The organism is Algoriphagus vanfongensis DSM 17529, from assembly GCF_000429465.1.
Lineage (GTDB): Bacteria > Bacteroidota > Bacteroidia > Cytophagales > Cyclobacteriaceae > Algoriphagus > Algoriphagus vanfongensis.
The window spans coordinates 115,343-346,028 of record NZ_AUBX01000010.1 but is presented as its reverse complement, the minus strand read 5'-3'; the positions used below and the strand labels follow the sequence as shown (position 1 = coordinate 346,028).

Sequence of the window (230,686 nt, the reverse complement as noted above, 5' to 3'; positions counted from 1 at the left end):
AATAAAGATGATCCTCCATTGAGGTCGTCTGAGAGATCGTTTATCTCATACTAAGTCTGAAAGAAAACTCCATCCCGATTGTAGTCGGAAACTCGGAGACTCTACTCTTTCTTGTATTTTAAGTCGGGGTGGCAGGATTCGAACCTACGACCTCCACATCCCAAATGTGGCGCGATACCGGGCTACGCTACACCCCGAAAATTGATCTTAAAGAACAATCCCTCCAGCTGATCGCTAAAGGGATTGCAAATGTAATCAAATATCAATTCACTCAATCTTTTTGAAGATGAAAAATGAAGTGATACTTGTATTTTGTTGGTTTTCAGTGAGAAAATATTTACCAGTTGGGGTGGTTTTTCATCCAGTAATCCAAGGATACTCTTCCTGAGCCATAAAATAGGAAAACGAAAAGCAGAACTAAGACGGCTAGAGACAATTCAAACTCAAGATTATTGGAGATAGAGAGGAAACCTTGGTCGATATTGACAAAGAACACAGCTCCCATCAGAATGGGAAGTTGGAATAGAATGGCAAAGCGAGTTTTCAATCCCATTGCGATCATAAACCCTCCCACCAAATGAGCAAAAGCTACATAATGAGCCAGTGCCAAATTGAAAAACTGCAAGTCGGAATCCTTCATGATCTGAAGCAATGCCCCGGTATTCGAGATGAATAGGACTCCCTTATACATAATGAATAGCCCAAGGGCAATTCGAATAAAATCCAGCCAGCTTGGGTGATGGGTATCCGCCCATAACTCCATTTTGTTTGTAGTTTCCATGATTATTTGGGTTTGATCTAGTAAAAAATACGAAAATAATGGCTGTTAAACTATTGGTTTTCAGGTTATTTTAACCCCTTGGAAACAAGGAAAGCCCCGTGGAGGGGCTTTCTGTGCAATGTCGGGATCAACTAAACTAAGAGAAAAGCCTTACTCTCCGTGTGAGCAGTAAAGAATTCAATTGACATTGCAATAATGACATACATGAGTTGTCATGAATAGGTTCTAAACTGTTCTGTCTTTGTGATTTCAGGAGTATTTTCCTGTTTATCGGTTTTATTTTGTGATTAATAAAAGGGGGCGATAATGGGCAAAAAATACCACTGGACGGTTTTGGACGTGATTTAGTCCCATCGGACAGCTTTTTTGTTCGGATTCAGACAGTTTCCATTCAAGTACCGATTTTTCGCTTTCCATTCACCTCCTCATTTTTCTTTGTCAGGCAGGTGTCATAGGATACTTTTGAAGTGGCAACTGTATAAACTGCTGCGGATACAAATAATCATCTTATCTTATTCCAATTCTAGAAGTACAACTCTTATCCAAATGCAACATTTAGAGACAGATTATACAAGCCCAGATGGCGTCACCTTGTATCTCCAAGCGTGGTTGCCCGAAACTTCACGAGCATCACTATTGCTTGTTCATGGATTAGGTGAGCACAGCGGAAGGTATGGTGGACTTATTCACAGTCTCACAGCGCTTGGAATTGCTGTCTTCACTTTCGATGGTCGGGGACATGGGAAGTCATCTTTGCCAAAACCTACTGCATACGTAGACTCTTATGAAAAGTATCTGGAAGATATTCATGCCTTAGTGGAAAAAGTCAATTCCTATCATCCAGGAAAGCCATTGTTTCTCTTCGGTCATAGTATGGGAGGTGGGCTGGCCTCAGCCTATATTTTGAAGTACCAACCCAAACTGGCGGGAGTGATTCTTTCTGCTCCTGCGATAATGGAAGCAGCGGGCACATCAAAAATTTTGATTGCTTTGTCTGGGGTTTTGAATGATTTAGCACCCAAATTGAATGCTGTGAAGCTCGATATTGAAGGAATATCACGAATTGAGATGGAAGTAGAAAAGTATATAAATGATCCTTTGGTTTACAAAAAATCCATTCCTGTCCGGACAGGCTATGAGCTCTATCAAATGATGCAATTTATTCAAAAGAATGCTTCTGAGTTTGATGTCCCACTTTTGCTCATGCATGGCACAGCCGATCGATTGACCAATCCTGAAGGCTCGGAGCTGCTTTATGAAAAAGCCAAGACGCATTATAAGACCCTCCAACTAGTTCCTGGAGCATATCATGAACTACTCAATGACTCTGATCGAGAAAAGGTGCTGGAGACTATCTTGAATTGGCTAGAAGTGAAATTAGGCTAATAGCCCTAGAATTCCACCATCGGCAAAACTGAGCTATATTTTTTAGTTACCTTCGAGGTTTGATCAAATCCTATTAAAACGATATACAATGAAAAAAGCGGTTTGGGCAGCGATGCTTTTCACCGGATTGGCAGGATGGAGTTGTGCAGAAAAAGATGTAGATCCTTTTTCTACCATCAAGCCGGATGAGTCCCGATTTACCAAAGTCACCCTTGTAGAAAAGCTCAACGAGCCGATGGAGCTGGAAGTGCTCGACAATGGGAATGTGCTTTTTATCGAAAGAGCAGGCAAACTAAAAATGTATGATGCTACGACAGGAGAGACCTCTGTAGTCGGTGAGCTGGATGTGTTTTTGGAGCATGAAGATGGCTTAGATGGCTTTGCGATAGATCCCAATTTCAATGAAAACCACTGGGTTTATTTCTACTATGCGCCCGTAAACTATAGTCCGGACGTCAATCGACTTTCTCGCTTTACCTTCAAAGACAATTTTCTGGATTTGACCTCGGAAAAAATCTTGCTGGAAATCCCTGTTTTCAGAGGATGCTGCCACACAGGAGGATCTATTGAATTTGATGCGAATGGCTTACTTTACCTTTCCACAGGAGACGATACGACGCCATTTGATTCCCAAAATTTCAATCCCATAGATGAACGTCAGGATCGTCCGGACAATGTCGATGCGCAGCGATCTTCAGGAAATGCGAATGACCTTCGTGGGGCGATCATCCGAATCAAACCAGAGGATGATGGTACTTATTCCATTCCAGAAGGGAATTTGTTTCCTCCCGGAACAGAAGGTACACGGCCTGAAATCTACGTGATGGGAAATAGAAATCCATTCCGAATTTCCTTGGATCAGCACAATGGAAATCTGTATTGGGGAGAAGTTGGGCCTGATGGCTCTCAGGATAAAGAAGGGCGTGGACCAAGAGGTTTTGACGAAGTCAATGTGGCTACTGGCCCAGGGTTTTATGGTTGGCCTTACTTTGTAGGCAACAATTCAGCCTATTGGAAATATGACTTTGAAAAGCAGGAAAGCTTGTTTCAGTTTGATCCAGCAGCTCCAGTCAATACTTCTCCAAACAATACCGGAATTCAAAACCTTCCACCGGCTCAGCCCGCGATGATTTATTACCCATACAACGAATCGGAGGAGTTTCCGATGCTGGGTTCAGGTGGTAGAAATGCCATGGCAGGGCCGGTTTATTATCGGGAGGATTTTGACAAAACTGAGGTTCGATTTCCAGGATATTACAATGAAAAGCTTTTCATCTACGATTGGATGAGAAACTGGATTTTCACTGTCACGATGACGGAGAATTTCGAGTACGATTCCATGGAGCGATTTATGCCTTCGACGGTTTTCGAAAAACCTATGGATATGCAGTTTGGCAAGGACGGTGCTTTGTATGTACTGGAATATGGAACCTTCTGGCGCTCTCAAAATGATAATTCTGGGCTGTATCGAATCGAATTTGCAGCTGGAAATAGAAAACCTGTAGCCAAGATCAAAGCAGATCAAACTACCGGAGGAGCTCCTTTGAAGGTGCAGTTTTCCTCTGAGGGTTCGTTGGATTTTGATCCAGAAGATCAATTGAATTACTCTTGGGATTTTGGAGACGGCTCATCCAAGGATACCAATGCTAGTCCGATGCATGTTTATGAGAAACCAGGGACGTATCAGGCTACTTTGACTGTAGAAGATTTGGAAGGCGAAAAAGCCTCGGCTTCTATGGAGATTCGGGTTGGAAATGAAAGGCCTCAGGTAGAAATCGAATGGAGTGGCAACAAGAGTTTTTATTTTGGTCCGCAGTCTGTTGATTATGAGGTGAAAGTATCTGATTTGGAAGATGGAGAAGTGGATCCACAAGCCATTCAGTTTAGCATTGATTATATCGCTGGAGGCTTTGATGTCATCGAAGCAGGACATCAGGAAGAGCAGGTATCTGTGGGTGAGAATTTTATCACTCAGGCAGGTTGCAAGGCCTGTCACGATGTGGACAATAAGTCTGTGGGGCCTACTTTCAGAAAAGTCTCAGACAAATACAAAGGACAGGCTGATGCCAGAGATTATTTGGTCAATAAGATTCGGAATGGTGGAAATGGAGTCTGGGGAGAGCAAGTCATGCCGGGCCATTTGCATTTGCCGGAGGATCAGGTAGGAGAGATGGTGGATTTTGTGCTAGGACTGGAAGATCCTGAGTACGGAAAGGAAAATCTGCCACTGAAAGGAAGTTTTGAAATAGACCAGACTACGAATCCAGAAGGTTATTATTTGGTACAGGGAATCTATGCAGACAAGGGAGCCAATGGAATTGCATCTTTGAAGGGAAGCTCTCAGCTGCTAATCCGAAATAGTTTAGTGCCTGCATTGACCGCCAATGAATTTGAGAATACCGCAAAAGCCAATATTGATGGAGTGTATTTTATTCGATTCACCTCCAAGGATTCTTGGTTGGCATTCGATGGATGGGATATCACAGGGATAAATTCTGCAGAATTGCTTGTCAATCCAGCTGGTATCAAAGGTACGTTGGAAATCAGGTTGGATTCGCCTGAGGGAGAGCTTTGGGGAAGCACAGAATTGCTTTCGCAGGGAGATAGAAAAGGATATTTCCCGGTGCGTGTAGCCTTGACAAAAGGGGACGGAATCAGGAAAGTTTACTTTGTATTGCGATCCGAGTCGGATGTCAATATTTGGAACACCTTCAACCTGGATACGATCCATTTGAAACAATAATTAAAAAGGAGCCTTCGGGCTCCTTTTTTTAGTTTGTGCGAGATTGCTTTTTGGGTCTGATTTTTTAAATTGATACAGTGTTTTTTTAGATTTTTAAGCGATGCAAGGCAAAACCTGTTTAAACTGTGGAGCCCCGATTCAGGGCAGAATTGATAAGAAATTTTGTGATGATCAATGTAGGAATACCTACAACTATCAGCTTTATGCCGATGGCAGCAACCTGATCCGGCGGATCAACCATGCCCTGAAAAAGAACAGAAATATTTTGGCTTCTTTGGTGAAGGAAGGTGATGAGATGGCTAAAGTGCCCAAGGAAAAACTGACTCAGGAAGGTTATCAGTTTAAATATTCTACCCATACCTACGAAACCAAAAAAGGCAGCATTTATACCTATTGCTATGATTATGGTTTTCTCCCACTTGAGTCAGGATGGATGCTGATCGTGAAAGTGAAGGAATGATACTCCGTGACTTTTGCGTATCTTCTCACAAAAAAAACATGAAAAAGAGAGTCACTGGCATTGGCGGGGTCTTTTTTAAAGTAGAAGATCCTGATGCCACCAAATCCTGGTATCAAAAACATTTGGGACTAAACACGGATCAATACGGGACCACTTTTGAGTGGAGGCAAGCCGAAAATCCCAATCTCAAGGGCCATACACAATGGTCTCCTATAAGCGACAAAACGGAATATTTCAATCCATCTAATAAGGATTTTATGATCAATTACCGGGTCGAAAATCTGGAGGAGTTAGTGGATGAGTTGAAAAAAGAAGGAGTGAGGGTTCTGGATGAGATCGAGGTTTATGATTATGGGAAATTTGTCCATATCATGGATCCAGATGGACATAGTATCGAACTCTGGGAGCCTGTGGACGAGGTGTATGAAAAAATCTTAAATGATAACGCCAAAACGTAAACAATGGAAATACTACATGATTTTGATGGGAGAAGAGGAGCTTTTTATATCGAAGAAGGAGCGAAGCGATTTGCGGAAATGACCTATGTCATGGCTGGCCCTCAGAAATTGATCATAGAACATACCGAGGTGGACGAGAGTCTGAGAGGACAGGGAATCGGGGAGAAATTGCTATTGACCTTGGTTGATTATGTCCGAAAAGAATCAATCAAGGTGGTTCCTTTATGTCCATTTGCGAAAGCGACATTTGCCAAAAATCCAGATTTGCAGGATGTCCTAGCTTGAGAAATACAAAATCAAGATCAATAGGAGAATCCCGATTCCCAATGCCGAGTAAACAAAGCGTGTCATGTGCTGAGAGCGGAATTTGACTACAAAACGATGTCGGATGGCATCAGAGAGCTCAGCAATGGAAGCATTTTTGCCAGATCGAGAACGAGTATTAGGTTTGAGGCTTGGACGGATTTTTCTCAATTCCCGATTATTTTTCCCCAAATTGTTGGAGTCTACAATAAATCCAGAGCCACCAGCCATATCAAACCTTTTTTCTGAAATTAATGATAAGCTATCAGATAGAAAAAGAAATCTCTTTAGAAGAATACATCAGCATCCTAGAATCTTCCACCCTTTCCAAAAGGCGCCCGATGGAAAATCACTCACAGCTGAGGCGGATGATCTCTGGATCTAATCTGATCATTACTGCCAGATCTGAAGGGAAGTTGGTTGGCCTGCTCCGTGCCCTATCTGATTTTTCATTTCGATGTTTCATCGCTGATTTGGCTGTAGATGCTTCCTATCAAAAGCAGGGGATTGGGAAGACTTTGCTCCAAGAGGCTCGAAATTCAGCCGAAGATGCGAGATTGTTTCTGTTCGCAGCCGAGACAGCTATTCCTTTTTACCACAAATTGGGCTTTTATCCCCATAATCACTGTTTTCAGCTAAAACCGGAAGATAAGCTTCTCTGAAAAGAGGTATTTCCATATATTTCTCTAGCAAACGATCAACTAAACACTTTATGAAAAAACTAGTACTCACAGGGCTGGCTTGCATGCTGGCTATGGGAGCTTTTGCTCAAAAAACGTACATCCATGCCGGAAGGATGATCGATGTCAAAGCTATGAAAGTGCTCACAGAGCAGACGATCATCGTAGAAAATGGAAAAATCATTTCCGTCAGTTCGGGCTATCAGGATGGCACCTCCTCTGATGAAACCGTCGATTTGAAAGGTGCTACAGTCCTCCCAGGACTCATGGATATGCATGTACATATCGAAGGAGAGACAAGCCCTACCCGCTACATTGATGGTTTTCGGGACAATGAAGCAGATGTAGCATATAAGGCGCTTCCTCTGGCAGAGAAGACATTGATGGCGGGCTTTACTACGGTTCGTGACTTGGGTGGCTCCGGGGTGAATATTGCACTGCGGGATGCCATCAATGCAGGTACAGTCTCTGGTCCGAGAATCTATACAGCAGGTAAGTCCATCGCACCTACGGGAGGACATGCTGATCCTACCAATGGAAGAAAGAGAGATTTGATGGGGAATCCAGGGCCAGAAAGTGGTGTGATCAATGGACCTTACGATGCAAGAAAAGCTGTGCGACAGGCTGTCAAGTACGGTTCGGACGTCATCAAAGTGACAGCTACCGGAGGAGTACTATCTGTTGCGAGAGATGGTTCTGCACCGCAGTTTCAGCAAGATGAGCTGGATGCAATCGTGGAAACAGCCAAGGATTTTGGAATCCATGTAGCAGCGCATGCTCATGGTGATGAGGGGATGCAGCGGGCGATCAAAGCTGGTGTGCATTCCATTGAGCACGGTACGATGATGACTGATGAGACGATGAGCCTAATGAAAGCTAAAGGGACTTGGTACGTGCCTACAATTACTGCTGGAATGACAGCCGCTCAGCTGGCTGAAGTGCCAGGCTATTATCCCGAAGTAGTAGCTGAAAAGGCTCGACGAATTGGCCCTCAAATTCAAGACACTTTTGCAAAAGCCTATAAAAATGGAGTGAAAATCGCTTTTGGGACTGACGCGGGAGTATACCCACACGGAGACAATTACCGGGAATTTGTCTACATGGTCGAAGCAGGAATGCCTGCCATGGAAGCCTTGCAGGCTGCTACTTACACCAATGCCATATTCTTGGATATTGAAGAGAAGCTGGGCAGCATCGAAAGTGGCAAAACAGCCGACATCATCGCAGTAAATGGTAATCCAGATGAAAACATCGCCGTGATGAAAGATGTCATCTTTGTCATGAAAGATGGAAAAATCTTTAAAAACTAAATGAAAGGCCCTCATCAGGGCTTTTCTTTTTTATAACCATACCTACCAACCTAAATCAAAAATCATGAAAGTACGATTTCTACTCGTCCTTCTACTTGTGTCCAATGTGACCTGGGCTCAGGATAAGCAGGAGGCAAAAAAAGAAGATCCAAAAGCTCAGGTGTTTGAATCCAAACAATCGGTGACGATTGATGGGAAGACAATCAACCTAACTGCAAAAGCAGGCACGATGGAGCTGAAGGATGAAAATAACAAGCCCATCGCTCTATTTGGTTTTACAGCCTACTTCAAAGAGAATCCTGAAAAAGACAGACCCATTATCTTTTCATATAATGGAGGTCCTGGATCCTCTTCCTACTGGTTGCATATGGGAATCATGGGACCAAAAAGAATCGTAGTCGATGATCCGAACTACAATCAGGCTGGTCCATACGAATTGGCAAACAATGAATTTTCCATTCTAGATGTTGCGGATGTAGTGATGATGGATCCTGTGGGAACAGGGCTGTCTGTGCCTATTGGTGATGCCAAGGGTTCGGACTTTTGGGGGGTAGATCAGGATATCAGAAGCGTCAGCTTGTTTATCATGCAGTTTCTGAAAGAGCATGGCAGATTAAATTCTCCCAAGTACATTTTGGGTGAAAGCTATGGCACTTTTAGAAATGCCGGAGTGATGAGTTACCTGCTTAATCGTGGCTATGCACTGAATGGAGTGGTCATGGTCTCGGCAGTATTTGATTTGCGTACTTTGTTCTTTGTACCAAATGAGGATATTTCAAATATCGCATATTTTCCTACGGTAGCAGTCACAGCGAGATATCATGATTTGATCTCGAATAAAGGTGCAGACATTGAATCCTTTGTGCAGGAGGTGCGGGAATTTACTGAGAATGAATACGCTCCCGCATTGTTCAAGGGGAATCGTCTTTCGGACACGGAGAAAAATCAGGTGGCCCAGAAGCTGGAGTCATATTCAGGTATCAGTGCCGAGGTATGGAAGCGAGCTGATTTGAAACTCAATGCGGGTGAAACTTTTCAAGAAATGCTCCGAGAAGAAGGGATGACGGTAGGCCGATTAGACTCTCGCTACAAAGGAATCAATATCGACCCGATGTCCATGTCTTCGTTTACCGACCCGCAGAGTGATGCTATTTCTCCAGCCTATACCAGTTTGTTTTTGGATTATTTCCATGAGACATTGGGAGTGAGCAAGGACTTGTTGTATGCGACTTCGGCAGGTGGAAGAAATGGCTTTAGATGGGACTGGTCACATAGAGGTAATCAATATTGGGGAACCACCGGTGCCATCACGACCCTGCCTGATATGGCCGATGCGCTGAGCAAGGATCCGAATATGGAGGTATTGATCATGAACGGATATTATGATCTGGCTACGGTTTTCTATGGAGTTGAGCATTCTATCTCACATTTGGGATTGCCAAAGTCTGCCTCGGATCGAATCAAAATGACCTATTATGAGGCAGGGCATATGATGTACACACATTTGCCATCTGCACAGAAATTCCGTGATGATTTGAAGGCATTTATTGAAGATACATTGAGAAAATAATGGCATATTGAAGCATGAATCATGTTTTCAGTAAGTTGAAAGCCCTGATAATTGTCGGGGCTTTTTTTTCTACTTTTCCACTTTTTGGGCAGCAAATGTCTGCTACTTCTTTTTATTTTCCGCCGATTGACTCACAGGAATGGGAGAAAATGTCTTTAGCAGATGCTGGGTTGGATCAGGGCAAAATGGGAGAGTTTCTAGCTTGGCTTTCGCAAACTGACACACGGGCATTTTTGATTTTGAAAGATGGTAAGTTGGTCGTGGAGGAGTATTGGGGAGGAAAATTGACAGGACTAGGGCCGATGGATTCAGAGTCGTTTTGGTATTGGGCTTCGGCCGGAAAGACCCTCACTGCGGCTATGATCGGTATCGCTGAAAATGATAAATTTTTGAAAATCAAAGACAAGAGTCAGAAATACCTAGGGGCTGGCTGGACATCTATGACAGCCAAAGAGGAGAAGAAAATCCGAATCTTTCATCATTTGACCATGACGACCGGATTGGATGATCAGGTAGCCAATTTGGATGATACGTCTCCTGAATCTTTCCATTTTTTGGCTAAGCCAGGTACACGCTGGAGTTATCACAATGGCACCTACACTGTGTTGGAGCAAATTTTGGAAAATGCTACGGGGCGAAGCTATCAGTCTTATTTCAAGTCCAGCATTGGGGATCGTATCGGGATGAAGGGTTTTTGGCAGAAAGCTGGGAAAAACAATGTCTTCTATAGTACTCCGAGGTCTATGGCCAGGTTTGGGCTACTGCTTCTTTCTGAAGGAATATGGGATGGGCAAGAAATCTGGGAAGGAAAGTACTTCGACGAGATGGTGGAGTCTTCGCAAGAGCTGAATCCGAGTTATGGATTCCTGACATGGCTCAATGGTCAGTCATCCTATCAGCTTCCACGAGTCCAAAAAAGCCTTGCTGGGTCCTTAATTCCATCTGCACCTGCAGACATGTATCAGGCTATGGGTAAAAATGGACAGTTTTTAATGGTAGTTCCTTCTGAAAATATGGTCATCGTGCGAATGGGAGGAGCTTCTGAAACTACCATGATTCCATTTATGCTGATCAGACAGCTATGGGATCGCTTGGACCCGATTATTCAGGATTGATATTTGCCGAGTTGTTGGTGGATTTTATCCAGTGTTAGAGGCTTTTCCAAGAATCCGGTTACTACTTTATATTCTTGCGCTTTTTGTCTGTCCTGAAAGTCTATGGAGCTGGACAGGATGACTATTTTGTCTTGACGTTGTGGGAATTTTGCAAGGTAGTGTTCTAAGAATTCCCACCCATTCATGACGGGCATGTTGATGTCCAAAAAGATTAGCAACTGATGCTCCTGATCCAAGTTTTCGATTTTGCTCAAAGCTTCTGCTCCTTCCAGGAATTCCTGAATCAAATTAGTGATCTCAACTTTTTGTAAGATCCGCTTATTGATCAGGTTATTGATGGGGTCGTCATCCACAAGAAAAATTGCGTCGAATTGGATCATTGGGCTTTAAAAGTGCATCCTAAGGCTGTATTCTAAGCAAAATACAATTAATATCAGAGCATGGAAAAAGTTTCCAGTCATTTTTTCTGAAGAAATCTTTTGTTCCTCAGGATGAATGAAATAGAAAAGGAGGCCAATAGGCCTCCTTTTCAAATGGATGTTTGGGAATCTTACATCATACCACCCATTCCGCCGCCGCCCATAGGAGGCATAGCTGGAGCGTCTTCCTTCACATCGGCTACCACACACTCGGTAGTCAATAGAAGAGAAGCGATGGAAGCTGCGTTTTCCAATGCCAAACGAGTTACTTTCGTAGGGTCGATGACACCTACTGAGAAGAGATCTTCGTATACGTCAGTTCTGGCATTGTAACCGAAGTTACCTTTGTTTTCTCTGATTTTGTTGATCACTACGGATGGCTCACCACCTGCATTCAAGACGATCGTTCTCAATGGAGATTCGATAGCTTGTCTTACGATGTTGATACCTGTGTCTTGATCTTCGTTGGATCCTTTTAGCTCGTTCAAAGCGTCTGCAGCTCTGATCAAAGCGACACCACCACCTACTACTACACCTTCTTGTACAGCAGCTCTGGTTGCGTGCAAAGCATCATCTACACGATCTTTTTTCTCTTTCATCTCTACTTCGGTAGCGGCACCGATATATAGGATAGCCACACCGCCAGAAAGCTTAGCCAATCTTTCTTGAAGCTTCTCTCTGTCGTAGTCAGAAGTAGTTTTCTCGATTTGAGACTTGATTTCAGCGATTCTGCCTTTGATAGCAGTTGCATCACCAGCACCGTTGACTACAGTAGTGTTGTCTTTGTCGATGTTGATTTTCTCAGCTCTACCAAGCATGTCGATGGTAGCATTTTCCAATTTGAAACCTCTCTCTTCGGAGATGACAGTACCGCCAGTCAAGATCGCGATGTCTTCTAGCATAGCTTTTCTTCTGTCACCGAATCCTGGAGCTTTCACTGCAGCTACTTTCAGAGCACCTCTGATTTTGTTTACTACCAAAGTAGCCAAAGCTTCACCATCTACATCTTCAGCGATGATCACCAAAGGCTTGCCGGTCTGAGCTACTGGCTCCAATACTGGTAGCAATTCCTTCATAGAAGAAATCTTCTTGTCGTAGATCAAAATGTAAGGAGAGTCTAGCTCAGCTTCCATTTTCTCAGTATTGGTCACGAAGTAAGGAGATAGGTAACCTCTGTCAAACTGCATACCTTCTACAGTTTTTACTTCAGTTTCAGTACCTTTTGCTTCCTCTACAGTGATGACACCGTCTTTTCCTACTTTGTCCATCGCGTCAGAAATCATGTTTCCGATTTCTTCGTCGTTGTTAGCAGATACAGTTGCTACTTGAGCGATTTCTTTGGAAGTGGAGATTTCTTTAGAGTTGTCTCTCAATTGAGCTACGACAGCAGCAACTGCTTTGTCGATTCCTCTTTTCAAATCCATTGGGTTTGCGCCAGCAGCTACGTTTTTGATACCCACATTGAAGATGGATTGTGCCAAAACAGTAGCAGTAGTAGTTCCGTCACCTGCATTGTCAGCAGTCTTGGAAGCTACTTCTTTCACTAGTTGAGCGCCCATGTTTTCGATTGGTTCTTCCAATTCGATTTCTTTGGCTACGGATACACCATCTTTGGTGATCGTAGGAGCTCCAAATTTCTTGTCAAGGATTACGTTTCTTCCTTTCGGTCCTAGAGTTACCTTTACAGCGTCAGCTAGTGCATCTACACCTTTCTTCAGTCTGTCTCTAGCGTCTGTGTCGAAAAATAGTTCTTTAGCCATTTTCTTGATTTTTTAGGTTAATGTTTTTGGTGATTAATTAAAGGATCGCGAAAATGTCAGATTCTCTCATGATCAAGTAATCTGCTCCGTCCACGCTCAATTCAGTACCGGAATACTTTCCGTACAAAACAGTGTCTCCAACTTTTACAGTCAAGGGCTCATCTTTTTTACCATTGCCCACTGCCACGACGGTTCCTCTTTGAGGCTTTTCTTTGGCAGTATCCGGGATGTAAAGGCCGGATGCGGTTTTCTCTTCAGCTGCAGCAGGTTGTACCAGCACTCTGTCTGCAAGAGGTTTGATGTTCACGTTTGACATAGTATGAATTTGTTTAAAGGTTAGTTTAAAATCTACATTCCCTCCTGAGCGATTCCTGTGCCAAGTGCACAGATTCTCAAAAGCCTGACAAATCGACTACATCCTGTCAGTAATTACACTCCTAATAGCAGTTTTCTGATCCTTTGGCCTGTCAAAATTTCCAAAACGAATACAAAATCCTGACAGAAATTTGTATTTTTTGGTAAAAGCTAACTAAACCTATGAAGTCTTTATCTAAAAACTGGATGACCGAAGGGTTGATAGATTTTGAATACAAAAAATATCAACTGATGGCCTACTTGCAGGAGACTGATCGACAATTTAGAGCGACGCGGCTTTACCCTGTCTTGGGTGAGCTGATCGAGCATCATCGACACCTCCATGAGTTCAGGTCTGGTAAGAAAAAACTCAATGAGTTATTTCCCAAGAGTCTTACACATGTAGATCTCTCCAAAGCACAGCTGCACTACAGGCCTCTAGAAAGCGAGGGGGAAATTGTCTCCGAGATCAATCAGATCACAGATTTTGCATTGCCAAGATTGGAGAAGAAAATCAAAGAAGGACGAAGTATCTATGACTATGTCGAAGAGCATGTGGAATTTGAGCCTGTAGGGATCCAACCGATCTATCGGAGGGAAGGTTTTGTCCTGCTGACCCAAGAGCAGTCTTCCGATATTCATGCCTATCGATATCGATCAGGATTGCTTCAGATAGCTGGTGAGAGATTTAGAAGTGTTTCGCTATGGCTGATTGGGGTTTTCCAAAAGACACTGATCAAAACCTTGGAAACTCTGAAGCTGGAGCTGATCCGCGAAATCAAAGAACTCCCCAATCCAGCCACTTGGCGTCTTCACAGCAAGCAATCTTTTCCCATAGATGAGACGCTTGTGCCTATCGGCAAAAGGCTGCTACTACAGCATGTAAAAGAATAAATCTGGACAAACAAAAAAGGAAGGCTTTGGATAGCCTTCCTTTTTTTTGATTAAGCTTCGACGAGCTTTTTTTCTTTCTCAAGTGGTACAGATGGAGTCGGTACTACTTCTGCTTCCTTTTTCTTTCGATTGGCGATGATTTCTGCGCCTGGTTTGTCAAAAAGAATGAGCCAGACCTCTTTGACACTTTTTGCTTGGGCAAGGTCCTTGACGATGTCCCGCCATTCATGGAATACCAAATAAACGGGATTGTAGGATGTGACCGGTTTGGTGATTCCATAGGTAGGTCTTTCTCCCTCTGGCATGAATGTGCCAAACATTCTGTCCCAAATGATAAAGGTTGAGCCGTAGTTTTTGTCCAAATAATGCTCATCACTAGCGTGGTGTACCCGGTGATGGGATGGAGTAGTGAAGATGTACTCTATCACAGGATGCAGTTTTTGGATGTACTCGGTGTGAATCCAAAATTGGTATAAGACCGCAATCTGGTGACAGATGAAGAACACAAAAGGATCAAATCCCATAAATAGTACAGGCAAGAAGAATACAATCTTGATGTGCTGTGTCCATCCCAATCGAAACGATACAGATAGGTTGTATTTGGAACTATTATGATGGGTGATGTGGGTGGCCCACCAGAAGCGCTGTTCGTGAGAAATACGATGAGCCCAATATCTCGCAAAATCAATGGCGATAAAGCATAGGATAAATGACCACCAGGTGGCGGGGATTTGGAACGGTGAGATGTTGTAGAAAAAAAGTGCCGCTCCAAACGTGGCCAGTTTGATCATGGCAGAGATCCCTACATTGACCAGTCCAATGGTCGCAGCAGCGAAGAAATCTTTGGTGTTGTAAGCGTCTTTCTTTTGGTACCAGGAAATGCCCCATTCGACGAACACGAGCAAAAACATGATCGGAGCAGCCCATAAGATGAGGTTTGGCCAGCTCTCTAGGTTGAGGTCCTCCAATCGGAGAGGTTGTTTATTCATAGGTATGTATTTGGTTGAGCAGCAGATTTTTAGAAACGGTGATTAACAATCCGCTAAAAAAGAATGCTTTAAATACCAAACTAAACAAAAAAGTCCGCCTTGTGAAGGCGGACTCTAAATTTCTTCTTAAAACCTCTTAAAATCGGTGAAATTAGTTTCCAGTACTGTCTTCCTGAGTGGAAGTTTCAGTCTCTGTAGGAAGAAGGCTTTCGCTTTCGGTATCACCAAATGCCGGGCTTACCACTTGTTGTTTTGCATTCTCAATATTAGGAGATGAAAACTGGTTAGGCTGAGCGCCATGGTAGAATGCTGAAGATGCCAATGAAAGCACCAAAATAGATACTGCCAAGATCCAAGTAGCTTTTTCCAATACATTTCCTGTACGAGTGACACCCATGATTTGAGATGCACTGCCGCCAAAAGCTGCTCCTACTCCTCCCTTGGAGTTTTGTCCCAAGATCACTAGGATCAACAATACAGCTAGGATAAGGATGATGGTGATTAATAAGGTAAACATATACTAATTAATTATTCTTCAGGTTTTCGATCAAGTCCGCAAAGTAAGCCTTTTTATCTGGAAACTTCAAACTCAATTTTTGATAAATTTCAATGGCTTTTTCCTTTTTATTTTGCTTGATAAGCAGTTTGGCATAGCCTTCAGAGATCAGGTTGTCATTGATCTGCGTGCTTGCGGCTGCCAAATTCTCCGTATTTTGGTTGGCTTCGATTTCCTTGATCGTAGCCATTTTGATTGATTTTTTGCTAAACGCTTTGATCAGGTCTATTTGCTCCTTTTTCTTGGAGTCGACTATTTTCTTTTTCTCTTTTCGCTTGATGGTCTCGATCAGATCTTCTCCTGCGCCCGGTCTCCGTGTTCTCCTTGGTTTTTTGGGAGCTGGAGTAGGAGCTGTTTCTTGACTTTTCTCCTCGGTAGGAGGGTTGCCTTTTAGTTGCTCTCCCAGATTTTTGAGGGACTGAGTTCGGCTGGCAGAGTTTGTCTTGCTCGGCTGATCTTCTGGCAATAAGTCTTCGCTAGGGGAAGCTGGGCTGGGATTGCCAGGATTTTCCACCAGTTTTCTGAGCCAAACACGATCTGGGCTAGTAATGGCTGCCCATCCAAGTGCCTGTTTAGAGGCTTTGGTATTTTTCAAAAATTCATATCGTGCGATCAGTACATGGGGAATCTGAAAATAGGGGAAATTTTCCTGCACTTTACGGAGCTGGAGAATTTCACTTTTTTCCAATGAATCTGCGCGACTGAGTATTTCTTGAAATTGGCTGGCGTTCACGATGTGGCTTTTGTGTGAAAATAGAGAAAAATTACCAATTGGCTACTGTGGCGGTAAAGACATCCTGAATGATGTTTTTGAAAATTTCCTCAATCAGCTGACTTTCCACGTCTAATAGTGTCGTAGTTCGGGGATCATAATCCTGGAAGAATGAAAAGCTTTGTTTAAGGTTTTCCTCTTCATTGCTCAGGTTGATATATTCTACCTCGATGGCTATAGTCAGTCTCATCTGTCCCGCTCGGTCGGCTACATTGGAGCTGCCGCTGGATACTGCAGATTGAGGAGTGAGCGTGTATCTTTTGATAGCGCCGGAAAACTGAAGATCACCATTGGTTCTTACCAGTTCCAACTGTGTGTTTCTCTGATAATATTCCTTGAGAGATTCTGTAAACTGCTGCTCCATATTGGCGGGACCACCTCCAGAATCATTGAAGAAATTGTCTACCGAAAAGGTGTCCACCAAATCATAATTGATATTGGTACCTGTAAAACTATATTTGACAGAACAGCTTTGGAAAAGCAATACTACCAATCCTAAAGTCCAGACCAGTTTTTTATTGGTCAATTTCATATTGCTTGATTTTTCGGTACAGGGTTCGCTCAGATATCCCGAGATCACTGGCTGCATACTTACGTTTGTTGTTGTGTTTTCTCAACGCACGCAGGATCATTTCCTTTTCTTTTTTCTCCAAAGAAAGTGAATTATCATCTTCCTCATGGATGATGTCTTCGATAGCTTCGTCTTCATAATCCCGCTCATCGATATTGCTGGATTTTTGTGATTCCAAGACGAGCGGCATGGAGTAGTTGGACGAGCTCTCTGGACTTTCGGATGGAGCAAAATTATTGTCCATGTCTTCAAAAAGTCCGCTGTGTTTTTGAATAATACTTTGGTTGAGACCTCCGTTTTGATAAGATTCCAAAACCAATTTTTTAAGCTCATTCATGTCCTTTTTCATATCAAAGAGGACTTTGTAGAGCAGGTCTCGCTCTGAGAAATCTGTGCTTTCTGAGCTTTTGCCGGGATGTCCTGGTAAGGTCATTGGCAAGCGAGAATTGTCCGTGGGAAGGTATTTGGATAATGTCTGTGCATCCACATCCCGCTCTTGCTCCAGTAGGGAAATCTGCTCAGCAATATTTTTCAGTTGACGGATGTTGCCCGGAAAAGGATAGCGCATGAGGAGATTTTGTGCCCCAGCATCCAAGGAAATAGGTTTGACATGATAGCGTTCCGAAAAATCAGAGGTGAATTTCCTGAACAAAAGCACCATATCCTCTCCGCGATCTCTCAGGGGAGGAACGAAAATCGGAACAGTATTCAGACGGTAGTACAAATCTTCTCTGAATTTCCCTTTTTCGACAGCTTTGATCAAATTGACATTGGTAGCAGTGATCACACGCACATTGGTCTTTTGAACCTTGGAAGATCCCACCTTGATGAATTCTCCATTTTCCAACACCCTGAGCAATCGAGCCTGGGTTCCCAAAGGCATTTCTCCGATTTCGTCTAAGAATATAGATCCACCATCTGTCACCTCGAAATAACCCTTTCTGGCCTCGTGCGCTCCGGTGAATGAGCCTTTTTCGTGACCAAAAAGTTCGGAATCTATTGTGCCTTCTGGGATAGCTCCGCAGTTGATAGCTATGAATTTCCCGTGTTTTCTGAGCGAGAGAGAATGGATGATTTTGGAAAAGCTTTCCTTACCACTTCCGCTTTCCCCTGTGATCAAAACAGTCATGTCTGTCGGAGCAGCCTGCATGGCTACCTGAATGGCATGATTGAGTAGGGGACTATTTCCTATGATACCAAATCGGAGCTTGACACTGTGGATTTCTTGGGCTGTAATCATGCAAGTATTGGGTTGATTTCTAGGACTTCTCCGAATAGGGTAGCTGGAGAGCAGTCCGTGATTTTCACCTTCACATAGTCGCCCAGTTGGAGGCCTGCTGCAGGCACGATGACTACTTTATTGGCAGAGTTTCTTCCTTTCAGCTCATCTTTGGATTTTTTCGAGGTGCCTTCGATGAGAATAATCTGTTCCTGACCTAGATCCAATTGATTTCTTTCTGCAGAAAGCTTACTTTGTTTTTCGATGATTTCGGCCAGTCTCCGCTTTTTGATGTCCAAAGGAATGTCATCTTCGTACTTTTTGGCAGCCAAAGTCCCGGGTCTCTCTGAATAGAAAAACATATAAGAAAAGTCGTATTTCACGATGTCCATCAGAGTCAAGGTGTCTTGATGCTCCTCTTCGGTCTCCGTACAGAATCCGGCAATCATGTCGGAAGAAATACCACACTCTTCTCCCAAAATCTCACGAATAGCACGTACTCTGTCCAGGTACCACTCACGATCGTAGGTTCTGTTCATCATGTCCAATACACGACTGTTTCCCGACTGAACTGGTAAGTGGATGTATTTGCAGATGTTGTCATACTTTTTCATCGTATAAAGTACCTCATCTGTAATGTCTTTCGGGTGGGAAGTAGAAAACCTCACCCTCAAAAGCGGGCTGACTTGGGCGACCATTTCCAAAAGATGTGCAAAGTTGATCACTTGGCTGGCGGCAACTTCATTTTTATTGAGGCGAGCTTTGTTGTTTTCCTCAGGAGACCATTTATACGAGTCCACATTCTGACCCAATAAGGTCACTTCTTTGTAGCCTTTGGCAAAAAGTTCCTGTGCTTCTGCGACGATGGAATGAGGGTCGCGGCTTCTCTCTCGACCTCTTGTAAATGGTACCACACAGAAAGAACACATATTGTCACATCCTCTCATGATGGAGATGAATGCGGTGATGCCATTGGAATTGAGTCTGACAGGGGCAATGTCGGCGTAGGTCTCTTCCCTGGAAAGGAACGTGTTAACACCTTTTCTGCCATCCTCTGCAGCATTGACCAAATTAGGAAGATCACGGTAGGCGTCAGGTCCTACAACTACGTCGACGATTTTTTCTTCTTCGAGAAGTTTGTCTTTGAGCCGCTCAGCCATGCAGCCCAAAACACCGATGGTCATTTCGGGCTTTTGTTTTTTGACCGAGTTGAACTGATTCAATCTATGGCGAACAGTTTGTTCGGCTTTTTCACGAATCGAGCAGGTATTGAGAAAGACCACGTCTGCCTGGTGAAAATCAGAAGTGGTATCGTAGCCATTTTCTTTCATAATGGATGCGACGATCTCCGAATCGGAGAAATTCATCTGGCAACCATAGCTTTCGATATAGATCTTCTTGGTTTTACCGGTGTTTTCTTCCAGGGTAGTTTTATAATCGACCGCTTGCGCCTCTTCTCCACTGATGATGTCGATGTCTTTGATTAGGTTTTCCATGAATGTATTCCAACTTAGGGATGCGAAATTACGAAAAAGCGGACAAAATGGCAGGCGAGTGAGTTATTTATTCTAAAAAAGGAATCTTCAGCTGCTCGCCAAAATGCTCCTGCTCTTCTGTAATATTAAGATTGGAAAGGCCTAGGCCCAGCAATCTTACAGGTTTGCTGACTTCTTCTTGATGGAGTAGCTCCACTGCTACTGTCCAAATCTGTTCGGGATCCGGATATTGTTCGAGAGTTTTACTTCTCGTCTGAAGGGTGAAATCAGCATGTTTTATCTTCAGCGTGATCGTGCGACCTTTGATCTTGCTTTTGTCGATTCTTCGGATCACTTCTTCGAAAATAGGCTTGAGTTTATCTTCCATTTCGGCGGTTGTCGCCAGGTCTTTTTCGAATGTGTTTTCTGCACTCAAAGACTTCCTGATTCGGTGAGGCTGCACTGCCGAGAGATGAATGCCCCTGACGATATTGTAATAATGAAGACCTGATTTGCCGAATTTTTTACTCAGAAATTGCAATGAAAATTCCTTAAGGTTTTTTCCATTGTGGATGCCCAAGCGATTCATTTTTTCCGCAGTTACTTTACCGATCCCAAAGAATTTGGCGATAGGGAGTTTCTCCAAAAACTCCTCGGCTTCTTCTGGTAGAATCACAGCTTGCCCATTGGGTTTGTTGAGATCAGAAGCGATTTTGGCGAGAAACTTATTGTAGCTGACCCCTGCTGAGGCATTCAAACCCGTTTTTAATTTGATTTTTTCACGGATTTGTCTTGCAATTAGTATTGCCGATTTGATGCCCAATTTATTTTCTGTGACATCAAGAAATGCCTCATCTAGGGAGAGCGGCTCCACCAAGTCTGTATATTCATAGAAAATATCCCGAATCTGTAAGGATAATTCTCTGTACCTCTCAAATCGAGGTTTTGCAAAAATCAATTGGGGATACTTTTTGGCGGCAAGTACCGAGGACATAGCTGAATGAATGCCATATTTTCTGGCTTCATAGCTAGCTGCGGCTATCACACCTCTGGCAGCATTGCCTCCGACTACCAGTGCTTTTCCTCTCCATTCCGGATGGTCTAGTTGCTCTACTGAAGCATAAAATGCATCCATATCCACGTGGATGATTTTTCGGATTGGATGTGAGCTAGTGTCATTTTCCACTCAAAACTTCCAGTATGGCACTGGCTTTTAGGAGACATTCTTCGTATTCGGCTTCCGCATCTGCATCAATAGTCACGGCACTGCCTACCCCAAAATACAGTTTATTTTGGCGTTGATCTACGATGATGCTTCGGATTATCACTGACGAATCAAAATCACCGGTTTCGTCAATGAGCATCAGTGATCCGGAAAACCAACCTCTTTGAAAGTTTTCGAGTTGATCTATCAATTCCATGGTTTTGATTTTGGGGGCACCAGTCATGCTTCCCATCGGGAAACTAGCTTGGATGATATCACGGAGACTAATATTGTCTTGTAGTTGAGATTGGACAGTGCTGATCATCTGATGAACCTTTGGGAATGAATAAAGCCCAAAAAGTTCGGGTACTTCTACACTTCCTGTCTTGGATACCTTGGAGAGGTCATTCCTCATGAGATCGGTAATCATGAGGTTTTCGGCTCTTTCTTTTTCGCTTGCCAAAAGATTCTTTTTGTTGGCTTCGTCCTGCTCAGTATTTGCACTCCGACGTGCTGTACCTTTGATAGGCTGTGCGATGAGTTGCGAACCTATTTTTTTCAAAAATCTTTCAGGAGACGCCGATATCAGATATTTGTCATTAGCCTTAAACAATGCTGAAAAAGGCATGGGGGAAAGATTCATCAAGTTGAAAAAGGCTGCGACAGGTTGCAGTTGTTGGATTTCTCCTGCCATCGCTATGCAGTAATTCATCTCGTAGGTATTGCCTTGAACAATTTGATCCTGAATGCGATGGAATGTCTCTAGGTAATTTTTTTTGGTAGTGAGAGCTTGGAGAGTGACTTTGGTTTCAGTTTGACTGCTGCTAGTGCCGCTCCAAAGATGATCAGGAAGAGGGAGATTTGACTGAATCTGCTCAGAGGAGAAGGTGATGATTAATTCGGCTTCGAAAAAAGTCAGGTCTGGGACCTTTACCAGAGATGGATTGCCCGAACTTAATTTTTCCAGTTGATTTTTATAATCATAAGAAATAATACCAGCTAGTTTGTTTTTTGTGCTTTTCCAGAGATCCTCTTGCGTAAGCTCCTTGTTTCCGGCCAGAATTTGATCGGGAAATGTGCCTCGGGGATAGTCTTGCTGATGGCCTGTAGTCAGGCAAAAAAATGGATACGTTAGGTTTACCCATTCTACTACTTGAGTAAGAGCGGAAGGGCTGGTAAGCTGATAAGAATGCTGTCTCTCGATCACGGTACAAAAAAAAGAGGATTCCGTCGGGAATCCTCTTTTCCAGTCAAATTTGTGATTGGTTATTATTCTGCGTTTACTTCCAACTGGATAGAAACGGTGTTGTAGATAAACTTGTCTTTTGCTTTATCTACAGCGTCAGCTTCGTTTCCGTAAGCTAGACCCCATTCGGTTCTGTCAATGTTGAAACCAGCTTTAGCGGTCACAGCGCCGTTTTGAGCACTTACTGCTGCAGGGAACTTGATGTTTTTGGTAGTTCCTCTCAAAGTCAAGTTGCCACTGATCCAGTGGGTAGGAGCTTCAGGAGAAAGCTCAGAAGAGGCAAGAGGAGTGTTGTCAGTTTGGAACTGCTCTGCATCTGCTACTACATCACCAGCTGCGAAAGGCTCCACAGAAGTGATTTCAAAAGTAGCAGTAGGATGGTTGGCAGCATCAAAGAAGTCTGCAGACTGCAAGTGACCGTAAAGTTTGCCATAGCCGTCAGATCCTTCTTCTAGATCTTCGATAGTCAAGCCTGTGATATCAAAAGAGAATTTGCCTCCTGTGATTTCAGTGCCTTCAATAGAAAGAGTGCCTTCTGTAGAAGGGATTTTACCAAAGTGCTGACCAGCAGGCTTGTATCCTCTCCATGAGATGGATGATTCGCTAGGTTCTACAGTCAGAGTGGTGCCGGTAGTTTCAGCAACAGCTTGCGCTTCAGTAGTTTCTACTGTTTCGCTTGGTTTGCTACATGCAAAAGTGATCAAAGCAGTAGCAAGGACTAGTCCTGATTTTGTGAGTAGTTTCATGAGGTTGAAATAATTTTCCAATTAAATGTATATACACGGAAACCCAAAATTGTGCAAAAAGTTCGAACCCGTGAAATTATTTTTTCAAATTGCTGAAAAATATTTTAGAAATACATGAAAGATACTGATGCTCTGATACTTGAGGTGAATGGAAAAACTCCAACCTATGATCCCACCTGCTGGATAGCTCCCAATGCCACCTTGGTAGGAGATGTGGTGATGGGGAAAAATTGTACAGTTTGGTTCAATGCGGTGATCCGGGGCGATGTCCATGAGATCCGAATCGGGGATGATACGAATATTCAGGACGGTGCCGTAATCCACTGTACCTATCAAAAAGCCGGGACCTATATCGGCAATCAAGTTTCTATAGCGCACAATGCGATAGTTCATGGTTGCACGATCCACGATCGTGTGCTCATAGGGATGGGAGCTATCGTGATGGATGGAGCGATTGTTCATTCCGGTGCGGTCATAGCAGCTGGAGCAGTGGTGCTGGCCAATACCATAGTAGAGTCAAACTCAATTTATGCTGGTATGCCTGCCAAAAAAGTGAAGGACGCAGGGCCTGAAATGGAAGCAGTCATCGATCGAACAGCAAAAAATTACCCGATGTATGCCTCATGGTTTGAGAAAAAAGCCTGATTCAGGGCTAAATTGAACCTTGATTTTTTGATCCTCTGAAGTTTTTTCTAACTTAGGGTATACTTTTAAATCTTACTTTTATGAATAAGTTTTTGAACTTCCTCAAGGGAAAAACCTCTTTGATCATTTTATTTCTACTCACATTGGGGTTCAATTGGCTACTTTCTCACTTCATGCCCAAGGAATATGCATTGGATTTGAAGTTTGCTTACAATTCAGCAGATGTCTCCTATGCTTTGAGCTCGATGGGAGCAGAGTCGAGGAGTATTTATCAGCTTGGTGTCTGGGCTTTGGACTTGCCGTATTTGTTTGTTTATGGCTTATTCACCTTGGGACTGCTACACAGGCTCTATGGAAAAGGCATTTTTCTGCTTTTGCCTCCGTTAGTCAGCCTGATGGATCTCTGTGAAAACTTTCTGGTGTTGGAGTTACTGGATTACTTTCCAAAGGTCGACGCTACGATAGCTTTCTTGACATCTTGCTTTACCACTACCAAATGGGTTTTGGTCGCTGTATTGCTATCGATGATTATTGTTGGCGTCCTGAGGTCTGTCTGGATCAAAAGGGCAGCTCTGGCAATAGAAAACTGAATAGGATAAAAAAAATGCCGGTCAAGCCGGCATTTCTATTTATGGATTCCAATCTGCTGGATTTTTTCTCCAGTCAGCCAGTGAATTCAATACTTCGTCTTGGATGTATTTTCTTTCGACAGCTCGAGGTAGCATGGCTTCATAATGTGACAAGACGATCAAGTCTACGTTGGCATTTTTGAAGTTTTCCTCCGCAATACCAAAGCCATAACTGAAAATTGCAACCATTCCCAATACTTCAAATCCGGCATTGCGCAGGTCCTGAACAGCTTTGAGAGAGCTGCCACCAGTCGATACCAGATCTTCTACCACCACGACCTTTTGACCTGAAACTACCTTGCCTTCGATCATATTTTCCATTCCATGTCCTTTGGCCTTGGATCTGACATAGATAAAAGGCAGACCGAGATCGTTGGCCAATAAAGCTCCCTGTGGAATACCAGCCGTAGCTACACCGGCGATGGCTTCTGCCTCAGGATAAAAATGGCGGATACTTTTCACCAAATTGTCCTTGATAAGATCTCTGACAGCCGGAAAGGATAGTGAAAGCCTATTGTCACAATAGATGGGGGATTTCCATCCGGAGGCCCAAGTGAATGGTTTTTCTGGTTGAAGTCGGATTGCTTCTATTTCCAGTAGCTTATCAGCTACTTCAGCAGCGATGCTTGAGTCTAGGATTTTCATGGTACAAAAATAAATGATTAAGAATGGTTCGGGTTGTGGTACGTCAATTTTTTATGCATTTTTGGCCAATTACCCAACAATAAACGATTCTCGCATGCGAATCTTTGTCAATGACAAACCTTTGGATCTGATCAGCTTTAAGGATTTAGATCCTGCCAAACAATTTGATTCTACTTTTTCGGACCCTGACGAGCTTCCGGCAGCACAACTGTGGCAGGATGATATTCTTTTCGAAGAACCATCCCATGATCTGATTATCAGGATACTTTACCAATTGCGTACCCGAAAGCTCAAAGACTTGGACTCTGTCACCTTGGTCTCAAAAGAAAAAGGCGCATTGAAAAAGTTTGTCAAGAGCAGGTTCTCTATCATCAAAGCCGCTGGAGGATTGGTTACCAAAAAAGACAAAATCCTACTGATTCACCGATTGGGGAAGTGGGATTTTCCGAAGGGGAAGTTTGATAAAGGAGAGACGCCGGAGCAGTGTGCTGTGCGAGAGGTGGAGGAGGAGTGTGCGATTCAGGTCAAATTGGATTCTCCGATTTGCAATACGTGGCATACTTACACCCAAAATCGAAAAAGTATTCTCAAAAAGACCTATTGGTATGAAATGAGCTGTATCTCAGACGTGGGGATGAAGCCACAGAAAGAGGAGGGGATAGATGATATTCGGTGGTTTAGGGAAGCAGAGGCTAAAACCTCACTGATCAATTCCTACCCGTCGATGAGATGGCTTTTCAAGCAGTTTCTGAAAAAGAGAAAATCCTGATCAGATGTCGTAAGGAAGAAATTCGCTCACATTGCCGCCATAGCGATGTACTTCACGAATTATCGTGGAGCTGATCGAGGCATATTGCGGAGAGGTGATCAGAAAAACAGTTTCCAGATCATCGTTGAGATAACGGTTCATCTGAGAGATTGTGTTTTCATATTCAAAATCAGTCGTATTTCTCAATCCCCGAATCAAAAAACCAGCATCATGCTTTTTGGCCAAAGTAGATGTCAGCTCATTGTAGACAATCACTTTGACTCTGGGGATGGCTCGGTAGACTCCTTCGATTTTTTCTACCATCAGATCGATATCGAAGTATCGGTTCTTTTTGGTCGAATTGTACCCAACCCCAATGATGACCTGATCAAATAGATCCAAACTCCGAAGTACGATGTCATGATGTCCCATGGTGTAGGGATCAAAGGAGCCAGGGAATATTGCGATTTTGTCCATGAGTTACTGATATTGCCATGATACCTCAAAGAGCCCGAGGTCTTTCAGGTGTTTGAATCCATGCGGGTAGTTTTGGTTGACGTGAGGCTTCAAAAGTCTGAAGTTGAGGAAATACTCCTTCCCCCAATCCTCCGTCATGTCACTGTTGGCAGGGACTCCAAATAAATTGATTCTAACCAGATTCCTTTCATAGCCAAGCTGCTCGATCACGATCAGGATGTACTTTAGAATATCTTCTTTGGAGGAGATAGAAAAGAGATTGAAAGTGCTCAGTTCCTGATCGGTAAAGGCTGCGAGATACATGTGATCTCCAAAAATATTGATGAGAATCTCCTGACCGATCAGGTTAAACCGCTCCTTGAAGAGGTAAGAGAGAAAAGAGGAGGCCCCATGATCAAATGTCAAATCAGAAAACCTGGCTTCCAGATGCTTTTTGAGTTTTTCATCTACCATCGAAACAATCTGGAGATTGTTGCTGTCTAATGGCGTATTGAAATAAAAAGGTTTGGAAGTGATTTGCTGGGCAAAGGAGAGAAACTTCTCTTCATTACCGGCAGCATAGAGTACTCCGGGCACGAGACTAAATGATGAATGATGCACATAGACTCGGGTAGGGACGTCAAGCTTGAGAAGCGGGTCTGTCAAGATCAGATGATCCAGGTCTTCCCACTTGAGTTGAGGGTAATGATGGATCCCAATATTGGTCTGATTTTGATCTTTGGCGAAAATCACCAAAAAATCAGGATATAAAAAAAGTGATAAGCTCGCTGTGTCTTCCACATCAAACTTATCACTTTTGAATACTTTAAGAGTATTTTCCAAAATAGGAGATATTATTTCCAGTTACCTTCAGTAGAGGCGTCAGTTCTGGATCCAACTCTAAGAGCTTTTTCTTTATTGTTCAATCTTCTTTCAGGATTCATCGGATCTGGATCTCTGATCTCAAACACGTTGATTTCATAGCTGTTTCTTTCGATTTTATCAGCAAAGAATTCAAATTGCTTGCCACCAGAAGCAGGTACTACTGCAAGTGTTTCTAGGTTGAAATCAGGATATTTTGCTTTGTTGAACAAAGAGTCCATCACTGGTACTGATCCTAATGTATCAAAACTTACCGTAGTTTCTTCTTTTCCGTATTCCAACAATTTGGTAGTCTCAGTTCTTTGTACCAACCAGATTTCACCGTTTTGGATGAAGTTTCTAAGGTCAGACCAGTTGCCTGCATATTCGCCATTGGAAGCTTGATATGCCAACTGTGCATCACGCAGCATTTGTAGCTTTTCGATGATAGCTCCTTCTACTAGTGCAATTCTCTTTTCTGCTTCTACTACATCGTCTACGCCTTTCCAAAGAAGGTAGCCAAGGGCGATCGCCGCCAATAAGAATACAAATGATAATACTTTGGTTAGATTCATTTTGTTGAAATTTTAAATCTTGTTGGTAAGGTTGATGGTTTTAAATCGTGCTATTTTAGATAATTATTTCCAAAATTAAAATATCCTTTACACAATCCTAGGTCTTGAAGGGATTTAATGCCCCAAAAGATTTGATGAACTGACTCAGGAGACAATGAATGGATTTCCGAAATGCTCATCCAGCGAATATCTGTTAGGATTTGCTTGTCGTGGTCTAGCTCCGGGTCGGTGCCAAGGTTGATTTTTCCCGAAATATAGGAAACCTCAAAAAACATTTCTATAGCATGGAGCGGTTCTCTGAAAAATTCATGCACAAAAAGAAAACGGTTGGTTTTAATTTCCAGCCCAGTTTCTTCTTCAAACTCCCGCTTTAGATTATCTTCGGCATTGCTTCCATACTGCATGCCTCCCCCCGGTACAGACCAGAATTCCTTTCCACCGCCCATCAGATGACGGAGCATCAGGACTTTGTCATCTTGGATCAGAATCCCATTGACCCTCACCCGAAGTTGATGTCCAAACTTTGCATTGATTTCCTTGCCGATGTCGTCTTCCTTCATGTACATTCGTTTTCTATGACCAAAGATAATCAGAGCAAGTGGAAGCCTTCAGAGCTGATTCGGGTTAATTTTCCTTTTGAACCTACCCGAGGTCAGGCTGATTTTTTCAGCAAGATGGATGCTTTTCTCCTTCAGGATCCGAGTGAAGAGCCCACATTTGTGCTGAGAGGATATGCCGGAACGGGTAAAACTTCCCTCATTTCTGCTTTGGTACAGTGCCTGCCTCGGATGAAACAGCGGTCGCTTCTTTTGGCACCGACAGGTCGGGCGGCCAAAGTCATGAGCAATTATAGTGGTAGGGCAGCTTTCACGATTCATAAAATAATCTACAAACCGAAAGGCGAGATAGGGAATCTTGGGCAGGGATTTGTCAGGCAGAAAAATTACTATAAAAATACGGTTTTCATCGTAGATGAATCATCCATGCTGGCGGATGACGGGGGCATGTCGGGAAATTTGCTGGGAGATCTGATTCGATTTGTTTTTTCAGGTGAAGAGAATAGATTGGTATTGGTAGGGGATACGGCTCAGCTGCCGCCGGTAGGCTCAGATTATAGTCCTGCATTGGATTCAGGCTATTTGCAGCGTCACTTTCGTATCCATGCGGATCAGGTGGAGCTCGTGGAGGTGATGCGTCAGAGATTGGAATCAGGCGTGCTGTATAATGCCACAGCCTTAAGATCGATTATCTCTCAGGAAAAGCCCATGGTTCAGTTGCTGACGAGCCGATTTCGGGATATTTTCAAGATGACCGGAGAAAGACTGGAAGATGGTCTACGCTATGCCTATGATAAATATGGTACAGATAACACCGTTATTGTGACGAGATCCAATAAAACGGCCGTTCAATACAATCTTTATATTCGGAAAGTAATCCATTTCTATGAAGATGAGATCAGTACAGGAGACCTCCTGATGATTGTCAAAAATAACTACACCTATATGGCCGATTCGGAGAAGGTGAATTTTTTGGCGAATGGCGATATGGCAGAAATTATGAAAATCCGATCCTTTGAGGAGTTGTATGGTTTTCGATTTGCCACCCTGGAGTTAAGACTACTTGATTATCCTGAGGAGCCTCATTTTGAAGCCAAAGTGATCTTGGAGACATTGTATTCCCCGAGTCCTTCCTTGACCAGAGATCAGTACAGAGCGCTTTATGAGCAAGTTTCGGAAGACTATGCCGATGTGGCGAGCAAGACAGAGCGACAGGAGCTGATCAGAAAGGATCCCTATCTCAATGCGTTGCATGTTAAATTTGCCTATGCACTGACCTGTCATAAGGCCCAAGGTGGTCAGTGGAAGGCAGTATTTGTAGATCAGGGATATCTGCCAGAAGAGAAGGTCGACCGGGATTTCGTAAGGTGGTTGTACACGGCTATTACACGCGCTACCGAGGAGCTTTATTTAGTGAATTTTTTGCCCCAGTTCTTTGTTGGGAGTTCTGAAGAGAGCTAAGGCTTTTCTTTGTTTTAAGAAATTTTAAGAATTCTCACTGCTATGATTGGCAGGGTATTTCCATGATTTGTAGCAAAGAGAAAGGCATTTTGCTTTTGAAAAAGATTGAAAAATTGAATATTTGAATAATTAACTGTTAAAGACTATGAAAAAATTAGGATTGCTTCTCAGCTTCTTTGCTTTGGTATTTGCTTTTCAGGCCAATGCGCAAAGCGAGTCAGGTGCTGTCATCACGTTCAAGGAAAAATCTGTGGATTTCGGAGATATCAAGCAAGGAGATAAAGTCTCTCACACGTTCGAATTGACCAACTCTGGTTCTACTCCGTTGATCATATCCAATGTGGCTGCGACCTGTGGCTGTACTGTACCTAGCTGGCCAAAAGAGCCTATCGCTCCAGGAAAATCAGCTGAAATTAAGGTTTCTTTTAACTCAGCTGGAAAAATGGGCAAGCAGAATTCTGTTGTAAGAATTTACTCCAATGCTTCTGAGCCGATAGAGAAAGTCTCTTTGATCTCTAATGTACTTCCTAAGACCAAATAATTAGAAAGTAGCTCTAAAAAATTCAGCCTCCCGATTTCGGGAGGCTTTTTTTGTGTCAAATGAGACTGAAGCTCACTGATTCCTCAATGGTCTCGGATTTTGTTTGGGTCTATTTTTATGAGCATAAAAGCTTTAATTTGCCAGGCCTCTCTGAAAGACTAAATCTAGCTCCAGAAATTTGTCTTTCATTTGCCCCAAACAAAATGCTGCAGCGGCTGCCGAAAAAACGGAATAGTCAAAGGCGCCTTTGATTCCTGTAGAAAGTGTCATGGAGAGGGCAAAAATTAAGATCAGTATTCCGCTTAATTTTCCGAAAAACTCTGTTTTGAATCCAAGTAGGAGTGCCATAGCAAACAAAACCTCCAAGCCTGTGACCAAGGCACCGAGGATAGGAATGGTGGAGGGAGGAAACCAAGGGTTGATGAGTTGGGTATAATCTAAAAAAGTAGCCCAATCTCCCCAGACTGAAACGGATGAGGGCCACATCCCCAATCTATCCGCTACTGCTGATAGAAATGAAGATGCCAAAGCAAGTCTGAGGAAGATTTTCAGGATTTTACTAGTCATTGATGATAGGTTTTTTTGGGTGGGGTTTTACCAGATTTCATTTGCTGCGGTCAGTATCAGGGGAGCTTGATCAGTGATCAAAATCGTGTGTTCATGCTGCGTCACAAATCCTCCTTTATTGCCAACCAGTGTCCAGCCATCGGCTTGCTCGACTGCATAGGTGGAATGTGTAGAGATGAATGTTTCGATAGCAACTGTCGTATTTTTCTTAAAACGCTCCCGGTTGCTCTTGACCCGATAGTTTAGGATATCCTCGGGTGCTTCATGGAGACTCCGACCTACTCCATGGCCTGCTAGGTTTTTGATGACTTTGAAGCCAGATTTTCTGGCTTCCGATTCGATAAGATGTCCAATGTCCGCGATTTTCACTCCTCCACGGATTTGGTTGATTGCCTTTTGCAAAATAGTCCTGGAAGCATCTACCAATGGCTGATGCTGATGAATGTCTTTGCCAATGACGAAGGAGCCTCCATTGTCAGCCCAAAAACCATCTAATTCGGCTGAAACATCTATATTGATCAGGTCACCTTCCTTCAAAATTTTGTTTTCGGATGGAATCCCATGTGCGGCTTCTTGGTTGACGCTGATACAGGTATAGCCAGGGAAGCCATAGGTCTCGAAAGGTGCAGATTTGGCGCCTAAACTATTTAGAATTTGCCCGCCAAACTCGTCCAGCTCTTTGGTGCTCATTCCGGCTTTGGCGTGATTTCTCATCTGCTTGAGCGTTTGAGCTACGACTTCACTTACTTTTTTCATTCCGATGAGTTCGGATTCTTTGGATATGGACATATTTACTCTATTTCTTCGATTTCTATGATTTCACCATCAATAGCTGGCGCACAGTTTTTATTCATTCCCAGTTTTTGGTAGGCGACAGACACTCGGGTTCCGGATGGATACTCAAGCATACTTGTCAAATCCGCCACTATTACTATGTCTCCATTGTCTAGATGGATCTGCTCGGCACAGTAATAAAGTCCTCCGCTACGCCAAATGGTTCCGGTCTCGGCCAATAGAGGCAAGGTGTCATCCTTGTCGCAGGAAAGGAATACGACACAGGCGATCCCATAAAACAAGCTTTTCTTCATCATGACATGGAGGATTTTCAATATTGGGGAAGTTAGGTGTTTTATCGGAGGAGGTAACTAGTTGAATTTTGAAAAAAAGTGTCAAATCATTGAACTTGAAAAATTATTAATCGTAATATTGCAATAAATAAATTGAATCATGGGGTTGACCAAAACTGAAATATTCTCTGACCAGCAAAATGAGATAGCTCAATTTGCAAAAGCTTTTGCCCATCCCGCTCGGGTGGCTATCCTCCAGCACCTTTTCAAGATCAATTCCTGTGTCTGCGGAGATTTGGTTTTGGAAATCGGTCTAGCTCAGCCCACGATTTCTCAGCATCTCAAGGAGCTCAAATCATTGGGTTTGATCAAAGGAAATATTACGGGTACTAGTGTTTGCTATTGTATTGACCAAGGAAATTGGGAAAAAATGAGACAAGCCTTAGGTGTTTTTTTTGATCAAAAAATTGATGATCAGGGAAATTGCTGTTAAAAAAAAATTTGAATCTATCTATCGTATTATCGCAATAAACAAATAAAAAGATGAAACTATCTGAAGTGAAAAACCACTTAGCCCAACTCGAAAATATCGCTTTTCAATTGCCCGATGGAGAGTTGGTTCCTACCCACTTTCATGTGACGGAGGTAGGCAAAATCTCTAAGCATTTTATAGACTGTGGAGGTACTGTGAGAACAGAAAATGTAGCAAACTTCCAGCTTTGGAGTGCGGATGACTACAATCACCGCCTTCATCCGGAAAAGCTGATTCACATTATTGAGCTTTCTGAGAAGGTGTTGGGACTGGAAGACCTGGAAGTGGAGGTAGAATATCAGGCCGATACCATTGGGAAATTTGGGTTGGAGTTTGATGGCGTTAATTTTCTTTTGACGAGCAAGCAGACTGATTGTCTGGCGAAGGATAAGTGTGGGATTCCGGACAAAAAACCAAAGGTTCGACTGTCCAGCTTGAATGTCAAATCAGAAAGCTGCACTCCGGGTTCGGGTTGCTGCTAAGTAGATTTTAATCCTATCCAATTGATGTTATGAAGTTTTTAGAAAGCCTACACGCCACTATTTCGCAAGCCCAGTCTCTCGACATACCTGAGGAGAGAAAGAAAGTACTCCAGTCTTTGATCGATTTTATTCAGGATAAAATCGATTCAGGAGAGGCAGTTCATCTCAATTTTATTTGTACCCACAATTCCCGGAGAAGTCAGTTTTCGCAGATTTGGGCCCAGACCGCAGCTGCTTTTTACAGAATTCCGGCCTACTGCTATTCCGGAGGTGTGGAAGTGACAGCCTTCAATGATCGGGCAGTGGCATCTATTCGAAGAAGTGGTTTTCGTGTCGCTCAAAAGGGTGTGGACAATCCGTTTTATTTTGTTTTTTATTCAGAAGATGAAGATCCAATTGCGGCTTTCTCCAAGCTCTATGATGACCCGATCAATAGCAAAGACAATTTTGCAGCTGTGATGACCTGCGCGCATGCGGATGAAAATTGTCCCTTCATTCCAGGGGCTTCGGCTAGAATCCCTGTCAGATACGAGGATCCGAAGGCTTTTGATGATACGCCAGAAGAGGCCAGTCGCTACGATGAGAGGTCCCTGCAAATAGCCTCCGAGATGTTTTATGTTTTTGCCAATGTATCTGTTAAATAAGTAAACATGGCTGCCAAAAAACTCGGTTTTCTTGATCAATATCTGACACTTTGGATTTTCCTTGCGATGGGGATAGGAGTGGGCTTGGGTTACTTTTTCCCTTCAAGTTCTTCCTGGATAGATTCTGTGAGCGTGGGGGCTACCAACGTTCCGATTGCGATCGGTCTGATCCTAATGATGTATCCACCTTTGGCAAAAGTCGATTATAGTTTGCTTCCAAAGGTGTTTAAAAATGTCAAGATCCTCTCCATTTCTTTACTGTTGAATTGGGTAATAGGCCCGATATTGATGTTTGTCCTGGCTGTAGTTTTCTTGAAAGACTATCCTGAATACATGGTGGGGTTGATCTTGATCGGCTTGGCAAGGTGCATCGCGATGGTGCTGGTATGGAATGACCTGGCCGAAGGCAGCAGTGAATATGGTGCTGGTTTGGTAGCTTTAAATAGTATTTTTCAAGTCTTTGGCTATAGTTTCTATGCTTGGCTCTTTATCACAGTTCTGCCTCCGTATTTCGGTCTGGAGGGGCTGGTAGTAGATGTATCTATCGGTATGATAGCTGAGAGCGTGGCGATTTATCTTGGTATCCCGTTTTTGATGGGGATCTTGACTAGACTTATTTTGGTCAAAATAAAAGGAGAGGACTGGTATAAGAATCAGTTTATTCCGAGGATATCTCCGATTACTTTATTGGCGCTTTTGTTTACAATTGTCGTGATGTTTTCGCTGAAAGGCCAGTTGATCGTGACTATACCGATGGATGTGATTCGGATAGCAATACCGCTTCTCATCTATTTCGTTTTGATGTTTGTCATCGGGTTTATTGTGACCAAGGTTTTGGGTTCAGATTATGAAAAAGCAGCCTCTGTGGCCTTCACCGCCGCTGGAAATAATTTTGAGTTAGCTATAGCAGTGGCTATCGCGGTGTTTGGCCTGAGCTCAGGACAGGCTTTTGCGGGAGTCATCGGACCTCTTGTTGAGGTTCCTGCTTTGATTCTATTGGTTCGGGTGGCCTTTTGGATCAGGGGAAAGCTCTATCAAAAGGCTTAGTCTTTCAAGGAAGAGAATTGAAATCAAGAACCTTCTTATCATTTAAGTCCTTGCCAAGGAATATGAGGGAAAATCACTGATCCAAGAATTCTGCAAACTCGATTTTCTCAAAAAAATGTACATTCCCAATTGAACCGTCTGGATTCAATCCGGGTTTTTGAGTCTAAATCTAAACTTTATGGCTAAAAAAGCAGAGCGAAAGGTCACGATGGGGCAGGTCTTCAAGACCATTATTTGGCCTCGCCGAAGACATCTTTTTTTGGGTCTGGTGTTGATCATCATCAGTAGATTGGCAAGTTTGGTATTGCCTGGAGCCAGCAAGTATTTGGTAGATGATGTGATACCTTCCAATGATTTGGAGCTTTTGAAATGGTTGATTTTGGCTGTAGTAGCTGCGATTGTTGTGCAGTCTGTCACTTCTTACGCTTTGACTCAGATCTTATCTGTAGAGGCCCAAAATCTGATCGCAAAACTTCGTTCTCGGGTGCAATCGCATATTATTCAGTTGCCAATCCGTTTTTTTGACAATACCAAAACCGGAGAATTGGTTTCCCGGATCATGACTGATGTGGAAGGGGTGAGAAATCTGGTGGGGACAGGTTTTGCGCAGATGATAGGCGGGATATTGACGGCCATTATTTCGTTGGTTTTATTGATCAGTATCAGTCCCTTGATGACGCTCTATGTACTGGTTCCAGTGATTGTATTTGGCTTGGTTTCTTTAAAAGCGTTTGGGCGAATCCGACCGATTTTCAGAGAAAGGGGCAAGATAAATGCTCAGGTAACTGGGCGCCTGACAGAAACTTTGGGCGGTATCCGTGTGATCAAAGGATTTAATGCGGAAAATCAGGAGATTAAGACTTTTCAGCAAGGAGTAGATGAGCTATTTCAAAATGTCAAAGCAAGTCTGACAGCAACTTCCTTTGTGACTTCTGCCGGAACTTTACTTTTGGGATTGGCTTCTGCAGGGATCATGGGGATAGGAGGTTGGATGATCATGGAAGGAAGGATGACTTTCGGAGATTTCTTGGCTTTTACCTTGTATTTGGGTTTTATGATCGCTCCGATCGTACAGATGTCCAATATAGGCAGCCAATTAACTGAAGCGTTTGCTGGTCTTGATAGGACGGAGGAGATCATGAATACTCCTCTGGAAGCTGATGATACGCAGCGGACTGTAGCTCTATCTAAATTCAAAGGAGAAATCGTATTTGACCAAGTTTCATTTGCTTACGAGGAGGGCAAAAAGGTTGTGAAAAATGTAAGTTTTGATGCTCCTGCCGGTTCGGTGACTGCATTGGTAGGTACGTCGGGATCTGGGAAAACTACCATAGCAGGGCTTGCAGCTACTTTTTTAAATCCAGATTCTGGAGAGATCCGACTAGACGGACAAGATCTTGGTAAGGTGAGACTTCAGGATTTTCGCTCTCAACTGGGAGTGGTACTTCAGGACGATTTTCTATTTGAGGGTACGATTCGTGACAATATTCTCTTTCCCCGGCCTCAGGCTACAGAGGAGCAATTGATGCAAGCGGTCTATGCCGCCCATGTTCAGGAATTCACAGATAGATTTGAGCAAGGGTTGGATACCTTGATCGGTGAGCGGGGAGTGAAACTGTCCGGAGGCCAGCGGCAGCGAATTGCCATAGCTCGTGCGATTTTGGCAGATCCTAAAATATTGATTTTGGATGAAGCCACTTCCAATTTGGATACCGAATCGGAAACTTTGATTCAGGCTAGTTTGAAAGAACTGATGAAAGGTAGAACTACTTTTGTCATTGCCCACAGGCTGAGTACGATCCGTCAGGCGGATCAGATATTAGTGATCGAGCAAGGCGAAATCGTGGAGCGTGGCAAACACGAGGATTTGATCGCACTGGAAGGACGTTATTATCAATTGTATACTTATCAGGCTAGGATTTAAAGTCAAAAATTCTCCTGAGATCAATTAGGATTTTGTAATTTCGAAGTCCAAATCGGAGGATAGAAGATGAGTGAATTAAAATGGTATGTGATGTATACAGCATCACGATCAGAAAAGAAAGTAGCCACACGATTGAGAGAAGAGGGGTGGGAAGTGTATTTGCCTTTGGTCACTGAGCTGAGGCAATGGTCAGACAGAAAGAAAAAAGTAGAGCGTCCTTTATTCAACGGGTACGTTTTTGTAAAGACTGAGCGCAATAAACTGTGGGAATGTCTCCAAGTGCCTGGATCGGTTAAGTTTGTCCATTTTTCAGGCAATCATGCCACTGTAAGGGACGAAGATTTGGATACGATCAAAAGAGTGGTGGACACTGGAGTGGCCGTAGAGACTGACGGCAGTGAGATAGAGCCTGGGGAGAAAGTGAAGGTAATGGGAGGTCCACTTCAGAATATGATTGGCGAATGTGTAGAGAAGGGAAATAAAGACTATTTCATGATTCGCATCCCAGGGATTTATCAAAATATGCTGATTTCCGTACCTCGTAAGTTTTTGGAGGTATTGCCGAATCAAGTAGAAATTTAAGAAATGGATTTTGGTTCACAGACTAGAGTAGATAGTTCGTGAACCATTTTTTTATAAAGCTTGAGATTCAATTTTTGAGAGAAATCGAAAGCCCTTTATCAAGTCGTGAATTTTTTTAGTCTCTCGGCTTTTGCAAAAAGTAGCGTCTATAGACGATCTGAGCTTGTGCGAGATGGTCTCCATACTTATTGAAACCTACATTCCCGTCCAGATTGTCAGTAAATGTAAAAAGAATCGTGCCTTCTCCGGCGATATCTGAATAAGGTCCGATTCTCACACTCAATCCAGCTCGTACTGGTACGTAACCTGTAGTGATTTCGTGAGTGGTGGGCTCTTCTTCAGGAGAAAAAGATTTCGTTTGCTTGGTCTTTGCTACCATCACCCCTAGGCCGGCACCTCCATAAAAATTCACTTTGCTACGATGCATGTGATTTCTAAATGGAACCAGATTAATACTAGGCATGACGTCAAAGTAGTAAGCAGGACCTTTTGCGGTAAAGGAAGAGAAGTTTTGGTACCAGAAGTTTGTCACATTGTCGCTGGGGTTGCCACCGCTACTGATTCCCTGATAGCCAAGAGTCGCTCTTACGTCTAGCAATTGCGTGATTTTTTTTGTCAAAGCTACAGAGATGGATGGTTCTATTTCAAAATTAAAATCCCTGTACTGACCTCCATTGTCCAAATATGCGAAGGAGGGGCCTGCTCCAATAGTGAGGATATTGTCACGGGAGATTCTTTCCTTGTAAAAATTCTGAGCTGAGCTTTCTAGGCTGCTGACCAAAAATGGTAGGAAAACTAAGAGTTGGATCGTTTTTTTCATTTCATCACATTTTGAAGCAAGTGCTTCCCCATCATTTTGCAAAAATGGCAACAAATATGCCAATAAGTCTCTGGATTCTTAATAAAAACTCAGAGTTGAGTTTTTTATTGTATTGGAATTTGCCTAGGCCTCGTCAAAAGCTTTTTGAATCTCTTCCTCCGTGTTTTTTAATTTAGTTTTGCAAAACTTCACTAATTCCGAAGCTTCTTTCACCAAATCGGAGAGTTCGTCTACACTTTTTTTTCCTTCTTCCAGTTGGCTCAGAATGAGTTCGAGCCGATCCGTCGCTTCTTGATAGTTCATGGATTTATTTTTCTTGAATGTCTTCGATAATACTTTTGATCTGTTTGGAGCGAGTGTGTGTGACCATGATCTGGCCGACTTTTACCTTGGCTATATCCACCGGAACTCCCTCTATTTCAGATCTTGAATAGCCTTTGCTGAGCAATGAAATGGGATCAAGTTGTCGGATGGATTTTTCGACTTGATCTAAGTTTTTCTGTTGATCGGAAATGAATCGGTTAGCCCCTTTTTCTACTTCATGACTCAGCTTGTCCAGACTGACCTTCTTGTGCTGCAGGCCTGCGAGCGAAGAGGAGATAAGTTGGTGTTTGCGGGACCGGATTCTTTCCTGTTCTAGATTGATTCGGTTTTGTACCAATCCACGGATTTGATGTTTGCTTTGATCCAAGGAAGCTGCCGCCAATTTGAGTTGCTGTCTGGTCTGACGGTCCAGTCGGGAAAGCAGGTTTCCTAAGTTTTCCTCAAAAATTCGAAAACCTGAAATCAGAAAATCAGCTACCGCTGTTGGCGTTTTGAGTCGGCTATGGGCTACCAAATCAGCTATTGTTTCGTCTCTTTCATGACCGATACCTGTGAACACAGGAAGGCTGGATTGGGCGATTTTGGCAGCAAGCTCATAGGAATCAAAACAGTCAAGGTCCAACTGCGCGCCACCACCTCGAATGATGACGATCGCTTCCAGTCCCAACTCATCTTTGGTGTTTTCTACCAAGTCTAATGCTTGTATCAAACTAGCTACGGCTCCATTTCCCTGCATCAAAGAGGGGAAAAGCTTATGATAAACTTTATATCCGAATGCGTTATGATCTATATGATTGATGAAATCACCATAGCCAGCGGCAGTTGCACTACTGATTATGGCAATTTTTTGAATGACAGGAGGAAAGGTTCGGGAAGCATTGAGCCGAAGTAGGCCTTCTCTGGTCAAGCGATCTATGTTTTCTTGCCTGATCCTAGCGCGTTCACCTAGTGAAAAAGAAGCATCTATGTCTTTGACATTAAGGCTTAGACCATAGACCGGATGAAATGTGACCTGTACCTGCGCCAACACTTTCATTCCATTTTTGATACTGGATCCCGTGAGGTTCTCAAATCGGGAGGCAATGGCTCGGTAGGTAAAGTGCCAGCAATTGCATCGGATTTTTGCACGAACTTGACTGCCTTGCTTTTCTGCCAGTTCGAAATACGCATGTCCTTGTGGAGCTTGTCGGAAATCTGCGATCTCACCGATGACCCAATAGGTAGGTGAGAGCTCATTTTCCAGAGTGGACTGAATGAGATCTCCCAGCTCTGCTATGGATAGCGCATGTGAAGTCATTTACATGAATTTTTGAGCAGCTGTTTTGATCAGTTGGTTGAGCTCCAGACTCGCTCTCAGCATGGGTAGTCTGACCTGATCATCACAGATGTCGAGGTGGCAAAGGAAATTTTTGACGCCAACAGGATTGCCCTCTTTGTACATGAGTTCATTCACACCCAATAGTGAAAATGCTGCTTTTCTACTCTCTTTTTCATCTCCGTGGCAAAGAGCTTTGAATGTGCTAGGGATGGCATTGGCCAAAACTGAAATAACCCCGACTCCTCCGATGGCATACATCGCTTTGGTCATGAGGTCATCTCCCGAGATCAAGAGAAAATCATCTGGCTTTCCGGCTGCTATTTGCATGCATTGCTCTAGATTTCCACTGGCTTCTTTCGTGCCGATGATGTTGGGATGCTTGGAGAGTGCGAGCGTGGTATCAGCAGCCAGATTAGACATGGTTCTCCCAGGTACATTGTACAAGATCACCGGAACAGGACAGGTGTCTGCGATCGCTTTATAATGTGCGATGATGCCAGCTTGGCTAGGCTTATTGTAATAGGGACTAACAGATAAAATGGCAGAAATCCCTTTGAAATCTGTGTTTGCGATTTCATCCAAAACTGCCTGAGTATTATTGCCTCCTATTCCATAAACCACAGGTACTCGATCTGCATTGAATTCCAGACAAGCCGCCAATACTTCCTTTTTCTCCTTGGAAGTAAGTGTAGCCACTTCACCAGTGGTTCCCAATACCACTAGGTAATCTACTCCGCCATCGATCGTATGGTCGATCAGCTTCTTTAGCCCGGGGAAATCAATCGTGTAATCGTCATTGAAAGGTGTGACCAGTGCCACACCAGTACCGTAAAGTTGGTTCATGGTTTAATGAGGGTTTGGAGCTTGCAAAGATAGAGTTCTCTAGGAGTTTTGGCAGAAGTCTCAGGCTTTTTTAGAGAAATTGACCTAAGATAAATAATCAAAAATCATGGTTTAAATGATTTAAACAGCGAACGAATTCCAAAATCCCGTGGTTTGCAGGTCTAGAAAACTAAACCAATCATGTCAAAACAAATCCCATATTCCATTCTCGATCTGGCGATTATCAAGGATGGATTTGATGCCAAAGATGCTTATGAGCGTAGCTTGGATGTAGCTAGAAATTCGGAAAAATTAGGTTTTACCAGAATCTGGCTCGCAGAGCATCACAACATGCCTTTTGTGGGGAGTTCGTCGCCGACTGTCCTGATGGGATACATCGCTGGAGGTACAGAAAAGATCCGGGTCGGGTCCGGAGGGATCATGATGCCTAACCATTCTGCTCTGATGGTGGCAGAAGAAATCGGAACCTTGGAGACCTTATTTCCAGGTAGGATTGATTTGGGGCTGGGTAGAGCTCCGGGTACTGATCAAAAAACCGCATCGGCTCTGAGAAGGGGAAGGATAGAAACTGTACAGGATTTCCCTAATGATCTGGAAGATTTGCAGCGTTATTTTTCTTTGGATAATTCTCGGTCTTCCGTCAGAGCTTTTCCCGCCGAAGGACTGGATGTGCCGATCTATATTTTGGGCTCGAGTATGAGCAGTGCGATTTTGGCTGCTGAGAGAGGTTTGCCTTATGCGTTTGCTTCCCATTTCGCACCAGCTCAGTTTGTACAGGCAGTCCAATATTACAAAGATCACTTCAAGCCTTCAGAGTACCTGAAGGAACCTTATGTGATCTCTTGTGTCAACGTCATCGCAGCCGATACGCAAGAAGAAGCAGATCTTTTGGCTACTTCCTTTTTCCAGATGGCATTGGGGGTGATTCATGGTAGGTCTTTTCCTCTTCGTCCACCAGTCGAGAATTTTCTCCAGCATATCAGCGAACCTGAAGCTGCAGCGCTTCAAAATATGATGGCTGTGACTTTTGTAGGCACTAAAGAATCTGTAAAAGAAGGCTTGGAAGAGCTGATCAACTATACTGGAGTGAATGAAATCATGATCACAACCAATATTTTTGATCATCAGGCTAGATTGCATTCGTTAGAATTGACCGCAGCGGCATTTTCTGAAATGTAGTTTCTGGTTAAACTTCAATTCTTGCAGGACGTTATAGCATTCAAACTAAATCACTCAATACTCCCCTCATGAACCGATTTATCAATGGATTTATTGTCGCCGCCCTGATATTGGGGGGATTGTGGTATTGGATGGATAAGAAAGAGGATAAGGATCAGATCCGAGAAGAATCTTCTTTGATCCAAGAGCAAATCCTACAAGTCGGCAAGTTGATTGTCACGGAGGGACATTATTCTCAGGTGTTTACTTTCAAAAATTCCCAGAATTTCTTTCTCGATATCATCAAATCCGACAAGAAAGCACTGGTCGTGGTCAATGCCAAAGCTACCGTGGAGTACGACCTCAGGAAACTGGAAACAGAAGTAGACTTGGAATCCAAAACCGTCCGAATTACAAAAATCCCTGATCCAGTCGTCAATATCTACCCGGAAATTGAGTATTACGATGTGACACAGGATTATCTCAATCAATTTGGTGCCAAAGATTATAACAAAATCAAAACTACCGTCACGGATAAATTGAGACAGAAAATCGATCGATCAGATTTGAAAAAGGATGCCCGAGATCGGCTGATGAGCGAGCTAGCTTCGATCTATCAGCTGACCAGTACCATGGGATGGACTCTGATGTATGAGGAAATGGTGGTAGAAGGGGAGGAGCAATTGAAAGGAATAAGGACGCATTAAATCATAATGCGTCCTTATTTTACTGATTTACCATCTTCATAAACTCTTCTTCCGAAATCATCGGCACACCCAGTTTCTGGGCTTTATCTTTTTTGCTCGGGCCCATTCCTTCCCCTTCGATAATGAAATCCAGGTTTTTGGAAACAGCGGAGATGTACTGCCCGCCGTGTAGTTGGATAAAATCTTTGATCTCATCCCGCTTGAAATTCTCCAGTTTTCCGGAAGCTAAAATTCGTTTGCCAGCCAAAATCTGCGTTCCCGTATTTTCCTCAGACTGGATGATCTCGAAGTTGAGGCCTAGACTTTGAAGCTGCTGGATGTTTTGTTGGTTTTGCTCATCGGCGAAAAACTCTCGGATGCTATGCACGAGCGTTTCCCCCACACCATTGATCTCTAGAAGTTGCTCTGAGGATGCTTCTTGAAGTGCCTGAATGGATTTGAAGTGTCTGGCCAAAAGCTGGGCAGTGTTTTCTCCGATATTTCGAATGCCGATAGCAAAGAGTACTTTTTCAAAAGGTTGTGCTTTGGAAGCTTTGATGCCTTCGAGCATATTGGAAATCACTCCTTCTTGGAAGGTATTTGCTTTCAGTTTTTTGATGCGCTCACGTAGTTCGTCTGGCAGTTTCAGGTTCAATCGAAGCATGATGCCATGAACAGTCCCTTCCTTGTAGCTTGCCTCTAAAATAGGTTGAAACTCTACGCGACGACCCAAGAAAATCTCCAAAACAACAGCTACCGGAACGTAATCTTCCAGCTTGGGAAGCTCCGGATGATCTTTCAGGGAATTGATCAAGAAATCCACCATACCGGTATTAGAAGGGATTTTTTTCTTCCATTTTCGGATTTGCTCTTGAAAACCTCGAAGCGTTTCCATCATTGGGAGCTCGGATGCTTCCTCGAGATATTGTTGGATTTGCTTGAAAGAAATCTGCTCTGTCAGGGCAAAAAGGGCCTTTTCCAAAGAGATGTAAAGCAAGCCGCTTCCTTCCTTCTCATATTGATCTTGGCTCATTTCCAATCCCAACAGCTCTCGTTCCTTTTGCTCAAGCAGGTAGATGTCGGCGTAGTTGCGAATAAATTTCTGATCGATCAAAGCCCGGATTCTCTCCGTTCCCAATGAGTCAATATCCATCGCCCGTTTCGATACGAAATGCTCAATTCTACCCAAAACTTGGGGTGGGCAAGAGCTTGTATTTGGACAATAATGCTTGGCTTCTCCTTCTTTTCTTTCCAGTGGAGTACCACATTCTGGACAAGTGTCAATGTATTGAATCGGATTGGAATCCGTTTTTCTTGCCTTGAGATTGACTCCTGTGATTTTGGGGATGATTTCTCCTCCTTTTTCCACAAACACAAAGTCACCTTCGTGAATACCCAGTCGCTCTATTTCATTTGCATTGTGGAGAGAAGCCCGCTTGACGGTCGTGCCAGCCAGGCTGACCGGAGCCAAATTGGCAACTGGTGTGATCGCACCTGTTCTCCCCACTTGGTAGGTGATGGACAGAAGCTGAGTCTCCGCACTTTCTGCCTTGTATTTGTAGGCAATCGCCCATCTAGGATTTTTAGCGGTAAAGCCCAATTCCTCACGTTGATCGTAGTTATTCACCTTAAGGACTACTCCGTCTGTTTCCAAAGGAAGGGTATGGCGTTTTTCTCTCCATTCCTCGATGTAGTTCAGTACTTCCTGTATGTTTTGTGCTTTTTTATAGGTTTGAGAGACATTGAAACCCCACTTTTCTATCAAGTGAATGGCTTCCGAATGAGTAGAAACCCCCAAATCATCCCCGAGTAGCTGATAAAAATAGCAGTTCAATCGACGCTTGGCCACCACTGAAGAATCCTGCATTTTCAGTGTGCCGGAAGCGGCATTCCTCGGATTGGCCAGGAGGGCATCTCCAGCTTCTTCACGATGCTGGTTGATTTTTTCAAATTCTTTCAAAGGGAGGAAGATTTCGCCCCGAACTTCGAATTTTTGTGGAATACCTTCTCCCGATACAGTCAAAGGGATATTTCGTATCGTCCGCACGTTGGCAGTGACATCATCTCCCTTGGTTCCGTCTCCACGGGTGACTGCACGGGTCAGTTTGCCATTTTCATAGATCAGGCTGATGGCCACCCCGTCAAATTTCATTTCGCAGAAATACTCGTAATCGCTACTTCCCAGGCCTTTTTGAACTCGCTCGTCGAAAGCTTCCAGTTCCTCGATCGTGTAGGTATTTCCCAGAGAAAGCATGCGATACTCATGCGCCACGGTCTGAAAATCCTTGGTGATCGTGCCGCCGACTCGTTGACTTGGGCTATCTGGATCCAACAAATCAGGGAATTCGGTTTCCAATCGGATCAACTCTTCCAGCAACTGATCAAACTCAAAATCCGAGATTTCTATCCGGCTTTCCTGATAGTAGAGGTGGTTGTGGTGGTTGATTTCTTGGGTGAGTTGGGCGATTCGGTCCGCAGCTTCTTGATGAGTCATGGAAAAAAGGGTAATTGGGATTTAAATTTAGTGGGATTTGAAAGATGAAAAATTGAAATGATGAAAAAATAGATGGTGCGAGTCAATAGCTGTCACAATTTAGATTTTAGTATTGGCATTTGCCCTTCCTAAGTTTCACTAATGAATCTGATTATCTTTGCCCCAAAGCATCCCCTCTGGCATGAGCAAGAAAAGCAGCATAGAAAGTAAAATTTTGGACAAAGCCTATCAGCTTTTTCTCGACAAAGGCTATAGACACACCACGATGGATGACATCGCTCAGGAACTGACCATGAGCAAAAAGACGCTTTATAAGTATTTTCCGGGTAAATTGGAACTGCTTCAGGCATCTTTTGAAAAACTGAAAACCCGAATGACAGCCAAGGTGGAGGCGATTTTGGACAATCGCTACATCCCTTTCCCCCTCAAGCTAAAATCTTCCCTTTCCGTCATTGCCCAGCATTTGGCACCGATCAATCCCAGCCTTTTTGAAGACCTTCGAGAGCATGCACCGGAGGTTTGGGAGGATCTGAGAGATTATATCAATGAATCTGCTTTCCTACGTTTTCAGAAACTGATCGAGCAGGGGATAGCGCAGGGGCTGGTCAAAAAGAACCTGAATGTAAGCCTAGTGGTGACTTTATATGCCTCAGCTGTCCAATCCTTGCTGGATCCCAAATTTTTGAATCAATTTCCAGAATCAATCCAAAAAGGAATGAAAATCCCGCCTGCGGATATCTACGATCAGGCGATCACGATCATCTACAATGGCATCCTCACGGAGGAAGCGAGGGAGGAATTTACCAATGCACCTGATCCGCTTTGAGGGTTTTCCCTATCTTTGCGAGCTGAATAAGAATAAGAAAATACCTCTCCATACATGAGTAAGAATTTCAAGCGATATACGATTACTTCGGCATTGCCCTATGCCAATGGTCCACTTCATATCGGCCACTTGGCCGGATGCTATGTGCCATCAGATATTTATGCGAGATTTTTGAGATCTCAGGGCAAAGATGTGCTGTATGTCTGTGGCTCTGATGAGCACGGAGTCGCCATCACTATCAAAGCCAAGAAAGAAGGCAAAACCCCACAGGAAGTGGTGGATTTTTATCATGCCATGATGAAAAACAGTTTCGAGCAATTCGGAATTAGTTTTGACCATTATTCCAGAACTTCGGCTCCCATTCATCATGAGACAGCTCAGGGCTTTTTCAAGGATTTGTATGAAAAAGGGGAGTTTCTGGAGCAAAGTACCGAGCAGTATTTTGACGAGGAAGCAGGTCAGTTTTTGGCTGATCGCTATATCGAGGGAACTTGTCCCAAATGTGGCTTTGAAAATGCCTATGGAGATCAGTGCGAAAAGTGCGGTTCTTCGCTGAGCCCGACCGACTTGATCAATCCAAAGTCCAAATTGAGTGGAGGAACGCCCGTTTTGAAGGAGACCAAACACTGGTTTTTGGATTTGGCGAGATATCAGGATTTCCTGAAAAAGTGGATTCTCGAAGAGCATGCCGAGGACTGGAAAAACAACGTTTTGGGACAGTGTAGATCTTGGCTCGAAGCTGGAGACGGCTTGCAGGCTAGATCCATGACCCGTGACTTGGACTGGGGGATCAAAGTTCCTCTGCAGGACGCGGATGGCAAAGTTCTCTACGTTTGGTTTGATGCGCCGATAGGATATATTTCTTCTACCAAAGAGTGGGCGGAGCAAAATGGGAAAGATTGGAAGCCTTATTGGAAAGATGAAGAGACCAAGTTGGTGCACTTCATTGGCAAAGACAATATCGTCTTCCACTGCATTATTTTCCCGGCTATTCTCAAGACACATGGAGACTACGTATTGCCAGACAATGTGCCTGCGAATGAATTCCTGAATCTGGAAGGGGATAAAATTTCCACTTCTAGAAACTGGGCGGTTTGGTTGCATGAATATTTGGAGGAATTCCCAGGCAAGCAAGATGTACTTCGCTATGTGTTGACCGCCAATGCGCCAGAAACCAAAGACAATGACTTCAGTTGGAAGGATTTTCAAGGAAGAAACAACTCGGAGCTGGTGGCGATTTATGGCAATTTCGTCAATAGAGCAGTAGTCTTGACTCAGAAATATTATCAGGGAGTGATCCCTGCGAAAGGCGAATTGACCGGATATGATCAGGAGGTTTTGGATGCTTTGGCAGAATTCCCTTCCAAAATCGCCGCATCCGTGGAGCGCTATAGATTCCGTGAAGCCTTGGGAATCATGATGGATTTGGCTCGATTGGGGAATAAATACCTGGCTGATACAGAGCCATGGAAAACCATCAAGACCGATGAGGAGCGAACGGCGACCATTATGAATATTGCGCTGAATATCGCCGCCAGTTTGGCGATTGTTTCAGAGCCATTCTTGCCATTCACCGCTCAGAAATTGGTAGATCTCTTCGGGCTAGAAAACCCTACCTGGAATCAAGCTGGAAATCCTAATTTGCTGGTAGAAGGTACTACAATCGGGCAGATGGGATTGCTTTTCGAAAAGATCGAGGACCAAGTAGTAGAAGCACAAGTACAAAAATTATTAGACGCCAAAAAGATGAACGAAGCTGCAAATGCACCGATGCCTGCCATGAAAGAGATCATTACCTATGATGATTTCACCAAATTGGATATGCGGGTGGTGACCATACTGGAAGCGGAGAAAATGCCCAAATCCAAGAAATTGATCAAGTTGAAAGTAGATACTGGGCTCGGTGAAAGAACGGTGCTCAGCGGCGTAGCGGAGCATTTCGAACCTGAATTTTTGGTAGGAAAGCAAGTGACCATGTTGATCAACCTGGCACCAAGAAAAATGATGGGAATCGATTCTGAAGGAATGATTCTGATGGCAGAAGACAAAGATGGAAAGCTGAAGCTCCTGACTCCTCACGAAGGAACAGCGAGTGGATCAACGATTTCTTAAGAATCAAGAATTAAGAACCAAGAATCAAGGGCCAAGAGTTTATTCTCTTGGCTTTTTGCATTTACGATCATTAGTTCAAAACTGCTTCTACTTTCAATACCTAATGTCTTGCTTCTAGAGTCTAACATCTTGGCTCTAATGAAGTGGTCTTTTCTTGATCATTCCACCTTTCGTGTCTTTGATCGGGTATTGGATTACAAAAGCCGATGGATCGATTTTATTGACCTCACTGAGTAGGCGTGTCACTTCCAATCGTGTAATGACACAAAATAGCACTTTCCGGTCTGGAAGCTCTTGAGCTTTGGCTCCATAGCCACCATCTGATTTCAAAACCGTGACCCCTCGTCCCAAGTCGAAAGAAATCATCTGCTTGATATCTTCATTGTGCGGAGACATGATCATCACGCCCAAGTATTCTTCCACTCCATTGATGATGAAATCGACGGTTTTGGAAGCGGAGAAATAGGTCAGCATGGAATACATGGCTGTTTCGATATCTACAAAAATTGCTGCGACGATAAAAAGGCAAACGTTGAAAACAGTGATAAAATCACCCACTGTCAAACTGGATTTGCGGCTGACTGAGATGGCCAAGACTTCTGTACCATCGATCACAGCACCTCCCCGGATCGCAAAACCAATTCCCGAACCCAGAAAAAAACCTCCAAAAACTGCAATCAATAGTTTGTCAGCCGTGATGGCAGGTACTTCGATATAGTGTACGAGTAGAGCAAGGCCAAAAATGGCCAAGGTACTTTTGATTGCGAAAGGAACGGAAACCTGCTTGGCACCCAGAAGTATGAACGGAATATTCACCATGATAATCAAGAGAGACAAGTTGACCGGAGTCAGCATCTCCAATAGTAGTGACATACCCATCGCACCTCCATCAAAGAAGCCATTGGGAAGCAAAAAACCTTTAAGTCCGATGCTGGCCATGACTACTCCTATTGCTATAAACAAGGCATCTTTGAGCTGTCTGTAGAGACTGTCTTTTTTTAAAAGGCGACTTTCTGGAGCAGGATGTGTGGTCTTCAACATGCCTCGAAAATACATGAAAAAATGACAAGAAAACCAGTCAACAGTATAGGTTAATGATTTGGGACTTATCAATTAATCCCGATGATTGATGATAATATTCTCCATAAAAAGATATTTTATTGACTTATTTTTAAATAACATCGATAATTTTTGAATTAGTGTAAGATTGATTTTATATTATAAATCGACTTATATCAGACTTTTATGAAAATAGAAGGGTACAATGCCTCCGACCATTATGATGAAATGTTTACCGAGACAGGAGTCATTCGTCAGCATTACGAAGAATTTTCGCAGGGGCTGAAAAAAATTGCGCTGAAAAAAATGAATCATCTGCAGTTTTCAGCCAATCAAACCCAGAAGGCAATGGGGATGACCTTCAATGTCTATCATGACAATCAAGGTTTGGAGAAGATCTTGCATCTAGATATCATTCCCCGGATCATTCCCAATGAGGAATGGCTTCATCTCGAATCTGGCTTGAAGCAGCGAACCTACGCACTTAACCTGTTTCTTCAGGATATCTATAATGATCGGAAGATTTTAAAAGACGGGATTGTCCCAGAGGAATTGATTTTGGGAAGCAAGGACTATCTCAAACCCTGCGTAGGGCTGACACCTCCTAAGGGCATCTGGTGCCATATCACAGGTACTGATTTGGTCAAAAACAAAGACGGTGAATACTATATCCTCGAGGATAATCTACGCTGTCCTTCGGGTGTATCCTACATGCTGGAGAGTCGGGAAATTATCAAAAGGGCTTATCCGGATATTTTCAACCAGAAAGGTATTCGTCCAGTGTCGGATTATCCTGCTAAGCTTCTTAGAATGCTCCAGCATCTTTCCAATAAGGCCAAACCGGTCGTAGGAGTATTGACACCGGGAATCTACAATTCGGCCTATTACGAGCATTCCTATCTTGCATTGCAGATGGGAGTGGAACTGGTGAATGGTGTAGATCTGATCGTGGAGGACAAAAAAGTCTACATGCAGACTACGAAAGGGCTGGAGCAGATAGATGTTTTGTACCGCAGGATTGATGATGTGTTTTTAGACCCGAGGACTTTTAGGCCTGATTCTATGCTTGGAGTTCCGGGTATTTTTGAAGCTTATAAAGCTGGCAATGTGGCTTTGGCCAATGCACCTGGCACTGGAGTGGCGGACGACAAAGCCGTCTATGCCTATGTGCCAAAGATTATCAAATACTATCTAGGAGAGGATCCGATTCTCAACAATGTCCCTACCTATCTCTGTAGAGAAGAAAAAGACCGCAAGTATGTCTTGGATCATATTCACGAGTTGGTCGTCAAGGAGACAAATGCCGCAGGTGGATATGGGATGCTGATCGGTCCCAAAGCAAGCTCGGAAGAGCATGCAAAGTTCAAAGAACTGATCAAGGCCAATCCTACCAATTACATAGCGCAGCCGACATTGTCGCTTTCCACGGTGCCTTCTCTGACCGAAGAGGGTGTACAGGCACGGCATGTGGATTTGAGACCTTATATCCTGTATGGGAATGAAATAGAAGTGATTCCGGGAGCACTCACTCGGGTGGCTTTGAAGAAAGGCTCCTTGGTGGTGAATAGCTCTCAGGGAGGAGGAAGTAAGGATACATGGGTGTTGTACAATTAATCAAATGAAATGTTAAGTAGAGTAGCAAACCATATTTATTGGCTGGGGAGATATCTAGAGCGTGCTGAAAATTATGCCCGGTTTATCGATGTCAATTTCAACCTCATGCAAGATTTGCCGGTGGATCTTAAAGAACAGTGGCAACCTCTCGTAGCTGCCACGGGCGATTGGGAACTCTTCACGGCACACTACCAGGAATTTGGGAAAAATGAAGTATTGTATTTTTTGGCTTTTGATCCTCAAAACCCTAATTCCATGCTTTCCTCTGTGATGAGAGCTCGGGAAAATGCCCGAATTATCCGAGAGAATCTAAGTAAAGAGACTTGGGAAAAAGCCAATGAACTCTACTACATGATGCTCGAGGGTAAGGATAAGAAAATCTGGAAAAAATCAGATCCAAGGTATTTTTTCGAACGGATCAAAAATCAGATTTTGCTCATCTATGGGATCGCGGATAATAGCGTAGCACGGGTAGAAGGCTGGTATTTTCGACAGTTGGGGCAGTTTTTGGAGCGGGCCGACAAGACTTCCCGTATTCTCGATGTCAAGTATCATATCCTACTCCCGTCGGGTATGGACGTGGGCACTCCCTTGGACTTTCTTCACTGGATGGCTTTGCTGAAGTCTGTGACAGGCTTCAATACGTATAGAAGAGTCTATGGCACCATAGACCCTTCCAATGTGGTGGAGTTTTTGGTGCTCAATCGTTACTTTCCAAGGTCTATTTATTTCTGTCTCAAAGAGGCTGAGTCCTGCTTGCATCATATCTCTGGCAATTTGGACGGAGGATTTAAAAATCCAGCTGAAAAAGCGATGGGAGAGCTCCGGTCCCGATTGGAGTTTGCAGATGTGATGGATATCATAGGTTTTGGTCTCCATGAGTATCTGGACAATCTGCAAATAAAACTGAATAATCTGTCAGATTTGATCGACAGTACTTACTTTCGACTTCGGGACAATTTCTCCTCACAAACTCAGGATCAATAATGACATTTTGCCTAGGCATCAAAACCAAACAGGGTTTGGTGGGCCTTTCAGATACGAGAATCACCTCTGGCAATGAGACCACTTCTTCCAAAAAGGTCTTTACCGTCAATCGGGAAAAGCATTCTTTTTTTATCATGACCAGCGGTCTTCGGTCAGTGCGGGACAAAGCGATTACCTATTTTTCTGAGGTGATCGAGAAGCAAGATGAGTCATTCACCAAATTGTTTCATGCGGTCAATGAGTTTGGCAATCAAGTCAAAAACGTAGCCAAGGAAGATAAGGCGTATTTGGAGGAATCAGGACTGCACTTCAATCTTTTCTCAATAATCGGTGGCCAGCTGGAGCAGGATTCTGAGCCGAGGCTTTATTTGCTTTATCCACAAGGTAATTGGATAGAGATCAACCGCGGGACTCCTTTTGTCATCATTGGGAATACAGGTTTTGGCAATCCGGTGCTCAAGCGATCGCTTCGCTATGAAGATTCGCTGGAATATGCACTGAGATGCGCATTTTTGGCATTTGATGCCACGAGGATCTCCGCCAATGATGTGGACTTTCCCATAGATACTGTCGTGCTTCAAAATGATGCTTATAAGACTTTTGAAAAACGATTTGAGCAGAAAGAGCTGGAACACATCTCTACCTTTTGGAACAATCGCCTCAAAAATGCCATCGCCAAGCTCCCTGCCGAGGTACTAAACTCTGCCTTGGGCGTGGAGACGCTTCTCAGTGAAGAAAAGGAAATCTGATCATGCTCATACAGGTCAGACATCTGAGTGAGTATCGCTATACGAGTCCGGTAGGACTGGGTGTGCACCGTTTGTTTTTGGTGCCTCAGCAGAGACCTTATTTCAGGATAGAGCATCAGCAGGTATCCATTTATCCCCACCCGACCGACTCTAATTTCCGTCAGGACTTAGCAGGAAACTGGTACCAGCAGGCCTGGTTCAGTGGTGAGACGGCGGAGTTGAAAATCCAGACAGAGTGGATTTTTAGATTGAATTCCTTTAATCCATTTGGTTTTATTTTGGATAAGAGCTTTGAAGACTCGGCATGGAACTCAGACTTCCCTTTGTTCAATTACCAAGATTTGAATAGCTTTTTAATTCCATTTTTAGAAAAAGATCCTCAAATAGATTTTCAAGAGTTTATAGTACCACTCGTCCGTGAGTCAGAAGGACTGGTGGATTTTCTAGTCAAATTGACTCAGCAGATTTATCAAAACTGGCAGCATCAGATTCGTCACGAACAGAATATTTGGCCTGCTAGAGATACTTTTGAGAAAAAGACTGGCTCCTGTAGGGATTTGGCCCACATGCAGCTTGAGATGCTGAGAAGTATGGGCTTGGCGGCCCGCTTTGTGTCTGGCTATGCTTTTAATCCAGACATGGGAGAAGGCCACGAATTGCATGCTTGGCTTGAAGTGTATTTGCCGGGTGCCGGCTGGGTAGGGTTGGATCCTTCTTTGGGCTTGCTGACCGACCATCGCTACATTCCGTTGGGTATGCATGCAGATCCTAATCTCACAATGCCTGTTCAGGGAGATTATTTCGGAACCGCTCAGTCTAGCCTACAGGCAGAAGTGAAAATTAAATTGATTCGCCCTTAATCCTCGGCAACCACTCCATTTTCTGGCATTTCAAAAAATGCCTTATCCAAAGGCTCCTCCTGAAGCAGTACGTCTCCAAAACTTACCTGATAGCGGATAGATCCGGTAGAATCCCCTTCTAGTGTATATCCTGTTAAAATCCTTGGGAAAACCAAACCTCCTGCATCTCTGTAATCTTCATACTTGAGGGCATTAAATGAATCATTTTCAGGATTGAAATAGGTGACTTTGTACAGAAGCCACTCTAATCTCTGTGTCTCAGGGTGGATGAGTAGATAGTAGATGTCATCCGGGCTATCGCCTGTACCGCTTTCGAAACTTGCCTGCAGGGTTTCATAAGATATCCCATTGAGAGTTCGGTTGGCTACTTTTTCTACCTGCACTCCCGGATCGGTGAAGATGTAGGGGATGCCGAAAAAATAGAAGTACAAATTGTGGTAGAACCGAACTGATCTGCCAGAATATGCTTCTCGATTAGGGCTGACCCACAGTTTTTCTCCGTCATTGCCGATTTGAAATGATTCCGCATCGATTCTGTTTTTTCGACTTTTCAGGTCGATAAAATGATTCTCTTGCGTCTTATTGGTCTCATGAAACAGAGTGAAGGAAAAGCTCTCAGCATCAATCCATTTTTCCCAATCTCCATGGGCAGTCAGTACTTTTTCGAAATCAGGATCAAGCTCCGGGGTTTGTTTTTCTGGAGAGGAGCAACTGAAAAGGATCACAGCTAAAAGAAGGGGGAGGATTCTGGAACGCATACTATGGAGTTTAAAGACTCCAATATACTCTCTAAGTCGAATTTTGTGAATTGATCGGGGACTTAATTTGCCCACCGCTGGAATAATTATTCTTAGAATTAGTCTGAATTAATCGAATCTCTATTAATTTTGACCAAATCCAAATAAACTCATCAATGTCACAGAACTCATCACTTTGGAAAAAAATAAGATCAGCCTTCAGGGAAGTTCACCTATGGGCCGGATTGATTTCAGGATTAGTTGTGATCGCCGTCTGTTTGAGCGGAACGATCTACGTCTATAATTCTGAAATCCGGGAATGGGCTAGTTCTGAGAAGTTTTTTATTGAAGAAGCTGGTCAGGCTTTGCCTTTGGATGAGGTGAAAAATAAAGTGGAGGGTCAGCTAGGTGGTCAAATCACCTCTGTCTTTGTCATGGATGATGGAGACAGAACTTTGCAAATAGGACATCTCAAGGAAGGTGAAAAAGGAAGAGGTACCACCTACTATGTCAACCCCTATACAGCTGAGATCATCGGAGACAATTCTGAAAAGACAGCAGCTGACGAGTTTATGGGCTATATGTTTTCGCTCCATAGATGGCTTTTGATCGACAAGATTGAGGAGCCTATTTTAGAAAGCATGGGCAATCGTGATTTGGGCAGATTGATCAATGGGATCGCTACTTCTTTGTTTTTGTTGGGTGTGATCACAGGGATTGTTGTTTGGGTGCCTCAAAAAGCTAAGAGCTGGAGACAGGGGCTCAAGATCAAATGGAATGCAAATTGGAAGCGTGTCAACCACGACTTGCACAATACACTCGCTTTTTATTCTCTCTTTATTCTTTTTGTAATGGCTGCGACAGGACTTTTCTGGTCGTTTGAGTGGTACAGAGAGGGATGGCAGAAAACCTGGGACACCTATAGCCCACCACGCGATGGCGGGGGAAGAGGTCAACGAGGTGGAGGCCCAAGTGAAGAGCAGGAAGCGAAAGAGTCCATACCTGTGCTAGATTTTTCTTTGGATCAAGCATTGGCGAAGGTGAATGAAACCTTGGACTATGATGGAAATGTGAGGATTTCACTGCCTTCCAGTGGAGATGATGAAATCTCAGCTACCAAGTATCAGACTGGATTCTTTGCAAGATCTGGATCGGATCAGGTGACTTTGGATCAGGCTAGTTTGGAAGTGAACAAGACGACCTTATTTACCGATATGAGTTTTCGTCAGCAGGTAGGCAGATCGGTGAAAAGTCTCCATACAGGGGAGATTTTCGGTCCATTTACCAAGTTTTTGTGGTTTTTAGGGTGCTTAATAGCTACCTCTCTTCCGATTACTGGTACATTGATCTGGCTGAATAAGAAGAAAAAGAAACCGTCCAGAAACCGCCGCAATGCCAAGCAAAAAGTAGCTCAGGCAGCATAAACTTTCGACTGGTTGGTTGATTTCTGAATTTTTAAGCAAAATTTAAGGAGGAATTGCTGGATTGCATGTTCCTAAATCTGAATTTTGTTTGATGCGAATTCTCGTAGTAGAAGATGAACCTGGGATTTCCAATTTTCTCAAGCAGGGATTGGAGGAAGAAGGCTTTGTAGTCGATCTAGCCGAGCAGGGTAGAGCTGGCTTGGAGCTGGCTCTGTCTGGCGTGTATGATCTACTGTTGTTGGATTGGATGTTGCCGGGCTTGAGTGGCGTGGAGTTGTTGCGGCAGTTTCGAAAGGAAAACACTACTACTCCTGCTATTTTTTTGACAGCCAAAGATACCGTCGATGAGACTATTTTTGGATTGCAGGCGGGAGCCAATGATTACATCAAAAAGCCCTTCCATTTCGAAGAGCTGTTGGAGCGGGTCAAAGTCCAGCTGAGAACCAGAAAAATAGGGGAGGAAGAATTGTCCTTGGGGCCGATCCGTTTGCTGCCGTCGAGCTTTCAGGTGTATCATGGTGAGATGGAAATCAACCTTACCCAAAAGGAATTTGCTCTGCTAGAATATTTGATTCGCCACAAAAACAAAGTTTGCAGCAGAACCAAAATCATTGAAAGTGTGTGGGATATTCATTTTGAATACAATACTGGCGTGATCGATGTTTTTATCAATTCTCTGCGAAAAAAACTTCATCTCAACAAGGAGGAAGATTACATCCAAACAGTACGTGGAGTGGGATATATGGCAAGAGAACTATGAAAAATAGTTACAAACAACAGATCGCTCTTCGTCTCACGGCCGTCACGGCTTTGATTATTTTGGTGGTATTTGGGATTATCTATGCCGTAGTTCAGGTGACGGTGGTTTCCTCCATCGACCGTGAGTTGCAGTTGGAGACAGACAAGCATAAAAGTCAGATTTTCATTGTGGACGGAGAGATTCGTTTTTCCCACAAGGATGAGTGGCAGGAGCAGGAGCATACCCAGCTTCAGCTCAATCCGATTTTTATTGAAATCGTAGACTTGACGGGAGAAAGCATGGATCGCTCTCCTAATTTGCGGGAAAATCATCTTAGTTTTTTTCCTGAAAGAGCTGGAAGTGGAGAAGCCTGGGTACACCGGTCCGGCTCCAGTGAGATGAGGCAGATGCAGATTCCCTTGATGAATGGCTCTCAAAAAGAAGGCTATCTATTGGTGGCAAAATCGTACGAAGATATCAGTGTACTATTGACGAACTTAAGAAATGTACTGCTGATCTTGTATCCGGGTATTTTGATTTCTGTCTTTTTGGTGATGAGATATCATGCCGACAGAAGTATAGAACCCATCCGTTCTATTATCAAGAAAGCCAATCAGATCACTCAAAACAATCTCAATGAGCGAATTCCGCTGATCAAGCCCAACGATGAAATAGGCCAACTTTCTATTGCGATCAATAAACTACTCGATCGTTTGGAAAGTGCCCTGAAGAGGGAAAAGCAATTTACTTCGGATGCATCCCATGAGTTGAGAACGCCCTTGGCTGTACTTAGAGGCACCTTGGAAGTGCTGATCCGTAAGCCGAGAAGTCAGGAAGAGTATGTCCAAAAAATCCAGACAGCACTGCAATCGATCGATAAAATGACAGCCATTACAGATCAATTGTTGGCTCTGGCAAGAGCTGAGCTGGGTAAAATGACAGATTTGGAAGAGTGTGAGTTGAATACTTTCTGTCAGGAATATGCCGATGAAAAAGCTGAGCAAAGTGGTAGGCGCATCATCTGGGAGTCTGAATTTGAATCTCCAGTTTTTATCCAAACGAATGAAAAAGCGCTGCGGCTTATCCTTAATAATCTGACAGATAATGCCCTGAAATATTCTGAAAATAACACGCCAGTATTGGTGAAGCTATGCCCCGGAGTGTTGGGAATGGAATTGAAAGTGGTAGATCAGGGTGTAGGAATCTCCGAGGAAAATCGTGAGAGGATTTTTGATCCATTTTTTAGAGAAAAAGAGGAAAACGTGGAGGCAAGGCCAGGAACAGGCCTGGGATTGGCTATTGTGAAAAAAGTGGCAACTGAAATGGACCTTCAAATCAAAGTGACCAGCCAAAAAAATCAGGGATCGACCTTTGCCATCATTTTTCCAGCCGCACTTCAATCTTAAGCAAATCTTAAGTTTTTCCTAAGAGCATCCTAAGGGACCTGATTGATCTTTGTGATACAATTTGTATCCGATGCTAGACTCAATTATTCGATGGAGTATTTCCAATAAGCTACTTATTGGGGTTTTTATTTTGATCTGGATAGGCTTTGGGATTTATGCCCTGAGCAATATCCCGATAGGAGCAGTACCTGATGTGACAAACAATCAGGTGCAGGTCATCACTACCTCCCGCAATCTTGCCACGGAGGATGTCGAGAAGTACCTAACCTATCCGGTGGAGCTGGAGATGGCCAATCTACCAGGGGTAAAGGAAATCCGATCTGTTTCCAAATTTGGTCTGTCTGTAGTCACGATTGTTTTTGAGGATGATTTGGGAACGTACTTGCCTCGACAGCTGATTGCAGAAAGGCTGAAAATAGCCGAAGAAAGTATTCCGGCAGGTTTTGGCAAACCATTTATGGGGCCGATTTCTACGGGTTTGGGAGAGATTTACCAATACGTCATAGATGTCAAGCCGGGCTACGAGGATCAGTATAGCATTACAGATCTACGAACTATTCAGGATTGGGTAGTTCGCAGACAATTGGCCGGTATTCCGGGAGTGATTGAAGTCAATACCTGGGGAGGCTATCTCAAGCAATACGAGGTCGCCATCAATCCGGAGCGATTGAGAGCGATGGGGGTCAGTTTGCATCAGATTTTTGGAGCCTTGGAACAAAACAACTCGATCGCAGGTGGCAGCTATATGGAAAAGACCAACGAAAGCTTTTTTATCCGCGGAGAAGGATTAGTCGAAAGCCTAGAGGATATAGGTTCGATAGTGGTGGAGCAAAGAAATGGCGCTCCCATATATGTTCGGGATATTGCCACAGTCCAATTTGGCCATGCCAATAGGTTTGGTGCCATCACCGCCAATGGGGAAGGGGAAAAAGTATTGGGACAGATCATGATGCTCAAAGGGGCAGACTCCAAAAGAACCATCGATCTGGTCAAAGAGCGGATTGTTGAAATGGAAACCTCACTCCCAGAAGGAATCTATATCAACGGCTTTTTGGATCGCTCAGACCTGATCGGTAGGACGACCTTTACGATTGCCGAAAACCTCATATTAGGTTGTCTGATCGTCGTATTTGTAGTAGTGCTTTTGTTGGGCAATTTCCGATCCGGCTTGGTGGTGGCTTCGGTGATTCCTTTGAGTTTACTTTTCGCGCTTTCTCTCATGTATATCTTTGGTGTAGATGCCAATCTGATGAGTATGGGAGCGATTGATTTTGGGATTATCATCGATGGAGCTGTGATCATCGTCGAGTATATCGCTTTCAAATTCACCCAATCTTCAGGTCTCTTGGCTGGAATGACTCCTGCCGAAAAGAGCTCGAAAAAGGATGAGATTTCATTGGAAGGTTCATCCAAAATGATGCACTCGGCCATTTTTGGCCAGATCATTATCATCATTGTTTTTATTCCCATTTTGTCTCTTTCGGGAGTGGAAGGGAAGATGTTTCGTCCGATGGCTGAGGTCTTTAGTTTTGCTCTCATAGGTGCGATGATTTTGGGCTTGACTTATGTGCCCGTAGCCTCCGCTTTGTTTTTGAAATCCACAGAGCAAGGTCCCAAAAATATATCTGTGCGCATCATCCGCAGCCTTACCAAAGTGTATGATCCCACGATCCGATTGGCTTTGGATCATGGAAAAGTTGTTTTGGCTTTTGCAGGAGCCATGCTACTAGGCGCTGTATTGTTATTCAGTACGATGGGATCCGAATTTGTCCCGACACTGGATGAGGGAGATTTTGTAATTCAGCCTGTGCTCAAGACGGGCACTACGCTGACTCAGACTGTGGAAGTGGTCTCCGAAATGGAGAGGATTCTGATGGAATTTCCGGAAGTAGATCAGGTAGTGACGCGGATCGGAGCAGCCGAGATCCCGACAGACCCAATGTCCATGGAGGAGAGCGATGTCATAGTCACTCTGCACCCGCCTTCCGAATGGACTACAGTAGAGACCAAAGATGAATTGGCAGAAAAGTTTAAAGAAGCTCTAGAAGCTATTCCCGGATTGGATTATGAATTTACTCAGCCGATAGAGATGCGCTTCAATGAGTTGATTACAGGTGTAAGGGCGGATCTTGCCATCAAAGTATTTGGAGAAGATCTGGATGTCCTACTGGCTACAGCAGAGGAGATCGAGTCTGCGATCCAGGGTGTAGATGGAGCTGCTGATATTATTTTGGAAAAAGTAGATGGTCTTCCCCAGATGAAAATCGAGTATGATCGGGTGAAAATAGCCAAGTATGGATTGAATATTTCCGATCTGAATGAAGTGGTGACAATGGGTTTTGCCGGTATGTCAGCAGGAACAGTCTTCGAAGGAGAGAAACAATTTGACTTGGTGCTCAGGTTTGAAGAGCTTTTCAGAAAAGATATCTCACATCTGGAAAATGCATCAATCCAATTACCTGAAGGTGGGTTTGTTCCATTGTCCGAACTCGCCAAAATCACCTATACCAAAGGACCCGCCAAGATATCCCGGGACGACACCCAGAGAAGAATCGTGATCGGCGTCAATGTCCGAAACCGAGATTTGCAGTCAGTAGTAGATGATATTCAGGAAATAATCCGGACCAAAGTCACAATCCCTGAAGGCTATAGAGTAGACTATGGCGGACAATTTGAAAATCTTCAGCAGGCGAGATCCCGCTTGCTCATCGCTGTACCGATAGCTCTGATTCTCATTTTCATCCTCCTTTATTTTGCATTTTCTTCAGCAAAGGATGCGATCATGATTTATTCTGCCATCCCACTGTCAGCGATAGGTGGAGTGTTTTTGCTTTGGGTACGTGATATGCCCTTCAGTATTTCTGCTGGTGTGGGATTTATCGCCTTGTTTGGAATAGCCGTATTGAATGGCATCGTGCTGATCGAGCATTTCAAATCCATGGAAAACCGATTTGACTCGCTTCGGGATTTGGTGATTACCGGTGCCAAAGAACGCCTGAGACCTGTGCTGTTGACTGCCTCGGCTGCTGCATTAGGATTTTTACCCATGGCAGTTTCTGGATCGGCAGGTGCTGAGGTACAGCGGCCTTTGGCTACAGTAGTAGTAGGAGGTTTGCTTTCAGCTACCATCCTGACTTTAGTAGTACTTCCTGTTTTATATAGTATGTTCAATTCCAAAAAATCTTTTGGCAAATCCATACCAAAACTTGGACTGTTGCTGCTGTTTTTGACTGTTGCAGGAATTCAAGACCTAGCAGCTCAAAATCCTGTTCCTCTAAGTCTCGATTCTGCTTTGAGTCTGGCTCGCAGTCAAAATCTAGATCTACAGGCTGAAAAATTGGCTAGTGAAAGCGCAGAGGCATATTCTAAGTCAGGTTGGGAGCTAGACAAAACCAATGTCTACTATGCCGAAGATCAAAATGATATCGCTGAAAACGGATTTTACAATCGCAAATGGGGTATCCAGCAGCGCTTTGACTTTCCTTCCCTTTATGGAGCTAAAAACAAATTGTATCAGGCCAGAGCAGAAAAATCCTATGCTCAATTGGCCATGAAGCAATTGACGGTAGAAAAAGCCGTGAGCCTTCACTACGTAGAGGCGATTTATTGGAAGGAATCAGAAAGAAATTATATCTTTTTGGACAGTCTGTACGGGGAATTTTCCCGGGCAGCAAATCGGAAATTTGAACTGGGCGAGAGCAACCTTCTGGAAAAGTTGACGGCTGATTCCAAGCAAAAAGAGTTGGCATTGCAGCGAAATGAGGCTGCTCAAAAGCTTGCCGCAGCAAAAGCTCAGCTAAAGAGTCTTCTTCGTCTTGAAGGTGACTTGCTCTTGCCCGATTCGTTTCCAGATTTACAAGTTCCTGAGACAGTCGCATCTCATCCCGGACTGCAGTGGTATGCCGCGGGGATAGAAGAGGCGACTTATGAAGTTCAATCCGAAAAGCGATCCATGCTACCCGATATCACGATTGATGTCTTTAGAGGTACCAATCCAGAGCCGGGAGCTAAAGCCTACCCTGGCTTTCAGGCAGGACTTGGGATTCCTCTTTTCTTTGGCAGTCAAAAGGCAAAGGTGAAAGCAGGTCAACTGAAAGAAGAGCAGATCGCTCTCGAAGCTGCTGCCTACTCACTGAAGCTGGATACAGAAAGGGAAATGTTGCTGACTTCTCTGGCACAAAACAAGAGAGTGATCGACTACTACGAATCTGAAGGAGAGACGCTTTCTCGGCAGCTTCAAAATCAAGCCAATCAATCCTTTAAAAATGGAGAAATAGATTTTCTGCAATTCGTCCAACTGCTAGAAAATGCACGGACGATCCGACTCCAATACCTACAAAGTAAGCTGGACAACCAGCGATCCATTCTAGAGCTAACTTATTTGACATTCTGATGCATACCCGATCTTTCACTATTACAGTCATAGCATTATCGCTGACCTTCTACTCCTGCGGTTCTCAATCCGGGCAGGAAGAATCCATTCAAGTGTCTGAGAAAAATTCAGATCCAGGTACGCTTTTTCTTTCCCAGAAGCAATTTGAAACGATGAAGATGACCTGGGGTAGCCTTGCAAGACAAGAATTTTCTGAAGAGCTGGCATTGCAGGGAGCTGTGAAAATCCCAGTAGAAGGCATGCAGGAGATTACCCCGTTTTATGGAGGCTATGTGTCAGGGCTCAGCTTAATAGAGGGGCAGGAAGTCAGAAAAGGGCAAGTTTTGTTTTATTTGGAAAGTCCCGAATTTGTCAAGCTTCAGCAGGACTACTTGGAAGCGGCCAGTCAATTGGACTATCTGAAAGCTGAATATGAGCGTCAGAAGACCCTTTTTGCGGAGCAAATCTCTGCGGAGAAAAATTATCTCAAAGCCAATTCAGACTATCAGGCAACACTTGCCAAAGCTGCGGCATTGAGGCAGCAGTTGAAAATGATACAGATCAATGTAGATCAGCTGAGTCCAGAAAGTATCCGCTCAAAAGTGCCCGTGGTATCGCCCATCAATGGCTTTGTGCAGGAGGTTTTTGTAGTCCCTGGAGCTTATTTGGCTGCTTCCGGCAAAGCAATGTCGCTTCTCAACAAAGAACACCTGCATATCGAATTGATAGTTTTCGAAAAAGATGCATCCAAAATGAAAGTAGGACAAGCCGTCAAGATCAATTTTCCGGATCAACCAGGCAAAGTCATGGATGCTGAAATCCACGTGATCGGTCAGGCGATAGATGCACAGCGTCAGCTTAATGTCCATGCAGATATGGTGGACAAAGTAGCAGAAAGTTCCTTGGTACCTGGGATGTACTTGGAGGCAAGAGTTCAGCTCGAACCCATCGAGGGTTTTGCACTTCCAGAAACGGCCGTGGGTGAGGAGAATGGAAAAAACTATATTCTTGTTTTGGTGTCAGAAGAGAATGGTGGCTTTGCCCTGAAAAAGGTGGAAGTAGATACTGGAGAAGTACAGCATGGACTGGTGCACGTCAAGCCACATTCGGAAATAGGACCTGATCAAAAAATCTTGACCAAAGGGATTTTTAATCTGCTTTAAGTTCACACGACAGGAAACCTCAATAGAGTTGATGTTAGCCGGACAGTTTTTCTAGGAGCTTAGTTGATCCCTCTGGAAGGTTTTTGTAATTTTTGGCAATAGCCCAAAAAAATCATGAAAACCGAGAAAGAGAAAATGCTAGCGGGAGATCTTTACAATGCATCGGATCCCGAGTTGGTGTATGATCGCCTCCAAGCGAGACTGCATCAGAAAGAGTTCAATGATTCCGGAGAAGATCAATTGGAACTAAGGGAGGAAGCCTTACGCAAATGGCTTCCCAATGCCGGCGAAGACTTGTGTATTCAGCCTCCTTTCTTTTGCGACTATGGATACAATCTAAAGATCGGTCATCAGGTATTTTTCAATTTCAACTGTGTGGTGCTCGATGTGATGCCTGTTTTGATCGGAGATCGCAGTATGTTTGGTCCTCATGTCCAGATTTACACTGCCACTCATCCGATGGATGCTAATGAGAGGGCCAAAGGATTGGAATCCGCTCGGCCGATTTCCATTGGGGAAGATGTGTGGGTGGGAGGTAATGTCGTGATTTGTCCTGGAGTGACTATCGGAGATCGTAGTGTCATCGGAGCTGGCAGCGTGGTGACCAAAGACATTCCATCAGATGTGTTTGCAGCCGGAAATCCCTGCAGAGTAATCCGGCAATTGAATGAGTAGGAAAAGCTTTTCTCTAAATTCTATGGATACAAACCCAAATCTTGATTTTTTCTTTGACAAACCATCGAAGTGGCAGGAAGCATATCACGCTCTACGTCAGATTGTGCTCAAGACCGGGCTCAAGGAAGAACTGAAATGGGGTTGTCCTTGCTACACTTTTCAAGGGAGTAATGTTGCCCTGATTCATGGATTCAAGGATTATTGTGCTATTCTTTTTCATAAAGGGGCCTTGCTCGAAGATGTACATGGGATGCTCATTCAGCAAACAAAGAATGTACAAGCCGCTCGCCAGATACGATTTGAAAACCTGAAGGAGATTCAATGCAAAAAAGAAGAAATCCAATCTTATCTCTTTCAAGCGATAGAAGTAGAAAAAGCCGGTGTCAAGGTGGAGTTGAAAAAAACTACCGAATTCGAAATGGTAGAAGAATTTAAGAATGCATTGGAGGAAGATGAACTATTGAAAAAGGCTTTTGAATCCCTCACGCCGGGTAGGCAGAGAGCTTACTTGCTATACTTTTCGCAGGCTAAACAATCCAAGACTAGACTATCAAGAGTCGAGAAGAAGAAGCCGGCCATATTGCAAGGGAAAGGACTAAATGATTGAGAAGGAACAATGAGTCAATCAAAGTTGAAATATTCTCATTTGGCTCAAATTACTGGAGTTTTAGCACCTATTACCTTTTGTATCTTGTTTTGGGTGTTTGGTAAAGCAAATCCAAGTTTTGATTTCCTTGAGGACTATGTGAGCAAATTGGGAGCGGCAGGTGAGCCTAATGCTTTCCTCTGGAATCTTCTTGGGTTTTTTCTGGTCGGGATTCTTTTGGCGGTGTTTGGTTATTGCTATGGGGCAACTATCCAAAACAGACTGGTGGGATTTCTTTTGGGAGGGTTTGGGCTAGGCTTTTCACTCATTTCGATTCCGATAAGCATGAATAACCCGGAGGCTTTGGTTTCCAAATTTCACATACTTGCAGTTTGTTTGGGCTTGGCCTGCTGGATGTTTGGCTTGGCTAAAATAAGTGCCATATCTGGGATTAGTCCACAAACAAAAATCCTGTCAAATCTTGCGGCAGGCGCAATAGTGATATCTATTTTTGGATTCGTCTTTGGATTTTATTCCATGACAGTGACCCATAGATTGGTGTTTTCCGTGGTGTTTTTTTGGACCTTTTTGACATCTTTGGGGTTGTGGTCAGATCTTGGCCAAACAGCAAAATCAATTCAATGAATTTTCAAGTTGTTTTATTTATCCCGCTCTTCGTGATTTCATTTTCCACTCATGCACAAACCGGCTATCAGGATGAAATGGGCCGCGAAGTCAGCAGGGAATATTTTGAAAAGCAAATCTTGGAAGGTCCATATTTCGGAATTCCTGATGGAGATAATGGTAAAACTCTCGTTCACAGAATGCCTTTTGGCAAGGTAGACCCTACACCGTTTTTTGAAAAAACTGGGAATTCTGAAGCTCTGGAACAAGGTCTATCACTTATAGTCATTTATTATCCTGGCAAGGATGAATGCAATTCGACTGGAGAAGGGAACAACTCTTCGTCCATTGCTAAAGAGCATAAGACTTTGTCCAGATGGGCACAAAAAGGAAATGCTGCTCCTCCCGTCTATATCTATGGCAATCCTCACGGACTGGAAAAATATGGAGATAAAGTGGCGTGGATTCCGGATCCGGATCATGTCTTCCAAGATCAGTTTTTTCGGTATCCCTATCCCTGCGGGAGTTTCGTAGTGATTCATCCGAGCGGGGAATTCAGAGGCATTTTGGGAGAATATCCACTGAGTCAAATCCAAGTAGCACTTAAAAAACTGAATCGTGCCAATTGAATCAATACATATCAGAGAAGTCAGGCAGGAAGAGATAGGACAATTGGTCCAAATGGCCCGAAAGGCATTTTTGCAGGCGTTTACTGAAGGAAATAAACCTGAGAATGTAGCTTACTATCTCGATGAGGCCTTTACTGAAAAACAGTTTGAAAAGGAATGGAGAGACGATGGCTCACAGTTTTTTGTAGTAGATAGAGCCGGCCAAATCATTGGCTATACCAAAGTAAATGAAGTGCCTTCTCAGACAGATATTCATGATCCAGATAGTCTGGAAGTGGCTCGGCTATACGTCTTAGAGGACTATCTGGGACTGGGCGTGGGAAAGAAATTGCTAGATATGAATATAGCTCTTGCCAAACAAAAAGGAAAATCATACCTCTGGCTGGGTGTCTGGGAAAAGAATGCCCGTGCCATTCGATTCTATGAGAAAAATGGACTGAAAATCTTCGGTTCCCATCCTTTTCCTTTTGGAGATGAAATCCAAACAGACTATTTGATGCGGATAGATTTGGCTTGATTCCTTATATTCAAATTTGACTTTGAATCAAGTGACTATGGAACTAAAGAATCCCAAACTTTTGATTTTGGGAATAGCGATTTTGGGAGCGGCTATCTACTTCCAGACTTTTGGTTTTGGCTATTCGGCAGATGATGGGATCTATACCTACTTCAACCGTGTGACCCAAAAAGGACTGGATGAATGGACTGAGCTATTCAAATATGGCTCAATGAATTTCATAGAGATCAGCCCGTCCAATACCAGTATATATCGTCCTCTGTCACTATTGACTTTTGCTATCGAGCATGCAATTGTGGGTGATTTCAAAGCGGGAGTAGGGCATGGGGTAAATGTCGTCCTCTATTTCGTATTACTCTTGGTTATCGGCTTGCTGCTTTTAGAATTGTTTCGCAAGAGGCAGATTCCGAATTGGGTGTTGATTGTGATTCTGGCTTTGTATGCACTGCACCCGATCCATACCGAAGTAGTCGCCTCTGTCAAAAGTCGAGACACCTTGCTTTCGGCTGTTTTTGCATTTTCATCGATATTGATTTGGGTCAGGTCAGGCTCTCAGATTTCCCCATTGCGTTGGGCTGCAATCTTGATTTTGTTTTTCTTTTCTTTGATTTCCAAAGAAGAAAGTATTCCGCTTCTAGCTGTTTTGGTGGCAATCTCCTGGTTTTTTGATCATAAAAAATTAGTACCTAGCATCCAGTCAATGCTGCCATTTTTGATCCCGGTAATCCTTTACTTGGGAATCAGGGCGGTAGTCTTGGATCCTGTCGATCTCTCCTATACCAGCGGGGTTAATAGCATCCTATACTTGGCCAACGGGGCTGAGTTTTTGGCTACCAACTTGTATATCTATCTACAGTACGTCAAGTTGCTTTTCTTTCCGCATCCTTTGTCATGGGATTATTCATTCAACCAGATCTCAATCCAGACCTTTTCCAGTCCTTGGGTATGGTTGTCTCTCTTGCTATTTGTTGGCTTGATCTATGGTGCTGTCAAAGGGTTAAAAACTAGGAGTCTATTCAGTTTCGGGATTATATTTTACTTGGCGACTTTTTCCATTTTTGCCAATTTGACTACTTCTTTGATCATCGGTTCCAATCTCGGAGAGCGCTTTATGTTTATCCCTTCTTTGGCGTTTTGTATTTTGATAGGATTTGGATTGAAAGAACTAAGTGAACGCTGGGCTAGACCACAATTTCTATTTCTATTGATGCTGCCGGTTTTGCTGGCTTTCTCATGGAAAACATATAGTCGCTCTCAGGTTTGGGAAAGTAATTTGACGCTTTCGGCTTCCGGAGTCAAGACTTCACCAAAGAGCTGGCGAACCCACATGATGTATGCTGAAGAACTTCGTCAAAGAGGCAATGCCTTGAAGAAGACCGACGAAGATTCTTCCAAAGTCTATTTTCAAGAGGCTTTAAACCACTACCAAAACAGTTTTGAAATCTTGGGTCCCAACGCCGGAGTTTCTCAGTACTTGAGTCCCTACGCGGAGGTACTTCTGGCCATGGGAGATTCCACGCAGGCAATGGAGCTTTTCGAAGCGAGCGTCAAAAAAGCTCCGAGAATCCACTATGCGTGGTTCAAATTGGGAATGATTCACTTTGCCAAGGGAGACTATGAGCAGTCGAGAGAAATGTACCTCAAAGCCTTGGAGGCTGATCGGCCAGACTACTATGCCACGTATAAGAATTTGGCTCAAGTTTATTTTCGATTGGATCAAAATGCCGCCGCGATCTTAGCCTTTGAAAAGTCAAAATCATACAAAGAAGATCCGGAAATCGATAAGCTTTTGGCCTATCTCTACACCCAAGAGGGAATGCTCGACAAGGCCGAAGCGCTTCAGGTGCAGGATTCTACTTTTAGCGTCGAGGAAACACGGTTTGCGGTGGAATTGCGAAAAGGAAATGAGGCTTTTGCTCAAGAGAGATATCAGGATGCCATCGCCCAATTTGAGAAGGTGGAGGAAGACTACAATCAATTGGATGGAGCAAGTCGATTCCCTAATTATTATGCTGCATTTGGGAAGGCACTGATAGAGATCGGGGACACCCTAGCTGCCAAACAGCGCTTCACCAAAGCATATGCTATCATTCCGGATAATCATGTCGTATTGACCAATTTGGGAATTATTGCTCTGCTGAAGGAAAAGAAATATCCACAGGCTGAGCAGTATTTCCGAGCGGCGATTCAGTCCGATCCTGAGGATCCTTTTTCTGCCAGAGTCAATCTGGGGACGGCGCTGATTCTCCAGAGAAAGGAAAAGGAGGCTATTCAAGTATTGGAAGATGCGCTGAACTATGGATCGAGTCGTCCTGTAATCGGCAATCTTTATTTGCTCAACAAGGCCACCGGCAATACTGATCGGATGAACTACTACCAAAACCTTCTGAACCAATAAGTCTGCGTTTCCAAACTGTGAAATTTTGGATTTTTGCCTATTCTGTTTTGTCATGTGAGAGTTGCAGGAGTAATTTTAAAGAAAAAATGATGAGAAAGTCGCTCGTGTTTGCAGTCGCTTGGATACTCTTGGGAGTTTCAGCAGTGGCACAAGAAAAACAGCCCATTGTGATCTTGATTTCTTTGGATGGATTTCGCTATGACTATGTGGAGCGTTTTCAGCCAGAGAATATCACCAAACTCATCCAGCAGGGTACTGCAGCTCAGAGTTTGATCCCTTCTTTTCCCAGCAAGACATTTCCAAATCATTATACCATCGCTACAGGGATGAAGCCTGAGCACCATGGTGTGGTGGACAATAATTTCTACAACCCTACCAAAGACCAGCAATATTCCATTTCCAACCGTGCCATTGTGACGGACGGATCGTGGTACGGAGGTACGCCTCTTTGGGTCTTGGCGGAGCAGCATGACAAGAAATCTGCGAGCTATTTCTTTGTTGGGAGTGAAGCGGATATCCAGGGAGTCAGCCCTTCTTATTATTTCGATTACGATGGATCGGTTCCTAATCTCACTCGGATAGCACAGGTTTTTGAGTGGCTACAGCTACCGGATGATGAGCGACCTCAGATGATTACCATGTATTTTTCTGATATGGATGATACAGGACACCTCTATGGACCACATAATGACGAACAGCTCAAGAAAACGCTGACTCGACTGGATGCAGAACTGGGGGCCTTATTCGAAGGTGTCAAAAGCTTTGATTTGCCGATTTCCATTGTATTGGTGTCGGATCATGGGATGGCTGAAGTAGCTCAGGAAAAGCTGCTCAATCTGGAGCCTTTGGTAGAAGGAATAGCTGCCAGAGTGGTCAATTCAGGAGCTTTGGTACATCTGCATCTGAAAGATGGAGTAGACAAAGAAGAAACGATCCGGCTCATCGAGTCGCGAGGAGAGCATATACATGTCATCAATGTGGAGGATAGAGAATATTACCAGGATCTGAGTCTGCACCAGGACCTTATGGGAGATTTGTTGATTATTCCGGATTTGGGATATTATCTGACAGACAGCCGGGGGCTTTTCCGCTATCAAAACAAAGGAGCAATGGCTAAAACCGGTAACTTTGGGGAGCACGGGTATAGTCCGGATTATCCGGAAATGCACGGTATTTTCTATGCATGGGGGCCGCGCATCAAGCAGGGATTCACTATTGACTCCTTTGAAAATATTCATATCTATCCTTTGATCTGTGAACTTTTGGGCCTTCCCGTTCCTTCTGATATCGATGGCAGAGTAGAAGTCCTACAAGCAGTGATAGATTGATGGTGAAAAATGGATAGAGTAGAGATCAAAAGCAGAAAGGAAGTTGATTTTTTGGTTCGCAGGTTTTATGACAAAGTCCGTGAGCACGATTCGTTGGGGCCTATATTCAACCAAATAGTAGAAGACTGGGACACGCATCTGGAGCATCTGAGTGATTTTTGGGAGATGATATTGCTCCAAACTGGCCCAGGAAGAGGCAAGTTTAATCCAACGAAGGTACATCGGGAAGTAGATGCACAGGTAGAGCACAGGATCGATCAAGCACATTTTGGGAATTGGCTGGAGTTGTGGTTTGATACAGTCAATCGCTATTTTGAAGGAGAGCATGCCGAATATGCCAAAGAGCATGCCCGGCGCATGGCCCACATGCTATTTATGAGGATTTGGGAGGCCAGGCCTCATTGATCGGTAGCTTCCCAGTATTCAGTATTTTTTGTAGATTGAATGGACGAAATCAAGATAGCCAAGTCAATTCTTTTTGGAGCCCATGAAAAATCGCTACTTCATTCTTCTGTCACTTTTCCTCTTTCTGGCAAGCGTGTCGGCCTTTCCGCAGACTCCTTTGTTTGAATCTGAAGAGATTTTGGATTTGAAAATGAAGTTTTCAGTCAAAGATATTCGAAAGGATAGCAATGATTCGACTTATGTGGATGAGGTGATTTCATTTAAAAACGAACTGGGCGAATGGGAGGAGATTGAAGTAGAAATGAGAACTCGGGGCAATTTTCGTCTGACCAATTGCTACTATCCGCCATTGCGACTGAAGTTTAAGAAAAAACGAAGAGCAGGGACAGTCTTTGAGCAAAATAAAAGCATCAAACTCGTCATGCCCTGTGCCAAATCAAATCAGGCTGATAGCTATGTGGCCAAAGAGCTGATGTGCTACAAGATGATGGAGGAGGTCACGGCCTATACTTTTTCCACTCGGATGGTCAGAATATTTTTTGAAAATGAAGATGATAAGAAAGGAGAGGTGGAGCTACTTGGTTTTTTGATCGAAGATGATGATGACGTAGCAGATAGATTTGAAGGCGATATTGCCGATGACCGTAAAATAATCAGTGCCTTGCTGGAAGACTCTGCGGCGGTGCGGCATGATATGTTTCAGTATATGATCGGTAATACAGATTATTCAGGCCTATTCAAACATAACCAGAAAGTACTGCAGCTCGATGAGCAAACTGTCGTACCGCTTGCCTATGATTTTGATATGACGGGGATGGTCAATCCTCCCTATGCTCAAGTCAATCCCAAACTGGGGATCGAGAATGTAAAGCAGCGATTGTACCGGGGATATTGCCGACCGGAGCCTCTGATGCAGCATGTCCGGCAGGAGTTTTTGGATAAGGAAAGTCGATTTTATGAGATTGCTACTGAATACGGTACTTGGCTGTCTTCAGGCGAGCTCAAGGAAATAGAGCGATTTTTGAAGGAATTTTTTGCACTGATCGGAAATGATAAAGCCTTTGAAAAGGGAGTTTTGGCGGACTGTCGAAGCTTTTAGTGAAAGTCTTTGAGCTTATCCAGAATATCCTTAAAATCGGGCAATAAAAGCATTGACTATGATGTGGAAGAAAAAGGAAATCTCCCCGGAGCAGCTGGAAAAGCAGCGTCAAAGAGAAATTGATCGGGAAATCCAGAGTTCCAAAAATGAGAAAAAAGACGGAACCAAAACTCATGGAGAAATCCTGCGTGATCAGATTACCGATGCACTGGAAACGTATGATAAAAGCTCTAGTTCGATACTGCTGAGCTCATTGACTGCAGGAATGGAGATCGGTTTTAGCTATCTTCTACTTTGTAGCTTGTTTTTCTTTTTGGAGGGAAAGGTCGAGGAAGATTCGATTTTTAAGATGATTTCACTGGTATATCCATTGGGATTTATTCTGGTAGTTTTGGGGCAGAGCATTCTATTCACCGAACAGACGGCTTTGTTGACGCTTCCGGTATTGAATAAGAAAAGAAGTCTCTCCAGTATGCTTCGCTTATGGGGCTTGGTGGTGAGTGGTAATCTACTGGGTGGATATTTTATTGGACTTTTGCTGATTTGGCTGGGGCCAAGATTGGGGATTTTTGATCTGAGAGTCATCGAGACGATCGCCCTGCATGTCATAGATGCCAAAGTTCCGGTAATACTGGTCAGTGCACTTCTCGCGGGCTGGCTGATGGGCTTGCTATCTTGGTTGCTGGCTTCTTTTCGAGATACAATCAGTCAGATTGTAGTTATTTTTCTGATCACATCGGTTTTGTCTTTTACAAGTCTTCATCACAGCATTATCGGCAATATTGAAGTCTTTGCAGGAACGATCACTTCAGATCAGATTGGAATAGGGGATTACCTGACTTTTCAGTCTACAGCGTTGATAGGCAACGCGCTTGGAGGAGCTATTTTTGTCGCACTACTCAAATACAGAGCTTTTGTATTCAATATTGGGAAGTAAGATCATCTTACGCTTTTGCTTTGTAGCTTTTGTACTGTCAGGATCCATTGCTTGTAATCCAAATGGAGACCGTGACTCAGTGAATTTATCTTCCTACGAAGCCAGGATTATGGATTCTTTGCTGATTGACCACTTGGGAAATCTGTGGCTATTAGACTATGATTTTCAATCAGAAACTTATATGTCATGGGGAACTGGACAAAGAGATCTGCTTTTGATATCAAAAAAGGGGGAGATAGTATCTCAGTTCGATATTCCATCTGACGGTCCTAATCGAATTGGGTCCATTACCTCGCTTGATTTTGAAAATGGAGAGGTCCGTATTCTAGAAAATCCGGGTAAGATTGTTCATCTAAATGGAGATGGTGAAATTGTCAAGAAAATCGATTTCCCGGTTTATGGTTTTTACCTCAACGGTATAGCAGGAGATCCTTATTTTCCATTTAAAAATGAAATAGCATTTGTAAGACCAGAGAAAGAGCTTTCTCAAGAGGATATAGATTGGGACGAGTTTTATGAAACCGGTTTTCAAAAAATCTATCAGCAACCCATCTTAGAGGTGCTGGACACCATGACAATGAAGAGTAGGTTGACCATGGAATTTCCTAAAGAGTCTATTTACCAAGATGGAAAGTTCTATAATTGGATGTTTCCTACAGTCACCAAAGAAGGAAAGAATTGGATGCTATATTTCAGAGGAGAAATGAAATTTTTCCTTTATCAGGAAGTTGATAATGAAATTGTTTTCAGTCAAGTAGTTGATCTTAATGTGGTGGATGCCGTGCCTGCAGTCGGGGTTCCATTTGACCAAATTGACGAGTATGATGAGTTGCGGGCCAAATCAGTTTCTGGAAATATCCAATCGATTATCCCGACAAGTGATGGATACTTTGTGCTCTATAAGAAAGGCCTGAAAGAAGATGAGATCAAAGACTTCGATTTGAATAGCATGCATGGAAGAATGGCGATGCAACGTTCCAATCCTTATTTCTTGGCTCTTTTGGATGATGAGTTTAACTTAATTCAAAACGATATCCAACTTCCCAAAGGTGTGATTTATTCCAGTTTTTTGAGTCCTGAAGGTACTTTGCTTGGTTTGAAAGATCAGGATTATTTTGGAGTTGAGGAAGACAGAAATTGCTATTATTTCATTGCTATTTCTGTCTCGAAGTAAGAATAAGAAAGACATCAATTCAACAAAACCTCATCCATAAAAACCCATCCTTTGGCTCCGGCACCCGGATGCCAAGAAGGAAGCGATTTAATTGGAGTCACGATAATTTTTAGCCGATCATAGGACTTGTTTTCGACCGGGTAGAGGAGCAATTCGGAGCGGATCTCCTGAATACTCGTTGAGGTCTGAGGTTGATCGTCTACCAAGAGATTCCAGTTTCCTTGACTTTTGGCAAGGATCTGGACCCTGGTGGGAGGGAAGATATATGCGCCTTCATGGTAGAGCATACTTAAGCCGATAGACTGGATGTGCTGTAGCTCTGCTCCACTAAACTCCACTGTTAGGTCTTTGTCTTGATAGCCTAACCATTCTCCTGATGTATGGTTGTTTTTTCCCTTCACTTGATCAAAAAGTGTCCGAGCTCCCTGAGCCTTGTATCTCTCATTGGGCGGACTCAAGAGTTCATAATCCTGCGGACTCAGACCAGACTTCATATAGACGGTAGTGCTGCTTGGTGACCCGATCCAGTCTTGAGCAAAAGCTCTTACATGTAGTTTGCCAGAAGTGTGCATCCAGATAGGTGAGTCATAGATCGGAGAGGTTAGACTATCAGGCTCTGATCCATCCAGTGTATAACGCAGCTCAGTGGTGTGGATAGGATGCTTGATTTCTATTTTGAGACTGTCAGAAAAGAAGATTTTATCCTGCTTGATGGAAGGAGCGTTGAGCTGATAGCTGATGCCACTCCCGTCAAAACCAAAATCAATGGAGGTGCCAGTTAATGCTTGAGTCAAATCATTTTTTTGTGTTTGGTCCAGATTCTTTTGCCAGAGATACAGGTTGCGCAATCCTTTCATTCCAGCTACAAGTTGAAGATCTTCTTGCTCCAGTTCGTTTCCTGAAAGGGCCAAATCTAGTAAGTTGGGAATCTCAGAAATGGCCTGAATCTGATCTTTTCCCAAATCGGTGAAATTCAAACTTAATTTTTCCAAGTGAGGGAAATCTTTCAGAAATAGCAAATCGACGTCTTGCAAGGGCATTTTATTCATGTTGATTTCTACCACTTGTTCCTTGACTTCTTTGAGATCTTGGAGAGACTCCGGATCAAAAGCCGCAATCCCAAAATAGGAAACCAGTAAAGCAGGAGAACCGGGATAGAGCGGATGGACCGTCCTGTAGAAATTGTTGAGTTCTTTGATCGTTTCCGGATCTGCAGACTCAAAATCGTAGCTTTTGTTTTTGTCAAATCGAAGTGAAGCAAACTGAAACAGTTCACTTTCCGGGGCTGAGTCTTCTACTTTCTGGTCAAAATGTCCTCCCTGAGCTACCCAAGCTTGAATAATCATCAGTTCATCGTCGGTAAGCTGGCTTTTGTTTTTGGGAGGCATGTGTTTCTTATCATCCTCTGGCAAGTGAAGTCGCTCGATCAGGATTGATTTTTCAGGGTTGCCCGCCAAAAAAAGTGGGCCTGTTTTCCCTCCTTTTTGGATAGCCTCTTGACTGTCCAGACGAAGTTCCCCTTTGATTTTCCCTTCTTTATGGCAAGAGATGCATTTTGATTCCAAAATCGGTTGAACCATATCCCGGAATACTTCAGCCTCTGCCAGAGTAGGGAGTTCCTGCGTCTCTGACTTCAGAGGAGCCAATAAGAAATCTTCTCCATGAGTCAGGTTGGCTCCCCAATGCCCGGTCAAAACAATTCCTACTGTCACTAGTAGGCTCAGACTGGTACGAATGGAAGCTTGCTTGCTTCGAAGAAAATAGAGCAGTATAGCAAGGACAAAAACTCCCAATCCGGCCCACTGATGCAGCAATAGAGCTTCTCCATCGTATTCCTCCCGTGCGAGTAGCAGACCAGCAATGACCGTAAGGCCTGCCAGATTGGTACCGATCAAAAACGTAAACTCTCCGATTTCTCTGATTTCTTGATTTTTGCGGAAGCTGGGCAAAAAGAAAAAGACTATTCCCAGCAGTAGAAGGACAATCGGGAAATGAAGGATAAGCGGATGGGCCCTTCCTGCCACTTGGAGCATTTCAGGAAACTGAAAGTCAGCAGGAGCCAAGGTCAAAATCAGACTGAATCCCGCCAAGACAAAGATGCAATTCTCAAGGAGATTGCGAAAGAAACTCGTATTGGGCATATCTAAGCAATCAAATCTTTAATGACATGTCCGGATACGTCGGTCAGTCGGTATCTTCTTCCAAGATGTTTGTATGTGAGCTTTTCATGGTCTATTCCCATGAGATTCATGACTGTGGCCTGAAAGTCGTGTACATGGACAGGATCTTTGACGATGTTGTATCCAAATTCATCTGTTTCGCCATAGACCATACCGGATTTGACACCGCCGCCGGCCATCCAGATAGAAAATGCTCTGGGATGGTGATCCCTTCCATAATTATCCACTTGGATATTGCCTTGGCAGTAATTGGTTCTGCCAAATTCTCCTCCCCAGATCACGAGAGTTTCATCTAGGAGTCCACGTTGTTTGAGATCTGTGATCAAGGCAGCTGAAGCCTGATCGACATCTTTTGCCTGAAGGGCCATTTCATTGGGCAAATTACCATGCTGATCCCAGCCTTGATGATAGAGCTGGACAAATCTTACACCGCTTTCTGACAGTTTTCTAGCCAAAAGGCAATTGGCTGCATAGGTGCCAGGGACGAGACAGTCAGGTCCGTATAATTTCACGATAGAGTCGGGCTCTTTGGAGACGTCGGTCATCTCGGGGACAGCGGTCTGCATGCGGAAGGCCATTTCATATTGCTGAACTTTGGCTGAGATTGCAGGGTCGTTGAATTCCCGATAACTCAAGTCATTCATGGCAGCGATCTGATCAAGCATTTTCCTACGCTCACTGCGGCTCATCGATTCCGGATCTTTGAGATAAAGCACCGGGTCATCAGAATTAGAAAACTGAACACCCTGATGTGTCGCATCAAGGAAGCCATTGCTCCAGAGTTTGGAGTAGACACCCTGCCCGTTTCCTTTGCCTCTGCTCAAGAGTACGCAGAAAGCAGGTAAATTGCTGTTTTCGCTTCCTAGACCGTAGCTCAGCCAACTCCCCATGCTGGGACGATTGCCTACCTGAGCTCCTGTTTGGAAAAATGTCAATGCAGGATCATGGTTGATAGCCTCGGTATGCATGGATTTGACGATGCAGATGTCATCTACGATACTTGCCGTATGGGGGAAAAGAGATGAGATCCACGCTCGACTTTCACCGTATTGCTGAAAGTCATAATAGGATCCTACCAAAGGAAAGCGGTCCTGTCCAGCAGTCATCCCCGTGAGACGCTGACCTTGTCGGATAGATTCTGGCAAATCCTGGCCGTAGCTTTTTTGCAAAAGGGGTTTGTAATCAAAGGATTCCAATTGGGATGGAGCCCCATTTTGGAAAAGATAAATAACCCGTTTAGCCTTGGGAGCAAAATGAGGCAATGCCGCCATCATCGCTTCTTCAGCGCCACTTTTTCCCGAAAACAAATCCGGGATCAAGAGCGAACCCAAAGCCGCACTTCCCACACCTAAACTCAAGCGGGAAAGAAATTTTCTTCGATTCAGATTTAGTCCCTGTTCTAGTATTTCCTTTTCCATACTCAAATCTTGGTTATAGTTTCTTCCAAATTATACAGACTCACGATGACCTGCATCAAAGCGGCAGTTTTGGGATTGATATCTTCGTTTTCTAGAGGATAATCACCCACTTCCAGAGTAGGTTTTACCTGATCTTGATGTGATTCAAATCGCTCCAGCTGATCTTCGAAATACTCTTCCAATAGGTCTTTTTCTTCAGACTTCATAGGTCTGCAGAGAATCCTCACAAAAGCTTCATTGATAGCGTCAGGACTGTCGGCATGCTTGTCCCATAGTGATGTCGCCAATACGCGAGATGCTTCCAATACCATGGGGTCATTCATCATGACCAGTGCTTGCAAGGGAGTGTTGGTCCTGCCTCGGGTGATTTCGCATCGATCCCGGTTGCTGGAGTCAAAAATGATGGCTTTAGGCGGTGGTACTGTCAGCTTGATGAAATTGTACAATCCTCTTCTGTAGAGACTTTCACCTTCGTCTTGGACATAGGTGGCCAGCACCCCTCTACCGGAACTCGCTGCTTCCCAAATGCCCTCTGGTTGATAGCCTTTGACACTGGGGCCTCCTACCTTCTGCACCAACAGGCCACTGCTGGCAAGTACGAGATCTTGTACATTCTCCGCGGGAAGCCTCAGTCGGGGAGCTCGAGCCAAATAGACATTGGCTGGATCTGTCTCAAGATGATCGGAGGTAATATGGGCTGATTGCCGATAAGTGGAGGAACTCATGATTTGCTTATAGAGCCTCTTGATGTCCCAGCCATTTTCCATAAAATCCACTGCTAGCCAATCCAGTAACTCCGGATGGGAGGGGAGATCTCCCTGCATTCCAAAATCACCAGCAGATTTGACGATACCTGTTCCGAAAATTTCCTGCCAAATCAAATTGACAAAAACTCTGGCTGTGAGCGGATTGTCCTTGGAAGTCGTCCACTGGGCCAGACCTAGTCTGTTTTGGGGAAGGGATTCTGGGAATTCCAAGATGGACTCTGGTGTGGAAGGAAATACCTCCGTAGAGGGTGCGTCATAGACACCTCTATCCAGAATGTATGTGGAGCGGGCTTCATCTTCGTCCAGTTCGCCCATGACAGAGATACTCAGCCTGGTACTGTCGGAGTAGTTGATAAAATCCAAGATCCCGTCAAGATCATCTCGCTCTACCCAGAGCACAGGGGTTTTGGCTGGTTTGGAAATACTTACATCACCTTCGTAGCCTTTTTCAGGAGTATTGTTGAAAAAAGCGAAAAACTCAAAATACTCTTTCTGAGAAAATGGATCGTATTTGTGATCATGGCATTGCGCACATTCCATGGTGATTCCCAGCACACCTTTAGAAAAGGTGTTGGTTTTGTCCAACACATATTCGATCCTATATTCTTCATCAATGACTCCGCCTTCTTCTGTGTATTTATGATTTCTATTGAAAGCAGTGGCCAGAATCTGCTCCTTGGTGGCATCTGGAAGTAAGTCTCCGGCGATCTGCCAAGTCAGAAATTGATCGTAAGGAAGGTTGTTGTTGAAAGCATGAATTACCCAATCCCGATAGGGCCATTGGCTTCGAATATTGTCGTCCTGATAGCCATAGCTATCCGCATAGCGTGAAAGGTCCATCCATAGGACGGCCAGTTTTTCACCGAAGGCTTTTTGATCCAGTAGTCCATCCAGCAGCTCCTCATAACTATGATCTCCTGAAAAATCTCCAAATCTCTCCAGCATTTCCGGGCTGGGAGGCAGGCCAGTTAGGTCCAGACTTGCTCGCTTGATCAGCTCATAGGGTTTGGCTTCAGGATTTGGTTCTAGGCCTACCGCTTTCATTTTCTGAAAAGCAAAGGCATCTATTTCATTGCTCGCCCAATCTACTTGTGAGGGTATTGCTCTTTTCTCAGGTTTGACAAAAGCCCAATGTGGCTCGTATTGGGCTCCTTGCTCAATCCACTTTTTGATGAGACCGATTTCCGACTCACTCAGTTTGAGGTTAGACTCTAGGGGAGGCATCAATTCTCCCGGATCTTCGGAGATGATTCGATGGAATACTTCTGATTCCATCGGTTTGCCTGCTACAATGGCAAATTTGTTTGGGTTTTCCTTCAGTGCAGCAAAGGCCGCTGACTCCACATCCAGACGCAAATCTGCCTCACGCTTATTGGCATCAGGACCGTGACATGCAAAACACTTGTCAGAAAGGATGGGGCGAATATGAAAATTGTAACTGACCTGATCTATTTCAGCGATGGATTGCTCCGATTCCTTGGTTTCTTGACAGGATAGAAAAAAAGGAATACTGCATAGCAATAGCCAGATGTTTCGTTTGGACAGGGTCATTTGGGTAAATATTTCGAATCCTTAAGTTAAAGAAGAATTTTATTAAAGTTCTGGCTATTTTAGAAAAAAAATGACCTTGATCCAAAGGTTTGGAGTTGAATTTAGAGCATTTGTACTAATATTAATTTGAATGGGAAATGAACATCTTCAAATCAAAGGTTCAAAATCAAACCATTTTGCTGCTGTCATTATCGGCAACTCTACTTTTTTCTTGCAAAGCATACCGCAATCCCAATAATTTAAAGCCAAACTATTCAATAGAATCTCCTGAGCTGGCAGATAAAATGCCGGGCCTTCAAAATTTGCTGATTGGAGATGAAATCAAAATTGTGGGTAAAGACCAAAGCATTCGATTGATGAAATATTGTGGGGTAGATTCAGATTTAGTTTTGGGTGAGATGTGGAAAGACAGAGGGAAAAAATTAGCTGAGCCCAAGAAAGTTCAAATCCCCTTAGCTGAAATTGATTTCATCAATGTAAAGCGAAAAAGTCCTGCTGCTACCGTTGCTATGATTGCTGGAGTAGGAGGAGGGGTAGCTTTGGGAACAATTATCATTGTTCTCTCAACTCTAATAAATCATGTCGGTCCTGATGGTAACTAATATTGAGCTTCTAAAATTATAATGGAAACTCGAGGTCTATCAGAATTGGATAGTAGTACTCGGATTGCCTCTTATGCATTTCGTCAACTAGGGAATCGACTAGAGCGAGATAGGGCCGGTAGTTAAAAAAAAAGCTGCTTCATGTGATGAAGCAGCTTTTGTGACAGATGGTGATCTGATTATCCTTTGATCACTGAGAAGTCAAACGTTTCCAAAAACTTCGTTGTGAAATCTCCTTCTTTGAACTGTTCGTTTTCCAATAAGGCAATGTGGAAAGGAATCGTAGTTTTGATTCCGTCGATGACAAATTCCTCCAGTGCTCTTTTCATTCTAACGATGACTTCCTCTCTTGATTGTCCACTGACGATCAGTTTGGCAATCATGGAGTCATAGTTTGGCGGAATGACGTAACCTGCATAGACGTGTGAGTCGACTCTGACTCCTCGTCCTCCAGGGATGTGAAGGTTGTTTATTCTCCCTGGACTAGGTCGGAATCCATGTGCTGGATCTTCGGCGTTGATTCTGCATTCCATCGCAAACAGCTTAGGGATGTAGTTTTTGCCGGATATTTTTTCACCTGCCGCGACTTTGATCTGCTCTTTGATGAGGTCAAAATCAGTGACTTCTTCGGTGATAGGATGCTCTACTTGAATTCGCGTATTCATTTCCATGAAATAGAAGTTGCGATCCTTATCCACCAAAAATTCAATGGTACCAGCTCCTTCGTATCCGATAGCTTCAGCGCCTTTGATGGCAGCTTTGCCCATGGCTTCACGAAGCTCTTCGGTGATAAAAGGAGATGGAGTCTCCTCTACCAATTTCTGGTGTCTTCTCTGAATGGAGCAGTCTCTTTCAGAAAGGTGGCAGGCTTTGCCATTGCTATCTCCTACTACTTGGATTTCGATGTGTCTTGGTTCCTCGACAAATTTCTCAAGATAAAGTCCGTCGTTTCCAAAAGCGGCACCGGATTCCATTTTGGCATCATCCCATGCTTTTTTGAAGTCTTTGTCTTCTTTGACGATTCTCATCCCTCGTCCACCGCCACCTGCGGTAGCTTTGAGGATGACGGGGTAGCCCATTTCATTGGCGAGCTTGAGACCTTGCTCTACAGAGTCAAGCAGACCTTCAGAACCTGGAATAGTCGGTACTCCGGCAGCTTTCATGGTAGCTTTGGCAGTTGCCTTGTCGCCCATTTTGCCAATCATATCCGGAGATGCACCGATGAATTTGATTCCGTATTCATCACAGATTCTGGAAAACTCAGCATTTTCTGAAAGGAATCCATAGCCTGGATGAATCGCATCGGCATTGGTGATTTCTGCAGCAGCGATGATGCGTGGGATGTTGAGGTAGGATTCTCGGCTCGGTGCTGGACCGATGCATACAGCCTCATCCGCAAAGCGGACGTGGAGAGAATCTTTGTCAGCAGTAGAGTAAACGGCCACTGTCTTGATCCCCATCTCCTTGCAGGTACGGATCACTCTCAGGGCGATTTCTCCTCGGTTTGCTATCAGTATTTTGTTAAACACAGCAATATGATTTTGGGTGAAAAATTAACCTGCTGGATCTACCAAGAACAATGGTTGATCGTATTCTACAGGAGTGGCATTGGCAACCAAGATTTTTACAATTTTTCCTGAAATTTCAGATTCGATTTCGTTGAAAAGCTTCATCGCCTCGATGATACATACAGTCTGACCAGCTTTGATGCTGTCTCCTTCGCTTACAAATGCAGGTGCATCTGGGTTGGGAGTCATATAGAATGTACCGATCATTGGGGACTTGATCTCTACCAGATTGGCATTGCTCGCTGCTGGAGCCGGAGCTGCTTCTACAGCCGGTGCCGGAGCTGGCGCAGGACTAGGAGCTGGAGCTGCCACTGGGGCAGGAGCCGCTTCTATCATTTTCACCTGAGGTGCCTCTGAATATTTTTTGATGGAAAGTTCAAATTCCTCTGTTTTGATTTTTACTTCAGCCAGACCGGAATTTGAGATATAATCGATCAATTCCTGGATTTCTTTTGCTTTCATAAGATTCTAGTTTTGATTGGCTTTTGTGCCAAGGTTGGGTTTGAAACAATAAAGCCGCACTACCCATCAGGGGCGCAGCCTTCACTTACTTCACTCGCTCGGAATAGGATCCGTCACGTGTATCTACTTTGATCATGATATCCTGATCCACAAAAAGTGGAACCATGACCGTAGCACCAGTTTCGACAGTAGCTGGTTTTAGCGCATTGGTAGCCGTATCACCTTTGATACCAGGCTCCGTGTAGGTGATCATCAGTTCGACAAAAGGTGGAAGCTCCACCGCAAGGGGAGTTTCTGTCTCGTCATGCACCATGATATCTACGAGTTGCCCGTCTTTGAGCAAATTGTATCGTTCGATCAGTTTCTCTTCGATCATGATCTGCTCGAAGGTATTGGTGTCCATGAAATGGTATCCCATGTCATCTTTGTATAGAAACTGATGAGGTCTTTTCTCTACTCTTGCAGTAGTTACTTTTTCTCCGGCATTGAATGTCTTGTCCAATGTCTTGCCAGATGTCAAACTTTTCAGTTTTGTCCGCACAAAAGCAGCTCCTTTTCCTGGCTTTACGTGCTGGAAATCGACAATCGACCAGATGTCGTTGTTCATTTCCAGGCAAAGGCCATTTTTAAAATCTGCAGTACTTGCCATATGTTTTGATAGTTTATTGACTAATTATTTTGGGTCATAGCCCCACTTGAGGTAGACAGATCCCCAGGTGAAACCACCTCCAAAGGCTGCCAGAATCAGGTTGTCTCCTTTTTTCAACTGAGACTCATAGTCCCAGAGGCAAAGAGGGATTGTGCCTGCAGTGGTATTGCCATAGTTTTCTATATTCATCATGACCTTCTCAGGACCCACGCCCATTCTATTGGCAGTGGCATCAATGATCCGCTTGTTAGCCTGATGAGGAACCAGCCAAGCGACATCATCGCCGGAAAGATTGTTTCGCTCCATCACTTCTGCACTGACATCTGCCATGTTGGTCACTGCAAACTTAAACACAGTAGATCCTTCTTGGTAGGCAAAGTGTTCTCTGGCTTCTACAGTTTGATGAGTGGCTGGTTTGCGGCTACCTCCGGCTTTCATGTGAAGGTAAGGAGCTCCAGATCCATCAGATTTGAGGATGGCATCCATCACTCCAAGTTCTTCAGTGGTAGGCTCCAGCATGACTGCTCCAGCGCCATCCCCAAAGAGTATGCAGGTAGTTCTGTCTTTGTAATCGATGATGGAGGACATCTTGTCGGCTCCGATGACAATGACTTTTTTGTGTGATCCAGTCTGTATAAACTGGGATCCCATCTGCAAGGCATATAAAAATCCCGAGCAAGCTGCCGAGATATCAAAACTATAGCTGTTTTTGGCTCCGACTTTGTCAGCGATGATATTGGCTGTAGCCGGGAATGGCATGTCGGGAGTGACTGTGGCGCAGATGATCAGATCTACATCCAGAGGGTCTGTGTTGGTTTTTTCGAGCAGCCCTTTGACTGCTTCAGCTCCCAAAACGGAGGTTCCTTGATTTTCTCCTTTGAGAATTCTTCTTTCCTTGATGCCGGTACGTGAAGTGATCCATTCGTCGTTGGTTTCTACCAGCGTTTCAAGTTCTTTGTTGGTCAATCGGTACTCGGGGACATACCCCTGAATCCCGGTGATCATGGCTCTGATTTTGTCCATTAGATTTTTTTTATTTCAAAGACGAGGAGATCTGTCTTTGTCTATCTTAGGTTGTAAGGTTTTACTAAGGAATGTCAAAAATATTACAATTGCTTCTTACCACCAAAATTAATCACCCTGTCATTGGGTAAGTGCTTGATGCTTTGGGGATTGAAATGCATGGAAACAAAAAATCCATTCCGATAGTGGAATGGATTTTTGTATAATGGAAAGATTTGGATTAAGCCAAAACTTCTTTTTCGATAATTACCTGTCCTTTGTAGTACAATTTACCGTCCAACCAGAAAGCTCTGTGCGGAAGGTGCATTTCGCCAGTAGTAGGACATTTAGCCAAACCAGGAGCCTCCAACTTGTAATGAGTTCTTCTTTTATCTCTTCTGGTTTTCGAAATTTTGCGTTTAGGATGTGCCATTTTATGTGTGGTTTATGATTTCTCTTTATTTTTTTAAATTTTTCAGCATTTCCCATCTGGGATCTACCGGTTTGTTTTCTTCATTTTCCTCCTCTTGGATATCTTCTTCCTGACCTGCCTCACCATCGATGTAGACATAAAGCCCTTGTGCCTCATCCTCATCATCATCCAATTCATTTTTGTGATCTGGATGGATTTTTTTGGCAGGAAGCCCCAATAGGATAAATTCATAAATCAACTGAGCTACATTGATCTTAGGGGTGTCCCGGGTGATCATGTAGATGTTTTCGTCGATTTCTGTTTCCTCAGAGCCATATTTGAAGAGGATCTCCTCATGGATCTCCAGTGGATGGTCAAATTCTTTCAGACTTCTGTCACAGGTGAGCCGGACAGTGCCAGAAATATCAAATTCCATCTCAATAAGATTGGCTCCTTTGTGCATCGTGACCCTTGTGGTCAAGTTGCCTTTTTCGACCAGGTCATTGTCCTCGAATAGTCCAAAGAACTGATCATCTATCAGAAATTCAATTTCGTGAATTCCTTCTTTGAACTTAATTATCTCAATATCAAAGCTTCTCAAGAGTTTCACGATTCCTCCTTCTGATTTAAGACCGCAAAAATAGACATAATTTTATTTTTTGTGAAATACTAAGGGAAATATTATTTGGTTTTCTCTACAAAAATCAAATTTCCTCCAGTAGTGATTCTTTATGTTGTACGATATCGGCAGCCAAAAAGATGGCAGCACGCATCGAACCTTCATCCGCAAGGCCTTTTCCTGCGATATTATAAGCGGTGCCATGGTCTGGTGATGTGCGGATGACAGGCAATCCAGCGGTGAAATTCACGCCATTGTCAAAGGCCAGGGACTTGAAAGGTATCAGTCCTTGATCATGGTACATCGCCAAGATGCCGTCAAACTTGCTCTGGTGCATCATGCCGAAGAATCCATCTGAAGGGTAGGGGCCAAAGACGAGCTTGCCCTGCTCCTTGAGTTCATTGATAGCCGGACGGATCACCTGTGCTTCTTCCTCTCCCAAGAGTCCCTCTTCTCCTGCGTGTGGATTGAGTCCCAAAATAGCGACTCGGGGTTTGGCTATACCAAAATCCTTTTCAAGGCTTTGGAGCATCAGGTTTGCTTTTTCTTTGATTTTCTGGGTAGTAACTGCTTTTGCGACTTTGGCCAATGGAATGTGTCCTGTGACCAAGCCGACGCGTAGCTGCTCAGCAACCATAAACATGAGGCTGTTTTTGGCACCCACTGCTCCTGTCAAAAACTCGGTATGACCTACAAAGTGAAAATCGTCCGAGTTGATGTTACTTTTATTGAGAGGGGCAGTGACTAGTGCTTGGATTTTTTCATCCTTGAGATCAGCTACTGCCATTTTGAGAGATTCCAAAGCGAGTTTTCCTGCTTCCTGCGTTTCTACACCAGGTATGATTTCAGGGCATTCTTCCTGCGCATTGATGACATTGACGCGTTTGTATTGGATTTCGTCCAGAGATCTGATCTGAACAAAATTAAAATCTTCCAACCCCAATGCCTTTCTATAATAGCTCAGGGCTTTGCCATGTCCATAGATCAGCGGAGTGAAGTTTTTATGAGTTCGATTGTCCATCAGGGCTTTCAATGTCACTTCCACACCGATCCCATTGACATCTCCTATACTGATCCCGATGATTGGTTTTTGATTTCTTACACTCATAAAAAACGAAGGTTTAAAAAAAGGCCCTGCTTAGGGACTTAGGCCTTTAGGAATATTGTCTTAATTTTAGGCGCAAGTTATAAAAAATAATCTGAGCTATCCGATGCAAAACGTCAGACCCAAAAAACATCTGGGCCAACATTTTTTGACTGATTTGAGCATTGCTGAGCGAATAGCTCTGGCAGTCAAAGGTCATGGAGAGGTAAACTGTGTCTTGGAGATAGGTCCAGGAATGGGCGTATTGACTGATTTCCTGCTGAATAATCCACAGGACTTGTATCTCATAGATATTGATACTGAGTCGATTGCTTATCTGCACCAAAAATATCCCCAGCTTCAGTCCAAAATCATTGAAGGAGACTATTTGAAGGAGAACTTTTCGGCCGTCTTGCCCGAGAAGTATGCCATTGCAGGGAATTTTCCTTACAATATTTCCTCCCAGATATTTTTCCGTGTTTTGGAAGAAAGAGATAAAGTGACCGAGGTAGTCTGCATGCTGCAAAAAGAAGTGGCGCAGCGGATCGCCTCACCCAAAGGAAACAAAGACTATGGGATACTTTCTGTCCTCCTGCAGGCCTATTATGATATTGAGTACCTATTTACCGTGCCTCCCGGAGTTTTCAATCCTCCCCCTAAAGTGAACTCAGGGGTAATCCGACTGACCAGAAATGAAACTCAAAAACTAGACTGCAATGAGCGCTTGTTTTTTCAGGTGGTCAAGGCTGGTTTTGGAAACCGCAGGAAAACTCTGCGCAACTCACTCAAGTCGTTTCAGCTCCCGGATGATCTGAAAGCACACCCGATGCTGGACAAAAGAGCAGAGCAGTTGGATGTAGCAGATTTTGTGTTTTTAACCCAAGAAATCGACGCTTCTCGTGGAAATCATTAAGCAATTTGAACTTTCGAAAGAGTACCTAGAAAGCCTCCAGCAGGCGATCGAGTCTCAAAACCTGGATTTTATCCAGGAGACCATGGAAGGGATCAATGTAGCCGATATTGCGGCTGTATTGGATGAGCTTTCGATGGAGGAGTCCATCTATGTTCTGAGAGCTTTGCCTTCTCAGACGGCTGCCGATATTCTTATCGAGCTTGATGACAACACACTTTTTAGAGTTCTCAAGGAATTTTCTGAACCTGAAATAGCGAGCTATATCGAGCTGATGGACTCCGATGATGGGGCGGATATGCTCAAGTTGCTCGGGGAGCGGGAGAGAGAGGAAGTGATCTCCTATTTTCAGGACAAGCTGAAATCAGAGCAGATCCTCGAATTGCTTCGCTATGATGAAGACACCGCAGGGGGGATCATGGCCAAGGAATTTATCCGTGCCAATAAAAACTGGAATGTCGTACAGACTATCAATGAGATCAGGCGACAGGCAGAGAATGTGGAAAAGATATTTTCAATCTACGTAGTCAATAATCGACAGCAGCTGCTGGGAAGAGTGTCTTTGAAAAGAATCATCCTTGCCAATGAAAATACCAAAATAGAGGATATCTATGAGGAGGAAGTGATCTCTGTACCTACCTATATGGATCAGGAAGAGGTGGCCGGGATCATGCGGAAGTATGACCTAGAGTCTGTCCCTGTGATCAATGCCAAGAACAAATTGGTGGGAAGGATCACTGTCGATGATATCTTGGACGTAGTGCAGGAAGAGGCTGATGAGGATATCCAAGCTATGGCTGGTATTTCGGGAGATATTGAGGAGTCTGACTCTATTTTTATGATTACCAAAGCCCGGTTGCCCTGGCTTCTGATCGGGGTGATGGGTGGATTGATGGGAGCTAAGATCATCGGGTTCTTTGAAGGTGGTTTGAACAAATATTTGGCTTTGGCGTCTTTTATTCCCTTAGTAGCTGCGACCGGAGGAAATGTAGGGATTCAGGCCAGTTCGCTGATAGTACAGTCTCTGGCTACCAAGTCCGTGTTTGATGATACGCCGTTGCAGCGTTTTTTCAAAGGTTTGATGATAGCCTTGATCAATGGCTTGGTGTTGGGAGCTTTTGTTTTTTTGGTGGTAGTATTCCTGTATGGTTTCGAGCCTATATTCGGTGTCACGATCGGTGTGGCTCTTTTCTGCGTAGTGTTGTTGGCTTCTTTTATGGGGACGGTCACACCATTGGTTTTAAATCGATTCGGGATCAATCCCGCCATCGCTTCAGGACCTTTTATCACTACTACCAATGACCTTTTGGGGCTCGCTGTCTATTTTGGAGTAGCGATGCTGTTGTTGAACTTATAAGTAATCATGAAAATTCTGATCATTGATGAGATGCATTTGAGCATCGTCGATCTCCTGGCCAAAGAAGGACATCAGGTAGATTATGAGCCTAAAATCACCCGAGAGGAGATTTTGCAAAAAGTCCAAAACTATGAGGGGCTTGTAATCCGATCCAAAACCCCTATGAATCGGGAGCTGCTCGAGAAGGCTACCCAATTGAAGTTTATCGCGCGGGCAGGTGCCGGCTTGGATCAGATCGATCTCGAATATCTGGAGCAAAAGGGGGTCAAACTTTTTCATGCTGCCAAAGGAAATAGAGATGCCGTAGCCGAGCATGCGATAGGTGGCCTACTGGCTCTATTCAATCAGATTGTCAAAGCTGATTCAGAGGTACGGAAAGGTATCTGGGATCGAGAGGGCAATCGAGGGCATGAGCTGAAAGGCAAAACCGTGGGGATCATGGGATATGGCAACATGGGAAAATCCTTTGCCAAGAGACTCAAGGGCTTTGGAGTGGAAGTAATGGCGTATGACAAGTATAAGAGGGACTTTGAGGATGATTCAGTCAAGGAGGTGATTTGGGAAAAGGTAAAGGCAGAAGCTGACGTACTCAGTATCCATGTGCCATTGACTCCGGAAACTCGCAATTTTTTCACCTATGAGGAATTGAAAAGCTTTGCGAAGCCATTTTGGTTGATCAATACAGCTCGGGGAGAAGTGATCAACTTTGATACATTGAACAGAGCTTTGGACGAAGGAATCTTGCGAGGTGCGGTGCTGGATGTGCTCGAAAACGAAAAGTTTCAGAAGTTTGATGCGGCGCAAAAAGCAGCTTTCGAAAAGTTAGCTGATCGGGACAATGTATTGTTTAGTCCACATGTTGCAGGGTGGACATTTGAATCATATGAAAAGATCAATCAGGTATTAGTCAAAAGCATCAAAAAAGCCTTTCTCTAAGAGTATCAATGCATTGAAGGGGGGCTATATTTTCCCCGCTTTTTTGCTTTATGATCCGAATATTTCTATTTTTGCCTAACAAATACAAGCAAGAAACAAAGTAACGGTCTCACACATGTGACCGTTACTTTGTTTTTTGTGCCTACTAACAAATAACCATTATGTCAAAAGTACAATACTATACCGAAGAGGGCTTGAAGAAGCTGAAGGAGGAACTTCACGAGATGAAGACCAAGGGGAGAGCGGATATCGCCAAGCAGATCGCAGAGGCTAGAGACAAGGGAGACTTGTCTGAAAATGCCGAATACGATGCTGCCAAAGATGCTCAGGGGCTTTTGGAGTTGAAGATTGCCAAATTGGAAGCTGTGGTAGGAAATGCTCGTGTATTGGATAATTCTCAGTTGGATCAGTCCAAAGTGGGGATCCTCAGCACGGTCAAAATCAAAAATGTGAAAAACGGAATGACAGTCGCGTATACTTTGGTGTCCGAAGAAGAAGCTGACCTTAAAGCAGGTAAGATTTCTTTGGCTTCACCATTTGGAAAAGGACTGGTAGGGAAGACAGTAGGGGAGATAGCTGAGATCAATGCTCCAGCAGGTAAGCTTCAATTTGAAGTACTGGAAATCACTTACTGATCCTGATTATTTAATTCATTGGAATCCCGGTTTTCGCCGGGATTTTTTTATTTTCGGGCATTATGGCAAGCATCTTTACGAAAATTATCAATCGGGAAATTCCCGGTCACATCGTGGCTGAGGACGAAAACTACATCGCATTTTTGGACATTATGCCTTTGGTCAAAGGGCATGTCCTTGTGGTTCCCAAGCAAGAGGTAGACTACATCTTTGACCTGGAGCCAGAAGTGCTCTCAGGCTTGACTCTTTTTTCTCAAAAAGTGGCTCGGGCCATCGATCAAACGATCAAGTGCACCAGAGTGGGAGTAGCTGTGATCGGTTTGGAAGTGCCTCATGTGCATGTCCATTTGGTTCCGTTGCGCACGATGGATGATATCAACTTTACTCGTCCCAAGCTGAAGCTTAGCAATGAGGAATTGGCCGAAATAGCAGAAACTATCCAAAGCGGATTTTGAATAGCGAAAAGAAGAAAGAATCGGGATTCAAGAAGCTAAAAAGGAAAATCCGGAGTTGATGAGCAGCTCCGGATTTTTTGATATCGTGTGGTTGTAGGACTCTTAGCCTAACCAGTTTCCCCAAGGGATTCTACTCAAGATCAACACCAATCCGATCGCATACATCATGTAGATGGATCTGAATTTGGCTTTGGAAGTACTTAATTTTTTAGCTCTGCTGTAGCCAACAGTGATCAATGCAATGGCAATAATATTCATCAGTGGATGCTCCAAAGCAGTGAGTCGAGCGACAGGGTCAGACATTGCGCCGCCTGCCTGAAGCAAGCTCAGACCGATCGGGCTCAGGAAATATAGAACCAAACCTACCAACAATTGGATGTGTGAAAGCACAAAGGCAATCAAAGCGATTTTACGGTCTTTTTCGGTAAATTCTTTACCGGTCAGCGAGCCGATCAGCATGACCACTATGACGATGATAAGTGCGATCAATGCCAAATAGGCAAGACCGGAGTGCAGATGTTGGATTCCTGTATACATGTTTGAATGGATTGATGCGGTGAAAATAAGGCAAAAGAGCCGATTCACCTTGGGAATTTAAGTGATTTTTAGTCGACGAAAAGTACGAGACCTTTCAGATATTCAGTTTCAGGATGATAGATATTGACTGGATGATCTGCTGGCTGGCTGAGTTGATGAAGGATTTTGACCCTTCGTCCTGATTCTAGAGCAGCGGCAGTGATGGTATTTCTGAACAATGCTTTGTCTACCACTTGACTGCACGAAAAAGTGAAAAGTACGCCACCCGGCTTGATTTTTTTCAATGCCTCTACATTCAGTCTTTTATAAGCTTGAACGGCATTGTGTCTCGCTTTCAGGTTTTTTGCAAATGCTGGAGGGTCCAGCACAATCACGTCATAGTCATCTCCGATTTCACGGATGTATTTGACCACATCAGCAACTTTGGATTCATGCTTTCCTGTGATTTCAGAGTTAAGCGATATGTTTTCCTCAGTCAAATCAATGGCTTTAGGTGAAATATCCACTGAATGTACTTCTTTGGCTCCTTCCAAAAGTGCCAAGACTGAAAAGCCTCCTGAGTAGCAGAAAGTATTCAGCACTTTCTTGCCTTTGGAGAAGGATGCCAGTAATTTTCGGTTTTCTCTCTGATCGATGAAAAAACCGGTTTTTTGGCCTTTTTCCCAGTCGATTTTGTATGTGGCACCATATTCCCGAACTAAGTCTGTCTGAGGCGAACCTAGGATCCACTCATTGGACGCAATTCCCAGATTTTTTGGAAGAGTTTCTGAACTTTTGTCAAAGACTCCCGATAGGTTTTCACCATACACCGATTGAATTGCAGTGGCGATTTCCTGAATGTGGGCATGCATGCCTACATGATGGGCTTGGATTACAGCTGTGCCATTGTAGAAGTCTACAATCAATCCCGGAAGTAAATCGCCTTCTCCATGTATCAACCGGTAGACGTTGGTCTCAGTGTTGTCGGTCAAATTCAAGGCCTTTCTCACTTCGAAGGCATTTTGGATTCTTTTATTCCAAAAACTTTGATCTATCTCCTCTTGGTCAAATGTGATAATTCTGACCATGATAGAGCCATGTGCAAAATGACCTGTTCCTAGAAAATCGCCTTTTTGGGAGAATACCGATACAAGTTGGCCAGCTTCCAGATCAGCATCCATCTGTGCTATTGCTCCTGAGAAAACCCAGTGATGTTTGCGGAAAAGTGAGATTTCTTTTCCTTTTTTCAGTATGATTTTAGGATAGTTCATAAGAATGTGATTGGAGAAAGAAAAAGCGGGATTAGATCCCGCTTCGCAGTTTTATTGAGGTCTATCACAGGCAAGTTGTAGCTGTTTTCACGCAATGCCAAGTTGAATGGACCTTAGCTATTGCCATACATTTGGTCACGAAGTGCTTTTATTTCTTCGCTCTCCAAGTAGTCGTCGTATGGCATTCTTCTATCGATCGTGCCATTTGGAGTGAATTCAATAATTCTATTCACCGAAGTCTGCACAAAAGCGTGGTCATATGAAGACATTAAGACAGTGCCTGGGAATTCGATCACAGCATTGTTAAAAGCAGTGATAGATTCTAGATCCAGGTGGTTGGTCGGCTCATCCATTACCAAAAGATTTGGGTTTTGGAGCATCATCTTGGAGATCATGCAGCGAACTTTTTCACCTCCGGAAAGGACTGTACATTTTTTGAAAGTCTCTTCTCCCGTGAAAAGCATTCTGCCCAAGAAAGTACGGACATAGGCTTCTTCTTGATTGCTGGAGTACTGTCTCAACCAGTCGATTAGATTGAGATCTGAGTTGAAATAGGCCGAGTTATCGTTTGGCAAATAAGCCTTGTTGATCGTCACTCCCCACTTTAGAGAACCATCGGTAGCAGGGATTTCCTCCATGATCGTTTGGAAAAACTTATTGACTGCCTGCTTGGTTTTGGAGATGAATGCAATTTTATCGCCTTTGTCGACCATCAGGTTGACATCGGTGAAATAAGTAACTCCATCTGCCTTCAATTCTAGGTTTTCAGTCATAAAGATCTGATCACCAGCCTCACGCTCTGGCTTGAACATGATGCCCGGGTATTTTCTAGAAGACGGCTCAATGTCATCCACATTAAGTTTTTCGAGCATTTTTTTCCGAGCCGTAGCTTGCTTGGACTTGGCCACGTTGGCAGAGAATCGAGCGATGAACTCCTGCAATTCTTTTCTTTTCTCTTCAGCTTTCTTGTTCTGATCGGACCTTTGTTTCAAAGCAAGCTGAGAAGACTCGTACCAAAAGGTATAGTTACCTGAGTAAATTTTGATTTTACCAAAGTCAATATCCACGATGTGTGTGGAAACTGAATCTAGGAAGTGACGGTCGTGCGAAACGACAATTACCAAGTTTTTGAAGTTGACCAAGAAATCCTCCAGCCATGCAATGGTCTCAGAATCCAAGTCATTGGTAGGTTCATCGAGAATTAGGATATCAGGATTGCCAAAAAGTGCTTGAGCTAAGAGCACACGTACTTTTTGATTACCAGCCAGATTTTTCATCGGCTGATAATGGAGATCTTCCGTAATGCCCAAACCTGAAAGTAGGGCGGCAGCATCGGACTCAGCATTCCAACCATCCATTTCAGCAAACTCAGCTTCCAGTTCAGAAGCTCTTAGTCCATCTTCTTCAGAAAAGTCCGGCTTCATGTAGATCGCATCCTTTTCCTCCATGATGGCATACAGAGTTTTGTGACCCATCAACACTGTCTTAAGGACTTCCACTTCATCAAAAGCGAAGTGGTTTTGGCTCAAAACGGCCATTCTTTGACCTGGTGTGATATTGATTGATCCAGAAGTGCTGTCGATTTCACCGGATAGGATTTTCAAAAAGGTAGATTTTCCAGCTCCATTGGCACCGATTACACCATAGCAGTTGCCGGGGGTAAACTTCAGATTGACATCTTCAAAAAGGGTTCTTTTTCCAAATTTGAGGGAAAGATTATCTACAGAGATCATGTATTTCTTGGCTTTTTTTGAAGCGGCAAAGATAGGGATTTAATTATTCAATGAAGATTCTTTGCTTTGGAAAATACCTGCTTGCTAATTGATTCAAATGTTTACTTGATAGTCGATAACTATTTGTTTTACAGTCTAAATACTTTGTTTAAGTAAGGTTATGGTTTAAATATGTGTCTATTAAATTCAAATCATTGCTGAAATTCCTGTGAGTAGATGAGTGTGACTGGTGTTGACCGATTTCTCCAATTTGCTGAAATTGAGTTGTGGATTTATTCTGCTCGATCGATTTTTTGGATAGTTTTGCTAGCTCAGAATTTTTACCATGAGCATGAAGAAAATATTGATTACGGGAGGGGCTGGGTATATCGGTTCCCATACCGCAGTAGTGTTGGCAGAGGCTGGTTTGCAGCCCATTATTTTGGATGACCTTTCTAACTCCAGTGAACAGGTATTAGACCGGTTGGAGGAGATTATCGGTGAAAAGCCGGTGTTTTACAAAGGCGACTGCAATGATAGAGCTATCTATGAGCAGATAGCTCAAGATCATGAAATCAGTGGAGTGATTCATTTTGCGGCGTACAAGGCTGTTGGTGAAAGCACTCAGTTTCCTCTAAAGTATTATCGAAACAATATTGGTTCTTTACTGGTATTGTTGGATTTCATGCAGGAGAAGGGGATCAAAGATATTGTGTTTTCCTCATCTTGCACAGTCTATGGTCAGCCTGAGATATTGCCAGTGACCGAAGAGACACCAAGACAGGAGGCTGAAAGTCCTTATGGCAATTCCAAAAAAATCTGTGAGGACATCTTGGTAGATTTCATTAAAAGCAAACCGGGAATGCGAGCAATTGCCCTCCGCTACTTCAATCCAGTAGGGGCGCATGCAAGTGCCAAAATCGGCGAGTTGCCCAATGGTACTCCTAACAATCTCGTGCCTTATATTACTCAAACTGCCGCTGGTATTCGGGAAAAATTAACGGTGTTTGGGGATGATTACGATACAGCAGACGGATCATGTGTGCGTGATTTTATTCACGTGATGGATTTGGCAGATGCACATATGAAAGCCTTGGAGTATCTTTCAAAGCAGGATTTGGACTTCTATGATGTGTTCAATGTGGGGACAGGCAAGGGAGATACCGTGCTAGGAGTAATCAAAACTTTCGAAAAAGTAAATGAATTAGAGCTTAACTATCAGGTAGGGAAGAGACGCCCTGGAGACATTGAGAAGATCTTTGCGGATACTAAAAAGATCAATGAGGTGCTTCATTGGCAGCCTAGTCATTCGCTGGAGGATTCTATGCGGGATAGCTGGAATTGGCAAAAGAGTCTTTCCTGAAAAGAGGGGGAATGTTTCGTTAGAAGGGATTGGGAGTGATAGAAGTGCGAAAATTATTTCCCTGAAAAAGAAGTGAATAGAAAAGTGTCGAAGATTTTTTCTCTCAGCTTTTTGCATTCAAAGATCAAAAGCATACCTTTGCATCACTTAAAACGGAGGTCACAAGAGATCTTCAAAAAAGGAGCGGTAGTTCAGCTGGTTAGAATGCTTGTCCCGATACATCGGGAAGGTCGCTGGTTAGAGTCGCATTTGTTTCGAAAAGTTTGATGAAAAAGTTCATCAATTAGTGACATATTAAAATTTTGGAGCGGTAGTTCAGCTGGTTTGAATGCTTGTCCCGATATATCGGGAAGGTTGCTAGTTCGAGTCCTGTTCGATTCAAAGAATAATATTGAAATATACCATTAGGAGCGGTAGTTCAGCTGGTTAGAATGCCTGCCTGTCACGCAGGAGGTCGCGGGTTCGAGTCCCGTCCGTTCCGCATAATTTTGATGAAAAAGTTCATCAATTAGTGACATATTATAATTTTGGAACAGTAGTTCAGCTGGTTAGAATGCTTGTCCCGATTTATCGGGAAAGTTGTTAGTTCGAGTCCTGTTTGTTCCGAAGAATGTTTTGTTTACTCCATTAGGAGCGGTAGTTCAGCTGGTTAGAATGCCTGCCTGTCACGCAGGAGGTCGCGGGTTCGAGTCCCGTCCGTTCCGCTTTAGCCACTTAGTTTTTCTAGGTGGCTTTTTTTTTGATTTTTCCTATGTACTACGTTTATATTCTTCAAAGTTTGCTTGATGGTTCCTATTACATAGGATATTCTCATGATCCTCAGAGCCGCCTGTTAAAGCATAATTCCTCAAACACTGGATATACTTCCAAAAAGAAACCTTGGAAATTGGTTTATGTCGAGGAGTATGAAACTAAAGCAAAGGCTATCAGCCGTGAAAATGAAATCAAAAGACAAAAAAGTAAGGTTTATATCACCAACCTTATTGAGGGTTCAGTTGGTTAGAATGCTTGTCCCGATTCATCGGGAAGGTCGCGGCCCGCGATAGCAATCGGGGCGAGTCCCGTCCGTTCCGCTTTAAGTCCTGAAGTAATTCGGGGCTTTTTTGTTTTTCGGCTAGGGCTACAATCCTACCTGGATCCAACTTCATTTTTCCTTAATCTAGAATTCATCCCTGACTCATAAGAATTGCCTTATTTTGGGCAACCCCAATCCACTATGATTCAGAAATTCTCCGATGATATACTCTATCTCAAAGTCAGAGGTGCTGATCATCAGTCTTTTGATCTTTTGTTTGATAGGTATTGGAAAAGGCTCTTTCAATACGCTTTTAAGTTACTTCAAGATCAAGAGCAGGCAGAAGATGTAGTTCAGGATGTATTTATTCAGCTGTGGGAAAACGCTCCAACGAAAGAAATTCAGCATATATCCGGATATCTTTTTAGAGCTGTGAAATATCAGGTGGCTAGGATCATCCGAAATCAAAAGTGGAAGGTTGATCTGGAAGACTTGGGTATTGATGAAATTCCTTATGAGGAGGAAGCTCTGGATTTTTCACGGGAAGATCTTTTGCAAAGAGTGGAAGAAAGTATAGAAAAACTTCCACCTAGGTGTAAGGAAGTATTTAAGCTTCATAAGAAAGAAGGTTTTTCAACTAAGGAGATAGCCCTTAGTTTGGACCTTTCTCCTAGAACAGTTGAAAATCAAATTCAAAAAGCAATGCGGGCTTTGAGGGCTGATTTGGGCTTTTATTTTTTGCTAATGTTAGTATTAGGTTAATAATCCCTAGTAATTTTTAAGCTTCGGTTAAGTCTGATTTTTTGAATGAGTAGTTGAGATAGATCTAGATACTGTCCTGTGATGAACAGATCGAAACTAGATAAGGAGACTTTTGAAACACTACTCCAAAAGCAGGCAGAGGGAAGAACAAGTCCCTCAGAGAATCAGCAGATAGCTAGGATTTGGAGAAGCATAGAGCAAAAAGGCTCAGAGTATTCCTGGTCGGCTACAAAGGAGGAGCATTTGAAAGCCCAGATTAAGGGTAAAATAGATCAAAGTATAAAGCTGGAGGCGCGTAAAGGGCGTTCTTTCTCATTTAACTATTGGAGACAAATCGCCGCTGTCTTCTTGTTTTTTGCCATGGGGGCAATGATTGCTCTCAATTATGTAATGGAAAAGCCGGCTCAACTAGCGCTCATTGAAAAATCTACACAAAATAACCAACGTGCCAAAGTGGTACTTCCGGATGGCTCTGTCGCCTATCTTAATGTGAATTCGAAATTGAGATTCCCTGAAAAATTTGAGGGAGATGAAAGGAGAGTACAGCTAGAAGGAGAAGGTTTTTTTGAAGTGGTCCATTTGGATTCTATGCCATTCATCGTAGTGACAGAGAATCTTGAGACGAGGGTTTTGGGAACTTCATTTAATGTAAATGCTTATTCGGGGCAAGAGGAGGTCATCACGGTAAATACGGGGAAAGTTCAGGTGGCACTTCAATCTGATACAAATGGGGAACTCTATCTCAGTCCCAATGAGTCGGCCACTTTGATGATTGGACAGGGACAATTGTTCAAAAATCAAGTTGACGCTACTTCTATAATCGCATGGACTTCTGGCTCATTGAATTTTGAAATGCTTCCTTTTGACAAGGTAGTTGACCGGCTGGAGCAGTATTACCACGCTGAGATTGACCTGAGAAATTATAAAAATCAGGGTTGTCTGATTCGAGCTTCTTTTGAGAATAATGGCTTGCAGTTTATTCTTTCCAACCTTCAGCTATTGGCTGATTTCAGTTATGAAATGCAGGAGGATGGTTCCATAGTAATTGATTTTAAATCCTGTCGATAATAAAACTCAACTTATGTAAACAGACCCTTTCTATCCTTTTAAAAAAAGAAGGTCGGCTTGCGCCAACAAGCCGACCTAGACCCGGGACAAGTCCCAGATGTATTAGAATAAATCGAAGAAAATTATGAAAAAAAACTTACTTAGACGAATTGTGTCCATTTCGAAACACACTTTTCGGGTTTTCTTGGTACAGGTGCTTTTTATGCAAGTACTATTTGCCAACCCGTCCAACAGTCAAAACCTATCTCACTATAAAGTGAGACTTCAGGTAAAGGAGGCCTCTATCGAGGAGGTGCTGAAGATGCTGGAAGCTCAGACTGATTTTGAATTTGCCTACAATCAGGAAGTGGTAAAGGCTAATGAGACGATCACCTTGAGCATGAACGACAATCTTCGCAAGGTTCTGAAGGCGATTACAGAGCAGATCGATTTTGAATTCAGAAGAGTAGAGCAGAATATCTACGTAAGAGGAGTCGCTATGCCTAGTGTGCAGCCAGTCATCGACGAAAGAGCTGACCGAGAAATCAAAGGGAAGGTCATCGATGCTAAGCAAAATGAAGCAGTGATAGGAGCTACTATCATAATCAAAGGAACCACCAAAGGGACGGTGACAGATGTAGATGGTAGCTTTTCGTTGATCGTGCCAAAAGGCTCTGATGAATTGGAAGTATCTTATCTCGGCTACCAGAGCAAAACAGTGACGATAGGAAATCAAAGTGAACTTACTATCTACCTGCAAGAAGAAGAGGGTGTGTTGGATGAGGTGGTCGTATTGGGATATGATAGCCAAAAGAAAAAAGACCTCACCGGCTCTGTGGCGGTGGTCAATGCAGAGGAATTGAAAAGCTTGCCGACAGCGAGTGTGGAAAGCATGCTGACAGGTAGAGCTCCAGGTGTCCAAGTGCTATCTGACAATGGACCTGGCGGGAATGTGACTGTGAGAATCCGTGGTTTCGGTACGGTAAACAACAATGATCCATTGTTTATCATTGATGGAACTCCCACTACCAATGGTCTCAATACCATCAATCCACAGGATATCGAATCGATCCAAGTCCTCAAAGATGCAGCAGCCTCTTCTATCTACGGGTCCAGAGCTGCAAATGGTGTAGTGATCATCACTACCAAAAAAGGAAGAACAGAGGAAACTTCGGTGACTCTTGATGCTTATGCTGGATTTCAGCAAACCTACAATTTGCCTAAAATGCTCAATGCACAGCAATATGGTGATATGCTTTGGCAGGCTTTTGAAAATGATGGAAAAACTCCTACCAGTGATGTCTATGGTACGGACCCATCTGGTGCAGTCATTCCAGAGTGGTTGGATGCTGAGCAGACTATTCCTTCTGCAGATACAGATTGGGTGAGGGAAATCTTCCAGACTGCTCCTGTGCAGTCATACAATGTGACCCTGAGCAAGGGCAGTGACAAAGGTAGCCAAGTTTTTACATTGGGATATTTCAATCAAGAAGGTGTGATCAAATACACTGGATTTGATAGATACTCGGTCCGATTCAATGCAGACTATAAGGTCAAGGAATTCCTTCAAGTAGGACATAATTTCAATGCTTCATTTACAAAAACCAATGATGTGGGTACGAATAGTGCCTTGGGAAGTATTGTGTACAGTTCGTATAGATTCCCATCCATAGTACCGGTTTACGATATCAATGGAGATTTTGGAGGCAATCCTCTAAATGATGGTTCCAATCCACTTGGAAATCTCTACCGTGCAAAAGACAATACCAAAAATAGAATCAAATTGATGGGAAATGTCTTTGCTGATGCACAGCTTGCCGAAGGTTTGAAATTCAGAACCAACTTGGGATTGGACTATGAGTCTTATAACAGAAGAGCATTTTCACCGCTTTACGATGAGTTGCTTTCCCAAAATGTAATCAATAGCCTCTCCGATAGCAGGTCATTCTATTATCAGATGGCTTGGACTAATACTTTGTCTTATAATAAGACTATCGGTGATGGTGTGTTGGATGTCTTGCTGGGACAAGAGTCTATTGAAAACTATGCTGAGTCCGCGAGCGCATCTAGACAAGAATTTTTGTACGAGGATGGCAACTTTCATTACCTCAACTATGGCACGGCCAATCAGCAAAACTCCGGCTCTGCCAGCAAGTGGAACCTCCTTTCTTTCTTCGGAAAAGTAAATTACAGCCTTAAGGATAAATACCTTTTCTCTGCTACCGTGAGGAATGATGGCACATCAAGACTGGCCAACAATAAATGGGATATTTTCCCGGCTTTCAGTGCTGGATGGAGATTGAGTAATGAAGATTTCTTGGATCTGGGTCCAAATGTAGACGAGCTAAAAATCCGTGCTAGCTGGGGCCAGGCAGGAAACCAGCAGGTGCCTTCCTATTCCACCCTAGCCAGTTTTCAGAATAATATTACCTATTCCAACTATGGAATCGATGGATCGCAGGAAAGTGTAGCGATTGGATTGGTGGAAACACGCGTTGCCAATGGAGAATTGAATTGGGAAGTGACCACGCAAAGTGGTATTGGAGTGGATTTGAGCATGTTTGGGGAGAAGCTACAAGTAACAGCTGATTATTACAGCAAAGTCACTGATGATTTGCTGATCTATGCGCCTATTCCGCCGACCTATGGAGGCACTAATGACGGAACGTGGATCAATGGAGGCAAGATGAGAAACAGAGGTTTTGAACTGGGTACCAAATACAATGGCAGTGCTGGGGATTTGTTTTACACTGTTGGTTTGAATTACTCTTTCTACAAAAATGAGCTTGTAGAGCTAAACGATGGGATAGAATATCTGGGTATTCCTAGTTCTTCCCTACACAGTGTCAATTTTGGTCAGGAAATCTCCCGAACTATGGTAGGACAGCCAATTGGGACATTCTTTGGATATGAGTCCTTAGGGCTTTTCCAGACTCAGGGTGAAGTAGATGCCCATGCGATTCAGCCGGATGCTCAGCCAGGAGATTTGAAATTTCGTGATGTCAATGGCGACGGTGTCTTGGATGCAAATGACAGAACAGCCATAGGCTCTCCACATCCAAAAGCGATCATCGGTTTCACTACCAATTTTTACTACAAAGGATTCGATTTGGGCTTGTTTTTCAACGGTGCATTTGGACATGATATCTACAATCTGACCAAGTACAACAATGATTTCTTTAATCAGTCCGCATACAACAAATCTGTGGAAACTCTAAATGCCTGGACTCCAGAAAACACCAACACGGATATTCCAAGATTGTCTATGGATGACAAAAACCAAAATATCCGTCCTTCTTCTTATTATCTGGAAGATGGTAGCTATTTCAAGCTCAACAACTTACAGGTAGGTTACACGCTTCCGAATTTCAAGGGAGGGGATATGGAAATGCGACTGTACGGTCAGGCATCCAATGTCTTCACCATCACTTCTTATTCAGGGATGACTCCTGAGATAGGACTTCAGAATTATTCATCAAGCAATAGAAATCTCGATATCGGGGTGGATAGAGGGATTTATCCTCCGTCTCGCACATTTACGCTTGGGTTTAATGTCAAATTCTAAAGAACAACAATCATGAAAAATACATATTTGAAAAAATCGATGCAGGTACTGCTCATGGGTACTGCGCTGGGAATAGCCTCTTGCGAAAGCTATCTAGAAGAAGTGCCATATGGAGAAGTAGCTCCTTCAGAAATGACCAAAACTGAAAATATCGAACGGGCTATCATTGCTTCATACAGTATCTTAAATGGGCAGTTTGATGGAGCTTCCAGTGCATTTAACTCACCAGCTTCCAATTGGAGTTTTGGAGATGTTATGTCTGATGATGCATACAAAGGAGGTGGAGGTACAGGTGATCAGGCGCAGTTGCATCAGATGGAGATTTTCAATACCAATGCGACTATCACAGATGTGACTAGAAAATGGTTGGCTCTTTATGAAGGTGTAAAACGTACTAATTACGCATTGAGTCTTTTGCTGGAAAGTGAAGAGTTTGATCCTGTGCTCAAAGCAAGCAGGGAAGGAGAGCTTCGCTTTTTGAGAGGACATTTCTATTTTGAATTGAAGAAAATCTATTACAATGTTCCTTTCATTGATGAGACTGCTACAGCTGTAGAGGATTATTATGTAGGAAATGTAGCACTTTCGGACGAAGAGTTGTGGGCTAAAATCGAAGCAGATTTCAATGCCGCTTATGATTTGCTTCCTGCCGATCAGTCTGAAGTGGGTAGACCTGTGAAAATGGCTGCGAAAGCATATCTTGCCAAAACCCACATGTACCAGCACAACTATCAGGAGGCTCTGACAGCCGCAAATGAGGTGATTAATTCTGGCAAATTTGCGTTGCTTCAAAATTTCAATGAAGTATTCCTTCCTGAAAATGACAATAGCGAGGAGATCATTTTTGCCGTTCAGCATACGATCAATGATGGTGAGCCGAGCAACTACAATGGAAATATCGGTGATCGATTGACTGCTCCGGGAGGTCCGTACTATTCGCAGTATGGTTTCCACAGACCTAGCCAAAACCTGATCAATAGTTTTGTGACCAATTCCAGCGGATTGCCTGTTTCAGGTGATGTTCTTTCGGATGGTGATTTCATTGACCCGAGATTGGATCATACGATTGGTCGACCAGGAATTCCTTATTTGGATCTTCCTGTTCTCTACGAGGCCAATTGGGCTCGAGACCAAGCTACTTATGGACCGAATGGCCCGAAAAAGAGAATCGTTTCGGCGCTTTCTGATCTTCAGGGAAAAGCCTGGCCTTATGTTAGTGCATTGAACTATTACATCATTCGTTATGCAGATCTGCTTTTATGGAAAGCTGAAGCACAAGTAGAGCTAGGAGATTTAGAAGGAGCCAGAGCTACAGTCAATTTAGTAAGGGGCAGAGCAGCACAAAGTAAAGTGGTGACCATGCTCGAAAGCGACACGCCTGCAGACCAATACAAGTTGGCTACCTACGAGCAAACTTGGTCAGACCAAGATGAAGCACGCATGCTGGTACGTTTGGAAAGAAGATTGGAATTGGCTATGGAAGGGCATCGATTCTTTGATTTGGTGAGATGGGGAGTAGCAGCAGAGACTATGAATTCTTATTTCGAAGAAGAAAAGCAAATCCGCTCTCACTTGGTCAACGGTAAATTTGTGGAAGGGAAGCACGAGTATTTTCCAATTCCACAGACTTACTTGGATAGCATGGACCCAGAGCTAGTCGAGCAAAATCCAAACTATTAAACACTTGAAAAGAGGGACTACGCTCCCTCTTTTTTCTGCCTTTATTTCTGGCAGAGTTCACCTATTAATTCTTCATTTTATGTTTTTCAAAAGACTATTTGTCTTGGGTGTATTGATGTGCTGTACTCTGTGTACTATCGCACAACAATCCCCCCAAAGAGATTATAAACCTATCAAAGGAACTTCCTATACTCAGTCCAAAAATGTCTATCTAATGAGCCTGATGGAATCAATTCCTGAGGTTCGTACACTCCTGGAATCTGATCCAGTTTTGATGGGTTTGGCCTCGGATAAAGTAAAAGCTATCAAAGCCTCTCTGGAAGATTGTAGCAAACAGGGAGGTTGCTATGCCAAGCGGGCGATGTTTACCCAGGAAGAGATTGACAAAGCTTCCGAGCAGTTGATTATTTTGGCTAAAAAGGAAAGTCAATTAATCGATTTGGTAGAGAAGCACTTGATTCCTTCTGGAATGTATCAAATGCAAGCTGATACCGATCCAGCTAAGTATTTGGCAAATGCATTTGAATTGGATGCCGCCACGATCAATCATATGATTGCGGTCTATGGTATGGGAGAAAAGCCCAACTATCCCAATATCGATTCCTTGGGTGTAGCTAAAGGTTCCTACTATTTCGCAGATAATAATCGAGCTTTGAGCATTTTGAATGCTGATAAATTCGAAGATTCCAATCTATTCTTTGAGCCTACTATGAACCATGGATTGGATTTGCTGGAAATAGCAAGAATGAGTAGAGCAGAGGATTTTGAACCAATGGTCGATTTGGAAAATCGTGCCGCCTACCTTCAGGTCCAAAAGACAGATTGGCAAAAGTATCCTTATCCTTTGATTCTCATTCCAGGAGCGGGCACAGACAATTATTTGGACAGTCTAAGTGCTGGTGGAGTGATCCGAGCCAAATTGGCTTTTCATCAATTCGAAAAAGGGTTGGCACCCTTCATAGCCGTGTCGGGAGGATATGTACATCCCTACAAAGTGCAGCATAATGAAGCCATAGAAATGAAACGCTATCTGATAAAGATGGGAGTGCCCGAGTCGGCTATTCTTATTGATCCGCATGCGAGACATACTACTACGAATATGCGAAATGTAGCCAGACTGATGTTTCGCTATGGATTTCCGATGGATAGACCCTCGGTCACGGTGACAGGACCTTCGCAAAGTAAATTCATCGAAGGGATGCTCGATCGGTGCATGCGGGAGCTGGGATATCATACCTATACCAATGGAAAGAGGATTTCAGAGACAATTTTAGAGTTTTTTCCGAAAGAGATGTCCCTTCAGATTGATTGGGACGAGCCTTTGGATCCTTAATTAAGATTTGGAGTTGGTTTAGCCTGGTATCGAGAGATGCCGGGCTTTTTTGTTTTAATACCCTCAAGTCTGATTTGGCTACGCTTTAAGACAATCCTAGATTAACATTGAAGTAATCTTTGGGGCTTATTATTGTATTCTCGGGAAATATTGGCTCTTATTACGGAGCCTTTTAGTTCAAAAGCAAAACCAAAAACACAGATTTTAGCTGCATGGAGCTAGTTTACGCCATCATCACGCTACAGGCTTTGACTACTGCTTTGTTGATTTATTTCAATAAGCGGTACAAAGGAGAAGACCTGTTTCTGAGTTTACTTTTTGGGGTGATTTTTATTCACCTTTTTTACAAAGGAGCCATCTTGATGATTTTTCAGGACAGGGAATTGTTTGACAAGTTACACGGTGCTTTTTCGCTACTCTATGGGCCGATGCTGTTTTTGTACATTCAGTCGGTGCTGGGCAAGACACTTTCTACCAAAGCTTTTCTACTGCATACCACTCCTTTTTTGATGGGGTTTGGTGTCAATGTCCTGTTGACAGCTTCCGTGCTGTTGGATATGAATATGGAGGGATTTATGCAATTGTATCACTATTTCATCTTGTATTCGCTGCTCTTTTCTTCTTTTGGATATGGGATTTATCCTTTTTTGATCTTTCGAAAGCTTCAGCTGGATACCTTATTGAAATTGAAAATCCGGATCTCCAAACTAATAGGTGGGGCATTTCTGATGATTTCAGCGCTGATCTTCCTAGGCTTCTTTATCGAGTATTTTCAGTGGTCCATCAACTTGGGATCCCGCTATACTTTTGTAGGTATTTTGTTGATCTTGTTTTTCGCAGTGATCAATGTGCGGATGAGAATTTTGCTCCTTGATCAGAAGCAGGATCCTGAAATCAAGCCCGTATTGGATATTCAATCCAAAGAAAAATATCGCAATTCCCGCCTGGAAGAAGAGGAGCAGGAATTGGTGCTGGAGAAGTTGAATCATTATTTTTTGGAGAAAAAGCCCTATCTCAATTCGGATTATGCACTGGATGATTTAGCGCAGGATCTGGGCCTCCCCAAACTAAAAATCACACAAGCACTCAATTTGGGTTTGGGACAAAACTTCTATCAGTATCTCAACACCGCCCGGATAGAAGAGTCTAAGAAACTCCTCCAAACAAGAGATGAGGACAATTTCACAGTCATCGGCTACGAAAGCGGCTTCAAATCCAAATCTACTTTTTACAAATATTTCAAGGATTTGACGGGTTTTAGTCCCAGTGACTACAAAAAGTCTCTCGAAGTCTCCGGTTGATTCACTCAGGGACTTTTCTTCTAGCAACTTAAAATTCCGCTGAGCTAGTCAACTTTTTTCTCCCTCAATGTAGGAAGCAGTTTGTTTAGGCTAGTTCAAAAACCCGAAGCAATTCTTAAGTCAATCAATTGGCAGCTTTCTATCTGTTTTCTGCAGGTAATTGAATCAGAATTTGGGGGTGGATATTCTGATTTTTTGACATGTTAACGCCTGCTCATGGTTTCATAATCTTTTGATAATAAAAGTTAATTATCTGAAAAACAATGAATTATAATCTATTCCGTAGGCTAGGAGTCTTTGAAAATTTAGACGGACGACTCATAGCGGTACTCTAGACTAGGTTTGTCGAAAATTTTAACTGCTATGAAAAAACAATTACAACTTGTATTGATTTTGATGCTCTGGGCAACTGTGACAAGTGCCCAAAATGTAGCATCCCTATCAGGAAAAGTATCAGACGCCACGGGCTTTTTGCCAGGGGTGAATGTCTTGCTGGTAGAGACCAGTCAAGGTGCAGCCACGGATCTGTATGGCAAGTTTGAGATCACTAATCTACCTGCCGGTGCGGTGACCATTCGCCTGAGCTACCTGGGCTATGAGACGGTGACGAAGGAAGTAACCCTTGGTCCCGGAAACAATGATCTTGGAAAAATAGAAATGAACGAGGCCATGGGAGACTTGGATGAATATGTCCTCCAAGGGACGATGATTCCTTCGCAGATGAAGGCGCTTTCGATCAAGAAAAACTCCAATGCGATCATGGATGTGATTGCCGCTGATGCGATCGGAAAGCTTCCAGATAGAAATGCGGCTGAAGCAGTGCAGCGTCTTCCTTCTGCCAGTGTCAACCGCTACCATGGGGAAGCCAACCAAGTGAGTGTGAGAGGGACTCCTTATGCTTGGAACTCTACCTTATACAACGGAACCAGACTTCCAAGTGCCAATGTCTTTGGAAATAGAAATGCATTGTTGGATGCGATTCCGGCGGAGATGATCCAATACGTGCAGCTGTCCAAAGCCATTACGCCAGATATGGAAGGTGATGCGATTGGTGGTTCGGTCAATTTTGTGACGCGATCAGCCCCTGAGGACCGAATGCTCAATGTAAGTGCTGCTGGAGGCTATGGTCAAAAATCCCAAAATGGCAGTTACAATGCCTCTTTGGTGTATGGAGATAGATTTTTCAATGATAAGCTAGGGGTGGTAGTTGCCGGTGCTATTTGGGACAGGAACTTTGCTTCTGACGAAATCGTCCTAGACTACAATATCTCCAGAGAAGATCCTGCCGAACGCTACAGTGTGAATACCATGAATGCCAAGCGCTACTATGGTAAACGACGCACGACAGCAGTCAATGCTGCTTTTGACTATGAGTTTTCGCCTACCCAAAAGGTATTTGCCAGATTGGTGAGAGATCAGTTTGACGATATCCGACCGGTTTTTGAGACTTACTACGAATTTAACAGCAACCGCTATCGCTATAGCAACCGGGAGTCTGAATATAGAACCAACCTCAAAGGGTTCGAACTAGGTGGAAATCATCACTTGGCGACCAATATCAAAGTGGACTGGAAGATATCTTCCTACGACATGTTTTACAGACTGGATACGCCACCTTACATGCCAGATGATCAGAAAGGGCTGCCGATCGCTCAATTCTATCAAAATCTGGAAGGTGATTTCGGAGGGAGATCTTCCGACGGATTGGTGTACAATACCTTTGATGCGCCAGACGGAAAGGGGATTACTCCTTTGAATTTTGACCCTGAACTGACCAACGAAAATGACTTTTTGGATCCCAACAGACTTTCCTTGCAGCAATTGATCATCTATCAGATCGATCAGAGAGATAGAGACAAAGTTGGTCAGTTGGACTTTACTTGGGATGTCAATCAGAAGTTGAGTCTGAAAGCGGGCGGCAAGTTCCGCTTCAAGAAAAATGAGGGAATGAATACTCCTTTGGTCTTTTTGCCAAATGCGAGATTGGGTATCCCAGGCTCTGCTCCTTTGAAGATAATGAGTGAGTTTGCCACCCGTGATTTTCCGGGTCCCAATACATTTTTCAAGGAATTGAATGGGCAGTTCGATGATTTGGCGATCGATCCTCTGACTCAGGATGAAGTGTTTAGAATTTTCTCCCCAGAATTTTTCGAAGAAAATGACATCAACAATTACTCATCTGCTTCCAATGCCACCACAGTTTTCGATGGTACAGAAGATGTCTATGCGGGCTATGTGATGGGAACCTACGACGTGACTCCAAAACTCAAAATCATCGGTGGTCTTCGCAATGAATTTACCCAAATTGAGATGAACGGGGCGACTTACGATGCCGAAACGAGAGAAGTGACGCCAATCACCAAGGAAAATAACTACAATGCCCTGCTTCCTATGCTTCATCTGAAGTTTAGCCCTGCGGAAAACAGAAACTTGAGATTTGCCTATACTAAGACTTTTGCAAGGGCTGCCTTCAGTGACTTGAGTCCGTCGGAAAATATTGATGTGACGACCGGGATTCCACGGATTTCCAGAGGCAATACGGATCTGCTTCCGACATTTTCTCACAATCTCGACCTGATGGGAGAGTGGTTCCTCGAAGATGTAGGGTTGATCACTGCAGGTGTGTTTTACAAAAACATCGAGAATTTCATCTTCAGAGATATTTCTACCGAAAACATCGATGGGACCAATTACCTCGTGTCTCAACCTAAAAACTTGGAAAATGCCTATCTGCTAGGCTTCGAAATGGGGATCACCAAACGATTCACCACGCTTCCAGGGATTCTAAGTGGCTTGGGAGTAGATGTGAATTTCTCCCTCATCCATTCCGAGCTGGAAGTTCCGAGAAAAGATGAAGAAGGAAACCTGGTGTCTTTGGACAAAACTTCCTTGCCTAACCAATCCAAAAATCTCTTTAATACATCTCTTTTCTATGAGAAAAATGGTTTGATGCTTCGCTTGGCTGGAAACTTCCGAGGAGATGCGATCGAAACAATCAATCAAGATTTGGGTCCGGATTATTACATCTCCACTGGCAAAAACTTCACACTTGACTTTTCTGGAGCGTATTCCATTTCTGAAAAAATCAAAGTCTTTGCTGAAGTCAGAAATATCACCAACGAGCCCTATGTACAATACATGGGCGAAAATAAAAACCGAATCACTTCCAGCGAATGGTATGCGACCAATGGTCAAGCTGGCTTGAGATATATCATTTTCTAAATCGAACTAATCATGAAAAAAATCAAAACGCTAGCCCTAATGGCGGCTGTATGTACCAGTTTCTCAGTACAAGCACAGAAAAATCTTGGAATGGAATCAAGTCCCAACTTCAGAGAATTGGGAGGGCTTCAAGTCAACGAATCTTATCAAGTCAAAGATGACATGCTTTATCGCTCTGGTAGCTTTAGTCATCTTCCTGCAGCGGATGAGCAGAAGCTATTGGCTACCAGCATCAACCGCGTAGTGGACTTTCGATCTCCTTTTGAGATTGAGCGCGAGCCAGATCATATTCCGGCGACAATGAATGCGGAATATGTTCCGTGTCAAATCGGAAGTATCAACCCAAATGCGATGGGAGGTTTTATGAAGGTCTTGTCGAGTGAAGATTTCAAGAAGAGTCAGGTCGATTCTTTGATGATCATGGCCAATCATGGATTTGTGGAAAGTATCGCTGATTACAAGCCGCTTTTTGCGAGCATTCAGGAGGAAGAGTCAGTTGTCTTGTTTCATTGCAGCGCAGGCAAGGACCGGACAGGACTGGCTTCTTCGCTGATTCTACATATTCTGGGAGCAGATTGGGATACGATCATGGAAGACTATTTGAGATCCAATGAAGCCGTAGGAAAAATGGACACCAGCAAACTGGAAATGTATGGAATCCCGGCTGATCGAGCCAAGTTGCTAGGTGGAGTAGAGCCTGAGTATCTGGAGGCAGCTTGGACGGGAATCGTTGAGAAATATGGTTCTGTGGATGCCATGCTTGTGCAGGTATTTGGGATTGGAGAAAAAGAAAAGGAGGAGCTGAGAGAAAAATATCTACAGAAAATCTGATACGAAATCAGTCTCTAAACAAAAGCAGCAGGTTTTCACCTGCTGCTTTTTTAGTTTTTGCTGAAATCTAACAGAAGATTAACATTTAATTTGTCATTGCCGTGAGGGATAGATTTAGCTTCGATCTCCATGAAACATCTCTCTCTGGTATCCTGGCTACTCCTTGGTTTTGCGCTTTTGATCTCTCTATTGGGCTCGGGATCTCATAGCATTTACATCTTGGACGAAGCTAAAAATGTAGAAGCGGCAAGAGAGATGTGGGAGAGCTCTTCTTGGTTTTTCCCAACTTTCAATGGAGAACCCCGCTACGACAAGCCGCCTTTGCACTATTTTTTCTTCGGTTTGGCTTTTAAATTATTCGGGGTCAATGCTTTTGCAGCTCGATTTTTTCCGGCCTTGGGTGGATGGGTTTGTAGTCTTTTGGTTTTTTTGAGGGTTCGAGATAGGTTGGGAGAAAAGGCGGCAAATTGGTCCCTGGGAGCATTGATAGCCTCGTTGCAGTGGGGGATTCAGTTTCGATTGGCGGTGCCTGATCCCTTTTTGATTTTGTTTTTGACTGCTACGATCCTTCAGTTGGAAGCATATTTTTCCCAACACCAACATTCCAAAACTCATCTTCGCTTAGCCTCTGTTTTTCTCGGTTTGGCATTTCTGAGCAAAGGACCGATTGCAGTTGTATTAGTTTTGGGGACGGTTTTCACCTACATACTGCTCCAAGGGGACTATCCAAAAAAGAGCTGGAGAGATTTCTTGGACCCAATATCCATCATCCTGTTTTGCTTGGTCGCCTTGCCTTGGTATGCGTTGGTGTATCTTTATTATGGCGCAGACTGGCTCGAGCAGTTTATTTTCACTCACAATCTTTCCCGTTTTTCTCAACCTATGGAAGGGCATGGAGGGGCATTTTACCTTCCTTTTTTATTTGCCTTACTTGGCTTTTTTCCAGCATCGCTGATTCTTTTTTTACCTAAGAAAAATAAGTTTGAAGGACTTAGATCCAGTCCTCTACTAGTGCTATCAGGGATTTTTGTGGGAGTAACTCTGATTTTTTTCTCCATTTCCAGTACGAAGTTACCCGGCTATATAGCTCCGGCACTTCCATTTATGGCTGTATGGGTGGGTTGGCAGGTAAAGGGACTGGACAGAGTCAAGGGCTTTTCTCTGATAAGTTTTGCAATGGGGATCATTTTGGTGGCAGCCCCTTTGGGTGTGGCATTTACCAAAGGCCTGCAAGAAAGATATTGGGGAGAAGAGCTCAATTTGACTTGGTTTTTCGTGCTGTGGATTGCTGTATTGGCTGCAGTGATGGTGCGAAAAAACCGTTGGCAAGTCTTTGTATTTTTAGCTGTCGGTTTCGGGGGATTAAAAGCGTTACTTTTCACCCAAGTGGTGCCTCAACTAGATCAGCTAAATCCGGTGACACTCTCCGTTCCTTTTCTGGAACATGAAGAGAGAGTCTATTTCTATCAAAGTTTCAACCCCGCTTTTCCTTTTCGCTTGCAGAAAATCATCGCCCCTTGGTCCCCAGATCTTGCACCTGGAGCCATCGTCATCACTGAAAAGAAACATTTGGATTCATTTCCTGCACCCTATGAGGAGGTTTTTAGAGCCAAGGATTCATTTGAAAACAAAGAAACGGTGCTGATTAGGCAGCTTTCTGTTTGGCCATGATTTGTTGCTTGATTTTGCGGATATGTGCCTTTGAGGTTTTAGTTTTTAATAGGGATTTTCGAAAAGCTTTTTTAGAAAAATACCGAAGTGTGAGCTCGCGTGCAGCCCATGTACAGCCGATCCCAACCAGAGAACCTACCAGGATATCAAGGTAGAAATGTTGCATCAGATACACCCGACTGAAAGCTACCAACAGTCCAGTGACCAAAAAGGCATTTTTTAGGCTTTTGTCTTTGTGAAAAATGAGCATCAAGGCTGTGGCGATTCCCATTGCTGTGGCAGTATGTCCAGAGGGAAAGGAGTTCCAATGATGGAGATTAAGGCCGGGAACTTGATGGAAATCCACTCCCTGAAGAAACTCTGCTGGTCGCGGAGCTCCTTTGAAGATTCCCTTTTTGCAAATCGCAATCACTAAACCCTGAAGCAGAGCGCTGATAGTCATAAAAATCCCATAGGAGAGACGTTTCAGGGCGACAATCGGAATCAGCCAGACAAATAGAAATGCATCTCCTAAGTGGGTCCAATAGAAAAAGAAAAAATCAAAAACGGGATTGTGAAATTGGTTGGTCCAGAGCTCCAGATGTCCTTTGGGAAAAAAGGATACAATCACTGCCAATGGAATGAGGGCATACACCAAATTGATCTGGGTAGCGCAGATTTTGTTCTTTTTTCGCTTCATATATCTGTCAAGATATCAGAAGCTCATTGCTTGGTGACTAAGCGAAAATCAAATGATTTTTAAGTGTTTTGTAGGCTTATTAGCTGAGCGTTATTGAAAGATGAAATCCGCATTCCGGTCTTTGCGAAATGCGGATTTTAGGTCTATCAAGTCAACTTGGTACTGAGACTAGCCAGGCTCTCCAAAATGAAATCAGGATTGGCTTCTTGCAGCTGCTCTGCCGTCTGCGCTCCGGTCAATACTCCTACGGTCAACCCACAATTTGCATTTTTGCCTTCTTCAATATCAATGGCCGAATCTCCTGCCTTCAAAACCTCAGCTGAATCACTGATTCCGCAGAGCTCCATGGCTTTTTGGATCATATCTGGATTTGGTCTGCCATGAGTCACATCATCTGCCGCTACAAGACCATCGATGTCACGGTCAAGCTTCCAATCTAGTTTGTCCACTAAGGATAGGGCAGTTTTACGATCATAGCCCGTATTCAATACTACAGAGATTCCATTTGCCCTCAGGGTTTCCATCATTTCTTTTACTCCTGCAAAAGTGCGGACATCCAAGCTTTCATAAGCTGATTTCAGCTCCGGCTTGAAATTGGCAAAAATCTCTGCCGCTACTTCTTTGATTTTGCTTTCCTGGGTGCAGTTGGTCAGGACATCGATGATGGCTTGATGTTTTTCTTTTCCGGCGCCAAATTCCAATACCTGGTCCAGGCTCACCCCATATCCCTTGTCATTGATTACTTTTTGAACTGTTTTATAGACTACATTTCCTTCATCGACAGTAGTGCCTGCCATATCAAAAACTGCAAGTTTGATCTTAGTCATTTTTCAAATTAAATAGTTGTTGAATATTTTCTTTTGAGAATCCCGCACTTCCGGTCATTCCTTTTCCACCAATACCAGTCACGATGTGGATTCTATCATCTACCTGATGCTGGAAAAGATCCTTGGTCTTGCATTGGGAATAGATACCAAACCATCTGTGTGCGATCTCATAGGTCGGCAAGTTGATGATTTGCTTTGCCTTGAGAATCATAAACTGATCTATGTCCATATCCAAATCATAGCCTAAATCATCGATATTTTTGGCATCGGCATATTCGTGCGAGTCTCCAAGAATCACGGAGCCGTCAGTTGCTTGCTTGAATAAAATATGAACCCCCCATTTTTTCTCAGGTGATTCTTTGGGTTCACGACTTTTGATATCGGCAAAAGAAGGACATTCGTAAAAAGCCTCATATCGTCTGATCGAAAGCCCTGTCAAGATAGATCCCGGAAGGATATAAGATTGCGGCTGGGGCTTGGTCAAAAGCATTTGGAGCTTGGTGACCACCAAATCACTTTGAGCAAATATCTCTGGATATAGGGTTTTGAAATCCCGCCCATTGCAAATGATAGTTTTTCCGGCTTCCAAGAGATCTCCTCCTGATGTGGTAATTTTCACGACGTTCCCTGTGTTTTCGCAAGCGATCACTGTTTTGTATGGGAAATAGGCCAGGTTTTTCTCCGCAACCAAGTATTCCAGTAAACGGTGAATCATCACGCGTGGCTCGACCGTGACTTCTTCAGGAAAGAATAATCCTCCTTTTGCATAGTCAGCTTTCAGACCTGGATATTTTGCAAGACAAGCTTCCTTGCTCATCATTTCCGAGCTGTAGTCGTTGGCTTGGTTGATCACACGAAGCTCTTCCAGGAGTTGCATCTCCTCTTCATTGGATGCGATGTAGACGCTGCCGTTATTTCGGATGCTGATGTCAAATCGGGATTGAATTTCCTTATAAATCTTCAGGCTTTCCCGTCCATAAGCTTGCCATTTGCTATCCATTCCTGAGGGAACGACCTGGCCAAAATTGCGCGTGGTAGCTTCCTGAGGAGCTTTGTCCTTTTCGATCAGTGCGACTTTGAGGCCGGCTTCCAAAGCATGGTAAGCATGAAACGCTCCCAATACTCCTCCACCTACTACGATCAGATCATACATGGTTCAAACAGGTTATATGAAGTAAATTTTGTATTGAAAATCATCCTTGAAATACACCTATGCGAAAATATTTTCCCGAATGCCCCATTTCAAATGCAGTATCTAGTTGGGTCAATGGGTATTCCATTCCGACTAATTTTTCAAAAGAAAATCGATGATGACTTGCATCGATGAAGTCGATAGCTCTGCCCAAGTCTTCGGGGATGTAATTGTGAAGTCCTTTGACAGTTAGAAGCTTTCTTACCAGCTTTTCAGCATTGAGCTGACAGTCTCTTTGAGGGAAAACCGAGCCCACCAAAACCAACACTCCGCCAATCGCTAATAGGTCAAAGCACTGCTCTATGGCTTCGGGAGTTCCAGAAGTCTCGATGACTACATCCATTCCGCCTGACGTTACAGATGCCTCTTGAATCGGATCTTTTCCGACTAGGAAAGTCTGACTGGCACCAAAATCAAGGGCTTGTGCTAGTTTTTCCTCTCGGATATCCTGTGCCCAGACAGATTTTGCTCCGTAATAGTTGGCTTGAGCACAGGCAGAAAGCCCCAGCATGCCTGTGCCATTCACAAGCACTTTTTTGTCACGGAGATCTCCTGCCAAGCGTATCGCGCCGGCTATCGTAGCATGACTGCAATTGATCGGAGCAGCGACTTTAGGCTGGATGTCCCTTGGTAGCTTGAAAATAGCTGTGCCACTTCTCAAATGGGTGTGTGTGCCAAACCCTCCATTGAACTGGTGTTCTTCGGAGATTTGCTCGTGCCCATATTTATAGAGGCCCTCTGATTTTTGAGGGAAGCCTTTTTTAGAATTTTCAGAATTGGGGTCGTACGCATAGACTGACCAAGTGATCAGGTCGCCTTTTGCCAGCTGCTCACCAAAATAATCTTTTGGATTTCCATCTCCCAGGTCTGTGATCCTGCCGATCACTTCATGACCCAAAACGCTATGAGTACAGCCAGATCGCTTCCCATAGTAGGTGTGTAGATCACTGGTACAAACGGTGCTGTAGGTGTTTTCTACCAAGACTTCCCCAGTTTTGAGCTGGGGCAGGATGAAATCAGTGGCAACAAATGGCGTCTCCACTTTTTCAAACACCATGGCTTTTCCGGCTGGTCTCATTTAATTGAATTCGATAAAATAAATGACAAGAAGCATGACATCTGTATCAGAGTGATTAACGGGTACATGGGGGATTTCACCATTGAAAAACAGCGAGTCTCCTTCTTCTAGAGAAAGTGTACTGTCTCCCAGTGTGTAGCTAAGATTGCCCTTAATCAAGTACAGGAATTCAAACCCATTAGTGGATACAGGCTCTCGCTGCGCACCAGGACTGATGGTCAAAAGAGAGATCTCCATAGATGATTTTTCCATTTTGCGGTTCATGACCATCTGATAGTCAAAGCCGATGGATTCCTCTTCCTTTTTGATGGACTTATAGTCTGATTTCTTATATAGCAAATAGCCAGGAAATTCCTCCTCTTGGTTCAAATCAGCAAAAAATTCATTCAAATCTGCTTTGAGCGAATTCAAAACCTGAATGAGGGTGGGAATAGTAGGGTACACTCTCCCATTTTCTATTTTGCTCAGCATCGCAATACTGATTCCTGATATATCAGAAAGTTCTCCGAGCTTCAGATCCTGAGACTTGCGCAGATCTTTGATTTTGCCTCCTATGAAGCTGGTCAGATAGTTTGATCCTTCCATTGGTGTTGGTTTTGGGACGCTGGATTCCTGAATTGGTATGTAGCGTCAGATACAAAATTGGGGTATTTTTTCTTTTTACGAAAATTAATTTCTCAAAACGAAAATATAATAGTTTGTTAATACTTTAAATGCATCAGGGCCTCTGGGGTCTCCTAATTTTGTCAATTATTTCACCCTGGGGAAAATAAAGCCCTTTTACTATTTGATATCATCCTGTCTATGAAGCTAGAGAAAGTTTCTATTTCCAAAACCGATATTACCCTGATGGTCACTGCATTCCTGGCTTATACCGGAATGTATGCCGTTAGAAAATCTTTTTTATCTGGCCAATTCGAGGGCTTGGGTTATGAGGGAGAGTTTCATTTCAAGACGATTTTGATCATCAGTCAAGTAATCGGCTACATGCTGTCTAAGTTTATCGGCATCAAAATAGTTTCTGAGTTACCGGCCTCCAAAAGGTTTGTGGCGCTGGTAGGCTTGGTGGCTTTTAGCTTATTGATGTTGGTAGGTTTTGCATGGGTGCCTGTAGGGTGGAAGCCAGCGATGATGTTTCTCAATGGATTGCCTCTCGGGATGATATTTGGTCTCGTACTAGTCTATCTAGAAGGTCGCAAAAATTCCGAATTACTGGTAGCGGGACTGAGTGCCACCTTTATCTTTTCCACCGGCTTTGTCAAATCTACCGGGGTTTGGATGATGGAGACTTGGGGAGTGTCTGAGCTATGGATGCCCTTTTATACGGGGGCTTTATTTTTCCCAATGTTTGTGATAGCGTCCTATGTATTGAGTAGGAGTGAAGGTCCTTCGGAACTCGATATGAAGCTAAGAACGAAGCGGATGCCCATGTTGAAAAGTGACAGGATCAAGTTCCTGAAGCGGTTTGGTGGTTCTTTTACCTTTTTGGTAATGATCTATGTGCTTCTGACGATTGTGCGGGACTTTCGGGATAATTTCATCGTGGAGTTTTGGGACGAACTCGGCAAATCTGGTCAGCCAGAATTGATCACACTGACTGAAGTTCCCATAGCTGTGATGGTTTTGATCATATCTGCTTTGGGTATCCTGATCCTGAGCAATAAGCTAGCATTCAACTTAGGGATGATTTTGACCGGAGTTAGTGGTATTTTGATGGTAGTGACTACCCTGTTTTTTAATGCTGGCTGGATGGGACCGATTTTTTGGATGATTGTATCCGGATTGGCGGTTTACTTGCCGTATATTTTATTTCACTGCATGCTGTTTGAGCGCTTTTTGGCAGTTTTAAAATTCAAAGGAACCGTCGGTTTCCTGTTTTACATAGCAGATGCTTTTGGCTACTTGGGGAGTGTCGGGATTATGGTTTTCAAAGAACTTGGTAACCGATCCGCTTCTTGGGTAGACTTCTTCACCCGCCTCAATCTCGTTGTGGGTATTTTGATTTTGATCTTCGTAGTAGCCTCTTTGGTCGTAGTCAAAACGGGCTTGATCAAAAGACAGCTTCGCAAAAAAGAGAAGAGTCTCTTTAGGGCTTAGAACTGCGAAAGAAATTGTGGAAGAATAAAAGCTGATACTGGACTGACTCTTTCCAATAGTCCCAATTATGTCCACCGGGATTTGCGGTAAAAGTATGCGGGATGTTTTGATAGGTGAGTTCCTCGTGCAATTTGAGATTGGCTGGATAGAAAAAATCATCTGTCCCACAGTGGATGATAATCGGCAGGCGGTCTCTGCTGAGCAGGTGAATTTGTCCCATGACAGAGTAATCTTTCCACCGCTGAGGAAAATTGGATTTTGCTCCCAGATAGGATTTCATATTCCAACTTTCAGGAAATGGAGTGATATCTACACCACCGCTTTGACTCCCTGCTGCCCCAAAGATATCCTGATGTCTAAATGCCAAAAATAAGGCCCCATGTCCTCCCATGCTGAGTCCTGTGATTGCTCTACCTTCTTTGCTGTTAATAGTCGGATAGTTGGCATCTACGAAGGAGACTAGTTCCTGAGCGATATAGGTCTCGTAGTTCGACTCGGGCTTCTCAGGGCTATCCCAATACCAGCTGTCAAAGTTGCCGTCTGGAGTGACAATGATCATTTGATAGCGCTCCGCCAAGTCTACCAATTCTGGAACTCCTTCTATCCAAGATTTATAGTTGCCCGAGTAGCCATGCAGCAGGTAAGTGACTGGGTACTGTTTGGAGGCGTCTAGTCTTTCTGGTGAAATAATTACTGCTTTGATCTCCTTACTCATGGATTTGCTAAAAGTCATGACGGTGTCCACCTGAGCCTGACTCTGTACGGTGACACATATGAGAAGAAAAAGAGAAAGGAAAAATGAGGTTTTGAGCTTTTTCAAGGTTTTATGGGGTTATTTTACTTGTTCTTCAAAGAGTTTTTCAAGAGTTTGATTGAGGTCATTGGAGAATCCATTATGAGGTCTGGAAGTTTGGATCACAGAACTTCTCACGGCTGTCAGCCATCTAAATCGGGAGGCCAAATCCATGTCGCCTATTGGACTGCCTTTTTGATTTCCTTCACAGATTTTTTCAAAAGACATCAGATTGGATTGGATGATTTCCAAATCAGCCTCAGGATCCAGGCACAGGAGTTTCTCGGTAGGAAGGTTGATTTTGGCCTTTAGAAAGCCACCTTTCCAATCACAGATTATGACTCCGGCATTGATAAATTCCTCTCGCTCCACCCGTGGTACCACCCGGATGATGGCATACTCATAGAAGTGCTGTCCTTGCATCTTGGCTTTCTTTGGTGAATTGATCTGAATGGGAAAGTCTCAAAGTCAAAAAGTCTGAATAGACCTTTCTGGCTACCGCTGGATTCTCTTCATCCCCTCCGGCCAAAAGCCATTCATCGGGGATGAGTTGGACAAGCTTTTCGAAGAAATCAGGATTTACTAGTTGTCTTAGTTCCTCGTTTGCTTCTGTCAAAAGACTGGCTTGTGGTAGCAGCACATGGTTTTTGATGATAGGAAACGTATTGGTGGCACTTTTCTGCCAATTGCTCCAATTGTGCTGAAATAAAAACGACGCTCCATGGTCAATCAACCAAAGTTCCCGGTTCCACATCAGCATGTTGGTGTTGCGAAAAGTACGGTCCACATTGGTGATCAGCATGTCTAGCCAGACGATCTTGGAAGCCAAGAGGGGATCCAATGACATGGCCAAAGCATCGTAATTGATGGCTCCTGACAAAAAGTGCAAAGCAAGGTTTAGTCCTTGGCTTCCTTTGAGCAGATCTTGAATCTCTTCATCACCTTCGGATCTTCCAAATGCTGGATCCAATGCTGCAAAAACCAATTCAGGTACTTTCAAACCCAACTTACGCGCTATTTCTCCTCCCAGCAACTCCGCGATCAGGGCTTTTTCCCGTTGTCCAGCTCCTCTGAATTTGAGTACATATTTGAAGCCATCATCAGCATCAGCCAATGCGGGCAGAGACCCACCTTCTCGCAGAGGAAGGATGTATCGTGTCACATGGACAGACCTCAGGTTGAGTGCATTTTCCATCATTGATTCTGTATAGGAGCCTTTGATGACTCCTGATATATCCTCAAAAATAAAGAGGATTGGTTTGAATCCCTTAGTGAGAAGTAAGATTCACCGAGACTATTTCATTATAAGCGGTAGTGGCTCTCTTTATTTCTTTAGTATTCAGTGGATTAGGTTGCGTTTGTCTTTTCCGCTAGCCATCCATGGACAATACCTTTAGACTTTGCCAGTTTTTGACTTATCTTTGTTTCTTTCAAAAATCACCAAAATGGTATTAGAATTCGAAAAGCCAATAGCTGATTTAGAGCAAAAACTTCAGGAAATGAAGGATTTGGCCAAAGGTAGAAATATCGATTTAAGTTCGGATATTCAATCCCTTGAAGAAAAAATCCTCGCGTTGAAAAAAGAGACCTTCGAAAATCTGACCCGTTGGCAGCGGGTGCAGCTTTCCAGACATGCTGATAGACCATATTCATTGGATTACATCTATGAGATGACCAATGAGTTTGTAGAACTCCATGGAGACCGTAATGTCTCTGACGATAAAGCCATGGTCGGCGGACTCGGAGATCTGGATGGACGCACTGTGATGTTTATCGGACAACAGAAAGGGAGAAATACTAAACAACGTCAGATGAGAAACTTTGGGATGGCCAATCCTGAAGGGTATCGGAAGGCTTTGCGCTTGATGAAAATGGCAGAGAAGTTTGGCAAGCCTATCGTCACTCTGATCGACACTCCGGGAGCCTTTCCAGGAATGGAAGCTGAAGAGCGTGGACAAGGCGAAGCCATCGCCCGCAATATCAAGGAGATGTTCACTCTGAAAGTCCCAGTGATCTGCATCATCATCGGTGAAGGTGCCTCAGGGGGAGCTTTGGGGATCGCGATCGGAGACAAAGTCATGATGCTGGAGAATTCTTGGTATTCTGTGATTTCTCCAGAAAACTGCTCCACTATCCTTTGGAGATCTTGGGACTACAAAGAGCAGGCGGCCGAAGCATTAAAGCCTACAGCGACCGATATGAAGGGAAATGGATTGATCGACGACATCATTCCTGAACCACTCGGAGGAGCACATAAAGATCTGAAATGGATGGCTGGTACCATCAAAGCGGCGATTTTGGAAGCTTTGAAAGAACTGGACAAAATCAAGCCGGAAAAAAGAATCGAGCAAAGAATCGACAAATTCTGCTCCATGGGAGTAGTAGTAGAATAAACTAGCAAGAAGCGTTGGATGATTTCCGACGAGCTGCATTTTGAAAGAAGCAATCTTTTCTTAGGTTAAGGTTGCTTCTGGTTTTTTACCCTCAATCAATAGCCCAAATGGAATTATACACGGTCAACACAGGATTTTTCAAATTGGACGGAGGAGCCATGTTTGGGGTCGTTCCCAAGACTCTGTGGTCCCGAACCAATCAAGCAGATGAAAATAACCTCTGCACATGGGCGATGAGATCGCTGTTGGTCGTGGATGGCAATCGGGTAGTACTGATCGATAATGGAATAGGAGACAAGCAGGATGCGAAGTTTTTCTCCCATTACTATCTACACGGGGAGGATAGCCTAGAGAAATCTCTCAAAAACCTGGGAGTAGGGCTACATCAAATCACAGATAATTTCTTGACTCACCTGCACTTTGATCATTGTGGAGGGGGGATTCGATATGGGAGTCATGGGCAATATGAAGCTACATTTTCCCGGGCTACCTATTGGTCCAATCCGGATCATTGGAACTGGGCTACCCGCCCCAATCCACGAGAAAAAGCTTCGTTTTTGGAAGAAAACATCCTACCCATGGAGGAGTTGGGACAATTGAAATTTGTGGATTTGGCTACAAGCTCTTTGTTTCCGGGATTTGACTTTATCACAGTAGATGGGCACACAGACAAGCAGATGCTCCCCAAACTTCAATACAAAGGGAAAACGCTGGTTTTTGTGGCGGATTTGCTGCCGTCGGTAGGACATATTCCGATTCCATATGTGATGGGCTATGATACTAGACCTCTGTTGACCATGGATGAAAAAGCCAAGTTTCTGGAAGAAGCAGCCAGGAAAGAATACATCTTGTTTTTTGAGCATGATGCTGTCAATGAATGCTGCACGGTGAAAATGACAGAAAAGGGTGTCCGCGTGGACCAAACTTTCAAACTCGATGAAATCTAAGCTGAAAATCGGCTTGGCGCTTTCTGGCGGCGGTGCCAGAGGGATTTCCCATCTGGGAGTTCTCAAAGGACTCAATGAAGCGGGCATCTACCCGACGCAAGTAAGCGGTACCTCTGCAGGAGCCATAGCAGGGGCGATGTATTGTCAAGGGTATCAGCCTGAGGAGATTTTGCAGATCATTTTGGATACCAATTTTTTCCGGTTTATGAGGCCTGCGATATCCTGGAGAGGCATTTTAAAGATGAGTAGCATCGAAAGCCTCTTCAAATTGTATTTTGAGCATAATGACTTTTCCCAACTTAAGGTGCCCCTGACGGTCACTGCTACAGATATCAAAAAGGGAAAAACCATCTATTTTTCAGAAGGTCCTTTGATACCCCCAGTGATGGCTTCTTGCTGTATTCCGGGGATGTTTGAGCCGATCATCATTGGCAAAAAGCATCTGGTCGATGGGGGAGTACTGAATAATCTTCCTGTGGAGCCGCTGGATGGGATCTGCGATTTCGTAATTGGAGTCAATTGCAATCACCTCCCTCAAGAGAGTAATATCACCAATATGAAAAGCCTCATCGAGAGATCGGTAATCATGATGATGAATCATAATGTGTATAGTCGCAAGCCAAAGTGTGACTATTTTCTGGAAGTTCCGGGATTGGGAAAATACGGAGTATTTGATCTCAAAAAAGCCAAAGAACTCTTTCAGGTAGGATATGAACAGGTAAGTGTCTTCATAGATGAGAATCCATCAATATTGGAACTAAGCAATAGCAAGACAAAAAAATAAATCAAAAATGAAGTTTCTAGCGCGCATAGTATTTTGGGTGACCGGCTGGTCTCTCAACGATAATTGGCCCAAGGGCTTAAAGAAAGCCGTGATGATAGCGATTCCTCATACTTCCAATTGGGATCTGCTCTATGCCAGAGCGGCATTTTATCTGATGGATATTCCGGTTCGATTCACGATCAAAAAAGAAGTGATGGTAGGCCCTTTGGGTTGGTTGATCAAAGGATTGGGTGGAATCTCAATTGATAGAAAGAGAATCCCAGGAGGGAGAAAACAAACCTATACCGAAGCCATGATCACGATGCTGAAGGACTCTGACGAACTGGTCATCATGGTGACTCCAGAAGGCACCCGCAGCGCTGTGAAAAAATGGAAAACGGGTTTTTATCACATTGCTCTCGGAGCTGATGTTCCCGTGGTAGTGGGATATCTAGACTATAAAAAGAAAGAAGCCGGTATCGGACCTGCCATCTATCCCAATGGAGATATGGATGGTCAAATAGCCGAAATGATGGAGTTTGGGCGAGGTGTCACTCCCAAATATCCGGAGATGGGGATTCAATAAGAATCCCTTTTTTTGTTCTCCTTTTTTTTAACATCAAATAACTATTTGATAAGTAGAGGTTTAAGTTCCTGTTTCTATCTTTCATAGAAATTAGTTGAAACTGAAAATTTTTAAAACCTTGAAAAACGTCTTTTTACTCTCATTGGGAGTTTGTCTTATTTTGAGCTCCTGCGGATCCAGTGAAAATCAGAAAACACAGGTGAATGATCCCATCGCCATTTCTCTGGATACGGTGATGGTCGATGCGGGCAATGATTTTTTGTATTTGAAATACGGGATGTTTATGTCTCAACTTTCGTCGGACAAAAGCTACCTGATCAATTTGAATCACGAGGACTATATCGCTGAAAAGATCGATCTCAATAAGCTTGAACTAAGCAACAAAATCCAATTTGAAAAAGAAGGACCTAATGGTTTGGGGCCCTATTTATCCGGATTTTCACTGAGAGAAAATGGAGATCTTTTGATCAAAAACTACATGGTTTACAAGGTCTTTGATCAGGAAGCCCAGTTAGTTGGAGATCTGGAACTGGAGAAAATAGCTGCTGAATATCTCGGAAGTACTGAATATTATCCCATTCAAGTCTTCGAACTGGTCAATGATCCTACCCGTGTGGTGGTGTTGGCACTCAAATGGGACGGCTACGAATACAGTCTGTTGGATATTGATATGGAGACTAAAACCTATACCGTGAAGGAGTTGGATTATTTTGATAAAGCCAATGAGTTTCGGGTCAATATTCTCTACAATGGTAACCCGGCAGGAGGCTTTGGACCATCTGTTTATTCGGACTTGGTGAATGACAGGATTATTTTGAACACAAACGCATACAACGAAGTCGTCATCATGGACCTGAAGACGGATAGCGTGACAGTAAAAAGCTGGGAAACTCCGCTACTTGGAGCAAAGCGGACGTATCAACCGCCCAAAGAAGTGGAGATGGAAGGTGGTAAAATGATTGATATCAGAAAGAAATTTGAGGAAGACATTAGCTACAAAGGATTTCTATGGGATGAGGAGCAGCAGCGCTTTTATAGATTTTCCGAAAGAAAAATTTTCGGTGAAGAAGTCAATGAATTCGGGGAATACATTCCTACTGGAGCCGTGGTCTATCTCAGTATTTTTGACCAGGATTTTAATTTGCTACAGGAGTCAGAGTTACCTGAAGTGAAGTCTGTTCCAGATTTACATTTTATGAAAGACGGAGCTATTTGGCTTTTTGAAAATATCGACGATGAGTTGGCATTTGTAAGACTGAATCTTGAAAACTCATAAATTTAAACCAACTTAAGGTTTGTCTTTTATTTGCTTTCTTTAGTCTATGATCACTTGCCAAAAACACCTTTTTTCTCTTGCTGAGGATGTTTCTTATTTGAATAATGCCTATCGAGGGCCCGTCTTGAAAAGCTCCGAGCAGGCGGCCATCGATGATTTGCAACTCATGAGAAATCCTCAGAGGATCGCTCCAGATGATTTTTTCAATGGAGTCAAAAGGGTAAAAGGATTGTTCTCCCGATTGATTGGATCCGCTGTTGATGAAATAGCAATTATTCCCAGTACATCTTATGGTTTTGCAGTCGCTCTGTCTAACTGGAAAGTTGCCAATGGAAAGAAGGCAATTACCGTTCAGGATGAGTTCCCTAGCGGTTATTTTTCCATCAATCGCTGGGCAAGCGAAAACGAGGCTACTTTGGAAGTGATCCAAAGACCTGAAGCTTCCGATGGTCGAAATGAGCTATGGAATCGGCGAATACTGGACGCAATAGATGAAAATACAGCCGTGGTGTTGATATCCAGCGTGCATTGGATGAATGGCTGTCGATTTGATTTGGAAGCTATAGGAGCGAAATGTAAGGAAGTTGGTGCTTGCTTTATTGTCGATGGGACTCAATCCGTTGGTGCAATGCCCATCGATGTCAAAGCCTGTCAAATTGATGCTTTGATCTGCGCTACTTACAAATGGTTGCTTGGGCCTTATTCCTTGGGGATCGCTTATTTCAGTGCCGCTTTTGATCAGGGGAGACCTTTGGAAGAGTCGTGGATGAACCGAACCAATTCACAGGTCTTTTCCAGTTTGACGGATTACCAGGAAAAATACCTGCCTCAAGCCAATCGTTTTGATGTGGGTGAAACGAGTCATTTTGTGCTGATGCCGATGCTTGAGCAATCTCTGAAACAAATCTTGGATTGGACTCCAGAAACGATCCAATCTTATGATTTTGAATTGAAGAAACAATTGGCCGAATATCAGGAAAGCCGAGGTTTGGGAATGGATTTGAGTTCTTTTTCATCCAACCATTTATTTGAGCTTCCTTTGAAAAAGGAACTCAATCCCTTAGAACTTAAAGAGGTTTTAGAAAAAGAAAAAATCTATGTTTCGGTGCGGGGAACTTCTTTAAGAGTGTCTGTGAATGTGTTTAATAATCAAGAGGATATCAATCGATTGATTAGGGTGATGGAAAGGTTCTAGTTTCTTTTTAAAATTGTTTTTCTGAAGGGCGGTAGGACTCTAGCTTTTTTTTAGGGCTATATTATTCTCTCTAACAATCTGACCCAAAATGTCTTATAAATCCTATCTTTTTAGAATCCTTATTCTTGGATTGGTTTTTTCCTGCAAACCAAAAGTTGAAAACCAATTCGAAGCAGACATTATCATCTATGGAGGAACTTCAGCCGCAATAACTGCAGCCGTTCAAGCCAAGAAAATGGGGAAGTCAGTTCTGATTGTTTCACCAGATATTCATCTGGGTGGACTTTCCTCCGGAGGTTTGGGGTTTACTGACACTGGTAACAAATCGGTGATCGGTGGTTTGGCAAGGGAATTCTATCATCGAATCTATTTACACTACGAACAAGACTCGGCTTGGAAGTGGCAAAAGCGTGAAGCGTATGGCAATAAAGGTCAAGGAACACCAGCCATGGACGGAGCAAATCGAACCATGTGGATTTTTGAACCGCATGTTGCAGAACAGATTTTTGAAGATTTTGCAAGAGAAAATGCGCTGAAAATCTATAGCGATGAATGGCTAGATCGGGAGAAAGGGCTAGTGCTGGAAAATGGAGCTATCCAATCATTTCAAACTCTTTCTGGGAAGAGCTTTCATGGTAAAATGTTCATCGATGCCACTTACGAAGGGGATCTGATGGCAGCTGCCGGTGTGAGCTATTTTGTAGGGAGAGAGGCCAATTCGGTCTATGGAGAAAGTTGGAATGGTGTTCAGGTGGGAGTCTATCAACACAGGCATTATTTCCAAGACTCTATCAGTGCTTATGTCATTCCCGGAGATCCAAGTTCTGGACTTTTGCCGGAAATTTCTGATCAGCCTCCTGGAACCAATGGAGAGGGAGACAAAAGACTTCAAGCCTATAATTTCCGGATGGCCTTAAGCCGTAATCCAGACAATTTGATTCCATTTGAAAAACCCGAGAACTATGACCCAGCCCGATATGAATTGCTGGCCAGAGTCTATGCAGCAGGCTGGGATGAGACTTTCGACAAGTTTGACCCAATTCCAAATAATAAGACGGACACCAATAATCATGGGCCTTTTAGCACAGATTATATCGGAAAGAACTACGACTATCCGGAAGCTAGCTATGAAAGGAGAAAGGAGATCATCCAAGAGCATACCGATTACCAGAAGGGCCTGATGTATTTTCTTTCACATGATCCCAAAGTTCCCCAAGAAGTCCGAGAAGAGATGGCCAAGTACGGCTTGGCAGCTGATGAATTCACGGATAATGGAGGTTGGCCGCATCAGATTTATGTACGAGAAGCACGTCGGATGATCGGGGCCTATGTGATGACTGAGCACGATGTATTGGGAGCCAAAGAAGTACCTCAACCTGTAGGAATGGGTTCCTATTCCTTGGATTCTCACAATACCCAGCGATTTGTGACTCCGGAAGGATTTGTGCAAAATGAAGGAGATATCGGAGTTCACCCAAAGCAGCCTTATTCAATTTCCTACGGAACATTGATCCCAAAAAAGGATGAAGTGACAAATCTTTTCGTTCCGGTTTGTGTGTCGAGTTCACATACTGCTTTTGGTTCGATCCGGATGGAGCCGGTATTTATGATTTTGGGACAAAGTGCCGCCGCCGCGGCTGCCCTTTCTATCGATCAGAAAATAGCCGTTCAGGATCTGGAGTATGAAACTTTAAAAAAGGTTTTGCTGGAGGAGAAACAGGTTTTAGAAAATTAATAGCGAACGGTGGATTGTATATAGTTATCAATGATGTAAATTAAGAGAACTTACCTGTTGGTTTTTAAATGTTTAGATAGATGAAATGGTTTTTCCTATTAGTTGTTTTTTTTCAATTCAAAACTGAATCCCCACTTGAATTCAATTCTACTAAATCCGAAACTAAATCTGAGCAAAAAGAAGAATTGGATCCTCGGCTGATAGGAGTATGGGAACCGATCCTAACGATAAGGGATGGGGAAATCTATCCAGATAAATCTGTTGATGAAAAATATCTGATAAGTTATCAGAAAAATGGAAATGTTGTCATGGATATCAGGGCAGTTAGAGAAATGACGGCTTCAACTTATACCAGTAATGTTGATTTTCCCATATTCAAATGGAAAACAGTAGAGGGCGTTTTGGAAACTAGTGCCTATAAAGGTTCAACAGGGCAAAGGATTCCTAACTCAGATAGGAAAAGATATTATTTCAAGGGTGATACTTTAGTGAAATCAGTCGATGAATTCATGTTCTTTTACAGGAAAGTCCAAGATTAGTCTATTTAAAAGTCAGCGTAAATACCGTCCTTTCACCCGGAATAGATTCCACAGACAGGCTTCCCCGATGGAGGTTCATAATCTGTCTGGAGATAGCCAGTCCGATACCGGAACCTGTTTTTTTGGTTGTGTAAAAAGGAACAAAAATTCGCTCCAGAGCCTCCTTAACTATCCCTGGTCCATGATCTTCCACTTGGATCAAAGTGCCCATGTCTCCCTGCGAAATACCTCGAAGCGAGATCATCCTATCGGCTTGCTTTTGCATGGATTCGGAGGCATTCTTTACCAGATTGATCAGGATCATGGTGATCTGATTCGTGTCGCAGTGGATTTCTAGATCTTCAGGGAGCACTTCAGCTTTGACAAAAGTTTCGTTGCTTTTCAGCTCTTCCTTCATCAGCATAAGTACATTTTCAAAGAGTTCTCTGACAGCAATGATTTCCTTTTTCGGCTCAGGAATATTGGTGTAATCCCGATAGGCATTGACAAAATTGACCAAGCCTTTGCTTCGGTTGGCGATCGTGTCTAGACCTTCCTGAATATCCAAAAAACCGTCTCGTTTGATCAACATTCCTTCCGTTTGCACATAGCTATCCTCATCCAGAATTGTTCTTAAAGAATCCACCAAACTAGAAATTGGAGTGATGGAATTCATGATTTCGTGGCGAAGAACTTTCGTCAGGTTTTGCCAAGCTTCCAGTTCATTGGATTGCAATTCCGCATTGATATTTTGCAGAGAAAGTAAAGTCCAGCTTTGTCCGCCCATCTTGAGTGAGGTGGATTGGATGATCAGAAAGAGACTGGAGCTTGCTTTGAAGGAAGTTCGCTGACCGGGTTTCATTTCCAAAACCTCTTTGAGCAAGACAGGTGAAAGCCTCCCCAGATCATTGATATCCCGAAACTGAGGGATTTGGAGGAGTTGCTTTGCAGCATTGTTGATCACACCGATTTTTCCGTCAGGATTGAAGGAAATAATTCCTGTATTGATATGTTGAATGATGATCTGTAGAAAAAGCATCTGCTCTTCCTTTTCGGCCCGGGTTTGCTTGAAGACTTCCATGACCTCATTGAAAGCCATGTTTACCTCACGGAAAGAATTGCCCATTTTGCTATCCGAGGTGAAGGAACTAGAAAAATCCGCAAAACGAATGGAATCCAAAAACCTCGCAAGTTTTTGATTGATCGAATTGACATAGTAGATCATCTCGCCGACTATCCCTATCACGATCAGTCCCAAAATCGCCGGTGCAAGTAAGAGCTCCTGACTAAAGTACAGCCAGATGCCCACAAAGATACAGATGGTGATAAGCAGGATGCGAAGACTGATCCCAACCGAAAATCGCCTATAGACCATATTTTTCCAATCTTCTATAGAGCGAGGATCTAGTCAAACCCAATTCCTCTGCAGCTCGGGTAATGTGTCCATTGTGCTTTTGCAGCGCCTTTCTGATCAAGATTCTTTCCACATCCTCTATGTTCAAATGCTCCAAACTCACGTTTTCCTCCGATTTTTCAGGTTGATTGACCTTTTGTAAAAATAGATCCTCAGGCTGCAGCACATTGTGATTGCTCATGATGACTGCACGCTCGATGCTGTGCTGGAGTTCGCGGATATTACCGGGCCATTGGTATTTGATCATCCGCTTGAGCAATGGCTCGGATGCTTTGCGGATATCCTTGTTGTACTTTTTGGAATAAAAACCTATGAAATGATCGGCCAGCAAGGGAATATCCTCGATCCGCTCTCGAAGTGGAGGAAGCTGGATCTCGATGGTATTGATACGATAGAGCAAATCCTGACGGAAACTATTGTCATAGACCATGTTGTGGATCGGCATATTGGTAGCCGAGATCAAGCGGATATTGACATCCACCGGTTTATTCGCACCGACCCGCGTGACTTGACGATTTTGTAGCGCTGCCAATAATTTGGCCTGAAGAGGCAAAGGCAAGTTTCCGATTTCGTCCAAAAACAAAGTGCCTTTATGAGCCTGCTCAAATCTCCCGGCCCGATCTTCTTTGGCATCGGTAAATGAGCCTTTTTTATGGCCAAAAAGCTCCGATTCGAATAAAGTTTGGGTGATCGAACCCAAATCCACTCCGACAAATGCTTCTCTGCTTCTTCGGGAATTTCTGTGAATAGCTCGTGCAATCAATTCTTTCCCTGTACCATTCTCTCCCAAAATCAAGACGTTGGCATCTGTTGTAGCAACTCTTTCTATGGTTTCAAAGACCTTTTGCATGGATGGGCTTTGCCCGATGATGTCTTTGAACTTATTGTCTATGTCTTGCTGAAGTGTGGCTTTCTGATCCTTGAGAAGGCTCACCTCCAATTTTTTCTGACGCAGTTGCAGGGCTGAATTGAGCGTGGCCAATAGCTTTTCATTTTCCCAAGGCTTCAGTACAAAATCTGTAGCACCTTCCTTGATTGCTTTCACCGCAAGATTGACATCGCCATAGGCAGTAATCAAGACCACCACCGCAGAAGGGTCGAGCTCCAGAATCCGATCCAGCCAATAAAAGCCTTCTTGGCCTGAGCTCACATCTTTGGTGAAGTTCATATCCAGCATGATCACATCGTAATTTTCATTGTGTGTGAGGATAGGAAGAAGGTCTGGGTTGGTTTCTGTATCCACCTGCGCAAAATGCCTTTTCAAAAAGATTTTGGCTGCTTTTAGCAAGTCTTCATTGTCATCTACGATTAGGATTTTGCCGATGCGTTGCTCATTCATAGCGGGTTCAGATTAGCTGTTTATCTAAAAAGGTCGATACCCATTGTTCCAAAAGCTTGCCGAATTCAAAAACTGGATTCAAAATTCAGTAAATGTTCGATTTCGGATGAATTTGACCGATTTTTTATTTTTTAGCTTTCCCTTCAAGTTAGTTCAGAAAAATTCAGAATCGAAATGTTTTGTTCGCTGGCGGACGAAAATGTTCGAGTCACTCTTTTCGATTTTTTCAAAAAACCTATTTCAAAGCCCGTGAATAGGATTTTTTGCATGGCACATCATTTGGCATATTGGGCATGGCCTCAAAAGGCAACACGCACAATGGATAGAAAAATTGAGAAAAAGACCTGGACGCCCAGGAAAATCGCTTGGATCGTCGGAGGAGCAGTTTTGCTCTTTGGAATTATTTATCAAATCGGATTTGCGGATCATCGATCCACCATGAATGTGGAAAGTGACCGCTTAAGTATCGCGACAGTCAGTACCGGAGAATTTACCGATTATATATTGGTATCCGGTCAGATTGAGCCGGCCCAGACTTTTTACCTCGATGCGGTAGAAGGTGGGATGGTCGCCAGTGTCATTCGTGAGTCTGGCGCCTTGGTGGACTCAGGTGATACCATCCTGATCATGGCCAATTCCAATCTCCAGCTCGATGTGATGCAGCGTGAAACGATGCTCTATGAGCAAATCAATAACTTGAGACAAACTCGGCTCTTTTTGGATCAAAATGATCTGAATCAACAAGGACAATTGGCTGAGATAGACTATCAGATTTCTCTTTTGGAACCCCAATACAAGCGATTCAAAGAATTGCATGAGAAGAAATTGGTGTCCGACAGGGAATTTGAAGAAGTGGCTGAGCAATACGAATACAACCTGAAAAGAAAGGAACTTACTTATAAATCCTACCAAAGTGACTCTATTGCGAGAGCCTATCAGCTGGCACAGTTGAGACAGTCGGAGGGAAGGATGAATGCGTCTCTGAATGGAGTCGGACAGATCTTGGATAATCTGGTGATCAAAGCTCCGATCTCTGGGCAGCTGGCGATGGAGCAGATCGAGATTGGTCAGGCGATCAATTCTGGTGAAAGATACGGGCAAATTGACGTTTTGGATGAGTTCAAGGTCAGAGTGCCAATCGATGAATTGTACCTACCAAGAATCGGCCAGGGGCTAAGAGGAAAATTCACGCTCAGTGGTCAAGATCATGAGTTGGAGATTTCCAAAATCTATCCTACGATTACCAATGGTCGATTTGAAGTGGATATGGTATTCACCGGTGAAAGTCCACAGGGAATCCGAAGAGGACAGTCAGTGAGAATCCGACTGGAATTGGGAGATAGTGAGAAAAGCTTGCTATTGCCGACTGGTGGTTTCTTCAAGGACACTGGTGGCAACTGGGTATTTGTCTTGAATTCTTCTGGAAATGCTGAGAAGCGAAATATTCGATTGGGTAGGAAAAATCCAGAATACTACGAGGTATTGGAAGGACTGGTAGAAGGAGAGAAAGTGATCGTATCTGGCTATGAGAATTTTGGAACCAACGAGGTGCTGGAGTTGAAGTAGGCGGTGGATGTCCAATGTCCGATGTCGGGTGTCCGTTGAGGTAAGGAATTAATTCAGTTGATATAAATATGTCAGAGGACAAGGAATATAGCCCCAGTTTCAAATTTGAAAGTTTGCAGATTTGGCAAAAGGCGATGGATTTGGCAGAAGACATTCATCGATTGACCATCAAATTTCCAAAAGAGGAAATTTACAATCTGACTTCACAGATCAAAAGGGCTAGTGATTCAATTGCCTTAAATATTGCTGAAGGGTCTATTTCTCAAACAAATCCTGAGTACCTCGAATTCCTTGGGTACGGAATCAGGTCTTTGGCTGAAGTAGTGACTTGCCTGCATAAGGCAAAAAGAAGAAAATACATGGACGAAAATCGCTTCATGCAACTTTACAAAGAATCGTTTCATCTAATGAATATGATGCAATCATTTAAATCAAAATTAAAATAACAACCACCGACTAACCGCTTCCTTCATCGGACAACGGACAGTAAACATATCTATAACCACCGACAAACCGCATCCGGCATCCGGCATCGGTCATCGGACAATAAACAAAATCTATGACCAACGTAATCAAAACCGTCAATCTACGAAAGCTCTACACGACTGAGGAAGTAGAAACCACCGCCTTGGACGGCATCCAAATCGAAGTGAAAAAAGGGGAATTCGTCGCTATCATGGGGCCCTCAGGATGTGGCAAATCAACTTTGCTGAACATTATCGGTCTCTTGGACAATCCAGACGAAGGAGAGTATCATTTCCTTGACCATGAGGTAGCGAAATACTCCGAAAGACAAAGATCTTCTTTGAGAAAAGGAAACATCGGATTCGTCTTCCAGAGCTTTAACCTCATCGATGAATTGACAGTGTTTGAAAATGTGGAACTTCCGCTTTTGTACTTGAAAATCCCTGCGGATGAGCGCAAACAGCGTGTTGAAGAGGTTTTGACTCGGATGAACATCATGCACCGAAGAAATCACTTTCCTCAGCAGCTTTCCGGTGGACAGCAGCAGCGTGTGGCTATCGCCAGAGCGATTGTCGCCAAGCCATCTGTGATCCTTGCCGATGAACCTACCGGTAACTTGGATTCCAAAAACGGGGAAGAAGTGATGCGTCTTTTGGAAGAATTGAATAATGAAGGAACCACCATCGTGATGGTAACTCACTCTCCTCATGATGCCAACTACGCTCACCGAATCATCAACCTATTCGATGGAAAAGTGGTGACCGAGAATATCCGGGAGCAATTCCACGTATAAAATTCAAAAATTGAAAAATTCTAAAATTTGAAAATTGGTCTTTCCAAGTCTTTGGTTTTCAATGAAAAAGGGAGGTTGATGATGAGCGAAGACCAATTTTCATTTTTAGGAAAGGTTTCTTACTGATTCTGAAATTTTTCAATTTTTCAATGTTCCAATTTTACAATTAAGACTCCCATGCTCCGCCACCAACTCCTCCTCGCCATCCGTAGCTTCTTGAAGCACAAAAACATCTTTGCCATCAATCTATTTGGTTTGGCAGTGGGCTTGACCACGGTGGTTTTGATCATGCTTTGGGTGAAGGATGAGACGTCGATCAACCGCTATCATTCTCAGGTAGATCAGATCTACACGGTCATGACCAATCATGACAATGCCAACGGAATGGTAACCATTCCCTATACGCCTGCAAGGTTGGCAGAAACCATGAAGGAAGAACTCCCCCAAGTAGAAAAGGCCAGCGGGCTGTCTCCATTCATCGATGGAGTTTCCTTTGAAAATGGGGATGTGGTCATGGATGGATCTGGGCTATTTGTTGACCAGGAATACTTGGAAATATTCGATGTGGATTTTTTGGTTGGCAATAAGGAAAAAGCCCTAGTAGGAATTAATTCTGTTGTGCTCACTGAATCCCTAGCTAACAAATTATTTGGATCCTCTCAATTGGCTTTGGGCAAATCGCTTCATTGGAATGTGTTCAATTTTGAAAATGAGGTAGAGGTCACAGGAGTGATTGCAGATCCTGGAAATTTGGATGTACGCAAACCTGAATTTTTTCTGGCTTATCCATTTTTCGTAGACATGCTTGGGGACGGGGTACATTGGGATAATTTCAATAGCACCACGGAACTGATGCTCAAGGAAGGAACTGATATAGTGGCTTTCAATGAGCAAATTGAGAATTTCATCAAAGAAAAAGAGGCAGGATCCAATGTTTCAGTCTTCGTACAAAACTTCGGAGACACCTATCTCTATGGCACCTATGAGGAAGGAAAAGTAACGGGAGGCCGAATCAGTTATGTCAAGATATTTTCAGCTATAGCCATCTTCATCTTGCTGATAGCATGCATCAATTTCATGAATCTGACTACTGCGAGATCCATGAGCAGGCTCAAAGAAATTGGAGTCAAAAAATCCATGGGAGCAAGCCGTGGAGGTTTGTTTACCCAATTCATTACTGAATCCTTATTGTTGACATTTTTTGCCTTGATCCTTGCGGTTTTGGCAGCTTATCTGCTTCAGCCAGTTTTCAACCAAATCACGTCGAAGTCACTTTCTCTTCAATTCGGAATGCAGATTCTTCTGATGTTGGGAGGGATTTGGCTGGTGACAGGTCTTTTGGCGGGCATTTATCCTGCAGTTTACCTTTCCAAATTCAAACCTGTGGAGGTGATGAAATCCAATGTCAAGGGAAGTTTTGGGGAAGTGCTGGCTCGAAAAGGTTTGGTGATTTTTCAGTTTTCCATTTCCCTTTTGCTCATTATTGGGATCACGGTTTTGAGCAAGCAGATGAATTTCATCCAAAGCCAAAACTTAGGTTATCAGCAAGAGCATTTATTGGAATTCAATGCCTCTGCTATCAATCCTCAAAAGATGGATGCCTTTTTGGAACAAACCAAGAATATCTCTGGAGTAGAAAATGCATCGAGTTTATCTCATCCGCTCATTGGCTTGGCGAGTTCTACGATTGGGTTGAACTGGGAGGGAAAGAATCCAGATGATCAAGTCAAATTTGAAAATATCTCAGTCAATATGGGGTTGATAGAAACCATGGGTTTCGAAATGCTTGCTGGACGTACGTTCTCCCCGGAATTTGGCGATGAAAGCACCAAGATCATATTGAACGAGGCGGCTGTGAAAACTATCGGTTTTGAAGATCCAGTAGGTCAAATCGTCAACCTCTGGGGAAATGACAAAGAGGTGATCGGTGTCGTCAAGGACTTTCATTTTGAGTCTTTGAAAGAAAATGTCAAACCAGCCTTCTTGAAATACGATCCGGGTTTTGCCCAAAAAGTGATGGTGAGAATCGACGCTTCCAATCAACCCGAAACGATTGCAGGCATAGGGGACGTGTATGAAGATTTCACAGGTCAACCTATCAATTTGAAATTTATGGATGAGGATTATCAGACACTTTATGCCTCTGAGCAGCGAGCTTCGTCTTTGGCTAAGTATTTTGGTTTGACTGCCATTTTCCTTTCCTGTTTGGGACTATTTGGATTGGCGGCTTTCACAGCTGAAAAGCGTAAAAAGGAGATAGGAGTACGAAAAGTGATGGGTGCATCCACTGCTGGCATATTGACTTTGGTTTCCAAAGACTTTATAAATCTGATCTTGGTAGCTATCCTCATTGCTGTTCCGATAGCATGGTATTTAGCCAATTCATGGCTCGAATCCTACGCGTTTCAAACCAACTTGAGTTGGTGGATATTCGCTGGTTCAGGTGTCTTGTTGATCCTGATTTCATTGGTGACGATTGGAGTTCAAGCTTTCAAAGCCGCTTCTGCAAATCCGATCAATTCACTTCGAAGTGAATGATTTTGGAATCAAGAGCCAAGAGTTAAGAACCGAGAGTCAAGAGTAAAGAGCCAAGGAAACGAGCTTTGCCAATGACCGTGTCTCCACGGTCATTAAGAATATACTGTCTCGTGAAGACTCAAATTTTCCAATTTTCCAATTTTGAAATTTTCCAATTCCAAAAATCATGTTCGAAAATTATTTCAAAATCGCCATCAGGAACTTGAAGAAGCATAAGTTCTATACATTTATCAATGTTTTTGGACTGTCGGTAGGAGTAGCTGTATGCATGATCATCACGCTCTTTGTGGTCAATGAACTGAGCTATGACAAGCATTTTGAGGATTCGGATCAGATCTATCGGGTACATGCAGATATCATTTTCGGAGGCAATCACTGGGATATGGTTTATGCTCCTGCACCCATGGCTGAGGCTTTGCCAGCCGAATTTCCAGAAGTGGAATATGCGGTGCATTTGAGGCAGAGAGGATCCTATCTAGTCAAAAAAGTCGATGAGAATATCAAGGAATATGGAGTGATTTGGGCTGGAAAGGATTTTTTCAATGTTTTTGGCACTCCATTGCTCGAGGGAAATCCCGAGGGAGTTTTGGCGGAACCCAACACCATGGCCATCAGTCGGAGTACTGCTGAAAAGTATTTTCCCGGAGAAAGTGCCTTAGGCAAATCCCTGATTCTCGATAATGATATGGATTTCAGGATTACCGGAGTCTATGAAGATATTCCCGAAAACAGTCATTTTCATTTTAACTTTTTACTGGCCATGCAAGGCCTGGATGAAGCCAAAGGAACTTCATGGCTGAGCAATAATTTTCAGACATACCTGAAAATCAGAGAAGGTTCCGATCCCGAGAATTTGAATGAAAAACTGAGAAGTCTCGTCAAGAAGAATGTGGAGCCTGAGCTGAGCAAGGTGTTTGGGGAAGGAGCTACGCTGGATGCTATGATGGCCGACGGGGGCAAAATGGAATATGAAATCCAGCCTTTGTTGGATATCCATTTGAAAAGTGATTTGATGGGTGAATTCGAGCCGAATTTCAACATCACCTATGTCTATCTTTTTGTGGCAATAGCTCTCTTTATCTTGGTGATTGCCTGCATCAACTTTATGAATCTGTCCACTGCCCGATCTTCCAATCGCGCCAAGGAAGTGGGAATTCGTAAAGTGATGGGTTCGGTGAGATCTCACTTGATCCGTCAGTTTTTGATGGAGTCGATCTTGCTGAGTTTGATTTCTTTTTTGATAGCCGTTCCGATTGTGGCGATCTTGCTTCCGGTTTTCAATGAACTGGCCGGCAGAACCTTGGTAATGCCTTTTTCGCAAGGAACTTTTTATGGCATCATGCTCCTAGGGGCCATTGCCACGGGAATATTAGCAGGCATCTATCCTTCCTTTTTCCTATCTGGATTCAAGCCGGTGAGCATTCTCAAAGGGAAGGTGGCTATGGGAATGAAAAGTGGAATGATTAGAAGTTCTCTGGTAGTTTTCCAATTCGCCATCTCTATCATCCTCATCATCGCTACAGTGGCGGTGTTCAATCAGTTGAATTATATCCAAAATAAAAAGATCGGCTTCAGCAAAGATCAAGTGATCACCGTGGAGGACATCTATGCATTGGGAGATCAGGCTGAGTCATTCAAAACCGCGGTGCTTTCCAATAGCATGATGGAGGGTGGTACAATTTCCGGTTACCTACCTGTGGCAGGTACTTATCGAAGTGATACGCCTTGGTGGGCGGAGGGCAAAGATCCCAAGCAAACCGAAAACATGGTGAGTATCCAAAACTGGAGGGTGGATTATGACTATGTGAATACTTTGGGGATGGAAATCGTGCAAGGGAGAGATTTCTCCATCGAATATCCATCTGATTCCAATGCGGTGATCTTGAATGAAACTGCCTTGGCAAATTTCAATTTCGAAGGGGACCCGATCGGTCAAAAAATTTACACCATGGTAGGAGACAATGAGACCATGAATTTGGACGAGTTGGAAAGCAAAACAGTAGTCGGAGTGGTGAAAAACTTTCATTTCGAATCCCTGAAAGAGAACATCGGAGCCGTGATGATTTTTTTGGATGACAAACCTAGAGGCATTGCCTCCTTCCGCTTCAATGCAGCGAATACCGATCAGGTCATTGATTTTGTGGAATCTCAATGGAGAGAAATGGCGCCGGGCCAGCCCTTTACCTATTCCTTTCTCGACGATCGATTTGGGAAAATGTATGCGGCTGAAACACGGTTGGGAAAAGTATTTGGGATTTTTGCAGGCTTTGCTATCCTGATAGCTTGTTTGGGGCTGTTTGCCTTGACTGCCTTCACCGCCGAGCAGAGAACCAAAGAAATCGGAATCAGAAAGGTATTGGGTTCCAGTATCGGAAGTATCATTGTGCTCCTTTCCAAGGAGTTTGCCAAACTGGTGCTGATCGCATTTTTGATTGCTTCACCGATTGCTTGGTGGGCGATGAAAAAATGGTTGGAGGATTATCAGTTCAAGCAAGATTTGGGCTGGCAGGTGTTTATTGGAGCAGGAGTCTTTGCAATTATGATTGCTTTGCTCACTACCAGCTACCAATCCATCAAAGCTGCTACAACCAATCCGGTGAAGTCTTTGAGAAGCGAATGATTTTTGGGTAGCAAGTAACTAGATTTTAGAATCAAGACTCAAGAACCAAGAGTCAAGTTTAGCCCAGACCGTGTCTTCACGGTCTGTTGGAGAAAATGTCTCGTGTAGACACGAGACAGGGCGGGAAGAATCAATAGCCTAGAGACAAGAATCTAGAACCTAGATCCTAGAATTAAGATTTAAAAAGTCCAAAGAAATGAAAAGAATTGGGTTTTAACCCGTTCCCATCGGGACAATATGATTTAGCCCCATGTTTTAACGTGGGGATGCCAATGATTCGATTTTTTCCATGTTTTGGCCGAGTGAAGATTTGTGATGAAGAGGGCGCTTCGCCAAAACGAATTCAGGATAAGAGGATTATAAATTCTTGGATAGGATTCAGGATTACAAATCCCGAACAGCTGGTTGAATAGGAATGGTGCTTTAGCCCATTCCTATAAATTTGAGAAGCTCCTTTCTGGGCTTTAGCCCAATTCGAGGATAAATGATTTTTTCGCCCACCAGCGAACAAAATTGGCTTTGTGCGCACAGCTTTTTTAAAGCAAAAACCTCCAAACTGGCCGTAGAGCTTGTTTTTGGCACTTGGCATTACCTGTGTAACTTTTTAATGGCATCAGCATTATTAAAGTAGAAGTACTAGCCCGTCACATCTTTTTCAAATGATTGTATAGTCTCTATGCAACCTTTTGAATCGCAGAGACATCTTTCAATAATAGGAACCAAACCAACTCTGTTACCACAATTTTTCCATGCAACGATTAACCTTCCTCCACCATGTTTAAAAACTACTTTAAAATTGCTCTCCGAGGTTTCAAAAAACATAAGCTTACATTCTTCATCAATTTATTCGGTTTGTCATTGGGACTTTGGGCCGCGATTCTGATCGGTTTATGGGTGGATTCAGAGTTGAAAATGGACAGGGAGTTTGCTGACATCGATCGGATCTATCGAGTGATGGAGCATCAGACTTATGGAGCTGATATTTTCACGACCACTTCTACACCTGGGGTTTTGGCAGAAAGCATGAAGGAGACTTTATCGGAAGTCGAATATGCATCCACTTACACCTGGCCCCAAACTCAACTTTTTATTCAAAAGGATAAGCGCATCAAATTGGAGGGAATTTATGCCATGCCGGATTTGCTGCATATCTACCAGTTTGAGCCATTGGAAGGGGATATCAATCGGATGCTCACCGAAAACAATCACGTGGTTTTGACCGAGGATGGAGCGATTTCCTTGTTTGGCCGAACAGATGTAGTAGGAGAGGATGTGGAGATTCGTCAAGGCACAGATTCGAAGAATTTTATTGTGCAGGGCGTTTTAAAAACTCTCCCTAAGAATTCAACCATGAAGTTTGAGTATTTGCTTCCTTATCAGGTGTTTTTTGATGAAAATGACTGGCTCAGTGATTGGGGAAATAATGGGCCGAGTACGATCATCAAGCTGAGAGAAGGAGTGGATGGCGAGGCTTTTTCCAAAAGCATATCGGAGTATATCCTTGAGAGAAATGAAGAATCCAATGTGGAGTTATTTGCCTATCCGAGAGGAGAATTGTATCTCCATGGGCAATGGAAGGACGGGATGCCGGTAGAGGGAAGAATCAAAAACGTGAAGCTTTTTGCCATGATCGGCATATTCGTTTTGATCATCGCATGCATCAATTTCATGAATCTGAGTACTGCCAAATCCCAAAAAAGAGCCAAAGAGGTGGGAGTGAGAAAAGTCTCTGGAGCCAATAAGAATTCTCTGGTAATTCAGTTTTTGAGCGAATCACTGCTGATCACCTTATTCGCAGCCGTTTTTGCCATTCTTTTGGTTCAGGTGACTTTGCCGATTTTCAATAATCTGACTGGTAAGGATATGTCAGTTCCGTATTTATCTGGCTTTTTTTGGCTACAGATTCTGGGGATCATTATTCTAACGGGATTGGTGGCAGGATCCTATCCGGCCTTTTATTTATCAGCAACAAAAGTTGTTTCGGTTTTTCGATCTTTTACCAAATCAGGAAAAGGAGTGGTGATGGCCAGAAAAGGCTTGGTGCTCTTCCAATTCATTTTAGCGACTATTCTGATTGTTTCCACGATGGTGGTTTATCAGCAAATCAACTTTGCGATGAATCAGGATTTGGGATATTCCAAAGATCAACTGATCCAAGTGCCCTTGGAAGGAAAGCTTTTGGAAAGCTTTGATGTCTTCAAAGCCGAATTGGAGAAAAATGAAAACATCCTCTCTGTCAGTAGATCTTCATTTGGATTCATGGGAAGAAACTCCAATACGGGAGGGGTTTCCTGGGAAGGGAAAGATCCGGACAATTCGGCCCTTTTTGAGATTATTCGGGTGGATTATGATTTCCTTGAGACGACAGGATTGAGTTTGATAAAAGGTCGAGCCTATGACCGAGCCAATGGAGCAGATTCTGTATCTGGGGCAATTCTGAATGAAACGGCATTGAAACTCATGGAGCAGGATCAAGAGGGACAGGAATTTTTTAGAATGTGGGGAGATGAGCGCTCAATTACTGGAGTGGTAAAAGACTTCCACTTCGAAAGTTTTAGAAACAATGTGGCTCCGGCTATTCTCATTTTAGATCCACAAAATACATGGCAAGCCTATATCAAAGTGAATACAGATCAAATCCGTGAGACGGTTGCTTTTCTGGAAACGACAGGTAGAAATATGAACCCGGAGTTTCCCTTCGAATACAGTTTTATGGATGAAAACTATGCGAGACTCTACCAAGAAGATGTGAGATTGAGGGACTTGGCACAGTACTTCAGTATTTTGACCATTTTGATTTCCTGTCTGGGATTGTTGGGACTTTCTGCTCATGTCGCCGAACAAAAGACCAAGGAAATTGGGATTCGGAAAGTCTTGGGAGCATCCACCTTCTCCATTTTGCAGGTGATCAATAAGGAGTTTATTCTGATAGTATCCTTCTCCATAGTGATAGGATCTGGAATTGCCTTTTGGGTGATGCAAGATTGGCTGGAAGGGTACCAGTATCGAATCAATTTCGAATGGTGGCTTATCCCGCTGGCAGCGATTACGATTTTTGGAGTGGCCTTCTTGACGGTGACATTACAGTCCTTGAAAGCCGCACATTCCAACCCGGTTCAAGCGATAAAAAGCGAATGAGTTTTGGAGTAGCTAGATTTTAGAACCAAGAGACGAGAAACAAGATCCTAGAAACTAGAGTCAAAAGTCAAGTTTAGCCTCAGACTCTGTCTTCACGGTCTTTTGAAGAAAATGTCTCGTGGAGACACGAGACGGGGCGGGAAGAATCAAAAGGCTTTGAGCCAAGAAACAAGATGCTAGAGCCAAGAACCTAGAGCCAAGAACCTAAAACAAAGAATTGTCAAACGATGAATAGGAATGGGTTTTAACCCATTCCTACAAATCAATGAATCAAACCCACATTTTTTTGATCAGATGCAACCCGCTGGATCTGATTTGCATCTAAGTTTTTGTAAGTAAAGAAGTAATGGTGCTGAGTACAGTTCTTAAGATGCATGGAGGGGCTAGGCTTGCATATTCTTGTCTCCTGTATTGAATCTTTCAAGGTGTTTTCTTTGTCCGCCAGCGGTCGAAATCCAGTGGGGACGGACAGTGAACTTTAGAAAAAGTGCCTTGAAAGACTCAATTCGCATTTTTTAGCCTTTGGCACAATTGCTGAATTTAATGATCTACCAAATTTAGAAACTATGAATTCTATCAAGACCACCGCTTTTATTGTCCTCTTGTTTTTAATGGGATTTTCGACTCAGGCACAAACAAGTGAGACAAGGAATCCCGGCAAATTTACGACCATCGAGTCTGGAGGAAGTTGGGACGTATTTGTCAAAATTGGGAACAAGGATGAGGTTCGGATCGAAGCAGAAAATATTGATCTGGACAAAGTGATCACGGAACTCGACGGCAATAAGCTCAAGCTGAAGCTGGAGAAAGGAAGCTATAAAAATGTCCGATTGAAATTTTATATCACCATGAGAGACTTGGAAGGTCTTGGGAGCTCAGGTTCTGGCTCTATCAATGTGGAAGATAATATCGAAACTGATCGCTTGAATCTGGGAGTTTCCGGTTCGGGATTGATTCACTTCAGAAATATCTACGCCCGCTCTATCAATGCCGGTCTCAGTGGATCAGGCGATATCGTGATCGAAGGTGGCAGCGTAGAGTCCATCAATGTGGGCCAGTCTGGTTCCGGTGATTTTGAAGCGATCGATCTGGAAGCTGAGGAAGTCACGATCGGCAAATCAGGTTCTGGAAGCACTCATGTGACGGCATTGAATATACTGAAAGTAGGAGCATCAGGCTCTGGCAATGTCTATTACAGAGGCGAGCCTCAGTTGCAAATAGGAGTATCAGGCTCTACCAAAGTTGTAAAACAATAATCAAACCCAGCTCTATGATGATCAAAATGCCGGTGAGTTTACTTATCGGCTTTTTTTGTCTTCTGCCCAACTAGCCTTCACCCAAATTCACCTCGGCCATGCTGAAAAACTATCTGAAAATTGCCTACCGAAATCTGATCAAAAACAAAATCTACACAGGGATCAATATCTTGGGCTTGACCTTGGGTTTGACCTGCTGTTTGTTGATTTTTTTGCAGGTAAAAGATGAGGTGAGTTATGATAAATTCTGGAAGGACCAGCAGCATATTTATCGGGTGGCTTTGGAGCGAATCTATCCGGATCATGTCAATCTTTATGCGATCATTCCAGATGGATTTGGGGAGGTTTTCAAAGATGAAATTCCTGAAGTCGAAGATGCCACTCGGCTTTTCACATTTGGGGATTTTGCGAGTATGGTGCAGGTGGATGAAGATTTTTATGAGGAGCGATTGGTGGCGATGGCTGACTCCAATTTTTTCGAGATGTTTCCCATACCTATGGTGGCAGGAGATGCGAAAACAGCCCTGTACCAAACCAGCGCTTTCGTAGTCAATGAAAAAACGGCCCTCAAGTATTTCGGAACCACCGATGTAGTGGGCCGACAGCTCAAGGTCAATGGACAGGACGTGGAGGTGACGGGTGTGATGGAAGATTTGCCTGCCAATACTCATTTCAATTTTGATCTGCTTGGTTCGACGGCAGGGATGCCCTTCAACCAAGATCCGACGTATGCCAGTTTTGCGGCGATGACCTATATCAAATTGATACCTACGGCTTCCCCTGAAAAGGTTGAAAATGCGATTCCCCCTTTGGTGAAGAAATATGCAGCAGGTCAAATCGAGCAAAACACCGGGGTGAATTACGATGAGTATATCGCCGCCGGCAATGGCTATACTTATTTTCTCCAAGCTTTGGGAGATATCCACTTGACCTCCAAGCTTCAGAATGAAATGAAAGCCAATGGTGACATTCGCTATGTCTATATTTTTATTTCAATCGCCATTTTCATTTTACTCATCGCTTCGGTGAATTTTATCAATCTGGCAACAGCCAGATCTTCAGAGAGAGCACGGGAAGTGGGAGTGAGAAAGGCGATGGGATCCGATCGGCAGCAGCTGATTACCCAGTTTTTGATGGAGGCTGTCTTGCTGGTAGTGATCAGCTTGGCCTTGTCCAGCATCTTAGTAGGATTGACCCTTCCATTTTTCAATGATATGGCTCAAAAAACCTTGTCCCTTGGCTGGGAAGAGGCACTGGAGCTGCTACCATGGCTAGTGGGGATGGGGATTTTTGTCTCTTTGGTGGCAGGGTATTATCCCGCTTTCCAAATCTCCAAAATGCATGCAGTGGAGATAATGAAAGGGCAACTTTCTTCCACTAGAAAAGGGCAATTTCTCAGAAATGGATTGGTGGTGTTTCAGTTTACCATTTCCATCATGTTGATCGCCGGCACACTGATTATTCAGCGGCAGATCAGTTTTATCCAAACCAAAAATCTTGGCTTTCAAAGAGATAATGTGCTAGTGGTGGATCGTTTTGGGCAATTGGAAAACCCGGAAACATTTCGAAAAGAAGTGTTGAAAATCTCGGGGGTATTGGATGCAGGAGGAAGCAGTGCCATGCCGGGGAATTCCTTTTTCGGAGTGCAGTTTACTCCAGAAGGTAAGTCAGAGGTCTTGACAGGGAAGGGATTCGTGGCGGATGATTTCTTCTTAGATGCCATGGGAATCCACATGACCGATGGGAGGATATTTGGAGAGGAGTTTAATGATAGCACCTCTGTCATCCTCAACCATGCCGCTGCGCAGGCTTTTGGCTTGGAAAATCCAATCGGGAAGAAAATTTACAGCGGAGCAAACGTGAATGGAGAGCAAGTCAATATTCCCTATACCGTCGTAGGCTTGGCTGAGGATTTTCATTTTGAATCACTTCATTTGCCGATTACGCCTTTGGCGATTTTCAGTACGGAGTCTGCCGTGGGATTCCAGAATTTCCTAGCCTTGAACATTTCAGGGGATCAGCCTCAGCAAACTATCGCAGAGGTAGAAAAACTCTGGGATTCATTTGGGCAAAATCAGCCTTTCTCTTTTTCCTTTTTGGAAAATAACCTTCAAAAGCAATATGTGGAAGAGCAGGTTTCCAGTAAGATTTTGGCCTCATTTTCAGTATTGGCAATTCTGATCGCCTGTATCGGTTTGTTTGGTTTGGCAGCCTATACAGCTTATAAAAAGACCAAAGAAATAGGCGTGAGGAAGGTCTTGGGTGCTTCTACTACTGGATTGGTATGGATGCTGACCACCAATTTCAGCAAGCTGGTTTTTGTCGCTTTTGTGATAGCAGTCCCGATTTCTTACTGGGCCATGGGCGAGTGGCTTCAGACCTTTGCCTACCAGACTGAGCTCAACCCGTTGATTTTCTTATTGGCTGGTGTGCTGGTGATGGTCATAGCATTGCTTACGGTGAGTTATCAAGCTTTTGCTGCTGCTAGATCCAATCCAGTGAAGAGTCTGAAAAGTGAGTGAAGTAGCAAGTATCAAGTATCTAGTATCAAGAGGCAAGAATCAAGAACCTAGAATTAAAAATGAGTTTAGAGAACAGAGAATAGAGATTGGGTATCAAGGGTAGTTAATCTTCCAATTTTCCAATCTTTCAATTTTAGAATTTAGAAAGCATGTTTAAAAATTACTTCAAGATCGTCTTCCGAAATGCTAAAAAGCATCCCATGTATGTCTTTATCAATCTGTTTGGTTTGGCAGTGGGGATGGCGGTGAGTATCATCATTCTGCTGTATGTGCAGTTTGAACTGAGGTATGATACCTACCATCCAGATGTGGATCGCCTGTACCGGGTTTCGCGAGCTTGGTTTAATCAGGATGGAAATGAAAGTCTGCATCTGGGGCATGTGGCACCTCCATTTGGGCCTCTGATACAGTCGGATTTTCCGGATGATGTGGAGTCAGTGGCGAGACTGATGAACGCTGATCCGCTGATCCGGGCCGGTGAAAATGCATTTGTGGAAGAGCGCTTCTTCATGGCGGACCCGGAGGTATTTGATATTTTTTCTTGGGAGATTATTGAAGGAGATTCCAAACAGGCATTGAGTGAGGCGGATGGAGTGATCTTATCAGCAAGCACCGCTAAGCGGTATTTTGGCGAGCAATCTGCTTTAGGTAAGGAATTGGAAATGGAGATTGCAGGGATGGAATTTGATCTGCAGGTAAGAGGAGTGATGCAAGATATGCCGGCAAACTCCCATTTTCAGGTGGACTTCTTGACCTCAATGATTCCAGTCGTCCAGTTTTATGGAGGCCAAGAGGCTTTTATGGGAAACTTTGGGTCCAATAATTTTTCCACATATCTCAAATTGGCGGAGGGAGTGGATGCCAAGAGTTTTGAAGATAAACTCGCTGGCATGATTGACCGGCATATGGGAGAGACTGCGCAGGGTGTTCCGATGTCGCAAACTACCGACTTATTCATGTGGCCAATTGAGGATATTCATTTGTATTCTAATCTGGATTCGGAAATCGAAGCCAATGGAAATATCGACTATGTCTATATCTATGGGGCTGTTGCATTATTTATTCTTCTGATTGCCTGTATCAATTTTATGAATCTGAGCACAGCCAGATCTTCGCTGAGATCTATGGAAGTGGGACTTCGAAAAGTGATGGGAGCAAACAAGTTGGTGCTCGTCCGGCAGTTTATGGGAGAAGGTTTTGTGATGACTTTTATAGCTATGCTGCTGGCGCTTGCATTGGTATTTCTTTGCTTGCCGATTTTTGCTGACTTTCTGGACAAGCCTTTATCCTTGAATTTTCTTTCCAACCCCACTTTGATCCTTTGGATAGTTGGAATAGTCGTATTTGTAGGCATGATTTCGGGCAGTTACCCAGCTTTGTTTCTTTCTGGATTTGCTCCTGCCAAAGTGCTCAAAGGAGCTTTCAAAGCTGGCAAAGGGCATGAAAATTTCCGCTCGGTATTGGTTGTTGGGCAATTTGCCATCTCGGTGGTTTTGATCGTTGCAGTCTTGGTTGTGATCGGGCAGCTGAGCTACATGCAAAACAAGGATCTGGGATTTGAAAAAGAAGATGTGGTGGTGCTACCGAGTAGTGCAGCTATCACGGAGAACTACCGAATCATCAAAGACAGACTTGAAAATCAACCAGGTATAGTGGAAGTATCCATGTCTAGCAGAGTTCCTTCGGGTAGATTGCTTGATTCACAGGGAGCCACGACTGAGGTCAATGGAGAAATGACCCAGCTCAATCTGCGAATAGCTGACGTGCATGTGGCTCATAATTTTCTTGAAACATATGGGATTCCTCTGGTAGCCGGTAGGGATTTTGACTATCAAATGGCCAGTGATTCTACCGAGGCGTTTGTACTTAATGAAGCATCAATCAGGGAAATAGGCTGGTCATCTCCCGAAGAAGCTATCGGCAAGCCTTTTCACTATGGTGGACGAAGGGGATTTGTGACGGGTGTGATGCAAGATTTTCATTTCGAAAGTTTACATCAGCCGATTGTACCCATCGTGTTCATGATTTCTCACGATCGAAATAACAATGTGAGCGTGAAGTTTGAAGCGGATAAACGAGATGAGGTGCTGGCATACCTGAGAGGGGAGTGGGCTGATTTCAGACCGGGATATCCTTTCGAACCGAATTTCATCGATGAAGGATTTAACAGACAATACGAAGCAGAAGCGAGGGTCAAGACAATCTTTACATTCTTTTCTGCTTTGGCTATTTTGATTTCGGTGCTTGGTTTGTTGGGTTTGGTGACATTTGCGACGGAGCAGCGCACCAGGGAAATCGGAATCCGCAAAGTAATGGGAGCAGAGACTTCCAATATCTTGGTGCTTTTGGGCAAAGATTTCCTAAAGCTGGTGGCGATTGGTTTCTTGATAGCTATTCCGGTTTCTTGGTTTGGAATGGATAGCTGGCTGGAGGATTTTGCCTACCATATCGGGATCTCGTGGACGACATTCCTCTGGGCTGGCTTGATAGCCGGGTTGATTGCGGCTGTGACAGTGACGAGCCAGACACTGCGGGCAGCTTGGGCCAATCCAGTGAAGAGTATTAAGAATGAATAGGGTTTTAGTATCAAGAGTCAAGAATCTAGAGCCAAGAGTCAAGTACTTAGAATTTGAATATTGGAAACCTAGATAAGTGATTTTAACGATTCCTATGCAACTATTGGGATGGTGCAAGCATCTAAAATTAAAGGGCTTTCAAGTATGTTAGGGAGGCTAATAACCGCAACGCCCAATAAACCTTAAAAACCTGGCCACTTTCCAACTTTAAACCTTAGAACTTTAAACTATATATTATGAAAATCAACACAAAAATCGGAGCTGTGATCCTAGTGCTATTTGCAATGGCATCCTGCGCACAAGCTCAACAAACAGAGACAAGAACACCCGGACATTTTACCAAAGTACACTCTGGTGGGAGCTGGGAAGTGATTTTGACAGAAGGAAACACGGAAGAAATCCGCATCGAAGCCAGAGGAGTGAGCCTAGATAAGGTCAAAACAGAAATAGATGGTGATGTCCTCAGTGTCGGTTTAGTGAGAGGGAGTTATAACAATGTCAAACTGAAATTTTATATCACTTATAAGCAACTGGAAGGACTGAAGTGCTCTGGATCTGGAAGCATGGAAGTGACTTCGCCTGTCCGTGCAGATGAGTTTTATCTAGGACTATCAGGTTCTGGGGATATTTTGATGAATACCTTGGAGGCGGACGAACTGGAAGCGTCTATTTCTGGCTCGGCTGAGATCAAGATCAAAGGAGGTGCTGTAGATGAAGCTGAAATCAAGCAGTCAGGATCGGGTGATTTTCATGGCGAAAATTTGGCTATCGGAGAACTCAACGTTTCCAAGTCTGGATCCGGTGATACTCATGTAGGTGATTTGGGAGAAATTTCCGTGAGATCTTCCGGTTCAGGAGATGTGATTTATTCTGGCAGTCCAAGACTGGGGGAGATCAAGACGTCCGGCTCGAGTAGTATTCGGAAGAGATAATATCCGTTGATCGGAAGAATTTGGCCCTGCTGATAGTTCTACAGCAGGGTTTTTTGTTACATCAAAAATCCATTTTCCACGGGGTAGGGTTCTGGGATATTTTTATCTCCAATCATTTCCAAAAGGTCTATTTCTATCGCCCGGGTGATGGAGGAGATAGGGACATCGTTGTAGGCTGATTCAAAAGGGTTTTCGGAATAGTCGCCAATGCGATCTACCAGAAAGAAAATCCAAATGATGATTCCTGAAAATGGGATAGTCGTCCAATAGTGAAGGTTTTCGGATTCGACAAAAATATCCAGCAAGCCAAAGGGGATCAATGCGCAGAAAATATAATTGATAAAAAGGCCTGTAGAAGCATACTGTCGGGGAAATGGAAAGTTTTTGATCCGCTCGGACATGCCTTGATTGGTATAGAGTCGGCTGATCAACTCATGCAGCCAGATATGCTTAAATTCTGAAAGTTTGCCTGCTTCCTCTAATGTATTCAACTCCAGACTTTGATTTTTGAGAAGCTGAGAAGCGAGGTTTGAAGTCTGCTGGAGTGACTTCAATTCTTCAGCGTTGAGGTATTTGGTGATTTCGGGAATGACTCCTTGCGTGGCTTCTTCCCTGAAATGAGGGGTGAAAACCAGCTTTTCGATCGCTCCATTGTGCTCCCAAGTTTTTCCTTTTCTCATCATGTGCTTGAGTGCAATCACCCAAGCGAGATGTCTGTAGATTAATTCTCGTTTCTTTTCGGAAGAAACATCCGCCGACAGCGGAAGAGATAAAATGCCCGTGGCAAAAGAGCGGCTTTCATTGATGATAGCCCCCCAGATTTTGCGGGCTTCCCAAGTACGGTCGTAGGAGGAGTTGTTTTTGAAACCCAGATAAAAAGCCACTGCAATACCGATCACAGATAAAGGCTGCCATGGGAGGTAAAAAGGGATTTGGGTGAATTCATAAATTAGAATGACCGCAGCGGAATATAGAAAAGCATTGAGGAGGATTTTTCTTGACCAGCGAACGGTACTCCAGATATGATAGTGCCGATTGACGTACATAGAGTTTTTTCTTCAAACTACTTATTTTCCAGCGCTTTTGCTAGCCTCAATGGTTTGGGTTTGAAAGGGAACTACCTGTAAGTTCTTAAAGATAAAACTACCTTTGGCTGAGGAGGATATTCTTGGCCATTTGTCGGTATGTATCCAAATCGGCTAAAGGCTTGTTTTCCAGCTTTGCTTCTTCATCCCAGGTTCTCATCTTCAGGGAAGCTTCAAATAGAGGGTCCTTTTCAAAAGCGATTGCTTCACTTGCAGTCATCGGGCCACCTTGGTATCCTAAGGTAGCCAAACTCGCTTCCGAAAGCTTTTGAAGGTATTCTGGATTTTTGAAAGTCAGATATCGCTTTGCCTGAACATGATTTTCGACGAGCTTGGCGATAGTTTCTGGGAAACCAAGCTGTCTCAGGTACTCAGCTCCCAGTTGCTCATGTCGCTTGGTGCCAAAGCCTCCCATCGATTCGCTTGAGCCGAGATGTGCAAATAGATGACCTATATCGTGAAAGAATGCAGCCAAAATGACTTCGTCTTCAAAGCCTTCATTTTCCGCCAACTGGGCAGATTGGCACATGTGCTCCAGCTGAGAGACGGGCTCCCCGATGTAGTCGTCACTTCCATGTTTTTCGTATAAGCCGAAAATCAAATCCAGCTTTTCATCAATACTCAAGTTTTGCAAATCCATACTTTGACTAATGTGTTTACAAATACTAAATTCAGTTTTTGCGGCTTTTATGTCAAAAAAGCAGGGTTAAGAAATTTTGAAGAATTGCTTTTGAAGAAAAATTCGTGACTTTAAATCAGATTGGTAATTTTTCGGAAATGAATTAGTAATAGAATGATAAAAAGAGAGGTTTACTATTTCTTTACCTGAGGTATACTTTTGCTAAACAGTAATTGAGTTGGTTTTGCTCTACTGGGAGGGAAGATAACTTCGGTTTGATTCCCTCTTTTTTGATAACCTCACGCAGAAGAGTCCGTTTTGACAGGGAAGTTTGAAGGTTTTACAGTTGAAATTTTTGTAGGTTAAGAAGCCAAATACAAGATCCATGGAACAGGAAGTGATCGTGCAGATCAGTAACAAACTGAAGCACATCAGAAAAGAAAGAAACTTGACTTTGCAGGAAGTAGGAGATCGAGCTGGAGTCACCAAGGGATTGATTTCCCAGATAGAAAATGGGCGGACTATTCCTTCCCTGCTGGTCTTGATTCAGATTATCAAATCTTTGGAAGTTGATTTGGATGAGTTTTTCAGCGAGTTGAGTTTGCACACGACTCAATCACCGATTTTGGTTCAGCGAAAGGAGGAGTACGAGCGATTCGAGAAAGAACCATCCAGTGGCTACATCTATCATCGGATCTTTACTAAAAAGGTAAAAGAAAGCACGATCGACATAGTTCTTCTTGAGATCGAGCCAGGCTCCAAACGGGATTTTGTGGAGACTGATGCCTATGAATACAAATATATCATAGCAGGGGCGGTGGATTATATCTTCCCGGATCAGACAATTCACCTCAAGGCTGGGGATTCGATGTTGTTTGATGGAAGGATTCCGCACAATCCTATCAATCCAGGAGGGGAATTATGTCAAATGCTGGTGGTGTATTTTTTTGAAGGAAAATAGAATAGGAGCTTTTATCCGCTCTGGAAACCCACTTAATAATCCTTGAAAGGAAGATTCTAAAAGTATTTCTGAAATTCAGGAGATTTAACCAAATAAAAACTTTCCATTTCTTTTGGTAGAAAAATTTTCATTCTACATTTGGAGCTATGTTCAAAAATCTGGTTTTACGACTTTTTATCGCCTGGATAGGTTTGTCGGTCAGTGCTTCGGCATTTGCCTCGACTAAATCCCTGTCCTGTGATGTTGAAAATCAGACCATTTCCCAATCGTTTGCTTCGAATCATGGAAGTATAGCTGGGCTGGGAGATGCCTCTTTGGATTTTGTTCAGTCTTACGTCAAGACCTATTATACACCTCAGCAAGAAATTTTCTGGGAAGTAGAAGAGGACAAGCAGCGAGACTTTATTTCTCTCAAAAGAGTGCCTTTGGATTGGGCTATTCTTTTTGAGGATTGGATTTCTGTTTTATTTGACGGACTGAGCTCCAAGTCCAAAAATTATTTTGACTTTCCCGCTGCATCCTTTCATGCAGTACCGATTCATATTTTTAAGCAGGTCTTTGTTATTTAGGATTTTTTGCTGATTTCCGGGGATTTCTAGCCCCTTTTTCTACAAATCATCAGCCCAAATAACCAGGAAGAAGCCGTCCGGCTTTTCCACAATCATTTCTGTTAAGAATCAAAATCACCTATGAAGAATTATCACATGATTCTCACAGGACTGGTTCTGCTCTATGCGGTGACCAGCTGTGGGGAAAAGCATCATGCAGAAAAACATCAGGCCACTTATCAAGTGACTCATCCTATCGAAAAGGACACCCTCGTTTATGAGGAATATGTCAGTCAGATCCACTCCATTCAGCACATCGAACTGCGCGCTATGGAGAAGGGCTATCTGCAAAATATTTTCGTGGATGAAGGTCAGTTGGTCAAAAAGGGTCAGTTGATGTTTCGCATCATGCCACTCATCTACGAGGCCGAGATGCAGAAAGCGAAAGCTGAAGCAAACTTTGCCGAAATCGAATATTTGAATACTAAAAGCCTGGCGGATAGTAATATCGTATCTGCCAATGAATTGGCCTTAGCCAAGGCTCAACTTGACAAGGCGAATGCCGAACTTTCCCTAGCAAATGCCCACTTGGGATTCACAGAAATCCGTGCGCCCTTTGATGGGATTATGGGACGATTTCATGTCCGTCTTGGAAGCTTGCTAGACGAAGGGGAGCTCTTGACCACCTTGTCTGACAACAGCAATGTCTGGGTCTATTTCAATGTGCCTGAGGCACAATACCTTGATTTTATTTCCACGGCTTCCTTGGATAGCCTTCCTGAAGTCTATCTCCAAATGGCCAATAGAAAGGATTTTGATAATCCTGGAAAAATCGAGACGATCGAATCTGACTTCAATCATGAGACAGGGAATATTGCCTTCCGGGCGACTTTTCCCAATCAAAGAGGAATCTTGCGCCACGGAGAGACCGGAAACATCAAAATGCCGGTTGAGTTTCCACATGCACTGCTGATACCACAAAAGGCGACATTTGAGATTTTGGATAAAAAGTATGTCTTCCTCGTGGATGAGGAGGGTGTCATCCAGTCTAGGGAAATCACCGTGGTAGCAGAACTTCCACATTTGTACTTGGTGAGTGGAGGGATATCCAGCTCAGACCAGATTCTGATAGAGGGATTGAGAAAAGTAGTCAATGGTGAAAAAATCCATTTTGACGTAGTCTCCCACGAGGCGGTAATGAAAGAATTAAACGGCTTACACGCTGAATAAGGTTAACCTTTAAAATCAAGTAAGATGTTTAAGAAATTCATTCAACGGCCAGTATTGGCCATAGCTATTTCTTTGGCTATTATCTTCTTGGGGATATTGGCAATCACGACGAGACCGATTTCTCAGTTTCCTCAGATCGCTCCCCCTCGTGTCAATATTTTCGTGGCTTATCCTGGATCCAGTGCAGACGTTTTAGTCAAGTCTACTCTGATCCCACTAGAGCAAGCAATCAATGGTGTGCAAGGGATGCAGTATATCATCTCAGATGCCACCTCAGCAGGGGAGGCGACGATTCAGATCGTCTTCGAACCTGGCACTGACCCCAATGCAGCTGTAGTCAATGTCAAAACACGCGTGGATCAGGTCATGAATAATCTGCCTCCGCTCGTCCAGCGGGAGGGGGTCATCATCACGCCGATCCAGCCGAGTATGTTGATGTACGTCAACCTGTTCAGTACGGATAAAAATGCGGATGAGAAGTTCCTTTATAACTATGCGAAAGTTCACATTTTGCCGGAATTGCAGCGGATTAGTGGGATGGGGCGTGCTCAGATTCTAGGAAGTAGGCAGTATGCAATGCGTGTTTGGCTCAAGCCAGACCGCATGAGAGCGTATAACATATCTTCTGAGGAAGTATTGGAAGCGATAGATGAGCAAAGTGTGATCGGGAGACCAGGTCGACTCGGCCAAGCCTCAGGCAAAACAGCCCAATCTCTGGAGTATGTGCTTACGTATCAGGGACGATTTAATAAGCCGGAGGAATATGAAAATATTATCATCAGAGCCAATGCCGAAGGTGAAATCCTGAAGCTGAAAGATATCGCTGAGGTAGAGTTGGGAAGTGAGTTTTTCGATATCTATTCCAATAAAGACGGCTATCCAGCGGCTTCCATCGTCCTCAAGCAGAATTTTGGCTCCAATGCATCCAAGGTTATCGAGGAAGTGAAAGTGAAACTCGAAGAGATGGAGCATACTTTTCCTCCTGGTATGAGCTATGAGATCAACTATGATGTGTCCAAATTTGTCGACGCTTCTATTGACAAGGTCCTACATACCTTATTCGAAGCATTTGTCTTGGTGGCAATTGTGGTTTTCTTGTTTTTGGGAGACTGGAGATCGACATTGATCCCTGCGATAGCCGTACCGGTTTCGCTGATCGGAGCATTTATGTTTATGCAGCTTTTTGGTCTCACGATCAATTTGATTACACTTTTTGCATTGGTACTTGCGATTGGTATCGTGGTCGATGATGCGATTGTGGTGGTAGAAGCAGTCCATGCCAAGATGGAAGAAAAACACCTTTCTCCTTACAAAGCAGTGAAAGAAGTCTTGGGAGAAATCAGCGGAGCAATCATCGCGATCACCTTGATCATGACAGCAGTGTTTGTACCAGTGGCATTTATGACAGGGCCAGTAGGAGTGTTTTACAGGCAGTTTTCGATTACTATGGCCAGTGCTATTGTATTATCGGGTGTAGTGGCCTTGACTTTGACTCCGGTGCTTTGCGCGATGATTCTGAAGAATAACCATGGCAAAAAGAAAAAGAAAACTCCGGTAGACCGATTTATTGACTGGTTCAATGTGCAGTTTGAAAGGCTGACTGGTCGCTATGCTAGTCTCTTGACTGTCATTGTCAATAGGAGAGTGGTGACATGGGCTATTTTGGGAGCTTTTGCACTCGGGATAGTTTTTGTCAATGAAAGTCTTCCGACAGGCTTTATCCCCAATGAGGATCAGGGACAGATCTATGCGATTATTCAGACGCCTCCGGGATCTACTTTGGAACGAACCAATGAAGTTTCCAGACAATTGCAGGCGATTGCTGAGGAAGTCGAAGGAATCCAATCTGTCTCTTCTTTGGCAGGATATGAAATCTTGACAGAAGGACGTGGCTCTAATGCAGGTACCTGTCTGATCAACTTAAAAGACTGGTCGGAACGGCAGAATTCAGTTCATGATATCATCGAAGAACTCGAAGAAAAAACCCATAACATGGGAGCTGTCATTGAGTTTTTTGAGCCACCGGCTGTTCCGGGATACGGGTCTTCTGATGGTTTTTCCCTGCGGATGTTGGACAAAAATGCCACGGTAGATTACCAGGAATTTGATCAGGTCAATGCTGAGTTTATGGAAGCGCTGAAAAAGCGACCTGAGCTTTCGGGCTTGTTCACTTTCTTTGCGGCTAATTATCCTCAGTATGAGTTGATTATTGACAATGAACTGGCCATGCAGAAGGGAGTTTCCATCGGAAAAGCCATGGAGAATCTCGATGTATTGATCGGTAGTACCTACGAGCAAGGTTTCATTCGCTTCGGTAACTTCTTCAAAGTATACACCCAAGCTGCTCCGGAATACAGAAAGCTTCCAAGTGATATTCTCAACCTATTCATCAAAAATGAAGAAGGTGAGATGGTTCCTTACTCTTCATTCATGCGAATGGAAAAAACACAGGGACCGAATGAGATCACTCGATTCAATCTCTATACTTCCTCCTCAATCAAAGGGGTGCCTGCGCCCGGCTTTACTTCCGGGGATGCGATCAATGCGATCAAAGAAGTGGCAGCAGAAACATTGCCGAATGGCTATGATATTGCCTGGGAGGGACTTTCCTATGATGAAGCCCGAAGAGGGAATGAGGCTGTGTATATCTTCATCGTAGTACTGGTTTTTGTATATCTGGTATTGGCCGCTCAATATGAGAGCTTTATCATACCGCTTGCAGTGGTCTGTTCACTGCCTGCCGGGGTGTTTGGTTCATTCCTTTTGCTCAAAGTGATGGGGCTTGCCAATGATATTTACGCCCAGATTGGTTTGATTATGTTGGTTGGGCTTTTGGGTAAAAACGCCATCTTGATCGTAGAATTTGCGGTTCAAAAGCAACTGCAAGGCTCGAGCATCTTTGATGCAGCGGTCGAGGGTGCCAAAGTGAGATTCCGACCGATTTTAATGACATCATTTGCTTTCATCGCAGGTCTTATTCCTCTTGTGATAGCGACTGGTCCTGGTGCAGTGGGCAATCGTACAATCGGTTCTTCTGCTCTTGGAGGGATGCTATTTGGAACCATTTTCGGAGTGATCATCGTACCTGGGCTTTACTATATTTTCGCTCATCTCGCCAAAGGACGAAAGATGATCAAGGATGAGGATTTTGCACCGCTAACAGAAGAACAACATGCTTAAAAGATCAATAATAACGATAGCAGGGTCGCTTTTGGTGGTAGGAATGCTTAATTCTTGCGCTCCTACGCAGGCCCTCAAACAAGAAAATAGGACTGTTCCTGATACTTATCAAGGCTCTTCTGATTCTACCAATTCAGCGGAAATCAGCTGGTCGGAGTTTTTCAATGATCCCAATCTCAAAGCTTTGGTAGATACGGCATTGGTGAGAAATCAGGAATTAAATATCTTCTTACAAGAAGTGCTGGAGTCATCTACTGAGATCAAGGCCCGTAAGGGTGAATATCTTCCTTTTGTGTCGATCGGCGCAGGTGGAGGAATTGATAAAGTAGGGCGCTATACCCGTGAAGGAGTAGTGGAGTCTAACCATGAAATTATGGAAGGCCGGGAGTTTCCGGAGCCATTAGGGGATGTGACTTTTGGTCTATCTGCTTCATGGGAGCTTGATGTCTGGAAAAAGCTGAGGAATTCGAAGAAATCCGCTGTGATGAATTACTTGTCAACAGTGGAAGGGAAGAATTTCCTAGTTACGCAAATCGTCGCAGAGATAGCCAATTCCTATTTTGAGCTATTGGCCTTGGACAATCAATTGGCCATTCTAAAGCAGAACATACAGATCCAAAAAAATGCCCTTGAAGTAGTCAAAATGCAGAAAGAGGCTGCGAAAGTGACAGAACTTGCTGTGAAGCGGTTCGAAGCGGAAGTAGCCAAAAATCAAAGTCTCATCTACGAACTCAATCAAGAGATCGTGGAAACTGAGAATAGAATCAATTTCATGTTGGGCCGATACCCACAACCCATCGTCAGAAGCTCAGCTGCATTTCCAGATTTGATGCCAAAATTGATTGAAGAAGGGGTTCCTTCCCAGCTACTTGCCAATCGACCGGATATTCGGCAAGCTGAGCTGGCATTGGAAGCATCCAAGCTAGATATCAAAGTGGCAAGAGCTGAGTTTTATCCTGCTTTCAGAATTGTAGGCGGGATAGGGTATCAAGCTTTCAACCCACGCTATTTGGTGACTACTCCTGAGTCCTTGATATTCAATCTGGCAGGGGATCTAGTAGCTCCTTTGGTCAATAGAAATGCGATCAAGGCCAATCTGCAGGCAGCCAATGCGAGACAAGTTGCTGCTGTGTATGATTATGAAAAATCCATTCTCAATGGCTATATAGAAGTAGCCAATCAACTATCCAAAATCGATAATCTCCAAGAAAGCTTTGCCTTGAAATCCAAGCAAGTAGAAGCCTTGACTCAGTCGATTACCATTTCCAATAATCTATTTAGCTCTGCAAGAGCAGATTATATGGAGGTCCTTTTGACTCAGCGTGAAGCTCTCGAATCGAGAATGGAGCTGATCGAAACCAAAAAGCAACAGATGAATGCCATGGTGGACATGTACCAGGCTCTCGGTGGAGGCTGGAATTAAAGATAAATGAAGGTTGAATGAGTACCCTAACCCGTGTTTCACGGGCGGATTGATGAGTGTGTGACCAGAAACCATCCTGCAGCGTTGCGGGGTGGTTTTTTTCTTGCCATAAAACACAAAAACCCTTCCTAGTGGAAGGGTCTTTGAATTAACCTTTAATTACAATAAGGTTTAAGGGGTAAAAAAATGTGGAAAAAAATCCCTTAATGATGTTCTAGGAAAAGCTATGAGAAAAGCTGCTTAATCACCCTATTTCAAAGGTAGTTTGGCCTAATGAAAAAAAAATACCCAGTACAGGGTATTTTTTGGTAGGGCTCTGGAGAAGTTTTCCACAAAATTTAATTTTTCTACTTATTTGTTGAATTTTACAGGGTTGGGATTTTTTGAAAGTTTTGATTCTAAAACGGAATATTTCAAAAAAATAAAAGCTAGTCATCGATCGAGAAACTGATTCCTCAGCATTCCTCCATCCTTGTAAATGTGCCTTTCAAAATTTAATTTGCTGCTGAGTAATTTTTTTACTCTGTCCGCTAGTTCCTGATGGGAGTGATCGGGCGAAGCTCTCTTCGGCTAGAAAAGAAAAGTGCTTCTATAACTCAAGTAGCCTGACAAATGTGCGAATGATCAATATTGGAGACATTCATATAATAAATATTCAGCCAGAGTGCTCAGCATTGACCTTAGTATCGAAAGAGTGCTATTTAGTCAACTTCACTTTTAACAATCTCATTTTCTACTTCAAATTTTAATCTTTTTTGCTCGAATCTCTCGTCACATCCAAAACACGAATTAAACTTCTTCTGAAGTTTTTTTCTCATCAAAATTCCGGGTACTTGCGTTCCTTGGCAAAGGAGTTTGAGGAATCAACCAATTCAGTAAGGGTGGAACTCAATCGTCTCACTGAAGCAGGATTACTAACAGCTGAGGATGAAGGGAAGACAAAAGTGTATCGTGCCAATCACTCACATCCATTTTTCAACGAGATCAAAAACATGGTATCTAAATTTCTTGGTTTAGATGAACTGATGGAGCGAATCGTGAAGCGAATGGGAAATGTGGAGCGAGCCTATATTGTAGGCGATTATGCCAAAGGTGTTGACTCTGGGACTGTGGAGATGGTTCTGATCGGACAAGATCTCGACACGGAGTATCTGGAATTTATCAAAGATAAAACTTACGAAAAGCTCAATCGGAAAGTGTCAGTTTCAATTTTGAGTGATGATCCGGGAACGATTGTTGGAATTTTAATCTATGGAAGATAGTCAGACGTTTTATATAAATTCCATTTTCAAGCTAGTAGAAAGGTTTTGCGTTATAAATGAAAAATTAGCAATGAAACGCTATTTTGTTTCTTTTAGAAAGAAAAAATCAATCACTCCTTCATTTAAAATATATTTCATTGGATGAATGATTTATAAGATTCCGTCTTCATTTCTTCTTAGATGAGACTATTTAGGATACTTTATTAAGGAGGTTTCGCTTACTGATTGAGCTTGCTTTTAGAGAGCAGCCATTTGTTATGCGGCTCATATCTTTTGAAAAAATCCCAAGCGGTCTCACTAAGCAGCAACCATTATATATTAGCTTTCATTTTCATTTTAGATTCATAAATTTTGATCTCTATTCTAATTCCCAATTTCAATAAGTCTAAATTCCTAGTACAGACTTTAGATTCAGTTCTAGCACAGGAATATGAAGACTGGGAGTGTATTGTTGTAGATGACCATAGTACTGATAATTCTTATGAAATACTTCAGACTTACCAAAAGCGGGATGAGAGATTTAAGATATTTAGGAGGCCTGACTCGACCCCCAAGGGAGCTAATTACTGCCGAAATCTAGCTTTCTCCTATTCTAAGGGAGATTTTATTCAATGGTTTGATAGTGATGATATCATGTATCCATGGTATCTAAAGGATAAAGTTGAATACTTAGAATCTCACGAGGAGGTTCCATTTGTGGTATCAAAAGGGGAATTGATTTTTGATGAAAATTTTGAAGGAAATGACAAGTTTGGTCAAAACTTTTATTCAGATGATCCTATAGAAGATTATCTAAAATTTAAGATTCTTTTTTTTTCTTCTGGGCCTCTTTTTCGTCGGGCAGTGATGGAAGAGTCGGGTTTATTCAATGTAAAACTCCAGAGACATCAAGAATGGGAATTGTTTTTTCGTGTTGTGCTAAATCATTCAAAATGGGGTTGTATCGACAAAGTAAGTTTTGGCTATTTGATTCATAATAACTCTATTACATCAAGGTTTCAGGAGAAGAAGAAAATAGTAGAGTCTGAACTGATACTTTTCCAAGTGGTATTGGGATTGCCTGTGAATAAATATAAATCTAAAGTTTCAAAGAAAACTAGAGTAAAGATTGCTTTAAAATACTGGATGGTGGCGACTTATCATTTCAGGTTGTTGTTTTCAATGAGATACTTTTTTAGTCTACTTCGAGAATTGGCAAGATCATAACTATTAATAATTGATTATTCCTTTACCATTCGATTCAGAATTGTTTGGCTATCCTGTTGGCAAGTCTAAAATAGATGATAGTTGGGATGAGCAGAAATTCTTACTTGAGGCAAGCGACTTTCGCTTGTTATATCTATTCTCTGACGAAATCGTGAAAAGATCTAATTCCCTGATTGTTCATCACGATACCAAACTAGTATTCTGGAAATCTCTTACTGAGAGTAAGCAAAAAGCTCAGCTAGATCTATATCAAGGGCCTTTGACAGATGAAATTTGCAAGCTAGCTTTTCTAAGTGGAGCTAAGTCCAGGTTTAAAACTGATCCTTTTTTTCAAAATCAAGAATTTGAAAAACTTTACCTAATCTGGATTAAGAAAGCAATTGAAAAGAAACAACTTCTGGCTTTTCCACAACTGGAGGGAATGGTGACATTGGAAGTAGAAAACGGACATGCGAAAGTGGGCTTGCTGGCAGTTTCCGAATCACATCAGGGAAAAGGGCTGGGGAGTCAATTGGTCAGTGGTGCAGAGCATTTTGCTTGGCAGCATGGTGCATCGAGTATAGAAATAGCAACGCAGGAGAGAAATAAAGCTGCCGTTAAGCTATATCAAAAACAAGGGTACGAGTTGAGCTCAAGAACCTATATCTATCATTTTTGCAATTCTTCATACTACATTGACTGAGAGTGGGTATCAAACCTTGTGTCCATTGAAGCTGTCCATAGTTTCTCCGATATATTTGGCGGAAGCAGTGTTGGATGAACTTGTTGAGCGAATCCAGCAAGCTGTTCCCACTGACCAATTTGAAATTATTTTGGTAGATGATGGAAGTCCTGATACTTCATGGCAAAAGATAGAAACTATTGCCGCTTCTAACTCTAAAGTCCGAGGAGTTAAGTTGTCTCGGAATTTCGGCCAGCACTATGCCATCACGGCCGGCCTAGATCTCGCTTTAGGTGAATGGGTAGTGGTGATGGATTGTGATCTTCAAGATAGACCGGAAGAGATACCCCGCCTTTGGCAAAAAGCACAGCAAGGCTATGATGTGGTTTTGGCGAAACGAGTCAACAGGAAGGATGGTTTTTTCAAAAAATTGTCTTCCAAGATTTTTTACCGAACCTTAGCCTGGCTGACAGGCTCTCAACAGGATGAGTCCATTGCTAATTTTGGGATTTATCATCGCAAAGTCATTCACCAGATTATCTCCATGCGTGAGTCCATACGATATTTTCCTACGATGGTAAGATGGGTAGGATTTCAGCAAACCACTATGGAGGTAGAGCATGCCGAAAATAGCCAAAGAAGCAGTAGCTATGGATACAAAAAACTATTCAATTTGGCATTGGATATCATGCTAGCTTACAGTGACAAACCAATTCGAATGACTGTCAAATTGGGCGTTTGGATTGCATTGACAGGTTTTTTGTTCGCTCTTTATACCTTGATTCGCTATTTCATGGGAGAAATCATCGTGGCGGGGTATGCAAGTTTGATCGTGTCTATCTGGGTACTGACTGGCTTTCTATTGATTACTCTAGGTGTCGTAGGTTTGTATGTAGGGAAGATCTTTGAGGGGGTGAAAAATAGACCGATCTATATCGTGGAAAAAGAAATCTAGTCTATTTTTTGACCTTACCAGTACTCAACTTATGTCTCCTTATTTTCGCAAATCATAAAATTTTTGCCGTTTATTCCTTCCCAAATCCCTTTCAATAAGCCCTATCTTTCTGGCAAAGAACTGACCTACATTCAGGATGCTGTCCAGAGAGGAAAGATTTCCGGAAATGGATACTACACCCAGCTCTGTCAGGATTTTTTTCAGGATAACTATGGTTTTGAGCATTGCCTACTGACCAGCTCATGTACTGATGCGCTTGAAATGGCTGCAATTTTATTGGATATCAGACCTGGGGATGAGGTGATTTGCCCAAGTTTTACTTTTGTTTCCTCTGCCAATGCTTTTGTATTAAGAGGTGCCAGAGTTGTTTTCGTCGATAGTAAGGAAGATCATCCATCCATGGATGAATCCCAGCTTGAAAGCCTCATCACTCCCAAAACAAAAGCGATCATTGTAGTTCATTATGGGGGAGTCCCCTGTGATATGAATGCTATTATGATCTTGGCTGAGAAGTACGGTGTCAAAGTGATAGAAGATGCTGCTCAGGCTATCGACCAAAAGTTTCAAGAGAAGCCGCTCGGTGGAATTGGTCATATTGGGGTGTTTAGTTTTCATGAAACTAAAAATATCCAATGTGGGGAAGGAGGGATGATTTGTATCAATGATAGTTCTCTCTCTGAAAGAGCTGAAATTATTTGGGAGAAAGGTACAGACAGAGCTGCATTTTTCAGAGGTGAGGTTGGAAAATATGGCTGGAAAGATCTGGGAAGTAGTTTTTTGCCATCCGAGTTGAATGCAGCCTACCTCTATGCTCAGCTAGAATCTTTGACTTTCATTCAGAATAGAAGAAAAGCAATTTGGAAGGAGTATTACGGTTTCCTACAGGATTCGAGCTTTGACTGCATGCTACTTTCTAAGGAATATCTCTCAAGCATCAAAGAAGGGTTTGAAGAAAATCTAAAGAATAGTTCACTCGATTTTTTACTTCCTGATCCCTCTTTGATGGCTAATGCCCATCTATTTTTCTTGATGTTTGAAGACTTGGAAAATAGAGCTCATTTTGCGGATCAAATGAAGCAGAAAGGAATCCTGACAGTATTTCATTACCAAAGCCTTCATCGATCCACTTTTGTACAAAGAAATTTCCCTGACCAATACCATCGGCATTTGCCTAATTCCGATCGATTTTCAGATAGGTTGATTAGACTTCCACTTTTTTATGAATTGCCTGAAATGTCAAATGCATTTTTAGGTGAATAGCGTGTCTTTCTGATTCAAAATCAGGAACTTATTTTTTTAAAAATACTCCAAGAGCAAGGCTAAAATACTGTATAAGCCTTGCTTATCTCTGGCTATCCTGTTCAGAGAATTTATTCCCATTTTAATTCCAATCCATTCATTTTGCCCACCTGCGGACAAAAGCGTCCGATTGATTTTTTACAAAAAACAAGAAAAGTGGCTTTTGGGCTGATTTAGCGGGGTTTTTCCTTGGCACGATTTCGTATCTACTAGTGGGACAATACACCCCGGAAATATCTTTCAGAAAGAAGATACTGGATATCCCCATAGATACCGGTGGAGAAAAAAGGATATAGAACATAGAAAGAGAAGGTTGGGGTGAATTTCCCGATCCGCCACGGCGGACAAGTAGTTAAAATTTTCCTATTCAATGCTGAAAAATTACTTCAAAATCGCCTGGAGAAGCCTCAAAAAGAACAGGTTGGTGTCTATCATCAACATTTTGGGATTGGCAATGGGGATAGCCACTTGTCTGGTGATTGCCTTGTTTGTCTTTGATGAACTGAGCTATGATCGCTATAGCGAGCATTCGGACAGGATCTATCGGGTGAATCTTCAAGCCAAACTTGGTGATGAAGCACTCAACGAATCCAGTGTAATGGCTCCCGTCGCCGCTACTTTTGTAGATGAGATAGCTGGAGTGCAATCGGCTACTCGGATCAGCAATGTGCATCACCAAACCAAATTGGAAGTCGATGGGCAAAAATTGAGAAAGGGAAGAACGGCCTTTGTCGATCCAAATTTCTTTGACCTGTTTACTCTGAAATTCTTACAAGGGAATCCTCAAACAGCACTTAATAAGCCCAATTCCTTGGTCATCACTGAAGATCAGGCATCGGCTCTTTTTGGGAAAAGTGATCCGATCAATCAGGTGGTGAAACTCCAGGATATCGGTTACTATGCTGGAGAATATCAGAGTCTGGCAGGGGACTATACGGTGACTGGTGTTGTGGAAAATGTACCAACCAATTCCCATTTTCATTTTGAAATGTTTGCCTCGATGCTGGGAAATCCGGACTCCAGAAATCAAAGTTGGATGTCAGGAAGCTATTCCACCTATATCCTCCTCGATGAAGGGACGGAAGCAGAAGAGGTTCAGGCTAAAATTCCTGCGTTGGTACAGAAATATATGGAAGGGCAGATGAAGGAAAGTTTGGGAATGGGCCTCGAGGAGTTTTTTGAAAAAGGAAACTTTGTCTACCTCACCTTACAGCCCCTCACGGACATCCATTTAAGTACACTTTTCAAAGGAACCGGGCAGTTTGAGGCAGGAGGAGATATCAATACGGTGTGGATTTATGTGGCAGTTGCGGTATTTATGCTCCTGATCGCATGCATCAATTTCATGAACCTCTCCACTGCTGGAGCCTCTCAGCGTGTCAAAGAAATCGGAGTCAGAAAGGTAATGGGTTCTGACAAAAAGCATTTAATCTACCAGTTTTTGGCAGAGTCCTTTGTAGCTATCCTAGTAGCATTGGTGCTGGGCGTTTTGTTCAGTGCCATTTCTCTCCCGTTTTTCAATGAGTTTGCCTTGAAATCACTGAAGCTGTCTTCTTTGGTTTCGCCTACATTTTTACTGGCGATCGCATTGATGGTAGGATTGGTTACGCTTGTGGCGGGAGGTTATCCGGCGTTTTTTCTTTCAGGTTTTAGACCGATCGAGTCTCTCAAAAAGAAAGTAACAGCATCTCGCAAATCCGGCATTCGTAGTGGCTTGGTGGTATTTCAGTTTGCCATTTCTTCCAGCTTGATCATTGCTACTCTGGTGGTTGCCAGGCAGATGGATTTTATACAAAAGAAAGACCTGGGCTATGAGCGGGAGCAATTGATCGTTCTTCGTGAAGCTGGTTTGATCGGAGAGCATCTGGATGTATTCCGGGATCGGATCAAAAATGATCCTCGGGTGAGCAGCGTGACTAAATCAGCCTATATTCCTGCTGGTCCCACGGATACCAGCGTGCACAATCTTTTTTTTGAGGATGCTCCAGCCAATTCATTGCGAGTCATGCGCTATGGAATTGATGAGGAGTATTTGGAAACGTTAGGCATGGAACTCGTTGCGGGGAGAAATTTCTCTGCTGACTACGGCAATGAATCCAATAATATCCTGATCAATCAGACTGCAGCAGAGGACCTTGGGATCTCAGACGATCCAATCGGGAAAACTTTTGAGGTGATGACGGACAATCAAGGCGGGCGTGAACCCGTGAAAGTGATCGGTGTGGTCAAAGATTTTGTGGCCAGATCACTCCGCGAACCGATCAAACCGCTGATGATGACCTATAATCCTTACTACAGTCTTATGATCAAAGCCAAGCCTGGAGATCTGGTCGGACTTCTTTCTGATTTGCAGACTTCTTGGGATGAATTTGGAACAGGAGAGCCTTTTACTTATTCATTTTTGGATGAGTTGTATAATGAGACTTATGTGCAGGAAACCCGCATGGGGTCATTCCTGACGATTTTGGCTGTGCTTACGATTTTCGTGGCTTGCTTGGGTTTGTTTGGGTTGGTTACCTACACTGCTGAGCAGCGGTTCAAAGAGATTGGTGTTCGCAAAGTTCTGGGATCTAGCTCTGCTCAAATTGTGGCTTTGTTGGCTCGGGATTTTATCATGCCGGTGACATTATCTTTCTTGATTGCTTTTCCTATTGGCTATTTTCTGATGGAAAAGTGGCTGCAGCAATTTGCCTATCATGTGGATTTGGAGTGGTGGGTCTTTGTTTTGGCAGGCCTGATGACGTGTCTTATTGCACTCGTAACGATTTGTTCCAGAAGCCTGAAAGCCGCTCTGATGAATCCGGTTGAAAGCTTGAAGAGTGAATAGAGAGAATCAAGAATCTAGACATTAGACATAAGAATTTAGAAATGAGAATGGACAAAAAGAGATTGGGAACCAATTGCGACCAATCTTCCAATTTTATAATTATTTCAACATGCTGAAAAACTACCTTAAAATCGCCTGGAGAAGCCTTTTGAAAGCCAAAGGGTTTTCCTTGATCAATGTTTCAGGCCTGGGAATAGGCATAGCGGCTTGCTTGCTGATAGCTGTTTATATCATCCACGAGACGAGCTATGATCAGTTTGTTCCAAATTCAAAAAACATTTACAGGGTAGTTCGTCAGTTTGATTTCGAGCAGGGGACTGAGAGAAGCGTGCATTTCTCCGCCAACATGGCTAGAACTGTCAATTCGGATTTTGATGAAATCGAACAAGCCGGAAGGCTCTTGGACAATGATCTTTTCTATGGGGCCGGCTCCAATGAAATCCAAATCGACGATGATCCCATGCACCATCACGAGGAGCATTTTGCCTATGCGGATCAAGCTATTCTGGATATTTTCAATATTCCGATGATCTATGGCAATGCCAAAAGTGCCCTTGTCGAACCCAATACGATTGTCATATCGGAGTCCGTTGCAAAGAAGTTTTTCAAAGGACAAAATCCCATTGGCCATACCATTTACCTGAATGGAAATCGGGAAGATCCTCGCAAGATCTCAGGCGTGATGCATGACTTTCCAACTAATTCTCACATGGATTACAAGTACTTTTTGACCTTGACGGGAATGGAATTCGAACCGGGAGAACAGGATCGATGGACTCAGAATAACTATAAAACTTATCTGGCACTTCGGCCCGATGTGAATGCAGAAGTCTTTGGCAAAACGCTTGGCTCTACAATCATCTCGAAATACATTCAGCCGGCATTTGTCATGCAGGGAAGGGCGCTTCCAGACAATTTTGAGCAAATGTACAGCATGTACCTTCAGCCGATGGGTGATATTCATTTGTACTCTGCCGCAATAGAGGACGAGAGTAGTTTTCGAAGTGATATCAAGATTATTTGGGTCTTTGGGACGGTAGCTTTGTTTATTCTCATGCTGGCTTCTATCAATTTCATCAATCTGTCCACAGCCAGATCGGCTAATCGTGCCAAAGAGGTAGGCTTACGCAAAGTGGTAGGTTCTGGTCGTACCAATTTGATTTTTCAGTTTTTGGCCGAATCCATGTTGGTTTCGCTTTTGGCATTTATAGTAGGAGTGCTCTTGGCTGAGATTTTCCTTCCCCTTTTCAATGAAATGACAGGCATAGCATTGGTTTTGCCATGGGATCAGTGGCAGTTTGTTCCGATTCTTTTGGGCTCAGCCATGCTCGTGGGAGGGATGGCAGGATTCTATCCGGCGATCTATCTTTCTGGTTTTTCTCCTATCAATGTGCTCAAAGGAAAATTGCGACTGGGAAGTAAATCCGGTGGCCTTCAGAGCAGCTTGGTAGTGTTTCAGTTTACCGTTTCCATTATCCTGATCATCGGCACACTGATCATCAATCAGCAATTATCTTTTATCCTGACTTCCAAAGTTGGGTTTGAAAAAGATCAGGTGATCCAGCTCTACGGTACCAATATGCTGGGCCATAAAGATGAGCTTTTCAAGGAGGAATTGAGTCGAATCCAAGGGGTGTCTTCCGTGACTATCAGTGATTATTTGCCTTTGGAAAATACGAAGAGAAACGGTAATTCCTTTGTCAACGAAGGCAAGGAAAATATCGATGTGACTGTCGGTGCGCAAGCTTGGCAGATAGACGAGGATTACCTGTCCACTTTGGGGATCGAACTGGTGGAGGGAAGGAATTTTGACGCAGATAAAGAGTCTGACAAGAGTGCTACCATCATCAATGAACAAATGGTGAAGGAGCTCAATCTGACAGATCCGATCGGAAAGCGGATTTCCCGATATGGTCAGTTGAGTGAGGTGATTGGAGTCGTCAAGGATTTCCGCTTTGACAATATGAAGCAGCGTGTCGAGCCACTCGCACTGTTTCTGGGGAAAAGCAATACCATTTTTTCTGTCAAATCAGAAGCCGCTGATATGCCTACACTGATTGCAGATCTCGAGGGGAAATGGAACCAATTTGTCCCCAATCTGCCATTCCGCTACGCATTTATGGATGAGTCTTTTGCGCAGATGTATGATAATGTCCGACGGGTCAAAATGATCTTTACAAGCTTCGCTATACTGGCGATTTTCGTAGCCTGTTTGGGTTTGTTTGCTCTGTCGGCCTTTATGGTCGAGCAGCGAAGCAAGGAAGTGAGTATTCGCAAGGTGCTGGGGGCTACTTTCCCCGGGATTTTTGGAATGCTCACCCAAAAGTTTCTTTGGATGGTTTTGGGATCGCTGCTTATCGCCTGCCCTATAGCCTTTTACATGATGGAGAATTGGCTCCGAGATTATGAATACAAAATAGAAATCGGCTGGCAGGCATTTGTTCTTTCAGGGGCTCTAGCTGCTGGCATGGCTTTGCTGACGGTGAGTTATCATGCGATCAAATCCGCCCGAGTCAATCCTGTGGAGAGTCTGAAGGGGGAGTGATTGGTTAGGGTATCTGGTATATAGAATTGAGAGTCAAGAATCTATACTTAAGACAAAAGATTAGAGAAAAGAGATTAGAGAATGGAGAAAAGAGATTGGAGAATGGAGAAAAGAGAATTGGAAGAAATCGAGGCTAATTTTTCAATTTTCCAATCCGCCACGGCGGACAAGTAATTCCAATTTTGAAATTAGATCATCATGCTAAAAAACTATCTTAAAATCGCCTTTAGAAACATCAGGAAGAATAAGCTCTTTTCTTTTCTGAATATTGCTGGCTTGGCTATAGGTATGGCGGTGTGTATCCTGATTTTGCTCTTTGTGAATTACGAGCGGGGTTTTGATGGGATTCATACCAAGAATATTTATAGGCTAAATGAAGTTCAGAAATGGGAGGGAATGGTGGCTCCTCAGAATGTAGCGCTTTCCATGTATCCCATGGGGCCTACTTTAATAGAGGAATTTCCTGAAATTCTCAATTTCACCAGGGTGAGGCCAGGAAATCGCTTGACATTCGAACTGGAAGGAACTACTCCTTCCATTGAAGAATCGCTTTGGGCAGATTCCTCATTTTTCCAGATTTTCGATTTCAAACTGATCGAAGGAAATCCAAATTCGGCATTGGCTGAACCTCGAACTATAGTTCTTACAGAATCAGGAGCAGAGCAACTATTTGGGAATGAACCAGCGATGGGGAAGATTCTTCAGGTGGCAGAGGAGGATAGCTTATTTTTTACTGTTACGGGAATAGTGGAGGACATTCCGAAAAACTCCCATTTGAGATTTGATGCACTGACCTCTTTCAGCACCTTCGCCGGTCCCAGAAATATGGAGAATTGGGGAAGTAATTGGCTGACAACTTATCTCGAGCTGGTGGAAGGAACTGATCTTGCCACATTGGAAGAGAAATTTCCAGACTACCTCAAATCACATATGGGAGAAGATCGAGCTCAAGGCTATGAGTTGTTTTTGCAACCCTTGAATGAGGTTCATGATGGCTCCAAAGACATCACCCATGATTATGTGAATTTTCAAAAATTTGACGGAGCCTATACCCAGATATTCTTTTATATCGCTCTGATAGTACTCTTTATTGCGGGAATCAATTTCGTGAATTTATCTTCCGCAAAGTCGATTGGAAGAGCTTTGGAGATCGGGGTGAGAAAGGCCTCAGGCGCCTCCAAACAGCAATTGTATAGCCAGTTTATCAGTGAATCCATCTTGATCAGCATGTTTGCGATGGCTTTGGCGGTGATGTTGGTTTACTGGGCAATCCCATTTCTAAGTGAATTCAGCCAGCGAAGTTTGAATTTTCCACTTTTCACAGATCCCGTTTTACTTGGCTTAGTGATCTTGGGAGCATTGGCAGTTGGGATACTGTCGGGTATTTATCCAGCGGTTTTCCTTTCCAGTTTTCAGCCTGTCAAAGTGCTCAAAGGTTCTGCGGAGTCTGGCAAAAGAAAGTCTGAATTCAGAAATGTCCTCGTCATAGTTCAGTTTAGCTGTGCCATATTTTTGATTATCTCCACCTTTTTTGCCACCAGACAGGTGAGGTATATGCAGGACAAGGATTTGGGCTTTTCGCATGAGCAGGTAGTGACCTTGCCGATTGGAGGACGTTATTCGGATCGCTATGATGTTCTAAAAGAAAATTTGCTGGCAAACTCCCTCATTCAAAGCGTTACTGCCTCGGGTCAGCGATTGGGAAATAATTTGCATCAGACCTCGGTGACTTTTCATGGGGAAGGACCAGCACGTAGTTTGGCAACTTCACAGGTAGTGGTCGATGAAGATTTTCTAAATGTATATCAGATCGAGCTGATCGCGGGAAGGAATTTCACCAACTCCGAAGCTGACAAAGGAAGAACCTATCTGATCAATGAGTCTTTGGCAAATGAGCTTTTGCAGAATGAGGGTGGGGGAAAGGATCTGGAGTCTTTGATAGGTTCAGAGTTTGGGTTTAGCGGGATGGATTCAGCAGCAAGCATAGTGGGGATAGTGAAGGATTTTAACTTCAATTCCCTGCATCATCAAATAGAAACACTGACTTTGTTCAACAACAAAAACTGGGGATACGAGGAAGTATCTGTGAAAATCAGTGCTGATCAGGTGCCAGAAGCTTTGGCGCATATGGAGTCTGTTTGGAATGAAATCATTCCAGAACGTGAATTTGAGTATCAGTTTCTAGATGATCATTTTACCGAATTGTATCGAGCTGATCGGACAGTAAATGCCATCGTGGGCATGTTGACAATCTTATCCATTTTGATTTCCTGTTTGGGACTTTTTGGTTTGGCTACTTTCTCCACCGAACAGCGAGTCAAGGAAATAGGCATTCGAAAAGTACTGGGAGCGTCCGTGGCAGGAGTGGTGGCTATACTTTCCAAAGATTTTATCAAGCTGGTTGTTCTATCTCTCTTGGTCGCCATCCCGATTTCTTGGTATGTGGTGGATCAGTGGATTCAGGATTTTGCCTTTAGGATCAATCTGGACTGGTGGGTATTTGCAGTTGCCGGCGTTTTAGCCATCGTGGTTGCTTTGGCCACGGTCAGTTTTCAGGCTATCAAAGCGGCTTTGATGAATCCAGTTAAGAGTTTGAAAAGTGAGTAGAGGGAATCAAGAATCGAGAACCAAGAATCAAGACGTAAGACATAAGATAAGAGAAGAGAGAAAAGAGATTGGAGATTCTAGTTTTCCAACCTTTTAACCTTTCAACTTTCCAACCTTTCAACTTTAATACCCATGTGGAAAAACTACTTAAAAATCGCCTGGAGAGTCCTAAAAAAGAATAGACTCTATACCGGACTGAACATATTCGGTTTGACGCTGGGAATCAGTGGATTTTTGATGATGATGCTTTTTGTCCAAGATGAGTTGAGCTATGATCAGTATATCCCTGAGTCCAGTTCCATCTACCGGGTCAGCAGCCATTGGGGCAATTTCAAAACGGCCAGCTATGCCACTGCGCCTCCATCTCTGGGGCCTCGCATTGCCAGTGATATACCAGAAGTAGCAGCCGTAACCCGAATTTTGAAATGGAATGATTTTACCATCCAGCCAGGTTCTGGAGCAAACAAAGACGAAATTTTCAGAGAAGAAAAGGTGTTCTATGCCGAGCCAAATTTCTTTCAGGTTTTTGATTTGCCCTTGGTCGCTGGTAGCAAAGAAAAAGCACTTTCCCAGCCCAATTTCATCGCGATCACCGCCTCCATGGCCAAAAAGTATTTTGGAGAAATTCCAGCGCCGGAAGTTTTGGGGAAGGTCCTTTTGATCGGCAGTAATGATCCGACGCCTAGAGAAATAGCAGCCGTCTTGGAGGATATTCCTTCACAGTCCCACATTCAATTTGATATGCTGGTCTATGAGCCGGGCATGTATCAGGAGATTTTTCTGATGGATTCCTGGTCTTGGTCGATTTTGAATACCTATGTCAAAATCCCAAACGGAGATAGCGAGGTCGTAAAAACCAAGCTTGATCAGATCGTGGCCAATTATGCCATTCCTGCCTTTGGGGCCGAAGAAGATGGTTCAGACTACAATCTCCAGCTGATGCCAATCAAGGATATTCACCTGAAATCGCATTTGTTGCGCGAATTGGAAGCAAACGGCTACGAAAGCTATGTGTATATTTTTTCTCTGGTAGCAGTTTTTGTGTTGCTTTTGGCTTGCATCAATTTCATGAATCTGGCCACAGCCAAAGCCGGACTTCGGTCCATGGAAGTGGGAGTTCGCAAGGTCATGGGATCAGCAAAATCCCAATTGATTTACCAGTTTTTGACGGAGGCCTTCATTTTGGTTTTGATTTCCATTGCGCTTTCGCTCATTATCGTACAGTTATCCAATGGACTTTTCAATGAGATTTCAGGAAAGGAACTGCAATTCAACATGATTGGGAATCCTTGGATTTGGGTTTTCATTCCGGTATTGCTGGTGTCTTTGACACTTTTATCGGGAGCCTATCCGGCATTTTATCTTTCTTCTTTCAAGCCACTGCTGATTATGAAAAAGCAGTTGACTGTTGGCAAGAATTCCCACTCATTCAGAAATGCTCTGGTCATTTTTCAGTTTGCCACTTCGCTGACCTTGATCATTTGCACTTTGTTGGTTCAGCGTCAGATGAGCTTTATACAAAACTCCAATCCTGGATTTGATAAGGAGCAGCTAGTCATCATTCATAATGATGGGGAAATCAGAAATGAACAACGGGAAGATTTCAAGGCCCGGTTTTCCTCCAGTTCCCAGATCCAATCCATGAGTTTCTCTACCGGAATTCCCATGGCCGGGCAGTTTCAGATGCGATCTTTCAACCTGAAAAATGAAACCGAGGAGCAGGGGATGAACTGGTACGAAGCCGATGCAGACTACATGGATACCTATGCCTTTGAGCTGGTGGAGGGAAGGAATTTTGCCCTAACCCAAGGTGCTGATGCAGGAAAAATCATCATCAATGAAAAAGCTGCGAGCTATCTGGGCATCGCTGCCGATCCCATTGGCCAGATAGTGGTCAAAAACCAAGGAGCAGAAGATGAGGCTACTTTGGAAGTAATCGGAATGGTGAAGGACTTCAATTTTGAATCTTACAGAAATGAGATTAAACCGCTGGTGATCGAATACATGCACGACTATTTTCTAAGAGATTATATATCTGTGAGAGTGCAGGGAAGCAATGTAGAAGCAGCTATCGATGAGCTGAGAACGGGCTGGAAAGATTACGAACCTCGTGTGCCGATGAACTTTTCCTTTTTGGATCAGGACTTTGCCAGAGTGTATCAGTCTGAGATGAAAATGGCCGATTTGCTTCAGGTATTGACAGTTATGTCGATTTTGATCGCCTGTTTGGGACTGTTTGGTTTGACAGCCTACACGACACATCTACGTACCAAAGAAATAGGAATCAGAAAAGTCTTTGGCGCAACAATGCCGGAGATATTCCTGATGCTGTCTGCTTCTTATTTGAAGCTTGTAGCTGTTTCCATCCTCTTGGCCGTGCCGATAGCCATTTATTTCATGAGTCAATGGTTGGAAGAATTTGCATACAAAACAGGCATCAGTGTGGGGCTTATTGTGCTGGCCATAGTCACCTGTCTGGGGCTGGCGGCAGGTACGATTTTCTTTCAGACTTTCAAGAGTATCCAAGCCGATCCGGTGAAAAGCTTAAAGGATGAGTGAGGCATTGGGAGTTGGTATCGGGTAATTAGTATATAGAATCAAGAACCGAGAGTCAGGATTCTAGACATTAGACGTAAGACATTAGATTAGAGAAAAGAGATTGGAGATTTTGAACGAATTGAGGCTGATTTTTCAATTTTTCAATCCGCCACGGCGGACAAGTAACTCCAATTTTGAAATTATATCATCATGTGGAAAAACTACTTTAAAATCGCCTATAGAAATCTTCTGAAAAAGAAGGTGTATTCCCTGATCAATATTGTTGGATTAGGAATTGGTATGGCCTGCTGCGTGCTCATTTTTATGTTTGTGCAGGATGAGCTATCCTATGACAAATTCAATGAAAAAGGCGACCGAATCTATCGGGTGGTTCATGGCTATTTTTCTGAAGATGAACAGGCAGAAAACAATTCCAGAGAAAATTTTTGGGTATGGGGAAATGCTCCAGTAGGACCAGCTTTGGAGCTTGATTTTCCTGAAGTGGAAAAGGTGGTACGGTTTTCAGGCCGAGCGGATATCCTTTTCACCGTACAGGATGAGACCCAGCAAGAGGATGGAATTGTTTTCATGGACTCCACAGTCTTTGATGTGTTTTCTTGGGATCTAGTAGAAGGAGATCCAAAAACAGCCTTGGTAGCTCCCTATAGTGTAGTGTTGTCAGAGACTAATGCCATAAAATACTTTGGTGACGTCAGTGCTCTCGGCAAAACGATGAAAGGAAGTGATGTGGCCGGACGTGCCAATGCCGGTGAATATACGGTGACAGGCGTAATGCGTGATCTTCCCTCCAATTCTCACCTTCAATTCAATACACTTCTTTCCCTTAGTACATTCTATCAGTCCAGACCGGATGTATTTGATGCGTGGGGATATGTGGATACTTACACCTATTTTTTAGTCAATGAGCAGTTTGATCAAGCGGCTTTCGAAGCCAAACTGCCTGAGTTTGTCAATCGGAGAGCTAGCGAGGAGAATGGTCCAAACTATACCATAGCGATCGAACCGCTGGAAGATATGTATCTGAGATCGGAAGTGCAGCGACAGCCTGGCGATACTGCATCGCTCTCCAATATTTATGTCTTTTCGGTCATCGGGCTTTTTATCCTGATCGTAGGGATCATCAATTTCATGAACTTATCCACAGCCCGATCTCTGGAGCGAGCGAAGGAAGTAGGAATCCGAAAATCAATCGGAGCTGAAAAGGGAAGTTTGATCGCCCAGTTTCTGGGGGAATCCATCATCATCGTATTGATTTCTTCTCTGGTTTCGGTGATTTTGGTCTCAGTATCCTTGCCGATGATGAATCAGCTGACCGGTAAAGTCCTTTCCATCAATCAACTAATCAACTGGCAGACGATTCCGTTTTTTGTAGGAATTGTACTTCTGGTAGGACTTCTGGCAGGGTCTTATCCCGCCTTGGTACTGTCCAGTTTCCGTCCTGTTTCTATTTTGAAGGGCATCAATAAATCAGATGCAAAAGGTGTCAATCTCAGAAAAGGACTGGTTGTGTTTCAGTTTAGCTTGTCGATCGCACTGATCGCCGGGACGATTATAGTCTACAATCAAATGAGTCATTTGATGGAAAAAGACATGGGCTTTGATAAGGAGCAAATGCTGGTGGTGGACTACAATTATGATGAGCAAGTCAATACCGTTTCATCTGCTTTGGAGAATGAACTGGAGAAAAATCCGAAGATTGCATCTGTAGCATTTTCCAGATCTGTGCCGGGAAGCCATTTTCCCAATGCGGGGACGACTATTGAGAATCCCGATGGTGAAATGATCATGGAAGGACAGGCGATTTTTCAGGTGGGGCTGGATTTCATAGATCACTTTGATTTGGAATTAATAGCTGGGAGATCCTATTCCAGGGATTATCCATCTGATTCTAGTGCTGCATTGGTCGTCAATGAAGCCGCAGCCAGACAATATGGCTATTCCAATCCGGCAGATATCGTGGGCAAAAAATTTGATCAGTGGGGTAGGGCAGGTGAAGTGATAGGAGTAGTCAAAGACTTCAATTATATCTCATTACATAATAAAGTAGAGCCTTTGACTTTGCCTTTTGAAGCTTATGCTAGCAGATACATGAGTCTGAAGCTAAACACAGAAAATCTCCCTGCTACGCTTGCAGAAATCGAAGGAATCTGGACGAGTCTGGCGCCTCACCGGCCGTTTATTTATAGCTTTTTGGATGAGGATTTTAATACCCAATATGAATCTGATTTCCGCTTCAGACAGATCTTTACCACTTTTTCTATCCTTGCTATTTTCATCGCCTGTTTGGGACTGTTGGGATTGGCAACTTACACTGCTGAGCAAAGAACGAAAGAGATAGGAGTTAGAAAAGTGCTGGGTGCCAACACCGGAAACATCGTGGCTTTGCTGTCCAAGGACTTTATCAAATTGGTGTTCATCGCCATTCTGATTGCGACACCTGTGGCTTGGTACGGAATGAACCAGTGGTTGGAAGGTTTTGCCTATCAAGTCGGAGTTCAATGGTGGGTCTTTTTGATCTCTGGCTTCCTAGCTGTAATGATTGCGCTGCTTACTATCAGCTTTCAATCCATCAAAGCTGCATCCATGAATCCGGTCGACTCCCTTCGATCGGAGTGAGAATTTAGAATCAAGAACTCAGAACCAAGACGTTAGACGTAAGACAAAAGATAAGAGAAGAGAGAAAAGAGATTGGATATTCTAGTTTTCCAACCTTTTAACCTTTCAACTTTCCAACCCTTCAACTTTAATTCCCATGCTGAAAAACTACCTTAAAATCGCCTGGAGAAACATTCTTCGCAGCAAGAGTCATACGTTTATCAATATCGGAGGATTAGGAATTGGGATGGCTGCCTCCATTTTGATTCTGATTTGGGTTCAGTTTGAGCTATCAGTCGATCGATTTCATGAAAATTCGGATAGGATTTATGCTGTTTGGAGAAATTCTGAAATGCAGGGGGAAATATCCTCATGGGACTATACTCCGGCTCCCTATGCGGCAGCGCTTCTGGAAGAATATCCGGAAGTAGAGGAAGCAGCCCGAATCACCGAGTGGGACCCTTTTCTCTTAGCCGCTGGGGATAGGAAGTTTACGGAGCAAATTACTTTTACAGACCCGGGATTCTTCAAGATTTTTAGTTTTGAGGCGGTAGATGGGGATCCAATCGAGGCGCTAGCTGCTCCCGACAACATTGTGATTACTGAGTCTTTGGCAAAGAAGCTTTTTGGTGAATCCTCAGCCTTGGGCAAGACAGTAAAGGCTGAAAACCAATTGGATTTTGAAGTGAAAGCTGTGATCAAGGACCTTCCTACTAATACAGGATTTGAGTTTTCTGCATTTTTACCCTTCCAAAAATTGGAAACGATGGGTTGGGTAGATGACTTCTGGGGGAATAATTCTTACCGAACCTTTGCCATGCTGGCAAAAGGGACAGATCTCTCGCTATTCAATGAAAAATTTGAAGGATTCACTAAAAAACATTGGGCTCAAGGGGATGATATTTCCGATTTCCTTTTTCCTGTCAAAAACCTGCATTTGTATTCCAAATTTGAAAATGGGGAATCTGTAGGCGGCAAAATCGAGCTGATCCGAATGTTTGGGATAGTCTCGGTGATTGTCTTGATCATCGCAGGGATCAATTTTGTAAACTTGAGCACAGCTCAAAGTGAAAAACGATCCAAAGAGGTGGGAATCCGGAAAATCTCCGGAGCTGCTAAAAGCATGCTGATCGGCCAATTTTTGGCTGAATCAATTTTGATCGCGCTCTGCGCCTTTGGAGTAGCACTGGTTTTGGTCTCCATCACTTTTCCTTGGTTCACTGACTTGATCGGCCAGCAGCTGACGAATCCTTTCAACCAACCCTTTTTCCTTGTGTTGTCCTTGGTTTATGTGCTGTTGATAGGTGTTTTGGCGGGGAGTTATCCTGCATTTTTGATGAGCTCTTTTAAACCCACGGTGATTTTCAAATCCACGTTGGGAAATAGAAACTGGGGAGTTCGTCCGAGAGAAGTTTTGGTGGTATTTCAGTTTGCGGTGGTCGTGGCGCTTCTTTCCAGTGTCTGGATTATCAGGGATCAGGTGCAGTTTGTGCAAAATCGAGATATGGGCTTGAATGAAGAAAATCTCATATTCCATCAGGTGACAACGTCTATTCGGAAAAATAAGGTTGCTATGAAAAATGAGTTGCTGGCCTTACCTGAAGTGGAAAGTGTGACGTATACATTTTCACCATTGACCGAGATCTACAGCGACACCAACATGATGGAATGGCAGGGGAAAGAAGCCGATTACCAACCGGATATTTCCAGAATGGGGCAGGATGCCAATCTGGTAAAAACAGCTGGAATGACGCTCTTGGCAGGTCGGGATATAGATATTTTTACCCACGCCAGCGATAGTATGGCTGCGATTATCAATGAGAAATCTGCCGAAATTATGGGATTTGACGATCCCATAGGACAAGTCATCAAGGATGATGGGATGGAATTTACGATTGTGGGTCTTGTCAAAGATTTTGTAATGGAATCCCCATTTGAGGCTGTGAAACCTATTGTGATCATAGGGCCGAAACGAAACTTAAACTTTATCCATATTCGATTGAAGGGAGGACAGGATATGTCGACTTCACTGGCGAGTGTTGAAAGAGTCTTTGCAAAATTTGACCCCAATTCACCTTTTGAATATCAATTTGTAGATCAGGTAAATGAGCAAAAATTCCGCTCTCAACAGCAGACTGCGGCTTTGACCTCTCTCTTTTCAGTTTTGGCAGTCGTGATTTCCTGCATGGGCTTGTTTGGCTTGGCTACTTTCATTGCCGAAAGAAGAAAAAAAGAAATTTCGGTTCGAAAAGTCATGGGAGCTTCAGTGTCCAGTTTGATCACTTTGCTCTCCTCCGAATTCAGCAAGCTTGTTCTGGTTTCTGTGATCATTGGGATTCCTCTTTCCTGGTATTTTATGAAAAACTGGCTGGATACTTTCGATTACAGAACGGCAATTGATTGGAGAATTTTTCTGATGACTGGAGCTGTCACTTTGCTCATTGCTTTATTGACCGTAAGTAGTCAAGCGATCAAAGTAGCGCTGGTCAACCCCGCCAAAACTCTCAAGAGTGAATAAACAATGCGGATCAATATTTTTCACTATTGAAAAGAGAAGAGTTTTGAGAATTGTAAAAAGATGATAGAAGCTTCCAACTTCTTCCTTTTCAAACCATATAGCTAAGCTTTGATGAGATCGAGTTTGTGCGCCATCGGACAAAGTTGTTCGACTCAGAGAAGCCCTGATTGAAGGAAATGCCCGTTTTTGGCAATTTGAATAGGTTTTTCATCTGGCATCAAAGTAGAAATACAAAGAATGTCATTAACCAAACCAAGAAGTCTACTCCACAAGTGGCAGCTCAGTCTTTTTTGGTACCTAAGCTACAGCTATGAAAAATCCACATCAAACCCTTTTGCTATTTTTGCTGACCTTCTTCCAGTTGGGGTTGACTGAGGCGATCAGTCAAGACAATAAAGAGCCTTTCCGGACCGCGAGATTTGCTTCCTCTGATGCTGCGATGCTGGAGGGAGAACTGGCAGGTTCCTCGGTTTCCATCTATCAAGGCAATGTCTCCGAAGTGATTGTTCACGCCTTCCTGAAGAAAAACGGGAGGTATTTGGAAGACGGAGATGAAGAAGTCGCGGAGTTTCTGTCCGAGTTTGAAGTAAGTATAGAACAATCCGGCAATACGATTTCGATTTCGGCTAAGCCTAAAAGCTCCAGAAATTTTAATTGGAAAAACCGTCCCAGTTTATCTTTTGAGGTGATCACACCAGGCGAGCTCGATACGCATATTCGTACGAGTGGAGGCTCTGTTTCTATTGAAGGGGTACATGGAGCTTTCGACTTGGCTTCCAGTGGTGGTTCGATTCGCGTTGCTGATTCCAGTGGAGAAGTTCTTTCGCAGTCAGCAGGAGGAAGTTTTTCGCTAAGTGACTTTCAGGGAAATGTCGAAGCGAAAACGAGTGGAGGATCTATCAAGGTAGAGAATCTAGAGGGAGATATCATTGCTCATACATCCGGAGGAGGTATGAGTCTGGCGGATATTTCAGGGACTATCGATGCGGCGAGCAGTGGAGGATCTATCAAAGCAAGTATTGGTGCTGTATCAGGTGATATGAGTTTCAAATCCAGCGGAGGAAGTATCCAGTTGGCTGTTTCTCAGAGTTCAAGTTTTGACTTGGATATCAGAGGAGGAAGCATCCAGAGCAATTTGGATCATTTTAGCGGGAGCATTGAGAAAAACCGAGTTTCAGGTTCTGTCAACGGTGGCGGACCTGCTCTTTCACTTCAGTCTTCAGGTGGTTCTATTCGCATTTCTAACTGATTTTAACTTTTTTAATCCCAGCCTATGTTTAGGAATTATATAAAAATTGCCGTCCGAAATCTTAAAAAGTCTCTATCCAATACCGCAATCAATCTTTTGGGATTGGTACTGGGGATCTCAGCGGCTATGCTGCTGGCTACCGTGGTGTACTTCGAGTGGTCCTATGATCGCTTTCAGCCTCGCTACGAAAGCACTTATCGGATCAAAACCCAAGATGAATATACCGATGGGGTAGAGTATACTCCTGGTATCCCGGCTCCTTTCTCGTTGGAACTGATGAGTCATTCGGAGCTTTTTGACAAGGTGGCGCCAGTGGTGGGAGATTGGGAGGTACAGCTGACTGTAGAAAAAGAGAATGATTCGGACAAATATCTTTCGGATCATGCTTTTTTCATTACTCCATCTTATCTCGATTTGTTTCAGTTGGAGTTTTTGTCAGGCAATTCTCAAGACCTGAGCAAACCAGATCAGGTGTTTCTCTCCGAGTCTATGGCTACCAGGATCTTTGGTTCTGTGGACGACGCAATGGGTGAAACGATCCTTTTGCTCAATGGCGTACAGCTACAGGTAGCTGGGGTGGTGGCAGATCTACCGCTTCATTCCAATTTCCGCTCAGATGTCTTTGTTTCTTTTGAATCCTTACTTTCTCATCAGGACCAATTTGGCTATGACTTTGAAGAATGGGGCAGTACCAGCTCCAACTTTCAGGTATACCTGAGTCCCAATCCAGACCTCAGTTTGGCACAGGTGGAGGCCGGACTTCTGGATCTCTCCAAAAAGCATTTTGAAGGAAGAGGCAATTCCATTCGTACCCATCATCTACAGCCACTCAGCGACCTACATTACAATGCTGATCTGGAACCTCTCAGCGGTTCTGTGGCCAGGAAATCCACGATTCGGACCTTGGTTTTGATCGGGTTATTTATCCTGATTATGGCCTCAATCAATTACATCAATTTGAGTACATCCAGAGCTATCGGTAAAAGCCGCGAGATTGGAATTCATAAAGTGATGGGCAGCTCCCGCAGCCAATTGATCAACCTTTCTCTTACGGAGACTTTTATCCTCGTGAGTTTGGCATCCTTGATCTCTCTGGCGCTGGTGCATTTTGCACTTCCATTCCTCTCCAAAGTATCCAATATTCCAGAAGGATTTAATGAGATTCCTTGGATTGTCTATGGATTGCTGGTTCTGTTGATCTTGGTGGTGACCTTGCTTTCTGGCATCTATCCAGCTTTGGTGATTTCAAGATTTGAGCCGATTCGGGCTTTGAAAAGTAAAGTGCAAACGGCTCAGCTGGGCAATGTGTCTCTAAGAAGAGCCTTGATGCTTGTGCAATTTGCGATAGCTCAGGTGCTGATGATCGCTACCTTGATCGCCATTCAGCAGATGAATTTGATTCAAAATGCTGATTTGGGTTTTACCAAAGATGAAATTTTTCTCGTGGAGCTGGAAGAGGAAAACCCGGAGCAACCTCGACATCAAAGTTTTAAGCAGGAACTGCTGCGGATAGCAGGTGTGAAGTCTGTCAGTTTGGCCTCCGACCCTCCAGGATCTGGAAATAACTCTGCTACCAATTTCAGCTATGATCAAAGTTCAGAAGATGTGCCGTATCCTGTCTTTTTGAAAATGGCTGACTACGATTATTTTCAGAATTTTGATATGAATTTTCTGGCTGGATCCGGCTATGCCGAAAGTGATACCGCCAGAAAAGCGGTGATCAATGAGACGCTGGCTCGTGATATGACTCAGGGAAATCCAGAAGAGGCTGTGGGGAAAACTATCCGAATGGGAAGGAGTGCTTGGATGGAGATCACAGGCGTACTTAAGGATTTTACGCCCAATTCCCTCCGGGAGGAAGTTAAGCCAATGCTGATCACCACCATGAGTGACTACTATTTTTATGCTGCTATAAAACTGGAAGCAGGCACGACTGGAGCTACTTTGGCGGAAATAGAAGAGTTATACGACGAGTTTTATCCGACCAAAATCTATTCAGGAAGCTTCTATGATGAGATGATCGGTGAGTTTTATGAAAGTGAACAGAAGCTCGCCGCTGTATTCAAGATTTTTGCAGGAATATCCCTTTTGGTGGCCGGATTGGGACTATATGGTTTGGTTTCATTCCTAGTGAGTCAGCGAGTGAAAGAGATCGGAATCAGGAAAACCTTGGGAGCCTCGGTGCCTGAGTTGACACTGATGATTTCCAAAGAATTTATCTACATGGTGATAATATCCTTTCTGCTGTCCATCCCAATTGCCTATTACATGATGGAAGGTTGGCTCGAGACATTCGCCTATAAAATCCCGATATCTATCGGCTTGTTTCTGATTGTCCTAGTAGTCTCAGTGATCTTGACGGCGCTGACTGTAGGAAGCAAAGCTGTTCAGGCAGCATTGGCCAATCCTGTCAAAAGTATTCAGAGTGAGTGAGAAATTAGTAGCAAGTATCTAGTATCAAGTATTTCGAATTAAGAACAAAGAATCGAGAATCAAGAACCAAAATTATAGAATCAAGAATCAATTGAACAAGGGCCAAGTGTCAAGACATAAGATTGTTGAATAGAGATAAGAGAATAAGTGTGTAGAAACGAAAACGGAAGGTTGAATAGAATTTTTCAATTTTCGAATTTTAAAATTTTGCCATTGCTATGCTTAAAAACTACCTAAAAATAGCCCTTCGGAATCTGTTGAAGTACAAGCTTCATACAGGGATCAATATAATCGGGCTCACCTTGGGATTGGGTGTGAGTATTCTGATTTTCTTTTTTGTACAATTTGAATCCAGCTACGATAAGTTTCATACTGAAAAGGATCAGATCTTTCGACTGAGGAGATTTGAAGGAGGGGAAGGAGAGGGTTCTTTTTCTTATTCCACTCCGATTATTACAGCTCCGACTTTTGCAAGTGAATTTCCTCAGGTAGAGGCTGTCACAAGATACATAGGAGGGGCTTCCCAGGCCTATTTGGATGAGTCTACCACCCAGAATCAAAACTATTTTTTGGTCAGTGCGGATTTCTTGAAAATCTTTGATTTCGAACTTTTAAGAGGGGATAGGAATCAAGTCCTGCAAGAAAAGTTTGGTGTCGTCATCACTGAGTCTTGTGCCCAAAAATACTTCGGGGACAGCAATCCCATCGGTCAATCTATTCGGATGAAAATGGGGGACAACTATGAGGAGTACCAAGTCACCGGCTTGCTCAAGGATATTCCAGGTAATTCGAGTCTCCAATTTGAAATGCTGATAAATGACGAGAATCTGGATTTCACAGTAGACGAACAAGGGAGAAATAACTGGTTTCATGTCTTTGGGGATACTTTCATCAAAACAAATGATCCGCTGGCAAAAGCTTCTATCGAAGAGGGATCGGTCCCAATGATGAAAAAAGTGTTGGGAGAGGAGTATGAAGAGGGAGCTTATCGATGGGAACTTCAGCCCATGTCTGAGATCCATTTGACAGATGATGAGATTACCGGTCAGGCAGAAACTACCCGACCTAGCTTGCTCTATATTCTAGCAGGTATCGCCTTTTTGATTTTGTTGATAGCATCTATCAATTTCACTACCATGGCGATCGGTAGATCCGTCACCCGAGCCAAAGAGGTAGGAGTAAGAAAAACTATGGGGGCTGGATTTAGCCAGCTGATGTTTCAGTTTTTGACTGAAGCTTTTTTGACCACCTTGATTGCCCTAGTGTTGGGATTGATGGTGGCGGAGTTATTGGTGCCGACCTTCAATAGCTTGTTTGAAAAAGATCTGGATCTGGTCTATCAGCCTACGCAAATTGCGATTCTGGTTGGATTGGTTGTCTTGATCACGGCGATGGCGGGTGCTTACCCATCCTTTTTTATGTCCAATCTCAGGCCTATTAAAGTCTTGAAAGGCAACTTATCCATTCGCTTTGGAAAACAGGGTTTGAGAAAAGGATTGGTAGCTTTTCAGTTTTTTATCTCCTTCCTATTGATCGCTTCTACACTGATTATGGTCAATCAGATGAAGGCTATCCGAAACTACGACTTGGGATTTGACAAGGAAATGGTGGTAATCGTGGAAGTGCCGGGCGTATCAGGTCAGAATCTTATCAAAAATCTCGAAGAGGGCTTTGGGAATGCAGAAACCTATCGTCAGGCATTGATCGGCAGATCTGAGGTCCAATCTGCAGGCATTTCTATCGCAACTTATGGAGACGAGTCTTTCTGGGATATTGGCTTTGAAACGGAAGAGAAAGAGCAATTTAACTTTAGGGTAAGTATTGTCGGCGGGGATTATTTTGAATCCATGGGCATGGAAATGGCTGAAGGCAGAGGATTGAACCCGGACATTGGTGCGGATAGCAGTGCTTTCGTCATCAACGAAACATTCGCCAAAGCCTTAAATTGGGAAGATCCTTTAGGAGAGATGTTGCCTAACACGGAGTTTGAATCCCATCAGATCGTGGGTGTAGTTAAGGATTTCAATCATAATTCCCTCTACAGAGAAATCGAGCCCTTGCTCTTGGCAAAAAGCCCGAAAGTGCTTTTCAGCGGCATCAATACTTTGATGATTCATGCTGCATTTAATCCGAAAGTTCTAGTAAAAGGGAGTGGTACTGACTTCGAAGCTTTTAAAAGTGTCTTGGAAAGCGAATGGTCAAAAGTGTTTCCTATGGAAACTTTTAGTTTCAGCTTTATGGATGAAAAGGTTCAAAACCAATACAAGGCTGATGAGCGATTGGGAAAAATGGTCTTTTTCGCAGCAGGAATCGCCATTTTGATCGCGACCATGGGCTTGTTTGCAATGGCGGCTTTGAGCATAGCTGGAAGAACGAAAGAGATCGGGATCCGAAAAGTCCTGGGTGCTTCAAGCCTGAGTATTTCTTGGATGTTCAATAGAGAGTTTTTGGCGATCACCATCGCCGGTGTTCTGATAGCTTTACCGCTGAGTTTGTATTTGATGCAAAGTTGGATTGCTCAGTTTGCGGTCAAAGATTGGCCTTCTTGGATCAATTTTGTTCTGTTGACAATCGCTGGAGTTGGCTTTACGCTGTTGATTGTTTCGGCGCAGGCTTTCCGTGCTACTCAGATGAATCCTGTCGACACGCTTAAGGATGAGTAGCGATTAAGACAAAGATTAGAGAGTCAAGAATCAAGAGCCAAGACTTAAGAATAGAAATTGGTGATTCCGATAGTTATTGGGAGAGATCAAAGATGAAAATATAGATGAATAGAATCCATAAATTAAGATCGAAGTGAATTTTCCAATTTTTCAATCCGCCACGACAGAACAGTAATTAAAAATTTCAATTCAATGCTAGAAAACTACCTGAAAATTGCTTGGAGAAACTTGCTCAGAAATAAACTGAGAACCTTCATCCATATCCTTGGTTTGGCTATTGGAGTCGCTATTTGCTTTTTGATTTTCAATGTGGTGACTCATTCTTATAGTTTTGATAGATTTCATCCAGATGCAGATAGGATTTTTCGGATCAATACGCTTACAGAATGGGCGGGGAGTGGCTCCTATCCCAACTCCGGCACTCCAGGTCCTCTAGGAGAAGTGATCAAAGATGAGATTTCGGGTATTTCCCAAGCCGCTCGACTTTATACTCTGTATGATGTTTTGGTAGCTACTCCTGATGCAGACCGGGTGTTTGGCAGGTCAGATAATGTGACTTTTGCTGATCCCGGATTCTTTGAAGTCTTTCCGAGAACGTGGCTGGCTGGTGATGTCAGGTCTGCTTTGGAGCAACCGGAATCTTTGGTGATTTCCGAGGCGAGTATGCATAAATATTTCCCTGGATCAGAGCCAATGGATGTCTTGGGACAAGAATTGATGTATGTGGATGCCGATACGATACGGGCGACAGTGACTGGTGTAGTAGCTGATTTTGAGCAAAACACGGACTTTATCTTTCGGGACTTTCTATCCTTCAGTACCATTCGTGGACAAGAACAAATAGACTGGTATGGCTTGCACGATTGGAACTCTGTCAATAGCAGTAGCCAGCTTTTCATAAAACTAAATCCTGAGGTGAGCCATGCAGCGATAGATGAGTCACTGAAGACTTTGGTAGGCAAAAATATTGAGCCAGAGGATGATTATACGATTTCATTTTTCACCGAGGAATTAGCTGAAATGCATTTTGGGCAAACCTACGGCGGTGGTAGTGTGTCCAAAGTTTTTCTGAAGGGGCTTGTGTATATAGGGTTGATAATCTTGGTTTTAGCTAGTTTGAATTTTGTCAATCTTGAGACTGCACAAGCTATCAACCGTGCCAAAGAAGTGGGGATTAGGAAAACAATCGGAGGAACCCGTCAACAATTGGTCTATCAGTTTTTGGCTGAGACCATGCTTTTGATTCTCTTTTCTACACTGCTGGCTCTCGTGCTTTGTGAAGGCATCAAGTCACTTTTCGCCACTTACCTCCCTAGGAATTTTCAGATAGACTATCTGTCCCCTTCCAATTTTGCTTTCTACCTTCTTTTTCCGCTCTTTTTGACCTTGATTACGGGAATTTATCCAGCGATGGTCTTATCCAAATACGACCCACAACGAGCTCTTAAGGGTGAAATGGTGAAATCGGGGAGGTTTTCGATGGGCGTCTTTTTGAGGAAAAATCTGACAGTAATTCAGCTATCCTCTTCGATTGCATTTATTATTCTGGTGTTGGTACTGAATTATCAGTTGAAATACGTGACCAGTCAGCCGATGGGTTTTGACAAGGAAGCGGTGCTCTATGCGCAGTTGCCATTTATGTCTGATCCGGACAAAATGATTCAACTTCAGGAGCGCATCAACCAAGAATCATCCGTGGAGGCAGCTTCTCTCAGTATGGGGCTAGTGGCATCGACCAATTTGTGGACATCAGATGTCTACGTACCGGTGGATACAACCGAAAATCAGTTTTTTGTCCAAGTGATGAATGTCGATTCAGCATTTGTTGGAGTCAATGGAATTCCTCTTTTGGCGGGTAATGCTGCTCTCGATCAGGAGGATGAAATCATGGTCAATGAGAATTTTATCAAAGAAGGTGGGTTTGCCAGTATAGAGAGCGCGATAGGGACTCAAGTCAGATACAATGATGAACCCAAAACGATCATCGGGGTAGTCGCTAATTTTCACTCGAGAACTCTGCGTGAGGAAATCCGTCCTATGCTTTTCACCTTTAACCCTCCCTACTTTCGGACAATCAACGTGAAGCTGAATCCTGATCAAAATCTGGCTTCAGCTAAAGAAAGTTTGGAAAAGGCCTATCTCACTATCTATCCATACGAGGAAGCTAATTTTGTCTTTTTGGATACCCAGCTGGACCGCTTTTACCAAGAGGATGTCAAAATCAAGAATGTATTGGGTTTTGCTTGTGGTTTGGCTATTCTGATTTCATGTATGGGTTTATTTGGTCTGTCCAGTTTCACCATAGCACAGCGGACGAAAGAGATCAGTATCCGGAAAGTTCTTGGAGCCAGCTTGCAGCAGGTCCTGTTTTTGGTGAGTAAGGAGTATGTGATTTTAGTTGGGATATCATTTTTGATTGGTGTGATTCCAGCCTATTATTTCCTTAGTGACTGGCTGGCTGGATTCAAGACACGTGTAGCTATGCCTTATCTGATCTATCTGGCTGCTGGTATGGGTGTGATGGTAATCTGTCTCTTGATCGTCGGGATTCATAGCTACGTAGCTGCCCAGTCCAATCCTGCTAAAGTATTGAAAAGCGAGTAAGTCTAGATTTGATAAGCCTCCCAATAAAGAGTAAGGATGAATGGAACATGCTAGCAGGTTCCTGTTTTATGAGAATTGCAGTGACAAGTCATTCCTGGTTTCAAAGGGAAGTAATTTGAAGAATTGTGGGTTTTGAGCTGCCAGAAATACCCTTGCGTTTTTCCACATCTTTCCTTTGATGTAGTTTTATGAAAAAATAAAAGAACCGCTGGTGGAGTAAATAAAATTTTTTATAAAGTGATTTGTATGGTTTTTCACTGTGAAAGCTTAATTTGTCAACTCAAGTATCTGGTTTTTGCTTTCTAACTGAAATAATCTATGCTACATCCTTTTAGAAAAGTGGCTTTTGCATTCTTTTTTATCCTGCTGTCAGGCGCTTCTTTAAAAGCTCAAAGTTCTGGAACAGAAGCGGGTTTCACCTCCTTGTTTGATGGAAAATCTCTAGATGGCTGGGTGGGAAATAAGACTTCCTATCGGGCTGAGGGGGGCATGATCATCATAGATCCTCAGGGAAAAGGCGGAGGAAACCTCTATACTGAAAAGGAGTACGGTGATTTTGTACTGCGTTTTGAATTTCAATTGACTCCTGGAGCAAACAATGGCTTGGGGATCCACGCACCACTGGAAGGAGATGCTGCCTATGTGGGCAAGGAACTTCAGATCTTGGATAATACGGCAGAGAAGTATGCGACACTTCATGAATATCAATATCATGGGTCTGTGTATGGAGTGATACCTTCCAAGAGAGGCTATCTGAAGCCAGTGGGTGAATGGAATGTACAGGAGGTCGTCGTGCAGCATCCCAAAATCAAAATCATCCTCAATGGGGAAACTATCCTAGTAGGCGACTATCTGGAAGCTTCAAAAAATGGCACTTTGGATGGCAAAGATCATCCGGGATTGCAGCGACCCAGTGGGCATATTGGCTTTTTGGGACACGGAGATGTGGTTCATTTTCGCAACATCCGAATCAAAGAATTGACTAATTGACAATTAAATCTATAAATACAATGAAAGAGAAGTTTCAGGTGATAGACCGGAGAGATTTTATCAAGAAAACCGGCCTAGGAGCTTTGGGGATTACATTGGCTCCCACACTTTTGGCCAAAGCCAAAGCTAACGGAAGAGTAAGAACAGCCCATATTGGTTTGGGGATGATGGGAATGGCTGATCTGAATGCCATTGCATCGCACGATGCAGTAGACGTAGTCGCTCTTTGCGATGTGGATGCAGCTATGATGGCCAAAGCTGAGGCGCTTTTCCCAAATGCCAAAACCTACGCAGACTATCGGGAAATGCTCAAAGACATGGAAGACGAGATCGATGCGGTAGTCGTATCGACACCAGATCATACCCATGCGCCTGCTTCCTTGATGGCTATGAATATGGACAAGCCCGTGTATTGTCAAAAGCCTCTGACTCATCATGTATCAGAAGCTAGAGAGATGAACAAAGTAGCAGAAAAGAAAGGCTTGATTACCCAGATGGGAATTCAGGTTCACTCTTTTTATGATTACAAGCTGGCGACCTTGTTGATTCAGGATGGAATTATTGGCAAAGTTCACACAGTGCGTGCTTGGTCTCCCAAAAACTGGGGAACAGATGCTCCAGCGCCTGTAGGAAGTGATCCTGTTCCGGCTAATTTGGATTGGGATCTATGGCTAGGCACAGCTCCAGAGCGTCCTTACAAGGAGGGTGAATATCACCCTGGCAACTGGAGAAAAGTTTTGGATTTCGGATGTGGTACTCTAGGCGATATGGGAGTGCATATTTTTGATACCCCATACAATGCCCTACAGTTGGATGTTCCTCGTACGATTATCAATGAGTGTAGACAGCCAACTGGCTATGGATTTCCAGAGCACAATACAGTGACGTATGAGTTTCCATCTACTCCTTATACCGCAGAGACATTGAAGTGGGTATGGTACGATGGCCCAGGAGCACCTGCTGACCATGAGGATTTGAAATTGCCAAACGGTGAACAACTACCGGATCAGGGAGCGATGTTTATGGGTGAAAAAGGACGCTTGTTGCTTCCGCATTTCCAGCAGTTGCCTAGACTGATAGTAGATGGTAAGTATCAGGAAATGGATATCGAAAAATTCAACTTGGGTAAACCTGTCAAGGATTACGAAGGAGAAAGTAAAAAGCACTACCATCAATTCGTGGATGCTATTCTGGGCAAGGACGAATGTAGCGCTCCATTCTCGTATGCTTCTCGACTGACCGAGACGATTCTTCTGGGTGTGATTGCCGGACGTTTCCCGAATCAAACCCTGCATTGGGATGCCAAAAAGGCGAAGTTTGAGGAAAAAGAAGCCAATCAATATCTAAAAGGGAAGTATAGAAAGTTCTAGTCTCAGGATAGTAGACTTAAGACACAAGATGCTAGACTAGGGAATTTTAATAAAAAGATCTATCACAGAATTGTTTTGGTCTAAACTCTAATCCTATTCGGCATTGCTGAATACTGATCACTTCCAACTGACCACTGTTTTGTTCGCTGGCGAACAAAAATGTTCGAGTGGGAGAAATAGAAAAACCTGTAAAAATGCCTCTGGAGCTATTCTGGAGGCATTTTTTTATGGCATAAAAGTAGAAAGTCAATGATGTGCAAAGTTGGGTGTGGGATGTCGAATATGACCTTTAAACCTTGCGACCTTCCTACCTTTCAACTTTAAAACTTTTGACTCATGTGGAAAAATTACCTGAAAGTATCTTTTAGAAATCTCAGAAAGCGGAAGCTGTACACCGGGATCAATCTACTCGGGCTGACAATCGCTATTGTCAGTTTTTTGGCAATATGCCTCTACATCCAGCATGAATGGAGCTATGACAAAATGTATGCGGACCATGAGCGGATTTATAAGATCAATCAAGAATTTGTCTCTCAAGGTGAATCCAGACTGGTATCTTCTACTCCGTCGAGCTTGATTCCTACCTTGAAAGACGAGGTGCCTGAAGTGGAGGAGGGTACTTTGCTTTTTGATCTGAGTATATTTTCCTCGGTCATGATCGACGCTGGCGAAGGAAGTCAGGAAGAGAAGAAATTTGCTTTTGCAGATGAAAATTTTTTCGATGTTTTTGATTTTCAGATTCTGGCTGGAAATCCTTCTAGAATTTTGTCAGAGCCTAATCAACTAGTCTTGACAGCGAGTACTGCCAACAGGTACTTTGGTGGATATACTCAGGCAGTAGGCAAGGCTTTGAAAGTGGACGGGAAGGAATATCAAGTCAGTGGTGTGATGGAGGATTTCCCGAGTAATAGTCATATGGAATTTGATTTCTTGGCTTCCTTTCTTTCCCATCGGCATGGGAAAGATCCAGAATGGTCGCCGAGCAACTATTACACCTATGTCAAGCTCAGAGATGGGGTGGACCCGGTTTCCTTCCATTCCAAACTGGATCAAATTGTAGATAAATACTTGGGTTCGGAACTTGCTCAATATGGGTATAGCACCGCTTTTTACTTGCAGCCTGTTGCTCAGATTCACTTGGGAGATCAGTCTCTCAATGTCATTAAGCCCGGCTCAGATATCCGGTATATTTACATTTTTGGAGTAGTCGCATTACTATTGATGGCGATTGGGATTATCAATTATGTAAATCTGGCCACTGCAGAAGCTACAGAGAGAAACAAAGAAGTAGGCCTCAGAAAAACCTTGGGGGCCGGGAGAAGCCAACTCTTTGGTCAGTTTGTCTCTGAATCCATGCTTTTGACTCTGGGTGCTGCAGGACTGAGTATATTGGTTCTCAATCTGATCGTACCAAAATTCAAGGAGATTTCGGGTGTCCCGCTGAATCTGGATTTGTTTGCCACACCATTGGGAATTCTGGCGATGCTCGTTTTTGTCGCTGTGGTCGGGCTTCTGGCGGGCATGTATCCTTCGGTGATTTTGTCCGGCATGCAGCCTATCAAGGCTCTGACCAATAAGACAAAAATGGGGGGTGGTGCATGGGTGAGAAAATCTCTTGTTATGTTTCAGTTTTTTGTTTCGATCGGATTGTTGATGGCTACTTTGATAGTCAAAAACCAACTGGATTACATGCAGGATGTGAGTTTGGGGTATGAAAAAGAGCAAATTATTGCTGTGAATTATCATTACTCCATGCGAAACTCTATGGAAACGCTCAAAGGGGAGATGCTACGATCTGGAGCAGCCATTTCGGTAGCCAGAGCTGCAGATATGCCGATTCATATCAAAGCCGGTTACAAGGTGTTCCCAGGAGGAGACAATCAAAAAGAATTGATGATCACTGGCTACTCAGTAGATCCTGATATTTTGGAAACGATTCAACTGGACCTAGTGGCTGGAGAAAATTTCTCAGAAGCAGATCCTACTCGTGCAGAATTGGAAGATGAACATTCCCGAAATCCTATCTTGATGAATGAAGCGGCAGTCCAGCAGTTAGGCTGGTCTTCTGAGGAGGCTATTGGGAAAGTAGTAAATATGGGATTTTCTGAAAACTCTGTCATCAAAGGAGTGGTCAAAGACTTTTATTTTAACTCACTCCACCATGAGCTTGGCCCTCTGGTGATTTTCAACGATCCTGACCAGTCCAATGTGCTCTTGATCAAATTGCCGGCGGGAAACCCTTCGGCTCATTTGGCTACCTTGGAAGGAATATGGGACCGCATGCTTTCAGACCGGCCTTTCAACCCTGTCTTTGTGGATCAGGCCTATGATCAGTTGTATAGATCTGAACAAAAAGCAGGACTTATCTTTGGGATATTCTCTGCAATAGCCATTTTTATTGCCTGTATGGGACTATTTGGGCTGGTGAGCTATGTGGCGATGCGGAGAACTCGGGAGATAGGGATTCGCAAAGTACTCGGGGCCACTCAACAAAACGTGCTCTCTGTTTTGGCTGGAGATTTCCTCAAATTACTAGGGATAGCATCTGTATTTTCTATTGGTTTTGGTGTTTGGTTTTTCCAGGCTTGGATAGCTGATTTTGCCAATCGTATTTCTCTCAATTTCTGGCCTTTTATCTTGGCCATTGGCTTGGTATTTCTTCTTGCGATGCTCACGATTGGCTATAGAAGCTGGAAAGTATACTCACTCAATCCTGCCAAAACACTTAAATCTGATTAATCAACACATTCTTATATACATCATTATTTCATGATTCAACTTAAAGAAATCGATAAATACATCGAGTCTAGATTCCAGAGGATATTTATCCTGAAAGGAATAAACCTGACTATTCAGGAGGGGGAGTTTCTTACTCTGATGGGACCCAGTGGAGCCGGTAAATCTACACTATTGAATATCCTGGGATTATTGGATGAAGACTATGACGGAGAGTATTTATTTGGAAATAAAAATATCCGGACGATGAAAGAGCGAGAAAGATCCTCACTTCACAAGTCTGAATTTGGGTATATCTTCCAAGCCTATCATCTGATCGACGAATTGACGGTGTATGAAAACATAGAAACTCCGCTTTTGTATCGCAAAGTAGCTTCTGCTGAGCGCAAAAGTATCATCGCAGATTTACTGGATCGATTCAATATGGTAGCCAAAAAGGACCTGTTTCCCGCCCAGCTTTCCGGAGGACAGCAGCAGCTGGTAGGGATAGCGAGGGCTATTGCAGGTCGGCCAAGATTACTGTTGGCGGATGAGCCTACTGGCAATTTGCATTCCGGACAAGCTAAGGAAATCATGGAGGTATTTCAGGAACTTCATCAAGAGGGCACCACCATCATACAGGCTACTCATGCCCGTGAAAATGCTGATTATGGTACTCGCTTAATTAATTTATTGGACGGTAGAATAGAAAGTGATGAGAAAATATAAATTGATTCTGGCCTTGGGGCTGGGGATGATTTTCTGCTTGGGTGGGTATGCTCAGGATACCTTAAGGCTGGATTTCCGACAAGCTGTGGAGTTGGGGCTTCAGGCAAATCTGGACTATAGAATCCAGGAAAACAATATGGAAGTGCTCAAGAAAGAAAAGCAAGTAGCTTTAATGTCTCATCTTCCCAGCATAGGATTGAGCTCAAATTTCAGTCAATTAAAAGGTCAGCAGTCTCAGCTGGTCGAAGATCAGATTGTGGTCACCAATGTGACCAATAAAACAGTATCGGCTAATTTGAATGTAAGTGTTCCAGTTTTCAATTCTGGAAGAAGAATTTTGGATACGCAATCTGCCAATTTGGCTTTTCAGGCAGGTTCCAAAGGAATGGAGCGGGCCAGACAGCAAGTGATTTTTGATGTGGCACAGCGCTATTTGCAAGTCTTATTAGATCAAGAGCTGCTTCGGATATCGGATGAAAACCTTCAAAACCAGAAGGAAGTTCTCCGGCAAATCGAAGGATTTGTGGATGCAGGATTGAGAACTGTTTCTGACCTGTACAATCAGCAGTCAGAAGTAGCACGGGTGGAGTCGGTCAAGGTGGATGCAGAGATTGCCTTGGAAAATGACTTGTGGCTCCTAGCTGAGTATTTACAATTGGAAGTAGGAGTCATCCCTGTTTTGGAGGCTGTGAATACCAATTCTGGGACGAGAGAATTTCAGGATTATGAATTGAGTGAATTGTTTGAGATAGCTGAAATGAACCGATCGGATAAAGCTCAGCAACAGCTTTTGAAAACTTCTTATAAGAAAGACATGCAGGCCATCAAAGCGATGTATTTTCCGAGAATCAGTGCTTTTTATAATTACAATTCCTACTACACTTCCCTGGTAGAGGAGACGTTTCAAAACCAGTTTTGGGAGATTTATCCTCAGAATGTGCTAGGGGTCGGATTGACGATTCCGATTTTCACAAATTTTCAGACTCGACTGGATGTAGCCAGAGCCAAGGCGGTTTATAACAATCAGATTTTACAGGAAAAATCTATCGACCGAAAGGTTTTTCAGGAAGTAAAGCTAGCCCAGCAAAATTATCAAGCGGCAGTTCGCAAGGAATTCAACTCTCAGGTGCAGGTGAAGGCTGCCACAGAAGCTAAGAATGCTATTCAGGAAAGGTTTAGACTTGGCTTGTCCAATTTTGTTGATTTGGCTACGGCCAATCAACAATTCGTGGCTTCTCAAGCAGATCAAGCCCAAGCAGTTTACACCTTGTTTTTTCAAGATGTCTTGATGAAATATGCACTAGGAACACTGGATTTGGCACTCTAAAGCTCCTCCAAAATACCTGTGAGAATCAAACATCCGATTGATTACCAATCAATCGGGTGTTTAGCTTACAAATAACCAGCTAGTTTGTACACCAATATCCCTAGCCATTCTTTGAACAATTTGGTCCAATATTCTAGAGAAAAGGAATCTGGAAATAGCAGGCTTGGAATGTCGTACTTGACATCATGGCTATAATAGTCGGTGGGAAAAGTCTCAGTTTTCAGTCCCACTTTATCAAAGCAAGCTTGGGCTCGATACATGTGAAAAGCCGAAGTGATCAAGACAAATTCCTGATTGGTATCGATTCCTTTTTGTGCTAAAAATTCCTTTGTAAACTGTGCATTTTGGGCGGTGTTTTTACTTTGATCTTCAATCCAGATGTCTTCTTCAGGCATCCCAGTCATGATCAGAAAGCGCTGCAAAAGTTCGGCTTCGGATTGCGGATTGACAGGATTCAGTCCTTGGCCTCCGGTGATCAGTATTTTTTTGATTTTTCCCATTCGATAGAGCTGGAGGGCGTGCGTGATGCGGTCAGCGCCTTTGTTGAAAAATGTACGATCATAGGCGGTTTTACTTAGGTTGGTCACGCCGGTGAGGACGATCCCGATTTCATGAGTTTCGATTTCTTCGAAAGATTTAAAGTCCGGTTCCCAGGCTAGCAGAGCCAGATTGGAAAGAAAGGGATTGGTGAAGAAAAGTAGCAAAGCAATGCCCAACCAAAGAATCTTTTTGCCCCATTTCTTTCGATAGTAAATTGCTCCGCTGAGGATCAAGATCAGAACTAGCGTCAGAGGCATGGCCAAAAAACTCAGAAACTGCGAAAGGTAGAAGAACATAAAGCTGGGGTTTGCCGGACAAAGAAAGAAGGGAATCGTGCAATTTTCAAATTCATGGCGCATTTACATTTTTACAGTCGGATACTCTGCTTATTTATTTCTGTTCCAAATGAAATTCTTTCGTCCTTCCTGTTTCTTTAATCTCCTTGCGCAAGCTATTTTTGGTCATGAGTTCAAGCCAACCTAACCTATTGCCTTTATTGCAAAAGCTTTCTGCAGAACTAGAAGGAACCTTGCAATTTGATAGCCTTATCAGAACCCTCTATGCCACAGATGCTTCCGTGTATCGGGAGGTGCCGCTGGCAGTTGCTTTTCCGAAGTCAGTCTCGGATATCCAGAAATTGATTCGGTTTGCTACAGATTGTGGAACTTCTTTGATTCCCCGTACTGCTGGAACTTCTCTAGCTGGACAGTGTGTAGGCAATGGGATTGTGGTGGATGTTTCCAAGAATTTCACCCAAATTTTGGAATTCAACAAAGAGGAAAGATGGGTGAGAGTGCAGCCGGGAGTGGTCCGGGATGAGCTCAATCGATTTTTGAAACCCCATGGACTTTTCTTTAGCCCCATTACTTCCACAGCCAATCGTGCAATGATAGGAGGGATGGTTGGTAATAATTCCTCTGGGACAACCTCCATTGTCTATGGCGTGACGAGGGACAAAGTGATCTCTCTCAATACGGTTTTGAGCGATGGAAATGAGGTGGTATTTGAAGCTCTGACCAAGGAAGAATTTGAGCAAAAAAAGACATTAAACACCCTTGAGGGAAAAGTCTATCAGGAGATTTTCAAGGAACTGGATCAAGAAGAGGCTAGACAAGAAATCCATGCGCAGTTCCCCAAAAAATCTATTCATAGAAGAAATACAGGCTATGCTGTGGACGAATTGCTCCATTCGGAGATATTCGAAGGAGATGAAAAATTCAATTTCTGTAAGCTTTTGGCTGGTTCTGAAGGGACCTTAGCTTTTACCACTGAGATCAAGATCAGTTTGGATCCTTTGCCTGATCCTGTAGAAATCGTCGTGGCAGCGCATTTTGAGACGATCCATGAAAGCATGGTGGCTTCTCAAACGGCGATGAAGCACCCGGCGACTGCAGTGGAGTTGATGGATAAAATCATCTTGGATTGTACCAAGGAAAGTATTGAATATTCAAAAAACAGATATTTCGTCGAAGGCGATCCGGAAGCTTTGCTGATGGTAGAGTTTCGTGGTAAAACCCTAGAGGAAGCCATGGAAAAAGGGGAGAGCTTGGTCGAAGATTTTCGGCAAAAAGGAATCGGCTATGCCTATCCGATTATCGAACCAGCCTTGGTTTCTGCTGCTTGGGCATTGCGCTCGGCAGGCTTAGGTTTGCTAGCCAATATTCCTGGCGATCCCAAGGCCGTGGCTTGTATAGAAGATACAGCTGTGGATATAGAAGATCTAGCGGACTATATTGACGAAGTAGATGAAATGATGGCTGGATTCAATCAGAAGCCTGTCCACTATGCTCATGCGGGAGCGGGAGAAATCCACCTTCGACCGATTTTGGATTTGAAGACCAAGGAAGGGGTCGAGGATTTTTATAAGATTTCCTTGGCCTCTGCCGAATTGGTTAAAAAATATCAAGGTTCCCTCAGTGGGGAGCATGGAGATGGTCGAGTCAGAGCAGCTTTTATTCCATTGATGGTCGGTGAAAAGAACTACCAGCTTTTTCGTAGGATAAAATCCACTTGGGATCCCAAAAACATTTTCAATCCTGGCAAGATCGTAGATGCAGCTCCTATGAATGAGTTTTTGCGCTACGAGCCGGAAATGAAAACTCCTGTTCATCAGACGGAATTAGACTTTTCATCCACTGGAGGTATCCTAAGAATGGCTGAGAAGTGCAACGGTTCCGGAGATTGTCGTAAACTTCCAGGGTCTGGGGGGACGATGTGTCCATCCTACATGGCTACCAGAAATGAGCGTGATGCTGTACGTGGTCGCGCCAATACCTTGCGGGAGTTTTTGACTCGTGGAGAGCAAAAGGAGAACCCATTTGACCATCCCGAAATTAAGGAAGCGATGGATCTGTGTTTGAGTTGCAAAGGCTGTACCTCCGAGTGTCCTTCCAATGTGGACATGGCCAGCATGAAAGCTGAATTCCTATACCAATATCAGAAGACCAACGGAATTCCATTGAGATCCAAGGCTTTTGCCTATATCAATGAACTTAATGAATTTGGGTCAAAAACGGGCGGTTTGGCCAACTTCATGCTCGGCAATAAAATCACTGGTGGTGCGATGAAGTCTATTCTGGGAGTTGCGCCTCAGCGGAATCTGCCCGAGATCAGCAAGGTCAGCCTTAGAAAATGGTATAAGAAAAACTATCCCTCTCTTCCTGCGCCAGCTCTGACAATCAAGTCTGTTTATTTCTTTGTGGATGAGTTTACCAACTTCAACGATACCCAGATAGGAATCAAAGCGATATCCTTATTGAAGAGCCTAGGCTACGATGTGAAAGTCGTCGACCATGAAGAAAGTGGGCGATCAGCTCTTTCCAAAGGACTTTTGCCGAAGGCGAGAAAGCATGCGGAAGCCAATGTCAGAATTTTTGAAAAGTTGATAGATGGGAAAAGCCCTTTGATTGGCTTGGAGCCTTCTGCTATTTTGAGTTTCAGAGATGAGTATCCTCGGATCGTTTCGAAAGATCTTGTCGATGCAGCGAAGAAGCTGAAATTTCATGTCAAGCTGATCGATGAGTTTTTGGCTCAAGAAGCCGCCGCAGGTAATATCACATCAGAAGTCTTCACAAATACAGAAAAGAAGATAAAACTACATGGTCACTGTCATCAGAAGGCACTTTCTTCGGTGACCTGGACGCAGAAGATATTGTCTTTGCCAGTCAATTATTCGGTGGAAACTATCCCGAGTGGCTGCTGTGGGATGGCGGGCAGCTTTGGCTATGAAGCGGAGCACTATGAGGTGTCTCAGCAAGTTGGCGAGCTGGTTCTTTTTCCAGCAGTGCGAAAAGCCGATGCAAAAACGATCATTGCGGCTCCAGGCACTTCCTGTCGCCACCAAATCGCAGATGGAACCGGCAGAAAGGCACAGCATCCGGTGGAGATCCTATGGGAGGCTTTGAAAAAATAGTATTTAGTATGTGGTATTTAGGATCGGAAAGAGTGTCTAAATAATTCTTTTCCACAATACTAAATACCACATAGCATTTACTATTACCCCACCACTTTTCTCAAAATGTATTCGATACATCTGGCTGCCAATCGAGCAGTGGCATTGTCCTGATCAAATCGTGGATTGAGTTCGACTACATCTAGAGAGATCATCTTTTTGCTTTTAGCGATCAATTCAAAAACCTTAAATGCAATCTGTGGACTGAAGCCCATCGGGGAAGAAGCCGAAACACCCGGCGCAAAGGCTGAAGCAAACCCATCCAAATCGATAGTCAAGTAAACCTTGTTGACCGAATCCAAAAACCAGATGATCTGCTCTTCGATGTATTCCCAATTTTGAAGGCGAAACTGCTCCATAACCAGGTAATTGGCATTTTTCTCTTTTGCAGTCTGGAAGAGTGACTTGGGGTTGGCTGCACGCTGTATTCCCAATGCCAAATAGCGAAACTGATCGGGATATTCTTCATAAAGCTGGCTGAATGGAGATCCCGAATGCCCTTTTCCATTGACTTTTGGGCGTAGGTCAAAATGTGCATCCAGATTGATGATTCCCAGTTTTTCTTCTTTGGGAGCCAAGTAATTCAGCAGACCTTTCCCATGTGCATAGGCCAAATCGTGTCCACCTCCAAGTAGCACGGGGAAATGCTTGTTTCTTAAAAGGTTTTGAACAGTTTCAGCGATTTTTTCTTGGCTTGACTCCAAGTCAGAATCCTTAGTCAGGATATCTCCATAGTCTAGGATATGGCTATTATCGGCTAGGTGATGAGCAGTGCTTCCCAGAAACTTTCGGATTTGATCCGGTGCGTCTTTGGTACCAGGCCGCCCCTGATTTCTTTTGACTCCTTCTTCTCCGGGATAGCCCAATATTCCGATTTTTTTGCCATTGGCTTGAGAAAAATTCAAATCCGAGATGCATTCGACAAATTGATGCCAGTATTCGGGCTGTTCGGATTTTCTGCCGGTCCACGCATCGGAATTTGGGTTGTGATGGAGATTCATAGATAGTGAGTTAAAAATCAATTAATTGACTAAATTCAGAGCAGGTTTTGTTCGCTCTTTGATCTAAAATGGCGATTTCCGTCAGGAAAAGAAACGAAATGAAGTAAAATAAAGGAGGTGGGTATGAAAGAATATCGAATTCCGCAAAAGGAAAATGTAGATTTGGATGTGCTGAATGAGTCCCGAGATGTCTCCTATACCTATGCGGATTATCTCAAATGGGACTATGAGGAGATTGTGGAACTGATCAAGGGGAATATCTTTGCAAAGGCAGTGGCTCCCAGTCGGACTCATCAGGGAGTGTCGGGGAATATTTATGCCAGTTTATGGAGCTTTTTAAAAAGCTATCCTTGTAAGGTTTATTCGGCACCCTTTGATGTGCGTCTTTCCAAAGATCCGGCTTACCACAAAATAGACTCGGTTGTTCAGCCTGATATTTCGGTGATTTGTGATCAGTCCAAGTTGGATGATAAGGGCTGCTGGGGAGCGCCTGACCTGATTGTGGAAGTGCTTTCCCCCGGAAATAGTAAGGTTGAGCTTCAGCATAAATACGAACTCTACCAAGAATATGGAGTTCGTGAATATTGGGTGGTACATCCCGTCGAATGTACCTTGCTGATCTATTCCCTTGTGGACGGAAGGTATCAAGCTTCCAGACTTTTTACCGCAGGAGATAAGGTGCAATCAAGTGTATTGCCAGGGTTTGAGTTAGACTTGGAAGAGGTGTTTTCTGACTATTAGAATAAAAAGATCTGCTGCTTCTCCAGAAGCAGCAGATCGAATACCTGTTATCCTGCTCCTGAAGAAGCAGGATTTGTTGTACTTGACTTTCTAAAATTCTATCGAGCCGATAATCTCTTCATCCACCAAATTCGGCATGGTGACTTTCAAGGAAGGTGTGCGGTCCATTTCACGTTGGATAGCCTCCAAGGAACCTGAATTTCTCGCCCATGCTCTTCGTGCAATTCCATTGTTTACATCATAGAAAAGCATGGATTTAAGATTTTGTTCTGCTTTTTGACTGCCGTCCAATACCATTCCGAAACCACCATTCATCACTTCACCCCAACCAACTCCGCCACCATTGTGAATGGAAACCCAAGTGGCTCCTCTAAAACTATCACCGATTACATTATGAATGGACATATCTGCAGTAAACCGGCTTCCGTCGTAAATATTGGAGGTTTCTCTATAAGGAGAATCCGTCCCGCTGACATCATGATGATCTCTGCCCAATACGATAGGTGCTGAAATTTCCCCTGATTCAATAGCCTCATTAAAAGCTAAAGCGATTTTGGATCTTCCTTCCGCATCGGCGTATAGGATTCGAGCCTGAGATCCCACTACCAACTTGTTTTTCTCAGCTTCCTCAATCCAGGTGATATTGTCCTGCATTTGCTGTTGGATAGATTCTGGGGAGCTTGCCATGATTTCTTTCAAAACTTTGGCTGCGATTTGATCGGACTTTCTAAGATCTTCTGCCTTTCCCGAAGTACAGACCCATCTGAACGGTCCAAAACCATAATCGAAGCACATCGGTCCCAAAATATCCTGAACATAACTCGGATATCGGAAATCAATTCCATTTTCTGCCATCACTTCAGCTCCCGCTCTGGATGCTTCCAAAAGGAAGGCATTGCCATAGTCAAAGAAGTAAGTTCCTTTTGCGGTGTGTTTATTGACAGCAGCAGCATGTCTTCGGAGAGACTCTTGAACTTTTGACTTAAAGAGTTCAGGATTTTCGGCCATCAGTTGGTTAGACTCGTCGAAAGATAATCCAACAGGATAATAGCCTCCAGCCCAAGGATTGTGAAGGGAAGTTTGGTCCGAACCCAATTCTACAAAGAGATTTTCTTGGTCAAATTTTTCCCAAACATCCACGATGTTTCCGATAAATGCGATAGAAACTATCTCCTCATTTGCTTTAGCTCTCTGAACTCGATCGACCAAAACATCCATGTCGTCGATCAATTCATCCACCCAGCCTTGACTATGTCGTTTGGTAGCTGCATTGGGATTGACTTCAGCACAGATCGTGATGCAACCGGCAATATTTCCAGCTTTGGGTTGGGCACCACTCATTCCGCCTAGACCAGCAGTTAAAAATATCTTTCCTTTTGGACTGATGCCAACTCCCAATTTTTTCCGAAAAGCATTCATAACCGTGATGGTTGTGCCATGCACAATTCCTTGTGGTCCTATGTACATATAGGAACCCGCTGTCATTTGACCATATTGAGTGACTCCAAGCGCATTGTAGCGCTCCCAATCGTCCGGTTTGGAGTAGTTGGGAATCATCATGCCATTGGTGACCACCACTCTTGGTGCATCAGGAGAGGAAGGGAAAAGTCCCATCGGGTGTCCCGAGTACATGTGCAATGTCTGCTCATCTGTCATTTCCGAGAGGTATTTCATGGTGAGCAGGTATTGAGCCCAATTTTGAAAAACAGCTCCATTTCCACCATAAGTGATCAATTCGTCAGGATGCTGGGCCACGGCTGGATCCAAGTTATTCTGGATCATCAGCATGATAGCCGCAGCCTGAGAGGATTTGGCCGGATATTCCGAAATCGGTCTGGCATACATTTCATATTCTGGCTGAAATCTATACATGTAGATTCTTCCATATTCCTTCAGTTCTTCTGCAAACTCTACAGCTAATTCCTGATGCCATTCCTTGGGAAAATAACGGAGAGCGTTTGCTAGAGCCAGTTTTTTTTCTTCTTTCGAAAGTATATCCTGCCGCTTTGGAGCATGTGAAACCTCTAGATTTCTTGATTTTTTGGCAGGTAAATTGGCAGAGATGCCTTGTTTTATAAGTTGATGAAAAGCCATTTTATTTACGAATTACGATATGCGATTTACGAGGTCGTTGTGAACCTCAAATGGACCAGATTATGGAATCTTTTTTGAATCTAATGTCTTGTGTCTTGCATCTAGATTCTTATATTTTCAAGCCATTTTTCCAGACTTGTTCTGGTTTGAACTTGCCTTGATGGTAGAGAATCTCTCGATAGTCAGAGGTAGGATACAGGATGAAATCGGCTTTTTGTCCTACTTCGATTTTTCCTCGATCATCCAGCCCCAATGCCGCAGCAGCTCGGAAAGTGATGGCGGCAAAAACCTCTGCAGTGCTGAGTTTTTCAAAGGTAGCTAGGATAGATGCTTGAGCTATCAAATCTCCCATTGGAGCCGATCCAGGATTCCAGTCGGTGGCGATCGCTAGCGCTCCTCCCAAATCCAATAGTTTTCGGGCAGCGGTAAAATCACATCCCAAGCCTATCGAAGCACCCGGAAGAGCAACTCCGATGGTGTCGGATGCTGCCAGTCGCTGAATATCCTCCTTTGTACTGGCCTCCAAATGATCTGCCGAAAGAGCTCCCGCTGCGATGGCTGCTTGAGATCCGCCAGAGCTAAACTGATCTGCATGGACAGTGATCTCAAAGCCCATTTCTTTGGCTCTTTGGAAATAAGGGATGATTTCGTCTGGACTGAAAGCGGATTTTTCTATAAAAGCATCGATTCGTCCACTCAGATTCTCTTTTTTCAGAAGAGGAAAAAGCTTTTGGGAGATTTCTTCCAAATAGGAGTGAGCAGATCCGTCATAATCCTTGGGAAGCATGTGTGCCGCCAAGCAGGTAGCGATCAAATCTGCTTTGGTTTTGGATTGGGCTTGATGGATGGCAGTCAGCATTTTGATTTCTTCCAAAATGGAAAGTCCATAGCCGCTCTTTACCTCAATCGTCGTCACACCTTCCTGTAGGTGTCGATTGGCTCGCATGATGGTGTTTTTGGCCAGATCAGCTGAGCTCAGCTTGCGAGTCTGAGTGACGGTATCCCAAATTCCCCCGCCGGCCTGTGCTATTTCCAAGTAAGTTTTGCCGGCATTGCGCATGGCAAAGTCTTGCGCCCGGCTGCCTCCAAAACAAATGTGGGTATGACAGTCTACCAAACCTGGCAATGCTACATAATTGCCATTCAGATCGACTCGCTTGACTTCAGTCAGGTCTATCTTTTTTCGCAAAGTTTCGAAAGAATCGATGGCCAGAATTTGTTCTCCGTCGGTCAGGATACCTGCTTGGGAGATCACTTCCAGTTGCTCGTCTTTCAACGCACCTTTGAGAGGTAAATTTCTCATAGTGACTACTTGAGAAATCGGCCCGATTAATTTTTTGTTTTTCATCGGTTTTTGGGTTTAGTAGCTGAATCTTTCAGTCCATTCAGTATCAAAAGATAGGTTTTCAGTCTGAGCAACCTTCTTCGCCAAGTGTACTAATTCACCAGATCGAATAAGATTAATGGCTGTTTCCATGTCCTCATACATCACTCGATCACTCACCACTGGACTGATTTGTTCGCGCACTTTGTCGTAGATAGCGGTCATGATTTTGCCGGACTTCATCGGAGCATGGTAGTCCATGGCCTGTGCTGCATAGAAGAGTTCAATGCCTAGGATTTTTTCCACATTTTCGATGACTCTCAAAGCTTTTCTTCCTCCTATGCTCCCCATACTGACATGATCTTCCTGTCCCAAAGACGTAGGAATAGAATCGGCAGAAGCAGGAAAACATAAACCTTTGTTTTCTGAAGCCAAGGCAGCTGTTGTGTATTGAGGGATCATAAGGCCGGAGTTGAGACCTGTTTCTTTCAAAAGCAATTTGGGGACGCCAGGAGTATCCCCTTCTATCGAGAGGTAGATTCTTCGGTCAGAAATATTTCCCAATTCTGATGCAGCAAGACATGCATAATCCAGCGTCATGGCAATCGGCTGTCCATGAAAATGACCTCCCGAAACCGTGTGGTTTTCATCAAACACGACAGGGTTGTCCGTGACGGAATTGATCTCGATTTCCAACGTATCTTTGACATGTAGCCAGGCATTCCAGCTGGCGCCGTGAACTTGTGGCATGCAGCGGAGAGAATAGGGATCCTGCACTCGGGCACAGTTGATATGGGAATTCACGATCTCGGATTCGTGGAGGAGATTGAGGATGGTTTGCGCGACATGTTGATTTCCTGCAAATGGGCGGAGCTCATGTAGTTCTGCCGAAAAAGGTTTGACAGAACCCATCAATCCCTCAATCATCATGGCTCCTGTGATACTGGCATGGGTGAGTAGGTTATGAAGTTTTTCGACGATTTTCATCCCATGTGCGGCCATAAACTGAGTGCCATTGATCAATGCCAAGCCCTCTTTTGGTCCCAATTTCAAAGACTTTTGATGGTATTCTTCCAGTACGACTTGGGTCGGTAAAAATCTTCCCTGATGCCAGACTTTCCCCAAGCCGATCAAGGGTAAAAACAAATGAGACAAGGGGGCCAAATCACCCGATGCACCGACGGAGCCTTGAATAGGAACCAATGGAATCAGGTCTTTGTCGAGCATCCAGTGAATCCGCTGGATGGTTTCCAGTCTTATCCCAGAATAGCCTTGAGCCAAAGCATGGATCTTTAGCACCATCATCAATCTGGCAATTTCTAGATCCACGGGTTCGCCTACACCGACTGCATGACTTTTGAGTAGGTTTTCTTGTAGGGTAGTCGTATCTGATGCAGATATTTTGCTGGTGCAAAGTGGTCCAAAACCAGTGTTGATCCCATAAACAGCTTTTTCGCCTTGGGCTATTTTTGCGACAGCGGCTGCCGAAGATTCGATTTGCTGTATTGTGCACTTAGAAAAAACACCTTGAATCTCTTTTCGGGCTAGTTTGAGTGCAATGGATGCAGTCAAATGGTCCTGACCGTAGTGGAACGTTTGCATGATTTGGGTGGGTTTATATTCTTCCATCAAAGATACGGTCTTTGATTGATGCTTTTTGATACTATTTTTGTCAATATATAATAACCAGTAGGTATCAATGGAGCTAAGGCATTTACTTTATTTTCAGGCTGTGGCTGAGGAGTTGAGTTTTCGAAAAGCAGCTGATAAGCTTTTTATTTCTCAGCCGGGACTGAGCCGTCAGATCAAACAGCTGGAGGAAAAACTTGCCGTACAGCTGTTTGAGCGAGATCAGAAGCATGTAGAACTGACAGCAGCGGGAGTTTATCTGAAGGGAGAGGTGGACTTTGTCCTGAATCACTTGGAGACTACTAAAAATCAACTGAAGGAAATTGCAGCAGGGAAAGTAGGGGAGTTGAGAGTAGGTTTTTTGGGTTCCGCATCCAATCGTGTCCTGCCAGATTTGCTGCAGAAGCTCAATCAGGATCAGCCAGAGATCACGACAAGTCTGGAAGAACTCAGCAATGCCATGCAGGTGGAAATGATCCAAAAGGACAGTCTTGATTTGGGATTTGTAAGGATGTCGACGGTGCCGGAAAATCTGGAAAAGAAAACGGTGCTGAAGGATACTTTTTCGTTGGTAGTTCCGCTTGATCATCCTATCGATGAGGAATCATTTCTTAGTTTGAGGCAATTTGCCGAAATGCCCTTCATTTTGTTTTCGAGTGATTATAGCAAGCATTACTACGATCAGATCTTGGGGATTTGTCGTTCGGCAGGTTTTTCTCCAAAGACCAAGCACAAATCAGTGCATGCGCTGACGATCTTCAAAATGGTAGAAAATGGCCTGGGAGTGGCGATTGTGCCGAGCTCCTTGCAAGAGGGGTATGAACTGAAGGTTCGGTTTATGGAAATTCCGGAGACGGAAGAGTTTACTGAGCTATCGGTGATTTGGAAGCCGGAAAATAGAAATCCGGCGTTGAAGCGGGCGTTGGATCTGATTTGACGATCGGTAAAGTAAAAAAATGAACTAGGCGATTTCTTTGAAACCACCCAGTTGTGCTACCCAATTATAAGGAGCTTTTTTGATCAGTTCATTGTATTGTTTTCTGTTGACTTTCATCTGACGAAGTAGCTTTAGCGCTTCCTCTTTTTTGTCCAGAGATAGAGTGAGATTTTTCAACTTTTCGATCAATAGATCAGGATTTGTATGATCTTCTGGTCCCAAAGTCAACTCGGGTACAGCTAGACTTAACTGTAAACCGAGTTCTTTTTGGAGATTCAGCTTCTTCAGGAGTGAATTTTTCACTGTAAGGAAAAAAAGGAGGCTTGCGCCTCCCATAGTCAGAAATAATGGAATATATCCCATATCAGATACTTAGAATGTCTAGTAATTTCAATTGGTCCTCGTTGATAGGCTTGGTTTTGCCGATGCAGTCAGCAAATGAAGTATAGACGACTTCCTGATGAATAATTCCCGCCATGCAGTTGACTTTGCCAGAAATGAGGCCTTCTACTGCGGCCATTCCACATCGACTGGCCAATACTCGGTCACGAGCGGTAGGATTGCCACCTCTCTGAATATGCCCCAGAGTAGTGACTTTGAATTCTTTGCTATCGTCTTTGATTTTGGTCTTTACCTTAGCCATCACCTCTTCTGCATTTCCCTCCTCGTCGCCTTCAGCTACTACAATCACACAGGAGGTTTTCGTTTTTCGGAGATTTTTGAGAGACTTCACTACGGCATCCAGGTCTGTTTTGGTTTCTGGTACCATGACGAATTCCGCTCCGCCACCGATTCCTGACTCCACAGCAATAAACCCAGCATCTCTACCCATCACTTCGATAAAGAAGATTCTGTCATGGGCGGCGGCTGTGTCCCTGATTTTGTCGATAGCCTCCAAGGCAGTATTTACAGCTGTATCAAAACCGATCGTATAGTCTGTGCCATAGATATCATTATCGATAGTGCCGGGGCATCCCACCGTAGGAATTCCAAATTCCTCAAAGAAGATCTTGGCACCTGTGAAAGTACCATCGCCACCGATAGCTACAATCCCGTCTATACCGTGTTTGACTAGATTGTCATAGGCAGCTTTTCTTCCTTCTGGAGTTCTGAATTCTTGTGATCTTGCTGACTTGAGGATAGTACCTCCCCGCTGCACAATATTACTGACAGAGTGTGAATAGAGCCGTTTGATATCTCCTTCTATCATCCCCTCATAGCCCCGGTTGATTCCATAGACTTCCAGCCCTTTATAGATGGCAGTTCTCACTACTGCTCTGATGCATGCATTCATTCCGGGACTGTCTCCCCCAGATGTAAAAACAGCGATTTTTTTCATGTTAATAGGTTTTAAGCCTCCCAAAAATAGGGATTAATGAAGGAAAGCAGTAGTTTCTGGGATGAATAAAGTATAAATTTTTGCCAAAGGTAAGACTTTGAAAAATCCTAAATTTAAGCTATTGAATATCAGATGAATAACCCAAAAGCCTCTTTTAGCCCAACGGAAATAGCCCTGGGATGCATGTCATTGCCAGAGGATGAAAAATCCGCATTATCAATCATTCATGCAGCTATTGATCACGGGATCAGGCTTTTGGATACGGCCGATTTGTATCAAAAAGGTCACAATGAGTCTTTGGTAGGGAAAGCTATCCGCGATAGACGTGAAGAGGTAATGATCGCTACCAAAGTGGGTAACCAATGGCGAGATGATGGAAGCGGATGGGATTGGAATCCCAAAAAGGAGTACATTCTAAAAGCAGTAGACCAGAGTCTAAGGCGCCTGCAACTAGATACTATCGACCTGTATCAGCTTCATGGAGGGACTATAGATGATCCTTGGGAGGAAACACTGGAGGCTTTCGAAATTTTAAAAAATCAAGGTAAAATCAAAGAGTTTGGTATTTCCTCTATCCGCCCCAATGTCATTCGGAAAGTCATGGAACTCCAGCCTCCGGCTACGATTATGATGCAATATAATCCTCTGGATAGAAGAGCGGAGGAAGTTGTCTTTCCTGTATTGGCTCAGACTTCGACTAGAGTTTTGGTGAGAGGAGCTTTTGCAAAAGGAATGCTGATAGACAAAGAAGCAAAAGATTTCTTGGGATATGATGCTTCGAAAGTGAGTTCTTTCCAAAGCTTCTTCAATTCCTTTGACTATTCTCCAGAGTCTTTACTTATTCGCTTTGGACTTGACCAAAAAGCAGTTGGCTCACTGGTAATCGGCGCAAGTTCCGTTCATCAAGTAGAAAAAATGGTCAGATCCTATGAAGAAAGCAAAGGTATAGATCCGGATCTCATTCAAGCAATCAGAAGGAAACTACCGGCGAACTTTTATCAAGATCACCGGTAAATGATCACTTACTGCTCTTTGGAAAAATCCATGCTGATCGAATTGATGCAGTAGCGGATACCGCCTTGATCTGTGGGGCCATCCGGAAAACGGTGGCCAAGGTGTGAGCCGCAATTGGCACACAAAATCTCCTCCCGAATCATCATGTGGGAATAATCCATCTGTACATCGATGGCTTCAGGTCGGATCGGCTCCGTGAAACTCGGCCATCCGCAGCCGGAATCATATTTTTTACTCGAATGGAAGATTTCGTTGTGACAGACTTTGCATTCATAAATTCCGCTGTCTTTATTGAGATAGTATTGTCCTGTGAAAGGTCTTTCAGTTCCTTTTTCACGCAGTACATGGTAAGATTCAGGGTCGAGCTTGCTTTTTAGCTCCTCTTCAGATACCTGAACTGGATAGATTTTTTTCTCTTTTTTGCTCATGATATGGTTAACATCAATTTTCAATAGGAAGTTTGCCACAGGTCAGGAAATCACCTGGACGCTTGTGGGATTGATAAATCTATAAAAAATAATGGTTCCCAGCCCGTAGCAGATGATGTCTATCCAATCCCTCGTATACACTTCAGAATAGAAAGGCAAGAATCCTTCGAAAGCCAAAGAGACGTACAAAAGTCCTACAGTGGTCTGGATTCCCGTAAATCGAAATTTTGATTTCATCGAGTGAATCCATTGAAAAACCTGAAGCGTCAATCCCAAGATCACTGGCATGGCTAACAGATCATCCAGGTAGGAAGAAACTAAAGTGGGAGTGGTGAAGCCCCATTTCTCTACAGCTTGATTGATCCAAAAAAGGATAGCCGGAATGAAAAAGAAAGGATTTTTGACTACCTGAATCAACCTGGTAGCGCGGCGATCAGCCATAATAGAAAGGTCATGATGGCCATAAAAACAGTGTAGAAAAGATTTCCTGCTTTTTTCAAAAACACCATAAAAGGAGGGTCTGACTTCTGGATGTAAAACATCCATTTTTGCTCGTTGGCTATTCGCTCTTCTTCTCGCTTTTGATTTCGCTGGATTTCCATGAGGCTGAGCTTCTTGCCACAGTGCTCACATGTATCTTCGATGTCTTGATTCCAGTCGGACCACTGCTGACAGTGGGGGCATTTCTTCTGTCCCATTTCAGTTCATATTTGCTGAATCAATGGCTTGCAATATAAGCGAACAAGCTTCTCGGATTTGTTCTTGACTGATGGTCAATGGAGGAGCGATCCGCATCGAATCGTCACAGAAAAGAAACCAGTCAGTGATCACACCCAGCTCTATCGCTTTGTCAATGATGGGTTTCAGTACATCAAAAGATTCAAATTCCACCGCCATCATCAATCCTTTGTTTCGGATTCCCTTGATTTTTGGATGTACCAGCAAGGATTTAATAAGTGCTGCTTTTTCCTCAACCTGCTCTATTAGCTTTTCCTCCTGCAGCACTTTGATGGTTGCCAGTGAAGCTGCCGCACTTACCGGATGACCTCCAAACGTGGTAATATGTCCCAATAATGGGTTGTTTTTGAAAGCGCCCATGACTTCTTTATTCGCAATAAATGCCCCGATGGGCATTCCTCCGCCCATTCCCTTGGCACACACGATCAAGTCCGGAACGATTCCATAGTGTTCAAAAGCCCAAAATTTTCCTGTTCTTCCAAAACCAGCCTGGATTTCATCCAAGATCAACAGCGTGCCAGTTTCCGTACATTTTTTTCTCAAAGCCTGAAAATAGGCAGGGGTTGCTACTTGAATTCCCGCCTCGCCTTGTACAGTCTCCACGATGACGGCTGCGGTATCTGTGTCGATCAGGGCTAGGTCTTCCATTTCTCCAAACCGAATATTCGATACCCCCGGAAGTAAAGGGCGGTAGGCTCGTTTAAATAGTTCATTGCCTCCCACACTGAGGGAGCCATGAGAACTGCCATGATAGGCATTGACACAGGAGAGGAGTTTGGGTTTGCCCGTATAGCGCTTGGCAAGCTTCAAAGCGCCTTCTACAGCTTCCGAACCGCTATTGACTAGGTATACATTATCCAATGAGTCAGGGAGAGTATCGCAAATTGCCTTGGCAAGCTGTGCTTGCGGACTTTGGACATATTCTCCATAGACCATCAGGTGAAGGTATTTATCCAGCTGATTTTGGATGGCTTCTAATACCTTAGGATGTCGGTGGCCTACATTGCTCACGCCAATGCCTGAGATCAGGTCAATATATCGCTTGCCATCAGGCCCAACCATATAGATACCCTCTGCTTTTTCTATTTCGATCAGCAAAGGGAAATCAGTAGTTTGTGCAAGATGGGAAAGGAATAGCTGTCGGTTGTTCATGAATTAGGGTAGGTCTAGAAGCTGGAAAATCTGAAGAAAATCCCGAGAGGTAGTTTCTTTTCAAATCGATCCTGAAGGTAGAGCTCTCCATGCTCGGGATTTTTGACTTCACCAAAATTGGATCGGATCAAATTGACAGCGATCAACGATGAAAAGCTGAGGGAATACATATTCAAGAGCAAAAAGTGATTGGCTGGATCCAGAATTTCAGCGCAGGTTTTGAGCATTTCGTTGATTTGCTCCTCGAGCACCCATTTTTCACCATCGGGACCTCTGCCATATGCTGGAGGATCCAAAATGATTCCTTGATACTTGTTTCCTCTTCTGGCCTCTCGCTTGATGAATTTCATAGCATCGTCCACTATCCATCGGATGCCATCTTGCTGAGAAGCTTCCATGTTGTGTCGGGACCAAGTGACTACCTGCTTGACTGAGTCGAGATGAGTCACATCCGCTCCTGCTGCTTTGGCGGCTACTGAAGCAGCACCTGTATATGCGAAGAGGTTCAATACCTTTGGGTTTGGTACAGGGGATTTTTGGATCGTTTGATATATGTAATCCCAATTGACAGCCTGCTCCGGAAAGAGCCCGATATGCTTGAAGGAGGTCTGAGCCAAATTCAATTTGAGCTTCAGTCCATCTTGGTTTTCATAGGCTATTTGCCAATTGTGGGGCATTTTTTTAAGCTGTTCCCATTTTCCCTTGTCAGGGTTATTCTTCTCTTTGGCAAAGTGCGCGTGAGACAGTTTTCTCCATTCGGAATCAGGCATGCTTTTATCCCAAATCGCCTGCGGCTCTGGTCTGCTGACTATAAATTCACCAAAACGCTCCAGTTTTTCGAAGCCACCAGTATCTATCAATTCGTAATCTTGCCAAGGGCCTGGACTCAGGGATAAAATTCGTTCGTTCATAACTCACTGTTTGAGCAGGCAAAATTAAGGAAATAATTAAAGGAGGGCGAGTCGTAAAAGCTGAATTGCATAAGAACTACAATATCCAAGAGTCGACTGGGGTTTGAAAATACTGGTTTGGTTTTCAGGAATATGCCGCGAAATCACAGGATTAAAAAAGGTATGCATGCAGAACTTTTAATCAAATTAGCTTATTTTACCACAAATTACCCGTGTTGAAAAAATCCTTTTTTGAGCTCAGATAAAACATGTCGAAGAAATTCATCGATATAGAAAAGGCCATCAAGTCCAAAAATCCATCCCTTGTAAAATGGATGCCGGGCTTTGTATTGAACTACATCAAGAAGGTCACGCATGAGTCCTGGCTCAACACCGTCATGAATAGGATAGGACACCATCAGGGGATGGATTTCGTCAATGCCGTGATCGAGGAGATGGAGCTGGAAGTGGTGATGGAGGGAGGAGAAAAGATCCCAAAAACCGGAGGTGTCATAATCGCCGCAAATCATCCTCTGGGTGGCTTGGACGGTGTTGCATTGATGTATGCGCTTGGAAAGATTCGCCCGGATATTCGCTTTTTGGTCAATGACTTGCTGATGACCTTCGAAAATTTTGAGCCGATCTTTGTGCCGGTCAATAAGCATGGGAAAAACTCCCAAGCAGCCTTGGCAAGAATCGAAGAAGTTTATGCCAATGATTATGCGGTCTTGATCTTTCCTGCGGGTTTGGTTTCTAGAAAATCACCCGATGGAATCAAAGATTTGCAGTGGAAAAAGAGTTTTATCAGCAAGTCTAAAAAGTATAAGAAAGATATTCTACTTAGCTTTATCGACGGGAAAAATTCAAATTTCTTTTACAATTTAGCCAATTGGAGAAAGAAATTAGGTGTGAAGGCCAATTTGGAGATGTTTTATCTGGTAGATGAAATGTACAAGCAAAGGGGCCGCAAAGTGACGATAAGAATGGGTGAACGAATTCCCTATCAAAGTTTCACGTCCGAAAAGACTGATGGACAGTGGGCGGATATTATTAAAGAAAAAGTTTATGAACTTGGATCGCAAAATGGAAAAAGAAGCTGAGATTATACCTGCCGTGGATACGGAGTTGATTAAAGCTGAATTGACTCCAGATCGATTCATCAGATATGCCAATAATGGGAATAATCTGGTCTATTTGGTGGATTATCACAATGCTCCAAATGTAGTTCGAGAAATCGGGAGATTGCGAGAGTTGACCTTCAGGGCAGCTGGTGGAGGAACTGGTTTGGAGCTGGATCTGGATGAGAATGATACCTGCGAAAACTGCTACAAGCAATTGATCACCTGGAATCCAGAGAATCAGGAAATCGTCGCTGGCTATCGATTGATCCATTGCAAAACCGCTATTGGAGAGCAGGGAGAAATCAATCTTTCCACGACACATTTGTTCGATTTTTCCGAGAAGTTTATTCAGGATTATTTGCCATATACTATAGAGCTTGGCAGGTCCTTTGTTCAGCCTAAATACCAGCCAAGTTTTGACAATAGAAAAGGGATTTTCAGTCTTGACAATCTTTGGGATGGCCTGGGAGCAGTAGTTTTGCTCAATCCAGACGTCAAATTTTTGTTTGGGAAAGTGACGATGTATCCGCATTATAATCGAGAGGCAAGGGATCTTCTGCTCCGGTTTATGAATCATTATTTTCCGGATAAGAATACGCTGGTAAGACCTAAAGACTCGTTGAAACTAGGCTATGAAACATCCATCGGAACCGGCGAAAATCCATTTGAAGATTTGGATTACAAGGAAGGTTATAAATTATTGAATACCAGGGTTAGATCCTATGGTGAGAATATCCCTCCTTTAATCAATACTTATATGAATTTGTCGCCCACAATGATGACATTTGGTACTGCTCTCAATGATGAATTTGGCGAAGTGGAGGAGACTGGGATCTTAATCACGCTGGCGGATATCTACGAATCCAAAAAGCATCGCCACATGGATACTTTTGAGAGAGATCGTGTGCTAGGAAGCAGGGAGGAAGATGGAGACTAAGACGACTTTGATCGTAGGTGCTACTACTAATCCTTCCCGATATGCGTATCTGGCTGCTCAAAAATTGAGCGAAAAAGGGATTGATTTCATTCCGATTGGGGTCAAAAAGGGAGAGCTTTTTGGAAAGCAAATTTTGGATCTCCGGACCAAACCCACTTTGGATCAGATTCACACCATTACACTCTATATCGGGCCAGATCATCAGGGAGAATGGATGGAATATTTACTTTCACTTAAGCCGAAACGAATCATTTTCAATCCGGGAACCGAAAATGAGGAATTTTTTAAATCTGCAGAAAGTCAAGGGGTAGAGGTTGTGATCGGGTGTAACTTAGTGATGCTCAGTACGAATCAATTTTGATTGTCTGAATTCATTCAGCTTCCTTTTCTTCATTTTCTCATGTGCCTATTTGGCTTGCTTTTATGGTGCAAAGCTGACATTTTTTGCTTAACTTGCCGAATCATTAAGAAATCAGAAAATCACCGTTCTTGCCCGTTTTGAGGGTTTTTTTCCAATTAATATGAGCGACGAAAAAGCGAAAAAGCCGGCAGAGTACGGAGCCGGGAATATTCAGATTTTGGAAGGTCTGGAGGCAGTAAGAAAGCGACCTGCCATGTATATCGGAGATGTGGGGATCAAAGGCCTTCACCATCTAATCTGGGAAGTAGTCGATAACTCCATCGATGAGGCACTCGCTGGACACTGTGATACGATCCATGTGACAGTCAATGAGGATAACTCTATCACTGTAGAAGATAACGGTCGTGGGATTCCTACCGATATGCACCCCAAGGAGAAGCGTTCTGCTTTGGAAGTAGTGTTGACAGTACTCCATGCTGGTGGTAAGTTTGACAAGGATACCTATAAGGTTTCCGGGGGATTGCACGGTGTGGGTGTGTCCTGTGTGAATGCACTATCCACAGATCTCAAAGCGACTGTATACAGAAATGGAGTGATCACCGAGCAGGAATTTAAAATCGGTATTCCTCAATATCCAGCCAAAGAGACTGGTAAGACAGATAGAAGAGGTACGACGATCCATTTCAAGCCGGATGAAAGTATCTTCACAGTCACTGAGTACAAATACGAGACAATCGCCAATCGCCTACGCGAAATGGCTTATTTGAATGCAGGGATTCGAATTTTCCTCAAAGATCTTCGTGAAATAGAAGAAGACGGCAATCCTAAATCTGACGAGTTTTACTCCGAGGGGGGATTGGTAGAGTTTGTTCAATATTTGGACGAAACCCGTGAGAAAATCATCGAAGCTCCTATCTACATCGAGTCAATCGATCAGGATGTGCCAGTTCAGGTAGCGATGAGCTATAACAGCAGCTACTCCGAAAATGTAGTTTCTTATGTCAATACCATCAATACCTACGAGGGAGGAACTCACGTAACAGGTTTTAGACGTGCTTTGACCAGAACACTAAAATCCTATGCGGATAAGTCTGGCATGCTGGACAAGCTGAAAATCGAAGTTTCCGGTGATGATTTCCGGGAAGGTTTGACAGCTGTGATTTCCGTCAAGGTGGCTGAGCCGCAATTTGAAGGACAGACGAAAACTAAGCTTGGTAATTCAGACGTAGTCGGTGCAGTAGATTCTGCTGTATCAGAGGTCCTTCAGACTTGGCTAGAAGAGCATCCAAAAGAAGCAAAAACCATCGTTGGTAAAGTGATTCTTGCTGCGCAAGCCAGACATGCGGCTCGTAAGGCCCGTGAGATGGTTCAGCGTAAGAATGTGCTTGGTGGTGGTGGTCTTCCAGGGAAATTGGCTGACTGTGCCAACTCCGATCCTACAGTATGTGAATTGTACCTAGTGGAAGGGGACTCAGCAGGTGGATCTGCCAAGCAGGGCCGTGATCGTGATTTCCAGGCGATTTTGCCATTGAAAGGAAAAATCCTGAATGTGGAAAAAGCACATGAGCACAAGATCTATGACAATGATGAGATCAAAAACATCCTGACAGCCTTGGGTGTCAAGTTTGGGACAGTCAATGATGACAAAGAACTAGATTTGGCGGGATTGAGATATCATAAAATCATCATCATGACGGATGCGGATATTGATGGATCTCACATCCGAACTTTGATATTGACCTTGTTCTTCCGCTATATGCGTCCTTTGATCGAAAATGGCTATATCTACATTGCATTGCCGCCATTGTACCTTCTGAAAAGAGGGAAAGATGAGCGCTACTGCTGGACTGAAGAAGAGAGAAAAGTATTGATCTCCGAAATGGCCAAAGACGGTAAAGAAGACAGTGTGAATATCCAACGCTACAAAGGTCTCGGGGAAATGAACCCAGAGCAGCTTTGGACTACTACGATGGATCCTAATGTCCGGACTATCAAGCAGGTCACCATCGAGTCGGCAGCCGAAGCAGATCACCTCTTCAGTATGCTGATGGGCGATGAAGTAGCTCCGAGGAGAGAGTTTATCGAGAAAAACGCCAAGTACGCGAAAATCGATTCATAAACAATCAGGGGCTTTTTGAGCCCCTTTTTTGGGCTTAACAATTAGGTAAACACAAAGTCCGGGCAAAATCATTACTTTTCCGGTTCTATAAATTTTGATAAGAATGAAACTGGCAGTAGGAGACAGATACGAAACAGTAGTTCAAAAAAGTGATCTCGTCAGTAGAGATCTCAGTTGGCTCAAATTCAACGAGCGGGTTTTGGATCAGGCTAAAAAAGAGCATCGATCCATCTTTGAAAAGCTTAAGTTTTTGGCCATTACCGCGTCCAATCTGGATGAGTTTTTTATGATCCGGGTAGGATCTCTGTATAATTACCTTGACTATGACAAGGAGCGTGTAGACTATTCAGGTCTGAGAGAGGAGCCCTTCAAAGCCAAGCTCATGAAGGACTGTCAGGCTTTTCATGCCAGTCAGCATACGCATTTTGTAGAAAATATTTTCCCAAAACTGGAAGGGGAAGGGCTAACTTTGGCCAATACTTCTAAACTGACAGACAAGGAGCGGGAAAAGGTTCAGGATTATTTCCAGAAGGCAATCTATCCGATGCTGACTCCCATGGTTTATGATGGGTATAGGACTTTTCCGATTCTGATGAATAAGCTGCTTATTTTTGGAGTGGTCACTACCAGTCCAGGAGAGCGAAAGGATATGCGCAAGTTGAGTTTTGTGCAGATTCCGGCTAATATTCCGCGCTTTTTTGAAATAGAAAGAGAAAACTCTCTTCTGTTGATTCCTATCGAAGAGGTCATTCGAGAAAACATCATTTCGCTTTTCCGAAATGTAGATATCGAGGCAGTCAGTCTTTTCAGGATCACTCGAAATGGTGATTTTACATTGGAGGAAAGTGAGGATATGGACGCTAACTTCCTAGAGGAAGTGAAGCGCAAGCTGATGGAACGAAAGACAGGACGAGTCGTCCGCATCGAAATAGAGGAGGGCTACAGCAAGTGGATGCTCAATTCTTTGCTGGAAAGATGGAACCTTAAAAATGACTCTGTATTCTTGGTCAAAAGGTCCAGCATGGTGGATTTCACTGGTTTGTGGCAGGTAATTGGCAACAAGAAATTCAGGGACAGAATGCCACAGATGCCAGATCCGGTCAAGCCGCTTTCCTATCAGGAAGAGGGGCAGGCAGATATTTTTGAAATACTGAAGCAAAAGGACATTCTGCTCCATCACCCTTATAATAACATCGATTCTATCTTGGATCTGATCGAGAAGGCAGCAGAAGACCCTGATGTGATGGCGATCAAAATGACCATCTATCGATTGGCAAAAGACAGTAGAATCACTAGGGCTTTGCTCAAAGCAGCAGAGAATGGAAAGCACGTTTCGGTACTATTTGAGGTGAAAGCACGATTTGATGAGGAAAACAATATACGTGAAGCCAAAAAATTGCAAAAAGCAGGTTGCTTTGTGATTTATGGGATTACCCATCTCAAGACTCACACGAAGCTACTCCTGATTGTTCGCAAAGATGATAAGGAAATCACGAGGTTTGTCCATCTCGGTTCAGGCAACTACAATGAGGATACCGCAAGACTTTATACAGACATCGGTTTGCTGACGACCAATGAGATTTTGGCAAATGATGTGTCTGAATTTTTCAATGTCATCACCGGTCATAGTATTCCTACGCATTATCAAAATCTGATCACAGCTCCTCGTGATATGCGAAATCAGTTGATTGAGTATATTGAGCAGGAAGCTGAAAATGCCCGAAATGGCCTTCCAAGTGGGATTTTTATCAAGGTAAATTCACTCGAGGATTCGGAAATTATTTTTGCTTTGTACAGGGCTTCTCAGTCTGGCGTGACGATCAAGCTTGTAGTCAGGGGGATTTGTTGCCTGAGACCGGGAAGAGAAGGACTAAGCGAAAATATCGAGGTGATCTCGATAGTAGGAGACTTCTTGGAGCATTCGAGGATCTACCATTTCCATAATAATGGAGAAACCAGAACTTATGCCGGAAGTGCGGATATGATGGTGAGAAGTTTTGATAAAAGACTGGAGTCTCTCTTCAAGATAGAGTCACCTCTTCTCGAAAAGCAGCTGATGAATATCCTTTCATATAACATGAGGGATAATTACAATGCTTATGTGATGCAAGAGGATGGAAGCTATCTGGCCAAACAGCCTGTGGGAGATGAGCCGGTTTTCAATGTGCACAAAGAGTTTTTCAATTTGGACCCGGAGCTAGTCATGCAGGTCAAATTGATCGAATAGCGAAAGCCCCTTTTAGGGGCTTTTTTTTATCAAAAGGGAAAGAAATACGGGATCAGCCAAATGGAAACTCCCCACATGATGAGATTAAGGGGGATGCCGACAATCAAGTAATCTTTGAACTTGTAATTGCCAGGATTGTAAATCATCGTATTGGTCTGATAGCCCATCGGTGTCATGAAGCTCAAGCTAGCCGCAAATGTAACAGCCATCACCAAGGGTCTGCTATCCACTTCAAGGCTTGTTGCGATATTGATAGCGATAGGAGCCAATAGTGCCGCTGTGGCATTATTTGACATGATATTGGTCATCATGAAAGTCAAGCCAAAAACTCCAGCCAAGACTGCCTGCGGTCCAAATTGACCGAGATTATCAACAACCAAGCTGCCCAAAAAGGCAGCTCCTCCTGTTTTTTCCAGTGCAGCCCCCATAGACAATACTCCAGCCAGCATAAATATGACTTTCCAGTCGATGGCTTTGTAGGCTTCTGTGGGAGTGATCGAGCGCAATACTATTAAGATCACTGCACCGCCTACAGCCGCCAAGGCGATAGGGAATATTTTGAAAGCTGAGAGGATCACGATAGCAGCCAAGGTCATGATGGTCAGAATACTTTGAAGCTTATTGATCCGATGAGTTTTATTCTCTGCTAGCAGAAGCAAGTCTTCTGATTTCATTAACTGCTGGATGGACTCTTCACTGGCTCGGAGCAGTAAAATATCGCCTGCGCGTAGGGTGGTTTGACGCAGTAGCTTTTCCATCATCCCTGTACGATGACGAATGCCAATCAAGGTGATCTGATCGTATAGATTTCTGAAATTGACTGCCACCAAGGCTTTATTGATCAGAGAAGAACTGGGAGTGACAAGCGCCTCGTATAGGTTGGAGTCTTCATCGATGATGTTTTCATGGATAAACTCAAGCTCGCCTTTGAAACCTATTCCCTTAATTTTTTTCAGCTTTTGAATACTTTCTTTGTCACAACTGATGCGGATCAAATCTCCTTCTTGGATGGATGTATTCGGATAGGCTTTGACTTTTCGTCCATCTGATCGGATGATCTGAAGGGCATCTATTCCAAGTGTTTTGAAAATCCTTTGTTTGAGCAGCTGTTCATTGAGTTGCTCATATTCTTTTCCGATCAAGATCTCTACTAGATAGTTGCCAAGTCTGATTTCTTCCGAAATGTTGACTCCGGGTTTCCTGCGTGGGATCAGCCATATACCTACTGTGGACATGTAGATCATTCCTACCAAAAAGAAACCCAATCCGGCAAGACTCATTTCAAAAACGCCAAATTCTGGAAGTCCAGCCCGCTCAACGATTCCACTTACTAAGATATTGGTGCTGGTACCTAATAGTGTACAAATCCCACCCATCAAGGCTCCGAAAGAAAGTGGCATGAGGAGTTTGGAGGGTGAAATGTTTTGTTTTTTTGCCACTTGAATGACTGTCGGCATCAGGAGGGCTACTACAGCGGTGTCATTGATGAATGCAGAAAGTGTACCTGATAGCAGCATCAAGACGATAACCATTCTGTGTTCGCTGCTTTTGGCTTGAAAAGCAAGCAATGGACCTAGGTTATCCAGTATTCCGGTGTTGAATAGTGCAGAACTAATGACAAACATCGCTGCTACAGTCACGGTAGCCGGATTGGAAAAACCGGCAAATCCCTCCTCCAAGTCTAGAATGCCAGTAAACATAAAAAGGGCCATGATACCGATCGCGATAGTATCGATACTGAATTTCTCTGTAAAAAACAGAAGCATTGCCAGTGTGATGATTCCAAACACCAGCCCAATCTCAAAGGTCATGTATTACATTTTATGGTAGTTACCTCTTTTTAGTTTGGTTCTGACTTGGAAATAGCTGACAAAACCGATCAGCACAAATAGAATGGACAAGCCAAATGAAACATAACCGAGGTCCCGAATATGCCAGAGATTATCGACTTCAAATAAGGCTGTACCACTGACCAAAAAATATAGAGAAGTCCTGATATAAGACAATAAAGTCCTTTGATTGGCCAAATTTGTACGCTGTCTGGCCAAAAAATCTCTTATAATCAATTCATTTTCAAAGTCGTTTTCCATATTTGTATCGATATTACAAGATAATTTAATCAAACTAAAGTTTATGAGAAGACTATTTACGCTTTTCTTTCTCGCCATTTTGGCCGGACAGGTGCAGGCACAAGAAGCAGCAAAAGATACCACCTATTGGTTGAAAGAAATATCGGGTGGGGTCAATTTTAACCAGGCATCATTTAGCTCCAACTGGAAAGGAGGAGGTGTCAATTCGATTGCGGTAGGAACCTATCTTTTTGGTAGAGCTAATTATAAAAAAGAAAAATGGACATGGGATAATACGATGGAACTCATGTACGGGATCGTCAAAAATCAGGATGAAGATGGCCGTAAGTCCAATGACCGAATCTACTTGGATTCCAAGGTGGGCTACTCTATTGCTCCCAAGTGGAACGTCTATTTCTCAACCAATTTCCTTTCCCAATTTGCTCCGGGATATGAGTTTGGTGACACAGATAAGACTTTGATTTCTAAGTTTGCCAACCCTGCCTATTTGACCACTGGATTGGGTTTTGAGTACAAGCCAAATGATGAGTTTAGTCTCAGACTTTCTCCATTTTCTCCTCGCTTCACTTTCGTGACCGATACGGATCTATATCTAACCGTACCTGAAAACTATGGTGTGCCTATCGGAGACAAAGTGCGTACAGAGTGGCTAGCATTTAATTTGATGGCTGACTGGAATAAGCAATTGGCAGAAAACCTATCTCTATTGGTTAGATATCAGATGTACGCCAATTACGAAACACTTGCTTTTGACACCATCGATCACAGACTGGATGTAGCTTTGACTGCGAAAGTCTCTAATTTGATCAATGTAAGTTTGACCAGCTTGACCATTTATGATATCGATCAGGATGATAAAATACAATTTAGCCAGGGCTTAGCTTTGGGGATCTCCTTCAAGCGCACTACTTTCCCTGAAGAAAAATAAAAAAATACAAATTTTTATTTTGTATTTTGTTTTGTTAATAATTGTATTATTTTTGAATTCATTGTGGTAGTTAAATAATAGTTGGTTTAGTTTTCAAATAAAGGGCAGGAGATATTCTCCTGCTTTTTTATTTTATTCTTGAAATAGTTCAATTTTTTGATTCTGAGCTAGTTTGGATTCTATCCCCTGATTTTATTTGGATACAGAATCTCTGTATGGTCCTTTTCCTGACCGAATATCAAAACATCAGAAGAAATAACGGGATGATCCTGAGAATTGATTAATTTATTGGTATAATCTAGATTTTGGAGAAAACTCTAAAATCCTCAAACCCAATTTAATCTAGCCTCCAGTTCCTATGTTTCGAAAGAAATTTCTACTGCTTTCTGTCTTTTTATGTATTGCTACCACCTCCTTATTATTTCCCGCCAAAGCTCAACAGAATCTCCCGGAATTGGGTGTGGTGAGTGACTATGAAAACGGAGGCATTCTGAAGCAGGTTGGTTTTCAATGGTTGGTAGAGTCGACATCGAGGATGTTATCTCCCATCAAATATTCTGAAGAGGAGTTTGCAAAGAACCTCGAAGAGATCAATAAATCTGAATTGCCAATTTTAGCATTTAATATTCTAATTCCTGGAGAATTGAAGGTCGTAGGACCAGAGGTAGATCAGCGAGCAGTATTGGATTATTTGGAAGTGGTGTTTCTGCGAGGGAAGCGTGCTGGGGTATCTCTCTTTATTTGGGGAAGTGGTGGCTCCCGTCGTGTCCCTGAAGGCTTTGATCATCAAGTCGCCCGAAAGCAATTTAGCTCCATGGCAAAGGAAGTCGCTCAGCTCGCAGCTCGTCATGATGTTGTCCTAGCTCTGGAGAGCCTAAATAGCTCCGAAACAAATTTCATCAATACCTTAGAAGAAGCGCTCGCGATAGTTCAAGAAGTAGATCATCCCAATTTTCGACTTTGTGTAGATATCTATCATATGCTGAGAGAGGAGGAAGGGCCGGGGGTTATTCATGATGCAAAGGGTTATGTCGTCTATTGTGAAGTAGCAGAGAAGGCAGATAGAACGGCTCCTGGAGTAGTCGGAGAGGATTTTGTCCCCTATTTTGAGGCCCTACACCAAATCGGTTATTCTGGGAAAATCATGATCGAATGTCGATGGAATGATCTTTCCGGTCAGGCGGAAAGTGCTTATGACTATTTATATGAGCAAGTGAGAATTGGGTTTGGAAATTGAAAGTGGGTAATTTTTTAAGTCAAAAATTGAATTTGGAAAACCATGAATACAATGATTGCTAATAGAATGTCTAAAAGTTTTCTATTGATCCTGCTGTTGGCTTTTACCTCAAATGTCCTTTTGGCTCAGCAGAATTCTTCAGTTCCTTTTGATATAGAAGAGGACATCTTGCTGGTACAGCTAGATTGCAAGACAGATGTAGATGACATCCACACGGCAGCAGCTCTTTTCACTTTGATGAATCACCCTGATTTTCGGGCTGTTCTCTATATACCAGTAGCCGGGACCTATGGAGTACAGGAGGGCCTGTACGTGCCTCCGAATGATTTGCTCAATCTTGCTTTTGGGAAAAAATGGGTGGATGCGCATGCGGATCGGGAGGTTGCTGTGAAGAAGGTGATGAAGCAGGTGAAAAAAACTTTGAAATCCGGTGGAGATGTTTGGATCGCGGAGGCAGGTCAGTCTGATTTTTCTGCCTTACTAATTCAAGAAATTGAGCATGCTCTACCCGAAATTGTACTCTCTGAGAGAGTTCACATAGTGCAGCATAGCAATTGGAACGAAGAAGTCACTGCGTCAGAAAGCCTTGCTTTCGTCAAAGCGACGATCGATTATCACAAAATCCCAGATGGCAATGCCGTAGGAAATGGGACTCCAGGCTTCAGAACTCCTGGTTATGAACTTTGGCAAACACAATTGACCAATCCTCATCTCCTAGCCGTCTGGAAAATGGCTGTGGAGGTCGGGCTTCGATACAATGGGGTAGAAGGACGATACAACAATGAAGCAGTAGCTCAAAACGGACTTGATTTTTCTGATTTGAGTGAGGTCTGCTATATCCTTGGCTTGGGTGAAATCAAAGACACCGCTGAGTTTTTTGAAAGATTTGCTCAATGATGACCTAGTTATTTTTAGGGAGTTTTTTGAGTGAATTTCATGAAATGGATCAATAGAGAGCTGTTCTTAGTAAGAAGAGTTGCTTTTTGAAATAGCGAGTCTATGGCTTTCGAAAAATTACATTTGTCTCTGTACTTTATTTTTAAGACATTGGATTCACAACCGACCTATTTTTGCAAGAAGAAGAAATTATAGCAGGGCTTAGGGCCCGAGATCGAGAAGCTACTGAGTATCTCTACGAAAAATATTCGAGGGCACTTTTTGCTGTGATCAGTAGAATCATCTCAGACCAGACGATTGCGGAGGAAGTTTTTCATGATTCATTTGTGAAGATCACCCGCAAGATCGATCAATACGATGAGACAAAAGGCCGCTTATATACTTGGATGGCCAATATTTGTCGAAATGCCGCCATAGATAAGCTGCGATCCAAAGAAATTTCTCAGACAAGTAAGACCAATACGATAGATGACTTCGTATTTGGAATAGAAAGTCAATCTGGGACTATGGAGCAAGTAGAAGGGATAGGAGTACGGGAGCTGGTAAATCAGCTCAATGCAGATCAAAAGTTTATCATCGAGTATATTTACTTTAAAGGATATACACACTCAGAAATTTCTGAAGAGTTTGACATCCCATTGGGTACAGTCAAATCTCGTATAAGAGCAGCTTTGCAAGTACTAAAAAAGAACTCAGAACGAATTTAGCGTGAACGTCCAAAAATATATCGAATCAGGCAAACTGGAGCTTTTCCTATTGGGAGAGCTGACCGAGCGTGAGCGTGAGGAAGTGATCGCTATGGCCAAAACCCACCCCGAAATCCAACAGGAATTGGAGGTGCTGGAAGAGGCGATGTTTGCATTTGACAATCTTACAGGAAAGGCACCTTCTCCTCAGGTAAAGGATGCCATATTTACTTCCCTTGAGGGAGACTTTCATCGGGAGGAAAATTCGCCCCAGACTGAAAAAAGGGGGGGGGAAGCCAAAGTAGTAAAACTTTCACCTTGGAGACCTTTTGCGATAGCTGCTTCTTTAGTAGCATTGATGGCGATCGCTACAGCAGTTTATTATGCCGGCAAATTCTATGAAGTAGACGAGAAATTTTCAGCTCTTCTTCTAGATCAGCAAGTGATGGCAGACAATCTCAACCAGGTCAAAATGCAGTTTGAGGAAGCTGACTCCAAACTCGATCGGCTGGTAGCGGGAGACTTTAGACGAGTAGAGATGTCAGGAGAAGCGCTCCCTATGCAAAAAGATGCCAAGGTGGATGTCTTCTGGGATCAAAGTGCTCAGGAAGTATTTGTCGCAGTCAATAATCTAAATAGTCTTGGAGATGAGTACGATTATCAATTGTGGGCCATTGGTAAAGACGGCCCGATAGGTATAGGGTTGGTCAATGCTGAGGAGAAACTGACTTGGCAGCAGATGCAAGCAGTAGCAGAGGCAGGTGCTTTTGCCATTACTATTGAGCCAAAGGGAGGTTCGGAATCGCCCACATTGGATAAGTTGGTCGTGTTAGGTGAGATAGCCTAAGGCCGATATCTCGTTAAAAAGTTACAACCCGTTCTGAAAAGAGCGGGTTTTTTTATGTGCTTTGAAAAGTCCCTATTGAGGCGTTCAATGGCTATTTGATACCATTTTTCGAATGAGAGCAACTTATTTTTTTCAAAAATCTCACTCCTCCAAAATCCAAGTCACTTACTTCCTTCGTAAGTCCTTTCAAATCATCCTCAGTGCTGATTTTTTCCATGGAAGCAAATTAGAATTTTAACCGAAATACAACCTAACATGAAAAATGAACTAATCAAGCCTCAGGGTTTGGTACAAAAAACAGACAGAAGGAATTTTCTCAAAATGGGAGCCTTCTCCGCTGCCGGAGCAGGATTACTGCTGATGGGCTGCGATGATGATGAAGATATGATGCCACCCATGTCGGGAAAGGTGAGTTTGGGTTCAGGCGATGTAGGAATTCTGAATTATGCATATGCTCTGGAGCAATTGGAAGCTGCGTTTTATGCAGAGGTCATGATGGGAGGCTATTTTGCCAATGCCTCAGCCGAAGAGAAAATCGTCTTGGGAGATCTTGAAAAGCACGAACGAGCACATCGTGAGTTTTTCAAAGTAGCACTTGGATCCAATGCTATTGCTGATTTGGAAGTAGATTTCAGCGCTATTGATTTCAGCAACAGAACCTCCGTACTCGGAGCGGCTAAGACTTTTGAAGATTTGGGCGTGGCGGCATACAATGGTGCTGGACAGTATCTGGAAAGCGCAGATTTATTGCTAGTAGCTGGAAAGATCGTGTCAGTAGAGGCAAGACATGCTGCCGCTATTCGTGATCTGATCAATCCTAATTCGGTGGATTTTGCCGGGGATGATTTGATAGATGCCAATGGGCTGGAGCGCACGTTGAATTTTGAGCAGGTATTGACTGCTGCCAGTGCTTATGTCAAAACAGAAATTGACTTCAGTCAACTTCCTAGCTAATCTCTAACCTTAACCAGAACAATTATGAACTTGATAAAACTATTGGACAGTATCTGTCCTGATACAGAAAATAAGGAGCAAGAAGACCGATTTTACTCAAGAAGAGAGGCTTTTCGCCAGTTTGGTGATCTGAGTAAAAAACTAGCTTTGGCCGCTGTACCGCTTTCGATTTTGAATTCGATTCCTACGGTAGCCAAAGCCAGTACCGAATCGCTGATCGATGTACTTAATTATGCATTGACTTTGGAGCACTTGGAATACAGATATTACCAGACAGGGTTGGACTCGGGAGTCATTATGTCTGACGAGCGTCCAATTTTCCAGAAAATAAGAGACCATGAATTGGCTCATGTCAATTTCCTCACTGAGGTCATAGCCAATGTGCTCAATGGCACTCCCGTGTCAGAGCCTTCTTTTGACTTTACCGCAGGAGGCAATTTCATGCCATTCGATGATTATCCGACCTTCTTGGCTTTGGCACAAGCGTTTGAAGATACAGGAGTGAGAGCATACAAGGGGCAGGCCGCCAATGTGATGGAAAGCGATGTGGTGTTGACGGCGGCACTGTCCATTCATTCTGTTGAGGCACGACATGCGTCGATGGTTAGACGGCTTCGAACCAAAAAGGGCATGGATACCGTCAAAGGATGGATTACAGGAAATGACATCGGTACTCTGCCAGCTGCGGCTGCAGGGATCTATGCAGGCGAAGAAAATATCAGCCATGCAGGAGTGAATGTGGTCAATCTGACCGGAATAGATCAGGAGGCAGTCTCTGAAGGATGGGATGAGCCATTGACTATGGAACAAACTTTGGGAATTGCCGGGCTGTTTTTAAGCACTTCCAACTAATTGGTAGGGTGATTTGGGGTTGGGGCCATCTCCGAAAGGAGGTGGCTTTTTTTGTTTCAAGTTTTGGGCTAAACTCAAATAGAGAGGGTTTACGGCGCTGTTGATAGAAAATGAAATATTGCTGTAAACTAAACTATACTTGTGCCTTTGCTTGAGAAATCTGATATTTTGTTTCTAATTCTTTGGACGTGCACCGATGCTAAAACACTATATCACATTTGGGATTTCCATATCTTTTATTTCTTGGTTGATCGGTATGGTATTCAATCAGCTACTGCTGAAGACTTCCTACTATAAAGAGCTCACTAATCTAAATTTCATCGAAAGTAAAGCCATCAATAAATGGATAGGCTTGCGGGAATTTCAATGGATAGTTAAAAATACCTTTTTCAAATTTTTCAATCAGAAAATCAAAATAGATAGCAGAAAGGCAGACTTGACAGAAATCAGAATGGAGATGAGTATTGCTGAAATAAGCCATCTAATTGCGTTTATTTTTGTGATGATAGTGGCAGTGATTCAATGGCTTGCTGTCGGTTTTTTGTTTGCTGTTGTGATTATGATTTTCAATGTGCTTTTGAATCTTTATCCATCTCTTTTACAGCAGGAAAACAAGCGAAGAATAGATCAATTGATCCGCAGACAAAGGGAGAATTGGTAGAATTCACCGCCCATAAAAAAGCCGAACTGATAATTCAGTTCGGCTTTTGCTTTCACTTTGATGCTAGTGATTAGCTAGCCGTCACGTCAATGTGAGATTCATATTCTATCGTGTTGCCTTCTTCATCTTCTACTGTGAAAGTCACATGGTATTCTCCAGCAGGAGCAGTAGCAGGCACATCAATATGCTCGTGGAATTCTGCCTCCGTCAATCCATGATAGCCTTCTTCGAAAATTGCCTCGAAATCCCACTCTACCTCTCCGGCTCCTGGAGCCAGGTCGTGTGCGTGGACATCTACGGTGATTTGGTGAATTCCATTGACTGCATTGATCATGAATTCTACATGGAAGTCAGACCCACGCGCTACAGTTTCATCCATTTCAAAACCGCTGATGCTCACAGGAGCCATCACGTCCAGGTGTCCTTCCACTTCTGAAGTTTGTCCTTCGGAATCAGTGACTTCCAAGACTACATGGTACTCGCCTGCGGGAGCGGTAGCAGGAATATCAATGTGCTCGTGGAAAGTAGGGTTCTTTACCAAATATTTTTCGTCTGTGTATGTCTGGGAGAAATCCCATTCTGTTTCCCCTTCTCCCACTTCCAGGTCATGCCCGTGGATAGTGACAGTGATAGAGGCTACTGTAGCCTCAGCAAGGATGACTGCTTCCATGTGGAGATCGGAACCTCTATACGCAGTACCTTCTGTGGAGTGAGTACCTCCTTCACCAAATTCAAAATTGGAGATAGCAGGAGCGTCAAACTCCATGTCATCATCGTCTTGGCAAGAAAATAGCGCCAATCCTACTAGAGAGAGTAGAAATGCATGTTTTAGTTTATTCATAGTTTAAGATTTGTGGGTTGGTAAATTGATTTAGTTATTAAATGATACTCGCAATTTTATTGCAAAAACTATTGGCTAGATTTTAGGCGGCTCAGATTTTTGTGAGTAGTATGATTTCATAGAAATAATGGTTATTAGTTGCCCCTAGACTTATTATGGCATTCAGGACAGATGCCGGTGGCTAGGAAATTGATCGAGTGGATCCACAGATCAGTGGGCGCAAAAGATGGCGATTGCTCTATTTCCAAATTCATAAAGCTATTGCATTCGGTACACTGAAAATATGCTTTCTCAGGCTGATCTTCTTTTTTGCGGCTAGCATACTGGAAATCCCCATTTTGGTCAGCAAAACGGGAAATTAAATTTTCATTTTCCAATCGAAGTAGTGTCCTGTAAATGGTCACTCGACTGCAGGAAGCATTCATTTTCTCTTTTATTCTGGCATAACTTACAGGGTGCTCAGCATTCTGTATCATGCTCAGTATTTTTTTCTTAACCCAAGTATTTGCCATTTATCCACTCTTTTAATCGCAACCATATTGCAATTATGAATGGCTTTTTTTGAAAATGCAATAATATTGCGAAAAATTTCTAATTCTTTAGTCGCAACATTGTTTCATAAAATTCGCTTTCTATATTTGCAATCACATTGCATTAAATGAACTTGTTTTCCTTCTTATTTCTTACCGTTTCCCAGTCCATTTGGGGTCTTTTAATCCCTGTTGCTACGACTGATTTTCACAGTCATTCGAAAGATGTGACAGAGTACATGCTGAGCACAACCGACACTTTACCCAAAACACAAGAACTGCAAGAGGTGGTCGTCATCGATCAGGCAGAGATGATTCGTAGAGAAGAATCGAATGCCATTGAGTTGGTCAAGCAAGATTTTATCCGGGAAAATAGGGGAGGAAGCTTGATGAAGTCCCTCGAGCGTGTGCCAGGAGTGAATTTGATAGGAATTGGTTCTGGAGCTTCTAAGCCCTTGATTCGTGGCTTGGGATTCAATCAGGTGCTGGTAGTCGAAAACGGCATCAAGCATGAAGGCCAGCAGTGGGGAGCTGATCATGGTCTGGAAGTTGATCAATATGCGGCAGATCAAATCGTGATTGTCAAAGGTCCGGCATCCTTCAAATATGGTTCGGATGCGATCGCCGGTGCCATCGATATCCGTGAAAAGCTCGCTCCGTCGGAGGATGGTGTCGGAGGCTCGGTAGAAGTGGGAGCCCGCTCCAACAATGCCTGGTATGGAGGTTCGGCCAATTTGTTTGCCAGAAAAGGGAAATGGTTTGCAGAAGGTAGGCTGACTCTAGCGGATTATGGTGATTTCAAAGTGCCGACTGATTCGGTTTTTGTCTATGATTTTGGAGTGGCGCTTTCGGATGGACATGTGAGAAATTCGGCGGGAGAGGAAATGGATTTCTCTGGTAGGGTAGGATTTCTCGGTGACAATTTTCGCAATACCTTGATGATTAGTCGAGTCCATACCAAATCAGGATTTTTTGCCAATGCACACGGATTGGAGCCTCGGCAAGTGGATACAGAACTTCATGATCAATCCAATAGGGATATTCTGCTTCCTTTTCAGGAAGTCAAGCATACCAAAGTGATCAATCGGGCAAGCTACGCAGCAGGCAAGAATTTCATCCAAATGGATCTGGGCTATCAGCGCAATGATCGGGAGGAGTGGAGTCAATATGTCAATCATGGCTATATGCCGGCCATTTTTCCTTCCGAGTTCCCTTATCCTAGTACTCTTGAGCGCGCTTTTGACAAGGAGGTCTTTTCATTGAACCTGAAAGATGAGTTGTTTTTGGATCGACATGAGATTTCATTTGGAGCAAGTGGGGAATACCAGCACAATGACATCGGGGGTTGGGGGTTCTTGATTCCAGCCTTTCAGCAATACAGTGTTGGGTTTTATGGCATAGAGAAATTTACGGTCAATCAACTTTGGAAAGTGACAGCAGCACTCCGATTTGATCATAGTCAGATTGAGGTAGAAGCCTATCAAGATTGGTTTCCAAGTGTCGAAGACGCTTCACAGGCCACTGCGGAGGATTATCTCTATCGGGCGGAAGATTTTAAGAGGTCATTTGACAGTTTTGTGTGGTCCTTGGGATTCAATTATTCTCCGGGAGATTTGAGTTTTAAAGGGAATGTGGGTACAAGTTTCCGGATGCCTATTGCCAAGGAGTTGGCAGCGAATGGAGTCAACTACCACTATTTTCGCTACGAAAGAGGGAATGCAGACTTGGACCCAGAGCGCTCTCTGCAAGTGGATTTGGGAGTGGATTTGAGCAAAGAAAAATGGTTGGT

The 230,686-nt window shown here is 43.4% G+C and carries 195 protein-coding genes and 3 tRNA genes (1 of these 198 only partly in view); 126 read left to right on the top strand and 72 right to left on the bottom strand.

All coding sequences use genetic code 11. The features are described 5' to 3' along the window. Positions 1-123 precede the first annotated feature (123 nt). Both G460_RS0106665 and G460_RS0106660 read right to left on the bottom strand, forming a co-directional pair. A tRNA-Pro gene (locus G460_RS0106665) sits at positions 124-197 on the bottom strand. A gap of 140 nt (positions 198-337) precedes the next feature. Beyond that, positions 338-781 (bottom strand): DoxX family protein, encoded by a 444-nt coding sequence (locus G460_RS0106660; protein ID WP_026954631.1) that lies wholly within the window; start codon positions 779-781, stop codon positions 338-340. Between the two features lie 546 nt (positions 782-1,327). Here G460_RS0106660 and G460_RS0106655 point away from each other — a divergent pair. The 5 genes from G460_RS0106655 to G460_RS0106635 all read left to right on the top strand — a co-directional run bounded on the left by G460_RS0106655 (position 1,328) and on the right by G460_RS0106635 (position 6,113). Beyond that, positions 1,328-2,167, top strand: coding sequence for an alpha/beta hydrolase (locus G460_RS0106655; RefSeq protein ID WP_026954630.1), 840 nt, complete (start codon positions 1,328-1,330; stop codon positions 2,165-2,167). Positions 2,168-2,255: 88 nt separating this feature from the next. Beyond that, positions 2,256-4,910: a PQQ-dependent sugar dehydrogenase gene (locus tag G460_RS0106650; protein ID WP_026954629.1), complete on the top strand. Its 2,655-nt coding sequence runs from the start codon at positions 2,256-2,258 to the stop codon at positions 4,908-4,910. Positions 4,911-5,010: 100 nt separating this feature from the next. Next, positions 5,011-5,370 carry a DUF2116 family Zn-ribbon domain-containing protein gene (locus tag G460_RS0106645; RefSeq protein WP_026954628.1) on the top strand — a complete coding sequence of 120 codons (360 nt, stop codon included), beginning with the start codon at positions 5,011-5,013 and terminating at the stop codon, positions 5,368-5,370. 38 nt (positions 5,371-5,408) lie between these two features. Then, positions 5,409-5,828, top strand: coding sequence for a VOC family protein (locus G460_RS0106640; RefSeq protein WP_026954627.1), 420 nt, complete (start codon positions 5,409-5,411; stop codon positions 5,826-5,828). A 3-nt stretch (positions 5,829-5,831) separates the two neighbouring features. Then, on the top strand, positions 5,832-6,113 hold the full coding sequence (locus G460_RS0106635; protein WP_026954626.1) for a GNAT family N-acetyltransferase: 282 nt from the start codon (positions 5,832-5,834) through the stop codon (positions 6,111-6,113). Here G460_RS0106635 and G460_RS0106630 read toward each other — a convergent pair. Beyond that, positions 6,105-6,362: a hypothetical protein gene (locus G460_RS0106630; RefSeq protein ID WP_026954625.1), complete on the bottom strand. Its 258-nt coding sequence runs from the start codon at positions 6,360-6,362 to the stop codon at positions 6,105-6,107. The two genes, G460_RS0106635 and G460_RS0106630, sit on opposite strands and share 9 nt — an antisense overlap. A 23-nt stretch (positions 6,363-6,385) precedes the next feature. Here G460_RS0106630 and G460_RS0106625 point away from each other — a divergent pair, with 23 nt between their 5' ends. The 4 genes from G460_RS0106625 to G460_RS0106610 all read left to right on the top strand — a co-directional run bounded on the left by G460_RS0106625 (position 6,386) and on the right by G460_RS0106610 (position 10,806). Beyond that, positions 6,386-6,793 carry a GNAT family N-acetyltransferase gene (locus G460_RS0106625; protein ID WP_026954624.1) on the top strand — a complete coding sequence of 136 codons (408 nt, stop codon included), beginning with the start codon at positions 6,386-6,388 and terminating at the stop codon, positions 6,791-6,793. A 50-nt stretch (positions 6,794-6,843) separates the two neighbouring features. Further along, positions 6,844-8,121, top strand: a complete 1,278-nt coding sequence (locus tag G460_RS0106620) for a metal-dependent hydrolase family protein (RefSeq protein ID WP_026954623.1) — start codon at positions 6,844-6,846, stop codon at positions 8,119-8,121. Positions 8,122-8,185: 64 nt separating this feature from the next. Next, the gene (locus G460_RS0106615) at positions 8,186-9,691 is read left to right on the top strand and encodes a S10 family peptidase (RefSeq protein ID WP_026954622.1); all 1,506 of its coding nucleotides are present in this window, start codon (positions 8,186-8,188) and stop codon (positions 9,689-9,691) included. Between the two features lie 14 nt (positions 9,692-9,705). Beyond that, a complete protein-coding gene (locus tag G460_RS0106610) occupies positions 9,706-10,806 on the top strand; it encodes a serine hydrolase domain-containing protein (protein WP_026954621.1) in 1,101 nt (366 codons plus the stop codon). On the opposite strand, the gene G460_RS0106605 is transcribed toward G460_RS0106610, so the two are convergent. From G460_RS0106605 to G460_RS0106595, 3 genes are all read right to left on the bottom strand, one after another. Beyond that, positions 10,797-11,186: a response regulator gene (locus G460_RS0106605; protein ID WP_026954620.1), complete on the bottom strand. Its 390-nt coding sequence runs from the start codon at positions 11,184-11,186 to the stop codon at positions 10,797-10,799. The two genes, G460_RS0106610 and G460_RS0106605, sit on opposite strands and share 10 nt — an antisense overlap. A 170-nt stretch (positions 11,187-11,356) precedes the next feature. Continuing rightward, positions 11,357-12,985: a chaperonin GroEL gene (gene groL / locus G460_RS0106600; protein WP_026954619.1), complete on the bottom strand. Its 1,629-nt coding sequence runs from the start codon at positions 12,983-12,985 to the stop codon at positions 11,357-11,359. Positions 12,986-13,022: 37 nt separating this feature from the next. Continuing rightward, complete coding sequence (locus G460_RS0106595; protein WP_026954618.1) at positions 13,023-13,301, bottom strand: co-chaperone GroES; 279 nt, start codon at positions 13,299-13,301, stop codon at positions 13,023-13,025. Between the two features lie 221 nt (positions 13,302-13,522). On the opposite strand from G460_RS0106595, the gene G460_RS0106590 reads away from it, so the two are divergent. Beyond that, a complete protein-coding gene (locus tag G460_RS0106590) occupies positions 13,523-14,233 on the top strand; it encodes a hypothetical protein (RefSeq protein ID WP_026954617.1) in 711 nt (236 codons plus the stop codon). A gap of 50 nt (positions 14,234-14,283) precedes the next feature. On the opposite strand, the gene G460_RS0106585 is transcribed toward G460_RS0106590, so the two are convergent. From G460_RS0106585 to G460_RS0106545, 9 genes are all read right to left on the bottom strand, one after another. Further along, complete coding sequence (locus G460_RS0106585; protein ID WP_026954616.1) at positions 14,284-15,222, bottom strand: sterol desaturase family protein; 939 nt, start codon at positions 15,220-15,222, stop codon at positions 14,284-14,286. Positions 15,223-15,373: 151 nt separating this feature from the next. Continuing rightward, positions 15,374-15,739, bottom strand: coding sequence for a preprotein translocase subunit SecG (secG, locus tag G460_RS0106580; RefSeq protein ID WP_026954615.1), 366 nt, complete (start codon positions 15,737-15,739; stop codon positions 15,374-15,376). 7 nt (positions 15,740-15,746) lie between these two features. Continuing rightward, complete coding sequence (locus G460_RS0106575; protein ID WP_026954614.1) at positions 15,747-16,511, bottom strand: hypothetical protein; 765 nt, start codon at positions 16,509-16,511, stop codon at positions 15,747-15,749. 31 nt (positions 16,512-16,542) lie between these two features. Then, on the bottom strand, positions 16,543-17,082 hold the full coding sequence (gene lptE, locus G460_RS0106570; RefSeq protein WP_026954613.1) for an LPS assembly lipoprotein LptE: 540 nt from the start codon (positions 17,080-17,082) through the stop codon (positions 16,543-16,545). Further along, positions 17,066-18,361, bottom strand: coding sequence for a sigma-54 interaction domain-containing protein (locus tag G460_RS0106565; protein ID WP_026954612.1), 1,296 nt, complete (start codon positions 18,359-18,361; stop codon positions 17,066-17,068). Before G460_RS0106565 ends, lptE begins: the two co-directional genes overlap by 17 nt. Continuing rightward, entirely contained in the window at positions 18,358-19,836 is a 1,479-nt protein-coding gene (gene miaB, locus G460_RS0106560) for a tRNA (N6-isopentenyl adenosine(37)-C2)-methylthiotransferase MiaB (protein ID WP_026954611.1), read from the bottom strand. The genes G460_RS0106565 and miaB overlap by 4 nt, the downstream gene beginning before the upstream one ends. A gap of 67 nt (positions 19,837-19,903) precedes the next feature. After that, complete coding sequence (gene dinB, locus G460_RS0106555; RefSeq protein ID WP_026954610.1) at positions 19,904-21,001, bottom strand: DNA polymerase IV; 1,098 nt, start codon at positions 20,999-21,001, stop codon at positions 19,904-19,906. Further along, positions 20,991-22,226, bottom strand: coding sequence for an anthranilate synthase component I family protein (locus G460_RS0106550; protein WP_245578707.1), 1,236 nt, complete (start codon positions 22,224-22,226; stop codon positions 20,991-20,993). Before G460_RS0106550 ends, dinB begins: the two co-directional genes overlap by 11 nt. Positions 22,227-22,288: 62 nt before the next feature. Continuing rightward, entirely contained in the window at positions 22,289-23,011 is a 723-nt protein-coding gene (locus G460_RS0106545) for a YceI family protein (RefSeq protein ID WP_026954608.1), read from the bottom strand. 114 nt (positions 23,012-23,125) lie between these two features. Between G460_RS0106545 and G460_RS0106540 the strand changes: the two genes are divergently transcribed. Then, positions 23,126-23,656 (top strand): gamma carbonic anhydrase family protein, encoded by a 531-nt coding sequence (locus G460_RS0106540; RefSeq protein ID WP_035464064.1) that lies wholly within the window; start codon positions 23,126-23,128, stop codon positions 23,654-23,656. An 80-nt stretch (positions 23,657-23,736) separates the two neighbouring features. Continuing rightward, positions 23,737-24,246 (top strand): hypothetical protein, encoded by a 510-nt coding sequence (locus tag G460_RS0106535; RefSeq protein ID WP_026954606.1) that lies wholly within the window; start codon positions 23,737-23,739, stop codon positions 24,244-24,246. 39 nt (positions 24,247-24,285) lie between these two features. Here G460_RS0106535 and pyrE read toward each other — a convergent pair whose 3' ends face one another. After that, positions 24,286-24,930 (bottom strand): orotate phosphoribosyltransferase, encoded by a 645-nt coding sequence (gene pyrE / locus G460_RS0106530; protein WP_026954605.1) that lies wholly within the window; start codon positions 24,928-24,930, stop codon positions 24,286-24,288. A 94-nt stretch (positions 24,931-25,024) separates the two neighbouring features. On the opposite strand from pyrE, the gene G460_RS0106525 reads away from it, so the two are divergent. Then, entirely contained in the window at positions 25,025-25,699 is a 675-nt protein-coding gene (locus tag G460_RS0106525; protein WP_026954604.1) for an NUDIX hydrolase, read from the top strand. On the opposite strand, the gene coaD is transcribed toward G460_RS0106525, so the two are convergent. Genes coaD through G460_RS0106505 form a run of 4 tightly spaced genes read right to left on the bottom strand, consistent with a single transcriptional unit; the run spans position 25,700 to position 28,130 of the window. Continuing rightward, a complete protein-coding gene (gene coaD / locus G460_RS0106520; RefSeq protein WP_026954603.1) occupies positions 25,700-26,155 on the bottom strand; it encodes a pantetheine-phosphate adenylyltransferase in 456 nt (151 codons plus the stop codon). Positions 26,156-26,158: 3 nt separating this feature from the next. Further along, a complete protein-coding gene (locus G460_RS0106515; protein ID WP_026954602.1) occupies positions 26,159-26,977 on the bottom strand; it encodes a DUF3822 family protein in 819 nt (272 codons plus the stop codon). 11 nt (positions 26,978-26,988) lie between these two features. Next, entirely contained in the window at positions 26,989-27,570 is a 582-nt protein-coding gene (locus G460_RS0106510; protein WP_026954601.1) for a hypothetical protein, read from the bottom strand. A gap of 50 nt (positions 27,571-27,620) precedes the next feature. Continuing rightward, a complete protein-coding gene (locus tag G460_RS0106505; RefSeq protein ID WP_026954600.1) occupies positions 27,621-28,130 on the bottom strand; it encodes an NUDIX domain-containing protein in 510 nt (169 codons plus the stop codon). Positions 28,131-28,145: 15 nt separating this feature from the next. Between G460_RS0106505 and G460_RS0106500 the strand changes: the two genes are divergently transcribed. Beyond that, positions 28,146-29,588, top strand: coding sequence for an ATP-dependent DNA helicase (locus G460_RS0106500; protein ID WP_026954599.1), 1,443 nt, complete (start codon positions 28,146-28,148; stop codon positions 29,586-29,588). A gap of 145 nt (positions 29,589-29,733) precedes the next feature. Continuing rightward, on the top strand, positions 29,734-30,129 hold the full coding sequence (locus G460_RS0106495) for a DUF1573 domain-containing protein (protein ID WP_026954598.1): 396 nt from the start codon (positions 29,734-29,736) through the stop codon (positions 30,127-30,129). 132 nt (positions 30,130-30,261) lie between these two features. Here G460_RS0106495 and G460_RS0106490 read toward each other — a convergent pair whose 3' ends face one another. The 3 genes from G460_RS0106490 to G460_RS0106480 are packed head-to-tail and all read right to left on the bottom strand — an operon-like array spanning position 30,262 to position 31,787. Continuing rightward, positions 30,262-30,696 (bottom strand): hypothetical protein, encoded by a 435-nt coding sequence (locus G460_RS0106490; RefSeq protein WP_026954597.1) that lies wholly within the window; start codon positions 30,694-30,696, stop codon positions 30,262-30,264. Positions 30,697-30,723: 27 nt separating this feature from the next. Beyond that, entirely contained in the window at positions 30,724-31,485 is a 762-nt protein-coding gene (gene map / locus G460_RS0106485) for a type I methionyl aminopeptidase (RefSeq protein WP_026954596.1), read from the bottom strand. A 2-nt stretch (positions 31,486-31,487) separates the two neighbouring features. Next, positions 31,488-31,787: a hypothetical protein gene (locus G460_RS0106480; protein ID WP_157366877.1), complete on the bottom strand. Its 300-nt coding sequence runs from the start codon at positions 31,785-31,787 to the stop codon at positions 31,488-31,490. 136 nt (positions 31,788-31,923) lie between these two features. Here G460_RS0106480 and G460_RS0106475 point away from each other — a divergent pair, with 136 nt between their 5' ends. From G460_RS0106475 to G460_RS0106450, 6 genes are all read left to right on the top strand, one after another. Next, complete coding sequence (locus tag G460_RS0106475) at positions 31,924-32,256, top strand: ArsR/SmtB family transcription factor (RefSeq protein ID WP_026954594.1); 333 nt, start codon at positions 31,924-31,926, stop codon at positions 32,254-32,256. 50 nt (positions 32,257-32,306) lie between these two features. Next, the gene (locus G460_RS0106470) at positions 32,307-32,777 is read left to right on the top strand and encodes a DUF6428 family protein (protein ID WP_026954593.1); all 471 of its coding nucleotides are present in this window, start codon (positions 32,307-32,309) and stop codon (positions 32,775-32,777) included. 29 nt (positions 32,778-32,806) lie between these two features. Further along, positions 32,807-33,421, top strand: coding sequence for a protein-tyrosine-phosphatase (locus tag G460_RS0106465; RefSeq protein WP_026954592.1), 615 nt, complete (start codon positions 32,807-32,809; stop codon positions 33,419-33,421). A 6-nt stretch (positions 33,422-33,427) separates the two neighbouring features. Beyond that, on the top strand, positions 33,428-34,468 hold the full coding sequence (arsB, locus tag G460_RS0106460) for an ACR3 family arsenite efflux transporter (protein WP_026954591.1): 1,041 nt from the start codon (positions 33,428-33,430) through the stop codon (positions 34,466-34,468). 178 nt (positions 34,469-34,646) lie between these two features. Continuing rightward, positions 34,647-36,392, top strand: coding sequence for an ABC transporter ATP-binding protein (locus G460_RS0106455; RefSeq protein ID WP_026954590.1), 1,746 nt, complete (start codon positions 34,647-34,649; stop codon positions 36,390-36,392). Positions 36,393-36,458: 66 nt separating this feature from the next. Next, positions 36,459-36,974 (top strand): UpxY family transcription antiterminator, encoded by a 516-nt coding sequence (locus G460_RS0106450; protein WP_026954589.1) that lies wholly within the window; start codon positions 36,459-36,461, stop codon positions 36,972-36,974. Between the two features lie 115 nt (positions 36,975-37,089). Here the strand turns inward: G460_RS0106450 and G460_RS0106445 are convergent, their stop codons facing one another. From G460_RS0106445 to dapA, 4 genes are all read right to left on the bottom strand, one after another. Beyond that, positions 37,090-37,794 carry a hypothetical protein gene (locus G460_RS0106445; RefSeq protein ID WP_035464178.1) on the bottom strand — a complete coding sequence of 235 codons (705 nt, stop codon included), beginning with the start codon at positions 37,792-37,794 and terminating at the stop codon, positions 37,090-37,092. A 123-nt stretch (positions 37,795-37,917) separates the two neighbouring features. Then, on the bottom strand, positions 37,918-38,097 hold the full coding sequence (gene xseB / locus G460_RS0106440; protein WP_026954587.1) for an exodeoxyribonuclease VII small subunit: 180 nt from the start codon (positions 38,095-38,097) through the stop codon (positions 37,918-37,920). Positions 38,098-38,101: 4 nt separating this feature from the next. After that, a complete protein-coding gene (gene xseA / locus G460_RS0106435; RefSeq protein WP_026954586.1) occupies positions 38,102-39,415 on the bottom strand; it encodes an exodeoxyribonuclease VII large subunit in 1,314 nt (437 codons plus the stop codon). Next, a complete protein-coding gene (gene dapA, locus G460_RS0106430) occupies positions 39,416-40,279 on the bottom strand; it encodes a 4-hydroxy-tetrahydrodipicolinate synthase (RefSeq protein WP_026954585.1) in 864 nt (287 codons plus the stop codon). Between the two features lie 180 nt (positions 40,280-40,459). Between dapA and G460_RS0106425 the strand changes: the two genes are divergently transcribed. Further along, positions 40,460-41,458: an LLM class flavin-dependent oxidoreductase gene (locus tag G460_RS0106425; RefSeq protein WP_026954584.1), complete on the top strand. Its 999-nt coding sequence runs from the start codon at positions 40,460-40,462 to the stop codon at positions 41,456-41,458. A 68-nt stretch (positions 41,459-41,526) separates the two neighbouring features. Further along, positions 41,527-42,144, top strand: coding sequence for a DUF4230 domain-containing protein (locus G460_RS0106420; protein ID WP_026954583.1), 618 nt, complete (start codon positions 41,527-41,529; stop codon positions 42,142-42,144). A 19-nt stretch (positions 42,145-42,163) separates the two neighbouring features. On the opposite strand, the gene ligA is transcribed toward G460_RS0106420, so the two are convergent. Continuing rightward, positions 42,164-44,617, bottom strand: coding sequence for an NAD-dependent DNA ligase LigA (gene ligA / locus G460_RS0106415; protein WP_026954582.1), 2,454 nt, complete (start codon positions 44,615-44,617; stop codon positions 42,164-42,166). A 181-nt stretch (positions 44,618-44,798) separates the two neighbouring features. Between ligA and G460_RS0106410 the strand changes: the two genes are divergently transcribed. Together G460_RS0106410 and metG are read left to right on the top strand one after the other, a co-directional pair. Then, a complete protein-coding gene (locus tag G460_RS0106410; RefSeq protein ID WP_035464060.1) occupies positions 44,799-45,443 on the top strand; it encodes a TetR/AcrR family transcriptional regulator in 645 nt (214 codons plus the stop codon). A gap of 54 nt (positions 45,444-45,497) precedes the next feature. Further along, positions 45,498-47,555: a methionine--tRNA ligase gene (gene metG, locus G460_RS0106405; protein WP_026954580.1), complete on the top strand. Its 2,058-nt coding sequence runs from the start codon at positions 45,498-45,500 to the stop codon at positions 47,553-47,555. Between the two features lie 135 nt (positions 47,556-47,690). Here the strand turns inward: metG and G460_RS0106400 are convergent, their stop codons facing one another. Further along, positions 47,691-48,596, bottom strand: a complete 906-nt coding sequence (locus tag G460_RS0106400) for a YitT family protein (RefSeq protein ID WP_026954579.1) — start codon at positions 48,594-48,596, stop codon at positions 47,691-47,693. Between the two features lie 204 nt (positions 48,597-48,800). Here G460_RS0106400 and G460_RS0106395 point away from each other — a divergent pair, with 204 nt between their 5' ends. The 4 genes from G460_RS0106395 to G460_RS0106380 are packed head-to-tail and all read left to right on the top strand — an operon-like array spanning position 48,801 to position 52,824. After that, positions 48,801-50,228: a circularly permuted type 2 ATP-grasp protein gene (locus tag G460_RS0106395; RefSeq protein WP_026954578.1), complete on the top strand. Its 1,428-nt coding sequence runs from the start codon at positions 48,801-48,803 to the stop codon at positions 50,226-50,228. A 9-nt stretch (positions 50,229-50,237) separates the two neighbouring features. Then, complete coding sequence (locus G460_RS0106390) at positions 50,238-51,215, top strand: alpha-E domain-containing protein (protein ID WP_026954577.1); 978 nt, start codon at positions 50,238-50,240, stop codon at positions 51,213-51,215. Then, positions 51,215-51,964 carry a proteasome-type protease gene (locus G460_RS0106385; RefSeq protein ID WP_026954576.1) on the top strand — a complete coding sequence of 250 codons (750 nt, stop codon included), beginning with the start codon at positions 51,215-51,217 and terminating at the stop codon, positions 51,962-51,964. The genes G460_RS0106390 and G460_RS0106385 overlap by 1 nt, the downstream gene beginning before the upstream one ends. 2 nt (positions 51,965-51,966) lie before the next feature. Beyond that, positions 51,967-52,824, top strand: coding sequence for a transglutaminase family protein (locus G460_RS0106380; protein ID WP_026954575.1), 858 nt, complete (start codon positions 51,967-51,969; stop codon positions 52,822-52,824). On the opposite strand, the gene G460_RS0106375 is transcribed toward G460_RS0106380, so the two are convergent. Further along, positions 52,821-53,582 (bottom strand): DUF6503 family protein, encoded by a 762-nt coding sequence (locus G460_RS0106375; RefSeq protein ID WP_026954574.1) that lies wholly within the window; start codon positions 53,580-53,582, stop codon positions 52,821-52,823. The genes G460_RS0106380 and G460_RS0106375 overlap by 4 nt on opposite strands. 155 nt (positions 53,583-53,737) lie before the next feature. Here G460_RS0106375 and G460_RS0106370 point away from each other — a divergent pair, with 155 nt between their 5' ends. From G460_RS0106370 to G460_RS0106295, 16 genes are all read left to right on the top strand, one after another. Beyond that, positions 53,738-54,985 carry a PepSY-associated TM helix domain-containing protein gene (locus tag G460_RS0106370; RefSeq protein WP_026954573.1) on the top strand — a complete coding sequence of 416 codons (1,248 nt, stop codon included), beginning with the start codon at positions 53,738-53,740 and terminating at the stop codon, positions 54,983-54,985. A gap of 91 nt (positions 54,986-55,076) precedes the next feature. Then, positions 55,077-55,745 carry a response regulator transcription factor gene (locus tag G460_RS0106365; RefSeq protein WP_026954572.1) on the top strand — a complete coding sequence of 223 codons (669 nt, stop codon included), beginning with the start codon at positions 55,077-55,079 and terminating at the stop codon, positions 55,743-55,745. Then, positions 55,742-57,130: a sensor histidine kinase gene (locus tag G460_RS0106360; protein ID WP_026954571.1), complete on the top strand. Its 1,389-nt coding sequence runs from the start codon at positions 55,742-55,744 to the stop codon at positions 57,128-57,130. The genes G460_RS0106365 and G460_RS0106360 overlap by 4 nt, the downstream gene beginning before the upstream one ends. Positions 57,131-57,200: 70 nt before the next feature. Continuing rightward, complete coding sequence (locus G460_RS0106355) at positions 57,201-61,523, top strand: CusA/CzcA family heavy metal efflux RND transporter (protein WP_026954570.1); 4,323 nt, start codon at positions 57,201-57,203, stop codon at positions 61,521-61,523. Next, positions 61,523-62,665, top strand: coding sequence for an efflux RND transporter periplasmic adaptor subunit (locus G460_RS0106350; RefSeq protein WP_035464057.1), 1,143 nt, complete (start codon positions 61,523-61,525; stop codon positions 62,663-62,665). Before G460_RS0106355 ends, G460_RS0106350 begins: the two co-directional genes overlap by 1 nt. A 114-nt stretch (positions 62,666-62,779) precedes the next feature. After that, positions 62,780-63,340 carry a sugar O-acetyltransferase gene (locus G460_RS0106345; RefSeq protein ID WP_026954568.1) on the top strand — a complete coding sequence of 187 codons (561 nt, stop codon included), beginning with the start codon at positions 62,780-62,782 and terminating at the stop codon, positions 63,338-63,340. A gap of 22 nt (positions 63,341-63,362) precedes the next feature. Next, a complete protein-coding gene (locus G460_RS0106340; RefSeq protein ID WP_026954567.1) occupies positions 63,363-63,947 on the top strand; it encodes a YdeI/OmpD-associated family protein in 585 nt (194 codons plus the stop codon). A 9-nt stretch (positions 63,948-63,956) separates the two neighbouring features. After that, positions 63,957-64,571 (top strand): DUF998 domain-containing protein, encoded by a 615-nt coding sequence (locus G460_RS21540; RefSeq protein ID WP_051315945.1) that lies wholly within the window; start codon positions 63,957-63,959, stop codon positions 64,569-64,571. After that, positions 64,568-65,179 carry a hypothetical protein gene (locus tag G460_RS0106330; protein ID WP_026954566.1) on the top strand — a complete coding sequence of 204 codons (612 nt, stop codon included), beginning with the start codon at positions 64,568-64,570 and terminating at the stop codon, positions 65,177-65,179. The genes G460_RS21540 and G460_RS0106330 overlap by 4 nt, the downstream gene beginning before the upstream one ends. Next, entirely contained in the window at positions 65,169-65,696 is a 528-nt protein-coding gene (locus G460_RS0106325; RefSeq protein WP_157366876.1) for a GNAT family N-acetyltransferase, read from the top strand. Before G460_RS0106330 ends, G460_RS0106325 begins: the two co-directional genes overlap by 11 nt. 37 nt (positions 65,697-65,733) lie before the next feature. After that, a complete protein-coding gene (locus G460_RS0106320; RefSeq protein ID WP_026954564.1) occupies positions 65,734-68,094 on the top strand; it encodes a tetratricopeptide repeat protein in 2,361 nt (786 codons plus the stop codon). An 86-nt stretch (positions 68,095-68,180) separates the two neighbouring features. Beyond that, the gene (locus G460_RS0106315; protein ID WP_245578706.1) at positions 68,181-69,422 is read left to right on the top strand and encodes an alkaline phosphatase family protein; all 1,242 of its coding nucleotides are present in this window, start codon (positions 68,181-68,183) and stop codon (positions 69,420-69,422) included. Positions 69,423-69,431: 9 nt separating this feature from the next. Then, positions 69,432-69,827, top strand: coding sequence for a group III truncated hemoglobin (locus G460_RS0106310; RefSeq protein WP_026954562.1), 396 nt, complete (start codon positions 69,432-69,434; stop codon positions 69,825-69,827). Between the two features lie 82 nt (positions 69,828-69,909). Beyond that, positions 69,910-70,926, top strand: a complete 1,017-nt coding sequence (locus tag G460_RS0106305) for a hypothetical protein (RefSeq protein ID WP_026954561.1) — start codon at positions 69,910-69,912, stop codon at positions 70,924-70,926. A gap of 58 nt (positions 70,927-70,984) precedes the next feature. Continuing rightward, entirely contained in the window at positions 70,985-71,863 is an 879-nt protein-coding gene (locus G460_RS0106300; RefSeq protein WP_211226739.1) for a formate/nitrite transporter family protein, read from the top strand. Further along, positions 71,841-73,037, top strand: coding sequence for a hypothetical protein (locus tag G460_RS0106295; protein WP_035464051.1), 1,197 nt, complete (start codon positions 71,841-71,843; stop codon positions 73,035-73,037). Before G460_RS0106300 ends, G460_RS0106295 begins: the two co-directional genes overlap by 23 nt. 14 nt (positions 73,038-73,051) lie before the next feature. Here G460_RS0106295 and G460_RS0106290 read toward each other — a convergent pair whose 3' ends face one another. Genes G460_RS0106290 through G460_RS0106280 form a run of 3 tightly spaced genes read right to left on the bottom strand, consistent with a single transcriptional unit; the run spans position 73,052 to position 78,953 of the window. Then, entirely contained in the window at positions 73,052-75,178 is a 2,127-nt protein-coding gene (locus tag G460_RS0106290) for a c-type cytochrome domain-containing protein (RefSeq protein WP_026954558.1), read from the bottom strand. A gap of 2 nt (positions 75,179-75,180) precedes the next feature. Further along, on the bottom strand, positions 75,181-76,635 hold the full coding sequence (locus G460_RS0106285; RefSeq protein WP_026954557.1) for a DUF1501 domain-containing protein: 1,455 nt from the start codon (positions 76,633-76,635) through the stop codon (positions 75,181-75,183). Positions 76,636-76,637: 2 nt separating this feature from the next. Beyond that, complete coding sequence (locus G460_RS0106280; RefSeq protein ID WP_026954556.1) at positions 76,638-78,953, bottom strand: PSD1 and planctomycete cytochrome C domain-containing protein; 2,316 nt, start codon at positions 78,951-78,953, stop codon at positions 76,638-76,640. 137 nt (positions 78,954-79,090) lie between these two features. Here G460_RS0106280 and G460_RS0106275 point away from each other — a divergent pair, with 137 nt between their 5' ends. Beyond that, positions 79,091-79,555: a hypothetical protein gene (locus tag G460_RS0106275; protein ID WP_026954555.1), complete on the top strand. Its 465-nt coding sequence runs from the start codon at positions 79,091-79,093 to the stop codon at positions 79,553-79,555. A gap of 179 nt (positions 79,556-79,734) precedes the next feature. Here the strand turns inward: G460_RS0106275 and accC are convergent, their stop codons facing one another. The 7 genes from accC to pdxA all read right to left on the bottom strand — a co-directional run bounded on the left by accC (position 79,735) and on the right by pdxA (position 85,375). Continuing rightward, the gene (gene accC, locus G460_RS0106270; protein WP_026954554.1) at positions 79,735-81,084 is read right to left on the bottom strand and encodes an acetyl-CoA carboxylase biotin carboxylase subunit; all 1,350 of its coding nucleotides are present in this window, start codon (positions 81,082-81,084) and stop codon (positions 79,735-79,737) included. Between the two features lie 24 nt (positions 81,085-81,108). Next, positions 81,109-81,585 (bottom strand): acetyl-CoA carboxylase biotin carboxyl carrier protein, encoded by a 477-nt coding sequence (gene accB / locus G460_RS0106265; protein ID WP_026954553.1) that lies wholly within the window; start codon positions 81,583-81,585, stop codon positions 81,109-81,111. Positions 81,586-81,670: 85 nt separating this feature from the next. Further along, positions 81,671-82,234 carry an elongation factor P gene (gene efp, locus G460_RS0106260; protein ID WP_026954552.1) on the bottom strand — a complete coding sequence of 188 codons (564 nt, stop codon included), beginning with the start codon at positions 82,232-82,234 and terminating at the stop codon, positions 81,671-81,673. A gap of 24 nt (positions 82,235-82,258) precedes the next feature. Continuing rightward, on the bottom strand, positions 82,259-83,257 hold the full coding sequence (locus G460_RS0106255) for a beta-ketoacyl-ACP synthase III (RefSeq protein WP_026954551.1): 999 nt from the start codon (positions 83,255-83,257) through the stop codon (positions 82,259-82,261). Between the two features lie 220 nt (positions 83,258-83,477). Beyond that, positions 83,478-83,669: a 50S ribosomal protein L32 gene (gene rpmF, locus G460_RS0106250; protein ID WP_008201274.1), complete on the bottom strand. Its 192-nt coding sequence runs from the start codon at positions 83,667-83,669 to the stop codon at positions 83,478-83,480. 25 nt (positions 83,670-83,694) lie between these two features. Beyond that, a complete protein-coding gene (locus G460_RS0106245) occupies positions 83,695-84,258 on the bottom strand; it encodes a YceD family protein (protein ID WP_026954550.1) in 564 nt (187 codons plus the stop codon). Between the two features lie 94 nt (positions 84,259-84,352). Continuing rightward, positions 84,353-85,375, bottom strand: a complete 1,023-nt coding sequence (gene pdxA / locus G460_RS0106240) for a 4-hydroxythreonine-4-phosphate dehydrogenase PdxA (protein ID WP_026954549.1) — start codon at positions 85,373-85,375, stop codon at positions 84,353-84,355. 103 nt (positions 85,376-85,478) lie between these two features. On the opposite strand from pdxA, the gene rsmA reads away from it, so the two are divergent. The 5 genes from rsmA to G460_RS0106215 all read left to right on the top strand — a co-directional run bounded on the left by rsmA (position 85,479) and on the right by G460_RS0106215 (position 89,644). Then, entirely contained in the window at positions 85,479-86,264 is a 786-nt protein-coding gene (gene rsmA / locus G460_RS0106235) for a 16S rRNA (adenine(1518)-N(6)/adenine(1519)-N(6))-dimethyltransferase RsmA (RefSeq protein WP_026954548.1), read from the top strand. Continuing rightward, positions 86,251-87,618 carry a magnesium transporter gene (gene mgtE / locus G460_RS0106230; RefSeq protein WP_026954547.1) on the top strand — a complete coding sequence of 456 codons (1,368 nt, stop codon included), beginning with the start codon at positions 86,251-86,253 and terminating at the stop codon, positions 87,616-87,618. The genes rsmA and mgtE overlap by 14 nt, the downstream gene beginning before the upstream one ends. A 6-nt stretch (positions 87,619-87,624) precedes the next feature. Then, complete coding sequence (locus G460_RS0106225) at positions 87,625-88,554, top strand: 2-hydroxyacid dehydrogenase (RefSeq protein ID WP_026954546.1); 930 nt, start codon at positions 87,625-87,627, stop codon at positions 88,552-88,554. 161 nt (positions 88,555-88,715) lie between these two features. Further along, the gene (gene greA / locus G460_RS0106220; protein ID WP_026954545.1) at positions 88,716-89,189 is read left to right on the top strand and encodes a transcription elongation factor GreA; all 474 of its coding nucleotides are present in this window, start codon (positions 88,716-88,718) and stop codon (positions 89,187-89,189) included. Positions 89,190-89,251: 62 nt separating this feature from the next. Continuing rightward, positions 89,252-89,644, top strand: a complete 393-nt coding sequence (locus G460_RS0106215; RefSeq protein ID WP_026954544.1) for an HIT family protein — start codon at positions 89,252-89,254, stop codon at positions 89,642-89,644. A 102-nt stretch (positions 89,645-89,746) separates the two neighbouring features. Here the strand turns inward: G460_RS0106215 and G460_RS0106210 are convergent, their stop codons facing one another. From G460_RS0106210 to G460_RS0106200, 3 genes are all read right to left on the bottom strand, one after another. Next, on the bottom strand, positions 89,747-90,181 hold the full coding sequence (locus G460_RS0106210; protein ID WP_026954543.1) for a hypothetical protein: 435 nt from the start codon (positions 90,179-90,181) through the stop codon (positions 89,747-89,749). A 68-nt stretch (positions 90,182-90,249) separates the two neighbouring features. Then, on the bottom strand, positions 90,250-91,431 hold the full coding sequence (locus G460_RS0106205; RefSeq protein WP_026954542.1) for a class I SAM-dependent rRNA methyltransferase: 1,182 nt from the start codon (positions 91,429-91,431) through the stop codon (positions 90,250-90,252). Between the two features lie 113 nt (positions 91,432-91,544). Next, positions 91,545-93,164 (bottom strand): ABC-F family ATP-binding cassette domain-containing protein, encoded by a 1,620-nt coding sequence (locus G460_RS0106200; protein WP_026954541.1) that lies wholly within the window; start codon positions 93,162-93,164, stop codon positions 91,545-91,547. A gap of 331 nt (positions 93,165-93,495) precedes the next feature. Here G460_RS0106200 and galE point away from each other — a divergent pair, with 331 nt between their 5' ends. From galE to G460_RS0106130, 13 genes are all read left to right on the top strand, one after another. Then, positions 93,496-94,506 carry a UDP-glucose 4-epimerase GalE gene (gene galE / locus G460_RS0106195; RefSeq protein WP_026954540.1) on the top strand — a complete coding sequence of 337 codons (1,011 nt, stop codon included), beginning with the start codon at positions 93,496-93,498 and terminating at the stop codon, positions 94,504-94,506. Positions 94,507-94,913: 407 nt separating this feature from the next. Next, positions 94,914-94,987: transfer RNA gene (locus tag G460_RS0106185), tRNA-Asp, on the top strand. Positions 94,988-95,136: 149 nt separating this feature from the next. After that, a tRNA-Asp gene (locus G460_RS0106180) sits at positions 95,137-95,210 on the top strand. A gap of 47 nt (positions 95,211-95,257) precedes the next feature. Continuing rightward, positions 95,258-95,509 (top strand): GIY-YIG nuclease family protein, encoded by a 252-nt coding sequence (locus G460_RS0106175; protein WP_026954539.1) that lies wholly within the window; start codon positions 95,258-95,260, stop codon positions 95,507-95,509. Positions 95,510-95,722: 213 nt separating this feature from the next. Continuing rightward, a complete protein-coding gene (locus tag G460_RS0106170) occupies positions 95,723-96,283 on the top strand; it encodes an RNA polymerase sigma factor (protein WP_035464047.1) in 561 nt (186 codons plus the stop codon). 81 nt (positions 96,284-96,364) lie between these two features. After that, a complete protein-coding gene (locus tag G460_RS22605) occupies positions 96,365-97,351 on the top strand; it encodes a FecR family protein (RefSeq protein WP_157366875.1) in 987 nt (328 codons plus the stop codon). Positions 97,352-97,475: 124 nt separating this feature from the next. Beyond that, positions 97,476-100,895, top strand: a complete 3,420-nt coding sequence (locus G460_RS0106160) for a SusC/RagA family TonB-linked outer membrane protein (RefSeq protein WP_026954536.1) — start codon at positions 97,476-97,478, stop codon at positions 100,893-100,895. A gap of 12 nt (positions 100,896-100,907) precedes the next feature. Beyond that, positions 100,908-102,575 (top strand): RagB/SusD family nutrient uptake outer membrane protein, encoded by a 1,668-nt coding sequence (locus tag G460_RS0106155; protein ID WP_026954535.1) that lies wholly within the window; start codon positions 100,908-100,910, stop codon positions 102,573-102,575. A 79-nt stretch (positions 102,576-102,654) separates the two neighbouring features. Continuing rightward, positions 102,655-103,908 carry a YdcF family protein gene (locus G460_RS0106150; protein ID WP_051315943.1) on the top strand — a complete coding sequence of 418 codons (1,254 nt, stop codon included), beginning with the start codon at positions 102,655-102,657 and terminating at the stop codon, positions 103,906-103,908. Positions 103,909-104,120: 212 nt separating this feature from the next. Then, entirely contained in the window at positions 104,121-105,209 is a 1,089-nt protein-coding gene (locus G460_RS0106145) for a helix-turn-helix domain-containing protein (RefSeq protein ID WP_026954533.1), read from the top strand. Between the two features lie 363 nt (positions 105,210-105,572). After that, positions 105,573-108,431 (top strand): TonB-dependent receptor, encoded by a 2,859-nt coding sequence (locus tag G460_RS0106140; protein ID WP_035464045.1) that lies wholly within the window; start codon positions 105,573-105,575, stop codon positions 108,429-108,431. A gap of 12 nt (positions 108,432-108,443) precedes the next feature. Next, the gene (locus G460_RS0106135; protein WP_026954531.1) at positions 108,444-109,262 is read left to right on the top strand and encodes a tyrosine-protein phosphatase; all 819 of its coding nucleotides are present in this window, start codon (positions 108,444-108,446) and stop codon (positions 109,260-109,262) included. 129 nt (positions 109,263-109,391) lie between these two features. Continuing rightward, positions 109,392-110,933 (top strand): ArnT family glycosyltransferase, encoded by a 1,542-nt coding sequence (locus G460_RS0106130; RefSeq protein ID WP_026954530.1) that lies wholly within the window; start codon positions 109,392-109,394, stop codon positions 110,931-110,933. Here the strand turns inward: G460_RS0106130 and G460_RS21530 are convergent. The 5 genes from G460_RS21530 to G460_RS0106105 all read right to left on the bottom strand — a co-directional run bounded on the left by G460_RS21530 (position 110,908) and on the right by G460_RS0106105 (position 115,294). Continuing rightward, entirely contained in the window at positions 110,908-111,612 is a 705-nt protein-coding gene (locus tag G460_RS21530) for a phosphatase PAP2 family protein (RefSeq protein WP_051315942.1), read from the bottom strand. The genes G460_RS0106130 and G460_RS21530 overlap by 26 nt on opposite strands. A 146-nt stretch (positions 111,613-111,758) precedes the next feature. Further along, complete coding sequence (locus G460_RS0106120; protein ID WP_026954529.1) at positions 111,759-112,439, bottom strand: phosphonatase-like hydrolase; 681 nt, start codon at positions 112,437-112,439, stop codon at positions 111,759-111,761. After that, on the bottom strand, positions 112,432-113,592 hold the full coding sequence (locus G460_RS0106115; protein ID WP_026954528.1) for a TIGR03364 family FAD-dependent oxidoreductase: 1,161 nt from the start codon (positions 113,590-113,592) through the stop codon (positions 112,432-112,434). The genes G460_RS0106120 and G460_RS0106115 overlap by 8 nt, the downstream gene beginning before the upstream one ends. Positions 113,593-113,632: 40 nt before the next feature. Continuing rightward, positions 113,633-114,709, bottom strand: coding sequence for a zinc-binding dehydrogenase (locus tag G460_RS0106110; RefSeq protein WP_026954527.1), 1,077 nt, complete (start codon positions 114,707-114,709; stop codon positions 113,633-113,635). Beyond that, on the bottom strand, positions 114,710-115,294 hold the full coding sequence (locus G460_RS0106105) for a helix-turn-helix domain-containing protein (RefSeq protein WP_026954526.1): 585 nt from the start codon (positions 115,292-115,294) through the stop codon (positions 114,710-114,712). It abuts the gene before it with no gap. Positions 115,295-115,513: 219 nt separating this feature from the next. Between G460_RS0106105 and G460_RS0106100 the strand changes: the two genes are divergently transcribed. Further along, positions 115,514-116,806 carry a DUF5690 family protein gene (locus G460_RS0106100; RefSeq protein WP_026954525.1) on the top strand — a complete coding sequence of 431 codons (1,293 nt, stop codon included), beginning with the start codon at positions 115,514-115,516 and terminating at the stop codon, positions 116,804-116,806. Here the strand turns inward: G460_RS0106100 and G460_RS0106095 are convergent. Genes G460_RS0106095 through G460_RS0106085 form a run of 3 tightly spaced genes read right to left on the bottom strand, consistent with a single transcriptional unit; the run spans position 116,796 to position 118,794 of the window. Beyond that, positions 116,796-117,626 carry an alpha/beta hydrolase gene (locus G460_RS0106095; RefSeq protein ID WP_026954524.1) on the bottom strand — a complete coding sequence of 277 codons (831 nt, stop codon included), beginning with the start codon at positions 117,624-117,626 and terminating at the stop codon, positions 116,796-116,798. The genes G460_RS0106100 and G460_RS0106095 overlap by 11 nt on opposite strands. A 12-nt stretch (positions 117,627-117,638) precedes the next feature. Continuing rightward, positions 117,639-118,022 (bottom strand): DUF3037 domain-containing protein, encoded by a 384-nt coding sequence (locus tag G460_RS0106090; protein ID WP_026954523.1) that lies wholly within the window; start codon positions 118,020-118,022, stop codon positions 117,639-117,641. After that, positions 118,000-118,794, bottom strand: a complete 795-nt coding sequence (locus G460_RS0106085; RefSeq protein ID WP_026954522.1) for a HipA family kinase — start codon at positions 118,792-118,794, stop codon at positions 118,000-118,002. The genes G460_RS0106090 and G460_RS0106085 overlap by 23 nt, the downstream gene beginning before the upstream one ends. A 250-nt stretch (positions 118,795-119,044) precedes the next feature. Here G460_RS0106085 and G460_RS0106080 point away from each other — a divergent pair, with 250 nt between their 5' ends. The 8 genes from G460_RS0106080 (at position 119,045) to G460_RS0106045 (ending at position 127,033) form a co-directional block, all read left to right on the top strand. After that, positions 119,045-119,992 carry an acetyl-CoA carboxylase carboxyltransferase subunit alpha gene (locus G460_RS0106080; RefSeq protein ID WP_026954521.1) on the top strand — a complete coding sequence of 316 codons (948 nt, stop codon included), beginning with the start codon at positions 119,045-119,047 and terminating at the stop codon, positions 119,990-119,992. Positions 119,993-120,099: 107 nt separating this feature from the next. Next, positions 120,100-120,939, top strand: a complete 840-nt coding sequence (locus G460_RS0106075) for an MBL fold metallo-hydrolase (RefSeq protein WP_026954520.1) — start codon at positions 120,100-120,102, stop codon at positions 120,937-120,939. Beyond that, entirely contained in the window at positions 120,929-121,723 is a 795-nt protein-coding gene (locus G460_RS0106070) for a patatin-like phospholipase family protein (protein WP_026954519.1), read from the top strand. Before G460_RS0106075 ends, G460_RS0106070 begins: the two co-directional genes overlap by 11 nt. Positions 121,724-121,730: 7 nt before the next feature. Further along, positions 121,731-122,288 (top strand): 1-acyl-sn-glycerol-3-phosphate acyltransferase, encoded by a 558-nt coding sequence (locus G460_RS0106065; RefSeq protein ID WP_026954518.1) that lies wholly within the window; start codon positions 121,731-121,733, stop codon positions 122,286-122,288. Positions 122,289-122,406: 118 nt separating this feature from the next. Continuing rightward, a complete protein-coding gene (locus tag G460_RS0106060; protein ID WP_026954517.1) occupies positions 122,407-123,564 on the top strand; it encodes a DUF4221 family protein in 1,158 nt (385 codons plus the stop codon). 46 nt (positions 123,565-123,610) lie between these two features. Then, positions 123,611-124,759, top strand: a complete 1,149-nt coding sequence (locus G460_RS0106055) for an aminotransferase class V-fold PLP-dependent enzyme (RefSeq protein WP_026954516.1) — start codon at positions 123,611-123,613, stop codon at positions 124,757-124,759. Positions 124,760-124,847: 88 nt separating this feature from the next. After that, complete coding sequence (locus G460_RS0106050) at positions 124,848-126,494, top strand: FAD-dependent oxidoreductase (protein ID WP_026954515.1); 1,647 nt, start codon at positions 124,848-124,850, stop codon at positions 126,492-126,494. A gap of 80 nt (positions 126,495-126,574) precedes the next feature. After that, positions 126,575-127,033 (top strand): hypothetical protein, encoded by a 459-nt coding sequence (locus G460_RS0106045; protein ID WP_026954514.1) that lies wholly within the window; start codon positions 126,575-126,577, stop codon positions 127,031-127,033. Between the two features lies 1 nt (position 127,034). On the opposite strand, the gene G460_RS0106040 is transcribed toward G460_RS0106045, so the two are convergent. Both G460_RS0106040 and G460_RS0106035 read right to left on the bottom strand, forming a co-directional pair. Further along, positions 127,035-128,387 (bottom strand): sensor histidine kinase, encoded by a 1,353-nt coding sequence (locus tag G460_RS0106040; RefSeq protein WP_026954513.1) that lies wholly within the window; start codon positions 128,385-128,387, stop codon positions 127,035-127,037. Then, a complete protein-coding gene (locus G460_RS0106035; protein WP_026954512.1) occupies positions 128,377-129,765 on the bottom strand; it encodes a sigma-54-dependent transcriptional regulator in 1,389 nt (462 codons plus the stop codon). The genes G460_RS0106040 and G460_RS0106035 overlap by 11 nt, the downstream gene beginning before the upstream one ends. Positions 129,766-130,083: 318 nt before the next feature. Between G460_RS0106035 and G460_RS0106025 the strand changes: the two genes are divergently transcribed. The 10 genes from G460_RS0106025 (at position 130,084) to G460_RS0105965 (ending at position 148,171) form a co-directional block, all read left to right on the top strand. Continuing rightward, on the top strand, positions 130,084-131,331 hold the full coding sequence (locus G460_RS0106025) for an efflux RND transporter periplasmic adaptor subunit (RefSeq protein ID WP_026954511.1): 1,248 nt from the start codon (positions 130,084-130,086) through the stop codon (positions 131,329-131,331). 68 nt (positions 131,332-131,399) lie between these two features. Continuing rightward, a complete protein-coding gene (locus G460_RS0106020; protein WP_026954510.1) occupies positions 131,400-131,777 on the top strand; it encodes a four helix bundle protein in 378 nt (125 codons plus the stop codon). 113 nt (positions 131,778-131,890) lie between these two features. Beyond that, positions 131,891-132,589: an ABC transporter ATP-binding protein gene (locus G460_RS0106015; RefSeq protein WP_026954509.1), complete on the top strand. Its 699-nt coding sequence runs from the start codon at positions 131,891-131,893 to the stop codon at positions 132,587-132,589. Positions 132,590-132,766: 177 nt separating this feature from the next. Beyond that, positions 132,767-135,127, top strand: coding sequence for an ABC transporter permease (locus G460_RS0106005; protein ID WP_026954508.1), 2,361 nt, complete (start codon positions 132,767-132,769; stop codon positions 135,125-135,127). 166 nt (positions 135,128-135,293) lie between these two features. Further along, a complete protein-coding gene (locus G460_RS0105995; RefSeq protein WP_026954507.1) occupies positions 135,294-137,747 on the top strand; it encodes an ABC transporter permease in 2,454 nt (817 codons plus the stop codon). A 774-nt stretch (positions 137,748-138,521) separates the two neighbouring features. Beyond that, on the top strand, positions 138,522-140,885 hold the full coding sequence (locus G460_RS0105985; RefSeq protein ID WP_026954505.1) for an ABC transporter permease: 2,364 nt from the start codon (positions 138,522-138,524) through the stop codon (positions 140,883-140,885). Between the two features lie 566 nt (positions 140,886-141,451). Next, complete coding sequence (locus G460_RS0105980; RefSeq protein ID WP_026954504.1) at positions 141,452-142,141, top strand: head GIN domain-containing protein; 690 nt, start codon at positions 141,452-141,454, stop codon at positions 142,139-142,141. Positions 142,142-142,239: 98 nt separating this feature from the next. After that, positions 142,240-144,663, top strand: coding sequence for an ABC transporter permease (locus G460_RS0105975; protein ID WP_026954503.1), 2,424 nt, complete (start codon positions 142,240-142,242; stop codon positions 144,661-144,663). A gap of 149 nt (positions 144,664-144,812) precedes the next feature. Next, a complete protein-coding gene (locus G460_RS0105970; RefSeq protein WP_026954502.1) occupies positions 144,813-147,239 on the top strand; it encodes an ABC transporter permease in 2,427 nt (808 codons plus the stop codon). Between the two features lie 236 nt (positions 147,240-147,475). Beyond that, entirely contained in the window at positions 147,476-148,171 is a 696-nt protein-coding gene (locus tag G460_RS0105965; RefSeq protein ID WP_026954501.1) for a head GIN domain-containing protein, read from the top strand. 56 nt (positions 148,172-148,227) lie between these two features. Here the strand turns inward: G460_RS0105965 and G460_RS0105960 are convergent, their stop codons facing one another. Together G460_RS0105960 and G460_RS0105955 are read right to left on the bottom strand one after the other, a co-directional pair. Beyond that, a complete protein-coding gene (locus G460_RS0105960; protein ID WP_026954500.1) occupies positions 148,228-149,217 on the bottom strand; it encodes a bestrophin family protein in 990 nt (329 codons plus the stop codon). A 97-nt stretch (positions 149,218-149,314) separates the two neighbouring features. Then, positions 149,315-149,896, bottom strand: coding sequence for a phosphonate degradation HD-domain oxygenase (locus G460_RS0105955; RefSeq protein WP_211226738.1), 582 nt, complete (start codon positions 149,894-149,896; stop codon positions 149,315-149,317). A 364-nt stretch (positions 149,897-150,260) separates the two neighbouring features. On the opposite strand from G460_RS0105955, the gene G460_RS0105950 reads away from it, so the two are divergent. The 25 genes from G460_RS0105950 to G460_RS21515 all read left to right on the top strand — a co-directional run bounded on the left by G460_RS0105950 (position 150,261) and on the right by G460_RS21515 (position 194,331). Beyond that, positions 150,261-150,836 carry a helix-turn-helix domain-containing protein gene (locus G460_RS0105950; RefSeq protein WP_026954498.1) on the top strand — a complete coding sequence of 192 codons (576 nt, stop codon included), beginning with the start codon at positions 150,261-150,263 and terminating at the stop codon, positions 150,834-150,836. A gap of 146 nt (positions 150,837-150,982) precedes the next feature. Further along, positions 150,983-151,405, top strand: coding sequence for a hypothetical protein (locus G460_RS0105945; RefSeq protein WP_026954497.1), 423 nt, complete (start codon positions 150,983-150,985; stop codon positions 151,403-151,405). A 120-nt stretch (positions 151,406-151,525) separates the two neighbouring features. Next, positions 151,526-152,614, top strand: coding sequence for an efflux RND transporter periplasmic adaptor subunit (locus tag G460_RS0105940; protein WP_026954496.1), 1,089 nt, complete (start codon positions 151,526-151,528; stop codon positions 152,612-152,614). A gap of 24 nt (positions 152,615-152,638) precedes the next feature. Beyond that, entirely contained in the window at positions 152,639-155,794 is a 3,156-nt protein-coding gene (locus tag G460_RS0105935) for an efflux RND transporter permease subunit (protein WP_026954495.1), read from the top strand. Continuing rightward, the gene (locus tag G460_RS0105930; RefSeq protein ID WP_026954494.1) at positions 155,787-157,217 is read left to right on the top strand and encodes a TolC family protein; all 1,431 of its coding nucleotides are present in this window, start codon (positions 155,787-155,789) and stop codon (positions 157,215-157,217) included. Before G460_RS0105935 ends, G460_RS0105930 begins: the two co-directional genes overlap by 8 nt. A 755-nt stretch (positions 157,218-157,972) precedes the next feature. Continuing rightward, positions 157,973-158,479, top strand: coding sequence for a winged helix-turn-helix domain-containing protein (locus G460_RS0105925; protein ID WP_026954493.1), 507 nt, complete (start codon positions 157,973-157,975; stop codon positions 158,477-158,479). Positions 158,480-158,830: 351 nt separating this feature from the next. After that, on the top strand, positions 158,831-159,685 hold the full coding sequence (locus G460_RS22600) for a glycosyltransferase family 2 protein (RefSeq protein ID WP_026954492.1): 855 nt from the start codon (positions 158,831-158,833) through the stop codon (positions 159,683-159,685). 10 nt (positions 159,686-159,695) lie between these two features. Next, positions 159,696-160,367, top strand: coding sequence for a GNAT family N-acetyltransferase (locus G460_RS0105915; protein WP_026954491.1), 672 nt, complete (start codon positions 159,696-159,698; stop codon positions 160,365-160,367). 25 nt (positions 160,368-160,392) lie between these two features. Further along, positions 160,393-161,301, top strand: coding sequence for a glycosyltransferase family 2 protein (locus G460_RS0105910; RefSeq protein WP_026954490.1), 909 nt, complete (start codon positions 160,393-160,395; stop codon positions 161,299-161,301). Between the two features lie 63 nt (positions 161,302-161,364). Continuing rightward, positions 161,365-162,561, top strand: a complete 1,197-nt coding sequence (gene rffA, locus G460_RS0105905) for a dTDP-4-amino-4,6-dideoxygalactose transaminase (protein ID WP_084421172.1) — start codon at positions 161,365-161,367, stop codon at positions 162,559-162,561. Between the two features lie 409 nt (positions 162,562-162,970). Then, positions 162,971-165,427 (top strand): ABC transporter permease, encoded by a 2,457-nt coding sequence (locus G460_RS0105900; protein WP_026954488.1) that lies wholly within the window; start codon positions 162,971-162,973, stop codon positions 165,425-165,427. A gap of 109 nt (positions 165,428-165,536) precedes the next feature. Continuing rightward, positions 165,537-167,972: an ABC transporter permease gene (locus G460_RS0105895; RefSeq protein ID WP_026954487.1), complete on the top strand. Its 2,436-nt coding sequence runs from the start codon at positions 165,537-165,539 to the stop codon at positions 167,970-167,972. Between the two features lie 198 nt (positions 167,973-168,170). Next, positions 168,171-170,579 carry an ABC transporter permease gene (locus G460_RS0105885; RefSeq protein ID WP_026954486.1) on the top strand — a complete coding sequence of 803 codons (2,409 nt, stop codon included), beginning with the start codon at positions 168,171-168,173 and terminating at the stop codon, positions 170,577-170,579. A gap of 132 nt (positions 170,580-170,711) precedes the next feature. Then, positions 170,712-173,138, top strand: coding sequence for an ABC transporter permease (locus G460_RS0105880; protein WP_026954485.1), 2,427 nt, complete (start codon positions 170,712-170,714; stop codon positions 173,136-173,138). Between the two features lie 189 nt (positions 173,139-173,327). After that, positions 173,328-175,754 carry an ABC transporter permease gene (locus G460_RS0105875; RefSeq protein ID WP_026954484.1) on the top strand — a complete coding sequence of 809 codons (2,427 nt, stop codon included), beginning with the start codon at positions 173,328-173,330 and terminating at the stop codon, positions 175,752-175,754. A gap of 136 nt (positions 175,755-175,890) precedes the next feature. Beyond that, positions 175,891-178,251 carry an ABC transporter permease gene (locus G460_RS0105870; protein ID WP_026954483.1) on the top strand — a complete coding sequence of 787 codons (2,361 nt, stop codon included), beginning with the start codon at positions 175,891-175,893 and terminating at the stop codon, positions 178,249-178,251. A 310-nt stretch (positions 178,252-178,561) separates the two neighbouring features. Then, complete coding sequence (locus G460_RS0105865; protein WP_026954482.1) at positions 178,562-179,500, top strand: DUF4097 family beta strand repeat-containing protein; 939 nt, start codon at positions 178,562-178,564, stop codon at positions 179,498-179,500. Between the two features lie 24 nt (positions 179,501-179,524). Next, positions 179,525-181,933: an ABC transporter permease gene (locus G460_RS0105860; protein ID WP_026954481.1), complete on the top strand. Its 2,409-nt coding sequence runs from the start codon at positions 179,525-179,527 to the stop codon at positions 181,931-181,933. 218 nt (positions 181,934-182,151) lie between these two features. Continuing rightward, entirely contained in the window at positions 182,152-184,596 is a 2,445-nt protein-coding gene (locus tag G460_RS0105855) for an ABC transporter permease (protein ID WP_026954480.1), read from the top strand. A 192-nt stretch (positions 184,597-184,788) separates the two neighbouring features. After that, the gene (locus G460_RS0105850) at positions 184,789-187,200 is read left to right on the top strand and encodes an ABC transporter permease (RefSeq protein ID WP_026954479.1); all 2,412 of its coding nucleotides are present in this window, start codon (positions 184,789-184,791) and stop codon (positions 187,198-187,200) included. Positions 187,201-187,518: 318 nt separating this feature from the next. Continuing rightward, on the top strand, positions 187,519-188,190 hold the full coding sequence (locus G460_RS0105845) for a 3-keto-disaccharide hydrolase (protein ID WP_026954478.1): 672 nt from the start codon (positions 187,519-187,521) through the stop codon (positions 188,188-188,190). 20 nt (positions 188,191-188,210) lie between these two features. Then, positions 188,211-189,560: a Gfo/Idh/MocA family protein gene (locus G460_RS0105840; protein WP_026954477.1), complete on the top strand. Its 1,350-nt coding sequence runs from the start codon at positions 188,211-188,213 to the stop codon at positions 189,558-189,560. A gap of 336 nt (positions 189,561-189,896) precedes the next feature. Continuing rightward, the gene (locus G460_RS0105830; protein ID WP_026954476.1) at positions 189,897-192,299 is read left to right on the top strand and encodes an ABC transporter permease; all 2,403 of its coding nucleotides are present in this window, start codon (positions 189,897-189,899) and stop codon (positions 192,297-192,299) included. A gap of 30 nt (positions 192,300-192,329) precedes the next feature. After that, positions 192,330-193,004: an ABC transporter ATP-binding protein gene (locus G460_RS0105825; RefSeq protein ID WP_026954475.1), complete on the top strand. Its 675-nt coding sequence runs from the start codon at positions 192,330-192,332 to the stop codon at positions 193,002-193,004. After that, entirely contained in the window at positions 192,991-194,331 is a 1,341-nt protein-coding gene (locus tag G460_RS21515) for a TolC family protein (protein ID WP_035464038.1), read from the top strand. The genes G460_RS0105825 and G460_RS21515 overlap by 14 nt, the downstream gene beginning before the upstream one ends. A 65-nt stretch (positions 194,332-194,396) precedes the next feature. On the opposite strand, the gene G460_RS0105815 is transcribed toward G460_RS21515, so the two are convergent. Continuing rightward, a complete protein-coding gene (locus G460_RS0105815; RefSeq protein WP_026954474.1) occupies positions 194,397-195,167 on the bottom strand; it encodes a YdcF family protein in 771 nt (256 codons plus the stop codon). 167 nt (positions 195,168-195,334) lie between these two features. Here G460_RS0105815 and G460_RS0105810 point away from each other — a divergent pair, with 167 nt between their 5' ends. Next, complete coding sequence (locus G460_RS0105810; RefSeq protein WP_026954473.1) at positions 195,335-198,283, top strand: FAD-binding and (Fe-S)-binding domain-containing protein; 2,949 nt, start codon at positions 195,335-195,337, stop codon at positions 198,281-198,283. An 83-nt stretch (positions 198,284-198,366) separates the two neighbouring features. On the opposite strand, the gene hutG is transcribed toward G460_RS0105810, so the two are convergent. Beyond that, positions 198,367-199,323, bottom strand: a complete 957-nt coding sequence (hutG, locus tag G460_RS0105805) for a formimidoylglutamase (RefSeq protein WP_026954472.1) — start codon at positions 199,321-199,323, stop codon at positions 198,367-198,369. 123 nt (positions 199,324-199,446) lie between these two features. Here hutG and G460_RS0105800 point away from each other — a divergent pair, with 123 nt between their 5' ends. Then, positions 199,447-200,064 carry a Uma2 family endonuclease gene (locus tag G460_RS0105800; protein ID WP_084421170.1) on the top strand — a complete coding sequence of 206 codons (618 nt, stop codon included), beginning with the start codon at positions 199,447-199,449 and terminating at the stop codon, positions 200,062-200,064. Between the two features lie 90 nt (positions 200,065-200,154). On the opposite strand, the gene G460_RS0105795 is transcribed toward G460_RS0105800, so the two are convergent. The 3 genes from G460_RS0105795 to hutH form a co-directional block, all read right to left on the bottom strand. Continuing rightward, a complete protein-coding gene (locus G460_RS0105795; protein WP_026954470.1) occupies positions 200,155-202,158 on the bottom strand; it encodes a urocanate hydratase in 2,004 nt (667 codons plus the stop codon). Positions 202,159-202,267: 109 nt separating this feature from the next. Then, entirely contained in the window at positions 202,268-203,506 is a 1,239-nt protein-coding gene (gene hutI / locus G460_RS0105790) for an imidazolonepropionase (protein WP_026954469.1), read from the bottom strand. Positions 203,507-203,518: 12 nt separating this feature from the next. Further along, entirely contained in the window at positions 203,519-205,084 is a 1,566-nt protein-coding gene (hutH, locus tag G460_RS0105785; RefSeq protein ID WP_035464164.1) for a histidine ammonia-lyase, read from the bottom strand. Positions 205,085-205,181: 97 nt separating this feature from the next. Between hutH and G460_RS0105780 the strand changes: the two genes are divergently transcribed. Then, positions 205,182-206,048 carry a LysR family transcriptional regulator gene (locus G460_RS0105780; protein WP_026954467.1) on the top strand — a complete coding sequence of 289 codons (867 nt, stop codon included), beginning with the start codon at positions 205,182-205,184 and terminating at the stop codon, positions 206,046-206,048. Positions 206,049-206,072: 24 nt separating this feature from the next. Here the strand turns inward: G460_RS0105780 and G460_RS0105775 are convergent, their stop codons facing one another. Both G460_RS0105775 and pfkA read right to left on the bottom strand, forming a co-directional pair. Continuing rightward, positions 206,073-206,351, bottom strand: coding sequence for a hypothetical protein (locus G460_RS0105775; RefSeq protein WP_157366874.1), 279 nt, complete (start codon positions 206,349-206,351; stop codon positions 206,073-206,075). 61 nt (positions 206,352-206,412) lie between these two features. Beyond that, the gene (gene pfkA, locus G460_RS0105770; RefSeq protein WP_026954465.1) at positions 206,413-207,387 is read right to left on the bottom strand and encodes a 6-phosphofructokinase; all 975 of its coding nucleotides are present in this window, start codon (positions 207,385-207,387) and stop codon (positions 206,413-206,415) included. Between the two features lie 132 nt (positions 207,388-207,519). Between pfkA and G460_RS0105765 the strand changes: the two genes are divergently transcribed. Further along, a complete protein-coding gene (locus G460_RS0105765; protein WP_026954464.1) occupies positions 207,520-208,401 on the top strand; it encodes an aldo/keto reductase in 882 nt (293 codons plus the stop codon). Between the two features lie 8 nt (positions 208,402-208,409). Here G460_RS0105765 and msrB read toward each other — a convergent pair whose 3' ends face one another. From msrB to G460_RS0105740, 5 genes are read right to left on the bottom strand one after another with little or no spacing between them, the layout of a single operon-like run. Next, positions 208,410-208,829, bottom strand: coding sequence for a peptide-methionine (R)-S-oxide reductase MsrB (gene msrB, locus G460_RS0105760; RefSeq protein WP_026954463.1), 420 nt, complete (start codon positions 208,827-208,829; stop codon positions 208,410-208,412). A 42-nt stretch (positions 208,830-208,871) separates the two neighbouring features. Beyond that, positions 208,872-209,270 carry a hypothetical protein gene (locus G460_RS0105755; RefSeq protein ID WP_026954462.1) on the bottom strand — a complete coding sequence of 133 codons (399 nt, stop codon included), beginning with the start codon at positions 209,268-209,270 and terminating at the stop codon, positions 208,872-208,874. After that, positions 209,243-209,527 carry a hypothetical protein gene (locus tag G460_RS0105750; RefSeq protein WP_026954461.1) on the bottom strand — a complete coding sequence of 95 codons (285 nt, stop codon included), beginning with the start codon at positions 209,525-209,527 and terminating at the stop codon, positions 209,243-209,245. Before G460_RS0105750 ends, G460_RS0105755 begins: the two co-directional genes overlap by 28 nt. Before the next feature lies 1 nt (position 209,528). Further along, positions 209,529-210,719, bottom strand: a complete 1,191-nt coding sequence (locus G460_RS0105745) for an aspartate aminotransferase family protein (protein WP_026954460.1) — start codon at positions 210,717-210,719, stop codon at positions 209,529-209,531. A gap of 14 nt (positions 210,720-210,733) precedes the next feature. Further along, the gene (locus tag G460_RS0105740) at positions 210,734-211,630 is read right to left on the bottom strand and encodes a class I SAM-dependent methyltransferase (RefSeq protein WP_026954459.1); all 897 of its coding nucleotides are present in this window, start codon (positions 211,628-211,630) and stop codon (positions 210,734-210,736) included. Between the two features lie 248 nt (positions 211,631-211,878). Here G460_RS0105740 and glsA point away from each other — a divergent pair, with 248 nt between their 5' ends. The 5 genes from glsA to ppk1 all read left to right on the top strand — a co-directional run bounded on the left by glsA (position 211,879) and on the right by ppk1 (position 218,374). Then, positions 211,879-212,709 carry a lyso-glycine lipid O-acyltransferase GlsA gene (glsA, locus tag G460_RS0105735; protein WP_026954458.1) on the top strand — a complete coding sequence of 277 codons (831 nt, stop codon included), beginning with the start codon at positions 211,879-211,881 and terminating at the stop codon, positions 212,707-212,709. Further along, on the top strand, positions 212,693-213,667 hold the full coding sequence (gene glsB, locus G460_RS0105730) for a glycine N(alpha)-acyltransferase GlsB (RefSeq protein ID WP_026954457.1): 975 nt from the start codon (positions 212,693-212,695) through the stop codon (positions 213,665-213,667). Before glsA ends, glsB begins: the two co-directional genes overlap by 17 nt. Then, a complete protein-coding gene (locus G460_RS0105725) occupies positions 213,657-214,028 on the top strand; it encodes a CoA-binding protein (RefSeq protein ID WP_026954456.1) in 372 nt (123 codons plus the stop codon). Before glsB ends, G460_RS0105725 begins: the two co-directional genes overlap by 11 nt. Before the next feature lie 160 nt (positions 214,029-214,188). After that, positions 214,189-216,147, top strand: a complete 1,959-nt coding sequence (gyrB, locus tag G460_RS0105720; protein WP_026954455.1) for a DNA topoisomerase (ATP-hydrolyzing) subunit B — start codon at positions 214,189-214,191, stop codon at positions 216,145-216,147. A 103-nt stretch (positions 216,148-216,250) separates the two neighbouring features. Beyond that, a complete protein-coding gene (gene ppk1, locus G460_RS0105715; RefSeq protein ID WP_026954454.1) occupies positions 216,251-218,374 on the top strand; it encodes a polyphosphate kinase 1 in 2,124 nt (707 codons plus the stop codon). 29 nt (positions 218,375-218,403) lie between these two features. Here ppk1 and G460_RS0105710 read toward each other — a convergent pair whose 3' ends face one another. Both G460_RS0105710 and G460_RS0105705 read right to left on the bottom strand, forming a co-directional pair. Next, positions 218,404-220,185 (bottom strand): SLC13 family permease, encoded by a 1,782-nt coding sequence (locus tag G460_RS0105710; RefSeq protein WP_026954453.1) that lies wholly within the window; start codon positions 220,183-220,185, stop codon positions 218,404-218,406. 3 nt (positions 220,186-220,188) lie between these two features. Further along, positions 220,189-220,464: a DUF202 domain-containing protein gene (locus G460_RS0105705; RefSeq protein ID WP_026954452.1), complete on the bottom strand. Its 276-nt coding sequence runs from the start codon at positions 220,462-220,464 to the stop codon at positions 220,189-220,191. 43 nt (positions 220,465-220,507) lie between these two features. Here G460_RS0105705 and G460_RS0105700 point away from each other — a divergent pair, with 43 nt between their 5' ends. The 5 genes from G460_RS0105700 (at position 220,508) to G460_RS0105680 (ending at position 225,059) form a co-directional block, all read left to right on the top strand. Beyond that, complete coding sequence (locus tag G460_RS0105700; RefSeq protein ID WP_026954451.1) at positions 220,508-221,392, top strand: DUF3078 domain-containing protein; 885 nt, start codon at positions 220,508-220,510, stop codon at positions 221,390-221,392. A 358-nt stretch (positions 221,393-221,750) separates the two neighbouring features. After that, positions 221,751-222,629, top strand: coding sequence for a sugar phosphate isomerase/epimerase family protein (locus tag G460_RS21510; protein ID WP_051315940.1), 879 nt, complete (start codon positions 221,751-221,753; stop codon positions 222,627-222,629). Between the two features lie 42 nt (positions 222,630-222,671). Beyond that, complete coding sequence (locus G460_RS0105690) at positions 222,672-223,526, top strand: hypothetical protein (RefSeq protein ID WP_211226737.1); 855 nt, start codon at positions 222,672-222,674, stop codon at positions 223,524-223,526. Between the two features lie 173 nt (positions 223,527-223,699). Then, positions 223,700-224,233 carry an RNA polymerase sigma factor gene (locus G460_RS0105685; RefSeq protein WP_026954449.1) on the top strand — a complete coding sequence of 178 codons (534 nt, stop codon included), beginning with the start codon at positions 223,700-223,702 and terminating at the stop codon, positions 224,231-224,233. A gap of 1 nt (position 224,234) precedes the next feature. Continuing rightward, entirely contained in the window at positions 224,235-225,059 is an 825-nt protein-coding gene (locus G460_RS0105680; RefSeq protein WP_026954448.1) for an anti-sigma factor, read from the top strand. A gap of 91 nt (positions 225,060-225,150) precedes the next feature. On the opposite strand, the gene G460_RS23465 is transcribed toward G460_RS0105680, so the two are convergent. Further along, positions 225,151-225,276 carry a hypothetical protein gene (locus tag G460_RS23465; RefSeq protein ID WP_281171647.1) on the bottom strand — a complete coding sequence of 42 codons (126 nt, stop codon included), beginning with the start codon at positions 225,274-225,276 and terminating at the stop codon, positions 225,151-225,153. A 38-nt stretch (positions 225,277-225,314) separates the two neighbouring features. On the opposite strand from G460_RS23465, the gene G460_RS0105670 reads away from it, so the two are divergent. The 3 genes from G460_RS0105670 (at position 225,315) to G460_RS0105660 (ending at position 227,526) form a co-directional block, all read left to right on the top strand. Next, entirely contained in the window at positions 225,315-226,013 is a 699-nt protein-coding gene (locus tag G460_RS0105670; protein WP_026954447.1) for a ferritin-like domain-containing protein, read from the top strand. Between the two features lie 24 nt (positions 226,014-226,037). Further along, positions 226,038-226,865: a ferritin-like domain-containing protein gene (locus G460_RS0105665; protein WP_026954446.1), complete on the top strand. Its 828-nt coding sequence runs from the start codon at positions 226,038-226,040 to the stop codon at positions 226,863-226,865. 196 nt (positions 226,866-227,061) lie between these two features. Continuing rightward, positions 227,062-227,526 carry a glycosyl-4,4'-diaponeurosporenoate acyltransferase CrtO family protein gene (locus tag G460_RS0105660; protein WP_026954445.1) on the top strand — a complete coding sequence of 155 codons (465 nt, stop codon included), beginning with the start codon at positions 227,062-227,064 and terminating at the stop codon, positions 227,524-227,526. 70 nt (positions 227,527-227,596) lie between these two features. Here the strand turns inward: G460_RS0105660 and G460_RS0105655 are convergent, their stop codons facing one another. Together G460_RS0105655 and G460_RS0105650 are read right to left on the bottom strand one after the other, a co-directional pair. Next, the gene (locus G460_RS0105655; protein ID WP_026954444.1) at positions 227,597-228,367 is read right to left on the bottom strand and encodes a DUF4625 domain-containing protein; all 771 of its coding nucleotides are present in this window, start codon (positions 228,365-228,367) and stop codon (positions 227,597-227,599) included. Between the two features lie 134 nt (positions 228,368-228,501). After that, complete coding sequence (locus tag G460_RS0105650; RefSeq protein ID WP_026954443.1) at positions 228,502-228,879, bottom strand: Fur family transcriptional regulator; 378 nt, start codon at positions 228,877-228,879, stop codon at positions 228,502-228,504. A gap of 146 nt (positions 228,880-229,025) precedes the next feature. Between G460_RS0105650 and G460_RS21505 the strand changes: the two genes are divergently transcribed. Then, positions 229,026-230,686, top strand: partial view of a TonB-dependent receptor gene (locus G460_RS21505; protein ID WP_035464033.1) — the 5' portion only. The gene runs 568 nt beyond the window's last position; only the first 1,661 of its 2,229 coding nucleotides appear in the window; it begins with the start codon at positions 229,026-229,028; the stop codon falls past the right edge of the window.

Bases quoted from the DNA above. Each gene is read 5' to 3' on its own strand.
- G460_RS0106660 (WP_026954631.1), bottom strand. From the start codon at position 781: ATGGAAACTACAAACAAAATGGAGTTATGGGCGGATACCCATCACCCA.
- G460_RS0106655 (WP_026954630.1), top strand. From the start codon at position 1,328: ATGCAACATTTAGAGACAGATTATACAAGCCCAGATGGCGTCACCTTG.
- G460_RS0106650 (WP_026954629.1), top strand. From the start codon at position 2,256: ATGAAAAAAGCGGTTTGGGCAGCGATGCTTTTCACCGGATTGGCAGGA.
- G460_RS0106645 (WP_026954628.1), top strand. From the start codon at position 5,011: ATGCAAGGCAAAACCTGTTTAAACTGTGGAGCCCCGATTCAGGGCAGA.
- G460_RS0106640 (WP_026954627.1), top strand. From the start codon at position 5,409: ATGAAAAAGAGAGTCACTGGCATTGGCGGGGTCTTTTTTAAAGTAGAA.
- G460_RS0106635 (WP_026954626.1), top strand. From the start codon at position 5,832: ATGGAAATACTACATGATTTTGATGGGAGAAGAGGAGCTTTTTATATC.
- G460_RS0106630 (WP_026954625.1), bottom strand. From the start codon at position 6,362: ATGGCTGGTGGCTCTGGATTTATTGTAGACTCCAACAATTTGGGGAAA.
- G460_RS0106625 (WP_026954624.1), top strand. From the start codon at position 6,386: ATGATAAGCTATCAGATAGAAAAAGAAATCTCTTTAGAAGAATACATC.
- G460_RS0106620 (WP_026954623.1), top strand. From the start codon at position 6,844: ATGAAAAAACTAGTACTCACAGGGCTGGCTTGCATGCTGGCTATGGGA.
- G460_RS0106615 (WP_026954622.1), top strand. From the start codon at position 8,186: ATGAAAGTACGATTTCTACTCGTCCTTCTACTTGTGTCCAATGTGACC.
- G460_RS0106610 (WP_026954621.1), top strand. From the start codon at position 9,706: ATGAATCATGTTTTCAGTAAGTTGAAAGCCCTGATAATTGTCGGGGCT.
- G460_RS0106605 (WP_026954620.1), bottom strand. From the start codon at position 11,186: ATGATCCAATTCGACGCAATTTTTCTTGTGGATGACGACCCCATCAAT.
- groL (WP_026954619.1), bottom strand. From the start codon at position 12,985: ATGGCTAAAGAACTATTTTTCGACACAGACGCTAGAGACAGACTGAAG.
- G460_RS0106595 (WP_026954618.1), bottom strand. From the start codon at position 13,301: ATGTCAAACGTGAACATCAAACCTCTTGCAGACAGAGTGCTGGTACAA.
- G460_RS0106590 (WP_026954617.1), top strand. From the start codon at position 13,523: ATGAAGTCTTTATCTAAAAACTGGATGACCGAAGGGTTGATAGATTTT.
- G460_RS0106585 (WP_026954616.1), bottom strand. From the start codon at position 15,222: ATGAATAAACAACCTCTCCGATTGGAGGACCTCAACCTAGAGAGCTGG.
- secG (WP_026954615.1), bottom strand. From the start codon at position 15,739: ATGTTTACCTTATTAATCACCATCATCCTTATCCTAGCTGTATTGTTG.
- lptE (WP_026954613.1), bottom strand. From the start codon at position 17,082: ATGAAATTGACCAATAAAAAACTGGTCTGGACTTTAGGATTGGTAGTA.
- G460_RS0106565 (WP_026954612.1), bottom strand. From the start codon at position 18,361: ATGATTACAGCCCAAGAAATCCACAGTGTCAAGCTCCGATTTGGTATC.
- miaB (WP_026954611.1), bottom strand. From the start codon at position 19,836: ATGGAAAACCTAATCAAAGACATCGACATCATCAGTGGAGAAGAGGCG.
- G460_RS0106545 (WP_026954608.1), bottom strand. From the start codon at position 23,011: ATGAAACTACTCACAAAATCAGGACTAGTCCTTGCTACTGCTTTGATC.
- G460_RS0106540 (WP_035464064.1), top strand. From the start codon at position 23,126: ATGAAAGATACTGATGCTCTGATACTTGAGGTGAATGGAAAAACTCCA.
- G460_RS0106535 (WP_026954606.1), top strand. From the start codon at position 23,737: ATGAATAAGTTTTTGAACTTCCTCAAGGGAAAAACCTCTTTGATCATT.
- pyrE (WP_026954605.1), bottom strand. From the start codon at position 24,930: ATGAAAATCCTAGACTCAAGCATCGCTGCTGAAGTAGCTGATAAGCTA.
- G460_RS0106525 (WP_026954604.1), top strand. From the start codon at position 25,025: ATGCGAATCTTTGTCAATGACAAACCTTTGGATCTGATCAGCTTTAAG.
- coaD (WP_026954603.1), bottom strand. From the start codon at position 26,155: ATGGACAAAATCGCAATATTCCCTGGCTCCTTTGATCCCTACACCATG.
- G460_RS0106510 (WP_026954601.1), bottom strand. From the start codon at position 27,570: ATGAATCTAACCAAAGTATTATCATTTGTATTCTTATTGGCGGCGATC.
- G460_RS0106505 (WP_026954600.1), bottom strand. From the start codon at position 28,130: ATGAAGGAAGACGACATCGGCAAGGAAATCAATGCAAAGTTTGGACAT.
- G460_RS0106500 (WP_026954599.1), top strand. From the start codon at position 28,146: ATGACCAAAGATAATCAGAGCAAGTGGAAGCCTTCAGAGCTGATTCGG.
- G460_RS0106495 (WP_026954598.1), top strand. From the start codon at position 29,734: ATGAAAAAATTAGGATTGCTTCTCAGCTTCTTTGCTTTGGTATTTGCT.
- G460_RS0106490 (WP_026954597.1), bottom strand. From the start codon at position 30,696: ATGACTAGTAAAATCCTGAAAATCTTCCTCAGACTTGCTTTGGCATCT.
- map (WP_026954596.1), bottom strand. From the start codon at position 31,485: ATGTCCATATCCAAAGAATCCGAACTCATCGGAATGAAAAAAGTAAGT.
- G460_RS0106480 (WP_157366877.1), bottom strand. From the start codon at position 31,787: ATGATGAAGAAAAGCTTGTTTTATGGGATCGCCTGTGTCGTATTCCTT.
- G460_RS0106475 (WP_026954594.1), top strand. From the start codon at position 31,924: ATGGGGTTGACCAAAACTGAAATATTCTCTGACCAGCAAAATGAGATA.
- G460_RS0106470 (WP_026954593.1), top strand. From the start codon at position 32,307: ATGAAACTATCTGAAGTGAAAAACCACTTAGCCCAACTCGAAAATATC.
- G460_RS0106465 (WP_026954592.1), top strand. From the start codon at position 32,807: ATGAAGTTTTTAGAAAGCCTACACGCCACTATTTCGCAAGCCCAGTCT.
- arsB (WP_026954591.1), top strand. From the start codon at position 33,428: ATGGCTGCCAAAAAACTCGGTTTTCTTGATCAATATCTGACACTTTGG.
- G460_RS0106455 (WP_026954590.1), top strand. From the start codon at position 34,647: ATGGCTAAAAAAGCAGAGCGAAAGGTCACGATGGGGCAGGTCTTCAAG.
- G460_RS0106450 (WP_026954589.1), top strand. From the start codon at position 36,459: ATGAGTGAATTAAAATGGTATGTGATGTATACAGCATCACGATCAGAA.
- G460_RS0106445 (WP_035464178.1), bottom strand. From the start codon at position 37,794: ATGAAAAAAACGATCCAACTCTTAGTTTTCCTACCATTTTTGGTCAGC.
- xseB (WP_026954587.1), bottom strand. From the start codon at position 38,097: ATGAACTATCAAGAAGCGACGGATCGGCTCGAACTCATTCTGAGCCAA.
- xseA (WP_026954586.1), bottom strand. From the start codon at position 39,415: ATGACTTCACATGCGCTATCCATAGCAGAGCTGGGAGATCTCATTCAG.
- dapA (WP_026954585.1), bottom strand. From the start codon at position 40,279: ATGAACCAACTTTACGGTACTGGTGTGGCACTGGTCACACCTTTCAAT.
- G460_RS0106425 (WP_026954584.1), top strand. From the start codon at position 40,460: ATGTCAAAACAAATCCCATATTCCATTCTCGATCTGGCGATTATCAAG.
- G460_RS0106420 (WP_026954583.1), top strand. From the start codon at position 41,527: ATGAACCGATTTATCAATGGATTTATTGTCGCCGCCCTGATATTGGGG.
- ligA (WP_026954582.1), bottom strand. From the start codon at position 44,617: ATGACTCATCAAGAAGCTGCGGACCGAATCGCCCAACTCACCCAAGAA.
- G460_RS0106410 (WP_035464060.1), top strand. From the start codon at position 44,799: ATGAGCAAGAAAAGCAGCATAGAAAGTAAAATTTTGGACAAAGCCTAT.
- metG (WP_026954580.1), top strand. From the start codon at position 45,498: ATGAGTAAGAATTTCAAGCGATATACGATTACTTCGGCATTGCCCTAT.
- G460_RS0106400 (WP_026954579.1), bottom strand. From the start codon at position 48,596: ATGTTGAAGACCACACATCCTGCTCCAGAAAGTCGCCTTTTAAAAAAA.
- G460_RS0106395 (WP_026954578.1), top strand. From the start codon at position 48,801: ATGAAAATAGAAGGGTACAATGCCTCCGACCATTATGATGAAATGTTT.
- G460_RS0106390 (WP_026954577.1), top strand. From the start codon at position 50,238: ATGTTAAGTAGAGTAGCAAACCATATTTATTGGCTGGGGAGATATCTA.
- G460_RS0106385 (WP_026954576.1), top strand. From the start codon at position 51,215: ATGACATTTTGCCTAGGCATCAAAACCAAACAGGGTTTGGTGGGCCTT.
- G460_RS0106380 (WP_026954575.1), top strand. From the start codon at position 51,967: ATGCTCATACAGGTCAGACATCTGAGTGAGTATCGCTATACGAGTCCG.
- G460_RS0106375 (WP_026954574.1), bottom strand. From the start codon at position 53,582: ATGCGTTCCAGAATCCTCCCCCTTCTTTTAGCTGTGATCCTTTTCAGT.
- G460_RS0106370 (WP_026954573.1), top strand. From the start codon at position 53,738: ATGTCACAGAACTCATCACTTTGGAAAAAAATAAGATCAGCCTTCAGG.
- G460_RS0106365 (WP_026954572.1), top strand. From the start codon at position 55,077: ATGCGAATTCTCGTAGTAGAAGATGAACCTGGGATTTCCAATTTTCTC.
- G460_RS0106360 (WP_026954571.1), top strand. From the start codon at position 55,742: ATGAAAAATAGTTACAAACAACAGATCGCTCTTCGTCTCACGGCCGTC.
- G460_RS0106355 (WP_026954570.1), top strand. From the start codon at position 57,201: ATGCTAGACTCAATTATTCGATGGAGTATTTCCAATAAGCTACTTATT.
- G460_RS0106350 (WP_035464057.1), top strand. From the start codon at position 61,523: ATGCATACCCGATCTTTCACTATTACAGTCATAGCATTATCGCTGACC.
- G460_RS0106345 (WP_026954568.1), top strand. From the start codon at position 62,780: ATGAAAACCGAGAAAGAGAAAATGCTAGCGGGAGATCTTTACAATGCA.
- G460_RS0106340 (WP_026954567.1), top strand. From the start codon at position 63,363: ATGGATACAAACCCAAATCTTGATTTTTTCTTTGACAAACCATCGAAG.
- G460_RS21540 (WP_051315945.1), top strand. From the start codon at position 63,957: ATGAGTCAATCAAAGTTGAAATATTCTCATTTGGCTCAAATTACTGGA.
- G460_RS0106330 (WP_026954566.1), top strand. From the start codon at position 64,568: ATGAATTTTCAAGTTGTTTTATTTATCCCGCTCTTCGTGATTTCATTT.
- G460_RS0106320 (WP_026954564.1), top strand. From the start codon at position 65,734: ATGGAACTAAAGAATCCCAAACTTTTGATTTTGGGAATAGCGATTTTG.
- G460_RS0106315 (WP_245578706.1), top strand. From the start codon at position 68,181: ATGATGAGAAAGTCGCTCGTGTTTGCAGTCGCTTGGATACTCTTGGGA.
- G460_RS0106310 (WP_026954562.1), top strand. From the start codon at position 69,432: ATGGATAGAGTAGAGATCAAAAGCAGAAAGGAAGTTGATTTTTTGGTT.
- G460_RS0106305 (WP_026954561.1), top strand. From the start codon at position 69,910: ATGAAAAATCGCTACTTCATTCTTCTGTCACTTTTCCTCTTTCTGGCA.
- G460_RS0106300 (WP_211226739.1), top strand. From the start codon at position 70,985: ATGATGTGGAAGAAAAAGGAAATCTCCCCGGAGCAGCTGGAAAAGCAG.
- G460_RS0106290 (WP_026954558.1), bottom strand. From the start codon at position 75,178: ATGCCCAATACGAGTTTCTTTCGCAATCTCCTTGAGAATTGCATCTTT.
- G460_RS0106285 (WP_026954557.1), bottom strand. From the start codon at position 76,635: ATGGAAAAGGAAATACTAGAACAGGGACTAAATCTGAATCGAAGAAAA.
- G460_RS0106280 (WP_026954556.1), bottom strand. From the start codon at position 78,953: ATGACCCTGTCCAAACGAAACATCTGGCTATTGCTATGCAGTATTCCT.
- G460_RS0106275 (WP_026954555.1), top strand. From the start codon at position 79,091: ATGAACATCTTCAAATCAAAGGTTCAAAATCAAACCATTTTGCTGCTG.
- accB (WP_026954553.1), bottom strand. From the start codon at position 81,585: ATGAAAGCAAAAGAAATCCAGGAATTGATCGATTATATCTCAAATTCC.
- efp (WP_026954552.1), bottom strand. From the start codon at position 82,234: ATGGCAAGTACTGCAGATTTTAAAAATGGCCTTTGCCTGGAAATGAAC.
- G460_RS0106255 (WP_026954551.1), bottom strand. From the start codon at position 83,257: ATGGACAAAATCAGAGCCATGATCACCGGGATTCAGGGGTATGTCCCC.
- rpmF (WP_008201274.1), bottom strand. From the start codon at position 83,669: ATGGCACATCCTAAACGCAAAATTTCGAAAACCAGAAGAGATAAAAGA.
- pdxA (WP_026954549.1), bottom strand. From the start codon at position 85,375: ATGAGTGTAAGAAATCAAAAACCAATCATCGGGATCAGTATAGGAGAT.
- rsmA (WP_026954548.1), top strand. From the start codon at position 85,479: ATGCAAAACGTCAGACCCAAAAAACATCTGGGCCAACATTTTTTGACT.
- G460_RS0106225 (WP_026954546.1), top strand. From the start codon at position 87,625: ATGAAAATTCTGATCATTGATGAGATGCATTTGAGCATCGTCGATCTC.
- greA (WP_026954545.1), top strand. From the start codon at position 88,716: ATGTCAAAAGTACAATACTATACCGAAGAGGGCTTGAAGAAGCTGAAG.
- G460_RS0106215 (WP_026954544.1), top strand. From the start codon at position 89,252: ATGGCAAGCATCTTTACGAAAATTATCAATCGGGAAATTCCCGGTCAC.
- G460_RS0106210 (WP_026954543.1), bottom strand. From the start codon at position 90,181: ATGTATACAGGAATCCAACATCTGCACTCCGGTCTTGCCTATTTGGCA.
- G460_RS0106205 (WP_026954542.1), bottom strand. From the start codon at position 91,431: ATGAACTATCCTAAAATCATACTGAAAAAAGGAAAAGAAATCTCACTT.
- G460_RS0106200 (WP_026954541.1), bottom strand. From the start codon at position 93,164: ATGATCTCTGTAGATAATCTTTCCCTCAAATTTGGAAAAAGAACCCTT.
- galE (WP_026954540.1), top strand. From the start codon at position 93,496: ATGAAGAAAATATTGATTACGGGAGGGGCTGGGTATATCGGTTCCCAT.
- G460_RS0106175 (WP_026954539.1), top strand. From the start codon at position 95,258: ATGTACTACGTTTATATTCTTCAAAGTTTGCTTGATGGTTCCTATTAC.
- G460_RS0106170 (WP_035464047.1), top strand. From the start codon at position 95,723: ATGATTCAGAAATTCTCCGATGATATACTCTATCTCAAAGTCAGAGGT.
- G460_RS22605 (WP_157366875.1), top strand. From the start codon at position 96,365: ATGAACAGATCGAAACTAGATAAGGAGACTTTTGAAACACTACTCCAA.
- G460_RS0106160 (WP_026954536.1), top strand. From the start codon at position 97,476: ATGAAAAAAAACTTACTTAGACGAATTGTGTCCATTTCGAAACACACT.
- G460_RS0106155 (WP_026954535.1), top strand. From the start codon at position 100,908: ATGAAAAATACATATTTGAAAAAATCGATGCAGGTACTGCTCATGGGT.
- G460_RS0106150 (WP_051315943.1), top strand. From the start codon at position 102,655: ATGTTTTTCAAAAGACTATTTGTCTTGGGTGTATTGATGTGCTGTACT.
- G460_RS0106145 (WP_026954533.1), top strand. From the start codon at position 104,121: ATGGAGCTAGTTTACGCCATCATCACGCTACAGGCTTTGACTACTGCT.
- G460_RS0106140 (WP_035464045.1), top strand. From the start codon at position 105,573: ATGAAAAAACAATTACAACTTGTATTGATTTTGATGCTCTGGGCAACT.
- G460_RS0106135 (WP_026954531.1), top strand. From the start codon at position 108,444: ATGAAAAAAATCAAAACGCTAGCCCTAATGGCGGCTGTATGTACCAGT.
- G460_RS0106130 (WP_026954530.1), top strand. From the start codon at position 109,392: ATGAAACATCTCTCTCTGGTATCCTGGCTACTCCTTGGTTTTGCGCTT.
- G460_RS21530 (WP_051315942.1), bottom strand. From the start codon at position 111,612: ATGAAGCGAAAAAAGAACAAAATCTGCGCTACCCAGATCAATTTGGTG.
- G460_RS0106120 (WP_026954529.1), bottom strand. From the start codon at position 112,439: ATGACTAAGATCAAACTTGCAGTTTTTGATATGGCAGGCACTACTGTC.
- G460_RS0106115 (WP_026954528.1), bottom strand. From the start codon at position 113,592: ATGTATGATCTGATCGTAGTAGGTGGAGGAGTATTGGGAGCGTTTCAT.
- G460_RS0106110 (WP_026954527.1), bottom strand. From the start codon at position 114,709: ATGAGACCAGCCGGAAAAGCCATGGTGTTTGAAAAAGTGGAGACGCCA.
- G460_RS0106105 (WP_026954526.1), bottom strand. From the start codon at position 115,294: ATGGAAGGATCAAACTATCTGACCAGCTTCATAGGAGGCAAAATCAAA.
- G460_RS0106100 (WP_026954525.1), top strand. From the start codon at position 115,514: ATGAAGCTAGAGAAAGTTTCTATTTCCAAAACCGATATTACCCTGATG.
- G460_RS0106090 (WP_026954523.1), bottom strand. From the start codon at position 118,022: ATGCAAGGACAGCACTTCTATGAGTATGCCATCATCCGGGTGGTACCA.
- G460_RS0106085 (WP_026954522.1), bottom strand. From the start codon at position 118,794: ATGGAAAATGCACTCAACCTGAGGTCTGTCCATGTGACACGATACATC.
- G460_RS0106080 (WP_026954521.1), top strand. From the start codon at position 119,045: ATGGTATTAGAATTCGAAAAGCCAATAGCTGATTTAGAGCAAAAACTT.
- G460_RS0106075 (WP_026954520.1), top strand. From the start codon at position 120,100: ATGGAATTATACACGGTCAACACAGGATTTTTCAAATTGGACGGAGGA.
- G460_RS0106070 (WP_026954519.1), top strand. From the start codon at position 120,929: ATGAAATCTAAGCTGAAAATCGGCTTGGCGCTTTCTGGCGGCGGTGCC.
- G460_RS0106065 (WP_026954518.1), top strand. From the start codon at position 121,731: ATGAAGTTTCTAGCGCGCATAGTATTTTGGGTGACCGGCTGGTCTCTC.
- G460_RS0106055 (WP_026954516.1), top strand. From the start codon at position 123,611: ATGATCACTTGCCAAAAACACCTTTTTTCTCTTGCTGAGGATGTTTCT.
- G460_RS0106050 (WP_026954515.1), top strand. From the start codon at position 124,848: ATGTCTTATAAATCCTATCTTTTTAGAATCCTTATTCTTGGATTGGTT.
- G460_RS0106045 (WP_026954514.1), top strand. From the start codon at position 126,575: ATGAAATGGTTTTTCCTATTAGTTGTTTTTTTTCAATTCAAAACTGAA.
- G460_RS0106040 (WP_026954513.1), bottom strand. From the start codon at position 128,387: ATGGTCTATAGGCGATTTTCGGTTGGGATCAGTCTTCGCATCCTGCTT.
- G460_RS0106035 (WP_026954512.1), bottom strand. From the start codon at position 129,765: ATGAATGAGCAACGCATCGGCAAAATCCTAATCGTAGATGACAATGAA.
- G460_RS0106025 (WP_026954511.1), top strand. From the start codon at position 130,084: ATGGATAGAAAAATTGAGAAAAAGACCTGGACGCCCAGGAAAATCGCT.
- G460_RS0106020 (WP_026954510.1), top strand. From the start codon at position 131,400: ATGTCAGAGGACAAGGAATATAGCCCCAGTTTCAAATTTGAAAGTTTG.
- G460_RS0106015 (WP_026954509.1), top strand. From the start codon at position 131,891: ATGACCAACGTAATCAAAACCGTCAATCTACGAAAGCTCTACACGACT.
- G460_RS0106005 (WP_026954508.1), top strand. From the start codon at position 132,767: ATGCTCCGCCACCAACTCCTCCTCGCCATCCGTAGCTTCTTGAAGCAC.
- G460_RS0105995 (WP_026954507.1), top strand. From the start codon at position 135,294: ATGTTCGAAAATTATTTCAAAATCGCCATCAGGAACTTGAAGAAGCAT.
- G460_RS0105985 (WP_026954505.1), top strand. From the start codon at position 138,522: ATGTTTAAAAACTACTTTAAAATTGCTCTCCGAGGTTTCAAAAAACAT.
- G460_RS0105980 (WP_026954504.1), top strand. From the start codon at position 141,452: ATGAATTCTATCAAGACCACCGCTTTTATTGTCCTCTTGTTTTTAATG.
- G460_RS0105975 (WP_026954503.1), top strand. From the start codon at position 142,240: ATGCTGAAAAACTATCTGAAAATTGCCTACCGAAATCTGATCAAAAAC.
- G460_RS0105970 (WP_026954502.1), top strand. From the start codon at position 144,813: ATGTTTAAAAATTACTTCAAGATCGTCTTCCGAAATGCTAAAAAGCAT.
- G460_RS0105965 (WP_026954501.1), top strand. From the start codon at position 147,476: ATGAAAATCAACACAAAAATCGGAGCTGTGATCCTAGTGCTATTTGCA.
- G460_RS0105960 (WP_026954500.1), bottom strand. From the start codon at position 149,217: ATGTACGTCAATCGGCACTATCATATCTGGAGTACCGTTCGCTGGTCA.
- G460_RS0105955 (WP_211226738.1), bottom strand. From the start codon at position 149,896: ATGGATTTGCAAAACTTGAGTATTGATGAAAAGCTGGATTTGATTTTC.
- G460_RS0105950 (WP_026954498.1), top strand. From the start codon at position 150,261: ATGGAACAGGAAGTGATCGTGCAGATCAGTAACAAACTGAAGCACATC.
- G460_RS0105945 (WP_026954497.1), top strand. From the start codon at position 150,983: ATGTTCAAAAATCTGGTTTTACGACTTTTTATCGCCTGGATAGGTTTG.
- G460_RS0105940 (WP_026954496.1), top strand. From the start codon at position 151,526: ATGAAGAATTATCACATGATTCTCACAGGACTGGTTCTGCTCTATGCG.
- G460_RS0105935 (WP_026954495.1), top strand. From the start codon at position 152,639: ATGTTTAAGAAATTCATTCAACGGCCAGTATTGGCCATAGCTATTTCT.
- G460_RS0105930 (WP_026954494.1), top strand. From the start codon at position 155,787: ATGCTTAAAAGATCAATAATAACGATAGCAGGGTCGCTTTTGGTGGTA.
- G460_RS0105900 (WP_026954488.1), top strand. From the start codon at position 162,971: ATGCTGAAAAATTACTTCAAAATCGCCTGGAGAAGCCTCAAAAAGAAC.
- G460_RS0105895 (WP_026954487.1), top strand. From the start codon at position 165,537: ATGCTGAAAAACTACCTTAAAATCGCCTGGAGAAGCCTTTTGAAAGCC.
- G460_RS0105885 (WP_026954486.1), top strand. From the start codon at position 168,171: ATGCTAAAAAACTATCTTAAAATCGCCTTTAGAAACATCAGGAAGAAT.
- G460_RS0105880 (WP_026954485.1), top strand. From the start codon at position 170,712: ATGTGGAAAAACTACTTAAAAATCGCCTGGAGAGTCCTAAAAAAGAAT.
- G460_RS0105875 (WP_026954484.1), top strand. From the start codon at position 173,328: ATGTGGAAAAACTACTTTAAAATCGCCTATAGAAATCTTCTGAAAAAG.
- G460_RS0105870 (WP_026954483.1), top strand. From the start codon at position 175,891: ATGCTGAAAAACTACCTTAAAATCGCCTGGAGAAACATTCTTCGCAGC.
- G460_RS0105865 (WP_026954482.1), top strand. From the start codon at position 178,562: ATGAAAAATCCACATCAAACCCTTTTGCTATTTTTGCTGACCTTCTTC.
- G460_RS0105860 (WP_026954481.1), top strand. From the start codon at position 179,525: ATGTTTAGGAATTATATAAAAATTGCCGTCCGAAATCTTAAAAAGTCT.
- G460_RS0105855 (WP_026954480.1), top strand. From the start codon at position 182,152: ATGCTTAAAAACTACCTAAAAATAGCCCTTCGGAATCTGTTGAAGTAC.
- G460_RS0105850 (WP_026954479.1), top strand. From the start codon at position 184,789: ATGCTAGAAAACTACCTGAAAATTGCTTGGAGAAACTTGCTCAGAAAT.
- G460_RS0105845 (WP_026954478.1), top strand. From the start codon at position 187,519: ATGCTACATCCTTTTAGAAAAGTGGCTTTTGCATTCTTTTTTATCCTG.
- G460_RS0105840 (WP_026954477.1), top strand. From the start codon at position 188,211: ATGAAAGAGAAGTTTCAGGTGATAGACCGGAGAGATTTTATCAAGAAA.
- G460_RS0105830 (WP_026954476.1), top strand. From the start codon at position 189,897: ATGTGGAAAAATTACCTGAAAGTATCTTTTAGAAATCTCAGAAAGCGG.
- G460_RS0105825 (WP_026954475.1), top strand. From the start codon at position 192,330: ATGATTCAACTTAAAGAAATCGATAAATACATCGAGTCTAGATTCCAG.
- G460_RS21515 (WP_035464038.1), top strand. From the start codon at position 192,991: ATGAGAAAATATAAATTGATTCTGGCCTTGGGGCTGGGGATGATTTTC.
- G460_RS0105815 (WP_026954474.1), bottom strand. From the start codon at position 195,167: ATGTTCTTCTACCTTTCGCAGTTTCTGAGTTTTTTGGCCATGCCTCTG.
- G460_RS0105810 (WP_026954473.1), top strand. From the start codon at position 195,335: ATGAGTTCAAGCCAACCTAACCTATTGCCTTTATTGCAAAAGCTTTCT.
- hutG (WP_026954472.1), bottom strand. From the start codon at position 199,323: ATGAATCTCCATCACAACCCAAATTCCGATGCGTGGACCGGCAGAAAA.
- G460_RS0105800 (WP_084421170.1), top strand. From the start codon at position 199,447: ATGAAAGAATATCGAATTCCGCAAAAGGAAAATGTAGATTTGGATGTG.
- G460_RS0105795 (WP_026954470.1), bottom strand. From the start codon at position 202,158: ATGGCTTTTCATCAACTTATAAAACAAGGCATCTCTGCCAATTTACCT.
- hutI (WP_026954469.1), bottom strand. From the start codon at position 203,506: ATGAAAAACAAAAAATTAATCGGGCCGATTTCTCAAGTAGTCACTATG.
- hutH (WP_035464164.1), bottom strand. From the start codon at position 205,084: ATGCAAACGTTCCACTACGGTCAGGACCATTTGACTGCATCCATTGCA.
- G460_RS0105780 (WP_026954467.1), top strand. From the start codon at position 205,182: ATGGAGCTAAGGCATTTACTTTATTTTCAGGCTGTGGCTGAGGAGTTG.
- pfkA (WP_026954465.1), bottom strand. From the start codon at position 207,387: ATGAAAAAAATCGCTGTTTTTACATCTGGGGGAGACAGTCCCGGAATG.
- G460_RS0105765 (WP_026954464.1), top strand. From the start codon at position 207,520: ATGAATAACCCAAAAGCCTCTTTTAGCCCAACGGAAATAGCCCTGGGA.
- msrB (WP_026954463.1), bottom strand. From the start codon at position 208,829: ATGAGCAAAAAAGAGAAAAAAATCTATCCAGTTCAGGTATCTGAAGAG.
- G460_RS0105755 (WP_026954462.1), bottom strand. From the start codon at position 209,270: ATGGCTGATCGCCGCGCTACCAGGTTGATTCAGGTAGTCAAAAATCCT.
- G460_RS0105750 (WP_026954461.1), bottom strand. From the start codon at position 209,527: ATGGGACAGAAGAAATGCCCCCACTGTCAGCAGTGGTCCGACTGGAAT.
- G460_RS0105745 (WP_026954460.1), bottom strand. From the start codon at position 210,719: ATGAACAACCGACAGCTATTCCTTTCCCATCTTGCACAAACTACTGAT.
- G460_RS0105740 (WP_026954459.1), bottom strand. From the start codon at position 211,630: ATGAACGAACGAATTTTATCCCTGAGTCCAGGCCCTTGGCAAGATTAC.
- glsA (WP_026954458.1), top strand. From the start codon at position 211,879: ATGTCGAAGAAATTCATCGATATAGAAAAGGCCATCAAGTCCAAAAAT.
- glsB (WP_026954457.1), top strand. From the start codon at position 212,693: ATGGAAAAAGAAGCTGAGATTATACCTGCCGTGGATACGGAGTTGATT.
- G460_RS0105725 (WP_026954456.1), top strand. From the start codon at position 213,657: ATGGAGACTAAGACGACTTTGATCGTAGGTGCTACTACTAATCCTTCC.
- gyrB (WP_026954455.1), top strand. From the start codon at position 214,189: ATGAGCGACGAAAAAGCGAAAAAGCCGGCAGAGTACGGAGCCGGGAAT.
- ppk1 (WP_026954454.1), top strand. From the start codon at position 216,251: ATGAAACTGGCAGTAGGAGACAGATACGAAACAGTAGTTCAAAAAAGT.
- G460_RS0105710 (WP_026954453.1), bottom strand. From the start codon at position 220,185: ATGACCTTTGAGATTGGGCTGGTGTTTGGAATCATCACACTGGCAATG.
- G460_RS0105705 (WP_026954452.1), bottom strand. From the start codon at position 220,464: ATGGAAAACGACTTTGAAAATGAATTGATTATAAGAGATTTTTTGGCC.
- G460_RS0105700 (WP_026954451.1), top strand. From the start codon at position 220,508: ATGAGAAGACTATTTACGCTTTTCTTTCTCGCCATTTTGGCCGGACAG.
- G460_RS21510 (WP_051315940.1), top strand. From the start codon at position 221,751: ATGTTTCGAAAGAAATTTCTACTGCTTTCTGTCTTTTTATGTATTGCT.
- G460_RS0105690 (WP_211226737.1), top strand. From the start codon at position 222,672: ATGAATACAATGATTGCTAATAGAATGTCTAAAAGTTTTCTATTGATC.
- G460_RS23465 (WP_281171647.1), bottom strand. From the start codon at position 225,276: ATGGAAAAAATCAGCACTGAGGATGATTTGAAAGGACTTACGAAGGAA.
- G460_RS0105670 (WP_026954447.1), top strand. From the start codon at position 225,315: ATGAAAAATGAACTAATCAAGCCTCAGGGTTTGGTACAAAAAACAGAC.
- G460_RS0105665 (WP_026954446.1), top strand. From the start codon at position 226,038: ATGAACTTGATAAAACTATTGGACAGTATCTGTCCTGATACAGAAAAT.
- G460_RS0105660 (WP_026954445.1), top strand. From the start codon at position 227,062: ATGCTAAAACACTATATCACATTTGGGATTTCCATATCTTTTATTTCT.
- G460_RS0105655 (WP_026954444.1), bottom strand. From the start codon at position 228,367: ATGAATAAACTAAAACATGCATTTCTACTCTCTCTAGTAGGATTGGCG.
- G460_RS0105650 (WP_026954443.1), bottom strand. From the start codon at position 228,879: ATGGCAAATACTTGGGTTAAGAAAAAAATACTGAGCATGATACAGAAT.